Source organism: Rhodococcus sp. BP-316, from assembly GCF_019836105.1.
GTDB lineage: Bacteria > Actinomycetota > Actinomycetes > Mycobacteriales > Mycobacteriaceae > Rhodococcoides.
Map to the genome: position 1 here is coordinate 1 of NZ_JABUEE010000005.1, position 230,686 is coordinate 230,686.

Below are 230,686 nucleotides of genomic sequence, written 5' to 3' on the forward strand. Positions count from 1 at the left end.
TTACTCACCCGTTCGCCACTCGTGTACCCCGAAGGGCCTTACCGTTCGACTTGCATGTGTTAAGCACGCCGCCAGCGTTCGTCCTGAGCCAGGATCAAACTCTCCGTTGAAGACTCTTATCAACCCCCGGCTAGAAACCAGGAAGCCAATGAAAACTAGAGAGCCAAATCCAGCAATAAAACTCACGCCAGCAATAACTCCATTGCTGACAAAAAAGAACCGGTCCCTCCCCGACGGGAAGAAGGAGAAGAACCAGCAAACCAAAACAAAATATTGGCACTGACATTCATCGACACACTGTTGAGTTCTCAAAGAACACGCACACACCACCACCACCCACACGAAGCAGGAGGATCCGGGGCAACCGTTCCAGCCTAACCAGCCGCACGGAGCCGAGTCAAGACTCGAACTCTTCGGTGACCAGGATGTCAGATGATCTACGGAGCCGGTGATCGAGGCCTTGCGGTCTCGGTCCGTGTCCGTGTCGCTCTGACTCGACAAAAGTTACGCGACGGATAACAGTGCGTCAAATCCGCAGGTCGGCCACACGACGGGCTCGCGACCATGCAGGTCAGCGCGCCGCTCCGGCGCCTCGCGGGCCTTCGAGTGCTCGAACCCCGACTGTGACCCCGCGCACGCGTGGCTCACACCGAGCGCCGTACGCCGGCCATGTTCTTCTTACCCCGACGCAGCACCAGCCACTCACCGTGCAGGAAGTCGTCCGCGGAGGGAGTCCAGTCCTCGGCAGCGATCTTCTGGTTGTTGACCGACACTCCCCCCTCCTTCACCACACGACGGGCGGCGCCCTTCGACTCGCACAGCGACGTGTCGACAAGAAGGTCGACGATCGTACGCTCCTCCCCTGCCGGCAGCTCGGCGACGTCGGTCTCCGACAGCGCGGCCGACAGTGTCCCCGCGTCCAGGTCGCGAAGCTCTCCCCGGCCGAACAGGGCGGAGCTGGCAAGTTCGACGGCCGCGGTGTTGTCCGCGCCGTGCACCAGCGTCGTCATCTCCGCCGCCAGTCGCTTCTGCGCCGCGCGGGCCTGGGGTCGTTCTGCCGTCGCCGCCTCGAGTTCCGTCAGCTCGTCACGATCGAGGAACGTGAACCAGCGCAGGTACTTCACGACGTCGGCGTCGGCCGTGTTCACGAAGTACTGGTACCAGGCGTACGGCGACGTCATCTCGGGGTCGAGCCACAGGCTTCCGCCACCGGTGGACTTACCGAACTTCGTGCCGTCCGCCGCAGTGACCAGAGGAACGGTCAGCCCGTGCACGGCGTCGCCGTCCATACGTCGGGTGAGATCGATGCCCGCGACGATGTTGCCCCACTGATCCGATCCGCCGACCTGCAAGGTGCATCCGTGCTGCCGATGCAGGTGCAGGTAGTCCTGCGCTTGCAACAACATGTAGCTGAACTCGGTGTAGGACATCCCGTCCGATTCGAGGCGCTTCTTCACCGTGTCCCGCGCCAACATCACGTTGACGGAGAAGTGCTTGCCGATGTCGCGGAGGAAGTCGATGGCCGACAGCGACGCGGTCCAGTCGAGGTTGTTCGCGATGACCGCAGCGCCGGCACCCTCGAAGTCGACGAAGCGAGAGAGCTGACCCTTGATGCGATCGGCCCACTCGGCCACCGTGTCGCTCGAGTTCATGACGCGTTCGCCGACGTCACGCGGATCACCGATGAGTCCGGTGGCTCCGCCGGCCAGCACGATCGGACGATGACCCGCACGCTGGAAACGTGACAGGACCAGCAGCGGAACGAGGTGCCCTGCGTGCAAGCTCGGTCCCGTCGGATCGAATCCCGCGTAGAGGGTGATCGGGCCGTCCGCGGTGGTCGCCGCTGTCAGTGCCTCGATGTCTGTCGACTGGGCTATCAGTCCACGCCAGGTCAGGTCCTCGATGATGCTCACACCGCTGATTCTTTCGCATGCACGCACGTCACCCGACGGCGCCCTCAGGCCTGAGTACCGGGCTCCCCGGCGGGGTCTGTCGGAGCTCGCGGGTTCCGTCGATAGGCAGACACGGCCACCGAGGGAATCCAGAAACGCCACGGACGGTCGGGAGCGGTGGACACGCCGACACGAGGACCTGACTGTACCGGTGACGCCGTCTCGTCCGACAGCGTCACCGACACTTCCGCGCTCTCGGCGAAGACACGAACACCGTTGTGGGCCAACGACAGTGCGAGAACACTCCCGACGTTGCCAGGTCCGCGCGCCATACCGAACTCCGGTGCGCGGGGCCTCCGCGTCCTGGCGACCGCGAGACCGTCGACGACCTCACCCGCGCGGATCAGGACGGCGCCGGCCGTTCCGTCAGGACCACAGACGATGTTCGCGCACAGATGCATCCCGTAGCTGAGATAGACGTACAGGCGACCGGGCGGCCCGAACATGACCGAGTTGCGCGGTGTGGGGCCTCGGAACGAGTGCGCCGCGGGGTCGGGCCAGGGTCCGCCGGGATCTCCGCCGTACGCCTCCACCTCGACGATGCGCAGCGTGACGCCGGCGCAGGTCAGACTGGCGCCGAGCAGACGCGTCGCCGCGTCGACGGGAGTCGCGGACCCGAGAAGTCGTTCGGACGGCAGTACGGGGCCGGTCATGTCGGCGATCGACGAGTCGCAGTCGCTCCCGTCACTCCGCGATCGGAGCGGGCGCGGTCGCCCGAGCCAGAATGTCCTCGTGCTCGGCGTCGGTGGCGTCACGCGCATCGTCGATGAGCAGCACCGGAATGCCGTTCTCGATGGGGTAGACACGGCGCAGCCGGGGGTTGTAGAGCAGCTCGTCCTGGATCAGCAGAAGCGGACCCTTGTCCTGCGGGCAGGCGAGAATGCTGTGCAAGCGAGCATCGACGCTCAAGAGGACTCCTCGTTCCGTCGTCGCGTCGGTCTTCCGACGCGGTCTCACCCTACTGATGCGCGGTGAAGCGCTCCGCCGCCACTGCCTTCGTCATGCGCTTGTACTCGCCGGACGTCGACGCCAGATACCAGGTCTTGACCCCCGGACCGGGCAGTCCGGCAGCGCGCAGCGTGTCGTCGAGTGGTCGGAACGCGCGGCTCAGCGGGATGTCTGCGACCACGTGCACGACGTCGGGTCGCTCGGCCGGATCCAACACCGACAGCGCATCCGACACCATCGACGCCGTGAGGTTCTGACCCGCCCGCACGGTCACCGCGCACACCGACCACTGGTCACCGTGCTCCCCGATGCCGTACGCCACGGCCAGGTCCACCGGCTCCGCCTCGCCGATCGCGTCGGCTATCGGCTGCGGGTAGACGGGTCCGCGCGCGGTGGTGATCACCGAGCGCTTGTGCCCGAGCAACCAGTAGTCACCGCCCTCGTCCCGACGGAACAGCAGGTTGGTCGGAGTCCACACGTCGCCGGCACTGAAGACACCACGCATGAACGCGCCGCTGGAGTCGTCCAGTCCGGGGCGGCCGAGCAACAGGCCGGGTTCGCCGGTCTCGCAGTGTCGGACGAATCCCTGCTCGTCCACGAGGTACCGACCCGAGACGGCGTCGTATGCCGCGAGTTCCACCCGTGCACTGCCCGGCAGCGGGCGACCCTTTGCCCCGATCTTCGTTCCCGCCACGTTCGCGAGGACGACGTCGCCCTCGGTGGACGCGTAGAACTCGAGTACCCGCGCAGGTGCCAGTCGTTCGAGCGTGTGCCGCCACAGGTTGGTGGGCATGCCCGATCCGATGAGGAGCCGTACGGCGTGCTGTCCTCGGTGCGGAAGGGACTCCGACGTCAGGATGTCCCGCATCATGGTCCACGTGTAGGACACGACCGTGACGCCGTAGCGCTGCACCTCGTCCGCGAAGCGCTCGGGCTCGACACCGCGCGACAGCGCGATGCGGGACCCGCCCGCCAACGCGCCGCCCACCGCCACGAGCAGTCCGGCCGAATGGTGCAGCGGCGCCAGGCAGTACACGGTGTCGCCGCGGGACAGACCTGCGGAGCTGGCCGTACCGAAGGCCGACAGAGCCCAGCGGTAGTTGGTGATGAACTTGGCGTCCAGAGTGTCGTCGTTCCCGCTGAACAGCACGAAGGCGAGTTCCCGTGCGCGCCCGGGGTTGGGGACGTACCACCCCGGCAACTCCACCGTCGACGGGTCGACCTGCTCGAGATCCACGACCAGGTCGGAGTCCTCGATGTCGAGCGAGCGGGACTCGCCGCCGCCCAGGACCAGCACGTCCAGTCCGTGGTCGACGGATCCGGACAGATTGTCGGGGTCGACGATCAGCAGTTCGACGCGCCCGAGTCGCAGCGACGCCGAGAGATCGCTGGTGGGCTGCAGCATGACGGCCACCGCACCGATGCGGGACAGTGCGGCGACGGCGGCGAGTGCGCTCGGACGTGTCTCCATCAGCACGCCGACGTGCATCGCGGGGCGTACACCGTTGACGATCAGGCCGCGCACCACGTTGTCGATGCGCTGGTCCACGGCGGCGTAGGAGTACACACGGTCGTCGAACACGAAGCACTCACCGGCACTCGCGCGCCGAGCCTGCTCACCGAGCAGACGACCGAGGGAGACCTGCGAATGAGGTTGCAGCTGGCCGAGTCTGGCGAGACGGGGCAGTGTGCGAGCGGCCTCGGACGAGATCTCACGAGACCCCTTCACGGCCCCGGCCGCCGCCGAGGCGATGCCGCGACCGAGACCCAGGCCGACCTCGGCGATGGTGGCCGCGGTGTGGACGAGACGATTTCCCACCGACACGCCGCTCTCCGAGGCCGGGTGCTCGTCGTACCCCATGGCGTGCACCTCGACCGGCCGCGGCCCCAGGCCCTCGCGCCACCGGATCCACCCCGCCGTGCTCGGCCACGTCTGCGTGGCCGCGGTGCTCCCCACCACCAGTCCGAAGTGCCCGGCGCGGAGCCCTGCTTCGTACACCTTGGCCCGCGGAGCCGCCTTGCGGATGCCGCGCACCGCGAGCGGTTGGCCGATGTCGTCGACCTCCCCCACGAACGCGAGGATCGGCATGGTCAGTTCCGCGAGCGAGACGACCTTGCCGCGGATGGAGAACCCACCCGTCATCATGCGGTTGTGCACGACGAACTGCGTCAACAGTTCCGCGACCGCCGGGCCCGACCAGGCGACCCACCCGTCCATCGCGAGGAACCGGCGCTGGGACTCGCGGGGCAGGAGCGCGTCCCGGTCGTGGAGCTGGAGCAGGAAGTCGATGCGCGACTTGACGGTCTTGGCCGGGTCGAGCAACTGGAACCCGGTGCGGGCCATCCAGTCGGTCACCGCGAGACGCGTGAACACGTGCTCGGCGAGGAACTCGGCACCCTTGGTGGCCACGTTCGCCGGGATCCCGAGAGGGAGCGCCGCGAGGGTGTCCACCGGACTGCCGAACGTGATGATGCTGGCGATGTCGCGACTCGAGCGGTACGCGGCGGCCTGGTAACAGAACATGCCGCCCTGCGAGTACCCACCGAGATGGACCTCGCGACCCGTCCGCTCGGCGACGATGTCGATGATCTCGCTGATCGCGACGATGTGGTCCGCCAGCGTCCGGTTCCACCCGCCCTCCTCGGTGGCCGGCGAACCGAAGTCGACCACCCAGGGGTCCATCCCCGCCTCGTGCAGGATGCCGACGCCGCCCTGGTCGCGGGTGACGTCGTAGACGTCGGCCGACATCATCATCGGCGGTACGAGCACGACGGGCGGACCCGTCTGCTCGGACTCCGGGAAGTACCGACGCAGCCGGTACATTCGATCGCGCGCGACCACCGAGAAGGGAGACGGAACGGCATCCGTCTCGAGTCCCCCGAGACGGATGACCTCGAGCCCGTTCTGCGCCGTGGCGACCACACGCCGCAACGACGTCGCGACCGACCCGGTGTCGATTCCCAGCAACTGCACTCCTCGAAGGCGGCATCGATTCGGTCGGTGTGGTCCACGACTCGTCGACCGATGAGGACACAGCGTCTCACACCACTCCGACCGCTCGGATCGGGTCGTCCCGTCAGGCCGTGATCCACGTCCTGAGCTCGCCCGCGGTGCGCTGGACCACGATGATCTGCTCCGCCACCCGCGCGGGCGCGGTACCGCCGCGGCTGTCCCGCGAGCCGATGGATCCGTCGACGGTGAGCACCGAGCGGACCTCCGGTGTGAGCGCCGGGTCGATCGTCGCGAACTCCTCGTCGGTCAGTTCGTCCAGACCCACACCGCGCGACTCCGCACGTCGCACGCAGTCGCCTGCCACCTCGTGGGCGTGCCGGAACGGCACACCGTTGCGGACGAGCCACTCGGCGATGTCCGTCGCCAGCGTGAATCCCGCCGGCGCCAGCTCGCGCAGCCGGTCGGTGTGGAAGGTGAGGGTGGACACCAACCCGGTCAGGGCGGGCAGAAGCATCTCGAGCTGGAGCACCGAGTCGAAGACGGGCTCCTTGTCCTCCTGCAGATCACGGTTGTACGCGAGGGGCTGAGCCTTGAGCGTCGCGAGCAGACCGGTGAGATTGCCGATCAGTCGCCCGGTCTTGCCGCGCGTGAGCTCCGCGACGTCCGGGTTCTTCTTCTGCGGCATGATCGAACTGCCCGTCGACCATGCGTCGGCGAGTGTCACGTAGCCGTACTCCGGGGTGCTCCACGACACGATCTCCTCGGCGAGACGCGACAGGTCCACGGCAGTCATGGCCAGGACGAACGCCGCCTCGGCGGCGAAGTCGCGCGAACTCGTCGCGTCGATCGAGTTCTCCGCGGAACCGTCGAACCCGAGCTCCGCGGCGATCTTCTCCGGGTCGAGTCCCAGCGACGAGCCCGCCAGGGCGCCCGAACCGTAGGGCGACACCGCGGCGCGGCCGTCGAAGTCCCGGAAGCGCTGCACGTCCCGCAGCAGCGGATGGGTGTGTGCGAGCAGATGATGCGCGAGCAGGACCGGCTGCGCGGCCTGCGAGTGCGTCTTGCCCGGCATCGCCGCGTCGGGATGTGCCTGCGCCTGCGCGGTGAGGGCCTCGACCACGTCCAGCACGCCCGCCGACACCCGCCGCACCGCGTCCCGCAGCCACATCCGGAACAGGGTCGCGACCTGGTCGTTGCGCGACCTGCCGGCGCGCAACCTGCCACCGAGCTCGGGTCCGACCCGGTCGATCAGCCCGCGCTCGAGGGCGCCGTGCACGTCCTCGTCGGACTCGGCGGGACCGAACGCACCCGAGTCGACGTCGGCGGCGAGCTGATCGAGGCCGGTGAGCATCGCCTCGAGATCGCCCGCCGTCAGCAGGCCGGCCGAGTTGAGCACGCGTGCGTGAGCCTTGGAGGCACGGACGTCGTACGGGGCGAGCACCCAGTCGAAGTGGGTCGACTTGCTCAGCGCCGCCATGGCTTCCGCGGGACCCGACGCGAAGCGCCCACCCCACAGAGCGCCCGCGTTGGTGCCGTGAGCGGGTGACGTCACAGGTCCGACTGTCCCTGCGCCGCCACCGCGCCACGGTCACGGCTGGCGGCGATCTTGGACGACAGGCCGTGCAGCTGCACGAAGCCCTTGGCCGACGACTGATCGAAGGTGTCGCCCGCGTCGTAGGTCGCGAGGTTGAAGTCGTACAGCGACTCCCCGCTGCGACGACCGTTCACGACGACGGTGCCGGCGTGCAGCACCAGGCGGATCTCGCCGGACACGTGCTCCTGGGTGTGCTGGACGAAGGTGTCGAGTGCACCCTTGAGCGGCGAGAACCACAGGCCGTCGTAGACCTGCTCGGCCCACTTCTGGTCCGTGTGCCGCTTGTAGCGGCCGAGCTCGCGTTCGAGGGTGACGTGCTCGAGCTCCTCGTGGGCACGGATCAGGACCATGGCGCCGGGAGCCTCGTAGACCTCGCGGCTCTTGATGCCGACGAGCCGGTCCTCGACCACGTCGAGGCGGCCGACACCCTGCTTGCCCGCACGGGTGTTCAGTTCCTGGATCGCCTGCAGCACCGACACCGGGCGGCCGTCGATGGCGGTCGGGCGTCCCTTGTCGAATGTGATGACCAGCTCGTCCGGCGCGTTGAAGTTGGCCGTCGGATCCTCGGTGTAGTCGTAGACGTCCTTGGTCGGGGCGTTCCACAGATCCTCGAGGAACCCGGTCTCCACGGCGCGACCCCACACGTTCTGGTCGATCGAGAACGGCGACTTCTTGGTGACGTTGATGGGGATGCTGTTCTCCTCGGCGAAGGCGATGGCCTTCTCGCGGGTCCAGGCGTAGTCGCGCACGGGGGCCAGCACCTCGAGCTCGGGCGCGAGCGTGTTGAAGCCGACCTCGAAGCGCACCTGGTCGTTGCCCTTGCCGGTGCAGCCGTGAGCGACGACGGTGCCGCCGTGCGAGCGCGCGTTCTCGACGAGGTGCTTGACGATGAGGGGACGGCTGATGGCCGACACCAGCGGGTAGCGGTCCATGTAGAGGGCGTTCGACTGGATGGTCGGCAGGCAGTACTCGTCCGCGAACTCGTCCCGAGCGTCGACGACGACGGCTTCGACGGCGCCGCAGTCGAGTGCGCGCTGCCGGATGACCTCCATGTCCTCGCCACCCTGGCCGAGGTCGATCGCCACGGCGACCACCTCCTTGCCGGTCTCGCGGCCGATCCAGCTGATGGCGACAGAGGTGTCGAGACCGCCGGAGTAGGCGAGGATGACGCGTTCGGCCATGGGGTGTGTGCTCCTTCGTGTGATTCGGACGTTCTGGGATTCGGACTGGTGGTTCAGCGCGCGAGATTCTCGATGCGGTCGGCGAGCTCGCGTCCGGACAGCGGATCGCGGGCGATCACGAAGATGGTGTCATCCCCCGCGACCGTTCCCACAATCTCGGGCAGTGCCGCGCGGTCCAGTGCACTGGCGAGATAGTGCGCGGCTCCGGGCGGCGTGCGGAGAACGGCCATCGTGGAGCTGGCGTCGGTGGAGACGAGCAACTCGCCGAGCAGCCGGGAGAGCCGGTCGGTGCCGCCCGCGACCCCTCGGACCGGGCTGCCGTCCTCGGGAACGACGTAGACGCCCGCACCGCCGTCGGCGGCGCGAAGTTTGACGGCGCCCAACTCGTCGAGATCGCGGGAGAGAGTGGCCTGGGTGGCCTCGATCCCCTCCGCCGCGAGCAGCGACTGGAGTTCCTGCTGCGATCGGACCTGGTGGGTGGAGAGCAGGGCCACGACGCGCGCCTGGCGCCCGGCGCGCGTCGACGACGTCACCGGGCCCTGCGACTCGGCGGTCACGGCGTCCGTCGTCCCGATGCCGCCTGCTCGAGCAGCCACACCAGGACGGCCTTCTGTGCGTGCAACCGGTTCTCGGCTTCGTCCCACACGACGCTGCGAGGGCCGTCGAGCACCGTGTCGCTGATCTCCTCGCCGCGGTGGGCCGGGAGGCAGTGCAGGACGAGTGCCTGCGAGTCGGCACGATCGAGCAGCGACTCGTTGATCTGGAACGGGCGGAGGGGTCCGACGCGGTCCAGGCCGTCGTTCTCCTGTCCCATCGACGTCCACGTGTCGGTGACCAGCACGTCGGCTCCGGTCGCGGCGGCGATCGGATCGTTCGTGACGGTCACGCTCGCTCCCGTCCGCTCACCGCGCTCCTGCGTGGCCGCCAGCACCGACGGGTCCGGCACGAAGCCCTCCGGGGCGGCGATCGTGACGTCGACGCCGGCGGTGACGGCGCCGAGCATGAGGGAGTGCGCCATGTTGTTGGCACCGTCGCCGAAGTACGAGAGGCGCAGACCTCTCAACGATCCCTTGCGCTCGGCGAGCGTCTGGAGATCGGCCAGCACCTGGCAGGGGTGGAAATCGTCGGACAGCGCGTTGACGATGGGCACGCTCGCCCCCGTCGCCATCTGCTCGAGGCGCTTCTGCCCGAACGTGCGCCACACGACGGCGTCGACGTAGCGGGACAGCACGCGCCCGGTGTCCTGCAGCGTCTCCTCGCGTCCGAGCTGCGTGCTGCGGCCGTCGACGACCACTGCGTGGCCGCCGAGCTGCGCGATGCCCATCTCGAACGAGAAGCGGGTGCGCGTCGAGTTCTTCTCGAAGATGACGCCGACGCCGCGCGGACCCTCCAGCGGGCGCCGCGAGAACGGTGCCTTCTTGAGTTCGGCTGCGAGAGCGAGGATCTCGGCCTGCTCCTCGGGGGAGAGATCGTCGTCTCGAAGGAAGTGCCGCAGTGTCACGAGGTCGCCTCTGCTGTCGGCCGCGCCTCGTCGAGGACCGCGGGAAGTGCACGGACGAACGATGCTGCCTGCTCGTCCGTGATGATCAGGGGCGGCGCCAGACGCAGGACGTTCGCCTGCGCCGCGTTCACCAGGAAGCCAGCGTGGCGGGCCGCGGTCTCGACATCGGCCGCCACCGGCTCGGTGAGGACGATGCCCAGCAGAAGGCCCGCACCCCGTACGTGATCGACGAGGGGATGTCCGAGCGCCTCGATGTCGTGTCGCAGGATCTTGCCCAGCCGGTCGGCGTGCGAGAGCAGATCCTCGGACGCGAGAGTGCGCAGCACGGCCAGGGCCGCCGCCGAACACACCGGGTTGCCACCGAACGTGGTCCCGTGCTTTCCCGGGGTGAGCATGGCGGCTGCCGGGCCGATGCCGATGCAGGCGCCGATGGGCAGTCCCCCGCCTAGCCCCTTCGCGAGGGTGATGACGTCCGGGACGATGCCGAACCGCTGATGGGCGTAGAACCACCCCGTACGACCGATGCCCGTCTGGACCTCGTCGAGGATCAGCAGGGCGCCGTGGCGCGCGGTGATCTCGCGCGCTGCGGGCAGATAGCCCTCCGGCGGGACGACGACTCCGCCCTCACCCATGATCGGTTCGAGGAAGACGGCGGCCGTGTTCTCGTCGACCGCCGCCTCGAGCGCGGCGATGTCGCCGTAGGGAACGTGCGACACACCGGCGGGCATGGGCTCGAACGGAGCCCGCTTGTCCGCCTGCCCCGTGAGCGCGAGGGCTCCCATGGTCCGACCGTGGAACGCGTTCTCCGCCGCGATGATGTTCGGTCGACCCGTGAGACGCGCGATCTTGAAGGCGGCCTCGTTGGCCTCGGTGCCGGAGTTGCAGAGGAACACCCGAGCATCGCCGCCGGCCGCGTGACCGAGGTGCTCGAGGAGGTGCTCCGCCAGTTCGATCGACGGCGGCGCCGCGTAGAGGTTGGACGTGTGGCCCAGCGTCGTCAGCTGGGCGGAGACCGCCTCGACGACGGCAGGATGTCCGTGGCCGAGGATGTTGACCGCGATCCCGGCGAGGAGATCGAGGTACTCCTTGCCGTCGGCGTCCGTCACCACGGCTCCCGAACCGCCGACCAGCGCCACGCGCGGCACGCCGTAGTTGTTCATCAGCGCATTCGAGAAGCGTTGCTGCAGTTGCTCCGTGCTGGTCATGCCCGTCCTCTCGTACTGCCGTCGTGCACCATCGTGCCGATGCCCTCGCCGGTGAACAGTTCCAGGAGCACGGAGTGCTCGAGTCGACCGTCGATGACATGGGCGCTGGGAACTCCCCCGCGCACCGCGCGCAGACACGCCTCCATCTTGGGGACCATGCCGGCGTCCAGGCCGGGCAGCAGTTCGGCGAGGACGTCCGCCTCGATCTCCGAGACGAGCGACCCGCGGTCCGGCCAGTTCGTGTAGAGCCCCTCGACGTCGGTGAGGACGACGAGCTTCTGCGCGCCGAGCGCCTCCGCGAGGGCCGCGGCCGCGGTGTCCGCATTGATGTTGTGCACGACGCCGTCCGCGTCGGGAGCGATGGTCGAGACGACCGGGATGCGCCCGGCCTCGATGAGGTCGTGCACCGCTGCGGGATTCACCGTCGTCACGTCCCCCACCAGACCGATGTCGGTGGCGACACCGTCGACGGTCACGGTCCGTCGAGTCGCCGTGAACAGGTGCGCGTCCTCGCCGGAGATGCCGACAGCGTAGGGGCCGTGCGCGTTGATCAGTCCGACCAGCTCGCGACCTACCTGCCCGAACAGGACCATGCGCACGACGTCCATCACCTCGGGCGTCGTCACGCGGAAGCCGCCGCGGAACTCCCCCACCAGTCCGAGTCGAGTGAGCATGGCGGTGATTTGGGGACCGCCGCCGTGCACGACCACCGGGTGGATACCGACGGTGCGCAGGAACGCCATGTCGGCCGCGAACGCGGCCTTGAGTCGATCGTCGATCATGGCGTTGCCGCCGTACTTGACCACGACGACCTTGCCCGTCCACTGCTGGAGCCACGGGAGGGCGCCGGCGAGGATGCGTGCGGTGTCGTGTGCGGACACGGGCTCGGACGACGTCATGACGAGTACGCCGAGTTCTCTTCGACGTAGGCGTGCGACAGATCCGTGGTCCTGATCGACGCCGACGCGGAGCCGACACCGAGGTCCACCTCGACCGTGATGTCGACGGCCGAGAGATCGACCTCACGAGCGCCGGGCACACCCATGCTGTCGACGCACACGGGATCGCCGTTGAACGACACGACGATGCGATCGGGATCGAGCAAGACCGGCGCGATACCCACAGCGGCGAGAACGCGGCCCCAGTTGGGATCGGAGCCGAACAGCGCCGTCTTGACGAGGGAATCGCGTGCGATGGTTCGCGCCGCCACGAGTGCGTCCTGTTCGGACTCGGCACCATCGACCCTGACGATGATCCGCTTGGTCACGCCCTCCGCATCGGCCATCAGCTGATCCGCGAGGTCGTCGCACACCGCGAGGACAGCGGCGTCGAGTTCCCCCTGTGTCGCCTCGATGCCGCTGGCACCGGACGCGAGGAGCAGCACCGTGTCGTTCGTGGAGGTCGCGCCGTCCACGTCGAGTCGGTCGAAGGACTGTGCCGTCGCGTGCCGGAGGGCGCGATCGAGCTGATCGGCGCTCGCCACCGCGTCCGTGGTGACGACACACAGCATCGTCGCCAGCGAGGGCGCCAGCATGCCGGCGCCCTTGGCCATGCCGCCCACGTTCCAGCCGTTCTCGTGGTGGATCGCGGCCTGCTTCGGCCGGGTGTCGGTCGTCATGATCGCGTAGGCCGCATCGGTGCCGCCCGAGATGCCTCCGGCGAGCTCGTGCACCACCTCGGTGACACCGCCGAGCACCTTGTCCATGGGCAACCGGTCGCCGATCAGTCCGGTCGAACACACGGCGATCTCGCCGGCGCCCGTCTCGGTTCCCCAGTCGCTGAGGGTCGATGCGAGGTGCTCGGCGGTACGGTGCGTGTCCTGGAATCCGGGCGCGCCGGTGCAGGCGTTGGCGCCGCCCGAGTTCAGGACGACGGCGCGGAGCCGACCGGAGGTCAGCACCTGCTGCGACCACAGGACGGGCGCAGCCTTGATCTTGTTCAGGGTGAAGACACCGGCCGCTGCCAGATCGGGGCCCTCGTTGACCACGAGGGCGACGTCGAGGCCCCCCTTGGCCCGGAGACCGGCCTCGACCCCGGCGGCCCGGAATCCCGCTGCCGACGTCACACCCTGTGTGCGGACGAGAACCCCGGGAGCGCGCGTGGGGGCGCCGGGAGAGGACTGGCTGTGGTCGGTCATGGTGCTGTTCCCACCGTGGAGAGTCCGGCGCTCTCGGGGAGTCCGAGAGCGATGTTCATCGACTGCACCGCGGCACCGGCGGTGCCCTTCGTCAGATTGTCGATGGCGGCGAGGACCACCAGCAAGCCCGCGTCCTCGTCGACCGCCACCTGCAGGTGGACCGCGTTGGACCCGAGCACCGACCCCGTCTGCGGCAGCTGCCCCTCCGGGAGAAGGTGAAGGAAAGGTTCGTCGGCGCAGTACTTCTCGTAGACCGCACGCGCCTCGGAGGCCGACACTGTCGTCGGAGCGGTGCACGTCGCCAGGATGCCGCGCGGCATCGGAGCCAGCACAGGAGTGAACGACACGATCACGTCGGTGCCGGCGATGGCGGAGAGGTTCTGCGTGATCTCCGGCGTGTGGCGATGCGCGCCGGCGATGCCGTAGGCACGGACCGACCCCATGACCTCGGAACCCAGCAGGTCCGGCTTCGCCGCGCGACCGGCGCCGGAGGTGCCGCTCACGGCCACCACGGTCACGCGGGGCTCGACCATGCCGGCAGCGAACGCGGGCGCCAGAGCCAGCGACGAGGCGGTGGGATAACACCCCGGGACCGCGATGCGCGTCGCTCCGACCAGGGCGTCCCGACCACCGGGCAACTCGGGCATGCCGTAGGGCCAGTGTCCGGCGTGCTCCCCGCCGTACCAGCGATCCCAGGCGGCGGCGTCGGTCAACCGGAAGTCGGCACCGCAGTCGATGATCAGCGTGGAGTCCGACAGCTGTTCGGCGAGGGCGGCTGACTTCCCGTGCGGGAGCCCGAGGAACACGACGTCGTGCCCCTTCAGGGCCGCGGCGTCCGTGTCCACCAGCACGCGGTCCGCGAGCGGAACGAGATGCGGATGGTGTTGCCCCAGCGTGGTTCCGGCGTTTCCACCGGCCGTCAGGGCGCCGATGGTCATCCGGCCGTCGAGCACTGCCGGGTGTCCGAGCAGCAGACGCAGGATCTCGCCACCCGCGTAGCCACTGGCGCCCGCGACGGCCACCCGGGTGCCCGTCGATGTCGATGCACTGTCCATACGATGATTATGCATGACGGTGCAAGCTCATTCAAAAGCGGCGCACCGTCAGTGTCGGAGTTCGGCTCCCACCGCCGTCGCCGCTGCCGCGACGGCGGCATCGCGAGCGGCACTCGCCTCGTCCTCGGTCAACGTACGGTCGGCCGCTCGGAACCGCAGGGCGAAAGCCAGCGACTTCCGGCCGGCACCGACCTGATCGCCGGAGAACACGTCGAAGACACGAATGTCCTCGAGGAGTGGGCCCGCCCCCGACACCAGAGCCGACTGCACGGCGGCGGCCGGGACGGACTCGTCGACGACGACCGCGACGTCCTGCAGCACGGCGGGGAACGGCGAGATGGACGGCGACGGCAGCGGCTCGCGGGTGGGAACGCGATCGAGGTCGATCTCCACCGCGCAGGTCCGCGGCGGCAGACCGGCGCGCTCGAGGACACCGGGATGCAGCTCACCCGCGTGCCCGACCACGACACCGTCGACAACGACTTCGGCACACCGGCCCGGATGCCACGGAAGGTACTGGGCGGACCGGAGTTCCACCTCGACACCGGACGCGCTCGCGATCGTCCTCGCTGCGCTGAAGGCATCGGTGGCGTCGGCAGGACGGCCGGCGCCCCACGGCCCGGGTGCCGTCACCGCACCGGTCAGGACGACGGCGGCGTGCAGCGGCTGCACCGGCAACGACTGCTTCAGAGCGTCGATCTCGTCCTCGGTGGGACGACGGTCGACGGCGAGCGCATCGATCGGGCGCGTGCCCTCGCCCGGTTCGACGACCTGCGCGACGGCGAACAGCGCCAGATCCCGCTGTCCGCGCGAGACGTTGCGCTGGGCGATCTCCAGGAGACCGGGGACGAGAGTGGTCGCCAGTTCGGGTCGGTCCGCCTCCAACGGATTGAGCACCCGCGTGGTCACCCGGCGCGGATCGTCCGCGTCGAGTCCCCAGACGTCGAAGACCCCGGCCGGCAGGAACACGGGCGCGAGGACCTCGACGTGCCCCGTGTAGGCCAGTGCCCGACCCACCGCCCGGCGACGACGCTGGGCGGCGGTGAGTCCGCGGCCCGCGGGAGCGTGCGGCAGGACGGACGGAATGGACTCCAGTCCCTCGAGTCGCAGCACCTCCTCGACCAGGTCGGCGGCCTGACGAAGGTCGGGACGCCACGTCGGCGGCGTCACGACGGCCACCCCGCGCCCGGCCTCGGACACGTCCACGACGACCTCGCACCCGACCTGGGTGAGGCGGCGCACCGCGGTTCCGCTCGGATAGGTCACACCCGCCACCCGGTCCGGCAGGTCGAGATCCATGGTCACGGTGTCGGACACCGTCGGTGCACCGATGTCGGTGAGCAGCGGCTCCACCCGGCCGCCCGCGATCGAGGCCAGCAGTGCGGCGGCACGGTCGAGCGCGCGCACCGGGAGAGCGGAGTCCACCACTCGTTCGTAGCGACGGCTCGCCTCACTGGGCAGCCGGTGACGGCGCGCGGTGCGGAACACGGCGAGCGGGCTCCAGATGGCCGCCTCGAGCAGGATGTCGGTGGTCTCGTCGCCCACCTCGGTGGACGCGCCACCCATGACACCGGCCAACGACACCACGCCGGACTCGTCCGCGATGACGACGTCCTCCGGGTCGAGGGTGCGCACGGTGTTGTCGAGGGTGCGGAGCGTCTCCCCCGCCTCGGCCCGGCGGACCACCAACCCGCCCGACAGCGCGGAGGCGTCGAACGCGTGGAGCGGTTGGCCCAGTTCGAGCATGACGTAGTTGGTGACGTCGACCGCGGGCGAGATGGGTCGCACCCCGGACAGCAGCAGCCGCCGCTGGATCGTCCAGGGGGTCACCGCGGCCGGATCGATGCCCACGACGCGGCGCGCGGCGAAACGGGTGGCACCCGACTCGGAACGGACGTCGACGGGCCACGCCTCGCCCTCGGAGGCGGCCGCGGACACGACTGGCTGCGGGGCGTCGGCGGGATCGACGAAGCCCAGGTCGAAACCGCACGCCAGTTCGCGGCCGAGACCGCGCACGCTCAGGGCGTATCCGCGATCGGGCGTCACATTGACGTCGAACACGGTGTCGTCCATGCCCAGAACGGCGAGTGCGTCGTCGCCGGGCACGGCCGTGCCGGCAGGCAGCACGAGAATGCCGGAGTGATCCGAACCGATACCGAGCTCGGACACCGAGCAGATCATGCCGTCGGACGTGCGCCCGTACGTGGACCGCGCGGCGATGGCGAACCCGCCGGGCAGAACACTGCCGGGAAGTGCGGCCACGATGAGGTCGCCCTCCGCGAAGTTCCTTGCACCGCAAACGATTCCGCAGGGCTCAGCCTCGCCCACCTCGACCAGGCAGAAGCGGATCGGCTTCTTGAACTCGGTCAACTCCTCGATGGACTGCACACGGCCGACGACCAACGGGCCCGTGATCTCCGGAAGGGGGATGACGTCCTCGATCTCGAAGCCTACGGACACGAACCCCGCGTCGAGCTCGTCAGCAGTGACGCTCCACTCGGGAGCGGCCTTCCGGACGACCTCGGTCAACCAGGACTGGGGCACTCGCACGACTTCTCCACTCTCTCTGTCTGAATGCTTGTCTGCAGGGGCCGAGCGTCAGCCGGCCACGCCGAAGGGCAGGCTGAACCGCACGTCGCCCTCGACGATGTCGCGCATGTCGGGAATGTCGTTGCGGAACTGCAGCGTTCGCTCGAGGCCCATACCGAAGGCGAACCCGCTGTAGATCTCCGGGTCGACGCCACAGGCGCGCAGCACGTTCGGATTCACCATGCCGCAGCCACCCCACTCGACCCAGCCCGCTCCACCCTTCTTGCGGGGGAACCACACGTCCACCTCCGCGGACGGCTCGGTGAACGGGAAGTAGTTGGGGCGCATCCGGGTCCGCGTCTCCGGGCCGAACAGCGCACGCGCGAACGCGTCGAGCGTGCCGCGGAGATTGGCGAGCGTGAGCCCCTTGTCCACGGCGAGTCCCTCGACCTGATGAAAGACGGGCGTGTGCGTCGCGTCGAGTTCGTCCGTACGGAACGTACGCCCGGGGCACACCACGTAGATCGGCAGGTCGCGCTCGAGCATCGACCGCACCTGCACCGGCGAGGTGTGCGTGCGCAGCACCTGACGAGACCCCTCGGGCGCGACGTGGAACGTGTCCTGCATCGTCCGCGCGGGATGGTCGGGCAGGAAGTTGAGCGCGTCGAAGTTGAAGTGCTCGGTCTCCACCTCCGGGCCCTCGGCCACCTCCCACCCCATCGCCACGAAGACGTCGGCGACCTGATCGGCGATGACGGTGATGGGATGGCGGGCACCCACCGGGCGGCGGACGGACGGCAGGGTCACGTCGATCGCCTCGGCGACGAGCACGGCCGCGTCACGTTCGGCGAGCAGCACCTCACGACGATCGTCGAACGCGATCCGCACGCGGTCACGCGCCACCTTGACCCGCTTGCCGGCGTCGGCCCGCTCGGTCTTCGGCAGCGAGCCCAACGCGCGCTGTGCGAGCGCGAGGGGCGCCTTGTTCCCGATGTGGTGGATCTTGGCCTCGGACAGAGCGTCGATGTCGGACGCGGCGGCGAAGGCGGACTCGGCCTCGGTGACGGCTGCGTCCAGCGCCGCGTCGGTCAGCGCCTCCGCGTCGGCAGCGGCCTGATCGGCCTGCGCTTCACCCTCGTTGCGCTCCACGTCCACACACTCCATCGTCTCGATCGGCGAGCACCTCTGTCGCGGTGCTCCTCACGGTCGCCGGGCAGAACCCGGCGGGGAAAGCCTAGGCGGTGCCCCCGCGGCGCTGCACCCGCGCACCGGCGTACAGACACACGGCGGCCGCGGTGGCGAGGTTGAGACTCTCGGCGCGGCCATGGATGGGAATGCGCACCCGGTGATCCGCAGCAGCCGCGACCTCGCGGGACAGCCCGTGCGCCTCGTTGCCGAACACCCAGGCGGTGGGCCCGGCCAGCGCGTCGTCGGCGTCGTCGAGGTCCAGTTCACCGTCGACGGTCGTCGCCAGCAGACTGGCGCCGGTCGCACGGACCGCGTCGAGTACCGCCGTCACCGAACGCTCCCGTGCGACGGGGAGATGGAAGAGACTTCCGGCGGACGCGCGGACGCTCTTGCCGTTCAGCGGATCGACACTGTCCCCGGCGAAGATCACCGCGCCGGCGCCGGCGGCGTCCGAGACGCGCAGGATGGTGCCCGCGTTGCCCGGCTCGGAGATGTCGACGACGACCGTCACGAGTGACGGGTTCGCGGCCAACGCCTCGGCCAGGGAGACGACGACGGACGTGCACACGGCCACGATTCCCGGCGGCGTCACGGTGTCCGACAGCGATTTCGCCGCGCGCTCGGTCATCAGCTGCGGCTGCGCACCGGCCGCGGCCGACGCCTCGAGCAGTCCGCGGTGCTCGTCGAACCAGCGCTCGGTGGCGAACACCTCGCGCACGACACCGGCGGCGACCGCCTCGGTCACCGCGTTCTCTCCCTCCGCGAGGAAGAGGCCGGTTCGCCGACGTTCGACGCCGCGCTGCAGCTTGACAGCCGAAACGACCCGCGGAGTCCGCTCGGTGAGCGGCGCCGCGGGTCGTGACGGAGTGTCGTCGAAGCGCCTGATCAGGCTGCTTCTCCGGCCGGTGCGTTGATGTCGGCAGGCAGTGCCGCCTTGGCGATCTCGACGAGTGCGGTGAACGCCGCAGCGTCGGAGACCGCGAGCTCGGCGAGGATCTTGCGGTCGACCTCGACCTCGGCGATCTTCAGACCCTGCACGAAACGGTTGTACGTGATGTCGTTCGCCCGAGCTGCCGCGTTGATACGCGTGATCCACAGCTTGCGGAAGTCACCCTTGCGAGCGCGGCGATCGCGGTACGCGTAGGTGAGCGAGTGGAGCTGCTGCTCCTTCGCCTTGGTGTAGAGACGCGAACGCTGCCCGCGGTATCCGCTGGACGCCTCGAGAATCGAACGACGCTTCTTCTGGGCGTTGACCGCCCTTTTCACGCGTGCCACTGGTGAATCCTGTCGTAGTGGGGCCTAGGGCCCGGGTGGGAAAGAGATCAGAGACCGAGAAGCCGCTTGACGCGGGGAACGTCGTTGGGGCTGACGACGGCCTTGCCGTCGAGGCGACGCGTCACGCGCGAGGACTTGTGCTCGAGCAGGTGGCGGCGGCCGGCCTTCTGGCGCAGGATCTTTCCGCTACCGGACACCTTGAATCGCTTCGCGGTGCCGCTGTGAGTCTTCGACTTGGGCATGAGTCCTCAGTTCTGTTACTTCGGTCGGTGGTGCTGGTGGATCCGAACGCTCAGGCGCTCGGTGTGGCTGGTGCCTGCGGCGTCGCCGGCGTCTGCGGAGCAGCGGGTGCCGGCGGTGTCGCCTCGGCGGCGGGTGCAGCAGTCGGCGCGGAGGCCGGCGGCGGCACGGTGGCGCGCGGTGCGTTGGACGCCTCCGCTGCCTTCGCCCTGGTCTTGGCGCCCTTGTGCGGAGCCAGGACCATCGTCATGTTGCGGCCGTCCTGCTTGGCCGAGGTCTCGACGAAGCCGTGCTCGGCGACGTCGGCGCCCAGGCGCTGCAGGAGGCGGTAACCGAGTTCGGGCCGCGACTGCTCGCGTCCACGGAACATGATGGTCACCTTGACCTTGGACCCGGCCTCGAGGAAGCGGACGACATGGCCCTTCTTCGTCTCGTAGTCGTGGTCGTCGATCTTGGGACGAAGCTTCTGCTCCTTGATGACCGTGAGCGTCTGGTTCTTGCGCGACTCACGAGCCTTCTGCGCGGCTTCGTACTTGAACTTGCCGTAGTCCATGATCTTGCAGACCGGCGGACGGGCGTCGGGTGCGACCTCGACGAGGTCGAGATCGGCTTCGACAGCCAGGCGGAGTGCATCTTCAACACGCACGATCCCCACCTGTTCACCGCCAGGTCCGACGAGTCGGACTTCGGGAACTCGGATGCGATCGTTGATGCGGGTCTCAGTGCTGATGGGGCCTCCTCGGTAGTGCGGTGACGGATGGTGGTGCTCGACCCGATGCGGTGCGCCGTCCTACGCGCTCCACACCGGCGCTCGTGCTCTCCGTCTACCTCGACACCGTGGCCACCCGATTTGTTCCCGCGGGAACCTTCCGAACGACGAAAACCCCGTCGCTCACGATCGAGATCGCGAGCAGCGGGGTCCGGTACCGACCGGTCGACGGATGTCACCATCCGCGGGCCACCCCGTCTCGTCGACGAAGCGCACCACTTCCCGATGTGGCTGGGAAGGACCGGAACCACTGCCCGGCGAACCGTGCGGTGGTGGGAGTCGGACTCCACTTGCTGCCTTCGGGTTCCGCATCCGTGCCCGGCACTCACGCGCCGACACGGACACACCTGAAGGCGGTCGTGGAAAGAAGAATAACACCAGGTGCCCTCGCGGACCGAATCCGTCCGGTCACGCACCGGGCGGGGACGTCGGTGTCGGCGCATCGTGGCATCGTCTGATGTCATGACGACCCCCGATGATGCCGTTCAGGCCGGTGCTCCACAGGTGGAGGGCGATGCGCCGCAGCTCGAGCCGGACGTGCGTGAACTGGCCGACGTCCCTGCGATCGAGGTCATCAGCCGCGCCGCGGTGATGCTCATGAGCTCCGCCGCCGAGAAGCTGGGACTCTCCGACGCGGATCCGTCCGACAGCCCCCACCTCGACCTCGACGAGGCGCGACGCGTCATCACCGCACTCGCCGGGCTGGTCACGGCCTCCGTGGAGTACCTGGGGCCGCACGCCGGCCCCATCCGCGAAGGGCTGCAGGCACTGCAGAAGGCGTTCCGCGAGCAGTCGGCACACCCGGACGCGCCCGGCGCCGGGCCCGGCGAGAAGTACACCGGGCCCGTCCACTGACCGTCACGCGACGGCCCGGTCAGGAGACCGCGACAGGCTTGCGCTTGCGGGTCCGCTTGACCGGGACCGGTGGGGTCGAGGCGGCGTCGAGAGACTCCTGCAGGAACTTGCCGGTGTAGCTCTCGGGCACGGCGGCGATCTGCTCGGGAGTGCCCTCGGCCACCATCGTTCCGCCGCCGGATCCGCCCTCGGGTCCCATGTCGATGACCCAGTCGGACGTTTTGATGACGTCCAGGTTGTGCTCGATGACGATGACGGTGTTGCCCTTGTCCACCAGACCGTTGATCACCAGCAGCAGCTTGCGGATGTCCTCGAAGTGCAGACCCGTGGTCGGCTCGTCGAGGATGTACACCGTGCGTCCCATGGAGCGCTTCTGCAGCTCTGCGGCCAGCTTCACACGCTGCGCCTCGCCGCCGGACAGCGTGGTGGCCGGCTGCCCCAGACGGACATAGCCCAGGCCCACCTCGTTCAGCGTCTTGAGGTACCGGTGGATCGAGGTGATCGGTTCGAAGAAGTCGGCCGCCTCCTCGATGGGCATGTTCAGCACCTCGGCGATGGTCTTGCCCTTGTAGTGGACCTCGAGCGTCTCCCGGTTGTACCGGGCACCGTGGCACACCTCGCACGGCACGTAGACGTCCGGCAGGAAGTTCATCTCGATCTTCAGGGTGCCGTCACCCGAGCACGCCTCGCACCGGCCGCCCTTCACGTTGAAGGAGAACCGACCCGGCTGGTAGCCGCGGATCTTGGCCTCGGTCGTCGCGGCGAACAGTGTCCTGATCTTGTCGAACACCCCGGTGTAGGTGGCCGCGTTGGACCGCGGCGTACGGCCGATGGGTGACTGGTCGACCCGGACCAGCTTGTCCAGCTGGTCGAGGCCGTTGACGCGGGTGTGCCGACCGGGTACCTGACGAGCGCCGTTGAGCTTGTTCGCCATCACCGTCGCCAGGATGTCGTTGACCAGCGTGGACTTGCCCGATCCCGACACCCCCGTCACGGAAGTGAGCACTCCCAGCGGGAAGCTGACGTCGATGTCCTGCAGGTTGTGCTCCCGGGCACCGATCACGGAGATCTTGCGCTTGGGATCGATCGGGCGACGTACCGCCGGGACATCGATGGCCGAGCGACCCGAGAGGTACGCCCCGGTGAGGCTCTCCGCGTTGGTGAGAAGCGTCTCGTAGGTTCCGCTGTGCACGACACGTCCGCCGCGCTCACCGGCGAGCGGGCCGATGTCGACGACCCAGTCGGACGTGCGAATGGTGTCCTCGTCGTGCTCGACGACGATGAGCGTGTTGCCGAGGTTGCGCAGCCGCGTGAGCGTGTCGATGAGCCGGCGGTTGTCCCGCTGGTGGAGGCCGATGGACGGCTCGTCCAGCACGTACAGGACTCCGACGAGACCACTGCCGATCTGCGTCGCCAGGCGGATGCGCTGCGCCTCGCCGCCCGACAGCGTTCCTGCCGCGCGCGACAGCGTGAGGTACTCGAGTCCCACGTCCAGCAGGAAGCCGAGGCGGGCCTGGATCTCCTTGAGCACCTGGCCGGCGATGGCCTCCTCACGCGGACCGAGCGTCAGCGTGTTCAGGAAGTTCGAGCACTCCGAGATGGACAGTGCACACACGTCGGCGATGGACTTGTCCCCGAAATCGCCCGCGGCGATGGTCACGGACAGGATCTCGGGGCGCAGGCGTGCACCCTCGCACACCGGGCAGTCGACCTCCCGCATGTAGCCGTCGTAGCGCTCTTTCATCTGCTCCGACTCGGTCTGATCCATCCGACGGTGCAGGAAGGGCATGACGCCCTCGAACTCGGCGTAGTAGGAACGGGTGCGTCCGTACCGGTTCTTGTAGCGGACGTGCACCTGATGCTCGCTGCCCTCGAGGACGGCACGCTTCACCTTGGCCGGCAGCTTCCGCCACGGCGTGTCGATGTCGAAGCCCATGGCGTCGGCGAGCCCGGACAGCAGCCGGCCGAAGTACTCGGACGTCTGGCCCATGGACCACGGCGCGATGGCGCCGTCCGCCAGGCTCAGATCGGGGTCCGGAACCACCAGTTCGGGGTCGACCTCCTTGCGGATGCCGAGTCCCGCACACTCGGGGCACGCGCCGTAGGGCGAGTTGAACGAGAACGCGCGGGGTTCGAGTTCGTCGACGGACAGCGGGTGCCCGTTGGGGCACGCCAGACGCTCGGAGAACCGGCGCTCACGGTCGGCGGCGTTCTCCTCGCGGTCGACGAAGTCGAGCACCAGGATGCCGTCGGCGAGGCGCAGCGCGGTCTCCACCGAGTCGGTGAGCCGTTGCTTGGACGACGCCTTGACGGTCAGGCGGTCGACCACCACCTCGATGTCGTGCTTGTCCTGCTTCTTCAGCTTGGGCGGATCGGTGAGCTGGTGCACGGTGCCGTCGACGCGGATACGCGAGTAACCCTGCGTGTTGAGCTGCTCGAAGAGATCGACGAACTCGCCCTTGCGGGTGCGCACGACGGGAGCGAGCACCTGGAAACGCAGGCCCTCCTCCATCGCGAGCACCTGGTCGACGATCTGCTGGGGCGACTGCTTGGCGATGCGCTCACCGCACTGCGGGCAGTGCGCCGTGCCGGCGCGTGCGTAGAGCAGGCGCAGGTAGTCGTAGACCTCGGTGATGGTGCCGACCGTGGACCGCGGGTTGCGGTTGGTCGACTTCTGATCGATCGAGACCGCGGGCGAGAGGCCCTCGATGAAGTCGACGTCCGGCTTGTCCATCTGGCCCAGGAACTGGCGCGCGTAGGCCGAGAGCGACTCGACGTAGCGGCGCTGCCCCTCGGCGAAGATGGTGTCGAACGCCAGGCTCGACTTGCCCGACCCGGACAGACCGGTGAACACGATGAGACTGTCCCGGGGCAGATCGATGTCGACGCCCTTGAGATTGTGTTCGCGTGCGCCCTGCACTACCAGGCGATCCGCCACGGTTGTCCTCTCCTTCGTCACGGCCCACGGCCGTGCAACGTGCTGCGTCGACTCTCTCGTCGACCGCGTGAACTGCCCACTCTTCGTCGGACATGTCGTGTTCGGACACGACAGGCTTCGACGACCATATGCCCGAGGTCCGACAGACTCGACCGGCCGACGGGCTCCGCGCCCGGCTCACGACCGGTCATCGTGGGTAATCTCACTCTCATGACCGAGAATGCACCGACGATCTCCGACGACTACACCGGCGAGGTGTCCGTGGGGACGGGCTCGCAGCGCCGGATCCTGTCGCACGCCACGATCGTGAAGACCTCGGTGGGCCCGATGGACAACAACGCCTACCTCGTCGTCTGTTCCCGGACGGGCCGATCGCTGCTCGTCGACGCCGCGAACGACGCTCCGACGCTGCGCGCCGTCGTCGACCACGTGGCACCCGAGGTCTCGCTGATCGTCACGACGCACCAGCACTTCGACCACTGGCAGGCGCTCGAGGACGTCGCGTCGGCGACGGGCGCCCCGTCGGCGGCACATCCGCTCGATGCGGAACCGCTCCCCGTCGCCCCCACCCGCCTGCTCGACGACGGCGACTCCGTGCAGGTCGGCGACGTCACCCTCGACGTGATCCACCTCCGCGGCCACACTCCCGGGTCGATCGCGCTGGCGCTCACGGACCCCGAGAGCGGCGTCGTGCACCTGTTCACCGGCGACTCGCTCTTCCCCGGCGGCGTCGGCAAGACCGACGGAGAGGCGAATTTCGTGTCGCTGCTGGACGACGTGGAATCGCGGATCTTCGGTCGCTACGACGATCGAACGGTCGTCTACCCGGGCCACGGCAAGGACACGACGCTGGGCTCGGAACGTCCTCACCTTCACGAATGGCGGACCCGCGGCTGGTGATCCGTCACCACGATCCGGTCCCCCCGCCCGCCCCGCGATTCAATCGCCGGGGCGGGGGGTATGGATACAGTTCGAGAGCGTCACATGCATGTCATGGGCGTGAACAACCGCACTCGTGCAGCCAGAGCAGTCCCCCACACCACAGCCGCAACGCAGGAGGCTCAGTGATTGTCCGCCGGATCGCCCGACCGATGCTCGCATCCATCTTCATCGCAGGAGGCGTGGATGCGCTGCGCAACCCCGCCGGAAGGGCTCAGGCCGCGAAGCCTCTTATCGAGAAGAGCCAGGACGCCCTTCCCGACGAGGTGACGCAGAACGTTCCCTCCGACCCCGAGACGCTGGTCAAGATCAACGCCGCGGTGCAGATCGGCGGCGGATTCCTTCTCGCGACCGGTCGGGCGCCGCGCCTCGCGTCCACCGTGCTCGCGGGCAGCCTCGTCCCGACGACCCTCGCAGGTCACTCCTTCTGGAACGAGACGGACCCGCAGGCGAAGGCGCTGCAGCGCACCCAGTTCATCAAGAACGTCAGCCTCCTCGGCGGCCTGCTCATCGCCGCCGTCGACACCGAGGGCAAGCCGTCCGTAGCCTGGCGCGGTCGCAAGGCGGCCAAGTCGGCCAAGGTCGCCGTCGCCGGCGCCCTCCCGCTGGTGTCCTCCTCGGACAGCTCCGAGACACTCGCCCACGCCGGCGAGCGCGCCAAGGAGCTCGCGGGCGTCGCCGCCGAGCGCGCACAGCCGCTCGTCGAGATCGCCTCGCAGCGTGGCGCCGAGCTGGCGGACGTCGCCCAGGATCGCGGCGGCAAGCTCGCCGAGCTGGCGAAGGAGCGCAGTGCCAAGTGGGCCGATCTGGCCGCTGCACGCGCATCCGAGTTCGCCGACGTCGCCCAGGATCGCGGCAGCAGGTACGCCGAGATCGCCGCGTCCCGCGGTGCCGAGCTGGCCGAGAAGGCCAAGGCCGACGGCAGCGATCTGGCGGAGAAGTACGGCAAGAAGGCCCGCAAGCAGGCCAAGAAGTCCGGCAAGGACGCGCGCAAGCAGTTCGACGCAGCGCGCAAGGAGTACAAGAAGCAGTACAAGTCCACCAGCAAGGACGCGCAGAAGCAGTTGCAGGCCTCGCTCAAGGACGCCGAGAAGCGCGCCAAGGAGGCACGGGCCCGCGTCGAGGGCACGGTGCACCAGTACCTCTGATCATTTCCCCGCAGCACACGGCCGGTGTTCCCGAGAGATCGGGGGCACCGGCCGTTGCCGTCGGGAGCCCGTAGACTTTTCTGGCGCTTCCGTGCGCCGCCGAGAGGTGCACGACCGCCCTCGTCACCCCGCCCCACTCGCGTACAGGAGACCATGTGCCGGATCAGGGCACCCCGACAGATCTGCACGACGCCGACCTCGATCAGGAACAACAGCGCGTCACCCTGCTCTACGACCGCCTCGACGCTCTGCGGACCTATGCACGGTCCCGGCTGAGCGCCGTCCTGCTCCAGACGGGCGGGACACCGCAGGCGCGCAGCGAACGCGAGTCCTACTCGGCTCTCTACAACGACGACATCGCGAAGTACGACGCGTCCGAGAACGGTCTGTGCTTCGGCCGGATCGACGTCGAGGACGACGCGCCGCGCTACATCGGCCGTGTCGGCATCCTCGACGAGGACGACGACTACCAGTCGTTGCTCTACGACTGGCGCGCCCCGCTGGCCCGCCCGTTCTATCTCGCCACGCCCGCCGCCCCCGAGGGCGTCGTACGCCGTCGCCACATCCGGACGCGCAGTCGTCGCGTCACCGGGGTGGCGGACGAGTACCTGGACCTCCGGACGGCGCAGGACGCCGGCGTCGCCACCGGATCGGACGGTGTCGCCGGTGAGAGTGCTCTGCTGTCCGCGCTCAACGCCGCACGCACGGGACAGATGAACGACATCGTCGAGACCATCCAGCGCGAGCAGGACGACATCATCCGGTCCACGCATCGCAGCGTCCTGGTGGTGCAGGGTGGTCCCGGCACCGGCAAGACGGCGGTGGCCCTGCATCGCGCCGCCTACCTGCTGTACACGTACCGCAAGCAGCTGGACAAGAGCGGCGTGCTGATCATCGGACCGAACAGCACCTTCCTCGACTACATCGGCCAGGTGCTGCCCTCCCTGGGCGAGACGGGGGTGCTGCTGTCGACCATCGGGGATCTGTACCCGGGTGTCGACGCGAGCCGCGAGGACTCCGCGCGCGCGGCGGAACTCAAGGGCTCCCTCGACATCGTCGACGTCCTGATCGCCGCCGTGCGCGACCGTCAGGAACTTCCGTCGGAGCCGGTGTCGGTCGACTTCGACACCTACACATTGCGGATCGACCGCAAGATGGTCACGCGCGCACGGGGACGAGCGCGGTCCTCGCGTCGACCCCACAACCTCGCTCGACCGATCTTCGTGTCCACCATGATCGATCTGCTCGCCGACCAGTTCGCCGCCATCGTGGGCGGTGACGTGCTCGACGGGTCGAATCTGCTGAGCCGTGACGACATAGCCGACATCCGCGACGAGATGCGGGAGAGCCCCGAACTGATGGGTGCGATCGGCGCACTGTGGCCGGAGCTGTCCGCCCAGGACGTTCTCGCCGGGCTGCTGGCCTCGGCCGAACGGCTGCGGACGGCCGCACCGGGGTGGGACCCCGAGGACCGTGCCGCCCTCGAACGGTCGGACGACGGACGCTTCAGCGGTGCCGACGCTCCCCTGCTCGACGAGCTCGCCGAGCTCCTGGGTATCGACGACGCCGCGGAACGCGAACGGGAACAGCGTCGCTGGCGCGCCCAGATCGAGGACGCCCAGGGCGCTCTCGACATCCTGACCGGATCGGCACCGCAGGATCTCGAGGACGAACTCGATCCGGAGATCCTCATGGCGTACGACCTCATCGACGCCGACAGACTCGCCCAGCGTCAGGGGCACGGACGCCGGTTGACCGCGGCCGAACGCGCGGCCGGCGACCGCACGTGGACCTACGGCCACGTCATCGTCGACGAGGCGCAGGAACTCTCGCAGATGGCGTGGCGGATGGTCATGCGCCGCATACCCAATCGATGGATGACCCTCGTGGGCGACGTGGCCCAGACGGGCGACACGGCGGGTGCCTCGTCCTGGCAGGACGTCCTGGGCCCCTATGTGGCGCAACGGTGGAAGCTGACCGAACTCACCGTGAACTACCGCACCCCCGCGGCGATCATGGAGATCGCCCGGCGAGTTCTCTCGACGCTCGACCCGGCCGCATCGATCCCGCGGTCGGTGCGGGACAACGGTGAGACGCCGTGGGCGCATCGAGTCACGGAGGACGATCTGGTGTCGGCGGTCGAACGCCACGTCGCCGCGCATCCGCGCCCGGGGATGTCGGCGGTGCTGGCACCCGCGGACATCGCCGCGCGGCTCGCACACCTGGGGGCCGACGACGTCCGGGTGTGCACGGTGCGCGACGCGAAGGGACTCGAGTTCGACTCGGTGCTCATCGTGGAACCCGCACGGATCGTGGACGACTCGGCCCGCGGCCTGAACGATCTGTACGTCGCGCTCACGCGCGCGACACAGCGGCTGGGAATCGTCCACACATCGCCGCTACCGGACGTGATGGGACCCATCGCCCCCGTGACGCAGTGATGCCGTCACGGCACGAACGGATCGTGCCGTGACGGCATCCAGCGGTGGTTCGAGCGTCAGTGCGTGGTGTGCACGATCAACACGTCGCAGCGCGCCTTGCGAGCCGCATCGGACGGAACCGAGCCGAGCAGGCGGCCGGTGAGCGAGTTCAGTCCACGGTTTCCCACCACGAGCAGATCCGCCTTCACCTCGCCGACGAGCTCGAGCAGCGAGTCGACGGGGTTGCCCACCACGGGACGCTCCTCGATCGACGAGGCGCCGGCCGCCACCGCACGCTCCCGCGCGACACGCAGAATCTCCTGTGTCGGAGCGGATCCCGTGATCTGGTACGCGTCGTCCTTCAGTGCGTCCGCGTCCTGCGAGGACGCCTTCGAGTCCGCCGGGTAGTACGCACACGCGATGTAGAGCGTCGCGGCGGAATCGCCCGACAGCGCTGCCGCCTTCTCCACGGCCCGCAGTGACGAATCGGAGCCATCGGTTCCGACGACGACGTTGCGGTAAGCGCTCATACATTCCTCCAGTGGTCATGTCCCGACGATCATCGAGTGTCGATTCGAGACATTAGTCGCAGCGGCGACCGCCCGACGCGGCTTCCGGTCGAAAGCACGTGTCTCTCCCCTCGCATACATTGAAGTAATGCCACGACCCCGATTCCGGTTGCCCGGACGCGCCTCGACGCTCGGACGACCGGTGATCGTCGTCGTCGCGGTGCTCGTCGTCCTCGCCCTCGCCGTGGCGTCTTTCGCACTTCTGCGCGACTCGAACGGTTCCGCGTCGTCGGTGCGGACCGAGGACGCCGTCCGCACACTGCCGGAGAGTCCGGGCAGCAGTGCCACCGTCGACATCGACACGACGCTGTACCTGCCGGACACGGACGGGCCCGTACCGGCGGTGTTGTTGGCCCACGGCTTCGGCGGCGACAAGAACTCGGTGGCCGCCCAGGCACGGGATCTCGCGTCGCGAGGGCTCGTCGTCCTCGCGTACAGCGCGCGCGGCTTCGGCCTCAGCACCGGCAGCATCGGCCTCAACGATCCCGATCGTGAGGTGGCCGACGCTCGCGGGCTGATCGACTACCTGGCCACTCGCCCCGAGGTGCAACTCGATTCCCCGGGTGACCCTCGGGTCGGCGTCGCCGGTGGTTCCTACGGCGGCGCGCTCGCGCTCATGGCGGCCGGAACCGATCCTCGCATCGACGCGGACGCCGCCTCGATCACGTGGAACGACCTGAACCAGTCCCTCTTTCCCAACTACTCGGTGGCCGAGCCGTCGTCGCAGGCACCGACACCCGCCGTGTCCGAGGGCAGCGACGCCGGCGTCCTGAAGCGCGGCTGGGCCGGCATCTTCTTCGGCGCCGGTGCGGCCCCCGCTCCCGGTGGAGCCGGCGACGCTCCGACATCGACCGCCCCCGCTGGAGCATGCGGCCGGTTCGCCCTCCAGGTGTGTCTCGCGTACGCGGAGTCCGCGGTGAGCGGACAACCGTCCGAGGCCACCAGCGAACTGCTGCGTGCGCGCTCGCCCCGGTCGTTCGCCTCCTCGATCACCGCACCCACCCTGCTCGTGCAGGGCCAGCGCGACACCCTCTTCGGACTCGACCAGGCCGACGCCACCGCGCGGCAGATCGCGGCGGCCGGTGGCTCGGTCCAGGTGCGGTGGTTCGACGGCGGCCACGATGCCGGCGGGACCGACGCCACCGCGGACGGTGCGGTCGCGGACTTCCTGGTGCAGCATCTGATCGGGGACGGGACCGACTCCCCGCGCGCCGATTCGGCGTTCACGTACGCGTTGGCGGGCGATCCGACCGACCAGGGCGATCGGGCTCGCGAGCTCACCGCCGCCGCGTATCCGGGGCTCTCGGACGCCACTCCGACCGAACGCCAGGACTTCCCGCTCACCTCGGCCACCGGCAACGACACTCAGACCGTCGTCCGGCCGCCCGGTGGGTCCCCGGCTGCTCTCACGTCTCTGCCCGGGGTCGGCTCCGCCTCGGTCCTCGGCGGCGCCGCGGCCGGGCTCGGCGGGGCCGCGAGCGCACTCCTGACGGGCGACATCCCGGGACAGACCGCGTCGTTCGTCACGGAGCCGCTCGACTCGTCGTACACGATCGTCGGTACGTCGTCGGTGTCCGTCACCGTCGGTCCGACCACCTCGCCGAGCGGCACCGTGCTCTTCGCCAAGCTGTACGACGTGTCCGACGACGGTCGACGCACTCTGCCCAACGGCCTGGTGTCCGCGGTGCGGGTCCCCCCGTCCGACCAGCCCTCCACGGTGAGCGTCACGTTGCCGGGCATGGCATACCAGGTCGCCGCCGGGAATCGCGTCGAGGTGGCGTTCTCCACCACCGACCAGGCCTACGCCGTCCCGCTCGAGCCCGCGGCGGTGTCGGTCACACTCTCCGACGCCACGCTCGCGCTGCCCGAGGTACCCGCCGAGAACGCGGAGTCGACGTTCCCGTGGGTCCCCGTCGTGGGCATCGCGGGGCTCGCCGTGCTGGTCGCCGCCCTCGTCGCTCTCGCATCGTTCATCTCCCGGCGTCGCACCGTCGCCGAGGTGGACGAGTCGCTGGTGGACGTCCCGCTGGTGATCACCGATCTCGCGAAGAGCTACTCCAACGGCTTCCGCGCGGTGGACGGCGTGTCGTTCCGCGTCGGCGCGGGGCAGGTGCTCGGGCTCCTCGGCCCCAACGGCGCCGGCAAGACCACCACGCTGCGCATGCTGATGGGCCTCATCACGCCCTCCAGCGGCGAGATCCGGGTCTTCGGGCACCTGGTCTCTCCGGGGGCGCCGGTCCTGTCCCGACTCGGTTCCTTCGTCGAGGGGTCCGGATTCCTTCCCCATCTCTCGGGGATGGAGAACCTGGACCTGTACTGGAAGGCGACCGGCCGACCGGCGGAGGACGCCCATCTCGAGGAGGCACTCGAGATCGCCGACCTCGGCACGGCGATCCACCGCAAGGTCCGGTCGTACAGCCAGGGCATGCGGCAACGGCTCGCCATCGCGCAGGCGATGCTCGGACTCCCGGACCTCATGGTCCTGGACGAACCCACCAACGGGCTCGACCCGCCCCAGATCCGCACCATGCGCGACGTCCTCATCCGCTACGCGCAGACGGGACGCACGGTCCTGGTCAGCAGCCACCTGCTGGCGGAGGTCGAGCAGACCTGCACGCACGTCGTCGTCATGAACAAGGGCGTCGTCATCAGCTCCGGGACGGTCGACGATCTGATCGGCGCGAGCGGTCCGCTGGAGTTCCGTGTCGATCGGCCCGCCGATGCCGTCTCGGTGCTGCGAGGCATCGACGGCATGGGCGAGGTCGTCGAGGCGGAACCGGAGGGCGCGATCAAGGCGCAGCTCGGAGTGCTCGATCCCGCGATGGTGGTGCGGACGTTGGTGGGCGCCGGTATCGGCGTCTCCTCCGCGTCGCGATCGACACGACTCGAGGACGTCTTCCTCGACCTCGTGCACGACGACACCGACCGACTCCGTCATGCGGCGGAAGCATCCTCGGGGAACGGAACGACCACATGAGCGCCGACAGTCGACCGACGACCACCGCCGCGGCGCATCCGGACGGCCGGGTCGCGGGGTACACCCCCGCGGGCACGCTGTCGCTACGGACCGAGCTGACGCGGCAGTTCACGCGGCGGAGAACCCAGTTGTCCCTGGGCTTCCTCGCGTTGCTGCCCGTCATCATGGCCATCGCGTTCACGGTGGGCGGGTCGGACTCCGACACCGCCAGCGGGAGCCTCATCGACCTGGGCACGCAGAGCGGGGTGAACTTTCTCGTCTTCGCCCTGTTCGTGTCGGTGGGATTCCTGCTGATCGTGGTGGTGGCGCTGTTCTTCGGCGACGCGATCGCCAGCGAGGCATCGTGGTCGAGTCTGCGCTACCTGCTCGCGGTTCCTGTTCCGCGAGGTCGGCTGCTGCGACAGAAGGCCCTGGTGTCGGCGATCCTGTCGCTCGCCGCGCTGCTCACGCTCGTGGGGGTGTCGCTCATCCTGGGCAGCGTGCTGTACGGCCTGGGGTCGCTGGTGTCACCCTTCGGCGATGCCCTGTCGTTCGGGCTGTCGATCGGGAGGCTCGCGATCGGCGTCGTCTTCATCGCGATCAATCTGACGTGGGTGGCCGGGCTGGCACTCGCCCTGTCGGTGTCCACCGACGCGCCCCTGGGCGCGGTCGGCGGCACGGTGATGGTGTCGATCGTGGCCCAGATCCTCGATCAGATCACGGCACTGGGATCACTGCGCAACCTGTTGCCCGGCCACTACTCGACGTCGTGGACGGGCGTGCTGTCACCGACGCTGTCGTGGAACGACCTGCTCGACGGCGCGTTCTCCTCGCTCGCGTACGCCACAATCTTCGGCATCATCGCGTGGCGACGATTCGCGACGAAGGACATCACGAGCTGACGACGAGGCCCGGCACCGTGGCCGTCGGTGCCGGGCCTTCTCGTGTGCGAGGACGGGTCAGGACAGGCCCGCGGCGTCCATCCCGCGCAGCTCCTTCTTGAGGTCCTGGATCTCGTCGCGCAGACGGCCTGCCAGCTCGAACTGCAATTCGCGCGCCGCGTTCATCATCTGATCGGTGAGCTGCTTGACCAGGTCTGCCAGCTCGGCGCGCGGCATGGTCGAGACGTCGCGCCCCTCCACGACACCGCTGCTGCCGGCTCGTCCCGCCTCGCCGGGCGCCCGCCGGCCACGGCTCGCGTTGCGGCCCGATCCACCGATGTCCACGGTGGCCTCGGTGTCCTCCGCCTCCTCGTACACCTGGTCGAGGATGTCGGCGATCTTCTTCCGCAGCGGCTGCGGATCCACGCCCATCTTCTCGTTGTAGGCGATCTGCTTGGCGCGACGACGCTCGGTCTCCTCCATGGCGTACTGCATCGAGTCGGTGATCTTGTCGGCGTACATGTGCACCTGGCCGGACACGTTTCGGGCCGCACGGCCGATGGTCTGCACCAGGCTGGTCCCGCTGCGCAGGAAGCCCTCCTTGTCGGCGTCCAGGATCGCGACGAGGGAGACCTCCGGGAGGTCCAGACCCTCACGGAGCAGGTTGATGCCGATGAGCACGTCGTACTCGCCGAGCCGGAGCTGACGTAGCAGCTCGACGCGTCGGAGAGTGTCGATGTCGGAGTGCAGGTAGCGCACCCGGATACCGAGCTCGAGGAGGTAGTCGGTGAGATCCTCCGCCATCTTCTTGGTCAGCGTGGTGACCAGGATGCGCTCGTCCTTCTCGGTGCGCTGGCGGATCTCGTGCACGAGGTCGTCGATCTGGCCCTTGGTGGGCTTGACGACGATCTCGGGGTCGACCAGGCCGGTCGGGCGGATGACCTGCTCGACGACCTCACCGCCGCTCTGTCCCAGCTCGTACTTGCCGGGGGTGGCCGACAGGTACACCGTCTGCCCGATGCGCTGCGTGAACTCCTCCCACGTCAGGGGGCGATTGTCGGTGGCCGACGGCAGCCGGAAGCCGAACTCCACGAGGTTGCGCTTGCGCGACATGTCCCCCTCGTACATGGCACCGATCTGGGGCACCGTCACGTGGGACTCGTCGATGACGAGCAGGAAGTCGTCCGGGAAGTAGTCGATGAGTGTGGCCGGCGCAGTCCCGGCAGGTCGCCCGTCGATGTGGCGCGAGTAGTTCTCGATGCCGGAGCAGAAGCCGACCTGCTTGATCATCTCGAGGTCGTACTGCGTACGCATGCGCAACCGCTGGGCCTCGAGCAGCTTGCCCTTGCCCTCCAGATCGGCGAGCCGCTCCTCGAGCTCGGCCTCGATGTCCCGCACCGCACGCTCCATGCGCTCGGGCCCGGCGACGTAGTGGGTCGCCGGGAAAATGCGCACGCTGTCGACCTGGCGCACCACGTCGCCGGTGAGCGGATGGAGGAAGTACAGCGCCTCGATCTCGTCGCCGAAGAACTCGATCCGGACGGCGAGTTCCTCGTAGGACGGGATGATCTCGACGGTGTCGCCGCGCACACGGAACGATCCGCGGGTGAACGCCATGTCGTTGCGGGTGTACTGCACGTCGACGAGCAGCCGGAGGAACTTGTCGCGCGGGACCTCCTGCCCCACCTCGAGATGCACCGACCGGTCCACGTAGGACTGCGGTGTGCCGAGACCGTAGATGCACGACACCGAGGCGACCACCACGACGTCGCGACGGGACAGCAGATTCGCCGTCGCCGAGTGACGGAGCCGCTCGACGTCGTCGTTGACCGACGAGTCCTTCTCGATGTAGGTGTCGGTCTGGGCGATGTAGGCCTCGGGCTGGTAGTAGTCGTAGTACGAGACGAAGTACTCGACGGAGTTGTTGGGCAACATCTCTCGCAGTTCGTTGGCCAACTGCGCAGCCAACGTCTTGTTGGGCGCCATGAGCAACGTGGGCCGTTGCACCTGCTCGATCAACCACGCGGTGGTGGCCGACTTTCCGGTGCCGGTGGCGCCCAGGAGCACGATGTCCTTCTCGCCCGCCTGGACCCGCTTGGTCAGCTCCGCGATGGCCGTCGGCTGATCGCCCGCAGGGCTGTACTCGCTGACCACCTCGAAGGGACGATCGCTGCGCTCGATGTCGCCCACGGGACGGAACTCGGAGTGCGCCAGGACGGGTTGTTCAGCTGCAAAAGCCATACCACCAGAGTAGGCCCGACCACCGACACAGTCGCCGTTCGGCGGGTCACACGACCCGGCCGCGGGTACACCGACCGTCGCTGTCGGACCTGCGCGTCACAATGAGCCCATGCTGCTCGCACGCGTCGTCGAGACCTCGGCCACGGTGGCCGCCACCCGGTCCCGCAAGGCCAAGGTCCTGGCGCTCGCCGCGCTGCTGTCCGAGTGCGCTCCCGAGGAGGTCGCCCTGGTGACGCTCTACGCGTCCGGCACTCTGCGTCAACGCCGTACCGGCCTGGGGTGGCGCAGCGTCGCCACTCTCCCCCCGGCCGCCGACGCACCGACGCTGACGGTCGCCGCCGTCGACGCGGCGTTCGACGCCGTCTCGACGATGGCGGGTCCGGGATCGCAGGCAGCACGCGCGGCGGCGGTGTCCGCTCTGTTCGGCAGCGCCACCGACACGGAACAGACCTGGCTGCGCGGCGTGGTCACCGGTGAGGTCCGCCAGGGTGCGCTCGACGCGCTGGTCCAGGAAGCCGTGGCGGCCGCGGCCGACGTCCCGCTCCCCGAGGTGCGCCGGGCCGCGATGCTGTCGGGATCCACGGTGACGGCCGCGACGGCCGCGTTCACCGGCGGGTCTGCGGCACTCGCGGAGCTGGGACTGACCGTGGGCCGAGCGGTGCTCCCCATGTTGGCCTCCAGCGCCCCCACCGTGGCCGAGGGCGTGGCGAAGGCGGCCGGTGGCGCCGCCGGCGCCGTGGCGCTCGACACCAAGCTGGACGGCATCCGTGTGCAGGTCCACCGTCGCGGTGAGGACGTCTCGATCAGCACCCGCAGTCTCGACGACATCACCGCACGCCTGCCCGAGGTCGTCGAGTACGTGCGCGCCCTGCCGCTCACCTCCGTGGTGCTCGACGGCGAGGCACTGGCCCTGGACGAACAGGGACGTCCGCGGGCCTTCCAGGAGACGGCGTCACGCACAGCGCAGTCGACGGGTGTGGCCGTGACGCCCTTCTTCTTCGACATCCTGCACCTGGACGGTGAGGACCTGCTGGACCGTGCGCTGCACGAGCGGCTGGCCGTTCTCGACGCTCTGATCCCGGAGGGCAACCGTGTGCCGCGGCTGGTGACGGCCGACCTCGAGGCCGCGGACTCGTTCGCGGCGTCGGCGGTCGCGTCCGGTCACGAGGGTGTGGTCGTCAAGAACCTCGATGCGCCGTACGACGCGGGACGGCGGGGCGCCGCCTGGGTCAAGGTGAAGCCGGTGCACACGCTCGACCTGGTGGTGCTCGCAGTCGAGTGGGGATCCGGTCGCCGGTCCGGTCTGCTGTCCAACATCCACCTGGGCGCAGTGGATCCTGCCGGCGGGTTCGTGATGCTGGGCAAGACCTTCAAGGGCATGACCGACGAGATGCTCGCCTGGCAGACGGAGCGGTTCCTGGCTCTCGAGACGGGACGGACCTCGCACGTGGTGCACGTGCGGCCCGAGCAGGTCGTCGAGATCGCGGTCGACGGACTGCAGCGTTCCTCGCGCTATCCGGGCGGCATCGCACTCCGATTCGCGCGCGTGGTCCGCTACCGCGACGACAAGGTGGCTGCGGACGCCGACACGCTCGACGGCGTGCGCAGCATGTTCGCGCCGCCCGCTCCGTGACGGTGCGCGGTACGGTGCGGACCATGACGGGTCTGGCACACGTGCACCCACCGAAGGTCGAGGTGTTCGACGTCGCGGGACGCACCAACACCGATCCGAAAGGTGTCGTCCGCCCGGTCGACGTGTACGAGACGACCGACTGGGGGCTCTACATGGCCCGTCCGTCGGACCATCCGTCCTTCGACTACCTGGAGTCGTGGATCGTCCCCAGCCTGGGTATCCGCGCGTCGATCTTCCACTACCTGCCCACGCATGTCCGCGACCAGAACCACTACGTCGACATCGGCGAGTTCGTCCGCGACGGGGACGTGTGGTACTCGGTCGACCACTACCTCGACATCGTCGTCCGTACCGGCCGCGACGCCGAGCTCCTGGACGTCGACGAATTGCTCGTCGCGCACAGCACCGGGTTGCTCGACGCGCGGACGACGGAGGCCGCCATCCGTCGGGCGTCCGACGCCGTGGACGGAATCGCGGCGGCGAACCACGACGTCGACGGATGGCTCGCCGCTCTCGGCATGACGACCCACTGGGCGGATCGCTGAGGAGCGATCAGTCGGCTTTCCACCCCGTCCGAGCCGCCCACTCCACGACCTCGGGATACACACTGTCGAAGTACGGCGCCTTCTCCCCCACGTACGCCTCGATGGCGTCCACGTACTCGCCGTGTTCCGCGGCTCGCGCGGCAGCACGGGTCTTCACGTCGAGGTACGCCTCCCGAGCGGCGGGGTCGGCGCGAAGCCGGTCTCGGAACATGAGCGCGAAGACCTGTCCGGGGTACCCGTCGACCCGGAGGTGGATGTTCACCGGTCTGCCCGGGTCGGCTGCGCCGTGCAGACGCTTCTCCCACAGTGCAGGATCGGCTTCCCCCGGCACCGCCGACGGCTTCGGGTCGTCGGCCGTGATGTGTTCGATGCGCGGAAAGGTGGCCGCCGTCAACGGATCGCGCAGTGCGTCCGCGGTGGCGAGATCCGCCACCGTCACCTGGATGTCGAGGACGTCCTTCGCCGGGAAGTCGGGAACCGCGGTGGATCCGATGTGGTCGATCCGTAGCGCTCGGTCGCCGCAGGCGAGACGCACACGATCCATCACGCGCTGTGCCTCGGCGGGCCACATCGGGTCGGCCGGCACCACGCGGGGGGCGGTCCGGGCCACGGTCTCCGAGCGGAGGTTGGCCGCGAAGAGCTCGAGACGATCGGCCCAGAGTTCACGGACGGTGGCCTCCAACGCTTCCGGTGTCCCGGAGTTGTCGAGCCACACGTCGGCGGCGGCGCGGCGCTGCTCGTCCGTCGCCTGGGCTGCGATGCGGGCGCGGGCGTCGTCCTCGTTCAGCCCACGCGACGCCACCAGCCGTCGCACCCTCTCCTCCGCCTCGACGTGGACGACCACGACGAGGTGAAAGGCTGCGGCGGTGCGAGATTCGACGAGCAACGGGATGTCGTGCACCAGGACGCAGTCCGGCGGAGCGCTGTTCACGAGCTCGGTCGTGCGCTGCCCGATCAAGGGGTGCAGGATGCCGTTCAGGGCGAGGCGGGATTCCTCGTCCCCGAAGGCCTTGGCCGCCAACGCCGGTCGATTCAGGCTGCCGTCGTCAGCCAGGATGTCCCCGCCGAAGCGCTCGACGAGAGCGGCCAGCCCGGGCGTGCCCGGCTCCACGACCTCGCGCGCGATTTTGTCGGCGTCCACCACCACGGCGCCGAGGTCGGCGAGGGTGCGTGACACCGTCGACTTCCCCGCGCCCATTCCACCGGTCAATCCGATTCTCAACACGCACCCAGTGTGGCCGAGTCCGGCGCGCAGCGCATCAACACGCCGCGAATCACCAGTCTCAAATGCACCATGTTTCCCAACCTGTCGGTTATCTTCGAGGCGCACAACAGGCTTTCGTATTTTCTCCGGAAGGCTCCGCGAGACGGTACTCGACAGGTAAAGGACGGGCATGAACACCATTGCGGGAGAGGGAGTCGGTCGGATGCAGTCCGGACGGCACCGCCTGGGCATGTCCGACGGCGTCCACTGCATCCTGATCCCTCAGGTCGCCGATGCGCTGGCGGAACATCGCCGCAACTGGTTCACCTCGCTCATCAGCCCTGCCCGCCACAGCTTCGCGTCCATGCGCAAGCGCGGCGTGCAGATGGGCACCGGCTGGAGTGCAGCCGCAGCGAGCTGACCCACCGCACCACCGACCACACGAGAGAAGGCCCGATCCTGCGCGGATCGGGCCTTCTCTCGTGTGTGGAGCCGGTCGGGTGCCGGTGCCACGAACGGGAGAAGCCCCGAACCTGTGCGGTTCGGGGCTTCTCTCGTTCAGCGGTCGATCAGCGGATCATGCTCCGCCGGGTCGGCGAATCAGGCTCCGCCGGACAGCTTCTCGCGCAGAGCGGCGAGCTGAGCGTCACTGGCGAGCGATCCGCCGGTGGACTCGGGAGCTGCTGCCGCCGGTGCACCCTGTGCGGACGGGGTACCTGTCTCCGAGGAGTAGCCGGCCGCTGCGTTGGCAGCTTCCTGCGCCTCGTCGGCTGCGGTCTTCTCCATCTGCGCGGTGTGCATCTTGTGGCGACGCTCCGCCTCGGCGTAGCGGCCTTCCCACTCCTCGCGCTGCTTGTCGAAGCCCTCGAGCCATTCGTTGGTCTCGGGATCGAAGCCCTCGGGGAAGACGTAGTTGCCCTGCTCGTCGTACGAGTCGGCCATGCCGTACTTGGACGGATCGAACTCGGCGCTGTAGTCCTCGTTGGCCTGCTTCAGCGACAGCGAGATGCGGCGACGCTCGAGGTCGATGTCGATGACCTTGACGAGCGCGTCGTCGCCCACGGTGACGACCTGGTCCGGGACCTCCACGTGGCGCTCGGCCAGCTCGGAGATGTGGACCAGGCCCTCGATGCCCTCTTCGACGCGCACGAACGCACCGAAGGGAACCAGCTTGGTGACCTTGCCCGGGACGATCTGACCGATCGCGTGGGTACGGGCGAACTGACGCCACGGGTCTTCCTGCGTCGCCTTGAGCGACAGGGAGACACGTTCGCGGTCCAGGTCGACGTCGAGAACCTCGACCGTGACCTCGGTGCCGACCTCGACGACCTCGGACGGGTGGTCGATGTGCTTCCAGGACAGCTCGGACACGTGGACCAGGCCGTCGACTCCGCCGAGATCGACGAACGCGCCGAAGTTGACGATGGAGGACACGACGCCCTTGCGGACCTGGCCCTTCTGGAGCTGGTGCAGGAACTCGCTGCGCACCTCGGACTGCGTCTGCTCGAGCCATGCACGGCGCGAGAGGACGACGTTGTTGCGGTTCTTGTCGAGCTCGATGATCTTGGCCTCGATCTCCTTGCCGACGTACGGCTGGAGATCGCGGACACGACGCATCTCGACGAGCGACGCGGGAAGGAAGCCACGGAGACCGATGTCGAGGATGAGTCCACCCTTGACGACCTCGATGACGGTGCCCTTGACGGCCTCGTCCTTCTCCTTGAGCTCCTCGATGGTGCCCCAGGCGCGCTCGTACTGTGCGCGCTTCTTCGACAGGATCAGACGACCCTCTTTGTCCTCCTTGGTGAGGACGAGAGCTTCGACCTCATCGCCCACGGAGACGACCTCGTTGGGGTCGACGTCGTGCTTGATGGAGAGCTCGCGAGAGGGGATGACGCCTTCGGTCTTGTAACCGATGTCGAGCAGGACCTCGTCACGGTCGACCTTGACGATCGTGCCCTCGACGATGTCGCCATCGTTGAAGTACTTGATCGTCGCGTCGATCGCGGCGAGAAAATCCTCGGCGGAGCCGATGTCGTTGACGGCTACCTGCGGCGAGGTGACGGTGGATGAGGCCATGTGGTGAGTTGCTCCGGACGGGTTGGGGTCGGTGGATGGATGTTCGGTCGGACAGACTCGTTCTTCCTGCGGACAGGACACGCGTGCTGCCGTATCTTGAGCGCTGGGAGACGAGACACGACGCAGTCCCCCCGGACACGCCACGGACCCTCGCCGACGAGCGGGAGTCCGACCACGTGCACGCGAAGACAGACATTCGCGTATCGAAGACTACTCGGTGCCCCGCGCACCGAGCAAACCCGGTTACCGTGTTGCGCGTGTCCACAGAAACCCCCGGCGATCTCGGTGTTCCGGCACGTCCGACCGGGTCCACGCCCGGCCACGCTCCCGCCGCCGACGCGGCCCCCGCGGAGCCGCTGCCCGGTCGCCGCCGCGTCGACTCCCGATCCTCCGAGCGGGCGTCCCGGTCCTGGTGGGACCAGGATTCCGACGAGTACCACCGCACCCACGGCGACTTCCTCGGCGTGACGAGCGAGGCCGGCGAGTTCGTGTGGTGCCCCGAGGGTCTGCACGAGGGCGACGTGCACCTGCTCGGTGACGTCGAGGGGCGCGACGTGCTCGAGATCGGATGCGGATCCGCGCCCTGCTCGCGTTGGTTGGCCAGTCACGGTGCCCGCGCGACGGGCCTCGACATCTCGGCCGGGATGCTGGCGCACGGCGCTGCGGCGATCGCGGCCCGCGAGGCATCGTCCCCCGGCAGTGCGTCACCCGCGCTGATCCAGGCCTCCGCGGAGAACCTGCCGTTCGCCGACGCGTCGTTCGACGTGGTGTGCTCGGCCTTCGGCGCGATCCCGTTCGTCGCCGACTCCGCCGGAGTCATGCGTGAGGTCCGGCGCGTGTTGCGCCCCGGCGGACGGTGGGTGTTCTCGGTCAACCACCCGATGCGGTGGATCTTCCCGGACGATCCGGGCCCGGCCGGGCTGACCGCCACCATCCCCTACTTCGACCGCACGCCGTACGCCGAGTTCGATCCTGACGGCACCGCCACCTACGTCGAGCACCATCGCACGGTGGGCGACCGCGTTCGCGAGATCGTCGCCGCCGGGCTGACTCTGGTCGACATCGTCGAACCCGACTGGCCGGAGTGGCTCGATCGCGAGTGGGGTCAGTGGTCGCCGTTGCGTGGCGAGCTCTTCCCCGGCACCGCGATCTTCTGCTGCACCGCCTGACCTGTCACAGACCGCGCACCACGTGGGCGTCGACCGTCTCGAGGAACTCGCTCGTGGACGCGAGTCCCCCGATGTCCGCGGTACCGACTCCCGAGGCGATGGTCGCCTCGACCGCCGCGCGGATCCGCTCACCCACCCGTGCGTGATCGGCGGGCCCGGGTCCCGCCGCGAGGTGCTCGAGCATCGCGGCCACCGACAGCAGCAGCGCCGTCGGGTTGGCGCGGTTGCGGCCCGCGATGTCGGGGGCCGCGCCGTGGGCGGCCTGAGCCATCACCTTGGTGTCCGAGGCATTGATCGACGGTGCCGTCCCGAGCGACCCCGCCAACTCGCCGGTGAGGTCGGACAAGATGTCTCCGAACATGTTCTCGGCCACCAGGACGTCGAAGGTCTCCCCCGACCGCACGAGCTTCGCCGTGAGGGCGTCGATGTGCTCGTGGTCCACCTCGACGTCCGGGTGCCGCTCGGCCACCTCCATGCACACGTCCTTGAACAGCCCCGTCGTCAATCGCAACACGTTCGTCTTGTGCACCACGGTCACGTGACGCCGACGAGTCTCCGCGAGGGCGAACGCCTGCTCGGCGATGCGTTCGCACGCTCGACGGGTGAACACCGCCACGGCCAGGGCGACGTCGGGAGTGGGCATGAACTCCCCGGATCCGACGGCCATGTTGCGGTCGGCGTAGAAGCCCTCGGTGTTCTCCCGGACGACGACCAGGTCCATGTCCGGACTCGTCGCCCGCACGCCCGGCAACGCGCGTGCCGGCCGGATGTTCGCGTACAGATCGAACTCCTTGCGGATGCGACCACCCGGCGTCAGCTGCCCCCGCGTCTCCTCAGGGTAGGACGCGCTGTCGTGCGGTCCGAGGATCCAGGCGTCCAACTCTGCCAACGCGCTCAGGGTGCGCGGCGGTACCGCGTCGCCGAACTCGTCGAGTGCCGCACGACCGAAGGGCAGCTCCACCCACTCGACGGGCGTGGCACCCAGGGCCTGCACGGCCGCATCGACTATCTGTACGGTCCCGGGCACGATCTCGGTGCCGATGCCGTCGCCGTGCAGGACACCGATTCGGTGCGGTGCGCGGCGCGAACCGGCACCGGAGTCGTCGGACTGTGAGGCCCCGGGATGCGCTGCACTCGTCATGGCCGCCATCATTACCCATCATGGTGCAGTCGGTGGAACTCCTCCTGGACGAGCGCAGCGACGATGCGATCCGGCGCGAGTGGAACTACCTCGCCGAGCTGGGCCTGCCGAGTCAAGCTCGGCACGCGGGGGCGTCCAACCGTCCGCACGTCACCATCGCGGTCGCGTCGAGGATCGACGACGTCGCCGAGCGCCGGCTCGCCGCTCTGATCGCCGACGGACGAGACGCCGGGTCGTGGCGGTTCCCCGAGTCGGTACGCCTCGGCGGACTGGTGGTCTTCGGCGGATCGCGGGCGGTCCTGGCCCGCTCCGTCGTGCCGACCGCGGCTCTCCTGGATCTGCACGCGCGGGTGTACGAGGCGCTCGCCGACTCGCCCGGCATTCCCCCGCATCTCGAACCCGGGCACTGGACTCCGCACGTCACCCTGGCGATGCGAACGCGTCCCGAGGACATCGGTTCCGCGGCATCGCATCTCGTGACCGATCTTCAGGACGTCGACGCCGAGGTGTCGGCCGTCCGTCGCTGGGACGGCGACGCGAGAGCCGACTGGCTCATCGGGTGACAGGCGGCGCGGCCACCGAGGCGGCTCGGCGCCTCGTCGTGACCACCACCCCGACGATGATGAGCGCGGTACCGAGCACCGCGTTCGCGGTGACCGACTCGTCGAGCACGAGGGCGCCGAGCGCGATGCCGACGACGGGACTGAGGTACGTCACGGTCGACGCGGCGGACGGTCCCCATCCCGTCACGACGTTGGTGTTCCACAGGAAGGCCAGCCCGGTGCCGGCACAGCCGAGCGCGAGCATCGACGCGACGACGGGCACGTCGAGACGCACCGCGTCGCTCGCCACCACGGGTGCCGCGACCAGCATCATCATCGCGGCGAGACCGATCTGCATCGTCGCCACCGCCAACGACGGCACACCCAGCGGGATGACGAACCGACGCAGGTACACCAGCGCGACACCGTAGGACGCGGTGGCGCCGAGGCACGCCAGCTGCGCACGCGGGCTGCCACTCAGACCGCTCTCCCACGGCGCGAACACCACGACGATGCCGGCGAAGCCGATCAGGAGGCCCGCGGCGCGCAGCAGAGTCGGCCGTTCGGCGGGAAGAACCGCGAAGGCCAGCACCGTCGTCATGAGCGGCGTCGTCGCGTTGACGATGGATGCCGTGGCCGAGTCGATCTCCTGCTCCGCCCACGCGAACAGCAGCCACGGGAGGATGCACTGCACCACCGCGAGGAACGTCGAGTGGAGCCACACGACTCCTTGCCGCGGGAGTCGAACATGCATGGGACGCAACAGGATCAGCAGCGTGGCCGCACCGAGGACGAGTCGCGCCAGCACCACCTGGACGAAGCTCAGCCCCTCGAGGCCCACCTTCATGAACAGGAAGCTCGCGCCCCACACCGCTGCGGTGGCCAGGAACTGCAGTACGAGCACGATCAGAAACGGTAGTCGCCGTGGCGGGTCACCTCGGCATGGGTGTCGGGTGTTCGATCCGCGAGTGCGAGAGCGGCGAGGACAGTGAGGAGGAGCAGGACTGTCGCGAGAACGAGGAAGAAGGTCATGCGAGAAATACTCCGTCGCAGCGGATTCCACCAACAGTGGCAGTAAAGACATATTTCGTCGTTTTCCTGCCATACTGGGCGACATGCTGACGAAGGTGGTCGTCCCGCTCCTGCCGTTGACCGAGGCGTTCGAACTGGGTGTCGCGTGCGAGGTCTTCGGATTCGACCGGTCGGACGACGGACTGCCGGTCTACGACTTCTCGCTGATCGCGGCCGTCCCCGACCCGATCCGCACTCGGTTCGGCTACTCCATCGACGTCCCGTACGACCTCGATCGACTCGACGACGCGGATCTGATCATCATGTCTGCGGGTGGTACCGCGACGGCGCCGGACGGCACGTTCGCCTGCGGCACCGGTGACGGCCACGACCTCGAGCCGCTGGCCGAGAAGTTGCGCGCTGCCGTGGCGAGAGGCGCGCGCGTCGCGAGCCTGTGCACCGGCGCCTTCGTTCTCGGCGAGGCGGGACTGCTGGACGGACGTCGGTGCACGACCCACTGGCGCCATGCGGCGCGCCTGGCCGAGCGCTTTCCCGGCGCCACGGTCGACTCGAACGTGCTCTACGTCCAGGACGGCAACGTCTACACCAGCGCGGGAACCGCTGCCGGGATCGACCTGTGCCTGCACATCGTGCGGTCCACACAGGGCGCCGCGGTGGCCAACGGCATCGCACGACGCATGGTGGTGCCCCCGCACCGTGACGGCGGCCAGGCCCAGTACGTCGCGGTGCCCGTCCCCACCTGCGACTCGGACACCCTCGCCCCGCTCATCGACTGGATCGCCGAGAACCTGCGCGAGGACCTCACCGTGGACGTCCTGGCAGCACGCGTCTCGATGTCGCCCCGCACCTTCGCTCGCCGATTCCAGGCGGAGACGGGCACGACCCCGGCACGCTGGATCAGCGATCAGCGCGTTCTCGAGGCGCAGCGACTCCTCGAGTCCAGTGACCTGTCGGTGGACGCCGTCGCGGACACCGTGGGATTCGGTTCCGCGGCGGTGTTGCGCCAGCACTTCCTGCGGCTACGCCGCACCACACCGCAGTCCTACCGGCGCACCTTCCGGGCGGCGCCCGTCTCGGTCTGATCGAATTCGGGAATGACGGCGCGGGTCCGCCTGTTGACGGTGGACAGAACACCATGCCGGAGCCCACACGAGGTGGGTCGGCACTCACGACGAAAGGATCCTCGTGGCAACGCAGACCCTCACCCAGCAGAACTTCGACGAGACCGTCACCGGTAACGACGTCGTTCTGGTCGACTTCTGGGCCGACTGGTGCGGACCGTGCAAGCAGTTCGCCCCGACGTTCGAGAAGTCCTCGGAGCAGCACCCCGACGTCGTGTTCGGCAAGGTCGACACCGAGGCGGAGCAGGGACTCGCCGCCGCCGCGAACATCCGCTCGATTCCCACGCTCATGGCGTTCCGCGAGGGCGTCCTCGTCTTCGCGCAGCCCGGCGCACTTCCGCAGGCGGCGCTCGAGGACCTGGTCGGCCAGATCAAGGGCCTGGACATGGACGACGTCCGCAAGCAGATCGCGGAGCAGCAGGCCGCGGCCGAGTGACCACCGCGGGCTGACACCCGCACCACGACGGCGGGCGACGGAAGAGATTCCGTCGCCCGCCGTCGTCGTCGTGTGGTCGCCTCAGTGTGCGGCGTCGTCCCAGGTGCGACCCGTTCCCACGGAGACGTCGAGCGGCACCGACAGCTCGATGGCGTGCGCCATCTTGTCTCGGACCAACGCCTCGACCTCGGCGCGTTCGGACTCGACGACCTCGAGCACCAGTTCGTCGTGCACCTGGAGGAGCATCCGCGAGGTGAGCCCGGCCTCGACCAGTCCGAGCTGGACGTCGATCATCGCGACCTTGATGATGTCGGCCGCGGTGCCCTGGATGGGGGCGTTGAGGGCCGCGCGCTCGGCGACCTCGCGGCGCTGACGATTGTCGCTCGTCAGATCCGGCAGGTAGCGGCGACGTCCGTAGAGAGTCGAGGTGTAGCCGACCTTGCGCGCCGCCTCCACGACCTCGTGCAGATAGTCGCGCACCCCACCGAACCGGGAGAAGTACGCCTCCATCTGCTCCTTGGCCTCCTCGGTGGAGATCTTGAGCTGCTGGGAGAGGCCGTAGGCACTGAGCCCGTACGCCAGTCCGTACGACATCGCCTTGACCCGGCGGCGCAACTCCGGCGTCACCTCGTCGATGGGCACCCCGAAAGCGCGCGACCCGACGAAGCTGTGCAGATCCTCGCCGGTGTTGAAGGCCTCGATGAGCCCCTCGTCCTTGGAGACGTGCGCCATGATCCGCATCTCGATCTGGCTGTAGTCCGCCGTCATCAGCGAGTCGTAACCCTCGCCGACGACGAAGCCCTCCCTGATGCGACGGCCCGCGGACGTCTTGACCGGAATGTTCTGCAGGTTGGGCTCGGTGGAGGACAGCCGACCCGTCGCGGCGATGGTCTGGTTGAACGTGGTGTGGATGCGCCCGTCGTCGCTGACCGACTTGAGCAGACCGTCGACCGTCACCTTGAGCCGCGTGGCGTCCCGGTGATCGAGTAGGTGCCGGAGGAAGGGATGCTCGGTCTTCTCGAACATCGACTGCAGCGCTTCGGCATCGGTGGTGTAGCCGGTCTTGGTGCGCTTGGTCTTGGGCATGTCGAGCTCGTCGAACAGGACCACCTGCAACTGCTTGGGTGACCCGAGGTTGATCTGCTTGCCGATCACCGCGTAGGCCGCCTCGGCGGCGACGCTCACCTCCCCGGCGAACTGGCTCTGCAGGTCGTGCAGATGATCGAGATCGATCGCGATACCGGTGTTCTCGACGGTGGCGAGCACGCCGAGCAGCGGCAGCTCCATGTCCGAGAGCAGCGGCGCGGACTCGATCTCGTCGAGCTCACGGTCGAGCGCGTCCGCGAGATCCAGCACCGCCTGCGCTCGCAGTATCTCCCCCTCGGCCACCGCTGCCTGCGTCTCGTCCTCGCTGTCGAGCAGGGACAGCTGGGCGTCGCCGGCGTCCTCGATGCGCAACTCGCGCTTGAGGTACCGCAGCGACAGGTCGTCGAGCGCGAAGCTCCGCTGCCCCGGTCGGACCAGGTAGGCCGCGAGTGCGGTGTCGCTGGTCAACCCCGCGACGGGCCATCCGCGACCGCGCAGCGCATGCAACGCCCACTTGGCCTCGTGGAGCGCCTTGGGCCGCGACTCGTTCGCGAACCAGGCCGCGAGCGCCTGCTCGTCCTCGGCGGTGAGCCCGATGGTCTCGACGTAGGCACCCTCCCCGTCCGCCGACGCGAACGCGACGGCCGACGCGTCACCGTCGAACGGGGACCGCGTCCCCACGACGGAGAGCCCGGTGCGGACACCGTCCTGCGTGTGCGCCTCGAGCCACTCGGCGAGCTCGCCCGGTTCGAGCGCGCGGCCCCGCACCTCGAAGCCCTCCTCCGCCTCCGGCTCGGTCGACGAAAGGGTGGCGAAGAGCCGATCGCGCAACACACGGAACTCGAGATCGTCGAACAGCGCGTGCACGCGTTCGCGGTCCCACGGCGCCAGCTGCAGCTGATCCGGTGTGTACGGCAGAGGGACGTCGCGCACCATCTCGGTGAGCTGGCGATTGAGGACGACGCTGGAGAGATTGGCGCGCAGCGCGTCGCCGACCTTGCCGCGCACGGTGTCGACCTTGTCGACCAGGTCCTCGAGGCTGCCGTACTCCCGGATCCACTTGGTGGCGGTCTTCTCCCCCACCCCCGGGATGCCGGGAAGATTGTCGCTGGGGTCTCCACGCAGCGCCGCGAAGTCCGGGTACTGGGCCGGGGTGAGTCCGTACTTGCTCTCGACCTCCGCCGGCGTGAACCGCGTCAGGTCGGAGACGCCCTTGCGCGGGTAGAGGACGGTCACCTGGTCGTTGACCAACTGCAGCGAGTCCCGGTCGCCGGTGACCACCAGCACCCGGTACCCCGCCGCGACCGCCTGCGTGGTGAGGGTGGCGATGATGTCGTCCGCCTCGAAGCCCGGCTCCGCCATCACCGGGATGCCCAGTGCTCCGAGGACGTCCTTGGTGATGTCGATCTGGCCCGCGAACTCGTCGGGCGTCTTGATGCGATTGGCCTTATACTCCGGGAACTTGTCCGCCCGGAAGGTCTGACGAGAGACGTCGAAGGCCGCGCCGACGTGCGTGGGCGACTCGTCCCGCAGCAGATTGATGAGCATGGAGGTGAACCCGTACACCGCGTTGGTGGTCTGCCCGCTGGTGGTCTTGAAGTTCTCGGCGGGCAGGGCGTAGAAGGCGCGGTACGCCACCGAGTGACCGTCGATCAGCATCAGGAGGGGCGAGGACTCGGTTACTGGACTCACGCAGGTCAGTCTAGGGAGGCGTACCGACACGGGCGTGGTCGGCGGTCGACCGCTTCGAAACAAGACTGAAACATCGAAGAAATCGAAGCGGCCGTTCTCGATACCCGGAGCCCGATAGAGTCCGACAATTGCAAGCAGAGCCGAGATTCCTCGGCGTTAGTCGACCGTCCGAGAGGACCCCCGTGCCCCCCTCGAGTCCTCGACGGCCCGGACGAACGACGGCCACCGCCGCCCTCGTCCGCGCGCTCGTCGTCGTACTCCTCGGCCTCATCGCCGCAGCCACCTTCGGTGGAACGGCCCTGGCCCAGGAACCCACTCCGTCCCCCACTCCGAGCTCGAGCTCCCCACCCGCGAGCGGCTCCGAGTCCGACTCCGCTCCACCCGCCGACGCGGTGAACGTCAGCGGCAGCCTGAACAACGCCGGTGAACGCCTCGTCGGCGTCGACGTCGTGGCCCTCGACTCCGGAGAGTCCGAGGTGGCTCGCACCACGTCGGAAACCGGTGGGCGATGGACACTTCCGGTCTCACCCGGCAGTTACACGTTCCGCGTCGACCCCGAGACCCTGCCCGACGGTGTCTCCGTGCAGGGCGACGTCGAACGCACCGTCGAGGCAGGTCGCGCCAACACCGTCATCTTCAGTTTCGGTGAGGAACGCAGCGCCACGGTCGTCCCGTTCTACGAGAAGTTCCTGCGCACCACCATCGACGGGCTGCGCTTCGGACTGGTCATCGCGCTCGCCGCGATCGGTCTGAGCCTCATCTTCGGCACCACCGGGCTCACCAACTTCGCCCACGGCGAGTTGGTCACGCTCGGCGCCGTCGCAGCATGGGTCTTCAACCAGAAGCTCGGGATCCAGCTGATCCCGGCGACCGTCCTGGCGGTGATCGTCGGTGTGGCGGTCGGCTGGGCGAACAACGCCGGACTCTGGAGACCGCTGCGCAGACGCAAGACGGGCCTCATCGGCCAACTCGTCGTCTCGATCGGTCTCGCGATCGCCCTGCGGTACCTGATCCTCATCTTCTTCTCCGACCGCGCCGAGCCCTACAAGGACTATCAGGCGCAGGTGCAGCGTGAGTGGGGGCCGTTCGCCATCACCGACGTCAACCTCGCCTGCATCGTCATCAGCGTCGTGGTGCTCGTGCTCGTCGCGCTCATGCTGCAGAAGACCCGTATCGGCAAGGCCATGCGCGCCGTCGCCGACAACCGCGATCTCGCCGCGTCGTCCGGCATCAACGTCGAGCGCGTCGTGACCTTCGTCTGGTGCATGGGTGGCGGTCTCGCCGCTCTGGGCGGCGTGCTGTTCGGGCTCTCCGAGCTCGGCGGACGCGTCCAGTGGGAGATGGGCTTCAAGCTCCTCCTGCTCATGTTCGCCGGCATCACCCTCGGTGGCCTCGGTACGGCGTACGGCGCCCTGCTCGGCTGTGTCATCGTCGGTCTGCTGGTGCAGTGGTCGACGCTCGTGATCAACCCCGACCTCAAATACATCGGAGGATTGCTCGTCTTGATCGTCATCCTCATCGTCCGGCCGCAAGGCATCCTGGGCTCGCGGCAAAGGATCGGCTGACCATGGACATCATCGGAGCAATCCAGGTATCGCTGGCCCAGCTCGTCGGGCCCTCCGCGATCTTCTACGCACTTCTCGCCATCGGACTGAACCTGCACTTCGGCTACGCAGGACTGCTCAACTTCGGTCAGATCGGCTTCGCCCTGCTGGGCGGATACGGCGTCGGCATCATGACCATCACGTACGAACAGCCGCTGTGGCTCGGCATCCTCGTCGGACTCGCGGCAGCCGGTCTCCTCGCGCTCGTGCTCGGTATCCCCACCCTGCGACTGCGGGCGGACTATCTCGCCATCGTCACCATCGCGGCGTCGGAGATCCTGCGACTGGTCTTCCGGTCCACCGCGTCGAACGGTGTCACCGGATCGACCAACGGCCTCTTCGGTTTCGCCGATCCGTTCACCAACCTCAGCCCGTTCGACTCGGGCAAGCAGTACTCGTTCGTCGGCGTGAAGTTCTACGGCGACGACCTGTGGGCCATGGTGGTCGGATGGTCACTGGTGCTGATCCTGTGCGGACTCGTGTACCTGCTCACGCACAGCCCCTGGGGACGCGTCCTCAAGGCGGTGCGCGAGGACGAGGACGCCGCCCGCTCGCTGGGCAAGAACGTCTTCGTCTACAAGATGCAGGCCCTCGTCCTCGGTGGCGTCATCGGCGGTATGGGCGGCGTGTTCAACGCTCTGCAGACCAAGTCGATCAACCCCGACTTCTACTCGACGGCGCAGACCTTCTTCGCCTTCGGCGCACTGATCCTCGGCGGTGCGGCCACGGTCTTCGGTCCGGTCGTCGGAGCCATGCTCTTCTGGTTCTTCCTGTCGATCCCCGACGTGCTGCTGCGTCAGGCCGCCGCCGGCGACGACCCGCTCATTCCGATGACCGAACAGCAGGTCGGCGCCACACGATTCGTCCTCCTCGGCATCCTCATCGCGGTGCTGATGATCTTCCGCCCGCAGGGACTGCTGGGCAACAAGCGGGAGGTACAGCTCGATGCCAAGTAACACCATCGCGGCACGCAAGCCGCTCAGCGCCGAGGTGCGCGCGGCGTTGTTCGCCGACGTCGCGAACACCCCCGGCGTCGCCAAGCCCGACCCGACCATGGTGGTCGACGGCGTGTCCCGGACCTTCGGTGGCCTCAAGGCCGTCGACGTGGCACACCTCGAGATCCAGCGTGGCTGCATCACCGGCCTGATCGGCCCGAACGGCGCCGGCAAGACGACCTTGTTCAACCTGCTCACCGGGTTCGACCAGCCGGACACCGGGTCCTGGTCGATGGACGGCAAGTCGCTGGGCAGGATGACGCCGCACCAGGTGGCGCGCCACGGTGTGGTGCGGACATTCCAGCTGACGAAGGCACTGTCGAAGCTGACCGTCCTGGACAACGTCCGGCTCGGTGCCACGGGACAGAAGGGTGAGCGGATCTTCAACACGCTCATGCCGTGGACGTGGAAGGCGCAGGAGCGGGAGGTGACCGAGCGTGCGCGGGAACTGCTCGCGCGATTCAAACTCGACGCGAAGTCCGAGGACCTCGCGGGATCCCTCTCCGGCGGACAGCGCAAGCTGCTCGAGATGGCGCGAGCGCTCATGACCGATCCCGCCGTCGTCATGCTCGACGAGCCCATGGCCGGCGTCAATCCCGCACTGACGCAGAGCCTTCTGGGCCACATCAAGTCGCTGCGCGACGACGGCATGACCGTCGTCTTCGTCGAGCACGACATGGACGTGATCCGCGACATCAGTGACTGGGTCGTGGTCATGGCTCAGGGCAGCGTCATCGCCGAGTCCGCGCCCGCGCAGTTGGCGGACAACGAGGCCGTCGTCGACGCGTACCTGGGAAGCCACCACGATCAGGCGCTCGAGTTCGACGCCGACGGAAATCCTGTGGGCGCCACGGCAGAACTGGCCGAGGCGCTCGAGCAGGCCGAGGTCGAGACACTCGAGTCGGGCGGAGATCTCTCCGCGGCCGAACCCGAGATCGGGACGGACAAGAGGACCACGACATGACCGAATCCGGAGCGACCACATCCGGGGGAACCGGGCTCACCGCAGCAGAATTCGCGGCGACACCGGACGAACACCGCCGCCTGGCCACCGACGCGCTCGTGCGTGCCGACGACCTGGTGGCCGGATACATCCCCGGCGTGAACATCCTGAAGGACTGCAACTTCTATCTGAACGACGGCGAGATCGTCGGCATCATCGGCCCCAACGGTGCCGGCAAGTCGACGTTGCTCAAGGCACTCTTCGGTCTCATCCCGATCCGCAGCGGATCCGTCACGCTGCGCGGCGACACCATCACGTCCGCCGAGGCGCACGTGCTGGTGACCAAGGGTGTCGGCTACGTTCCGCAGACGCAGAACGTGTTCCCCTCGCTCACCATCGAGGAGAACCTCGAGATGGGGATCTACCTGCGGCCGAAGAAGTTCCAGGAGCGGTTCGACTTCGTCAGCGAACTGTTCCCGCTGCTCTCCGAGCGTCGCAAGATCAAGGCGGGCGCACTGTCCGGCGGTGAGCGCCAGATGGTGGCCATGGGCCGCGCCCTGATGATGGAACCGTCCGTGCTGCTGCTCGACGAGCCGTCGGCGGGCCTGTCCCCCATGTTCCAGGACGAGGTGTTCATTCGCTGCAAGAAGATCAACGCGGCAGGCGTCTCCATCATCATGGTGGAGCAGAATGCTCGCCGGTGCCTCCAGATCTGTGACCGCGGCTACGTGCTGGATCAGGGCAAGAATGCGTACACCGACACCGGCACGAACCTGATGAACGACCCCAAGGTCATCGAGCTGTACCTCGGCACGTTGGCGGGGAGCAAAGAGAAGAAGTAGTACCCGCGCACACCGACAGGGGCGCTCCGAGTTCGCTCGGGGCGCCCTTCTCGCTGTCTGCGGCCCCTCACCCTCGGCGAGTACGTCCGAAGTGCCGTGCAACGAGCCGTATTCACAGCACTGTCGACGTACTCGCGGGAGGAGCAGCCGAGCCTCACGACAGCAGAACGGGCCCGACTCCAGTGGAGTCGGGCCCGTTCCGGGCTACTGCAGATCAGCCGCCGACGACGATGTAGTCCTCGGTGGTGAGCTTGTTGTCCGGTCCGAAGACCAGCTTGCCGTACGAGCCGACGGACGGCTCGCCGCCGTCGGTGAACGCGAGCTCACCGGTGACACCGTCGTAGTCGATGTCGGTTCCGGCCTTCACCAGCGGCAGGCACTCCTGGAACGTGGTGCACTTCGTTCCGTCCTTGGTGACGGAGTTGATGTTCGCCGCGATGTCGACACCCGCGGTGGACTTCGCCTGCTCCGCGGCCAGGGCGGAGATCACGACGGCGTCGTAGGACTCACCGGCGTAGTTGAAGTCGACCAGAGCCGGGTTGACGGCCTTGAGACGGTCCTGGAAACCGGCGCCCACGTCGGTGAGCGGCGTGGTGCCACGCATGGTGTCGAGCAGGCCGGGTCCGACCGACTCGCCGAGGGCGTTGCCCATGTTGCCGTCGACGCCGTAGACGGCGGTGCCGTCCGACGGTCCGATGCCGATCTCGTGCATACGGGTGATGATCTTCGCCGACTCCTCGAAGCCGATGATGGCGACGGCGTCCGGGTTGAAGTTCTTCACCTGGTCCACCTCGGCGTTGAACGACTGCGCGTTGGGGTCGTAGATGATCTTCTGGATCTGGTCGGACGCGATGCCGGCGTCCTCGAGGTTGGTGACAGTGTTGCTCGCCAGGCCCGTACCGTACGGGTCGTTGAGCGCGAGGATGGAGACGCGCTGGCCGCCGTCCTCGGCGATGAGCTGCGAGAGCGCCTGTGCCTGAAGCACATCGGTCGGTGCCGTGCGGAAGTACTGGCCCTTGTCCGCGTAGCAGACGAACTGGTCGGAGGTGTTGGCCGGCGAGATCTGCACGACGCCGGCGCTGGCGATCTTGTCGATGACCTTGAGGGACACCGAGGACGACGCTGCACCCAGGATGACACTGACGCCGGCCGCGAGCTCGCGGTCGACGGTGCTGTTCGCGGTGTCCGTGGTGGTGTCGCCCGAGTCGCCGGGGATGAGCTCCATCGGCTGGTCGAGAACGCCACCGGCGCCGTTGACGTCGTTGACGGCGAGCTGCACGCCGGCGACCTCGGGCGGGCCGAGGAAGGCGAGGCTACCGGTCTCGGGAAGCAGTGTGCCGAGCTTGAGCGGAGTGGTCACCGGCGTCGCGCCGGCAGTTGCCTGCTCGGGTGTGCAGTCGGTGTCCACGGTGGCCTCCGCAGCCGCGGAAGAGCCGCCGGCAGCGCTGGTTTCGCTGCCGGAACTCGAATCGTCGCTCGAGGAACAGCCGAACAGGGCGAGCGAAGCGACGCTCACCACCGCAGCCGTCCGAACGATGGTTCGTCTTGCCATCTGTCGTCTCCTAGAAATATGTGCGTCACGCACCCGATACCGTGACGCTCGTGAAGGAGAACCTATCGCTCCCCGACGGTTCGCGACCCGTGGAACAAGCCCTGTGACCTTACTGTGACGTCTACGCAGCCAGTTTTAACGCAGCCGTAGCCTGGCACAGTCTTCGAGGCCGGATCACGGCACTCGGTGTCACGCGACGGGGGCGTCTCCGAGCGTCTCGATGACGACGGAGGCGACCGCTTTCATGGTGGTGCGGCGGTCCATCGCGGCCCGCTGGATCCACGTGAAGGCCTCCGGCTCGGAGAGCGACTGGGACGTCATCAGCAGACCCTTGGCGCGCTCGATGAGTTTGCGCGTGTCGAGGCGGTCGTGGAGATCCGCGATCTCGGTCTCCAGCGCGGAGATCTCGGTGAACCGGCTGGCGGCCAGTTCCACGGCGGGCACGAGGTCCGCCTTCGTGAAGGGCTTCACCAGATACGCCATGGCGCCGGCGTCGCGGGCCCTCTCGACGAGCTCGCGCTGGCTGAAGGCCGTCAGGATCACGACCGGAGCCAACCGAGCCGCGGCGATCTCGGAGGCCGCGTCGATACCGTCTCGACGCGGCATCTTCACGTCCATGATCACCAGATCCGGAACCAGGGCGCGGACGAGGTCCACCGCTTCCTGACCGTCCGCGGCCTCGCCGACGACGTCGTACCCCTCCTCGCGCAACATCTCCACGAGGTCCAGCCGAATGAGTGACTCGTCCTCCGCGACCACCACACGACGTGGCTGCGACGGTGCCGGTGTGTTCACGCTGACTCGCCCTCCCTCGATGCACTTCTCCCCCGCGGCGGCGCCGTTCTCGACGCTGCGCCCGGGCCGTCGTCAGGGTACCGGTGCACCGCATCCGGCACCGATCTTCTACACTCGGTGACCGCACCAGCTCGCCCCGCGAGCGGTTCGCCCTCGTATCCCAATTGGCAGAGGAAACGGATTCAAAACCCGTGCAGTGTGAGTTCGAGTCTCACCGAGGGCACCAGTACATCTCCCCCGCAGCCGCTCAGGCCATCGATCGAACGTCCAGCGAGAGCGCGAATCCCGGATCGGCCGGCCCCGTCGTCAGGCGCAGAACGTGGCGCCCCACCCGTCGGCATGCGAAGGAGATCGGGAACGCCACAGCCTGCTGCTCCCCCTCGAGGTGACCGGCGACGGGCAGTTCGAACACGTGCAGAGGCTCGTCCTCGCCGTCCGTGATCTCCACCCGTACCCGCTCACCCGACACGTCGTCGGGGCCACGCTGCAGCAGGACCACCAGGTAGGCCTCGACGGGCTGCGCGAGGGACGGGAGCACACACCAGTCCCAGATGCCGCCGAGCACGTCGAGCTTCTGGTCCGACTGGCGCGCGTAGTCGGCGAAGAAGGCACTCGTGACGATCATCGGACGACCCCGGCGGTGGGCACCGTGATCTGATGGGACGACAGAACCGCCGCATCATCGAAAGGCTCCGTCGTGTCCGTTCTGCTCTCCGCCGCCGTCGTCGCGGCGGGTGTCGGTTCCGCTGCGGTGGCCGGCGTCCTGCTGGCCTTCTCCATCGCCGTGATGCCGGCGCTGGGCGTACAGCCCGCGTCCGCCGCCACGGCGGTGATGACGCGCGTGAACGTGGTCATCGTCGCTCCCGTCTTCATGGTCCTGCTGTTCGGTACCGCGGCGGCATCGGTCCTCGCCGCCGTCACCGCGTTCCTCGAGCCTGGCACAACCGCCGTTCTCGTCGCAGCGGCGGCGGCGCTCTACGTCGCGGGCTGCCTCGGCGTGACCGTCGCCGTCAACGTGCCGCTCAACGATCGGCTCGCTGCCGCGGAGGACGTGTGGCCCGAGTACCTCACTCGGTGGACCCGGTGGAACCACGTCCGCGTGATCGCGGGACTGGGTGCGTCGGTGCTGTTCGTCGTCGCCGGTGTCGCAGCATGACGGTGGTGCACGGCTTCGCCCCGCTCGTCGGCGACTCGCCGCACACGCTGGTGCTCGGTTCCATGCCGGGGGTCGCGTCGCTGACAGCCGAGCAGTATTACGCCCATCCGCGGAACGCGTTCTGGCCCATCATGACTCACCTCTTCCACCTACCCGGGGATGCCGGTTACGCGGAGCGCGTGCGCGCACTCACGGCCGCGGGCGTTGCGGTGTGGGACGTTCTCGAACTGTGCACTCGCGAGGGCAGTCTCGACTCGGCCATCGAGAGCGACACGGTGGTGCCGAACGACATCGACGCGCTGCTCACGGCCCACCCCACCCTGGACCGCATCGTGTTCAACGGCGCCGCGGCGGCGCGGCTGTTCGCTCACCACGTGGCGCTGTCCCGGCCCGTCGAGACGTTCCGTCTGCCGTCCACCAGCCCTGCCCATGCCGCCCTGAGCACGGCGGCGAAGGTCGACGCCTGGCGCATCGTCGCGAGGGAAGACCGGTGACCGCGACGGCCTCTAGTCTGCGCTTCGCGCTCCTCGTCACCGCTGCGAGCGGGTTCCTCGATGCCTACACCTACGTCAGCCGAGGCGGCGTCTTCGCCAACGCGCAGACGGGCAACGTCATCTTCCTGGCGATCGAGGTGTCGCGGACGCACTGGCGGGACGCGGCCCAACACCTCTGGCCGATCCTCGCGTTCGTGGTCGGTGTCTCGATCGCCAACGTCATCAAGACGGGACGCGCCGAACGCCGAGTGCACCGGCCGATCCGGTGGTCCATCGCGGCGCAGGCAGCCATCCTCGCCGTGGTGGGCTTCGTACCCGCCACGGTGCCGAATGCGCTGGTCACCGTGCCGATCTCGTTCATCGCCGCGCTGCAGATCGCCCTGTTCCGGAACATCGGCGATCTCAACTACATCGCGATCGCGATGACCGGAAATCTGATGCGCGTGACCGAGGCCGGCTTCGCTGCGATCGTCGACCGCGACTCCGCCGGCCGACGGGCGTTCGGTGTCTACAGCGCCGTGATCGCCGTGTTCGTCCTCGGCGCACTCGCCGGCGCCGCCGCGACCGGGTCCGTCGGCGTCCGCGCCGCGTGGATACCGGCCGCAGTGTTGGCGGCGACGCTCGCGATCTTCGTCATCGACGAGCGCACGCCCTGAACACCCCGGTCAGTCGTGGCTCACCGGTGACCCCGATGCGACCATGCCCCGCGCCAGCTCGAGTCGACGTCGGACGGCCGTGATCAACTCGTCGTCCGTCAGCGCGGCGGCGCTGGCGGCCAACTCGATCGACGCGTCGACTTCTCGAGGCTCGAGGTAGCGCGCGACGACGAGCGCCTCCACCGGATTCCGACCGAAGTGCCGTGCGACCGCGATCACGCGATCCGCACTCGGCGTGTTCTTCCCCAGTTTCCATCTCGAGACCGACGCGGGGTCCACCCCTGCAGCCCGCGCGATCTCCACTTGTGATGCTCTGTCTGTGACGCGGTTCAGATACTCCCACCACGTCTCCCCCACCCCGGACGTCTGATCCATGGCGCGAACACTACTGACACGGACGCAAGTTCACGCGCAGTGTGTCGATTGCCCGCCCGCCAGTGCATGTGTACCTTTCGTCTCGTGCGCGCAACGAGCGCGACACGATCGATCACCGGGGGGAATCGATGGCGAATCTCGAGCTGGACCGCGACGGGCTGGAACGACTACGGCGCTTCGCTCACATCACGACCGACGGGCAACTGGCCGAACGCATCGGGGTCGACCCGGCCACGGTCTCCCGCATTCTCAGCGGGAAGTGCGCGCCCGGAACGAAATTCATCGCCGGCCTGCTCTCGGAGTTCGGGACCGACCGCTTCGACGACGTCTTCGTGGTGACCGACGACCGCGTCATCGTGCCGGGAAATGGCGGATGAGCCCTTCCTGCACCACGGTCGCCACCAATTCTCCCCCGCGCGAGAAGAATCGGCCGGTGGCCAGTCCGCGGGACCCCGCGGCGACCGGCGACTCGGTGGCGTAGAGCATCCACTCGTCGAAGCGGAACGGACGGTGGAACCAGATGGAATGGTTCACTGTCGCGGCCACGATGCGGTCGAAACCCCAGGACAGACCGTGTGTGGTGATGATCGAGTCGAGCACCGTCGTGTCCGACGCGTATCCCATCGTGGCGACGTGCAGAGCGGGATCGTCGGGCAACGGTCCGTCGGACTTCATCCATACCCTGTTGTGGTTCGACCGTTCTCCGGTGCCCTTCATGATCCAGGCCGGATCATTGGCGTACCGCATGTCGATCGGCTTCAGCGCGTCCACGAACATCTTCAGACGGTCCTCGTACCCGTCGAAGTGGTTGCCCAGCGGCGGCAGCGATTCCGGGTACTCCACCTCGGGCCACTCGACGCTGTGCTCGAGGCCGCCGCGCGAGTCCTGGTAGGCGGCGAGCATGACGAACAGCTCCTCGTCACCCTGGTAGGCCGTCACCTGACGGTTGGCGAAGGCGCGGCCGTCGCGATGACGCTCCACGCGGAAAGTGATGTCTCGCTTGACATCTCCGCCGCGAATGAAGTGTGCGTTGATGGCGTGGATCGGCCTCGCCCCGCTGACGGTGCGGCCGGCCGCGACCAGCGCCTGGGCGACCAGCTGTCCGCCGAACGTTCTGCTCCCGACCTCTGCCGGGTGACGGCCGACGTAGGTGTTCTCGTCGACCTCCGTGAGGTCGAGGATGTCCAGCAACACGTCGAGGTCGCGTGAGCGCCCCGCCGTGGCGATCGGCGCGTCCCCCCGACGCGCCGATTCCGGTCTGTCGACCGTTCCCCCCAGTTCGGTCACTTACCGGTCCTCTTCTCCGATTCGGTGCACGTGGATCAAGTTGGTGGAGCCTACAGTGCCGGGAGGCGCACCGGCGACGATCACGACCTGGTCGCCGCGGTGATAACGGTCGAGCTCGAGCAACGACTTGTCGACCTCACGCACCATGCCGTCGGTGGTGTCGACGAACGGCACCAGGAACGTCTCGGTGCCCCAGGTCAGAGCGAGCTGACTGCGCACCTCGGGGATGGACGTGAAGGCCAGCAGCGGCAGCCGCGAATGCAGACGCGCCATGCGCCGCACGGTGTCACCGGACTGCGTGAAGGCGACGAGAGCGCGTGCGTCGAGCCGCTCTCCGATGTCGCGAGCCGCGTAGGAGATGACGCCGCGCTTGGTGCGCGGAGTGTGGGTGAGCGCCGGAACCGCGTCGCCCTCCATCTCGACGGTCTCCACGATGCGTGCCATCGTGCGCACCGTCTCCATGACGAACTTGCCGACGGAGGTCTCGCCGGACAGCATGACGGCGTCGGTGCCGTCGAGCACCGCGTTCGCGACGTCGGACGCCTCCGCGCGGGTGGGACGCGAGTTCTCGATCATCGACTCGAGCATCTGCGTGGCGACGATGACGGGCTTGGCGTTGGCGCGCGCGATCTGGATGGCGCGCTTCTGCACCAGCGGCACCTGCTCGAGCGGGAGCTCGACACCGAGGTCACCACGCGCGACCATCACCGCGTCGAACGCGAGGACGATGGCCTCGAGGTTGTCGACCGCTTCCGGCTTCTCGATCTTGGCGATGACGGGGACCCGGCGGCCCACCCGGTCCATGATCGCGTGCACCAGCTCGACGTCGGCCGGCGACCGCACGAACGACAGTGCGATGAAGTCGACTCCCAGGGCCAGAGCGAACTCGAGGTCCTCGGTGTCCTTGTCCGACATGGCGGGAACCGACACGTCCATGCCGGGGAGGGACACACCCTTGTTGTTGCTGACGGGGCCGCCCTCGGTTACGCGGCAGAGGACGTCGTTGCCCTCGACACCGGTGACGACGAGTCCGACCTTGCCGTCGTCGACGAGAAGGCGGTCGCCTTCCTTGGCGTCCTGCGCGAGTTCCTTGTAGGTGGTGGAGACACGATCGTGCGAACCCTCGCACTCCTCGACCGTGATGCGGATCAGCTCACCGTTGGCCCAGGTGGTCTTGCCCTCCTTGAACCGACCGAGCCGGATCTTCGGACCCTGCAGGTCGGCGAGGATGCCCACGGCCTTCCCGGTGGCGTTCGAGGCCGCACGCACCCGCTTGTAGTTCGCCTCGTGGTCGGGGTAGTCGCCGTGGCTGAAATTCAGCCGAGCCACATCCATTCCGCTCTCGACGAGTTCCTTGATTCTCTCGTCGGTGGCAGTCGCCGGTCCCAGGGTGCATACGATCTTCGTCCGTCGGGTCACGGGCGCAAGCCTAGTCCCCGCCGGACCCGATTCCTATCGACGACGCCCCTCTATGTCCTGACAATTGGGCTACTGGCCAGTAGTTAACCGGGAGGTCGTTCAGGGTTTGAGAAGTCGGCCGTTCCCGTCGCGAACCTTGCTCGCGAGCATCACGATGCCGTCGACGAGGCACCACAGCCACACGGCCGCGTAGAGCGGGACACCGATCAACGCACCGATGATCGTCACGGTCAGCAGGACGCTCACGATGAACGAGACGAGCTGCGCCACGCCGAGAACCGTCGAGCCGATGTAGAACCGACCGATGCCCAGCGGCAGACCGACGAGCAACGGCGCCAGCTGCAGCACGCCGGCAGTCACCTTCGACTTGTCACCGAACGGTTCGCCCGTCGCCATGTCACGACCGAACGGCGCCGTCGGATCGACGCCGTAGCCACCCGGGAACGGCTGCTGCCCGTACTGCGACTGCTGCACGTACTGGGGCTGCTGCACGTACTGGGGCTGCTGCCCGTACTGGGGCTGCTGCCCGTACTGGGGCTGCTGCCCGTACTGGGGCTGCTGCACGTACTGGGGCTGCTGCCCGTACCGGGGCTGGGCGTAGGGGGTGTCCGCGGCCGGACGTGCCGACCAGTCCGTCGACTCGGGTTCGCGATTCCAGGAGCCGTACTCGCCGACGGGGTACCCGAAGGCGGCCGTGTCGCCCGCCGACGGCTCCGGGTACGTCCCGGGCGACGGGTAGGACGGGTATGCGCCGGAGCCCGGACCCTCGCCGAAACTGGCGTTGGTGTTCCACCCGGGACCAGGGGTACTCCCGGTGACGTCGTCGGACCCCACGGGGTCCGAGCCGGTCGACTTCTTCGTCAGGTCAGGCTTGTCCGGATCGGTCACGTCCCTCGTCCTCACTCGTCGTCGGGGTGGTCACCTCGTCGGTGGATCGGTTCTCGTCCTTCGCCGGAGCGTCCGCCTCGTCCGTCACCGCGTCGTTCTGCTCGACCTCGTCGGTCCGGGTGCGCAGAGCGGCCGGTTCCTCACGTCCCTTGGGTGCGAGGACGACGTACGCCAGCGCGAGCAGGAAGACGATGCCGGAGGTGAACGAGTTGACGCGGATGCCGCCGATGAGGGTGGCGAAATCGCTGCGCATCAGTTCGATGACGAAGCGTCCGGCGCAGTAGCCCGCGACGTACAGGGCGAAGATGCGGCCGTGTCCGAGGCGGAAGCGACGGTCGACCAGCACCAGGAGCACGACGACGACGACGTTCCACAGCAGTTCGTAGAGGAACGTCGGGTGCACGACCCGCTCGACGACGCCCGTGGAGACACCCGCCAGGGAGTCGACGCGGCCGTTGGCATCCACACGTTCGTAGACTTCGAGGCCCCACGGCAGCGTGGTGTCGCGCCCGTAGAGCTCCTGGTTGAAGTAGTTGCCGATGCGGCCGATGGCCTGCGCCAGGAGGATGCCCGGCGCGACGGCGTCGCCGAAGGCCGGGAGCGGGATCCCGCGTCGTCGGCAGGCGATCCACGCACCGACACCGCCCAGGAAGACGGCGCCCCAGATGCCGAGACCGCCCTGCCAGATCTTGAGGGCGTCGATCGGGTTGCCACCCTCGCCGAAGTAGGTCGGCGCGTCGGTGATGACGTGGTAGACCCGGCCGCCGATGAGACCGAACGGCACGGCCCACACGGCGACGTCGAGGACGGTCCCCTTGTCGCCGCCGCGGGCGACCCAGCGGCGGTCGCCCCACACGATCGCGACGACGATGCCGACGATGATGAAGAAGGCGTACGCCCGCAGTGCGAGCGGCCCGACGTACCAGACGCCCTGCGGCGGACTGGGGATGTAGGCGAGCACGGCGGTGTTCGCCGCGAGCATCACGACGCGGCCTTCGCCGACCGCACGCCCTCGGCGAGTTCGGCGGTGAGCGCGGAGACGGCGCCGACACCCTGGTCGACGGCGGAGACGAGCGCGGATCCGACGATGACGGCGTCGGCGTACGCGGCGATCTCCGCGGCCTGGGCACCGGATCGCACCCCGAGGCCGATGCCGATGGGGATGTCGGAGTGAACGCGGATGCGGGACACCAGTGCGGGCGCGGCGGACGACACCGCGTCGCGGGCACCCGTCACGCCCATGGTCGACGCGGCGTAGACGAAACCGCTGCTCGACTGCACGGTGCGCGAGAGACGCTCCTCCGTCGACGACGGTGCGACGAGGAAGATGCGATCGAGCCCGTGCTCCTCGGAGGCGCCGAGCCAGTCGCCGGCCTCGTCGGGGATCAGGTCCGGCGTGATCATGCCGAGGCCGCCCGCCGACGCGAGATTCGCGGCGAACTCGGTCACGCCGTACTTCATGACCGGGTTCCAGTACGTCATGACGACGGCCTTGCCACCGGCGTCGGCGATGGCCTCGACCACGGTGAAGACGTCGCGGACGCGGGCGCCGTTGGCCAGGGCGCGCCCTGCGGCGGCCGCGATGGTGGGGCCGTCCATGACGGGATCGGAGTACGGGACGCCGACCTCGATGATGTCGCAGCCGTTGTTTACGAGCGCGCGCACGGCGTCGATCGACTCGGGCACCGTCGGGAACCCGGCGGGCAGGTAGCCGACGAGGGCCGCGCGGTGCTCACCGCGGGTGTGGTCGAAGACAGGGCCCAACCGCGACGGGCCGGAGTGCACCGGGATGGGGGTGGGGGTGCTCACGTCACGTTGCCCTTCTCGTCCAGGATGCCGAACCACTTCGCGGCGGTGTCGACGTCCTTGTCTCCGCGACCGGAGAGGTTGACCAGGATCATGGCGCCGTCGCCGAGTTCACGACCGAGCTTCACGGCACCCGCGATGGCGTGCGCGGACTCGATCGCCGGAATGATGCCCTCGGTCTTGCACAGCAGCGTGAAGGCCTCCATGGCCTCCGTGTCGGTGATCGGCCGGTACTCGGCTCGCCCGATGTCGTTGAGGTACGAGTGCTCCGGTCCGACGCCCGGGTAGTCGAGCCCGGCGGAGATGGAATGCGAGTCGATGGTCTGCCCGTCCTCGTCCTGCAAAAGATACGAGAAGGCGCCGTGAAGGGCGCCGGGCGAGCCGGCACCGATGGTCGCGGCGTGCCGACCCGTCTCGATTCCGTCGCCGGCAGCCTCGTACCCGATCAGCCGGACGTCCGCGTCGTCGATGAAGGCGTGGAAGATGCCGATGGCGTTGGACCCACCACCGACGCACGCGGCGATGGCGTCGGGAAGACGACCGTGATCGTGCAGCATCTGCGCGCGCGCCTCCATGCCGATGATGCGCTGGAAATCGCGGACCATCATGGGGAACGGGTGCGGTCCGGCGACGGTGCCGAAGCAGTAGTAGGTCTCGTCCGCGTTGGTCACCCAGTCGCGCAGCGCCTCGTTGATGGCGTCCTTGAGGGTGCGCGAGCCGGACGTCACCGCGACGACGTCGGAACCGAGGAGCTTCATCCGGGCGACGTTGAGGGCCTGACGCTCGGTGTCCACCTCGCCCATGTAGACGAGGCACTCGAGGCCGAGCAGCGCACAGGCCGTGGCCGTGGCGACGCCGTGCTGACCGGCGCCGGTCTCGGCGATGACGCGGGTCTTGCCCATGCGCTTGGCGAGCAGCACCTGGCCCAGCACGTTGTTGATCTTGTGCGAACCGGTGTGGTTCAGGTCCTCGCGCTTGAGGAAGATGCGGGCTCCGCCTGCCTGCTTCGACAGGTTGGCCGCCTCGAAGATCGGCGACGGGCGACCGGTGTAGTCGCGCTGCAGGCGATCGAGCTCGTCGAGGAAGTCTCGATCGCCGCGCGCCTTGGCGTACTCGGTGGTGACTTCCTCGATGACGCCCATGAGCGCCTCGGGCACGTACCGGCCGCCGTACTTACCGAAGTGTCCACCGAGGTCGGGGTCGTGATCGGTGCGATCGGTGATGCCGTCGCTCGAGTTCGGAAGATAGCTGGTAGTCACGGTGTCGAGTCTGCCCGATGACACACCGGGACGACGAGCCGGGTGGAGCCTGAAATCAGCGCGCGGGCTTCGGGCAGGAGGGGTGCGTTCCTGCTGCGACCAGGTCACGCACAGCTGAGCGTGGGTCGCCGCTGGTGACCAGTCCCTCACCGACGAGAACCGCGTCGGCGCCCGCTCCGGCGTAGGCCAGGAGATCGGCGGTGCCGCGGACACCGGACTCGGCGACCCGGATGATGTCCGACGGCAGGCCCGGCGCGATGCGGGAGAAGGTGTCCGGGTCGACCTCGAGCGTCTTGAGGTTGCGGGCGTTGACGCCGATGACCTTGGCGCCGGCCTCGAGGGCGCGGTCCGCCTCCTCCTCCGTGTGCACCTCCACCAGCGGGGTCATGCCGAGCGACTCGGTGCGGTCGAGCAGGGACGCGAGGGCGTCCTGCTCCAGAGCCGCGACGATCAGCAGGATCATGTCGGCGCCGTGGGCGCGAGCCTCGTGGATCTGGTACGGCCCGACGATGAAGTCCTTGCGCAGCACGGGGATCTCGACGGCACGACGCACCGCGTCGAGATCGTCCAGCGATCCGTGGAAGCGGCGCTCCTCGGTGAGCACGCTGATGACGCGCGCTCCGCCCGACTCGTAGGCACTCGCGAGCACGGCGGGGTCCGGGATGTCGGCCAGCGCACCCTTGGACGGGCTGGCGCGCTTGACCTCTGCGATGACGGCGATGCCCGGCTCGATGAGCGCGGCGGCGGCGTCGAGCGCCGGCCGAGCGGCGGCGGCGGCCCTCTTCACGGAGGCGAAGTCCAGCACGGCTTCACGGGCCTGCGTGTCGGCCCGTACGCCGTCGAGGATCGAATCGAGAACGGTCATCGGTGTCCCCCGCGTCCTTCCGCCAGAGTGGTGAATGTCTGCTCGACATCGCAGTGGATGTGTGGCGCTGCTCATCCGGTGCGCTCAGAGTAGAGGCCGGAGGAACATCACCGACTAGCGGGTCTCACCGCCGCCGGGCCGATAGTCGGCACCGCCGGCGTCGTCGGTCACGGTCGGGTCGGCACCGGAGTCCAGCGCGTCCCAGATGGCACGCTCGCTCGGTTCCTCGTCCGTGTCCACAGCGACAGACCGAACGTCTTGTTCCGCGCGCTCACGGCGCACCGCGGGGCTGTCGTACCGCGCCGACAGGCCGGCCTTGGAACGAGACGTCCGCGCCACCACCACGGCGGCGGCCAGCGCGAGCAGACCGCCCAGGAGCGCGAGTGCGGCGGGCGCGCGGCTCGCCTCCGCGGAGAGGACCTCTGCACGACCGGGCAGTTCCGCCAGCGCGCCGGCGCGCTCCGGAGCCACGCCCGAGACGATCAACTGCACCGCGGGAAGGGCGGCTCCGACACCGACGAGCGCGACGAGCACCGCGAGCAGCACCGTCCACCGTCCGCGGATCGCGAACAGGGCCGCCACCGCAGCGATGGCCGCGATGGCCAACGGCGTGGTCGCCGCGGCCCACGTACCCCCGACGAGCGAGGACGTCTGCTGCTCCCCCAGCCCGTCCGAGCTGACCACCCGGACCCAGGTCATCCGCGACGACGCCCACAGTGCCAGCGCCGCGAGAGCCAGGAGCAGCGCGGCGGGACCGACGCCCCCGCGCTTCACTCGGCGCCTCCGACGGTGGTCACCGTCTCCGCTGCGGCCACCGCACTGAGCACCGCCATCGCCTTGTTGCGCGCCTCGGTGTCCTCGTACTCGGCGACCGAGTCGGCCACCACGCCGGCACCCGCCTGGACGTACGCGGTGCCGTTCTTGATGAGGGCGGAGCGGATGCAGATCGCCGTGTCGGCGTCCCCGTCGAAGTCGAGGTATCCGACGATGCCGCCGTAGACGCCGCGGCGGGTCGGTTCGAGTTCCTCGATGAGCTCCATCGCCCGCACCTTGGGAGCGCCCGACAGCGTGCCCGCCGGGAAACAGGCGCGGACGGCGTCGAGTGCGTGCCGGCCCTCGTCGAGTCGACCTGTCACCGTCGACACCAGGTGCATGACGTGGCTGTAGCGCTCGACGTGGCGGTACTCGGTGACCTTGACCGTGCCCGGCTCGCAGACGCGCCCGAGGTCGTTGCGACCGAGGTCCACCAGCATGAGGTGCTCGGAGTTCTCCTTCTCGTCGACGAGGAGATCCTTCTCCAGCAACAGGTCGTCCTCCTCGGTGGCGCCGCGCCACCGAGTCCCGGCGATGGGGTGTGTCGTCGCGAGACCGTCGGCGACCGTCACCAGCGATTCGGGGCTCGACCCGACGATCGAGAACGCGGTCTCCCCGTCCGCGCCGGGGACGTGCATCAGGTACATGTACGGGCTGGGATTGGAGCGTCGGAGCATGCGATAGACGTCCAGCGGCGACGCGGTGGTCTCCATCTCGAAGCGCTGTGACAGCACCACCTGGAACGCCTCGCCCGCCTCGATCTCCTCGACCAGGCGGTGCACGTCGGCGCCGAACCCCTCGGACGTGCGCTGGCGCCGGAACTGTGGCTCGGGTCGCGAGAAGGACGACACGGTGGACTCCGCGGCGGACGACAGCGCGACGGTCATGCGGTCGAGCCGCGCCACCGCGTCGTCGTATGCCTCGTCGACCCGCTCGTCGGTGCCGTTCCAGTTCACCGCGTTGGCGATGAGGGTGATCGCGCCCTCGTGGTGGTCCACCGCGGCCAGATCGGTCGCGAGAAGCATCACCATCTCGGGGATCTGCAGATCGTCCTCGGTGAGTTCGGGCAACCGCTCGATGTGGCGCACCGCGTCGTAGCCGAGGTAGCCCACCATGCCGCCGGTCAGCGGAGGCAGGTCCGGCAAGCGCTCCGACCGCAGCAGCTCGATGGTGGCCCCGAGCGCGTCGAGCGGATGCCCGCCCGACGGGGCGCCCACGGGTGTCTCCCCCATCCAGGCGGCCTCGCCGTCCACGACCGTGAGTGCACTGGGGCTGCCCGCACCGATGAACGACCACCGGGACCACGAGCGCCCGTTCTCGGCCGATTCGAGCAGGAACGTACCGGGCCTGTCACCGGCGAGCTTGCGGTATGCCGACAGCGGAGTCTCGGAGTCCGCGAGGACCTTGCGGACGACGGGGACCACGCGATGGACGGCGGCCAGTTGGCGGAACTGCTCCCGGGTGGTGGTTCCGGGTGCCGGGTCCTTCTGCGAATCCATGGGTGTCATCTTCCCGGGTGTCGTCCCGCCGGGTTCGGGAGGTGCCGAACGCGGTGGTCGCGCGGGCGGTGGGACACTCGACGAGTCGGAAACCGAACTGGTCGGTCGTGATCCGGCACGAGGAGAGGAACGCGCACCCGATGACCGCGACACCGCCGTCCGAGACGCTGCCGGACGAGATGCGCTGGCTCACACCGGCACAGCAGGACGCCTGGCGCGTGCTGGTCGCCTTCGTGACCCGGTTGCCCGCCGCGCTGGACACCCAGTTGCAGCGTGACTCCGGTCTTACGCACTTCGACTACTTCGTGATGGCGACACTGTCCGAGGCTCCGGATCGACGGCTGCGCCTGCGTGACCTCGCGGACTTCGCCAACGCGTCGCTGTCCCGGCTGTCGCACGTGATGACCAAGCTCGAGCGCGCCGGATGGGCCCGGCGGGAGAGCATCAGCGGTGGCCGCGGCTCCCACGCCGTTCTCACGGACGAGGGGTACGCGAAGGTGGTCGCCACGGCTCCCGGCCACGTCTCCACGGTGCGGTCACTCGTGTTCGACGGGCTGGACGACGAGCAGGTCGAGACGATGCGGGCGCTCGCCGAGGTCATGGTCACCAACCTCGACGCCGGCATCGCCCGCGACGACGGTGGCTGACCGCCGGTACTCAGGCGGTCGGGGGCTCGCTCAGCAACACGTCGGCGTCGAAGCACGAGTGATCACCGGTGTGGCACGCGCCGCCGGTCTGATCGACCGTCAGCAGGATCGTGTCACCGTCGCAGTCGAGGCGGACCTCGTGGACGTACTGTGCGTGTCCGGACGACTCGCCCTTGACCCAGTACTCCTGCCGTGACCGCGACCAGTACGTGCCCTTGCGCGTCGCGAGCGTCATGGCCAGGGCCGTGTCGTCCATCCACGCGACCATGAGCACGTCACCGGTGCCGCGTTCCTGCGCGACGGCGCACACCAGTCCGTCGTCGGTGCGCTTGAGACGATCGGCGATCGCCGGATCGAGAACGGGGGCGCTCATCGAACCTCCACACCGTCCGCGCGCAGAGCGCCCTTGACGTCGCCGATGGTCATCTCGCCGAAGTGGAAGACGCTGGCCGCGAGAACGGCATCGGCACCCGCGGCCACGGCAGGCGCGAAGTGCTCGACGGCGCCGGCGCCGCCACTGGCGATGACCGGGACCCGGACGGCCGCGCGGACAGCGGTGATCATGGCGATGTCGAAGCCGGCCTTCGTGCCGTCCGCGTCCATCGAGTTGAGCAGGATCTCGCCCACCCCGAGATCGGCCCCGCGGTGTGCCCACTCCACGGCGTCGACGCCGGTACCGCGGCGGCCGCCGTGCGTGGTCACCTCCCAACCGGACGCCGTCGGCGCCTCGCCCTCGGGCACCGTCCGGGCGTCGACCGACAGCACGATGCACTGCGATCCGAATCGAGAGCTCAACTCGCGCAACAACTCCGGTCGCGCGAGCGCTGCTGTGTTGACGGACACCTTGTCGGCACCCGCTCGCAGGAGCGTGTCCACGTCCTGCACGGTGCGGACACCGCCGCCGACGGTGAGGGGAATGAACACCTGCTCCGCGGTGCGGGTGACGACGTCCAACATCGTGGCGCGCCCACCGGACGACGCGGTGACGTCGAGGAAGGTCAGCTCGTCGGCACCTTCGGCGTCGTACTTCGCGGCGAGCTCGACCGGGTCACCCGCATCGCGCAGATCGGCGAAGTTGACACCCTTGACGACGCGACCGGCATCGACGTCCAGGCACGGGATGACGCGTACGGCGACACTCATCTCCGGACTCCTTCCCGCGCGCGCGATGTCGGTGTGTACGTGGACGGCTCGCCGACTCCGGCGAGCACCTGCAGCAGTTCCTCGTGCACGCCGGGGGCTGCGGCGAGCACCGACGTCGAGGTCACCGTCCACGGCTCGCCCGCCAGATCGGTGACGATCCCGCCGCCGGCGCGGACCAGCATCGCTCCCGCGGCGTTGTCCCACGCATGGTGACCGAACACGATCGACGCACCGAGTGTTCCCGCCGCGGTGTACGCGAGGTCCAGCCCGGTCGACCCGTGCATGCGGATCCGTGAGGAGACGCGGCTGATGTCCGAGAGCACCTGCACCCGGTAGGCGCCGGGCAACCGGCCGCGGCTGTCGATGTTGAACGCACCGAATCCGACGATGGAGGAGGCGAGTGCGGAGGTGGGCAGCGCGGGGAGCGCCTCCCCGTCACGATGCACGGGTCCGCCCTCCACCGCCCAGAAGCGTTGGCCGATCAGGGGAAGCCACGTCAGGCCGATGACCGGGCGCCCGTCGACGAGCAGCGACAGCAGTGTGCCCGCCGTGGGCAGCCCGAACGAGTAGTTGAAGGTCCCGTCGATCGGATCGAGTACCCACACGGTGCCGGACTCGACGGGTGGCCCGCCGAACTCCTCGCCGTGCACGGGGATCTGGGTCTGCTCCTGCAGTTCCTCGACCAGCCGACGTTCGAGCTCGAGGTCGACCGCGGTGGCGAAGTCGTCCGGCCCCTTGGCCACGGCGCTGGGCGCGCCGGCGCCCGCGACGAACCGCTCGTGGGTGCCGTCGAGCAGGGTGCGCGCGGTGGCCGCGAGAGCGTCCAGGTCCACGGCGGTCATGTCGCCGACGGTGCGCTGTCCGCGACGGCGGCGAGGGCCTCCGGCAGCGTGAAGCGGCCGGCGTAGAGGGCCTTGCCGACGATGGAACCCTCGACGCCCTTGTCGGTCAGCGTGGCGATGGCGACCAGATCCTCGACGGTGGACACTCCGCCGGACGCGATGACCGGCGCCTCGGTGACAGCGCAGACCTGTTCGAGCAGTTCGAGATTGGGGCCGGTGAGGGTGCCGTCCCGCGTGACGTCGGTGACCACGTACCGCGAGCACCCGTCGCGGTCGAGCCGCTCCAGCACCTCCCACAGATCGCCGCCGTCACTCACCCAGCCGCGTCCGCGCAGGCGGTGCTCACCGTCGACGATGCGCACGTCCAGTCCCACGGCGACACGATCGCCGTACTCACCGATGGCGCGGCGGCACCATTCCGGATCCTCGAGTGCGGCGGTGCCGAGGTTGACGCGCGCACAGCCCGTCGCGAGCGCTGCCCGCAGGCTCTCGTCGTCGCGGATGCCACCGGACAGCTCGACCTTCACGTCGAGTTCCCCCACCACGCTCGCGAGGAGGTCGCGGTTCGAACCGCGACCGAAGGCGGCGTCCAGATCCACCAGATGCACCCACTCGGCGCCGTCGTTCTGCCAGGCCAGCGCGGCGTCGCGCGGAGAGCCGTAGGCGGTCTCGCTGCCTGCCTCTCCCTGCACGAGACGAACAGCTTGACCATCGGCGACATCGACTGCGGGGAGAAGTACCAGGCTCACGTTCGACGAGGTTACCGGCACGATCCGCGGCGACACCGGGCAGGGCGGCGCGTCAGTCGGACGGCTCGGACCCGTCGGGCTCCTCGCCGAAGGATCGGCGAACGGACGCCTTCGCCACCAGCGACGCGCAGACGCCCGTGGCGACGAGTCCGACGGCCACCACCAGCAGCCCCACCGGACCACTCGGCTGCAGCAGCCAGAGGACGAGCGTGGTCGCGGCGAGCATCAGGGTCGCCGCACCGAGCACGAGCCCGGTGTGGCGACCCAGTGAGAACTCGCGGGGCTCGCTCATCCGAGGGTGCGGAGCCAGTTCTCGAGCAGCGTGGCGCCGGCGTCGCCGGACTTCTCCGGGTGGAACTGTGTCGCGGAGAGAGGGCCGTTCTCCACCGCCGCGAGGAACTCGCCGCCGTGATCGGCCCACGTGAGAACCGGAGCGGCGAGCGACTCGCTCGGTGCCATCTCCCAGTCCTGCACGCCGTACGAGTGCACGAAGTAGAAGCGCGTGTCGGGGTCCATGCCCGCGAACAGCACCGAGTCCTCGCCCGGGCGCACCGTGTTCCAGCCCATGTGCGGGAGCACCTCGGCCTGCAGCTTCTCCACGGTGCCGGGCCACTGGCCGCAGCCGGTGGCGGGCACGTCGAACTCGACGCCGCGGTCGAACATGATCTGCATGCCGACGCAGATGCCGAGCACGGGGCGACCCCCGGCGAGCCGCTTGTCGACGAGCTCGTCGCCGCGCACCGACAGCAGACCGTCCATGCATGCGCCGAACGCGCCGACACCGGGCACGACCAGTCCGTCGGCCTGCAGCGCGACTCGGTGATCGGACGTCACCGTGACGTCGGCACCCACACGTTCGAGTGCGCGCTGCGCCGAGTGCAGATTCCCCGAACCGTAATCCAGCAACGCGACAGACTTGCCTGCTCTTCCCGGCCGGCCTCCGGCCTTCCCGCTGCTCACAAGCTTCCCTTCGTCGACGGCACTCCCGAGACCCGCGGATCGGGCTCGACGGCCGCGCGGAGGGCGCGAGCGACGGCCTTGAACTCGGCCTCGGTGATGTGGTGCTGGTCGCGTCCGTACAGCACCCGGACGTGCAGTGCGATACGCGCGTTGGACGCGATCGACTCGAAGACGTGGCGGTTGATCACCGTGGCGTACGGGGTTCCCGGGTAGCCGCCGATGATCGCGTGCAGCATGTGCTCCGGTTCCCCGGTGTGCACGCAGTACGGCCGACCGGACACGTCGACCGAGGCGTGTGCCAGCGTCTCGTCCATCGGAATGAACGCGTCACCGAAACGGCGAATTCCCTTCTTGTCGCCGAGTGCCTGGCCCAGCGCCTGTCCGAGGACGATAGCGGTGTCCTCGACCGTGTGATGCGCCTCGATCTCGATGTCGCCCTTCGCGTGCACCGTGAGGTCGAAACTCGCGTGCGTCCCGAGCGCGGTGAGCATGTGGTCGAAGAACGGCACACCGGTGGACACGTCGACGATGCCGGTGCCGTCGAGATTCAGCTCCACCGTGATGGACGACTCCTTGGTGGTCCGCTCGATGCGCGCGATGCGGTTCGGGGTCATGATGCTGCTCACTGGTCGGATCCTCTGTTGGGGTTCAGGTGGCGGGGGCGGACGAGTGGACGACGTCCTCGGACAGGTCGGCGCTGACCTCGAGGAACCGATCGTTCTCGGCCTCGGTGCCGATGGTGACGCGGAGATGCCCCGCGATGCCGACGTCGCGGATGAGTACACCCTGATCGAGGTACCGCGACCACACCGCGGGCGCATCGTCGAACAGGCCGAACAGCACGAAGTTGGCGCTGCTGGGCACCACTCGGTAGCCCAGGACGGCGAGCCGGGCGACGACGCGATCACGCTCGGCCGCCAGCTCGGCCACCGAGGCCAGCGTGTCGTCGGCATGGCGCAGTGCGGCGCGCGCAGCAGCCTGCGTGAGCACCGACAGGTGGTACGGCAGCCGCACCAGGAGCAGTGCGTCCACGACGGCCGGAGCGGCCACCAGGTACCCGAGTCGCCCACCCGCGAACGCGAAGGCCTTGCTCATGGTCCGGCTGACGACGACTCGGCTGGGGAACTCGTCGATGAGGTCGACCGCGCTGGGCGCCGCCGAGAACTCGCCGTACGCCTCGTCGACGACGAGGATCCCGGTGGTCGCGGAGGCGAGACGCCGGAGGTCGTCGAGCGAGAGACTGTGCCCCGTCGGGTTGTTGGGGCTGGTGACGAACACGACGTCCGGCGTCATCGACTCGATCGCGGCCACGGCCGCGTCGACGTCCAGCGAGAAGTCGTCACGCCGGTGCAGATCGAGGAACTCGGTCTGCGTGCCCGCCGAGATGATGGGGTGCATCGAGTACGACGGCACGAATCCCAGCGCCGTGCGTCCCGGCCCGCCGAATGCCTGCAGCAACTGCTGCAGGATCTCGTTCGATCCGTTCGCGGCCCACAGGTTGTCGACGGTGACGGGCACCCCCGTACGGGCCGCCACGTACGCGGCGAGATCCGTGCGCAGTGCGACGGCGTCCCGATCGGGATAGCGGTGCAGCGACGCTGCCGCCTCCCGCACGGAGCGGGCGACGTCCTCCACGAGCGCTGCCGACGGTGGGTGCGGGTTCTCGTTGGTGTTGAGCTGCACCGGCACCTCGAGCTGCGGCGCACCGTACGGAGACTTCCCGACGAGCGAGTCGCGCAGCGGCAGGTCCGACAGTGCGGTCCCGGCGCCGGGCGCGGCCGTCACGATCGGCTCTCGAACCGCACGCGGACGGCATCACCGTGCGCCGGCAGATCCTCCGCGTTCGCGAGGGCGACGACGTGCTTCGCGACGCCGTCGAGAGCGTCGCGCGAATAGTCGACGATGTGGATGCCGCGCAGGAAGGTCTGCACCGACAACCCGGACGAGTGACGGGCGCATCCGGCCGTCGGCAGGACGTGGTTCGACCCGGCGCAGTAGTCGCCGAGGCTCACCGGCGACCACGGTCCGACGAACACCGCTCCGGCGCTGCGGATGCGGCCCGCCACCTCGGAGGCGTTCTCGGTCTGGATCTCGAGGTGTTCCGCGGCGTAGGCGTCGACCGTGCGGATGCCGTCGGCCACCGTGTCCACCAGCACGATGCCCGACTGCTCACCGGACAGCGCCGTCGCGACGCGTTCGGAGTGCTTGGTGGTGAGCGTGCGCTCGGCGACCTCGCGCGTGACGGCGTCCGCCAGGGCGACCGAGGTGGTGACGAGCACGCTCGCCGCCAGCACGTCGTGTTCGGCCTGCGAGATCAGATCGGCGGCGACGTGCACCGGGTCGGCGGTGTCGTCGGCCAGGATGGCGATCTCGGTGGGCCCGGCCTCGGAGTCGATGCCCACCGCTCCACGGCACAGCCGCTTCGCCGCGGTGACGTAGATGTTGCCCGGGCCGGTGATCATGTCCACGGGCTCGAGCGGCGCACCGTCGGTGTCCACGCCGCCGTAGGTGAGCAGTGCGACGCCCTGGGCACCGCCGACCGCCCAGACCTCGTCCACGCCGAGCAACGCTGCCGCCGCCAGGATGGTGGGGTGCGGGAGGCCGCCGAAGTCCGCCTGCGGCGGCGAGGCGACGACGAGGCTGCCGACGCCGGCGACCTGCGCGGGGACGACGTTCATGACGACGGACGACGGGTACACGGCGTTGCCGCCCGGTACGTACAGTCCGACTCGCTCGACCGGGACCCACTTCTCGGTGACGGTTCCACCGGGGACGACGGTGGTCACGGTCTCCGACCGACGCTGATCCTCGTGCACGATGCGCGAACGCTCGATGGACACCTCGAGTGCCGCCCGCACGTCGGGATCGAGCTGGTCCAGAGCCTTCTCGAGCTCGGCGGCCGGGACTCGCACGGAGTCGGGACGCACGCGGTCGAACGTCTCGCTGTACTCGAGCGCCGCGTCGGCGCCGCGCTCACGCACCGCCTCGACCACCGGGGTGACCAGATGCAGCACCGAGTTCACGTCCACTCCACCCCGTGGGAGAACCGCGCGCAGCTCGGCGGTGGACGGAGAGCTGCCGCGTAGATCCACGCGTCGCAACTCGGTGCGGGCAGTCATGGGTGATCCTCTCGGGTCGAGCAGGGGCGCGCCGGTCGGCGCACGTCGATTATCGCTCGAGCCCCGACCGGCGCCCCGAGGGGGACGATCCACCTGGTCCCACCGACCGGCCTCCGGCCTGCCCGCACCATGGTCTCAGGAGTAGCGGGCTGACAGCTTCTCCAGCGTCTTCGTAATGCCGTTCGCGTTCTGTGCCGTCTGCTTGGTCACCTCGAGCATCTTCGGGATCTTCGCCGTTCCGTAGACGAACGATTCCGTCACCTCGGTGGACGAGGGGCCCACCGCGACGAACTCCCAGCGCCACTTGTGGCCCAGCGGGTGCTGCCACTCGATCACCTTGGTGTCCCCGGTATCGGTGAACTCCGTGACGGTGCTGGTGATGCGGTAGGGCACGCCGAACTGCTTCATGCCCACCGAGAACTTCGCTCCGCGCGAGAGCGTCGTCGGACCCTTCACCGTGTCCTTCACCGTTCCGGAGCCGTCCAGCTCGCCGTGCCGGTGCGGATCCGCCACCTGAGCGAAGAGGTCGTCGGCAGGGGCGTTCACGGTCACGCGGCGGGCGATGACGCGATCGCCGCGGTCCACAGTGCTCACAGATGTCATGTGCGGTCCTGTGCCCGGATCCCGCTCACGCGAAACGTCACTCGAAGTCGAGCCCCAGGTCGAGCACCGTCACGGAGTGGGTGAGCGCGCCGACCGCGAGGAAGTCCACACCGGTGCCCGCGTACTCGGCGGCCGAGTCCAGGGACAGACCGCCGGACGATTCGAGCTTCGTCGCGGGAGCTGCTCGATCCCTACGTTGCACCGCCATCTGCGTCTGCCACAGCGGGAAGTTGTCGAGCAGCACCAGGTCGACGCCCTCGGCCAGCACGTCGTCGAGCTGCTCGAGAGTGTCCACCTCGACCTCGCACGCGATGTCCGGCGCCGCGGCTCGGACGGCGCGCAGAGCCGCCACCACCGAGCCCGCGGCGACCACGTGGTTGTCCTTGATCAGTGCCGCGTCGCCGAGGCCCATGCGGTGGTTCTGCCCGCCGCCGGCACGCACGGCGTACTTCTGCAGTGCACGTAGCCCGGGCAAGGTCTTGCGACTGTCCCGTACGACGCATCCCGTGCCGGACACCGCGTCGACCCACGCCGCGGTCGCGGTCGCGATGCCGGACAGGTGGCAGAGAATGTTGAGCATCGTCCGCTCCGCGGTGAGCAGGGCCCTGGTCGGTGCCTCCACCGACAGCACCACGTCACCCGGCTCGACCCGGGTGCCGTCGGCGATCCGGGAGAGCACGACGTGGTCGCCGATCACCTCGTCGAGCACCGCCAGTGCGGCGTCGAGGCCCGCCACGACGCCGTGTGCCCGCGAGACGACCGCGGCACGGGTGCGCGCGCCCTCGGGCACCGTGGCGAGGCTCGTCACATCGGGCCCGTATCGGAGGTCCTCCTCCAGCGCGCGGCGCACGACGAGGAGGATCTCGTCCCGATCGACGGGGTCGAGAGCAGCGGCGGGTGTGGTCATGAGACTCCTATCGGGCCGACCTGGTCGGCGCTGCGGGCATTCCGCACGATCGCGAGGCTGCCGTCGTCGGCCAGCCGGAAGACGGTGCTGCGGCGCTGTGCGTCGTCGGACCGGGGGTGATCGGCGCGGGTGTGCGCACCCCGCGTCTCGGTGCGGGCGAGAGCTGCCGAGGCGGTCGCGGACGCCAGCAGTGTCAGTGCGGCGTCCTCGACGTCGTGGGTCGACGTGAGCTCGCGCGGGACAGCGGCTCCCACGATCGCCGCTGCCTCGCGCAGACCTGTGTCGTCGCGGACGACGCCGACGTGACGGGTCATCGCGGACTGGAGGACGTCCCTGTCGAGCCGGGGCGCCCGGTGTCGCGCAGACGGATCGCCGGACGTCAGGGAGCGGACGGACACCCGGTCTCGGGCGCTGCGAGCCACTCGGGTCCCCAGCACCACGCCCTCGAGCAGCGAGTTCGACGCGAGACGGTTCGCTCCGTGCAGTCCTGTGCGGGCCACCTCGCCCGCGGCGTGGAGCCCGGCGACGCAGGTGCGGCCGTACTCGTCTGTGACGACACCGCCGCATGCATAGTGCGCTGCAGGGGCCACCGGGATCGGCTGCTCCGTCGGGTCCACGTCCTGAGCGAGGCAGGCCGCGGTGACGGTGGGAAAACGCAGGGCCATGTCGGGCACGGACCGCGCGTCGAGAAAGACGTGATCGGCGCCGCTCTCGGCCAGCCGAGCGGCGATCGCCCGGGACACGACGTCGCGGGGAGCGAGATCACCCAGCGGGTGCACGCCCGCCATGATCGAGCGGCCGTCCGCGTCGACGAGACGCGCGCCCTCACCGCGGACCGCCTCGCTGACCAACGGGAGCCGCCCGCGGCCGCCGGGGCGGAACAGCACGGTCGGGTGGAACTGCACGAACTCGACGTCCGCCACGTCCGCGCCCGCCCGCAGTGCGAGAGCGAGGCCGTCGGCCGTGGCGCCGGACGGGTTCGTGCTGGCCGAGTACAGCATTCCGGTGCCACCGGTGGCGATCAGCACGGCGGGTGCGTGCACCACGCCGAGGTTCGCGTGGAGATCGTCCGGCGAGAGCGATACGAGCACGCCCGCCACACCGCGGTCGCCGACCAGGACGTCGAGCACGGTCGCGCCGTTCACCGTCGCGGGCGCCGCGGACGACAGAGCGCGCTGGATCTCCCGCCCCGTGGCATCGCCGCCCGCGTGCACGATGCGGCCTACAGAGTGACCGCCCTCACGGGTGCGGGCCATGGAGCCGTCCGCGCCGCTGTCGAACCGAGCACCGATGCCGGTGAGCACACTCAGCGCGTCGGCGCCGGCCCCGACGATCGAGCGCACCGCGGCCTCGTCGCACAGACCGGCGCCCGCGACGATCGTGTCGCGCACGTGGGCCTCGACGTCCTCGCCGATCGCGACGGCCATGCCGCCCTGGGCGTACTGCGTCGCCGTACCCGCCGCGTCCTTGCTCAGCACCAGCACGCTCAGCCCGGACCGGGTCGCCTCGATCGCCGCGGCGAGACCGGCGACTCCCCCGCCGACCACGACGAGATCGGCCGCGGCCTCCCAGCCCGGAGCGGCAGCGACCCTCCGGCCCGGGGCGGCAGCGACACTCCGGCTCGGGGCGGCAGCGACACTCCCGCCCGGAGTGGCCGCAGTGGTCACTCGCCGCCGCCGGGCGAGCCGATGGCGATCATCCGCTCGACGGACGCGCGTGCGCGTTCGGCCGTCGCGACGTCGACGTGCACCTCGTCCTTGCCCTCCGTGAGGCACCGGAGCAGCGCCGCGGGGGTGATCATCTTCATGTACGGGCAGGACGCGCGGTCGTTCACGGCCTGGAAGTCGACACCGGGCGCCGCCTTGCGCAGCTGGTGCAGCATGCCGATCTCGGTGGCGACGAGAACCTGCTTCGCACCCGTGGTGCGCGCCGCGTCGAGCATGCCGCCGGTCGAGAGGATCTTGACGCGGTCCTCGGGCACGAATCCCTCGCCGGCGAGGTAGAGCGCGGACGTCGCGCAGCCGCACTCGGGGTGGACGTAGAGCTCGGCCTCGGGGTACGCCTGCGACCGTGCGGTGAGCTCGTCGCCGTTGATGCCGGCGTGGACGTGGCACTCACCGGCCCAGATGTGCATGTTGGTGCGACCGGTCTGCCGACGGACGTGGGCCCCGAGGAACTGGTCCGGCAGGAAGAGCACCTCGCGGTCCGGGTCGATGGACTGCACGACCTCGACCGCGTTGGACGAGGTGCAGCAGATGTCCGTCAGTCCCTTCACCTCGGCGGTGGTGTTCACGTACGACACGACGACGGCGTCCGGGTGCTCGGCCTTCCACTCGCGCAGCTGGGCCGCGTCGATGGAGTCGGCGAGAGAGCAGCCCGCCCGCTCGTCGGGAATGAGGACCGTCTTGGACGGCGCGAGGATTTTGGCCGTCTCGGCCATGAAGTGCACGCCGCAGAAGACGATGGTCTCCTCCTGCGCCTCGGCGGCGATGCGCGAGAGCGCGAGCGAGTCGCCGACGTGGTGGGCGATGTCCTGGATGGCGGGCAGCTGATAGTTGTGCGCCAGGATCGTCGCGTTCTTCGCCTCTGCCAGGCGCAGGATCTCCTCGGCCCACTCCGGGCCGGCATCGACGCCGGCGTAGCCCGTCGGTCCGTCGAAGACCGCGGAGTTCCCGCCGAATCGCGTGGTGGTGATCGCCATGTCGTGCTCCTCGCGTGCGTCCAGCGCTCGCGTGCGCCGGTGCCGATCCGCCGGAATGGACCCGACGGGGTTTTCGACTTATGATCGAAAACGTGATTCATCGTAGCACCGCCGCCGACGGACCGACCGGAAGTGCCCCCGATCCGGCCACCCGACCGGTGCACGAAGTGCTGTCCGTCGTCTTCCAGGTGCGCGAGCTGCAGCCCCGCGAGCCTGCCGAACTGTGCGTGCTGCTGTGGCAGCGCGCACTCGCCCCGGCACGCGGAACCTGGTCACTCCCCGGCGGGCTCCTCCGGGACGACGAGAACCTGACCGACTCCGCGCGACGTCAGCTGGCGGAGAAGGTCGACGTGCGCGAGGTACGCCACCTCGAGCAGCTGTCCGTCTTCTCCGATCCCGGGCGCGTCCCCGGCGATCGCCGCATCGCCTCGACGTTCCTCGGTCTGGTCCCCATCGTCGGGGACCCGCGACTTCCCGTCGACACTGCGTGGCACCCGGTCGCGACGCTCCCCGAGACCGCGTTCGATCACGGCACGATGGTGGCGCACGCCCGCGCGAGACTGGCGGCCAAACTGTCCTACACCAACATCGCCTTCGCGCTCGCGCCCGTCGAGTTCAGCCTGTCGACCTTGCGCGACATCTACTGCGCCGCACTGGGTTACCAAGTCGACACCACCAATCTCCAACGGGTGCTCACCCGGCGGGGCGTCATCGAGTCCACCGGCCACACCGCTCCCCCGGGCCCGTCCGGAGGACGTCCCGCCGCGCTGTACCGCTTCCGGGACAGCGCACTACGTGTGACCGACGAGTTCGCCGCGCTCCGACCACCTACGTGAGAGTGCCGTAGCCGACGACGGCATCGCCGCCGTCCGCCTTGGCGGAATACATCGCTCGATCGGCACAGATGAGAAGCACCTCCACGTCGTGCGAGGTGACGACCCGCTCCTCGCGAGCGACCCCGATGCTGAGACTCGACTCGTGGTCCGACCGCGCCGTGTAGGCGCTGCGCAGCCGCCGCGCCCGGTCGAGCACCTCGTCCATCGGCAGCGCGGTCACGACGGCGAACTCCTCCCCGCCGGTGCGGGCCGTGATCGACGGAGACGGGAACATCTCGTCGATGGTGTCCGCCGTCCGACGGATGACGAGGTCACCGTGGTGGTGTCCGAAGCGGTCGTTGATCGACTTGAAGCGGTCGATGTCGATGACCACCGCGACGAGACCGTTCCGGGTGCCGAGCAGTTCGCCCGCCGCGACGGTGAGTCCCCGCCGGTTGCGCAGGCCGGTCAGCGGATCCACGTACGCGGCGGTGACGTCGCCGCGTTGCAGGAACTGCAGGCGGTAGATGGAGATCGGTGCGAGGAAGAGAACCATCACGATGAGCAATCCGTAGGTGACGGCGAGCGAGGTGCGCGCCGCTCCGAGCACGGACTCCGAGCCGATCGCTCGGACGAACAACCCGACGCAGATCACCACGGTGAGGGAATGGTGGACGGCGAACACCCGCGGCGTGTGGAACGTCGCCACGTAACTGCTCGCGACGCCGAACAGGATCGTGCAGGGCAGCACGGCGAGCGGGTCGGACAGCGAGAGGAGCACCACGGAGAGTCCGACGTCCGCGTACACGACGAAGGCCGTCGACATCCTCCGTGAGGGCCACGGTCCGCGGATCCACGCGAGCCCGACGCCGGCGGTTCCCACCGCGTTCACGAGCACGACCGTCAGCGCTGCTCCCGTCGGAGCGGTGGGCGGGGCGAGTCCGGCGACGACGTACAGGACGGAGAACAGGAGGCAGGACAGACCGATGAGGACGCGGGTCGAGCCGAGCGCGGTGTTCGTCTCGAAGTAGTGGACGGTCCACGCGTAATCGACGGGTCTGGTCAACCACCGCCGAATGGTGTTCGCCACGTCCTGGAGACCCTCGCCGTTCGAAGAGGTCGGCCCCCGCCCGCGGCCCGTCGTGGGCCGCCCTGAGAGCGCTCATTCAAGCAGACGAACCCGGCGTCCGAGACCCGAACGGATCACTCCCCGGGGGACTCGTCCCGACCCAGATCGTCCGACGGCGACAGCGCCGTGACGAGAACGAGCGTGACCGCCGCAGCCAGAGGTTGCGCGAGCAGAGCCAGCCACGTCGAGACACCGGGGGCGAGTGCGACGACATCGCCGCGAAGGGCGCCGTCGGCACTCGGATACCGCACCGCGCCCACGGCGAGGCCGGCACCGATCGCCGCGGCGGACGCCAGCGCCGACGCCACCACGATGTCGAGGACCAGACGCGGCCCTCGCTCGGCCACGCGAGCCCAGACGGCGACCGTGGTCAGCACCCCGGCCGCGGCGGTCACGCAGAGGAACAGAGCGAGTGCGTCGAAGCGATGATCGCTCTCGCCGGTCAACACGATCGCGCGGCCGTCACCGACGGCAGCGACGTGCTCCACGGGCGCGAGCAGAGCCCACAGGATCCCGAGGACGGCACCGACCACCGCGGTCGCGAGCACGATCCGGATCGAACGCCGGGTGAACGCGCCGCGCGACGGCCGACCCGCATCGCCGATCCCGGGTGCGGTCGAGGCGAACCCCGTCGTGTCGACATCACTCACGTGGGCCAGCCTAGGCTGTCCGCTGCGTGGCCGACGGGCCCGCGACACGAGTCGGGAGAGGTGCGGAATGCAGTTGCGCAGAGACGACGTCGTCGACGGCGCACTGACCATTCTCGACGACTACGGTCTCGCCGACCTCACGATGCGCCGATTGGCCGGCTCGCTCGGTGTGGCGCCCGGCGCGCTGTACTGGCACGTCGCGAACAAGCAGGCGCTGCTCGGCGCGGTGTCCGATCGCATCCTGAGCCGCCTCGACGCCGTACCCGCTGCCGTCACCTCCGATGTGCTGGACGCCGTGCGCGGCCGCGCTCACGGACTTCGAGACGCTCTCCTGGCTCACCGGGACGGCGCCGAGGTGGTCGCCTCCAGCCTGTCCGCCCGCACGGTGACGCACCCCGTGCGGACCACGGTCGTCGACGATCTCCGCGCCACCGGGCTGACCCCGGAGGACGCCGGACACGCCGCGGACGCCCTGCTCTACTACGTGCTCGGTGCAACGAGCGACGAACAGTCCCGGCTGCAGATGGAGTCCGCGGGTGCGCTGGCCGCGGATCGACACCCCGACGACGGTGACCTCGATCGAGATGCCACCGCTCGGTTCGATTTCGGCCTCGAACTCTTCGTCGACGGCGTTCGGAGCCGCGTCCGTACGCTGAACGAGTGACCTCCTCGACCTCTCCCGTCACCGTCCTCGGAGCCGGTGTCGCCGGTGCCGCGTGCGTTCGCGTGCTCCGCGACGCCGGTGTCCCGTTCGTGCTGCGTGACCGGGGCCGCGCCGTCGGCGGTCGGATGTCGTCCCCCGAGTTGCACGGACGCCGAGTCGATGTGGGCGCCGGCTACTTCACCGTCCGCGACGACGGGTTCCGGGACGTCGTGTCCGACTGGGGCTCTCGCGGTCTCGTGCACGAGTGGACCGACACCTTCACGGTGGTGCGGGCCGGGGCGGAGCCGGAACAGAAATCGGGACCCACGCGGTGGGGAACGCCGGCGGGCCTGCGGTCTCTGGTGAAGGACCTGCTGTCCGGCATCCCTGTCGACGCCACCGAGGCCCGGGCGCTGCCCGACGGACACGTGGTCCTGGCCATGCCCGACCCGCAGGCCTCCCGCCTGGTGACCGTGCCCGACGCCGTCGACTACGACCCCGTCGTCGCGGTGGTCCTCGGGCTCACCGACGACGACGCCGCCGGACTCCCCTTCCCCGACGCCGCCTTCGTGTCCGACGACGCGGACGTCGAGTTCCTCGCGCGCGACGGCGCACGCCGGGGCGACGGAGCCGCGGTCCTGGTCGCCCACACGTCCGCGCAGCGCGCCCGGCGACACCTCGACGATCCCGCCGGTGCGATCCCCGCCGTCGTCGACGCCGTCGCCGCGCTCACGGGCATCGGCACTCCGATCTGGACGCACGCCCACCGCTGGACCTTCGCCAAGCCCGCCTCCCAGCACGACGCAAGCCACGACATCGTCTCGCACGGAGACCGTCTGGTCGGCTTCGCCGGGGATCAGTGGTGCCCGAAGGGCTCGCCCCGCGTCGAGAGCGCCTGGCGATCGGGCACCGACCTCGGGCACGCGCTGATCGCACGACTGGGCTGAGCCCGGGCGACCGACGCTCCGGCCTGCGACGGACCTCGCCGACAGGTGTCCTTCGCCGCTGCCGGGATAGGGTTCCGAGCATGTCCGTCGACCATGCACACGAACCATCGATCCAGGTATGGCCCGGCAGCGCGTATCCCCTGGGCGCCACCTACGACGGCGCCGGAACCAATTTCGCGCTCTTCTCCGAGGTCGCCGAGGCCGTCGATCTCTGCCTCATCGACGCCGACGGTCACGAGACCCGCGTCCGCCTCGAAGAGGTCGACGGGTACGTCTGGCACGCCTACATCCCCCAGGTCCAGCCCGGCCAACGGTACGGCTACCGCGTGCACGGCCCGTGGAATCCCGGAGCGGGACAGCGGTGCGACGCGAGCAAGCTGCTGCTCGACCCCTACGGCAAGGCGTTCGTCGGATCGTTCGACGGTGACCGCTCGCTCTTCAGTTACGACATCGACATCCCCGAACGTCCCGTGCCCGCAGCGCAGGAGAACGACGACGCCGTGCATCCCGGCGAGGCGCACGTCGCCGGCCCCGCGGGATCGGCCACCGCGTCGCGCACCGTCGACGCGACCCGCGCCAACGTCGCGACTGCCAGAACCGTTGCACCCGAGCCTGATCCAGAGCCCGAGCCCGAGCCCGAGAACCACTTCCCCCAGCACGACTCGCTGGGGCACACGATGACGACGGTCGTCGTCAATCCGTTCTTCGACTGGCAGAACGACCGCTCGCCGCGTCGCCCCTACAACGAGACCGTCATCTACGAGGCCCACGTCAAGGGCATGACGATGACCCACCCGGACATCCCGGAGGATCTGCGCGGTACGTACGCCGGTCTCGGCCATCCGGCCGTGATCAGCCACCTGGAGAAGCTCGGCGTCACCGCCATCGAACTGATGCCGGTGCATCAGTTCATGCAGGATCAGACACTGGTGGACAAGGGACTTCGCAACTACTGGGGCTACAACTCGTTCGGTTTCATGGCCCCGCACAACGAGTACGCGTCCTCCCCCATGGCCGGTTCGGCCGTGTCGGAGTTCAAGACGATGGTGCGCTCGTTCCACGAAGCCGGCATCGAGGTGATCCTCGACGTGGTCTACAACCACACCGCCGAGGGCAACCACATGGGTCCGACCATCGCGTTCCGCGGCATCGACAACGCCGCGTACTACCGGTTGGTCGACGACGACCCGTATTTCTACATGGACTACACGGGCACGGGTAACAGCCTGAACGTCCGTCACCCGCACACCCTGCAGCTGATCATGGACTCCCTGCGCTACTGGGTCACCGAGATGCACGTTGACGGCTTCCGCTTCGACCTCGCATCGACCCTGGCCCGCGAACTGCACGACGTGGACAAGCTGAGCGCGTTCTTCGACCTGGTCCAGCAGGACCCGGTGGTGAGCCAGGTCAAGCTGATCGCCGAGCCGTGGGACGTCGGTGAGGGCGGCTACCAGGTCGGCAACTTCCCCGGTCTCTGGACCGAGTGGAACGGCATGTACCGCGACACCGTCCGCGACTACTGGCGCGGTGAGCCGGCGACACTCGGCGAGTTCGCGTCGCGGCTCACCGGATCCTCCGACCTCTACGAGGCGACGGGTCGCCGCCCCGGTGCGAGCATCAACTTCGTCATCGCGCACGACGGCTTCACGATGCACGATCTGGTGTCCTACAACGACAAGCACAACGAGGCCAACGGCGAGGACAACAACGACGGCGAGAGCCACAACCGGTCATGGAACTGCGGTGTCGAGGGGCCGACGGACGACCCCGAGGTGCTGTCGCTGCGCGCCCGTCAGATCCGCAACATGCTGGCGACGCTCATGCTCAGCCAGGGCACGCCGATGCTCGCGCACGGCGACGAGATGGGCCGGACCCAGCAGGGCAACAACAACGTCTACTGCCAGGACTCCGAACTGGCCTGGATGGACTGGTCGCTGGCGGAGACGAACGCCGATCTGGTCGAGTTCACGTCCCGCGTGATCGCACTCCGCAACGACCACCCGGTGTTCCGTCGACGACGCTTCTTCGAGGGCCGGCCGATCCGCAAGGCGGAGCAGACGCGCGACATCGCGTGGCTCACCCCGACCGGCGAGGAGATGACCGAGGAGGACTGGGACAGCGGCTTCGGCAAGTCGCTGGCGGTGTTCCTCAACGGCGAGAACATTCCCGAGCCCGACAACCGGGGCAACCGGGTCGTCGACGACACGTTCTACCTGTGCTTCAACGCCCATCACGAGCCGATCGACTTCACCACACTGGACGGCAAGTACGCCGACGAGTGGACCGTCGCGCTCGACACCGCCTCGGCCACCGGAGCCGACGATCGAGTCATCGTCGCCGGCACCGCTGTCGAGGTGCAAGCACGGTCACTGTTGGTGCTACGGAAAACGGGGTAAGGAAGCGACATGAGCCACGCGATCACCTCGACCTATCGATTCCAGCTACGGGGTGATCGCTTCACTCTCCGCGATGCCGCGTCGCTGGTTCCCTATCTCGCCGAACTCGGTGTCTCCCACGTCTATCTGTCGCCGATCCTGACGGCGGCCGAGGGCTCCACCCACGGGTACGACGTCACCGATCCGCGCACCGTCTCCGAGGCACTCGGTGGTCGAGCCGCACTCGAGGACCTCGTCGCCGAGTGCCGGTCCCACGGCCTGGGCGTCGTGGTCGACATCGTGCCCAACCACCTCGGTGTGGCCACGGCGCGGGAGAACCCGTTCTGGTGGGACGTGCTGAGACACGGACGCGCATCGCAGTACGCCTCGTGGTTCGACATCGACTGGGCCGGTGCGGAGCGCATCGCGCTCCCCGTGCTGGGCGACGATGCCGACGTGAACGAACTCTCGGTCGACCGGTCGGGAGACGAGACCACGTTGGCCTACTACGAGAACCGCTTCCCGGTGGACCCCGCGACCGACGACGGCTCGAACGACGCGAAAGCACTGCACGACAAGCAGTCCTACGAACTGGTCCGGTGGCGCTCCGGGCGCATCGGGTACCGCCGGTTCTTCTCCGTCAGCGACCTGGCCGGCCTTCGTCAGGAGGACCCCGCGGTCTTCGACGCGACGCACGCCGAGGTCGGCAGCTGGTTCCGCGACGGTCTCGTCGACGGTGTGCGCGTCGACCATCCGGACGGGCTCACCGCACCGGCCGAGTATCTCGCTCGCTTGCGGGGCGTCGTCGGACCCGACTCGTGGCTCGTCGTCGAGAAGATCCTCACCGCCGAGGAGCCGCTCGACGTCACACTTCCCGTCGACGGAACCACCGGGTACGACGCTCTCGCCGATCTCGGTGGGGTGTTCCTCGACCCGTCGGGCGAGGAGCCGCTGACGCGACTGTCGGCGGACGTCACCGGCCACGCGGGGGACGCACACTGGGTGCACGAGGCCGAGCGGACCATCAAGGCCGACACGGCGAGCACACAGCTCGCTCCCGAGGTGCGGCGCCTGGTCGCGGCGATCGCCCGCGACACCGGAACGTCGTTCGACGCCGACCTCGCCCGCGAGGCCGTGACCGAGATCGTCGCCCGCATGCCGGTGTACCGCTCCGACTACGCGCCGCTGGCCGGCATGCTGCCCCGCCTGCTCGGCGACGTCGCCGCGGATCGCCCCGAACTGGTTCCCGCCCTCGATGTCGTCGCGGCCGCCGTGGCCGCACGCGGCGAGGCGTCGGGACGTCTGCAGCAGGTCGCGGGCGCCGTGATGGCGAAGAGCGTCGAGGACTGCATGTTCTACCGCACGTCGCGGCTGGTCTCGCTCCAGGAGGTCGGCGGTGACCCGTCCCGCTTCGGTCGGTCGGTGCCGGAGTTCCACCTCCGCCTGTCCGAGCGGGCCCGGCTGTGGCCTGCCGCGATGACGACCCTCTCGACACACGACACCAAGCGCGGCGAGGACGTCCGGGCGCGCATCGGTGTGCTGTCTCAGGTGCCCGACCTGTGGCGCGCGTGCCTGAGCGACTGGGAGGAGCAGGCTCCGTCGCCCAACGGGTCCACCGGACTCTTCTTGTGGCAGAACATCGTCGGCACCTGGCCGACCGACGGCGTGGTCACGGACGAGTACCGCGAGCGACTGCACGCCTACGCCGAGAAGGCCATCCGCGAGGCGGGCTCGTACACCGGCTGGAACGACGTGGACGAGGACTTCGAGTCTGCCGTCCACACGTGGATCGACGGCATCGTCGACGGAGCGGTGGCTCCCTCGCTCACGACGTTCGTCCAGCAGATCGCTCCGCACGCATGGAGCGATTCGCTCGGACAGAAGCTCCTCCACCTGGCGGGTCCCGGCATCCCGGACATCTACCAGGGCACGGAGCTGTGGGAGGACTCTCTCGTCGACCCCGACAACCGCCGGGACGTGGACTACGACGCCCGCAAGGCTCTCCTGGACATCGACGGGACGCCGGCGCTCGACGCGAGCGGCGCCGCCAAGTTCCACGTGACCCGGTGTGCCGCACGGCTGCGCCGCGACCGTCCGGACAGCTTCGTGGGCGGGTCCTACGTTCCGGTGTTCGCGACCGGCGCCGCCGCCGACCACGTCGTGGCGTTCGGTCGTGGACCCGCCGACGGTGACGCCGACGTCGTCGCCGTCGCCACGCGGTGGTCGATGCGCCTCGGCGAGGCCGGATGGGGTGACACCTCGCTGGCGTTGCCGGACGGTGAGTGGACCGACCTCGTGAATGGTGGGTCGTTCAGAGGAACGGTCACCGTGTCCTCACTGCTCTCCGCGCTCCCGGTCGCGCTCCTCGTCCGACGGTGACCTGATCTCGAGGTGAACCGGTCACGCGCGCAGACCACCCCTCCTCGGGGCTGCGTGCGTGACCGGAAGTCGGGCCCGCTCAGGCCTTGCGGGGCGGGAGCGGAACGAAGTAGCTGGTGCGCTGCTGGTACTCGCGATATCCGGGCCGCTCCGCCATGTGCTGCTCGAGCAGCCGCGCACCCGTCGCGAACACGAGGAAGTACGTCATGGCGACCGGCGAGAGCACGGTCAGCACACCGGGCCAGTGCGCCGCGGAGACCAGGAAGATGCCCCACCAGACACAGGCGTCACCGAAGTAGTTGGGGTGGCGCGTGTACCGCCACAAGCCCCGGTCCATGATGGTGCCCTTGCGGGACGCGTCCGCCTTGAAGGCGTCCATCTGACGATCCCCCACCGTCTCGAAGACGATGCCCAGGACCCACAGAGCGACGCCCACCGCAGTGACGACGCCGAACGATCCGTCGGACACGGCGGCGACCTGCACCGGCAGCGACACGAACCACAGCGCGACACCCTGCGTGAGATAGATCTTGCGGATCGCGTACACAGCGGGGCTGCCCGACGCGTTCGACAGCATCTTCTCGTACCGCGGGTCCTCGCCCTTGCCCCGCGAGCGGCGGAACATCGAGACCGCGAGACGGGTGCCCCAGGCTCCGACGAGCACCAGCATCAGCACTCGCCGCCACCCGTCGCCGGACCCGGCCAGTGCTGCGGCGATCGCCACCGCGACGAAGCCTGCTCCCCAGCTCACGTCGACCACGTTGTGCCGACCGATGCGGAAGCCGACGACCGCGGTGACGGTGAGGACAACGACCACCGCCAGCAGGGAGACCGCCGACACGACGGCCAGATCGGACCAGGAGAAGTCCGTCATCCGTGTGTCCGGACCAGCGGCATCGAGGACACGCCGCGGTCGTCCGGGCGGACGGACAGGATCTGGTCGACACCCATCCGGCCGTCGCGGAACGCCATTCCGCCGCCCACGAGGTACAGGCGCCACACCCGCGCCACCTCGTCTCCGACGAGTGCGACCAGATCGCCCCAGCGGCTCTCGAAGGTCGCGTACCAGGCGTCGACGGTGCGGACGTAATGCTCGCGCAGGGCGTGCACGTCGCGGACCTCGAGACCCGACTCCTCGATCATGGCGACCGTCGCACCCACGGGCCGCATGTACATGTCGGGGGCGATGAACGACTCGATGAAGGCACCGCCGCCCGGGTTGTCCCCCGCCTTGCGCGACATCTGCTGCACCAGCACCCGGCCGCCGGGCACCACGTTGTCGTGCAGCGCCTTCGCGTAGATCGGATAGTTCTTCTCGCCGACGTGCTCGCCCATCTCGATGGACGCGACGGCGTCGAAGGGGCCGTCGGGCACCTCGCGGTAGTCCTGGATCCGGATCTCCACCCGGTCCTGCAGGCCGCGGTCCGCGATGCGCTTGTCGATGAAGGCCTTCTGCTCACGGGAGATGGTGACGCCGACGACCTGCGCGTCGAAGTGTTCCGCCGCGTGCAGGCTCAGCGACCCCCATCCGCACCCGACGTCGAGGAACCGCATTCCGGGGCGGCCGAGGCCGATCTTGCGGCACACGAGGTCGAGCTTGTCGCGCTGCGCGTCCTCGAGGCCGTAGTCGGGCGAGTCCGACGTCCAGTAGCCGCTCGAGTACGCCATCTGCGGGTCGAGCACCATCTCGTAGAACTCGTTCGAGAGGTCGTAGTGGTGGCTGATCGCTGCGCGATCGCGCACCAGCGAGTGCAGTCGACCCTTGATGACCGCCTGCGAGGCGGGGGCGGGAAGAGGACGGGCCTGCTTCACCCCGACGACACCGAGCGACGCCGCGGTGCGGACGAGCTCGACGATCGCCTTCGGGCTGGGCCGGACGGCCGTCAGCCGACGGGTGCGCACCACGTCCCACACGTGCGTCAGCGCCTCGTCGAGGTCACCTTCCACGTCGAGTTCACCGGTGACGTACGCCTGGGCAGCACCCAGTTCCCCCGGGCTCCACAGCAACCGTCGCAGGACGTTCGGGCTGTACAGCGTCACCTTCGGCGCGTCGGTGGGGCCGGCGGTCGAGCCGTCCCACGCAGTCAGGTGCACCGGCAGCGCACCGCCGACGAAGGGGGCGATCAGGTCTTCGAGCCGTGCGGCCACGGTGGGGGTGCCGGTCATCGGTCGCTCCTTCGTTCGAGCAGGATCTGCTGGACATCGATGTAGCCGGAGCCGAAACCGGCCTCGGAATAGCAGAGGTAGAAGTGCCACATGCGGGCGAACACGTCGTCGAAGCCCAGCATCCGGGCCTCCTCGGCGTGCGCGTGGAAGCGCTCGTCCCACAGGCGCAGGGTGCGGGCGTAGTGATCGCCGATGGACAGACGCTCACGCACGCGCAGCGTCGTCTCCTTCTCGGTGATGCTCTCGATCGCTCGGATCGACGGGAGGAACCCGCCGGGGAAGATGTACTTGTGTACCCACGTGTACGTGTTGCGCGTGGCCAGCATGCGCTCGTGCGGCATGGTGATGGCCTGGATCGCCACCTTGCCTCCGGGGGCGAGCAACGAGTCGATGGTGCGGAAGTACTCGCCCCAGTACTGGTGTCCCACGGCCTCGATCATCTCGACGGACACGATCGCGTCGTACTCGCCGTCGACCAGCCGGTAGTCCAGGAGATCGACCTGGACCCGGTCGGCGTGGCCGGCGGCGTCGATGCGCTTGCACGCGAGTTCCAGTTGCTCGGTGGACAGGGTCACCGACCGCACCGTGGCACCGCGTTCGGCGGCGCGGATGGCGAGTTCGCCCCAGCCCGTGCCGATCTCCAGAACGCGTGTTCCCGCGGTCACCCCCGCGCGATCGAGCAGTCGATCGATCTTGGACCGCTGCGCGGCGGCGATGTCGTCCCATCCGGGCTGCGGGGTCAGCGACGGGAACAGCGCACTCGAGTAGGTCATGGTCTCGTCCAGGAACAGTTCGAACATCTCGTTCGACAGGTCGTAGTGGCGCGAGATGTTCGAGCGCGTGTTGCTCGTGGTGTTGGTCTCGGAGACCGGCTGCTTGGGGATGTACAGGCCGCGCAGGCGTTGCAACCACTTCGGGATGAGGGTCGCCATGCGTTCGGCGAAGACACCGAGTGCCGCCGTGAGGTCGGGCGCGTCCCAGTCGCCGGCCATGTAGGCCTCACCGAATCCGATGAGCCCACTCTCCCCCACGCGCGCCGCGAAGTCGCGTGGGCGGTGGATCGTCATCACCGGGGCGGTGGGATCGTTCGCGCCACCTCCGATGACGACGCCGTTCGGCATCTCGACCCGGATCGCGAGATGTTCTGCCGCCCTGCGGAAGAGAGCGTCGGCGACGGGCGCGGCGAGGCGCGCCTTGACGGTGACCGGCGCCGTCGCGATGGAGGGCCAACGTTCGGCGTCGACGGTCGATGCCACGGCGTACTGAGTCATCCTGGTGCCTTCTGATCGAGGGGGTACTGCCGGGCCGAGCGGAGTGGAGAGCGGACCGTGCCGGTCCACCACGGCGGGTACGTCGCCGCGCACCGGCGGACGCGGAACCGTGCGGAGTCCACGCGCCCACAACCCGATCCCCTGACGCCGGATGCGCGCGGTGACCACGTGCGGGGCGAGGGGGGCTCGTGCGAGAACGCCCAGGACGCGGCCCGTCGTCGCGGGGCGTCCGGTGCCGGACATGATCGCGACGAACGGGGGGTGCCCGTCCCGGAGCAGCGTGATCGACAGCGCGAGGGAGCCGTCGGGCTCCGGGAGGCGCATCGCGTACTCCCCGCTGACGTCGTTGAACGGCGAGACGTAGAACTCCTTGGGCGTGCGCGCCACCCCGCGCGCGTCCGTGTCCAGCAGGTAGCGGTGACGTTCGCCGTAGGTGTTGTGCACCTCGGCGACCACGTGCTCGACGCGGTCGGCGCCATCGTGCAGCCAGTAGACCGTCAGGGGGTTGAAGACGTACCCGAGAACACGAGCGTTGGTCAGCATCGTGATCCGCCCCGCGACGGGTACCCGGCCGTGTGCCCGGAGGAAGTCGTCGAGATTGGCCCGCAGCGTCGCCGACGGATCGCCCACGTGGTCGGCGGCGTCGATCTTCGCGAACGGCGCGAGCGGGCCGGGCAGCGACGGGAGTGCGTCGATGTCGACGAACCACGAGTAGCTGCGATACGTGAACTCGTTCTCGATCGGCTCGCGCCGCACGTGCCTGATGGAGGTCTCGTAGATCATGGCGGTGCGAGTACCGGCAGCGGCGCGGGTGTCGACGGCGGTCATGCCCAGACCCCGCCGAGACGTTCCGCCGCGCGCAGGCCCGAGGCCGCACCGTCCTCGTGGAAGCCCCACCCGTGGTAGGCGCCCGCGAAGGCGACCAGGTCGGTGTCGAGCTCGCCGAGTCGCGCCTGCGCGGCGACCGACTCGGACGTGTAGAGGGGATGCTCGTACCGCATCGTCTCGAGCACGGCGGACGGGTCGAGTGCGGCACCCTCGGCCGTGGGATCGTCCTCGTCGCCCAACGTCACGAGGTACCGGGAGCCGGTGTCGGGCAGCCGCTGCAGCCGTGACATGTCATAGGTGACCACCACTCCGCCCGGCGCCGCATCGCACGCCGGCATGCGGTAGTTCCACGAGGCGCGGGCACGCCGCAGACGCGGGAGCACGCTCTCGTCGGTGTGGAGCCGAGCCACGTTGGGCGAGTACGGCATGGCACCGAGAACGAGGTGCTCCGTCGAGGTGGGCTCAGCGAGCATCTTCAGCGCCTGCTGGGGATGCGTCGCGACGACGACGGCATCGACCGTCTCCGTGTGCCCGGAGGCGTCCTCGATCTCGACCGACCGGTCGCCCCGACGGATGGCGGCCACCGGTGTGCCCGAACGGATCTCGGCAATCGTCTCGGCGACACGCTCGACGTAGCGGGCGGATCCACCGGTCACGGTGCGCCAGGTCGGCGAACCTCCGACGCCGAGCATCCCGTGATGCTCGAGGAACGAGAAGAGGTACCGGGCCGGGTAGTCCAGGGCCCGTGACGGCTCGCACGACCACACGGCGGACACGAGGGGCGTCATGAAGTGCGATTCGAAGTACTGCGAGAACTCGTGCCGGGCAAGCACATCGGCGACCGTCGCATCGTCGTCGCCGGACGCGAGCAGCGCACGGGCGACACGGTGGAAGCGGGTGACCTCGAGCAGCATCCGCAGGTAGCGACCGCGGACCACGCTGCCGGGGCCGGGGATCAGCCCGGAGAGGCCCTGCCCACCCGAGTACTCGAGCCCGCATCCGTCGCAGCGGATCGACATGCTCATGTCCGATTCCTGTGTCCGAATGTCCAATTCGCGAAACAGTCGCTGCAGTGTCGGGTATGTCCGGTCGTTGTGGACGATGAAGCCCGTGTCCACGGGCAGATCACCCTGCGGGGTGGACACGACGTGGGTGTCCGCGTGACCGCCGAGACGGCCGTCGGCCTCGTACAGCGTGACGCGAGCAGTCTTCGACAGCACGTACGCTGCCGTGAGGCCGGCGACGCCGGCGCCGACCACGGCGATGCGCCGGTCGGTGTGAGCATCGTGAGCCATGTGTCTTCTCCCTACGTGATGCGATCGGCCGGCCGCTGTGCGTCGGACCGCTCGCAGTGTCACTCGGGTTTCGTAGACGACACCTCGCGCGATTGGTCGACGACGAACTCCCGTACCCGCCGCGACCATGTCCGCGGTGATCGAAGCATGAAGTGACCCGCTCCCGCCATCGGAACGAACGAGGCGTCGACACCGCGCGCGGCGGCGCGTTCGGTCGCGGCGCGGGACGCGACGGGGTCGGTCCACCGGTCGACGGTGCCGTGCAGGACCAACAGGCGCTGATCGGCGCGCAGGGTGTCGGTCTCCCTGCCATCGGGCCACCACGGCGCCAGCGCGACGAGAGCCACCACGTCGGGGTGTCCCGCGATCGCTGCTGCCGTGCGACCGCCCATGGAGTGACCGAGCACGGTGATGGGAGTCCCCGGTCCGTACGTGTCGCGGATCTGCTCGCACGCCCACCACGCGTCCGCGACGGGACTGCGGTCGGCGCCGTTCCAGCCGCGGTACCGGTACTGCAACTGGGTCACCGCGACCGATGGCCCCGTCGCGCGCCGGAGCATGCGCGTGAAGGGGACCATGCGCAGGGCCGACAGCTGCCACGGACGGGCACGGTCGTGGCTGGTCACCTTGCCGCCGTGCAGAACCAGCACCGCGGAGTCTGCGGGCCCGGACCGGAGCCCGTGCAGAGTCGGGGCCGCGACGTCGTCAACACTCATGGTTCTTGATTCGGGGCGCTCCGGCCGCTGGATGCCTGGCAGTGGCGAACGTCGCGCCCTCACTGCCGGACGTCAGGGGGGTGACACGACGACGGCCGGACACCTGATGGTGTCCGGCCGTTCGGTGGAGCTGCCGGGAATCGAACCCGGGTCCTGTGTCGGTTTGCCAGGGCTTCTCCGTGCGCAGTCTGCTAAGCCTCTACTCGGATCTCCAGATCTCGCAGACAAGCCTGGATGACGATCCCAGCCACTGTTTGATGTCCCACATCACTCCGTGACCGAGTGACCAGGTGAGCCCTCTAGCTGATGCCAGTACCCGACCCGAGGGCAAGATCGGACTGACAGACACGCAGTCGCTACTTAGGCAGCGAGTGCGTAGTCGCGCTGATTGGAATCGGCGCTTATATTTTTGCGATGACGCTTGCGGTGGTCTCTCGCCTGCACCGGCACGCTTCCCCTGACTAGACGCACACAGTCGAAACCGTTCAGCCCCTTTCCTCCGCTGTGGCGAAGTCTCGTTCCACCGGTCTTCCCGGTGGACACGTCAGTCTAACGTCATCCGACGCGGGTTTCATCCCGTTTGTCACCGGTGTCGGCCGCGCGTTCGGCCTTGCCCGTGATGTTCTCGAGCATTCCGCGGAAGATCACACCGTGGAACGGCATGATGGCGAACCAGTACAGCCGTCCGCCCAGCCCCCGCGGGAAGAAGATCGCGCGCTGCTCGTAGCGGGAGCGGGTCCCGCCGTCGCGCGGAAGGACGCGCAGTTCCAGCCAGGCACCGCCCGGCGCCTTCATCTCGGCGCGCAGACGCAGCAGCGACCCGCGCTCGATCTCCTCGACGCGCCACCAGTCGAGCGCCTCGCCGTTGACCAACCGACGCGGATCCCGACGACCGCGCTTGAGTCCTACGCCCCCGACGATCTTGTCCATCCAGCCGCGGATGACCCAGGCAGCGGGGAACGAGTACCACCCGTTCTCACCACCGATGCCCTCGACGACGTCCCAGAGCAGTTCCGGTGGTGCGTTGCAGTCCTGTGCGCGTTCGTCGACGTACACCACCTCACCGGCCCAGTCGGGGTCCGACGGCAGCGGATCGGAGGGGGCGCCGGCATCGGTCGCGTTGGACCACGTGGTCTCCACCTCCCCGTCCTCGATGCGCCGCAGCGCGAGGTGCACGGAATCGGCGAAGGTGGTCAATCCACCCTCCGGCGGAGGGACGACCGTGTCGATGTCCTGTTCGTGGGCGATGGCGTCGTACTGAAGAGACTCGATGAGGGGCATGGCCAGTCCGCGTGGGATCGGCGTGACCAACCCGATCCAGTGACCGGCGAGTCGGGGAGTCAGCACCGGCAACACCAGCATGCGACGCTTGCGCAGACCCGCCACACTCGCGTACTCGTTCATCATCTCGCCGTACTGCAGGACGTCCGGCCCACCGATGTCCCAGGTACGGGAAGTCTCGAACGGAGCGGTCGCCGACTCGATCAGGTAGTGCAGCACGTCGCGGACGGCGATCGGCTGGATCTGGTTGTGCACCCACTTGGGGGTCGTCATGACGGGCAGTCGATTGGTGAGGTGCCGGATCATCTCGAACGACGCGGATCCGGAGCCGATGACGACACCCGCCTGCAGCACCACGGTGAAGACGCCGGACTCGATGAGGATCCGGCCCACCTCGGCACGCGATTCGAGGTGCGGGGACAACGCGCCGGTCACCGGGTGGAGGCCGCCGAGATACACGATGCGCTGCACTCCGGCGGCCTTCGCCGCTTCGGCCACGTTCTCCGCACTCCGACGCTCCGCCTCGGCGAAGTGGTCGGATCCCCCCATGGAGTGGACGAGGTAGTAGACGACGTCGACGTCCCGGAACGCGTCGTCCAGCGACTCGCGATCACTCAGATCGCCCTGCACCACCTCGACGTCCGCAGCCCACGGCACGTCGCGAAGCTTCTGAGGCGACCGGGCGAGGACGCGAACCCGGTAGCCGGCCTCCGTCAGTCGCGGGGCGAGTCGACCGCCGATGTAGCCCGTCGCTCCGGTGACCACGACACGGGCGCCTGCTTCGGTGTTCATGCATTCCATTCGTAGCAGAGAAGCACCTCGAGTGTGGCGCCCACCCGGAGCGCGACCACCGCCAGGTGGTCAGGCACCCGCGGTGATCAGCCCGACCGCGCCCAGGGCGATGACCATGCCGACGATCTGCACCTTGGCCACCCGCTCCCCCAGCATCACCATGGCCAGCAGCACGGTCGCGGCGGGATACAGCGAGGCGATCACGCTGACGAGGGACAGCAGCCCACCCTGGAAGGCATAGAGCAACGCGGCGTTGGCGGCGACGTCCAGAAGAGCGATCCAGGCGGCCAGCTTCAGAACGCCGCCACGGGGGAACGAGAACATGCCGGTGCCGAGGGCGACCGCCCACACGAGGGCGGTGGCGGTGACCCGGTTTGCCAGCAACGGCCACAGACCCGCGTCGTCCTCCCCGGCCCGGTCGAGAAAGATGAACGTCAACGCGAATGCCAGACCGGAACCGACGGTCAGCCATGCCACCCGGGGCGTGAATCGCAGAGTCCGTCCGCCGGCCACGTCACCTGCGGCGTCGTCGGGTGACTCCTTGCTGACCATGAGCACGGCCACCAGCGCCAACGCGATGCCGATGTATGCCAGGACGCCGGGTCGCTCGCCCAGGACGAGGCCGACGCCGACCGGTACACCGGCCACCAGAACGGCCGTGATCGGCGACACGACGGCCATCGGCCCGGCGGCGAGTGCCAGGTAGAACCACCACACGGCGACACCGCCGGCCAGTCCGGACAACGCACCCCACACCACGGACGACGCGGTGAGAGTGCCTCCGACGAACGGCATCACCGCCGCCACGACGAGTACCGAGACCGGGTACGAGACGATCACCACGCGCAGCGCGGCGACGCGTCGGGACGCGACTCCTCCGACGAAGTCGCTGACGCCGTACCCGAGCGCCGCGATCAGCGCGAGGACGATCGCGGTCAGCGCATTCCCTTTATGCGACGACCGAGTTCACGGGTGACCTCGCGTTCCGCCGTTCGGCGAGCCAGGTCCTGACGCTTGTCGTAGTCCTGCTTGCCCTTCGCCAGGGCCAGCTCGACCTTCACCTTGCCCTCGTTGAAGTACATGGAGAGCGGTACCAGCGTCATGTTGCCCTCACGCGTCTTGCCGATGAGGACCTCGATCTCCCGCTTGTGCAGCAGAAGCTTGCGGTTGCGCCGCGGCGCGTGGTTGGTCCAGCTTCCCGCCATGTACTCGGGAATGTGCAGGCCGCGCAGCCACACCTCGCCGTCGTCGACGGTGGCGAAGGCATCGGCCAGCGACGCCTTCCCGTCACGCAGGCTCTTGACCTCGGTGCCGACGAGGGCGACTCCGGCCTCGTAGACGTCGAGGATCGTGTAGTTGTGTCGCGCTTTGCGATTGGTCGCAATCGCCTTGCGACCTTTCTCCTTCACAGCTGGAACTCCTTCGGGCGCGGGTGGACGTGACTTCTGACAACCATAAGGACTCCGTCCACCCATTTGTTCCGGGTGCCGGGTGCCGGGTGCGCTACTGCCGGACGTACAGGCGCAGGGTGATGTAGGAGGTGATCGTGGCCATGCCGACGCCGACCAGAAGCAGGATCGGCGAGACCAACAGGACGTCGCTCGTCGTCACCCGAGCCAGGATGTTGGCCTGGTACAGGTCGTCCAGCACCGAGTCGATGAACGCCGCCTTGGCGGTGAACAGTCCGGCGATGGCGAGCACCGCACCCACCAGCGATGCCGCGATGGCCTCGAGCAGGAAGGGCAGCTGCGTGTACCACCGCGTGGCGCCGACCAGGCGCATGATGCCCACCTCGGTCCGACGGGTGAACGCGGCGATCTGCACCATGTTGGCGATCAGCAGGACCGCCGCGACGGCCTGGACCACAGCCACCGCGAACGCGGCGTTGCGGACGCCCGCGAGGACACTGAACAGCCGGTCGACCAGTTCGCGTTGGTTGAGCACGCTCTGCACACCCGGCCGCGCCCCGAACTCGTCGTTGATCACGCCGAACCGCTCGGGATCGCTGAGCTTCACCTTGAACGACGCGGGGAAGCTCTCGGGTGACACCAGGGACGCCAGCTCCGGCTGATCCTTGAAGACGCGATCGGTGGCGTCGGCGACGGCGTCCTCCCGGTTGAGGTACTGCACCGACACCACGGACGGCGTCGATTCGAGGTCCGTGCGGAGGCCGGCGCAGATGCCCGAGGTGCAGTCCGGGTCGGTGGTCGAGATGTCGTCGGTCAGGAAGATCTGGACCTCGACGCGATCCAGGAAGATCTGCTGCGTCTTCCCCGCCATCTGCACGACCAGCAGGCCACCACCGAACAGACCGAGGGAGATGGCGGTGGTCAGCACCATCGCGATGGTCATCGTGATGTTGCGGCGCAGTCCGGTGAGAACTTCGCCGAGAAGGAAACTAGCGCGCACGGTTCACACACTTTCTTCGAGAGGTCGTTGCGCCGAGGCGCGAGCAGAGGACGGAGCCGAGAGCGGGATCTAACGACCCACGCCGTACACCCCTCGTGCCTCGTCGCGGACCACCCGGCCGTTGTCGAGCTCGACGACGCGGCGACGCATCGAGTCGACGATGTGGTTGTCGTGAGTGGCCATGAGGATGGTGGTGCCCGTGCGGTTGATGCGCTCGAGCAGCAACATGATGTCCTGGCTGGTGTCGGGGTCCAGGTTGCCGGTGGGCTCGTCCGCGAGCAGCACGAGCGGCCGGTTCACGAAGGCGCGGGCCACGGCGACTCGCTGTTGCTCGCCGCCGGACAGCTCGGACGGAAGCCGATCCGCCTTGCCGGACAGGCCGACCAGCTCGAGCACCTCCGGCACCGTCCGCTCGATCACCCCGCGCGGCTTGCCGATCACCTCGAGGGCGAACGCGACGTTCTCCGACACCGACTTGTTCTGCAGCAGGCGGAAGTCCTGGAAGACGCATCCCATGCTCTGCCGCAGCTTCGGCACGCGCCGCCCGGCGAGCTTGTTCACGTGGAAGTCCGCCACCGTGATGTCGCCCGAGGTCGGCATCTCCTCGCGCAGGAGCAGGCGCATGAAGGTCGACTTGCCCGAGCCCGACGGCCCGATGAGGAAGACGAACTCGCCCTTCTCCACCTTCACCGACACCTTGTCCAGCGCGGGTCGAGTCGAGGACTTGTAGGACTTCGAGACGTTCTCCACGCTGATCACGGGTCGCCAGTGTAGCCGCGCGTCCCGACGGTGCCGCTACAGCGACGCGCGGGTCAGTTCGTTCCGCTCGGCAACGGCAGACCGGGGATGGTCGGCAGCTGGAACCCGGGCGCTCGCGTCGTCGTGCCGGTGGTGGTCGTGGGCGCCGGCGCGGTCGTCGTGACACCGTCCTGCGGCGAGGCCGGATCGGTCGTGGTCGGCACGGGCGTCGTGGTCGACCGGAACGTGGTGGTCGTCGGGGCGTAGGTCTCCGCCGGGGGCGGCGCCTCGGACGACGACGGTGCGGGCGGGACGTACACCGGCGAGTTCTCGTTGAGGGTCGGGTCGAAGCGCACGTTGTTCCACAGCACCAGTACAGCCAGGAAGGCGAGCACCATCACCACGGTGGTCGTGCGGAAACGGCCGAGGATGCGCGCCGGTATGCGCGACATCCACCCGGGGCGGAACGTCGATCGCGGAGCGTCCGGGTGGTTGGTCGCCGGGCTCTCGGGTTCGTTCGAGGTCACTGTTCGCCTCCCACGGGACGGTCGGCGGAGAGTTCGGGCGAGACGGTGATGCCGTCGTTGCGCAGTGTCAGAGCGATGCGCGCGCGGAGCTCACGTCCCACCTCGAACTGCTTGCCCGGCAGGGTGCGGGCGACGAGGCGCAGGTTGACCTGGTCCACCTCGATGCTCTCGACACCCATGACGGTGGGCTCGTCGAGCAGCAACTCGGTGAGCCGACCGTCGCGGTAGGCCTCCTCGCCCACCGACTTCAGCAGCTCGGTGACGCGCGAGAGATCCGCGGACGGCGGCACCGGCACGTCGATGACAGCGCGTGCCCAGTCCTTCGACAGGTTGACCGCCTTGACGATCTGCCCGTTGGGCACGGTGATCACCTCGCCCTCGGCCGACCGCACCCGCGTGACGCGCAGTGTCACGTCCTCGACGGTGCCGATCGCGTCGCCCGCGGTGCCGGTGATCGCGAGCTGGACCACGTCGCCGTACCCGTACTGACGCTCGGTGATGATGAAGAACCCGGACAGGATGTCCTGGACGATGCGCTGGGCACCGAAACCGAGCGCGGCACCGAGCACGGTCGCCGGAGCCACGAGGCTGGTGATCGGGAAGCCGAGGCGCTGCAGGACCCGGATGGCGACCAGCACGTAGATGAGGGCCACGACCACCCAGGTGACGACCTGCGCCACCGAGTGGCGGTGTTTCGCCGCCTCGGTGCGCACGAGCGCGTCGGTCTGCTGGTAGGTCCGGTCGATGCGGCCGGTGATCTTGCCGCCGGCCCACCCCACCGCCCGCGCTGCGAGCATGCCGCCGAGGATCCACAGGATCATCTCGAGGAAGTTGTTCTGGAGCCAGAAGACGAAATCGGGAGGCAGTGGCCAGAAGGCGCTCACCTGTTACTCCTGCTCTGCACGCATACGCCAGCGGATGCCCGACTCGATGAAGCCGTCGATGTCACCGTCGAGCACCGAGGACGGGTTGTTGACCTCGTACTCGGTCCGGAGATCCTTCACCATCTGGTACGGGTGCAGGACGTACGAGCGCATCTGGTTACCCCAGGAGCTGCCGCCGTCGCCCTTGAGGGCATCCATCTCGGCGCGCTCCTCCTTGCGCTTGACCTCGAGCAGCTTGGCCTGCAGCACGCGCATGGCGGACACCTTGTTCTGCAGCTGCGACTTCTCGTTCTGGCAGGTGACGACGATGCCGGTCGGAATGTGGGTGAGCCGCACGGCGGAGTCGGTGGTGTTGACGGACTGACCACCCGGTCCCGACGAGCGGTACACGTCGACACGGATGTCGTTCTCGGGGATCTCGATGTGATCGGTGGTCTCGACGACCGGCAGCACCTCGACCTCGGCGAAGGACGTCTGGCGGCGACCCTGGTTGTCGAAGGGGCTGATGCGCACGAGACGATGCGTGCCCTGCTCGATCGACAGAGTTCCGTAACTGTAGGGCGCCTTCACCGCGAAGGTGGCGCTCTTGATGCCGGCCTCCTCGGCGTACGAGGTGTCGTAGACCTCCACGCCGTATCCGTGCTTCTCGGCCCAGCGGATGTACATGCGCATCAGCATCTCGGCCCAGTCCGCGGCGTCGATCCCGCCGGCGCCGGACCGAATGTTGACCAGCGCGTCACGCTTGTCGTACTCACCCGACAGCAGGGTCCGCACCTCGAGCAGCTCGACGTCGGTGTGCAGGGAGACGCGCTCGGCGTCCGCCTCCGCGAGCGCCTCGGCGGCGGCCTCGCCCTCTTCCGCCTCGGCGAGCTCGTACAGCACCGGAAGATCGTCGAGCCGCTGGCGCAGCGCCTCGACCCGCCGCAACTCGGTCTGCGCGTGCGACAACGCGCTGGTCACCTGCTGGGCGTGGTCCTGGTCGTTCCACAGCTCGGGGTCGGCAGCCTGGTGTTCGAGCTCGTCGATCCGGCGACGGAGTTCCTCGATGTCGAGCACCGACTCCACGGTCTTGAGGGTGGTGTCGAGTTCAGCGATGTCAGCGGATACGTCAGGATGCACGCGCCCGAGGTTACCGGCAACGACCGACGGGCCCGCACCGCAGTAACGTCCTGTGCCGTGACCGACCTCGCCGACGATCTCACCCTCGCCCTCCGTCTCGCGGACGCGGCCGACGCCATCACCACGGCGCGATTCCTGGCCGTGGACCTGCGCATCGAGGACAAGCCGGATCTCACACCCGTCTCGGACGCGGATCTGGCCGTCGAGACCGAGATCCGGCGGCTGCTCGGCGAGGTCCGACCGGGCGATGCGGTGTTGGGCGAGGAGTTCGGCGGCGACGCCGTCCTCTCCGGGCGTCAGTGGGTGCTCGATCCCATCGACGGCACCAAGAGCTTCGTCCGCGGTGTGCCGATCTGGGCGACGCTGGTCGCGCTGCTCACCGACGGCGTGCCGGTCGTGGGAGTGGTCAGCGCTCCCGCTCTCGCGCGGCGATGGTGGGCGGCCGACGGGCTGGGAGCGTTCGCACGCTTCGAAGCCGGCGAGCCGCGACGGTTGTCGGTGTCGTCGGTGGCGTCTCCGTCCTCGGCGAGCCTGGGATTCTCCAGCCTCAGCGGGTGGAAGGACGCCGGTCTGCGAGAGAACTTCCTGGATCTGACCGACGAGGTGTGGCGCGTCCGCGGCTACGGCGACTTCCTCTCGTACTGCCTGGTCGCCGAGGGATCGATCGATGTGGCCGCCGAGCCCGAAGTATCACTGTGGGACCTGGCTCCGCTCGACGTGCTGGTACGGGAGGCGGGCGGCCGTTTCACCGCTCTCGACGGTGCGGCGGGGCCGCACGGAGGCAGTGCGGTGGCGTCGAACGCGCTTCTGCACGACGCCGTCCTCGGGCGCCTGACGCGCCGACCTTACTCGACGGTAGACACCGAACTTACCGACGAGTAAGATAGGCCGCGTCCACGACCGAACACCGAGAACAGCTGGGTGATCATGACGAAGAACGACAGCGCCCCCACGACCAAGACCGATGCGTCTCGGCGCCCGGTGCGCGACACGTCAGCGGTCGGGCTCAACCCGATCCGACGCGACGCCATCGGAACCGCGATGCGCGTGCTCACCAAGCTCTCCGGCTCCGACCTGGCCGAGAAGTACAACCTGCGCCAGACGATCGACCGTGTCACGTACGAGAGCACGAAGACCGGCTTCAAGACGCTCGGTGCCGCCACCCGGACCTTCTCCAAGGTGTCCGGCGGAGGCAAGCCCGAGCGTCTGCCCGAGTCCTCCACCAAGGGACTCGACTACTTCGACCTGACTCCCGACGACGAGCAGAAGATGATCGTCGAGACGGTGCTCGAGTTCGCCGAGGAGATCATGCGCCCCGCAGCGCACGACGCCGACGAGGCCGCGGCATCGCCGGACGACCTCGTCGCTCGCGCCGCCGAACTGGGCATCACCCTCATCAACGTCCCCGAGAACCTCGAGGGCGCGGCCAGTGAGCGCGGCGCCGTCACCAACGCCCTCGTCGCCGAGGCGCTCGCGTACGGGGACATGGGCCTGGCCCTGCCGATCCTCGCCCCCAGCGGCGTGGCGGTGGCGCTCACGCAGTGGGGCACCGAGACTCAGCAGAAGACGTACCTGCCGTCCTTCACTGGTGAGAAGGTGCCCAGTGCCGCTCTCGTCGTGAACGAGCCGCGCGCGCTCTTCGACCCGTTCGCGCTGCAGACCAAGGCGGTCCGCTCCCCCAGCGGCTACAAGCTCACGGGCGTCAAGAGCCTCGTGCCGTCGGCCGCCGCCTGCGAGCTGTTCATCGTCGCCGCCGAACTCGACGGCCGTCCCGCTCTCTTCATCGTCGAGTCGGACAGCGCCGGGTTGAGTGTCGAGGCGGACCCCAGCATGGGTCTGCGTGCAGCGGGCATCGGCCGACTGCATCTCGACGGCGTCGCCGTACCCGAGGCCAACCTGTTGGGCGACGGCGACGCGGACGCCTACGTGTCCGACTACACCGACGCCATCCGGCTCGCGCGTCTCGGCTGGGCGTCCATGGCCGCCGGCACGTCGAAGGCCGTCCTGGACTACGTGGTCCCCTACGTCAACGACCGCACCGCGTTCGGCGAGCCGATCAGCAACCGTCAGGCCGTCGCCTTCATGGTGGCCAACATCGCGATCGAGCTCGACGGTCTGCGCCTGGTCATCCAGCGTGGTGCGTCCCGTGCGGAGCAGGGACTGTCCTTCGCACGCGAGGCCTCGCTCGCCCGTCGACTCGCGACGGACAAGGGCATGCAGATCGGCCTCGACGGTGTCCAGCTTCTCGGCGGACACGGTTTCACCAAGGAGCACCCGGTCGAGCGCTGGTACCGCGATCTCCGCGCCGTCGGCGTTGCCGAGGGCATCGTCCTGATCTGATCCGACACCCCACCTTTCGATTGGAACTCTCATGATCAATCTCGAACTTCCTCGCAAGCTCAGGGCGTCGGCCAACCAGGCTCACCAGGTCGCGGCCGAGATCATGCGCCCCGTGTCGCGCAAGTACGACCTGGCGGAGCACGCCTACCCGGTCGAGCTCGACACCATGGCCGCCATGATCGAGGGCATGAGCGACGCCGGCGGTGAAATCGGCGGCGCCAAGGGCGGCCGTGAGGCCAAGGGCGACGCTCCGAAGCCGAGCAAGACCGCGAATGCCAACGGCGGCAACATGTCCGCTCTGGTCAACGTCATCGAGACCTGCTGGGGCGACGTGGGTCTGACCCTGTCCATCCCGTACCAGGGCCTCGGCAACTCCGCCATCGCCGCCGTCGCCACCGACGAGCAGCTCGAGCGCTTCGGCAAGGTGTGGGCCTCGATGGCCATCACCGAGCCCTCGTTCGGTTCCGACTCGGCCGCCGTGAGCACCACCGCGGTACTCGACGGTGACGAGTGGGTCCTCAACGGCGAGAAGATCTACGTCACGGCCGGCGAGCGCTCCACGCACATCGTCGTGTGGGCCACCGTCGACAAGACCAAGGGCCGCGCCGCGATCAAGTCCTTCGTCGTCCCGCGGGACGCGCCGGGCCTGTCCGTCGCACGCCTCGAGCACAAGCTGGGCATCAAGGCGTCCGACACCGCAGCCCTGCTCCTCGACAACTGCCGCATCCCGAAGGACAACCTCCTGGGTTCCCCGGACGTCGACACGGACAAGGGCTTCGCCGGCGTCATGCAGACGTTCGACAACACCCGTCCGCTGGTCGCCGGCATGGCCATCGGAGTCGCCCGTGCAGCGCTCGAGGAGCTCCGGTCGATCCTGACCGACGCCGGAGTGGTCATCGACTACGACGCTGCCACCTACAGCCAGTCGGCCGCTGCTGCGGAGTACATCCGGCTCGAGGCCGACTGGGAGGCTGCTTACCTGCTCGCTCTCCGCGCTGCGTGGATGGCGGACAACAAGGAGCCCAACTCGCTGCAGGCGTCGATGTCCAAGGCGAAGGCAGGCCGTAGCGCCACCGACATCACGCTCAAGGCGGTGGAACTGGCCGGCACGCTCGGCTTCTCCGAGCACCTGCTGCTCGAGAAGTGGTCACGCGACTCGAAGATCCTCGACATCTTCGAGGGCACCCAGCAGATCCAGCAGCTGATCGTGGCTCGCCGCGTGCTCGGGAAGACGTCCGCCGAGCTGAAGTGACGGCCACACGACCCTGAGAAAGGCCCGGCACATGTGCCGGGCCTTTCTGCTGTTCTGGCAAGCTGGAACGGACGAAGCACGGCGAACACGAGGGAGACTGCCATGTCGGACTGGGCGAAGAAGATCGAGGACAAAGCCAAGGGCCTCGTCGCGGAGGCCGAGGTGGGCCTCACCCACCTCGAGGGTGCGGACGCCGTCGATCTGGACGAGACGGACGACTCGGGGGACCGTACGGACGCCGGCGGGGACGTCGACGAGAACGACGCGCCCAGCACGGGCATGACGTCGGCGGATCCCGACATCTCTCACTGAGCACCAGGCACCGACGTCGCTCTGATCCGATCGAGTCGACGCCGGTGCCCGCGGCAACGCGAAAGGCCCGACAGTCTGAGACTGTCGGGCCTTTCGTGGTGGTAGCGGGGACAGGATTTGAACCTGCGACCTCTGGGTTATGAGCCCAGCGAGCTACCGAGCTGCTCCACCCCGCGTCAGCGTCGAGAACCTTTCGGCTCCGTCTGCGGTGCAAGCTGTACTGCGTTCTTGCTGAACAAGAAGTTACCGGACGGCGTCGGTGAATTGCAAATCGCCTGCTGAGCAACGAGATCGAGCCTCGGAGGGTGACCGCGGTCTCTTTTCACCCGTGTTCCCCCTCACATAACGATGGGGTCACGAAGAGGACACGAGACGGTTGTCATCCGTCATGACCTGCAGAGATGTCACGAACCCACCATCTCGCCCGTTTCCGACCTCGCCAGAGGGCCGGGTGACGGCTCGTGATTGTTTCGTTACCGTCGCGCTCGGCCCGAAACAAGGGCCAGGCCGACCCGCCGCTGGATTCTTCTGCCCCGCGGGATCGGAGACCCGACTCGATGGGGGCAGGGATTCGAGCGAATGCAGGCGTCACTCGCCTGCGCGCTCACGTCGACCAGCGCTGAGAGGATCTACCCCGCATGACCACTGCACGTAACTTCACCACCCGCGCGCTCGGATGGGCCGCCGTCACCGGCGCCGTCGTCGCCGCACCGCTCGTCCTGAGCACCGGAACCGCCTCCGCAGCACCCGCCCACAACTGGGACGGCGTCGCACAGTGCGAGAGCGGCGGCAACTGGGGCATCAACACCGGCAACGGCTACTACGGTGGCCTGCAGTTCTCGCAGAGCACCTGGGCGGCCAACGGCGGCTCCGGCACCGCGTCCAGCGCCTCCAAGGCCGAGCAGATCCGCGTCGCCGAGAACGTTCTCGCGACCCAGGGCGTCGGCGCATGGCCCACCTGCGGCCAGTACCTCTCGTCGGGCAACACGTCGGTCGCCGAGGCGCCCGCGCCGGCACCCGCTCCCGCGCCTGCTGCACCCGCCGCACCGGCACCCGTGCAGTCCGTCGTCGAGCAGGGCGCAGCACTGGCCCAGCAGTACGGCGTCGGCCAGCAGTACCAGGACTTCGTGGCCGCCAACTCCGGCGTCCTCGCGGGACTCGCTCGCTAGAGCATCCTCTCGAACGTCCGAAGCGGGCGCACCCGATCATCGGGTGCGCCCGCTTCGTCGTGTGCGGGGCGTCTGCTGGGGCCCTGGTGTCGCCGCACCGGCCCCGCGACGCGATCTGCACCCTGTGCTCGAGGCTCACACCCCCTCCAGCAGGCGGGAAGGGGTGCGGGGTGCTGGAATCCGTGCGGGTCGACGCGGCTCCCCCACACCCGGCCACGCCCCGGCCCCGTCGTCGGCGCAGGCGATCTGCACACGTTTCCTTAGCCGCGCACCCCCACCCGCCGGCGACAACGCGTGCGGGGCGCTGGAACCCGTGCGGGTCGAAGCAGCGGCTCCCCCGCAACCCGGCTCCCCGATACCACCACTGCCATCCGCACACGTCGCACAAGCCGCACACCCCCACCCGCCGGCGGCAACGCGTGCGGGGCGCTGGAACCCGCGCGCAACGACCCGAACACAACGACCCGCGCTCACGACGAAGCCCCGCCACTCGTGACGAGTGACGGGGCTTCGGTCGTGACTACCGGGCCGACTAACCGCCGGTGCTGTTGTACTGGTCGATCGCGCGCTGCAGGTTGTCGAACGCGGTACCGAGCTGGGCGAAGTCACCCGACTGCTGCGCGGTCCGCACTGCTGCCAGCGCACTGTTGAGGTTGTTCACCGCCGCCGTCCGGTCGACGGGCGCAGCGGGTGCGGCCGACGTGGACGGAGGCGTGGTGGCAGACCCCTCGGTGGGTGCCGGGGTGGTGCCGGTCGACGAGCCGTTGTCCGGCTGCGGCTCTGTCGCCTCACCGCCCGGCGCGGTCGCCACGCTGCCCGTACCGGAGCCGAACACCTGGTCCAGTGCCTCGGCCAGCGTCGCCGCGTACCCGACGCGGACTCCGCCGCCCGCACCCGGCTCGCGATAGCTCACGAGCACGCGGGACAACTGCGGGAACGTGGAGGTGTTCGTCGTGTTGCGCTCGGTGTACAGCGGCTCGACGTACAGGATTCCGCCGTTGGCGATGGGCAGTGTCAGCAGGTTGCCGTACTGGATCCTGTTGGACTGCTGGAGCAGCGTTCGGTCCGACGCCACACGGGTGTCCGACGTCATCGAGTTCTGCGCCTGCTGCGGACCCTGAGTCTGCGTGTCGGTGGGCAACTGCAGCACCGTGAACTCGCCGTAACCCTCCGGATCGGAGCGCACGGAGATGTACGCGGACAACAGCTCTCGGTTGAAGCCCACCATCGCACTGGTCAACCTGAACGACGGCTGGCCCGTGTCCGGATCACCGATCAGGACGTAGTACGGCGGTTGGTTGAGGTTGGTGCCACCCTCGACGGTCGGGTCACTGGGAACCGACCAGAACGCGTTGTTGGTGAAGAACTCGCCGGGATCGTTGACGTGGTACTTGGCGAGCATCTCGCGCTGGACCTTGAACAGGTCCTCGGGGTAGCGGAAGTGCTGACGCAGTTCGTCGGAGATCGCCGACTCGGGCTGGACCGCACCCGGGAACGCGCCCATCCACGCGGCGAGGACGGGATCGTTGTCGTCCACCTGGTAGAGGTTCACCGACCCGTCGTAGGCGTCGACGGTGGCCTTGACCGAGTTGCGGATGTAGGACACCTCGTCACGCGGAAGCAGTCGACCCGTGTTGGCGTCGATGCTGTCCTGAACCAGTCCCTCGAGCGAACTGCGCTGCGCGTAGGGGTACTGGTCCAGCGTGGTGTACGCGTCGACGATCCAGACGATCTTTCCACCGACCACGGCCGGGTAGGAGTTGCCGTCCGCGGTCAGCCACGGTGCGACCTTCTGCACGCGCTCACGAGGATCGCGGTTGAAGATGATCTTCGAGTCGTCGCCGATGGCGCCCGAGAAGAGGATGTTGCGTTCGGTGTACTTCGCCGCGAACGCCAACCGGTTGAACCAGTTGCCGATGCTGACGCCACCCGAACCGGTGTAGGTGTAGCGCGAGGTGTCGGTGTCGTACTCGCGGCCGTCCGAGCCTTCGCTGCCACCGACGATGGCGTAGTCGGGGTTGGACGACGCGATGACCTCGCCGTAGTAGATGCGGGGCTGCTCCACCGGAATGACCTGGTCGTCTGCGGCCTGCGACGCGAGGTCGCTGACGGTGTAGATCGGGTACCCGGAGTTGCTGTTCGACTCGGTGCTCGTCGCGTCCTGCACGGCGGCGTTCACGCGGTTGGCCGGGGCCGCCACGAAACCGTTGCCGTGCGTGTACACCGTGTGGCGGTTGATCCAGTCGGTCTGGTTGCCGGTGAGGCTGTTGGGAGACAGCTCACGCGCCGCGACGATGTAGTCCTGGAGCTGCCCGTCGATCTCGTAGCGGTCGACGTCCAACGTGGACGGGAACCCGTAGAAGTTCTTGAGCTGCTGCTGCTGGGTGAAGGTGCGCGAGAGCACGTTCGGATCGAGCAGACGGGTGTTGGCGATGGTGGTCTGGTCCGCGGGGACGTCCCGAGGCGACGCGGAACCGACGCCCGTGTAGTCCTCGTAGGTCACGGTGTCGTCCGTGATGCCGTAGGCGGCTCGGGTGGCCTCGATGTTCCGTTCGATGTACGCCCGCTCCTTGTCGGCAGCGTTGGGGCGCACCGAGAACTGCTCGACGACCAACGGCCAGACGGCGCCGACGAGAATCGACGACAGGACGAGAAGCGCGGTGGCGAGTGCCGGGATCCGCAGATCGCGCAGGAAGATCGCCGCGAAGAAGGCACCCGCACAGATGACGGCGATGGCCAGCAGGATGAGTTTCGCGGGCAGGACGGCGTTGATGTCGGTGAAGCCGGGGCCCGTGAACGTGGGCTCCTTACGGCTGCTCGACAAGAGTGCGTAACGATCGAACCAGTACGCCACCGCCTTGAGGACGACGAAGGTGCCGGCGAGCACGGCCAACTGGATGCGCGCCGACTTGGTCAGCGCACCCTCGCGGCCGCTGAGGCGCAGGCCGCCGAAGATGTAGTGCGTGACCAGTGCCGCGAAGAAGGCGATGACGACGGCGACGAAGAGCCAGTTGAGGATCGACCGGTAGAACGGCAGATCGAAGGCGTAGAAGCCGACGTCCAGGTTGAACTGCGGATCCTGCACGCCGAAGGATCCACCGTGCAGGAACATCTGCACCGTGACCCAGTTGCCCTGTGCGACAAGGCCGGAGAGCAGGCCGATGACGACCGGGATGCCGATACCGAACACGCGCAGACGCGACATGACGGTGGTGCGGTAGCGAGCGATGGGATCGTTCGGTCCGGCCGTGGGCACGAAGACCGGACGCGACCGGTAGGCGACGGTGAGAGCACCGAACACCGTGCCGCCCACCAGCAGAGCGACGACGAGGAACGTGATCACGCGAGTGAGGAGCACCGTCGTGAAGACGTTGCGGAAGCCGACCTCCCCGAACCACAACCAGTCCGTGTACGTGTCCACCAACCGGGGACCGATGAGCAACAGCGCGGCCAGAACCAACGCCAGGACCAGTAACGTACGGCTCCGTCTCGACAACGACGGTAAACCGGTTGGGGGCCTCATGCCCACGTGCCACACTCCAAGATCTCGCGCGCCGTCGCCTCGTGACACCACCGTGACGACACCACATGTCCGTTTTCGACCACTGTACGGACACCCTCGAACGCGAAGTGTCCCGCCGTGGCGACGTCCACGACTCTAGCCCTCGATGCGAGGATGGAGCGGTGAGTGACAACGAGGATGCATCGTGACCGGGAGCGAGTGGTTCGATCCCGAATCCGGGGACGCCCGCGCCGAACGCGCCCTCGCCCGCTGTGTGCGCGAGGTCGTCGACTACGTGGACGCCGGCGGGTGGGACCAGGGGCCTCAGTTGTTCGCGTTGGTCCCGACCGAGGATCTGGCGGCCGCGGAGCCCAGCCTGCTCGACCAGCTCGAGGACGGCGCCGACCTGACCCCTGTCGCCCAGGAGCGGCTGCCCGCCGACGTCGCGGGCGGATCGCACGCGCTCGACGAGTTCCTCGGCACGACCACCTGGCCGGCCTCGGTCGCCGGGTGCGCACTGGTCGAGGAGATCGTCGTTCTGCCGCCCGAGGCCGAATCGGATCTCGACAGCGCCCTCGCTCCGCTCCTGGCGGATCGCGACGCGGCGGACCAGGCCGCGCGCCTCACGGCCGAGGAGCACCCCGACCGGCGCGACGGGCGGCTCATCGTCGCCGTACTTCGGGACGGTCCGTCCATCGCCCTGCTGCAGCTGCGTCCCGAGAACGAGGACGACAGCAGTTTCGACGAGGCGCCGGAGCTACTGACCTACGAGAACCTGGCGCCGAACGTCGTCGCGGCGCTGCACGCCACGCTCGACGCGGATCCCGAGGACGAGGACTACTGACGTTCGCACCCGGATCGTCACGAGCAGGACGGGGCGTCTCCCCCACCGGCCAGAGCGTCGAGCGACCCGATTGCATCGTCCAGGCTCGTGACCTTCACCAGGCGTAGCCCCTCCGGCGTCCGCGGCGCCGCCTCGGCGCAGTTGTCCGCGGGAACGAGGAAGATCGTCGCGCCGGCCTCGCGTGCGGCGACCAACTTGTACGGGATCCCGCCGATGGGACCCACCACGCCGTCGGCGTCGATCGTTCCCGTGCCGGCGACGAAGGCACCGCCGCTGAGGTCGCCGGGACTGAGCTTGTCCACCACCGCCAGCGAGAACATCAGTCCGGCGGACGGGCCGCCGACGTCGGCGAGATTGAACTCCACGGTGAACGGCACGTCCGGTGTCTCCTCCGGGGTGATGCCGAGATAGCCGCGCTCGGCGTCGTCCGGACGGGCGGCGACGGTGACGTTCTCCGTCGTCGTCGCGCCGTCGCGCGTGACGTCCACCGAGATGGTCGTGCCGGGATTCACGGCACCGACAGCCTTCTGGACGTCGGCCACAGTGGACACGGGCGCGCCGTCGATCGCGGTCACCCGGTCACCCTCCTCGAGGACGCCCGCCGCGGGGCTGTCGTCACCGATCTGCGCGACCGTGAGCACCGTGGGCAGTCCGAGGTGATCCAGGGCGGCGAGTTCCGCACTGTCCTCGGATTCCGCGAAATCGGCCTGGTTGGCGTTCTCGACCTCTTCTCGGCTGCGATCGGGCGGGTAGATCTCGTCGCGCGGGACCAGCCCCTGCCTGCCGCTGAGCCAGAGGCCGAGGGCGTCGAACACCGTCAACTCGTCCCGCACCGCCACGGTCGTCATGTTCAGGTGGCCGGACGGCCGATCGACGTCGGTGCCCTGGACGTCGACGACGGGCTTGCCGTCCACCTCACCGAGGGTGTCGAACGTCGGTCCGGGCCCGAGGGCCGCGAACGGAACGGTGACCGCAGATCCCAGAACTCCGAGGACGACCACCGGCAACAGAGCGACCAGGAGCGTCGCGATCCTTCGATTCACGTCACCACAGTAGAGAACGACACCGTCAACGCTGTCGGGGAGACGCGTCGACGTCGCCCGTGGCGTCGCTGTGTTCGCGCTCGGCGCACTCGGCATCGCCGCCGAACCCGTGTTCGGCTTGTACCGTTGAACCATGACCAACACGCCTTTCGGATTCTCCAATTCCGACGACGACCCGGACAAGAACGAGGGGTCGAGCGGCGGCTCCGGCACGCCCGGAGGTGGTGCCGGCGGATTCGGTTTCGGCGCCGAGGGTTTCGATCCGGCGGCGCTCGGCCAGATGTTCACGCAGATGGGTCAGATGTTCAGCGGGATGGGTTCCGGTGCCACGTCCGGACCGGTGAACTACGACCTGGCGAAGAAGCTGGCCCTCCAGCAGATCGGGTCGACCCCTCCCGTGCGGGAGGGATCGAAGTCCGCCGTCGTCGACGCGGCGCACCTGGCGGAGCAGTGGCTGAACGAGGCCACCATCCTCCCGGCCGGCGCGGTGCGCACCGAGGCGTGGACTCCGCAGGAATGGTTGGACAACACGCTCGACACGTGGAAGCGGTTGTGCGATCCCGTCGCCGAGCAGATCTCCGGCATGTGGACCTCCGCGTTGCCGCCGGAGGCGCAACAGATGGTCGGTCCGATGATCGGCATGCTCGGTCAGATGGGCGGCATGGCGTTCGGCTCCCAGCTGGGCCAGGCATTGGGCCAGCTGGCAAAGGAGGTCCTCACCTCGACCGACATCGGCCTGCCGCTCGGCCCCTCGGACACTGCGGCGCTGCTTCCCGACGCCGTCGCGGTGTTCAGCGAGGGCACCGAGCTGCCCGAGCGCGAGGTCCTCGTGTTCCTGGCCGCGCGCGAGGTCGCCCACCACCGTCTCTACTCGCACGTGCCGTGGCTGCGTCAGCGCGTTCTGGCCACCGTCGAGGAGTACGCGCGCGGCATCCGGATGGACTTCGGTGCCATCGAGGAGGCGGCCCGCGGTATCGATCCGTCCGCGCTCACCGACCCGAGCCAGCTGGAGAAGATCCTGCAGCAGGGTGCGTTCGAGCCGCAGACGACCCCGGAGCAGAAGGCGGCCCTGGAGCGCCTCGAGACACTGCTGGCCCTCGTCGAGGGGTGGGTGGACACGGTGGTGACCACCGCTCTGGGCGAGCGGCTGCCGGGAGCGTCCGCGCTGTCGGAGACGATGCGGCGCCGTCGCGCGTCCGGCGGCCCGGCCGAGCAGACCTTCGCGACGCTCATCGGCCTCGAATTGCGGCCGCGCAAGGTGCGTGAAGCAGCCGATCTGTGGCGTCGACTGACCGACGCTGCGGGTATCGACGGCCGCGACGGTGTGTGGGCCCACCCCGATCTGCTGCCCGACACCGCGGACCTCGACGACTCGTCGTCCTTCATCGATCGCATCGTGGGCGGGGACACCGGGTCCTTCGACGACCCCATCGCTCAGCTCGAGGAGTTCGAGCGCAAGCGCGCGGCCGAGAAGAAGGCCGAGGGAGACGACGAGGGCCCCGCCCCCGTCTGATTCCGCCGACCTGGGACTTTCCGACGCCCGCGCGACTGGGTCGCAGGTCGGAGCGCCGCACACCTGTGGACAAGCGGTGCGGGACACCCCCGTCCGCAGTGTGGGGCGTGCCATCGTCTGCGCATGACGGAGACACGCCACGCGAGCTCGCCCGAGATCGCCCGCACGCGCGCCGACCGGGACGGCCTCCCGCACCTGGCCGAGTCGGTCACGCTCCTCGTGCGCCGAGACGGTCGGCTGCAGGTCGGCTGGCATCCCGAGCGCCGGGTGGTCCTCACCCCGCCGGACGGCGTGACACCGGCCGTCATGGCCTCGGTGCTGCGTCTCCTGGACGGACGACGGTCGATACCCGACGTGTACTGGCGTGCAGCCGAACTCGGCGTGGACGCGGCAGTGCTCACCGCGGTGCAGGCCGAACTCGAACGACTGGGCGTGCTCGGACGTCGTCGTCCGCGGTCGTCCGCCGTCCGCACGGTCCTCGTTCTGGGACGCGGTCCCCTGTCGGATGCGGTGTCCATCGGGTTGTCCCCGACGGGCCGCGTCCAGCGCCGGCACGTGTCGCTCCCCCACAGACTCGCGGACGTCGACTGCGTGGTCGTGGCGGACACCGTGCTCTGTGCTCCCGAGGTCTCCCGGGTGCTCATGGACGACGGCATCCCGCACCTTCCCGTGCGGCTGCGCGACGGCGTCGGCGTGGTGGGTCCGCTCGTCCTGCCCGGACACACGCCCTGCCTCGAGTGCGTCGAGCTGACGCGGTGCGACTACGACCGGGAATGGCCGCACCTCGCCGCGCAGCTACTCGGCACCGTCGGGTCCGCGAGCGGCGCCACCATCGCCGCCACCGCGGCGTTCGCGGTCGCGCAGGTCACCGAGTTCCTCGACGCACACGCGGACTCGCCCGCACCGATGACCGTCGGGCACAGCCTGGAGGTGGACCTCGTCGCCGCGGCCACCCGCCGTCGACGATGGCCGCGTCACCTGTTGTGCACCTGCGCTCGTCGGTGACGGACGGTGTGACGTGTCACGGATGCGCGGCCGGGTCTCGGCCGGTCGCGGCGCGTCGGCCGATCGTCAGACATGATGGAGTCATGCCCGACATCCCCCGCAGCAGTTCCGCCCGGACAGCCAAGCTGGCCAGCATCCCCCTCGGGATGGCAGGCCGCGCAGCGATGGGCTTCGGACGCAAACTCGCGGGCGGAAATCGTGCGGAGATCGACGCCGAACTCAGCGCCAAGGCCGCCCAGCAGATGTTCGCCGTCCTCGGCGAACTCAAGGGCGGAGCGATGAAGTTGGGTCAGGCTCTCAGCGTCATGGAGGCGGCCGTACCCGAGGAGATGGCAGAGCCCTACCGCGAGGCGCTGACCAAGCTGCAGGCCGAGGCGCCCCCGATGCCGATCGTGACGGTTCATCGGGTGATGGATCAACAGCTCGGCACCGGGTGGCGCTCGCGCATCTCCGACTTCGACGACACGGCCACCGCGTCGGCCTCCATCGGGCAGGTGCACAGAGCGACTTGGTCCGACGGTCGCGACGTGGCGGTCAAGATCCAGTACCCGGGTGCGGACGAGGCGCTGAAGGCCGACCTCAAGACGCTGTCGCGTTTCGTCGGCATCCTCGGCACCATCGTGCCGGGAACCGACGTGAAGGCCGTCCTCGACGAGATGTCGGCGCGCACGGAGGAGGAACTCGACTACCGGATCGAAGGCGAGAACCAGCGTGCGTTCGCCGCGGTCTACGACGGGGACGAAAGATTCGCCGTGCCTCGTGTCGTGGCGAGTGCTCCCAAGGTGGTCATCACGGAGTGGATGGAAGGAACGTCCCTCTCCTCCGTCATCGCCACCGGAACCGCGGAGCAGCGCAACACCGCCGGCGAGAACCTGGCCCGCTTCCACTTCGAATCGGCGGAGCGCGTCCGCCGCATCCACGGCGATCCGCACCCCGGCAACTTCAAGTTGCTCGCCGACGGCAGGCTCGGCGTCATCGACTTCGGTGCGTGCCTCACTCTCCCCGACGGTCTGCCCCCGGAACTCGGTCGGATGGTGCGACTCTCGCGCGACGAGGAGTTCGACGAGCTGACGGAACTGCTGCGCGAGACGGGATTCGTGATTCCCGGCCGCGAGGTCACCGAGCAGGAGATCGCCGACTATCTCCGCCCCTTCACCGATCCGATCAAGACCGAGTCGTTCCACTTCACTCGAAAGTGGCTGCAGGGCACGGCAGGCAAGGCCGCGGACTTCAACGGTCCGCAGTTCCGTACGGCCCGGTCCCTCAATCTGCCGCCGCGGTACGCGGTGATCTTCCGCGTTCTCCTGGGATCGGTGGGCATCTGCGCCCAGCTCGACGCGAATGCTCCGTACATGGCGATTCTCACCGAGTGGATGCCCGGGTTCGCCGAGTAGCCGGGCGACACCCGCACCGACCGTCAAGCACAGACGACGGACGGTGCGGGTGAAACCGGGTTCTTGCGGGGACGGCCGCGAGACCGCTTGCGCGCGATGACGACTCCCTGATCGAAGATCTCGCCGCCCCACACTCCCCACGGCTCGGCACGGTCGAGCGCCGCGTCGAGGCACCCCGACCTGATGGGGCAGTGTGCGCACAGCTGCTTGGCGCGTTCGAGACGGTCGGGCGACTCGGCGAACCAGAGATCCGGATCGGCTCGGCGGCACGGCAACTGATCTGCGACGAAGTCGTCGATGGCGGCCACGGACCGGTCGGTCGTGGTGTCGTCGGTGCGGCATGTCGTCCGGGTGGTGGCGGGTGACACGTCGTTCTCCTCTTCTGCTGCGATTCACGGTGGTGTCGAACTCGACAGATCTGGCGAGATCCGTGAACGGCGTCGAGGGGTGTCCCACGACGAAGGCCACGGTTCGCAGGTGCGAATCCGTGGCCTTCGACGAAGGAATGCTGTGCGGTGCCTATCGAGTGATGTCCCGATCGACTCCGGTGCCCACGGATGCGCGATGCGCCCAGCGCTCGCGGTGACGGCGCGGCAAGGGTGCCACTCCGAAACCGGTCGTGCGCAGTGCGATTGCTTCGGCGACTGCGCCTGCGCCTGCGCCGGCTTTGTTCATGCCGGTGCTGAAGACGGCAGACTTCTGCTGCAGAAGCGCTGCGGTGGTGTAGATCTCCACGGGTGACACCTCCTTCGGCGGCGAGTCGGAATCGAGCAGGTCACGCACCGGAAACCCTCACGGGGCGCGCGGTACGAAATACACAGTAAACGGCTGTCTCAGACCGCACAACCCTTTTTCGACCTGCGGAGATGCGCTCACTCGGTGGCGGAGAGACGGGCGTCGACGAGCGCCAAGACGTCGGCTCCGAACCGCTCGAGCTTCTTCGCCCCGATACCCGGGATCGCGACGAGCCCGCGATCGTCGCGTGGCCGTTGCTCCGCGATGGCGGTCAGCGTGTTGTCGCTGAAGACCACGTAGGCAGGAACCTTGAGCGCTTTCGACGTCTCCGACCGCCAGGTCCGCAGGGATTCGAGCAGAGCGATGTCGACGTCGGACGGGCAGTTCTCACACCGGCCGAGCATGGTGGCCACCGTGCCGATGACGGGCTTGCCGCACACACGGCAGACCGGCCGCTTCTTGTGGACGGTGGGTGCGGCGATGCGCGATGCGGGCGACGACTCGGGAACCAGGTCGACCAGGAACCGCGAACGCCGACGCGACTTGCGACCGCCCTCGTTGCGGGCCAGCGCCCAGGACAGTTCGAGGTGCTCCCTGGCGCGCGTCACACCCACGTACAACAGGCGACGCTCCTCCTCCACCGCGGCCTCGTCGGGCGACGAGTTGTTGTCTCCCAGAGCGTGACTGATGGGCAGCGTGCCGTCGGTGAGACCGACGAGGAAGACCGCGTCCCATTCGAGTCCCTTGGCGGCGTGCAGTGACGCCAGCGTCACCCCCTCCACCACCGGAGGGTGCCGAGCCTCCGCGCGCATCGCGAACTCACGCACCAGTCCCTCGAGATCGAGATCGGGTATCTGGACGACGAGATCCTCGGTCAGCGCGACGAGAGCCCGCAACGCAGCCCACTTCTCCCGCGCCTGAGCACCGTTGGGTTCCGTCGCCGACAGTCCCAGGGGAGCCAGCACCGCCTCCACGAGCCGCGGCAGCCCGGCCCCGCTGCGTGCGTCGGACGGCAGGTCGTCCCGGGCGGCGCTCGACCGAACGGCGGCGACGGCCGACCGGACGTCCTGCCGCTGGAAGAAGCTCTCGCCGCCGCGGATCTGATACGGAATTGCCAGATCCGTCAGCGCCTTCTCGTGCGCCTCGGAATGAGCGTTGATGCGATAGAGCACAGCGATCTCGGACGGCGCCGTGCCAGTACGGATCAACTGTTGAATGGTGCGCGCGACTCCCGCTGCCTCGGACGCCTCGTCGTCGTACTCCACGAAGGTGGGGTCCGGTCCCGCCGCGCGCTGTCCGATGAGCTGGAGCCGTGTCCCCGCGATGCGCCCCTTCGCCGCGCCGATGACCTTGTTGGCGAGCCCGACGACCTCCGGCGTGGACCGGTAGTCGCGCTCCAGGCGCACCACCGTCGCCTCCGGGAACCGCCGCGAGAAGTCGAGCAGGAACCGCGGTGTGGCCCCGGTGAAGGAGTAGATGGTCTGGTTGGCGTCGCCGACCACCGTCAGGTCGTCCCGATCGCCCAGCCAGGCGTCCAACACACGCTGCTGCAGTGGAGTGACGTCCTGGTACTCGTCCACGACGAAGCACCGGTACCGCTCGCGGAACTCCTGTGCGACGGACGGACTGTTCTCGAGCGCCGCCGCCGTGTGCAGCAGCAGATCGTCGAAGTCGAGGAGCACAGCATCGGGATCGCGGTTCTTGAGTTCCTCGTAACCCTCGTAGACCGCGGCGACACGATCCGCGTCGGTCGGCGTGTCGCGGTGCAGCCGTGCGGCGGCGGCCGGATAGTCCTCGGGCGCGATCAGCGAGGCCTTGGCCCACTCGATCTCACCCGCCAGGTCGCGGACACTGTCGGTGGACGTCGAGACGCCGGCAGCGGAGGCGGCCTGCCCGACGACGCCGAACTTGCGATCCAGCAGACGCCAGTCCGTGTTTCCCACGACCTGCGGCCAGAAGTACTTGAGCTGCCGCATCGCGGCGGCATGGAACGTGCGCGCCTGCACCTGCCCGTCGGACGACTGCCCCCGGATACCGAGGACGCGGAGCCGTTCGCGCATCTCCCCCGCAGCCCGCGCGGTGAACGTGACGGCGAGGACCTGACTCGGCTTGACGTGCCCGTCCGCGACGAGGTGGGCGATGCGACGGGTGATCGTCCTGGTCTTGCCGGTTCCTGCACCCGCGAGCACACACACGGGGCCTCGCGGAGCGAGCACGGCGGCCGACTGTTCGGGGTCGAGACCCTCCACCGCATCCCTGTCGTTCACGTGGCCATCATGTCAGCCCGCACCGACACCGCCGGCGCGCCCACCGCCCGATCGGAACAACCGTCGATGACTCCGCGTTGAGAGTTGCGTGACCACAGCACAGCAGAAAGACACAGCCCACGTGCCCGCAGTGACGATGTACTCGACGACCTGGTGCGGCTACTGCCGACGTCTCAAGACGCAGCTCGACGAGAACGGCATCGCCTACACGGAGATCGACATCGAGAAGGATCCCGCGTCCGCCGAGTTCGTCGGGAGCGTCAACAACGGAAACCACGTCGTGCCGACTCTGAAGTACGCCGACGGTTCCACTGCGACCAACCCCAGCCTCGCGCAGGTCAAGAAGGCCATCGGCCTGAACTGAGCCGCGGGCGCTCGCGTTCGTCAGGACTCGAGCGCCGCCCACGACTCCACCATCGCGCGGGCGATGGAGATGCTTCCCGGAAGCAGGAGCGGAGCGTCCTTCGAGGCGCTCCAGTCCCCGGCGGCGAGGGCGGTGCGTACCTCGTCACGGGTGAACCATCGCGCCTCCGCGATCTCACCGTCGTTGAACGACAGCGGTTGTGCAGCGTTCGCGCGCGCCGCGAACCCGATCATCACCGAGCGCGGGAACGGCCAGGGTTGACTGCCGAGATAGGTGATGTCGGACACGTCGAGACCGACCTCCTCGCCAACCTCGCGGCTCACGCACGTCTCGAGCGACTCCCCCGCCTCCACGAAACCGGCGAGCACCGACATCCGACGCTCCGGCCACATCGGCTGGCGTGCGAGGAGGACGCGGTCCGCCCCGTCGTGCACGAGGACGATGATCGCCGGGTCGGACCGAGGCCACTCCTCGTGGCCCGTGAGGGTGCTGGTGCGGGACCACCCCGCCGACGAGAGCACGGTCGGTGATCCGTCGCGCGCACTGAACGCCGCTGACCGGTGCCAGTTCAACAACGCCACCGCCGTCACGACCAGCCCCGCCGACGACTCCGTGAGGACGTCGCCGAACGACCGCAGATCCGTCACCTCGCCGGCGAGTGCGGAGACGGAGACCGCCCAGACGTGGTGGTCGTCGACGACTCCCAGGAACACCGCGTCCTCCGGCGGCGAGTCCGCCGTGTCGACGGCCGGCACGAGCGCCACTCGACCGTCCTCGACCGGCACGCGACCCTGACTGTCCACACGCAACAGCCGTGCGGTGGGCCACCCTGCGGCGAGTGCCGCGTCGTCGCGACGCAATTCCTCGGCGCGGTCGATCGGGGAACGCGAGAGCATGGGCTCGGACAGAAGTCGGAAGGACACGTCACGACCCTACTGACCGGGTCCGACTGCGGCAGATCCGGTGCACCGCAGTGCGGCTGGTCAGTTGGAGACGCGTCGGATGTAGAGCAGTCTGTCGTCCGCCTCGATCGCATCGACCTCGGGCGAACCGACCCGCACCAGGCGACCGTCACGGACCACACCGAGCACGATGTCCGACAGGTGGCGGGGCGATCCGCCGACCTCGTCGCGTTCGACCTCGCGCTCGGCGATCGCGAAGCCCGCCTCGGGGGTCAGCAGATCCTCCATCATCTCCACGACGCTCGGCGTGGTCGTCGCGATGCCCAGCAGTCGCCCGGCGGTCTCCGAGGAGACCACCACGGAATCGGCGCCCGACTGGCGCAGGAGATGCACGTTCTCCGCCTCGCGCACCGCGGCCACGATCTTCGCCTTGGGCGCGATCTCCCGCGCCGTGAGCGTCACCAGCACGGCGGTGTCGTCCCGGTTGGTCGCGACGATGATCGACGCGGCGTACTGAGCACCGGTCAGGCGCAGGACATCCGACCGGGTGGCCGAGCCCTGCACGGTCACCAGGCCCAGGTTGCTCGCCGCGTCCAGGGACGACTGATCGGTGTCGACGACCACGATGTCCGAGGCCGACACCCCGTCTCCGAGCATCGCGGCGATCGCGGTGCGACCCTTCGTGCCGTACCCGACGACCACGGTGTGATTGCGCACGTTGCGCCTCCATCGCTGAATCTTGAACGCCTGGCGCGAACGTTCGGTGAGCACTGACAGGGTGGTGCCGACGAGCAGGATCAGGAAGAAGACGCGCAGCGGCGTGATGACCAGGATGTTCACCAGGCGCGCGGACGGGGTGATGGGCGCGATGTCGCCGTAGCCGGTGGTCGACAGCGACACGGTCGTGTAATAGAAAGCGTCGAGGAAGGACAGCTGATTGTCCTGGTTGTCGGCGTACCCGTCCCGGTCCACGTAGACGACCATGGCGGCCACGAAGAGCGTGGCGAGCGCGATGATGATGCGCTGGTAGATCGCCCGCCAGGGGCTCTGCTCGAACTCCGGGATCCGCAGGACACCCACCAGTGCGAAGTCGGGGCGATCCGTGAGTCCGGTGTCGGTGTTCAGCAGCCGATTCCGCAACCGTCCTGCCATGAATGGGGTCCTCGTCCGTCGCTCGTGGTCGTCGATCCGCCTCGTCGGCTGCCGTGACTGTATCGGAGCATCGAGCCGCCGACCCCCATCAGTCGCTGCAGAACTCCGGTGCTCCACCGTCCTGTTGGCAACGAGCAGACGATGGTGCAGGCTGCGACCATGACGCTCCGCACCCTGCCGCTGCTCGATTCCGTTCGACTCCCGTCGCGCCGACGGGCGGCGGACAGGGCGGCGCAGCGACTCGCGGTCCTCCTCGGCGGAGCCGGTGTCCTGCACTTCGTCACACCGGCGCCGTTCGATTCCCAGGTGCCGCACGTGCTCCCCGGATCACCGCGGACGTACACGTACGTGTCGGGAGTGGCGGAGCTCGGACTGGCGGCCGGACTGATCGTTCCCCGCACTCGTCGCCTGACCGGCGCCGCGGCCGCCGCCTTCTTCGTGGCCGTGTTCCCGGCCAACCTGCAGATGGCCGCGTCGTGGTTGCAGAGCGAGAAGACCTCGACCGCGATGAAGGTGGGGGTCGTGGCTCGACTGCCGCTGCAGATCCCGCTGATCACGCAGTCCTGGAAGGTGTACCGCGACGCGCGCTGATCACGTCGCCGGGTCCGCGCCCGCCGTGGAGATGATCTCCGCCAACCGTTCCGCGTCCGGGAGATCCGTCGGAGACACGGTGATTCCCGATCGCACGTAGTGGAAGGCCGCCCGCACCGTGGTGAGGGGCACCGGCTCGGAGCGGGTCGCCGACATCAGCTCCGCCCAGGCGAGCCGGTAGGCGGCGAGCTGGATCGCCACCGCACGTTCCTCGGCCGGTGTCGGCTGCGCGCCGGTCTTCCAGTCCACCACCGTCCAGCCACCGTCGGAGTCCGCGAACACGGCGTCCATCCGTCCCCGCAACACGACTCCACCGACCGACGTCTCGAACGGGACCTCCACCTCGACGGGACTGCGCAACGCCCACGGTGACGCGTCGAACGCACGCTGCAGCTCCTCGAGGTCCGTGTCGGCGGCCGAGGCGCCGTCCGCCGCGCCGGGCAGCTCGTCCAGGTCGAGCAGGCGGGTCGCCCCGAAGCGTCGTTCGACCCAGGCGTGGAACGCGGTGCCGCGACGCGCCAAGGGGTTGGGCGCGAACGGGACCGGTCGCCGCAGCGTCGATGCCAGGGCGTCCGGATCCGCGACCAGGTGGACCACCTGGCTCACCGACATGGTGTCGGGCACGACGACGTCGGTTTCCGGCCGCGACACCGCATCACGTTCGGCGAGAAGCAGTTCGACGTCACGCGCCCACCCGTCGGGATCGTCGTCGTCCGGATTCTCGGACGACGATTCCTCGACCGATGCCGACTCGACGAGTGCGGCGCGCACGGCTGCAGACCCCATGATCACGTCCTCACGGCGGGCACCCAGCGGATCGGCCGGCCAGAGTGCCGTCAGTTCGACTGTCGCGTAGGGGTTGTCGGCTCCGTCCGGCGGAGTGGGTTCCCAGTGCTGCACGGTCCCGATCTCCGCGCCGCCGATCGCCGAGGTGGTCTCGACGAGGCCGTGCAGTTCGGCGAGGAACGACGAGGGACCCTTCGGCGACGAGGCGCCGGGAGCCCAGTGGTGCGCCGAGACCAGCAACACCCGCTCGGTGCGCGTGAGGGCGACGTAGAACAACCGTCGGTCCTCGTCGAGTCGGCGACGTGCGAGCGCAGCCTTGTGTTCGGTGACGGCGTCGGCGATGTCGCCGCGGTGCGTCGCGCCCTCGAGATCGAGAACGGGGACGCCCCCGGCGTCGTCACCCGGAATCGCCCTGTCACCGCGCAGGGACGGCGGTAGCTCGGCCACCGAGCCCAACCAGGACGCGGACGACCTGGTGGACGGGAACACGCTCTCGCAGACGTGCGGTACCGCCACGACCTCCCACTCCAGACCCTTGGCGGAGTGCACGGTGAGCACCTGCACCCGGTGCGGGTCGACGTCGACCTCGCCGGGCGCGAGGCCGTCCTCCACGGACTCGGCGGCGGACAGGAAGGACAGCAGTCCGGTGAGAGTCGCCGTCTGCTGATCGCCGTACTCCGCGACCACCTCGGCGAAGGCGTCGAGATGCTCGCGCCCGCCCGCGTCCCCCGACGGACGACGTGCCCCCGCCTCCACGTCGATCCCGAGCACTCGCTCGACGTCGGCGACCAGATCGGGAAGTGGCTGACCGAGCCGGTGGCGCAGTGACTGCAGTTCCCCGCCGAGGGCGAGGATGCGCCGATGTCCCGCCTCGGAGTAGCGCGACGGGTCGCCCGGATCCGCCAGGGCGTCCACCAGCCCGGACTGTTCCGATCGCTCCCCGGGCATGCCGTCCTCGAGCGCGCGCCCCAACTCCTCGGCGTCGGTGACCGTGCCCGTCCGCCCGCGGCCGGTGTGCGCCGCGATCTCCCGCGCTCGCCTCCACAGGGCACGCAGATCGGCGGCACCCAGTTGCCAGCGCGAGCCGGTGAGAACGCGCATGGCGGCGCTGCCGGCCAGCGGGTCGCTCACCAGCCGCAGCATCGCCACGAGGTCGGCGACCTCGGGCGTCCGGAGCAGCCCACCGAGTCCGACGACCTCGACCGGCAGGCCTGCGCCGCGCAGAACCTCGGCCATCGGCCCCGCATCGGCGTTGCGCCGCACCAGGACCGCCGCGGTGGGCGGAGTACGCCCGTCTTCCCGCGCCGTGCGGTACTCCCCCGCGATCGCCTCGGCGATCCACCGGCGCTCGTCGTCCACCGTGGTGGTCAGCGCGAGCCGGACATCGCCGGGCACCGCACCGGGACGCGCGCGCAACTCGTCCACCGCGACACCGCGCATGCGCAACGGGGCAGCCACCGCATTGGCCAGCGCGAGCGCCTCGGGCGGGTTGCGCCAGCTGGTCGACAACTGACGCACCGGGGCCGCATAGCGCGCCGAGCGTGGGAAGTCGGTACCGAACCGGGGCAGGTTGGCGGCGGACGCACCGCGCCAGCCGTAGATCGACTGCATCGGGTCGCCGACGGCCGTCACCGTCAGAGTGGAGTCACGGCCACCCCCGAACAGCGAGGACAGCAGGACGCGCTGCGCGTGACCGGTGTCCTGGTACTCGTCGAGCAGCACCAGCCGGCACCGTGTGCGCTCGTCGCGGCCCACGTCCGGGTGGTCCGCCGCGACACGGGCGGCCAGGGACATCTGCCGCCCGAAGTCGAGCAGTCCGTCACGGGTCATGACCTCGTGGAGCTGCGCCACCAGGGGCAGCAGATCGAGCCGGTGTTCCTGCACCTGCAGTATGCCCAGCAGGTCCTTGGTGGGACCGCCGCTCTTCTGCTTCGGGCCCGGTGGCAGATGGTGGATCAGCTTCTCGAGCTCGGTGTGGGCCTCACCCAGGTCGCCCGGTTCGACCAGGTGCTCGGCGAGCTGACCGGACAGGGCGAGCACGGATTCCGTGATCGACGCCGGTGCCCGGTCCAGTGGGACGTCGCCGTCCCATGCGGCCACCACGCGGTGGGCCAGCTGCCACAGCTCGGTCTCCGACACGAGAGTCGTGGACGGTTCGAGCGGCAGCACCATGCCGTGGCGTTGGAGCAGTCGGCCCGCGTACGAGTGGTACGTGCTCACCTCGGGCTCGCCCGACAGGACGGTGCGCCGCAGCTCACCGGACGGATCGAGACGCCGCAGCAGGTCGGACCCGGCCAATCGGGCCAGCCGTTGGCGAATGCGCGTGGTGAGCTGCTGGGCGGCCTTGCGCGTGAAGGTCAGGCCCAGCACCTCCTCCGGCCGGACCAGACCGTTGGCCACCATCCAGACCACTCTCGCCGCCATGGTCTCCGTCTTGCCGGCACCGGCGCCGGCGACGACCAGCAACGGACCGCGCGGAGCCGCGATGATCTCCGACTGCTCGTCGGTGGGCGGGAACTGGCCGAGAGCGACGGCGACCTCGGCGGGGCTCACTCGGGCCACGTCTCTCATCCTTCGGTCACCTGCCTGCCTCTGTCCTGTGCCGGGCAGGACGACGCTATCGGGCAGTGCCGACAGCCGTCGTTGACGCGAGCCTCGAACACCGGGCCCCGCGTGGCACGCGCCGCGTCGACGACGACGGTGCGCCACTGCTCGAGGGTCTCCCCCGTGAGTGCTGCCTGCGCTCGTTCGGTGGCACCGGTCCTGGTGTGCGGCTTGGCGACGTAGACCAACCGCCCGCCGCCGGGACTGCCGGCCGGTTCGCCCTCGACCGCACCGGCGGCGAGTGCCACCTGATACGTCGCGAGCTGCGCGTGCTCGGCCGTCGCCGCGGCCGTCGCCGCGTTCTTACCGGTCTTGACGTCGACGACCACGGGTCGTCCGTCGGGGTCACGTTCGAGCCGATCGATCCGTCCGCGCAGCGCGACGGCGGGCTCGTCCGGCGTGCGCGGTTCCAACACCCCGTCCACCGGCACCTCGACACCGGCCTCCGTCAGCTCGCCGCGTGAGCGTGACATCCACTCCTGGAACGTCTCGATCATGGTGGCGGTACGTGCGAGCTCCTTGCGCGAGAACCACGCAGATCCGAGATCGACTGCCACCCAGGCTTTCTCCAGCTCTCTGCGCACCTCGTCCGGCGGCACCCGGCCGGCCACTGCCTGCACCAGCGTGTGCACCAGCGTTCCGGTGACCGCGTGCACGGTGTCGCCGTCGGTGCCCCCGTTGCGTTCGAGCGCCCACCGCAGCGGGCACGCGGTGAGCACCTCCACCGTGGACGGCGACAACGACACCGGCCCGTCCGCCGGATCCCACAGCGGCAACTCGGTACTGGTTCCGGACAGCCCGTACCACTCGTCCGGGTGGGCGCCGCGCACCCCTTCCCTCGCCAGTCGCGCCAGGTGCCGTGCGGCGCGCGCACGGCGGTCGGGGTCGTTCTCCGCGACACGACGGTCGCACACGACCGCACGCAGCTCGGCGACCAGAGCGGGCAACGCGAGCACCCGGCCGAGAGGCGCGGTGGGGCCGGCACCGGAGTCGCTCTCGTCGACGTCCGAGTACCGCACGGCATCGGACGCGAGCAGGTCGTCCACGAACCTCGACCGCACGGTGTCCGCGCCACCGGTCACCGAGTCGACGGCGGTGACGAGCAGGCTCGACCGTGCGCGGCTGCACGCCACCAGGAACAGGCGACGTTCCTCCGCGAGCAACGGTGCGGTCCGCGAGACCCGATCGTCCAACTCGCGATCGCCGTCGGAGACACCCGCGGCGAGATCCACCAGGGCCTCGACCCCGAGCAGCGATCCGCGCGGGCGCAGCGCGGGCCACAGTCCCTCCTGTACGCCCGCCACCGCGACGACGTCCCACTCGCGCCCGACCGCGGCATGGGCACTCAGAATCCGCACCGCGTCGGGAACGATCGCGGGACGCCGCCCGTCGCCCACGGGAACCTCCTGGTCGGTGACGTACTCGACGAACCCCTCCAGGGTGCCGCGCGGGAGTGCGTCGACGTACGCGGCCGCGGCGTCGAACAACGCGACGACGCTGTCCAGATCCCGATCTGCCTGCACGCCGAGAGGCCCACCCCGGGCGGACGACGCCACCCACCGGCGTTCGAGCCTGGTGGCCCGCCACCCGGCCCAGAGTGCGTCCTCGACGCGACGACCGGCCGGGCCCACCGCCTTCGCGATGGCCGTGACCACGGCACGGACGCGGGTGAGCGGTGCCTTCTCGACGTCGGACAGACGTGCGACGAGCGGGTCGACCGAGGAGCCGATCATCGCGGCGCGCAGCAGCACGGACGAGTCCCGCTCGCCGCCCTCGGCCACGTCGCCCCGCCGTAGCCCGCGACGCAGTCTGCGGACGGCGAGCGGATCCGCCCCTCCGATGGGACCTTCGAGCAGTGCCAACGCAGCGTCGTCGGAGAACACCGCCGCCGACCGCTCGGGTGCGCACCGGGCAGCGGCGACCGCACGCATCGCGAGCAGCAGGGCAGCCGCACCACGGTGCCGATGCAGGGGCACGGCCGTGGCGGACGACACCACCGGCACCCCCGCGGCGTGCAGCGCGCGACGCAGGGACGGCAGCGACCGCGGAACGGAGCGGACGACGACGGCCATCTCCGACCAGGGCACGCCGTCGGCGAGATGCGCGCGGCGGAACGTGTCGGCGATGGCGGTGGCCTCCTTCGCCGTCGAGGACGCGACGACCACCCGCACCGGCGGAACCGCGCGGGTCTCCTCCTCGGCCGACGGGTGTTCGTCCTCCGCCCTGTCGTCGCGGAACTGCGTGCCGACACGGTGTGCGACCCGACCGGACAGGTGCGCGGTGATCGCCCGCTGCACCGAGCCGACACCGGAGTCCGAACGGTGGTTGCGGGACAACACGACACGACGACCACCGTGCCCGTCGTCCAGATCGGTGAGGAAGTGCGCGTCCGCGCCGCGGAAGGAGAAGACCGCCTGATCGGGATCGCCGGCGACGACGGTGGACGACGCACCGGCGGAGAGCAGCCGCACCAGCTGGGCCGCCTGCGGATCGAGGTGCTGGGCATCGTCCACCAGCACGTGGCGGATGCGCCGACGTTCGGAGACGAGCAGGTCCGGATCCGTCGCGAACGCCGTGAGCGCTGCACCCACGAGCTCGGCCGCGTCCAGTCCGGGCGACGTGGCCTCCGGAGTCTCGACGCCGACCGATCCTCGAAGCAACATCGCCTGTTCGTACTGTGCGGCGAACTTGCCCGCAGCTACCCACTCGGGCCGAGAGTGCTTCCGCCCCCACGCGATCAGGTCCTCCGGACCGAGCCCGCGTTCCGCGGCGCGCAGGACGAGATCACGGAGCTCGGACGCGAAGCCCACCAGTCCGAGCGCCGGGCGCACGCGCTCCGGCCACCGGGCGGCGCCGTCCGCGATCTCACCGCGGAGCATCTCGCGGATCACGGAGTCCTGCTCCGCGTTGGTGAGGAGACGCGGCGGCGGATTGCCGTAGGCGGACGCCTGCAACCGCAGCACGGCGAAGGCGTACGAGTGCACCGTGCGTACGAGTGGCTCGCGTGTCGCGCGGGGCTCGGAGGACACGCCCAACAGCCCGGCGGTGATCTGCTCGCGCATGTCGACGGCCGCCTGACGCGAGTGCGTGAGCACCAGGACCGACTCCGGATCGCTTCCCGGCGCCGTCATCCGCGCCACCGCCACATCGGCGACGAGCGCGGTCTTCCCGGTGCCCGGACCGCCCAGAACCTGCCACGGCCGGGAGTCGCCGGGCTCACTCGGCGCGACCAGCGGCGCACACTCCTGCGGCCACGTGCGCACCTGCGCGACACGGTGCGTCCGGCGCACCAGCCGGATACCGCCACGGGTGACAGCCGCGTCTCCGGTGGTGCCCGCGCCGTCGTCGTTCATGAGGCGCATTGCATCATGGGAGTCCGACACACCCCCAGTTCCCACACAGCCCCCTCTCCGAGACCGACTCGGTTCCGCCACCGCGTCGACACTCGACCGCTCAGGAGACCCCATGCCGACGACCTCCGAATCCCCCGCCCCCACGACGGATGCCGACGACGTCGCCGTGTACGGCCCGGCGTCCGGACCGGTGGTCCTGGCGATCCACGGCATGACCGGCCACGGCAGGCGCTGGCATCGGTGGAGCGAGCACCTGCCCGAGGCCCGCGTCGTCGCTCCGGACCTGGTGGGTCACGGCAGGGCACCGTGGACTCCGCCGTGGTCGATCGAGCGCCAGGTCGATCGGCTGGCCGACGTCCTACGGGCCCACTCGGCCGGGCCCGTCGTCGTGGTCGGCCACTCCTACGGGGGCGCGCTCGCGATCCATCTCGCGAGGTCGTTCCCGTCGCTCGTCGCGGGACTGGTGCTGCTCGATCCCGCCATCGGCCTGCCGCCGGACTCGATGCTGGAGACGGCGCAGTCGACGGTGATGTACGACGACTACACCGATGCCGCGGAGGCACGCTCGGAGAAGCTCCACGGTGCGTGGTCCGACGTCCACCCGGCTCTCGTCGACGAGGAGATCGCCGAGCACCTGGTGGACACCGACGACGGGCGAGTGCGATGGCGGACGTCGACGGCCGCCGTCGTCGCGTCGTGGGGCGAGCTCGCGCGCCCGTTCGTGCTGCCGCCCAGTGACATTCCGGTCACCGTCGTGCGCGCCGCGCGGGCGGACCCGCCGTACCTCACACCGGAGTTCCGGGACGCACTCGTCCGCTCGTCGCCGGACGTGCGGATCGTCGACCTGGACTGCGACCACATGGTGCCGCAGGCGAAGGGTCCCGAATCGGCAGCTCTGGTCGACGAGATGATCCGACGCGTGACGACGTCGTGAGCCGCATCACCGACGAACAGGTCGAGGCCGTGCGCGCCGTCGTGGCCGCAGTCCCCGCGGGCAGTGTCACCACGTACGGCGACATCGCCCGGGTCGTCGGACTGCCAAGCCCACGCATCGTCGCGTGGATCATGCGGACGGACTCCTCCGATCTGCCGTGGCACCGGGTCATCCGTGCCGACGGCCGCCCGGCTCCCCACCTCGTGACACGTCAACTCGCGGCGCTGGCCGAGGAGGGGGTGTCGTCCGTCGACGGCCGCATCGCTCTGGCGTCGGTCCGGTACCGCCACGAGCCCTGATCGAGTGTCAGACCATCGCTTCGGGGACGGCGTGCGACGGAACGCTCTCGCGGGGCCCGGCATCGACTCCCGCTCCCACCAGTTCCGCGAGGACGGCGACCGCGTCCTCGATCTCCTCGGGGCTGCGGGAGAACGGGATGCGTTGGCACTCGTCGAAGGCGTATCCCGTCCCGAAGCGTGATCCGGGGGCGAGCAGCAGTCCGCGACCGCGGGCCGATTCCACCAGGTCCGTGGACCGGACGCCCGATGGCAGCGTGCACCACAGCGACAGTCCGCCGCGCGGCCGGTGGAACGTCCAGCCCGGCAGCGACCGCGTCACGGCCGCCATCGCCGTGTCGCGACCCGCCCGCAGCTGATCGGCGCGGTGCGCCACCACCGCGTCGTACTCGCCGAACAGTTCCACGGCCGTGTACTGATCCATCATCGACACCGAGAGCTGCCGCCTCGCGTAGGTCGTGGCCACGCGCGCCAGGTGCACCGGGTCCGCGCGCACCCACCCCACCCGCAGCCCGCCCCACACGGTCTTGCTCAACGATCCGACGGTGATGCAGGCGCGGTCCGGGACCGGTGCGCCGAACGGCTCGACGTCGGCGTCGCCGTCGAGACGGAGGTCGGCCGACGCCTCGTCCACCACGGTCACCACGGCGTGCCGATGCAGCGTGGCCGCGAGCCGACGCCGGGACGTCTCGGGCAACACCGCTCCGGACGGGTTGGAGTGGTCGGGCATCAGGTAGGCCAGTACCGGATCATGTTGCCGCGCAGCCCTGTCCATGTTCTCCACGAACGTGTCGGGATCATCCGGATCGATGGCCACCGGAACACACTTGCCACCCACGGCTCGCACCATGTCGATGGCGCCCGGGTAGGTCGGGTGTTCGGTCAGCACACGATTGCCCTGTTCGACGAAGGTGTCGATCACGGCGTGCAACGCATCGCTGGCGCCCGCGGTCACGAGAATCTGGTCGGCGCTGGTGGGGAGCCCGCGAGCGGAGTAGTACCGGGCGATCGCCTCGCGCAGTCGGCCCACGCCGGTGGGTACGTAGCCGACGTGCAGTCCCGTCGTACTCAGCGCGCGGGCAGCAGCGTCGTAAGCGGGTCCCAGCAGGGCCGAGGCCGGCGGTGCGGCGTTGACGAACTCGAGCACGCCCGGTTGGGTGCCGCGCAGGATGCCGCCCCACGGCTGACTGTCCCCGCGCGGAACGACGAAGGTGCCCGCCCCGTGCACCGACACCGCGATGCCGTGTTCACGGAGTTCGCGATAGGCCGACGCGACCGTCACACGGCTGACCCCCAGCACCGACGCGAGGACGCGCTCCGCGGGCAGGCGGGCATCGGCGGCCACCGCGCCTTCCTCGACGAGACGGTGCAGTTCCTGCGCGAGTCCGAGGTACAGGGACCGACTGTCCCGCGCGACGGCGGTCATGTCGATCGCGGCGGCGAGTGCGCGCGCCGACAACCCGTCGCGCAGCCGTGCGGGAGTGGATGCCATGCCGCCACTATGCCACAGTCCACTCGAGTCCAGTGGACTGCTCCACCAGGCCTCTCGCCGGTCGAGACTCTGTCCATGATCGTCATCGGAACACTTCTGGCCCTGTCCACTCTCAGCATCGGGTTCGGCGCCGTCGCCGTCGCGGGCGGCGGTCGCCACTCTCTCGAGGGCCCACCGCGCAGTCGGCCCGTGTCCACCACCGGTCGATGAGGCTGCCGCGTCGCCTCCACTACTGTGGATCACATGTCGGGACGCACAGCGCGCACGGACGCGCTGATACTCGCCGGCGGACGCAGCTCACGGATGCAGGGAACCACCAAGCCTGCCGCGCTCGTGGACGGAGTCACCCTCGTCGATCGGGTGCTGGGAGCGACGTCGTTCTGCACCGTCACCGTCCTCGTCGGACCGGACGACGTGACTGCCGACCCGCCGGGACCGAGGCGTGTCCGCCGCACCCGCGAGGACCCGCCGTTCGGAGGCCCGGTACGTGCGTTGGCGGCCGGGCTGGCCGTCACCGTCGACGACGGTGACGGTCCGCGGGAGAACGACGTCGTGTTGACCCTGTCCGCCGACCTGCCGTACATCACCGAGCCTGCACTCCGACTGCTCGTGCGAGAACTGCTGCGAGACACGACAGTCGAAGCAGTGTTCGGAACCGACTCGACCGGTCGCACCCAGTACCTCGTGGGCGCCTGGCGTCGCGACGCCCTCGTTCGAGGCGTCACCGCCGCGCTCGCACGCTGTCCGGCGGACGCCGAGCGCGGCCCGTCCATCCGCGACGCCCTGCCGGACGTCGTGGGCACCGTGGCGCTCACCGGCATCGACGACGTGGACACGCCCACCGAACTCGCGGCCGTCCGCACCGCGTCGAGACGCCCCTCCGTCGAGGTGGCGCGCGTCCTCGTGGGGAGCAGACTCACCGCGATCACACCTCGTACCGCGTCCCTGGCCGACAGCCTCGGCGGCACGCTCGCGGAGCCGCTGATCGCCGCGCGCCCGTTTCCGAGCTTCGTCACGTCCGCGATGGACGGCTACGCCGTGCGCGGCGACGGACCCTGGCACGTCGACGACGCCGTGGTGGTCGCCGGCGCCACCGACGACGTCGTCCTCGACACCGGCCACGCGGTGCGCATCGCCACCGGCGCAGCGGTTCCGGCGGAGGCGGGCGTGGTACGCGACGAGTTCGTCGTTCTCGACGACGACGGTCTGCTCCACCGGTCGGACGGCGCACCCGTGCGCGACGACGCCCGCAGTGTCGCCGAGGACTGGGACGGCGGAAGCGAACTCGCGCCGGCGGGCACCGTCATCTCCCCCGCCGTCGTGTCGGCCGCGCTCTCTGCCGGCGTGATCCGGGCGTCGACGCGCCCCGCCCCGACCGTCCGACTCGTTCTCACGGGCGACGAGATCGGCGACGACACCGCGCCGGTGGCCGGGCGCATCCGCGACACCATCGGGCCGGTCATGCCGACGTACCTACGGTCGTGCGGGTTCGCACTCGCCGACGTCGCGCACTGCGCCGACACCGACGATGCCTTCGACGCGGCGATCCACGGCGGTGCGGACTCCGCACCGCCGGACGTCGTCGTCATCATCGGCGCGACCGGCGGCGGCGCCGCGGATCGACTGGACGACGCACTTCGACGTGCCGGAGCACACCGTGTCGTCGACGGACTCGCCTGTCGCCCCGGCGGTTCCGCCTCCGTCTCGGAGCTGCCCGATCATCGCGTGGTCCTGGGTGTTCCCGGCAATCCGTATGCCGCCGTCACCACGGTGATGCTGCTCGGGCCCGCCATCGCCGCGGCCTTGACCGGACGGTCCGTCCCGATACCGCTGACCGGAACACTGGCCACCGAGGTCGATGCCGGTGACGTCACTCGAGCCCTGCCCGCGTCCTACCTCGGTGCGGGTACCTGGCGGTGCGAGAGCTCTGTGCGTACAGCACATCTCGCCGCGCTGGTGGGCCGTGACGGCATCGCCGTCGTCACTGCAGGCCGGAGTCCGGGCGCTCCCGTCGAGATCGTGCCGCTGCCGCAGAGATGACGTCGGCACCCTCGCGGTAGCGATCGACGAGCAGCTGCACCACTCCCCCGTGCAGCCCCAGCGGTTCGGTGACACCGTCCGCTCCAGCGGACCGCAACCTCGTGTGAAAGAGACCGGGCGCCAACAGGTACGAGGCGACGAAGACCTTCTCCCCGGTGGCCTTCAGAGTGGGGACCAGGTCCGCCGCGCGCGGCTCGCCCGTGGCGACGTAGGCGACGGTGACCGCCGATCCGGTGACGGCGGCGAGCTGATCCGCCGCGGTGTGCACGTCGTCGAGGGCCCGCACGTCGGAGGAGCCCGCCGCGGCGAGGACGATGCGATCGCCGGTCGTCCATCCGATCTGCTCGAGCCTGTCACGCAGTACCCGCGCCAGGTCGAGATCCGGGCCCAGTGCGCGGGTGACGTGGACGTCGTCGTGACCGCTCTCGGCGATCTCGCGGGGCACGTCCGCGTGCACGTGATAGCCCGAGGCCAGGAAGGCGGGCACGACCACGACGGGACCGTCGACATCGCGCAGAACCTCCGATGGAGTGGGTCCCAGCACGTCGACGAAGGCGACCCGCACCGGGCCCACGTGCGGAGCCACGGCGTCGGCCAGCGCGGCGATCACCTCGACGCCGGCGGGGTTGCGCGTGCCGTGCGCGACGAGGACGAGTCGAGGATCGCTCACGATGCCTCCCCCGTCCGGCCGAGGCCGCCGCCCGGAGCACTCGACACGGCGTCGATCAGGTCGTCCGCGCTGTCGTCGACGGCGAGGCGGTATCCCCGCTTGACGACGGTCTGGATCGCTCTGGGTGCGCCGAGCGCGGACCGCACTCGCGCCATGGCCGTCTCGACGGCATGGGTGTCGCCGCCCCCACCCGGCAGAGCGGCGAGCAGGTCCTCGCGGGAGACCACCTGCCCGGGACGGCGAGCGAGAGTCTTCAGCACGGCCATGCCCGCTGGTGACAGAGCCTTGGGTGTGCCGTCGACGACGACGCACGCGCCGAGAACGCGCAACTCGTGACCGCCAGCCCGGACGATGCCCGCTCGACGCGGAAGTTCGTCGGCGACGTGGCGCACGAGAGCTCCGACACGCGCCCGCGCGGGCGCCGTCGTGGGAACACCCAGTACGTCGAGCGGAGCGGAGGTCACGGGCCCGACGCACACGGCGAGCACCCGATCGCGGAACGACTGCAGCATCGGTTCCAGCACACCGTTCTCCTTGGCGCGCATCAACATCGAGGCCACGGCGGGGGCACTGGTGAAGGTCACCGCATCGAGGTCACCACACAGTACGGCCTCGATCATGCGGTCCATCGGTGCCGAGTCGTCGGGTTGCACCCAGCGGTAGACCGGAACCGGGATGACCGTCGCGCCGGCCTCCCGCAGCACCTCGCAGAAGTCCGGAACCGGCTCCCACTCGGTGGTGGCGCCGTGCAGTTGCACCGCGACGCGGACGCCGTCCACACCCTCCGCCAACAGATGTTCCAGCACCTCCGCGGACGACTCGGACTCCGGTGACCACTCCTCGCGCAGACCTGCTGCACGGATGGCTCCCTTGGCCTTCGGCCCACGGGCGAGGATGCGGGTGCCTTCGAGGGCCCGAGTGAGCTCCTCGGCGTCGCCCCACCCGTCGGCGGCCTCCATCCAGCCACGGAAACCGATGCCCGTGGTGGCCACGGTGACAGCCGGCGGAAACTCGATGATCTCGTGGGTACGACGACCGAGCTCCGCATCGTCCGACAGCGGAATGATCCTGATCGCCGGGGCGTGCACCACGTTCGCTCCGCGCCGTACCAGCAGCGAGGCCAGTTCGTCGGCGCGTCGAGCCGCGGTGACGCCCACGGTGAACCCCGCGAGGGGAGCGTCGGACGAGGTCGGCTGATCGATCACGGGGATGTCGTCTCCGTTCCACTTCTCGGCCGGACGGATGTGCCCGAGGTCTGGGTCGATGCGCCCGAGGGCTGGGCGGACACTGCGACGACGCCGTCGATCACGGTGACCTCGTGTACCGCCAAGGTCGTGTCCGGGTCGTCGAGGCAACGGCCGTCCACCAGCGAGAATACCTGCTTGAGCAACGGCGACGCGACGGTCGGCTCGCCGCCGCGGTCCCCGACCAGTCCGCGCGACATCACGGCGGCCCGTCCGAAGGGGTCGATGTTGCTCACGGCGAACAGCTCCTCGTCACCGGTGCGGAACAACGCCACCTGCGCCCCGGAGGGCAGCAACACGGCGACTCCCCGACCCGGGGTGAGTTCCGAGAGTGCGAGTGCGGTGATCCACTCGTCGGTGTCGCCGCTGGTCTCGGTCGTGGAATGGCGAGGTGCTGAGTCGATGACAGTCATGGTGGTCCTCCCTGGGGACAGTTCTACGGGGCTGGTGTTACTCGGCCGTTACGGCGACATGACGGGCCACATCTCGGCCGGCCTCCGGCCTTCCCGGCCACATCTCGGCCGGCCTCCGGCCTTCCCGGCCACTCACCCGACCGGAACGGACGGCATCCCCATCAGGACCGGAACCTTGCGGGCACCGGACTCGTCGAACGAGACGGTGGGGTCGGACTCCTCCGGGGCGTTGACGAACGAGACGAAGCGCGCGAGCTTGGTCTCGTCCTCCAACACACCCCGCCACTCGTCCCTGTAGCCCTCGACGTGCGACGCCATCGCTGCCTCGAGGTCCGCGGCGATACCCAGGCTGTCCTCGCACACGACGGCGCGCAGGTGGTCGAGTCCGCCCTCGAGACTCTCGACCCACGGCGCCGTGCGCTGCAGGCGGTCCGCCGTGCGCACGTAGAACATGAGGTACCGGTCGATGTACCGGACGAGGGTGGTGTCGTCCAGCCCCGACGCGAGGAGTTGCGCGTGCTTGGGCGACTGCCCACCGTTGCCGCCGACGTACAGGTTCCACCCACTCTCGGTCGCGATGATGCCGACGTCCTTGCCGCGCGCCTCGGCGCATTCGCGGGCGCAGCCGGACACACCGAACTTGATCTTGTGCGGGGACCGCAGACCCCGGTAGCGCTTCTCGAGGTCGACGGCCATGCCCACGGAGTCCTGCACGCCGTAGCGGCACCACGTGGACCCGACGCAACTCTTCACGGTGCGCAACGACTTCCCGTAGGCCTGACCCGACTCCATGCCGGCGTCGACCAGTCGCTTCCAGATGGCGGGGAGCTGCTCCACGCGCGCGCCGAACATGTCGATGCGCTGACCACCCGTCACCTTGGTGTACAGACCGAAGTCGCGTGCCACCTCACCGATGACGATCAATTGTTCGGGAGTGCACTCCCCACCCGGCATCCGCGGCACGACGGAGTAGGTGCCGTTCTTCTGGATGTTGGCGAGGAAGTGATCGTTGGTGTCCTGCAGTGCAGCCTGCTCACCGTCGAGGATGTGCTCCGAGGACGTGGACGCCAGGATCGAGGCCACGACCGGCTTGCAGATGTCGCAGCCGGCGCCGCGGCCGTGAGCGGCGACGAGACCGGAGAACGTGCGGATGCCCGCGCCGGCGACGATCTCGAACAACTCGCGCCTCGACTGGGAGAAGTGCTCGCACAGGGCCTTCGACATGACCACGCCCGACGCGGCGAGCAACTGCTTGATCGTGGGAAGACAGCCACCGCATGTGGTGCCGGCGTCGGTGCAGGACTTGACCGAGGCGATGTCGCAGGCGCCCGCAGCGATGGCCGAGCAGATGGTCCCCTTGTCCACACCGTTGCACGAGCACACCTCGGCATCGTCGGGAAGCGCTCCGGCGCCGAGCTTCTCGCCGCTCGGCGAGATCAGTGCAGCCGGATCGCCCGGGAGTTCGCGGCCGACGAGCGGGCGCAGCGTCGCGTACGCCGACGCGTCCCCCACCAGGATGCCGCCGAGCAGAGTCCTCGCGTCGTCCGACAGCACGAGCTTGGCGTAGGTGCCCTTCGCGGCATCGTTGAGCACCACCTCGAGTGCGCCCTCGGTGGCGCCCATCGCGTCCCCGAAACTGGCGACGTCGACACCGAGCAGTTTGAGCTTGGTCGAGAGGTCCGCGCCCGGGAACTCGGCGGTACCGCCGACGAGCCGATCGGCGACGACCTCCGCGCTGGAGTACCCCGGAGCGACGAGGCCGTAGCACCGGCCCTCGATGGCCGCACACTCGCCGATGGCGTAGATCGCGGGATCCTCGGTACGGCAACCGATGTCGGTGAGGATGCCACCACGCTCGCCGACCGGGAGGCCGCTGGTACGGGCGAGAGCGTCCTGCGGGCGGACACCCGCCGAGAACACCAGCAGGGCGGCGTCGATGACGCTGCCGTCCGCCAGAGTGACGTCGATGCCGTGATCGTTCTCGGCGATGGCCGAGGTGCCGACACCGGCGTGGACGGTGACACCGAGCTCGGTGACGAGCTTCGCCAGGACCGCACCGCCGCCCTCGTCGACCTGCAGCGGCATCAGTCGCGGCGCGAATTCCACCACGTGCGGCGTCATGCCCATCTGCTTCAGGGCGTTCGCGGCCTCGAGACCGAGCAGGCCGCCGCCGACGACCACTCCCACCGCGCCGGGGCCGGCCGCGTCGGCGCAGGTGCGGATGCGATCCAGGTCGTCGATCGTGCGATAGACGAAGCAACGATCGAGGTCGTGCCCCGCGATGGGCGGGACGAACGGGTAGGACCCCGTGGCCATGACCAGAGCGTCGTACGGCACCGCCGCACCGTCCGAGGTGGTGACCACCCGAGCGTCGCGGTCGATCGACTCGGCCCGCACGCCGGTACGGAGGGTCACCGCGGTGTCCCCGACATAGTCGTTGCCCGCCAACGCGAGTTCCTTGTGGTCCCAGGCGCCGACGTAGGACGAGAGCCCGACGCGGTCGTAGGCGGGGAGGGCCTCCTCGCACAGGACGGTGACGGACCACTCGCCGGCCGTGTCGCGTGCGCGCAGCGCCTCGACGAACCGGTGGCCCACCATTCCGTGTCCCACCACCACGGCTGTGCGGTGAGCGGTCTGGTCGGTCATGACAATCTCCTCGGGAAACGGTGAACGGGTGGTGTGACTCGGGTCGGTCATGCGGTGACCGGGAAGGCCGGAGGCCGGCCGTCTGTGACCGGGAAGGCCGGAGGCCGGCCGTTGTCGGGGACCGGGAAGGCCGGAGGCCGGTCGTTGTCGGGGACGGGATCCGCTCGGTGCAGCCAGTCGCAAAGGCCGTCGACGACGCCCACGCAGCTACCGCAACCGGTGGTGGCGCGGGTCTTCTCGGCCATGGCCTCGGGGGTGTGGGCACCGCCGCGCCACGCGCTGACCAAGTGCTTCTTGGTGACGGTGTTACAGCGGCAGATCACGGCTGCGTCGGGCATGGTCGACGGGTTGGCGCTCTCGGTGGGGCCACCGACGAGGTGCCCGAGCAGCAGGGTCATACGGTCGACGGGGACGAGCGATCCGCCGTCGAAGTACTGGCTGAGCGTTCCGACGACTTCCGGGTTGCCGAGCATCACCGCGCCGACCAGGCGGTCCTTGCGGACGACGACCTTCGCGTACCGGCCGCGGGTGGGGTCGCTCATGACCAGGACCTCGGACTCGGTGTCGTTCGGGTCGACGTCGATCTCGCCCATCGAGGCGAGGTCGACGTCGTGCGCCTTGAGGCGGGTGATCTGCGCGGTGCCGTGGTACTCGGCGCGGGACGCGCTGCCGCACAGCTGGTCCGCGACCACCCCGGCCATTTCCCAGGCGGGCTGGACCAGGCCGTAGACCTCACCGCGGTGCTGGGCGCACTCGCCGATCGCGCGGATGTGCGGGTCGGAGGTGCGCAGGTCGTCGTCGACGACGACAGCGCGGTCGACGTCGAGCCCGGCCGCGACGGCGAGGTCGATGTTCGGACGGATCCCGGCCGCGACGACGACCAGGTCGGCGGGCAACGCGCTGCCGTCGGACAACACGAGTTCGCGCGCGCCGTCGGGCGCGGTACGCAGAGCCTCGGCCCGAGCGCCCAACGCCACGTCCATCCCCAGCTCTCGCAACACTCGGGTCAGTACGGCGCCGCCACCGGCGTCCATCTGCTTCTCCATCGGATACGCGCGGGGGTGGACGATGGTGACGTCCGATCCGCGCATGAGGGCGCCGCGTGCGGCTTCGATGCCGAGAAGCCCGGCGCCGATCACGACGACGCGGGAACCGGGTCCCGTTGCTGCGGTGATGGCGTCGCAGTCGGCGAGAGTGCGGAACGCCACCACACCGTCCGCGGGGTGACCGTCCGCGTCGGTCATGCCGGGCGCGGGCGGCAGGAAGGACCGCGACCCGGTGGCGAGGACGAGCGTGTCGTAGGTGTCCGTGGACCCGTCCGAGCGCGTGATCGTGCGGCGCTCGCGATCGATCGACGTGACCGCGACCCCGATGTGCGTCTCCAGACCGTTGCGCTCGCACCAGTTCTCGGGCTTGATTCGAGTGTCCCTCGGGGTCAGGTGCCCGGCGACCACGTTGGAGAGCAGGATGCGGTTGTACGCGGCGTGATTCTCGTCGCCGTAGACGACCACCTGGACGCGGGCCGCATCCGCGTCGCGTCGGTGGATCTCCTCCTGCAACCGGGCACCGGCGAGGCCGTTCCCGACCACGACGACGCGATGAGGTGCACTCATGCGGTCTCCCCGTCCGTCGCGCCGACCAGGTGCGCGGCGATGCGCACCGCGCAGACCTTGAACTCGGGCATCCGGCTGGTGGGATCGAGTGCCGGGTTGGTCACGAGGTTGGCGCGCGCCGCATCGGCGAAGTGGAACGGCAGGAACACCGTGTCGAGCCGCATCGACGCGTCGCACCGCACGCGGGCGACGACCGTTCCGCGGCGCGAGACGACGTCCGCGTCGTCGCCGTCCTCGAGCCCCGCGCGACCGGCGGTGTCCGGGTGGACCTGGACGAACATCGGGCCTGCCGCCTCCGACAGGGACGGCACGCGCCGGGTCTGCGCACCGGACTGGTAGTGCGTGAGCACCCGCCCCGTCGTCGCGAGGAGAGGAAAGTCGGCGTCGGTGGGTTCTGCGGGCCCGACCTGGTCGACCGTGACGAAACGTGCTCGCCCGGTAGGTGTCTCGAAACGATCGAGGAACAGTCTCGGTGTGCCGCCGTGCGTCTCCGACGGTACCGGCCAGTGCAGCGCCTCCCCGGCGTCGAGACGCTCGTAGGTCACGCCCGAGTAGTCGGCGATGCCACCGCGGGACGCTCGGCGCAACTCCTCGAACACCGTCCGTGCGTCGCGGGGGAAGCGGTCGGCGGGCTGGCCCAGGCGAACGGCGAGATCGGCGAGGATGTCGAGCTCCCCGCGCGCGCCCTCGGGAGCGTCCACGGCCCTGCGCCGGCGCAGGATGCGGCCCTCGAGAGAGGTCATGGTGCCCTCCTCCTCGGCCCACTGCAGCGTCGGCAGCACCACGTCGGCCATCGCGGCAGTCTCGGAGAGCACGAAATCGGTGACGACGAGCATCTCGAGTGAGGCGAGCCGATCGACGACGTGACCGGCCCGCGGGGCCGAGACGGCGATGTTCGAGCCGTGCACCATGAGCGCGCGGGGACCACCGGGGGTGCCGAGGGCGTCGAGCAGTTCATAGGCGCTCAGTCCCGCACCCGGGAGTGCGGACTCCTCGATACCCCAGAGGGCGGAGATGTGTTCACGCGCTGCGGGATCGGTGATCTTGCGGTATCCGGGAAGCTGGTCCGCCTTCTGCCCGTGCTCGCGTCCGCCCTGTCCGTTGCCCTGGCCGGTGATGCAGCCGTATCCGGTTCCGTGTCGTCCGCACAGCCCCAGCACGAGAGAGAGTCCGATGACGGCCGAGACCGTGTCGGTTCCGGACGCGTGCTGTTCGGCTCCACGGGCGGTGAGCACGTAGGCGCCCGTACCCGCGTCCCGTGACTGCGCCAGCAACCGCACCGTCTCCCGCAGGCGAGCGACGGGAACGCCGGTGACGCGCTCGGTCCGCTCCGGCCACCACTGCGCCGCCGCCGTCCAGAACTCGTCGAAACCCTCGGTGCGTGAGTCGATGTAGTCGCGATCGGCGTACCCCTCGACCACTGCCAGGTGCACCAGGCCCAGTGCGAGGGCCAGGTCGGTGCCCGGCGACAGTTGCAGGTGCACTCCGCCGGCGGACACCGCCCGGTCCACCGTCGCGGTGCGCCGTGGGTCGGCGACGATGAGCCCGCCCGCGTCGGCGGCGGTCCGGAGATGCTGCACGAAGGGGGGCATCGTCTCCGCGACGTTGCCGCCCAGCACCAGCACGGCCCGCGCGGAACCGATGTCCGCCAACGGGAACGGCAGTCCTCGGTCGATTCCGAACGACTTGTTGCCGGCGGCCGCGGCCGACGACATGCAGAACCGCCCGTTGTAGTCGATGTTCGACGTGCCCAGCGCGACACGGGCGAACTTGCCGAGCATGTAGGACTTCTCGTTGGTCAGCCCGCCCGCCCCGAAGATCCCGACCGCGTCGGCGCCGTGCTCGGCCCGGACGCGTCGAAGCGTCGTGGCCACCGCGTCGAGTGCGGCGTCCCAGGTCGTCGGGACGAGTTCCCCGTCGACACGCACCAGTGGTGTGGTGAGCCTGCCGGGCACTCGCAGCACCTCGGCGGCGGTCCACCCCTTCTGGCAGAGACCACCCTTGTTGGTCGGGAACTGGCGGGCCTCGATCCCGGCGCTCGCTGCATCCGTGCCGGTGACGGTCATCGCGCACTGCAGCCCGCAGTACGGGCAGTGCGTCGCCGTTCCTGCTCGGGTGGCCGGTGGCCGAAGGGTCTCCGGCACGGATGCAGCGACGGTCATACGGTGACCACGTCCTGCTCGTTCGCGGTACGCGCGCCGGATCGGCGGAGGTACACGGCCCACGTGGCCGCGGCGCAGAGGACGTAAAAGACGAGGAAGACCCAGAAGGCGGACGTCGCCGATTTCTCCGCGCCCGAGTACGACGCGCGCAGGACCAGGTTGATGCCCACTCCACCGAGCGCGCCGATCGCACCGGCGATACCGATGAGCGCACCGGACATCCGGCGGGACCACGCGGCCTGCTCGGTGGCCGACATCCCCACCAGCAACTTCGACTTCGACGCGAAGATCGCCGGGATCATCTTGTAGACGGAGCCGTTACCGAGCCCCGAGAGCACGAACAGCAGGATGAAGCCGACGACGTAGAACACCATCATCGATCCGGTCGCCGCTCCGGCCGTGGCGCCGTCCGTCATCGACGTCGCGACGAGGATGCCGGCGGAGAAGATCATCGCGACGAAGGTGTACATCGTGATGCGGCCGCCGCCGACGCGGTCGGCGAACTTGCCGCCGATCGGTCGGGACAGGGAACCGAGGAGCGGGCCGATGAACGCGATCTGAGCGGCGTGCAGGGAGGCCTGTGCCTGCATGGCCGGGGTGACCGCACCCCCGTCGGCCAGACCGGCGAGGAAGTTGATCTGCAAGATCTGCCCGAACGCGAAGCTGTAACCGATGAACGACCCGAACGTACCGATGTAGAGGAACGCGATCCACCACGAGTCGGAGAAGCGCAGCACGTCGATCATGGAGCGGCCGTTGGTCTTCTGGTTGTCCAGGTTGTCCATGTACAGGGCCGCGCCCACGGCGGCGACCGCGATCAGGACGAGGTAGACGGCGCACACGATCTCGGGTGCGGTGTTGCCCACCGTCGCGATGACGAGGAGCCCGATGAGTTGGATGACGGGGACACCGATGTTGCCGCCGCCTGCATTCAGTCCGAGAGCCCACCCCTTCTCACGCTGGGGATAGAAGGCGTTGATGTTGGTCATCGAGGAGGCGAAGTTGCCGCCGCCCAGTCCCGCGAACGCGGCCACGACGAGATACGTCGTGTACGAGGCGGGATTCATCATGAAGTACAGCGTCAGCACGGTCGGGATCAGCAGCACGAGGGCGCTGAAGATCGTCCAGTTACGGCCGCCGAACTTCGCGGTGGCGAACGTGTACGGGATTCGCAGGATGGCGCCGACCAATGTCGGCACGGCCACCAGGAAGAACTTCCCGGCCGGGTCGATGCCGTACTGCGCCATCGGCATGAAGAGCACCATCACGGACCAGATGGACCAGATGGAGAAGCCGACGTGCTCCGCGACGACGGACCAGATCAGGTTGCGGCGGGCGATGTGCTTGCCGCCGGCCTCCCAGGCCTCGACGTCCTCCGCGTCCCAGTTCGTGATGTGGTGCTTACGAGCGACTGCACCGGGGGCACCGGTGGGCGCCGTGGCAGCGCCGGTATCCGACAAGCTGGTCACGAGTGGCCTCCTGATCTCTGGGGAAGCCCAAAGATAGGAAAACCATGTTGCGGGGGCGCTGCACGCTGTGACCCGTGCGTGAACTTGACCTCACGTCCGTGTTTCCGGGTTGGTGAGGGTCTGCTTCGTGAGGGTCAGGGTCGCGACTGAGCCTGGCGGACGGGCCCGTCCTCGAGGACGCGCGGACGGCAGGCGGCCTTGGCGGCGACCAGCAGCACGGCGATGCCGCACGTGAGGAACGCGAACGACCACTCCCAGCCCCCGGTGTTCTCGTGCAGCACACCGAAGAGAATGGGGCCGGCGCAGGCGATGGTGTACCCGACTCCCTGCGTGAAGCCGGACAGGGATGCCGAGCCGACGGCCGTGCGCGTGCGCAGATTGATGAGCGTGAGCGACATCGGGAACGTCGTCGGACCTGCACCGACCAGGATCAGCCACAGCACCGTGCCCGTCGCGGGCGCCCACAGCAGGCCCGCGAAGCCTGCGAGATAGCAGACCGCGCAGCCGATGACGATGGGATAGGGGTCGACCATCCGACTGGTGAAGGACGGCGCGAGCAGGGAACCTGCGAGACCGACCGCGGCGAACACCCCGAGCGAGGCACCGGCGGCACCCTCGCTGATTCCGGCCTCGACCAGGAGGGAGGGCAGCCACGTCAGCATCGAGTACGTGACCATGGACGTCATCGCGAACATGCCGGCCATCCCCCAGCCGAGCGAGGTGCGCCAGACCGGGACGGGCGGCGCCACCGGCTGGGCCGACGGCTCGGTGAGCGGCCCGTCGAGCTCGGCCTCCACGGCGGCGTCCTGCGCCGGAGCCTCCGCACCGCGCACTGCGGGGGCGGCGGGGCGAGTGCGTCGCGTCAGCACGATGGCCGTCCACGGCACCACGGCGGCGACGGCGGCCACACCCCACATCGCGAGCGACCAGCGCCACCCGACCGCGTCGGCGACGGGGACCGCCGTGAGCGACGGGACGATGGTGCCCAGCTGCAGGAGGCAGATGTAGACGGTGCTCATCATGGCGAGCCGGTCGGAGAAGTAGCGCTTGACCAGCGGCGGGATGACCACGTTGCCGATACCCATACCGGCCAGGGCGACCGCGGAGAGTAGCGCCAGCGACCCGAGCCCGGGGGCGAACGCCCGCGCGAAGATGCCGACACCGGTCAGAGCCGCCGCGGCGAGTGCCGTCCGTTCGAGTCCGAGACGAGTCGCGATGACCGGGGTGAGCACGCCGAACAGCGCGAACATCGCGGTCGGGAGCATCCCGAGGAGCCCGATGGCGCCGGCGCCGAACCCGAGGTCGTCGCCGATCCGGGGGAACAGCGGCGACACCGAGGTGACCGCTGCCCGAAGTGTGAACGCGGACAGGATGAGTGCCGCGAACACCAACAGCCGTCCCTGCAGTGTCGAGCGTGACCCGGGCTCGGCAGTGGTGGCGGTCGCAGTCATGGGACGAATCATAGGATGATCCGACCTGTCTGGCAAAGGACTATTAGACTGGCCGAGACCGACACCACACGAGAGAAAGACACTGACGTGCAACCCGTACGCCGACAGAGCCTCATCGGGCAGGTCACCGACCAGTTACGAGGCGAGATCGAGTCCGGGACGTGGGCCGTCGGTACGCGGATACCCACAGAACCTGAGTTGACCGAGCTGACCGGCACGGGACGCAACACCGTTCGCGAGGCCGTCCAGGCTCTGGTGCATGCGGGCATGCTCGAGCGGCGCCAGGGATCGGGCACCTACGTGCTCGCGTCGTCGGAGATGCCGTCGGCCCTCGGCAAGTACTTCTCGACCGCGCGGCGACGCGACGTCCTGGAGCTGCGGCGGGCGCTCGACATCACCGCGGCCACACTGGCCGCCGAGCGGCGGACCGACGAGGACGTCCGGATGCTCGAGGACACCCTGGCGCATCGGACCGCACTGTGGGACGTCGACCGCACCCGGGCCCTGCATCTCGACGTGTCCCTGCACCGTGCCATCGTCGCGGCCAGCCACAACAGCATCTACCTGGAGGTCTACGACTTCCTGCTCCCCAGTATCGAGGAGACCATCCTCGACCACGACGCCGATTCCGACCGTGCGTTCCACGAGGAGCACGCGGCCCTGGTCCGAGCGGTCGTGTCCGGGGACGCCGACGCGGCGGCCACCGCCGCACGCTGCTTCTTCACCGAGCTCGCCGCGGACGGTGCCGATGATCGGGACACCGGCGCACTGCCGACCGACTAGAGGATCAGGCGCACCAGATCGGCGGTACGGGCCAGACCGGGAAACGCCTCGGCGGTCGAGCGCGGATGCAGAGCGTGCACCGCGAGGCGGAACATCACCGCCCGCAACAACATCTGCGGCCACTCGGGGAGATCCTCCCAGCGGCCGATGAGCCCGTCGTCCGCGCCGCCCCAGGAGAGCGCGTCGACGACCACCACGGCCGCGGCCCACGACGCGGGGCGCCAGTACGGGGTGATGTCGGTGATACCGGGAGCCTGCACGCCGTCGAACAGCACCGTGCCGAACAGATCTCCGTGCACCAACTGGTCGGGCTCGCGCACCGGCCGACGCAGGGTGGCCAGCTGACCGATCACCTCGACACTGCGCACACCGTCCGGCGACGTCGGCTCCACCGCTCCCCCGGCACGCGCGGAGCGGAACGGAACCTGTTCCCACGCAGCACGATCAGCGGCGACGAACACGTCCACGTCACTCCACGGCGCGACCGGCGTCTGGGTCAGGAACCGCGGCTTCTCGAGCTGCGACGTCGCGACGTGCAGCCGGGTCGCCAGCGAGACGACCTCGTCGTGGCGGGGTTCGGGAACCCCCTCGATGTACGTGTCCGCGCGCCATCCGGACACGACGTAGCGGCCGTCGGTCGACCGCACCGGCCGTGCGAGCCGAACCCCCTCCACCGCAAGGGTTTCGCGCACCTTCGCCGACCAGGCACCGCGGGCGTGATCGGCCACCGGGGACAGGACGACGTCACCGAGACGCCAACCGCCGTCCCAGTCCGCTCCCAGAGCCACCGGCGCGACGTCTCGGAGCCCGAACGTGCCGATGACGTGCTGGGGAGGTTCCGCCGATGTCATGACGGCCACCGTACCGCCGCCGCGGTGCGAGTCCGCAGACCCCGGTGAGCGCGTGTCCCGGCACGCGTGACCGAACCCGGTGTCAGTACGTCGGGACGGTGGGGTCGACGTCGCGCGCCCACGCCTCGAGTCCGCCGCGCAGGTGGTGGACGTCGGCCATGCCGGCGGACCGCAGGACCGCGAGTGCCTCGGCCGAGCGGACACCCGTCTTGCAGTAGAGCACCACCGGCCGGTCCGTCGGCAGCGACGCGACCGCGTCACCGGCCACCACCGTCGGCAGAGGCATCAGCGTTGCGCCGTCGAGGTGCACGATGTCCCACTCGACCGGATCCCGCACGTCGATCAGTGCCACCGGGGCACCGCCGTCCAGCAGCGCGCGCACGGCCGCCGGATCGAGGTCGCCGTCCACCGAGTCCACCGACGGCAGGGGCGAGGCCACACCGCAGGACACCTCGTAGTCCTCCTCCACCTCGGACACCCGCACGCGACCGGGGTCCCGGCGCAGGGTGACCGTGCGGAAGGTCATGGTGCGCGCGTCGTAGACCAGCAGACGCCCGAGCAGCGTGTCGCCCATGCCCGTCACCAGCTTGACGGCCTCGGTCGCCATGATCGAGCCCACGACCCCGCAGAGCACGCCCAGCACGCCGGCCTCCGAACACGACGGCACAGTGCCCGGCGCGGGCGGATCCGGGTAGAGGTCCCGGTAGTCGACGCCGAGACCGCCGGGTGCGGCGTCCCAGAACACGGACACCTGCCCGTCGAAGCGATAGATGGATCCCCACACGTACGGGATGCCGGCGACGGCGGCCGCGTCGTTGACGAGGTACCGCGTCGCGAAGTTGTCGGTGCCGTCCACCACCAGGTCGTACTGGCGGAAGAGGTTCACCGCGTTGCGGGGCTCGAGCCGGACCTGGTGCAGCCGGACCTCGACGGTGGAGTCCACAGCCCGGATCGACTCGCGGGCGCTGACCGACTTCGGCCGACCGATGTCGGCCTCGCCGTGGATGATCTGTCGCTGCAGGTTGGAGGCGTCCACGTCGTCGAACTCGACGATGCCGAGGGTGCCCACGCCCGCCGAGGCGAGATACAGCAGCACGGGCGAACCCAAGCCGCCGGCACCGATCACCAGGATTCTCGCGTTGCGTAGACGCCGCTGGCCCAGCACTCCGACGTCGGGTAGCAGCAGGTGTCTGCTGTACCGAGCGACCTGCTCGCGGCTCAGCTCCGGGCCCGGTTCCACCACCGGGTCGACGATCGTCATGCTCCTCGTACCTCCCCGGTCAGGCCCTGGGGTACGGCCAGGGGTTGAAGCGACAGGTCTTGCCGTCCATCGGCACCACGCCCGCAGGATCGAGTACCGCGATGTCGTCGTTCGCCGTGCCGAAGGTCTGCTGCATCATGATCGGGGCCAGGCCACCGTCGGTCTCGCAGGGCTGGTGCGCCTGGTACCCGATCGCGTGGCCCACCTCGTGGTTGATCTGGTACTGCCGATACGACCCGATGTCGCCCTGGAACGCCACGGCGCCGCGCACCCAGCGCGGCTCGTTCAGCACCACCCTGCCGATACCGGGGTTGTAGCAGGACACCTCGAGCTGGATGTCGTACCCACACGCGTCGCGGATGGTCATCTGCGACGTCAGCGAGACCCGGAAGTCCGGATCACCGGTGTCGACGCGGCGGAACGCGAAACGCTGATCGTTCGTCCAGCTCTTGGGATTGGCGAGAGTCTGGTCGACGAGGCGACCGAACGACTCGTCGCCTCCGAAGCCCGTCGTGTCCACGCCGTCCTCGATCTCGACGGTGTAGGTGAACGTGCGTTCGGTGCCCTGGCCCACCTGGTCGGTGACTCCCGGCACCACGCGCCACGTGCCTGCGCCCTGCACCGCGAACTGACCGCCGTCGGGCAGCTGACCACTGGACACCGTCTCGGCGAAGTTCCCGTCGGCCTGCGGCGGGACACCGATGATGCCGGTGTCGTCGGTCGTGTTGCTCAGCGCGGGGAATCCGGGTGCCGAGTCCGTCGTGGACGCGGTTCCGGGATCGCGTATCGCGTCGACGACCACGAGCACCGTCACGACCGCGAGGATCGGGATCGCGTAGGCGCGCCAACCGTAGGTCGACGTGAACCGCCCCAGCCGGCTCTGCTTCCGGGCGCTGCGCTCCGGCCGTGCGGCGCGTGTGCGTCCGGGATCGACCGCGGTGGGATCCCACTGGGCGCGCAGAGGCTGATGCGAGCGTCGCGCACGGTCGTCACGCGTCGCAGGCTCTCTCTGCGGTTGCCGTCGGTCACTCACCGATCCAGGTTCTCACACGCGTCTGCGGCCTTCGGTCGGCGCGCCGGGGTATCGTCGTCACGATCCGGAAGAACTTTCATGCCGCGTAGTTCCGATGTCTGAGTGATCCTCGTCCACCGGTGTCGCGGCGGATGGGACACACGAAACACATGACAGACGTCGCCGACCGAAGCTCCTCCGTGGGCGGGACCGGGAGTGGCCGGCGCAGTGCTCGACTGCCCCGTGATGCACGCCGCGCCCAACTCCTCGCCGCTGCCGGGGAGATCTTCGTCGCCCGCGGGTACCACGCCGCGGGGATGGACGAGATCGCGGAATGCGCGGGCGTCAGCAAACCTGTTCTGTACCAGCACTTCCCCGGCAAGCTCGACCTCTACGTCGCGGTGCTGCAGAACTACGTCGACAGCCTCATCTCGGGTCTGCGCCAGGCGCTGCGGTCGACGACGGACAACCACAAGCGCGTCCGGGCCGCCGTGCTCGCGTTCTACGATTTCGTCGACAACGACAGCCAGGGATTCCGCCTGGTGTTCGAGTCGGACCTCATGGGCGATCCTCAGGTGCAGAGCCGCGTCGATCAGGCCACCGAGGCCTGCGTCGACGCCGTGTTCGACCTCGTCAGCCACGACTCCGGACTCGACCCGCACCGCGCCCGCATCCTCGCCGTCGGCCTCGTGGGCGCGAGCCAGTTCACCGCCCGCTACTGGCTCGAGGCGGATCGTCCCATCACCAAGGAGGAAGCGGTGGACACCACCGTCACCCTCGCCTGGGGTGGACTCTCGCACGTCCCCCTGCAGTCCCAGTAGGCGACGCACCCCGGTCCCACGAACCACGACGGCCCCGCACCAGCAGGTGCGGGGCCGTTCCTCGTGCGCGGTGGGCGCGTCGGTCAGGCGGTGCCGGACGACGCGAAACCGACCCGACGACTGTCGGACGGACCTATCTCCACGTACGCGAGCTTGCCCGCGGGCACCAGGAACTTGCGGCCCTTCTCGTCCACCAACGACAGCACACCCTCGCCGCCGAAGGCCTTCGAGACCAGGGTCTCCACCTCGTCGGGCGTCTGCGCGCTGTTGATGACCAATTCCCGTGGGCTGTCCGAAATTCCGATCTTGACCTCCACGGCCGACCTCCGAAACGTTGTCGCGAACCTGCTGTCCACTTCAGGTTAGAGCAGCACCGGCCGCCGGTGAGTGCGTGACGCACACGCCCACAGCGAACACCGACACGAGTCAGACGAGGCCGAGAATCGCCATCCGCTCGGAATGCCGGACCTGCATGCGGTCGAACAGCGCCACGATGCCGTTGAAATCGCCCGACGCCGTCATGACCAGTTCGGTCAGCTCCTCGCGCTGCGCCAGGACGAACTGCGCCTGGGTGATGGCCTCCCCGAGCAGGCGGCGTCCCCAGAGCATCAACCGGTCCTTGTCCGCGGCACTCGCCGCGACACGCGCCACCACCTCGGTGACGACGAACTCCGAGTGGCCCGTCTCGGCGAGCACCTCGCGCACGGTGGCGGCGATGTCGTCCGGGAGGCTGTGCGCGATCTCGCGGTAGAAATCGGCGGCGAGGCCGTCTGCGACGTAGGTCTTGACGAGCACCTCCATCCACGTCGAGGGCAGCGTCGAGGCATGGTAAGCGTCGAGAGCGGCGGCGAAAGGCTCGGTGACCGACAGGACGTCGCGCCCGCGCTCCGCGAGGGCCGCCTCGAGCACCTCGAAGTGGTTCATCTCGGCGGCCGCCATGCTCGCCATGGCGATGCGGTCGCCGAGCGTCGGGGCCATCCGAGCGTCGTCGACCAACCGGTAGAACGCCGAGATCTCGCCGTACGCGAGAACGCCCAGGAGACTGATGATTCCGGGGTGATCACCCGGCACGGTTCCCCCGGTCGCAAGGCCCTCGTCGGACCCGGACGGGACGTTCGGAGTGGACCCGCCGTGCTGTGGATCCGAATCTGTTCGCATGGCTGCCGAGACTACCGTCGACACGGCTCGCGCGAGCGGAACCGCGGCGTCGGGTGCCGACCAGGTAGAATAGGTCGCGAGCACGCTCCACCGGCGCCGGCAGCAGGGACCGAGACGGTCCGCACGCCGGCCCGACGCACCGTGGTCACCTCTGTCGGAGGCGATCGCGGCGAGCACCGGGAGCCGTGCTCACGACATTGTGCGCGCACCTGATTCGTGTCTGCCGCCGATCGTGTCGCCGCATCTGCGGCCGACCCCGATCGCGCCTGTCGACGAATCGAGGGTTTCGACACCGGCCGCGGAGCGGCCTGGCCCTCGTCGTGCGTGCGAGGCGAGAGACGAGAAAGGCCGAAACACTGAGCAAGATCACTGTGGACCACGAGACCGACGACGTGGCGGAGACCACCGTCTCGGCCACCCTGGACACCACCCACACTCCCCCGACCTTCGCCGAGCTGGGCGTTCACCCCGAGATCGTCCGTGGGTTGACCGACATCGGCATCGAGCGCACGTTCGCGATCCAGGAACTCACGCTTCCCCTGGCACTCGCGGGCGACGACCTCATCGGCCAGGCCCGCACCGGCATGGGCAAGACGTTCGGCTTCGGCGTCCCGCTGCTGCACCGTCTCGCCACCGGTCCGGCCGACGGCTCGGGCACCACGGTCCTGGACGGCACCCCGCGTGCGCTGATCATCGTTCCCACGCGCGAGCTGTGCGTCCAGGTCACCTCCGACCTGGAGAACGCGTCGAAGCACCTGCACTCGGCCAACGGTCGCGTGAAGGTCATGTCGATCTACGGCGGACGGCCCTACGAGGCCCAGATCGAGACCCTGCGGACCGGCGTCGACGTCGTCGTCGGCACCCCCGGACGACTTCTCGACCTGGCCAAGCAGGGCCACCTCGTCCTGGGCAAGGTCGGCGTCCTGGTGCTCGACGAGGCCGACGAGATGCTGGACCTGGGCTTCCTCCCCGACATCGAGCGCCTCATGAGCATGGTGCCGGAGAAGCGTCAGACCATGCTGTTCTCGGCGACCATGCCCGGGCCGATCATCACGCTCGCCCGCACGTTCCTCACTCGGCCGACGCACATCCGCGCCGAGGAGGCCGAGTCCTCCGCGATCCACGAGCGCACCGCCCAGCACGTCTACCGGGCACACGCACTGGACAAGGCGGAGATGGTCGCGCGGGTGCTGCAGGCCGAGGGCCGCGGCGCCACGATGATCTTCACGCGCACCAAGCGCACTGCCCAGAAGGTCGCCGACGATCTCGCCGAGCGCGGATTCTCCGTCGGCGCCGTCCACGGTGATCTCGGGCAGGTCGCCCGCGAGAAGTCGCTCGCGGCGTTCCGCTCCGGCAAGATCGACGTGCTCGTCGCCACCGACGTCGCGGCGCGCGGTATCGACATCGACGACGTCACCCACGTCATCAACTACCAGTGCCCCGAGGACGAGAAGACGTACGTCCACCGCATCGGACGTACGGGTCGTGCGGGCCGCACCGGTATCGCCGTCACGCTGGTCGACTGGGACGACATCCCCCGCTGGCAGCTGATCGACAAGGCCCTGGGCCTCGACATCCCCGACCCGGTGGAGACGTACTCCAGCTCCGAGCACCTGTACGCGGAACTGAACATCCCGCACGGCACCACGGGCAGCATCGCGAAGCGGCGCGCCGAGACTCCCGCCGCCGAGAAGACGGACACCCGCTCGAGCCGGAGCGAGAACTCGGACCAGGCGTCGGACGGCGAGGCCACCACCACGTCGCGCCGGAGCCGGTCACGTCGCCGCACCCGCGGCGGGGGCCACGCCGACGCTGCCGCCACCGCGGACAGTTCGGCCACGACAGGTCCCGCCGAGGCGTCCGGTGACGGATCCACGTCGGACAAGCCCCGTCGTCGGCGTCGACGCCGGTCGTCCGCCGGGTCCGCGGCGCACGCCGGTGAGAACGGCGCGTCGGCGGAGGCCTCGTCGTCCGCCGGTACGTCCGACTGACCGTCACGTACCTGACGTGCTCGCTCCCGAACGGCGCACCCGCGTCGACGTGATCGCCGCTGTGGTGATCGTCGTGGTCGTCCTGGTGGGCGCCTCGGTGATCTGGTTCCGCAGCGACGCTCGCGGCACCACGTCCGTGGTCGCCGACGTGCCTCTCACCGCCCCGGCATCGGCATTGTCGGTGCCCGAGTCGTTCTCGGAGATCTGGCGCGCCGACGACACCGGAACCGGGGCACCGACCACCGTCGGCGGAGCCGTCGTCGTCTCCACCGGCGACGCGGTGACCGGACTCGATCCCGCCACCGGCTCGCCGTCCTGGTCCTACACGCGTGACCGGGCCCTCTGCTCGGTCGTGGGGGCGTGGGACGCGGCGGTGGCGGTGTTCCGGGACGGCCGGGGATGCGGCCAGGTCACCGAGCTCGACGGGTCCACCGGAGCGCGCGAGGACCAGCGCACCAACGACGCCGACGACCCGGTCCGGTTGTCGTTCGACGGCACGTACGTGACCGAACTCGGCGCCACGCGCCTCGAACTCTGGCGCTCCGACCTCGTGCGCACACTCGAGTACGGGCGTGTCGACGCCCCGGTCAACCCGCGCAGCCAACCCCGCACCGGATGCGACCTCGTGTCGAGCGCGTCCGCGAGCACCCGCCTCGCCGTGCTGGAACGGTGCCCCGGTGAGGAAGGCCTGCGCCTGACGTCGATGAACCCCGCACCGAAGGACAACACGGTGCCCGACGTGTACGGCTCGACCATCCTGGCCGACGTCCCCGCGGACGCAGCGGCAGCACGCGTCCTCGCGGTGGTCGGGGACCGCCTCGCGGTCTACCTCCCCCCGGCCGGGAGCGAGGTCGCCCGGGTGGCACTCTTCGACGGGTCCGCCAACTTCGTCTCCGCGCAGGCCGTGACCGCCGACGTCACCACACCGTCCGCCGACGCCCTCGCATCCGACATCGTGCGTACCGGTTCCGTCGTCTCCTGGTGGACGGGCGCCGACACCGTCGGCTTCACGCAGTCCGATCTGTCACAGCGCTGGGTTCTCGCCGGAACTCTCGGCGCGGGTGCTGTGATGGCCGGTCAGCTCCTCGTCCCGGTTCCCGGCGGTATCGCGGTGGTGGATCCGGAGAACGGCGTCGCCTCCCGCACGATCGCGGTGGACCGCGGCGAGTACACCGGACCGGTCGCACTGTCCGTCCTCGGCACCAGCGTGTTCGAGCGCCGCGGTGCCGAGACCGTCGCCCTGGGCTGAGCCTCAGGCGTCGGCGTCGTACGTGGCCAGGGGTGCGCCCTCGGTCCAGTGCGCGGCCAGGTTGTCGGCGAGGTCGCGGTACGCCTGAGCGCCCTTGTTCTGACGTCCCGCGATCACCGAGGTGCCGGACGCCGACGCTTCCGCGAACCGCACGGTGCGCGGGATCGGCGGCGCGAGCACCGGTATGTCGTACCGACCGGACACGTCCGCGAGGACGTCACGGCTGTGCGTGGTGCGGGCGTCGTACAGGGTCGCGAGGGCGCCCAGGAGTGTCAGATCGGGGTTGGTGATCTGCTGGACCTCACTGACGGTGCGCAGCAGCTGACCCACACCGCGGTGAGCGAGCGTCTCGCACTGCAGCGGGATCAGCACGCTCGTCGCAGCCGTCAGCCCGTTCAGGGTGAGCACGCCCAGTGAGGGCGGGCAGTCCAGCACGATGACGTCGTAGTTCTCGAGGAGGGGCGCGAGGGCGCGTTTGAGGGTGTACTCGCGGCCCGGACGCATGAGCAACAGCGCCTCGGCGCCGGCCAGGTCGATGGTCGCCGGGAGCAGGTCCACACCCTCGTCCGTGCCGAGCACGGCGTCGCCCACGGGAACCCCGGCGGTGAGGACCTCGTGGATCGAGGTCTCCAGCTTGTCGGGGTTGTGCCCCAGCGAGAAGGTCAGACTTCCCTGCGGGTCGAGGTCCACCACGAGTACTCGTCGGCCCAGAGCGACGAGCGCCGCTCCCAGCGATGCCACGGTGGTCGTCTTGGCGACGCCACCCTTCTGGTTGGCCACTGCCAGGATCGTCGTCACAGCACGATCTTGGCATCACTCGGTGTGTCGAGCGACGTTCGGCCCGGCGTGGCGTGATGCCGCACCGGGCCGAACGGGGTGGAACGAAGGCCGAGCTCAGTGCAGCATCGCACCGCGCGCAACGGCGTCACCCTGGTCTGCACGCTGGAACTTCTTGCGCGGCAACAGGAATGCGGGCACGAAGGTGAACGCGACGATGATCGTGGCCACCAGGAAGGTGCCGCCGAACGCGTCGGCTGCCTGCGCCAGTCCTGCCTGCACGGCATTCGGCCCGATCTGCTCGGCGATCGCCGGGTCACGCTGTGCCGCGATGGCGGGTCCCGCAGCCGCCCGGTCGAGCAGCTGGTTGGTGAGCACCACCGAGATCACGGCCGTACCGATCGACCCGGCCGACTGCTGGATGATGTTCATCAGCGACGAACCGCGGGCGACGGACGCGTCGTCCAACGTCTGGAGCGCGGCGGTCATGATCGGCATCATCGTCGCGCCGAGTCCCAACCCCATGACGAACAGGGCGCCGAGCAGGACGACGTACGAGGTCGAGGATCCCACCTGCGTGAAGACGGCCATGCCCAGCGTCACGAACACCATGCCGGTGATCACGATCTTGCCCGGCCCGATCTTGTCGGCGAGCTGTCCGGCGATGGGCATCGACACCATCGCCCCGAGTCCCTGCGGGGCGAGCAGCAGGCCGGCCATGAGCGTGGTCTCCCCGCGGACCTGCAGGAAGTAGCTCGGGAAGATCAGGCCCGCGCCGAAGAACGCGATGGCGAACAGGCTCATCGCGATCACCGCGACGGACAGGTGACGGTTGGCGAACAGCCGGAGGTCGATCAGCGGGTGCTCGGTCCGCAGGGCGTGGCGCACGAACGCCGCGACCAGGACGAGCCCGACGACGGCGGAGACCAGTACGCGAGCCGACATCACCGTTCCGGTCTCGGGGATCGAGGAGACGCCGAACAGGAAGAGCGCGAGGCCCGGCGACAGCAGCAGCATGCCGACGAAGTCGAAGGACTGCGAGGGCTCGGGTGCGTCCTTCGGGAGGATGACCCACGCGGCCACCAGCGCCACGGCGCCGATGGGCACGTTGATCAGGAAGATCCAGTGCCAGCTCGCCGCGTCGATGAGCCACCCGCCGAGGATCGGGCCCGCGATCGGACCGAGCAGCATCGGTACGCCCAGGACGGCCATGACACGACCGATGCGCTCGGGACCGGCGGCGCGGGTCAGGATCGTCATGCCGAGCGGCATGAGCATGCCGCCGCCGAAGCCCTGCAGGACGCGGAACACGATCAGCGACGTGATGTCCCACGCGACGCTGCACAGCATCGATCCGGCGACGAACAGGATCAGCGCCAGGATGTAGAGGCGTTTGGTACCGAACCGGTCCGCGGCCCAGCCGGTCAGCGGGATGACGGTCGCGAGAGCGAGGGTGTAGCCGGTCATGGTCCAGGCGACGTTGGCGTAGGACGTCTGGAACTCGAAGGCGAAGGTCGGCAGCGCCACGCTCACGACGGTCACGTCGAGGATCGACATGATGGCGCCGATGACGATGACGGCGGCGATCTTGAGGACGGCCGCGTCCAGCCCCTGACCGGTGTCGACACCACCCTGCCCGGGGGTGTTCGGGGACCCCTGCGCGACCTTCTCGGTGCTCTGATCGGTCATGCGGAGTCTCCTGGCTGATCTGTATCCGCCGGCATCGAGGCCGGGTGTCGCGTGATCGGACCAAGGAAGTAAACACCCCACCGGCGGCGATCACCAGCGGATTTCACGAGACCTCCGTCACCGGGACGACCTCCGTCATCGACGCGGCGCGACCCGGGAGCATGATCGAGCCATGGCAGACCCCGACCCCCGTGACCCGGCACCCGCATCGTCCGGAGGGTCCGGGACGTCGCCGCGGCGCTCCGACGCCAGACTGGTGTTGATCCGTCACGGGCAGACGGAGTGGGCGGCGAGCGGTCGACACACCGGACGGACGGACATCGCTCTCACCGCCGACGGGGAGGACCAGGCCCGCGCCGCCGGGGACCGCATCGCGGCGCTCGGGCTCGAACGTCCCCTGGTGGTCAGCAGCCCCCGATCGCGGGCGCTGCGGACGGCGGAGCTGGCCGGACTCACCGTCGATCGGGTGTGGGACGCGCTGGTCGAGTGGGACTACGGCGACTACGAGGGCCTGACCACTCCGCAGATCCGGGAGACCGCGCCGCACTGGACCGTGTGGACGCATCCGTCACCGTCCGGCGAGACCATCGACGCCGTGTCCGCCCGGGCCGATCTCGTCCTGTCCGTCGTCGTTCCCACCCTCGCCGAGCGCGACGTCGTGCTCGTCGGGCACGGCCACTTCTCCAGGTCGGTCATCGCGCGGTGGGTCGAGCAACCGGTGACCGAGGGAAAGCGCTTCGCGCTGGCGCCCGCCGGCTTCACCGTGCTGGGGTACGAGCACGAGTACCGGCAGATCCACACCCACAACGTGGATCCTCGCCTCGGTTCCTGAGCTGCCCGGCGTCGGTCGGAGAGCCGCTCAGGCGTCGTCGGTCTCGACGTAGTCGTCGGCGAGCCACCGCGTGGCGGGGCCGCTGAACAGACAGACCAGGACGCCGATGACGACGATGCCGAGCAACGAGCCCAGCACGGGCCGCCCGGAATCGGTGAGGAGCGACCAGACCACCGGGAGCAACAACAGCTGCGCGACGATCGCGATGGCGCGGCCCCAGCGGTGCCCGAGGATCAGGGCGATGCCACCGGTGAGCACGGCGCCCCCGAGTGCGGCGAACCAGATCGCGGTGCCGAAACCGTTGATGACGCTCTCGTCGGCGCCGGCGGCGCCGCGGATCACCAGGACGAGTGCCACCACGACCGCCGTGGCGCCCTGCACGGACACCAACAGGCCCGCGGCGCGCACCGGTGCCGGAACACCGGAATCGGGCAGCTTCGGACGCACCAGGCCACCCTAGAGCACACGCGCGAGGTGGCCGACGGTCACGCGCCGGTGGTCGTGAGCCGCCGCCGCTCGCGTCTACTCTGAGTGATCGTGCGAGCCATCCTCATCGTCAACCCGAACGCCACGTCCACCACGGCTGCCGGCCGAGACCTGGTGGCGCATGCGCTCGCGAGCAGGGTGTCGCTCAGAGTGCTCCACACCACGCACCGTGGACACGCGAGCGAACTCGCGACCGAGGCCCGCCGGGCCGGTATCGATCTGGTGATCGTGCACGGCGGCGACGGAACGGTGAACGAGGTGGTGAACGGACTTCTCGGTGTTCCTGCCCCGACCTCCATGCAGTCGGTCACCGTGGGACCCGTGCCGCTGCTGGCGGTCGTCCCGGGCGGATCCGCCAACGTGTTCGCTCGCTCGCTGGGCATCGCGAGGGACCCGGTCGAGGCCACCAACCAGCTCATCGATCTGCTGGAGTCGGGAACGAGCAGGCGCATCGGCCTGGGGCACTGCGACAAGACATGGTTCCTGTTCAACGCCGGCCTCGGATGGGACGCGGACGTGTGCGACGCGATCGATCGAGGCCGCAAGGGCGGCGAGGCGGTCACGCCCTCGCGCTACGTCCGGACCGCGGTCACCACGTTCTTCCGCCGCAAGCGCCGCGACCCGCACCTCACCGTGGAGACCGACACCGGCGAGGCCGTGACGGGCGTTCACTTCGCGTTCGTGACCAACTCCGATCCGTGGACGTTCCTCGACGCACGTCCGGTCCGGACGAACCCCGGCACCTCGTTCGACAGCGGACTCGGCATATTCGCAATGCGATCCACGAAGGTGTTCACGACGTTGCGAGTGGTCGTGCAAATGCTGTCCGGAACGTCCGGTCCGCATTCTCGGGCGCTTCTCCGAGAGGACGACGTGAAATGGATTCGCGTGCGTTCGGTGGAACCGACCGGCCTGCAGGTCGACGGCGACTACCTGGGAGAACGCACCGAGGTCGAATTCGCGTCCGCACCGGACGCCCTCGCCGTCGTGGCGCCTTTACCTGGCGATACCCCGTAGGCCAAGCTACTGTGTTTCACATCTCCCGATCCGGGTACCAGACGTCGGGTGTGAAACCAAATCGGGTCCAGTGAGCTTGGCCACCCGCACCGCGTCATCTCTTGACTTCTGCTTGGTTCGTGAAAGCATTCACAAGTAACAGTGCGGAAACATTGGTTGCCGCGCTCGCGAACTGCAGGACAACAAGCCCACGATCCGGATGTGAGTCCAGGATCAGTTATTCGACAGCGCCGTCGTGCGCTCAGTGAGGAGTAAGAGGATGGATTGGCGCCACAAGGCTATCTGTCGCGACGAGGACCCGGAACTGTTCTTCCCGGTGGGAAACAGCGGCCCGGCACTCGCACAGATCGCTGATGCCAAGGTCGTGTGCAACCGGTGCCCCGTCACCGCAGACTGCCTGTCCTGGGCTCTCGAGTCCGGTCAGGACGCGGGCGTCTGGGGCGGCATGAGCGAGGACGAGCGTCGCGCGCTGAAGCGTCGTAACGCGCGTACTCGCGCACGCTCGGCGGTCTGACACAGCTCGTGAGACGCACGCAGGCCCGGCACCGCATGGTGCCGGGCCTTTTGTGTGTCCGACGGGAGTTCGCAACCCGGGTCAGCCGCGTGGCTCCCGGCGTCCGAGCGGGACGCGGAGCTCGGCGGCGGTGCCCCCGTCCCGCCCGGCCGCGACGCTGATGGTGCCGCCCAACTCCACCGTGACGAGTGTCGAGACGATCTGCAGTCCCAGCCGGTCGGACGCCGACGCGTCGAAGTCGTCGGAGACTCCACGGCCGTCGTCGCGCACGGTGACCTCCAGCATGCGGGAGGACCGTCGGGACTCGATGGTCACACGGCCTCGCGCACCCGGATCGAACCCGTGCTCGAGCGAGTTCTGGACCAGCTCGGTGAGCACCATGATCAGCGGAGTGGCCCGTTCGGCCGGGAACACGCCCAGGCTGCCCTCGCGACCGACGGTGACGTCCGCGGACAGCGAGCCGATGTCGACCATGACGGGGACCAGGCGGTCGACCACCTCGTCCAGGTCGACGACCTCGTCCACCGACGTCGACAGCACGTCGTGGACGAGGGCGATGGAGGTGACCCGGCGGACCGATTCGCTCAGCGCGACCTTGGCCTCGTCGTTGTCGGTCCGGCGAGCTTGCAGACGCAGGAGAGCAGCGACGGTCTGCAGGTTGTTCTTGACCCGGTGATGGATCTCGCGGATGGTCGCGTCCTTGCTCAGCAGCGCGCGATCGCGACGCTTCACCTCGGTGACGTCCCGGACCAGTACCAGAGCGCCCACGGACGTGCCGGCCGGGCGCAGCGGAACCGTGCGCAGCAGCACGGTGGCACCGCGAGCGTCCACCTCCATCCGTCGTCCCCCGGCGGACGTGACGGCCGCTCCGATGGTGGCGGCGATCTCCTCCGCGTCGAAGGGATCGGTGACGAGCGACCGGGTCGACGCAGCGAGGTCGTGGCCGGGGAGATCTGCCGTCAACCCCATCCGGTGGTAGGCGGACACCGCGTTGGGGCTCGCGTAGGTGACCATGCCGGCGGTGTCGAGGCGGATGAACCCGTCGCCGACGCGTGGGCTCGAGTTGACGTCCGTCTTCTCGGACGGCGAGGGGAACGACCCCTCCGCGATCATGTCGGAGAGGTGGTGGGCGCAGTCGCGGTACGCGGCCTCCAGCAAGCTCGGCGGTCGGCCGGAGACCGGCGCGGAGTCACGCGTCAGCACGGCGACCACGCGGCCGTCGACGCGCACGGGAACGGCGTCGTGGGGCGGACCCTGATCGTCGGGGAGGCGACCACCGCCGCGCACGATCGACGCCGTGCGCAGGCACTCCGCGACCTGGGGATGTTCGGTCTCCCCGACCACCGCACCGACCGTGTCCGACGGGATCACCGTGGGGGCCGTCGTCGGACGACACTGCGCGACGCACACCACCGTCGCCGTGTCCGACGACGTCACCGCACGCGATCCGGGATGGTCGACGGGCACCCAGAGCAGCAGGTCCGCGAAGGAGATGTCCGCGAGGATCTGCCACTCCCCCACGACGCGTTGCAGATGATCGACCGCCGTACCCGGCAGGTCGGTGTGCTCGGCGAGCATCTCGGACAGCGTGGACACGACGAATCACCCTGTCCCGGTACGGCGTCGGCTGATCAGAGTGGTGACCGGATCAGGAGATGACGGCGATCAGGTCGCCCTGCTGGATGACGTCGCCCACGGCGACTCCGATGGACGTCACGGTGCCCGCGGACTCGGCGAGCACGGGAATCTCCATCTTCATCGACTCGAGCACCACCACGGCGTCGCCCTCGTTCACGTGATCACCCTCGGCGACGACGATCTGGAACACCGTCGACACCATCTCGGCTCGGACGTCCTCGGCCATCACGGTCCCCCTGTTCCGTTCCGCTCGTCTGCACGCGCGTGTCGACTCGTTCGGTGAACGGACCACGCCGGAGGCACGGCCGCTCGTCGTACAGCCAACCACACGTGAGAAACTGGGTGGAACAGGAAGGAGATCCACCATGGGCAAGCGAGGACGCAAGAAGCGCAGCCGTAAGGGAAATGCAGCCAACCACGGCAAGCGCCCCAACAGCTGATCACGAGCACCACACGACGAAGGGCCGGGACGCACAGCGTCCCGGCCCTTCGTCGTGTGGGCGGTCAGTCCTCGGTGGCGGTGATGGTCACCGACCGCCGGATCTCCAGCGTCAGGCGCTCCCGCAGGCCTTCCGGAGCCCGCTCGCCGCCGCACTTGCGGCCGACCAGAGACTTGATCTTCTCCTCGATGCCGTACTGCGCGAGGCACGAACCGCAACTGTCGAGGTGACGCTGCACGCGCTGCCTGCTGGCCTCGTCGCACTCGTTGTCGAGCAACGTCCACACGTCGGCGATGACGGCCGAGCAGTCCAGGTCCTCGAACTCGTTGCCGCTCATCGTGCTACCTCCTCGGTCGCCGCGGCGGACCGGTTGAATCCACGGTCGCGAGCGACCTCCGCCAGTTCGTTGCGCAGTTGCTTGCGGCCGCGGTGCAACCGCGACATCACGGTGCCGATGGGCGTGCCCATGATCTCGGCGATCTCCTTGTACGGGAATCCCTCGACGTCGGCGTAGTACACCGCCATGCGGAACTCCTCGGGCAACGCCTGCAGCGCCGCCTTGATGTCGTCGTCGGGCAGGGCGTCCAGCGCCTCGACCTCGGCTGACCGTAGACCGGTGGACGAGTGCTCAGCGGTGGCCGCGAGCTGCCAGTCGGTTATCTCGTCCGTCGGGTACTGCGCCGGCTGACGCTGCTTCTTCCGGTACGAGTTGATGTAGGTGTTGGTCAGGATCCGGTAGAGCCACGCCTTGAGGTTCGTGCCCTCGCGGAAGCTCTTGAACGCCGTGTACGCCTTCACGTACGTCTCTTGGACCAGGTCCTCGGCGTCGGACGGGTTCCGCGTCATCCGCAGGGCCGCGCCGTACAGCTGGTCGAGCAGCGGGAGCGCGTCACGCTCGAACCGCGCCGTCAGATCCGCAGCGTTCTCCCGCGAGCGGATGCCGTCCTCTGTCTCGAGGATCGCAGGATCGACGGCGCCCGTCGTGGTGCCGGTCTCGGTCTGTGGCTGATCCGTCACGCTGGCCCCTCTCGTGTGCCCCGCGGCGACCGCCCCGTCCTCCGAGGTGTCGACCTCGGACGTCCGGGAACCGGTGAGCTCACCGTGGTCGTCCGGACTCCACTTTACCGATGGGATCACCACCACATTCGTCAGCGTCGCCGAGAGCCTCTCGGCTCCGGAGCGCTCCGGTGCAACGACGTTCACACGCCCTCCTCCGTCGAGCGGCGGCGCACAGTGCGCGCCGTCCTGATGCTGCGTGCAACAGCCGTGGCCGCCGTCGTGTTCCCCCCGCTGCCGGACCGTCTCCGCGAGTACGGCCAGAATGTCGTGTATCAGCAGCCGATCACGACGTTCTCGACGTACTCGCGGGGCGGGTGATCACGGTGGGAAGGGACCACGACGCCATGGCCGGATCGGCTACTCCCGCGACGACGATGCTGACGCGGCTCGGAATCGAGTTCACCGTCCACACCTACGAGCACGACCGCGGCACCGAGCAGTACGGCGACGAGGCGGTCGACGCACTGTCCGCCGGCCTCGGTGTGTCGGCGGATCGGGTGTTCAAGACCCTGGTCGTGTCGACGGGCTCCTCGTTGGCGGTCGCGGTTCTTCCCGTTCCGGACATGCTCGCCCTGAAGTCCGTCGCCGCCGCCCTCGGGGCGAGCAAGGTGTCGATGGCCGATCCCGCAGCCGTGCGCCGGTCGACGGGCTACGTCCTGGGGGGCGTCTCCCCGCTCGGTCAGCGCACGCCCCTGCCCACGGTCGTCGACACGTCGGCACTCGGGCACTCGACCCTCTTCTGCAGCGGCGGTCGGCGCGGCCTGGAGATCGAACTCTCCGCACAGGATCTCGTCCGGGCCACCGCCGCGACCGTCGCGGACATCCGACGCGCGTCCGCCAGTGAGAGACTGTGACCGTGACGTCCTGGATCGCGCCCCTCGCCCCGCAGCCCGTCCGTGCGACCGTCGACCTCCCGGGGTCGAAGTCGATCACCAATCGCGCCCTGATCCTCGCGGCGCTCGCGGACGGAACGTCGACGGTGACCGGCGCTCTGCGCAGCCGTGACACCGATCTGATGATCGATGCGCTGCGCACCCTGGGTGCCGTCGTGGAGTCCCCCGACGACGACGGGACGACGGTGCGGGTCACCCCCGGACCCGGCCGCGGCGGCGACGTGGACTGCGGGCTGGCGGGCACCGTCATGCGCTTCGTTCCCCCCGTCGCCGCGCTGGCCACCGGTCGCTCGCGCTTCGACGGCGACGAGCACGCCCGCTCGCGCCCGCAGCAGACCATTCTCGACGCGCTCCGCGCCCTCGGTGTTCCCGTGAGCGGGGACCGGTTGCCGTTCGTCGTCGACGGCACGGGCCGGGTCCGCGGGGGCACGGTCCGACTGGACGCGTCCGGGTCGTCCCAGTTCGTGTCGGGGCTCCTGCTCTCGGCGGCGCGGTTCGACGAGGGCCTCGTCGTCGAGCACGTCGGTCCCCCGGTGCCGTCGATGCCTCACATCGACATGACGGTGGAGATGCTGCGCGAGAGCGGGATCGAGGTGGAGACTCCCGAGGACTCGGGCGTTCCGAACCGGTGGCGCGTGCATCCCGGCGCTGTGGCTCCGGTCGACCGTGTCGTGGAACCGGACCTGTCCAACGCGACCCCGTTCCTCGCCGCGGCGGCCGTCACGGGCGGTGAGGTGACCGTGCCCCGGTGGCCTGCCCGGACGACGCAGCCCGGTGACGCGTTCCGCGACATCCTCACGTCGATGGGGGCCGAGGTGTTGCTCACTGCCGAGTCGCTCACGGCGCGGGGGCCCGAGAAGCTCGAGGGCGTCGACGTGGACCTGCACGACATCGGCGAGCTGACCCCCACGGTCGCGGCGATGGCGGCCCTGGCCGGGTCCCCCTCGCGCCTGCGCGGGATCGCCCATCTGCGCGGGCACGAGACGGATCGGCTCGCCGCACTCACGGCGGAACTCGGCGCTCTGGGCTGCGGTGTCGAGGAGACCGAGGACGGCCTGATCATCGAGCCGGCGCCGCTGCACGGCGGGCCCTGGCGGGCGTACGCCGACCATCGCATGGCCACGGCGGGCGCCGTGATCGGTCTGGTCGTCCCGAGCGTCGAGGTCGACGACATCGACTCCACCGCCAAGACGCTGCCGGGGTTCGCGACCCTCTGGAGCGCCATGCTGGCCGGAGGTGGTGCACGCTGATCCGGCGGGTGTACGACGAGTCGGACGTCCGCGTCCGGCCGGGCAAGGGCACGCGCCCACGAACGAAGACGCGGCCCACCCACGCCGACGCCTCGGACGCGATGGTGGTGTCGGTGGATCGCGGCCGGTGGGGCTGCGTGATCGACAACGATCCCGAGCGCCTCGTGGTCGCCATGCGAGCGCGCGAACTGGGCCGGACCCCGATCGTCGTCGGTGACGCGGTGGGCATCGTCGGCGACGTCTCGGGACGCGTCGACGCCCTGGCCCGCATCGTCCGCGTGGACGAACGACGAACGGTTCTGCGGCGCACCGCCGACGACACGGATCCGTACGAGCGTGTCGTGGTGGCCAACGCGGACCAGCTGCTGATCGTGGTGGCGTTGGCCGACCCGCCACCCCGCTCGGGCTTCGTCGAGCGCGCGATGGTGGCAGCGTTCGTGGGTGGTCTCCGACCCGTGCTGTGTCTGACGAAGGACGACTTGGCGTCGTCCGACGAGTTCGCCGCCGTCTTCGCCGACCTCGACGTGCCGGTGGTGCTGGTGGGCCGGGACCGTCCGCTGGACGAGCTCCTGGCGATGATCACCGGGAAGTCGTCCGCGCTGATCGGCCACTCGGGGGTGGGCAAGTCGACCCTGGTGAACCGGCTGGTGCCGGAGGCACATCGCGCCGTCGGCATCGTCTCCGGCGTCGGCAAGGGACGGCACACGTCGACTCAGTCGGTGTCGCTGCATCTTCCGGGTGGAGGCTGGGTCATCGACACTCCCGGTATCCGGTCCTTCGGGCTGGCCCACATCTCGCCGGAGGATGTCGTCGCGGCGTTCTCGGACCTCGCCGTCACCATCGAGGACTGCCCGCGCGGCTGCACACACCTCGGGCCGCCGGCCGACCCGGAGTGCGCTCTGGACACCCTGACAGGACAGCAGGCGAACCGCGTCGCCGCGGTTCGCCTGCTGTTGGTGGCCGTGATGTCGAACGACTCCTACTGACGGAGCTCCGACCGATCGATCAGCGCGAGAGCAGCTTTCGCAGTCCCGTGCCGCGCTTGGATTCCTTGATCGCGGTCAGCAGACCGGCACGGCGCCCGGTGACCGGATCGACGGTGGACGTGACCTGGCCGCCGAACTTGCGCTCGGATGCCGTCTCCGGTGCGTCGTCCGCCGTGGCCTTGAGGTACTTGTCGGGGAGCGACAGCTTCGCGATGGTGCGCCAGGACTTGCCGTACTGGGCGAGGAAAGGCCCTGTGGTGTAAGGCAGGTCGTACTTCTCGCACAGTTCGCGGACCCGCACACTGATCGCGGCGAGCCGGTTGCTCGGCAGATCGGGGAACACGTGGTGCTCGATCTGGTAGCAGAGGTTGCCCGACATGAAGGCGAGGGTCGGTCCGGCGTGGAAGTTGGCGCTGCCCAACATCTGTCGGAGGTACCACTGCCCCTGCGTCTCGTCCTGAAGGTCGTGGCGCGTGAACTTCTCCGCACCGTCCGGGAAGTGACCGCAGAAGATGACGGCGTTCGTCCAGATGTTACGGATGACGTTCGCCATGATGTTGGCGGTCAACGTCTTACGGTAGGACGCGGCGGGCGACAGCGACGTGATGGCCGGCGTGATCGCGTAGTCCTTCAGCATCTGGCGGCCGACCTTGTCGCCGACCTCCTTCAGCTTCCGTCGCGTCTCCTCCTTGGGCACACGGCCTTTCACGGCCTTGCCCAGCTCGAGATGCTGTACCGCCACGCCGTACTCGAACAGGAGCATCAGCAGCGTGTTGTAGACGAGGTTGCCGGCGTTGAACGGGACCCACTTGCGGTCACGCGTGACGCGGATGAGGCCGTAGCCCACGTCGTCGTCCATGCCCAGCACGTTGGTGTACTTGTGATGGATGTAGTTGTGGGTCTGCTTCCAGTGCTCGGACGGACCGGTGTTGTCCCATTCCCACGAGGTGGAATGGATCTCCGGGTCGTTCATCCAGTCCCACTGGCCGTGCATGACGTTGTGGCCGAGCTCCATGTTCTCGACGATCTTCGAGACACCCAGCATCGCGCTACCGGCCCACCACGCGGCGCGGTGGTTGCTGGCGAGCATCGTGGTGCGGCCGAGGGCCTCGAGGGAGCGCTGGAAACGGATGGTGTTGCGGATGTACCGCGCATCCTTCTCGCCGCGCGACTCTTCGATCTCCCGACGCAACGCGTCGAGTTCATGGCCCAGCGCCTCGACGTCGGCCTCGGTGAGGTGGGCATATTCCTTGACGTCGGAAATCGCCATGTGGTCACTCCTCGGCAGGTGGTCGATGCCCGTGTGGGCCTGACCGTGGTTACTCTACCGGAAGTTACGCACCCGTAGGTTACGCCGTCGTATCTGTGACCCGCTTCACTGCCTGACGCGCCTCGAGCCGCGCCTCGTGCAGGGCCGACCGCAGTCCGCGCTTGCGACCGGTGACCGGATCGAACCGCACCCGGTCCACGACGGAGGAGCCGGAGCTCTGGAATCGGCGCTCCGAACTGGTCTCCGGCGCGTCGTCCGACGTGCGACGAAGCAACTGGTCGGGCAGCGACAGCTTGAAGATGGTGCGCAGCGCCTTCCAGTACTGGGTCGCCAGGTTGCCGGTGGTGTACGGCAGGTCGTACTTGTCGCACAGGGCGCGCACCCGGACGGCCACCTCGGCGTACCGGTTGCTCGGCAGGTCCGGGAACAGGTGATGCTCGATCTGGTAGCAGAGGTTGCCGCTCATGAACGCCATCGTGGGGCCGGCCGTGAAGTTGGCGCTGCCGAGCATCTGCCGGAGGTACCACTCCTCGTGGGTCTCCGTCTCGAACTGGCCCATCGTGAACTTCTCGGCGCCGTCCGGGAAGTGACCGCAGAAGATCACGGCGTACGCCCACAGGTTCCGCACCACGTTGGCGGTGAGGTTCGCCCCGAGTGCACGACGCCACGCCGGACCCGCGAGCAGCGGGAAGAGCACGAAATCCTTGCCGACCTGCGACACGACCTTCCGAGCGAACTCCTTGTTCGGCTCCGAGAGCAGCTGCGTCGCGGGAACACCGGCCTCGAGCTTCGCCGCGTCCAGGTCGTGCAGAGCGATGCCCCACTCGAACGTCAGTGCCAGCACCAGGTTGCCCAGGGGCTGCACCAGGTTGCGTGGCCGCCACTTCTCGTCGCGGGTCATCCGGAGGATCCCGAAGCCCACGTCGTGGTCCATGCCGACGATGTTGGTGTACGTGTGATGCGAGTAGTTGTGCGCACGCTTCCAGTGCGCGGACGGACCGGTCTGGTCCCACTCCCACGAGGTGGAGTGGATCTCCGGATCGTTCATCCAGTCCCACTGACCGTGAGAGACGTTGTGGCCCAACTCCATGTTCTCGATGATCTTGCTGGCCGCCAGCAGACCTGCGCCCACCAGCGCGGCCGAGCGCCAGCGGGAACCCATGATCGCGAGCCGTCCGCCGACCTCGAGCGCGCGCTGCAGCGCGATGGTGCGGCGGATGTACTCCGCGTCCTTGCGTCCTCGGGTGTCCTCGACGTCCCGACGGATGGCATCGAGTTCACGACCGAGGGACTCGATGTCCTCGTCGGTCAGATGTGCGAACTCCAAGATGTCCGTGATGGCCATGCTGGTCTACTCCCCGGATCGCGGTATGCCGTTCCTCGCACCGATTCGGTATCGGCGGGCAGGCCTTTCCGAGAATAGCGGACGAGCCTGTGCGCAGGGTGTGTGTGCGATCACCCCTGCGGCGCGACCCGGGGCCGACGGAGTCAGAGTTCGAGCGTGCAGTCCCCGGCAGCCGCGGAGATGCATGTCTGGATCCGCTCGCCGTGCGCATGCTCCTTGCCCGAGCGCAGATCTCGGACGTGACCGTCGGTCAACGGCACCACGCACGTCTGGCAGATACCCATGCGGCAGCCGAAAGGCATTCGCACACCCGCCTTCTCACCGGCCTCCAACAACGTGGTGGCGCCGTCCACCGCCACCGTGCGGTCGGAGACGGAGAACGTGACCGTGCCGCCGTCGCTCGGCGCGCCGGTGCGCACGATCTCGAAACGCTCGGTGTGCAGGTTCTCCGAGATGCCTGCCTCCCGCCAGACCCTCTCGATGTCGTCGAGCATCGCCGCCGGACCGCACGCCCACGTCTGACGCTCGCGCCAGTCCGGGTAGTGCTCGTCGAGCGAGCCCAGATCGAACTTGCCGTCCGAACGGGTGTGCTGCACGTGGGACACGACCGAGTCGTACTTCGCGTCGAGCGCCGCCAACTCCGAGGCGAACATCACGTCGTCCGCCGTGGGAGCCGAGTGCACGTGCACCACGTCGGGCATGTGGCCGCGCGAGTCGAGACTGCGCAGCATGCCGATCACCGGTGTGATGCCGCTGCCGGCCGTGACGAACAGGATCTTGGCGGGTGGCGGCTCCGGAAGGGCGAAGTTCCCCTTCGGCGCGGCGAGCCGCACGATCGTGCCCGACGGCACACCGCCGACGAGATGCGAGGACAGGAAACCTTCCGGCATCGCCTTGACGGCGATGGAGATCTGCTTGTCCTTCCAGTCGGGCGGCGACGTCAGGGAGTACGACCGCCAGTGCCACCGACCGTCGACGTGGAGGCCGATGCCGATGTACTGCCCCGGCCGGTAGTCGAAGTCGAAGCCCCATCCGGGCTTGATGACGATGGTCGCGGCGTCGCCGGTCACCTTCTCGATCCGCACGATGCGGCCGCGCAATTCGCGCGCGGACCACAGCGGATTGGCCAGGTGCAGGTAGTCGTCGGGAATCAACGGCGTGGTGATGCGCGCGAACGCACCGCGCACCACGTTCAGCGACGGCCGCCGCGGGGACGACACACTCGCGGCCGGGGCTTCGAGCCAGTCCTTGATTCCCATGTCACATCTCCTCGGTCGAGCGGCCACCACGGACGCAGTCGACGACTGCGACGAAACAGGGCGGTGTCGGAGCGGTTCCGGTGTCAGAGCAGTTCCAGGAGAAACGGTATCTCCTGCGGTGCGTACCAGGCGAGTTCATGATCCTCGACGTCGCCCAGCACGAACTCGGCGTCGGGATCCCCCAGGTCGGCCGCGTCCACCGCGGCGACAGCGGCGCTCACGGCGGACTCGGCCGCCGCGAGATCGACGTGGACCGCCGCCACCTCCGTCAGGGAGAGCGGCGCCGGCAGGCGGACCACGGCGTCGTCGAGATCGGGACGCAGGGTCACCGGATCGACGTCGGCGGCGATGACGACGCGGCGGAAACTCGGAGTGGCGTCGGCGACCTCGTCGGCGTCCCCGTCATCGTCGGAGTCGAGGTCCGGCTCACCGCCGATCAGCCGCAGCGACGCCCGCGCGGCCTCCCGCAGCGCGACGTCGGCCAACTCGTCGTCGTCACCGGAGACGTACGCCTCCCGCAACGTCGGTGTCACGGCGAAGGCCGTCCGACTGATCGGCGAGAACTGACCCTCGTCCACCAGTGTCTGCAACATCCGCATGGTCGCCGGAACGAACACCCTCACCTGCGCCTCATTCCCTCACCGTCGTCAGCGGACGTTCTTGTCGTCGCGCGCCGCGTCGACCAGTTCCTCGAGTGCCTCGTGCAGCAACGTGGTGATCACGTCGATGTCCGGCATCGCTGCCCGGTCCGCGTTCACACCGTAGTAGACGTTGCCGTCGTACGACGTCAGGCCGATGCTGAGCGCCTGATTGCGCACGAGCGGCGGCACCGGATACATCTCGAGCATGCGTGCACCGCCCGCGTAGAGCGGGAACTGGGGGCCGGGGGCGTTGGTGACGATGATGTTGAACATGCGCTGCGACAGGCTCGACCCGACTCGCGCACCCATCGCGTGCAGCGTGGCCGGCGCGAACCCGGACAGCGTGATGAGGGTCGACGCCGTCACACCGCGACTCTGTCCCAGGTGAGCCTCCGTCGCGTGCGACACGTGGGACAACCGCACCACGGCGTTCGGTTCGCCCACGGGCAGATCGATGAGGAAGGACTCGACCTCGTTGGGCGGCACGTCGCCCTCGTCGCCCGTCCCCGTGGCGGCCGCGTGCACCGACAGGGGCACCATCGCGCGCACCGTCGTGTACGGGCCGATGGGCTCACCGCGCGAGAGCAACCAGTTCCGCAGAGCACCGGACACGACCGTGAGCACGACGTCGTTGACCGTCCCCCCGAACTTCGACCGCACCATCCGGTAGTCGTCGAGATCAGTCTTGGCCACCGAGTACCGGCGGTTGCGGGAGATGGTCGTGTTCAGTGGACTCGTCGGTGCCGTCTGCGCCGCGGTGCGGACCACCGCCGCGAACTTGCCCACGGCGCGTACCGCCTCGCCGGCGGCGCGGGTGACGTCACCGACGGCTCCGCGCACCGCCTCCACGCCCTCCCCCGGCCGCGACACCATCTCGGCGAGCGCCCCGGCGACCAGCGCCTTCTCCGACGGTTCCCGCGCGGGCATCCACAGTTCCTCGGCCATCGGAGTCGGAGCCTTGGTGGCGTCCAGGATGACCTGACTGATCTCGAGCGCCTTGTCGCCGTCCACGATCGACGAGTGCGACTTGGTGAAGATCGCGAACCGGTTCCGTGCCAGACCCTCGACCAGGTACATCTCCCACAGCGGACGCGTGCGATCGAGAGGGCGTGAGGTGAGTCGCGCGACCAGGTCGTGCAGCTGTTCGGTGGATCCCGGCTTGGGCAGCGCGGAACGCCGGATGTGGTACGTGATGTCGAAGTCGCGGTCGTCGACCCACACGGGGCGAGCCAGGCCGAAGGCCACCTCGCGCACCTTCTGGCGATAGCGCGGAACGAGAGCGAGCCGGCTCTCGACGAGGGTGAGCAGTTCGTCGTAACTGAAGCCCCCGCGCGGGAGCCGGAAGATGGCGAGCGACCCCACGTGCATGGGAGTCGTACTGGCCTCCAGGAAGTAGAAGGACGCGTCCTGAGTGGTGAGTCTGGTGGCCAACGCGCGAATCCCCTCGGTCGAGTGTGACGGGTCCCAGTCTCGCACGACAGATGAGACCGACCACGCTCACGATCGTCCTCGTGGTCCGCGCCGTGTCGGTTCCCCGTCGTCCTCGTCGGAATTCACCGACCCTGACGGGCTGCGGTGTGACGACGCCCCGCGTCTGCCTCGACGGGCCGGAACCGCGTCCGTGCGTGCAACACTCGCCGCACACCGGCCGTGGCCGCACAGGTACGAGCATGGAGGGGAACGCATGACATCGGAGGTCGTTCACGTGGTGCGGTTGCCGAGATCCGAGCCACCCGAGGTCGGCGCGACTCCCACGCGTGCACGCCCGACGACCCGGTCCGCGGGCCGAGCGCTCTCGTCGCCGCGCCCCGGCCCGCACTCGGGACGATCGACCTCGCGACCGACCCGGACCGTCGTCGGACCGTCGGAGGCCGACGCGCGCACCGCCGCCGCGGCGCGGCACGTCGCCGATCGCGTCCTGCGTCTGACACTCGAGGTGGTGGACCGTCGCCGACCCGCGGCGTCCCTGCGCGCGGTGCTGTCACCGGCCATGGTCGGAATGGCGGCAGCCCTGTCGACGGCGGCCGTGCCGGGCCGAACACTCGGTGTCGCCGTCGTCCGGACCGTGCACGTGCGCGCCGCCGGTCCGGTGCCCGACGGCGCCGGGCACGGCGACGTCGAGGTCTTCGGCACCTACTCGCGTGGTGACCGCGTGTTCGCCGTCGCGGCACGACTGACGGCACGGCGCAACACCACCGGTCCGGCCTGGGTGCTCACGAGCCTGCGCCTGTCCTGAGGCGGCGGTCGCCACCCCCGGACGACTAGATTCACTTGCGTCGCTTGGCCTTCGGTGCGCGCTTGACCGGCTTGACCCCGGCCCGAGCCGCCTCGCGGCGCTCGCGTCGGGTGCCGGAGCTCGACTCGCCCGTCGGCGACCCCGACCCGGCGCGGCGGACCGAGGTGCCGCCCGTCTCGTCGGGACCGGAGTACGTCAGGCGACCGGTCGACTCGTCGTCCAGCCCCTTGGCGCGCAGCGCGGCAGGTGCGGCGGGCCGCGGTTCGGGCGCCGATTCCGGCGTGGGTTCGGGTCGACGCTGCGCCGGCGCCGCGGGGGCGGCCTGCGCTGCGGGGTCGGCCTGCGCTGCCGGCGCCGGTCGGGCTGCGACGGGCGACTGCAGTCCCGCGCCCACCTGCAGGCCCGCGGAGGCCGCGGGGCTCGGCGCCGCCGCCTCGACCTGCAGGTTGAAGAGGAACCCGACGGACTCCTCCTTCAACCCGTCGAGCATGCCGGTGAACATGTCGTAGCCCTCGCGCTGGTACTCGACGAGGGGATCGCGCTGCGCCATCGCGCGCAGACCGATGCCCTCCTTGAGGTAGTCCATCTCGTAGAGGTGCTCACGCCACTTGCGGTCGAGCACGGACAGCAGCACCCGTCGTTCGAGCTCGCGCATACCGCCCTCGCCCGCGATCTCGTTGATCTCCGCCTCACGCGTGGCGTAGGCCGCGCGGGCGTCCTCGAGCAGCGCCTCGCGCAGGTCGTCCCGCGACAGGTCGCCCTTCTCGCCGAACTCGTTCTCCGCTGCGAGGTCGGTGTGCTGCACGCCCACCGGGTAGAGCGTCTTCAGCGCGGTCCACAGCTGTTCGAGGTCCCAGTCCTCGACGTAGCCCTCCGAGGTGGCGCCGTCGACGTACGCGGTGACCACGTCGGTGATCATCTGCTCGACCTGGCCCTCCATGTCCTCTCCGCGGAGGATGCGGCGACGCTCCTCGTAGATGACGGTGCGCTGCTGGTTCATCACCTCGTCGTACTTGAGGACGTTCTTGCGGATCTCGAAGTTCTGCTGCTCGACCTGCGTCTGCGCGCTCTTGATGGCCTTGGAGACCATCTTGGCCTCGATCGGGACGTCGTCCGGGAGGTTGAGTCGCGTCATGATCGACTCGAGAGCGGCACCGTTGAATCGGCGCATCAGCTCGTCGCCGAGCGACAGGTAGAACCGGCTCTCCCCCGGGTCGCCCTGACGACCCGAGCGTCCTCGCAACTGGTTGTCGATACGGCGCGAGTCGTGCCGCTCGGTGCCGAGGACGTAGAGACCGCCCGCGTCGCGGACCTTGTCCGCGTCCTCGCGGACCTGGTCCTTGACCTTCTCCAGCGTGGGCTCCCACGCCGCCTCGTACTCCTCCGGCGACTCGACGGGATCGAGCCCCTGCCCGCGCAGCGCGAGGTCCGCGATGATGTCCGGGTTGCCGCCGAGCACCACGTCGGTTCCTCGACCCGCCATGTTGGTGGCCACCGTCACCGCGCCGGACCGGCCGGCCTCGGCGATGATGGTCGCCTCCTGCTCGTGGAACTTGGCGTTGAGCACGTTGTGCGCGACACCGCGCTTGGTGAACTGCTTGGACAGGTACTCCGAGCGCTCGACACTGGTGGTACCGATCAGAACCGGCTGACCCTTCTCGTGCCGCTCGACGACGTCGTCGACGACGGCACTGAACTTGGCTTCCTCGCTTTTGTAGATGAGGTCGCCGTTGTCCACACGCACCATCGGGCGGTTGGTGGGAATGGGGATGACACCGAGCGAGTACGTCTGGTGCAGCTCGGCCGCCTCGGTCTCGGCGGTACCGGTCATGCCGGAGAGCTTGTCGTACAGACGGAAGTAGTTCTGCAGCGTGATCGTGGCGAGGGTCTGGTTCTCGGCCTTGATCTCCACCTTCTCCTTGGCCTCGATGGCCTGGTGCATGCCCTCGTTGTAGCGGCGCCCCACCAGGATGCGGCCGGTGAACTCGTCGACGATGATGACGTCGCCGTCTCGGACGATGTAGTCCTTGTCGCGCTGGTAGAGCTCCTTCGCCTTGATGGCGTTGTTCAGGTAGCTCACCAGCGGCGAGTTCGCGGCCTCGTACAGGTTGTCGATGCCGAGCTGGTCCTCGACGAACTCGACGCCCGCCTCGTGCACACCCACCGTGCGCTTCTTGATGTCCACCTCGTAGTGGACGTCCTTCTTCATCATGGGGGCGATGCGGGCGAACTCGGGGTACCACTTCGACGACGCGTCCGCGGGGCCCGAGATGATCAGCGGGGTACGGGCCTCGTCGATGAGGATCGAGTCCACCTCGTCCACCACGGCAAAGTTGTGTCCGCGCTGGACCAGGTCGTCCAGCGAGTGCGTCATGTTGTCGCGGAGGTAGTCGAAACCGAACTCGTTGTTGGTGCCGTACGTGATGTCGGCCGCGTAGGCGGCACGCCGCTCGGCGGGCGTCATGCCCGAGAGGATCACGTCCACGCTCAGTCCGAGGAAGCGGTGAACGCGGCCCATCCACTCCGAGTCACGCTTGGCCAGGTAGTCGTTGACCGTGACGACGTGGACGCCGTCACCGGACAGCGCGTTCAGGTACGCCGGGAGGACGCAGGTGAGGGTCTTGCCCTCACCGGTCTTCATCTCGGCGACGTTGCCGAAGTGCAGCGCGGCACCGCCCATGACCTGGACGTCGAAGTGGCGCTGGGACAGCACCCGCTTGGACGCCTCGCGGGCGACCGCGAACGCCTCGGGCAGCAGTTCGTCGAGGCTCTCGCCGTCCTGGTGCCGCTTCGTGAACTCGTCGGTCTTCGCACGCAGTTCGGCGTCCGACAGGGACTCGACGTCCGGCGACAGGGACGACACGTGGTCGGCGATGTGCTTCAGCCGCTTGACCATGCGACCTTCACCGACACGGAGCAACTTGGACAACGACAACGTCGGCACGGGCTATTCGTCCTCAATATCGGGTACGTGGGGCGTGAACCGAGCCCGTCCACACGGGGGGCGCAGTTCGATGCGAAGAGACCTCGTCGGTCTCCCGGCGGAACCATCGTAGGCGTCGAGCCTGACAGCGCGCTGTGAGGCACACCGGATGTTCCGCGCACGACACCGGGCGCCCGCCGGAGCGGACGCCCGATGTGGTCGGCGCGGCGGTGCGAGCGTCAGGACAGACGCAGCAGTCCGTAGTCGAACGCGTGGCGGCGATAGACGACCGACGGCCGGTCGGACTCCTTGTCGTGGAACAGGAAGAAGTCGTGGCCCACGAGCTCCATCTCGTACAGGGCGTCGTCGACGGTCATCGGCACGGCCGGGTGTTCCTTGACGCGCACCACGGTGCCCGGGCCCTCGGTGGCGTGGTCGTCGACGGCGGGCGCCTCCTCGACGGGGGCAGTGACGGCCTCCTCGACGAGCGCGGCGGTCGCCTCGGCCACCGACACGGGCCGCTTCTCCCCGTAGTGGACCTTGCGGCGGTCCTTCGTCCGTCGGAGACGGCTCTCGAGCTTGGTGGTCGCCGACTCGAGGGCGGCGTAGAAACTGTCCGCGCAGGCCTCGGCACGCGCGACGGGCCCCTTGCCCCGCACGGTGATCTCGACTCGCTGGCAACTCTTGGACTGACGACGGTTGCGTTCGTGGAACAGCTCGACGTCGAACAGATGGATGGTGGGATCGAAGCGCTCGAGGCGAGCGAGCTTCTCGGAGACGTACAGGCGGAAGTGGTCGGGTATCTCGACGTTGCGACCCTTGACCACGACCTCGGCGGCGGGTTCGGCGCTCGAGCTGTCGTCGGCCGGGACGGCACTGGGTGCATCGTCGAAGTAGACGGAATCCGCAGTGGTGTCGGTCGAGTCGAGGGCGGTGGAGTCGTTCTGCTCCGGACCATGGGCGTGAGCTTCGCGGGGATGCGCGTGCACCCGGTGGGTGCTCGTGTGTGCAGTCGTCACTGGTGACGTTGTCGTCATACGTACCTCCCGATAGAGGCCGCGCCGAGATCGCTTCTGGCGCAGCGGAAGAACGGTGACACCGGAGCGCGGACCGCCCGGCGCCTTCGGTGGTGAGGCATCACCTCCAGACCCGGTAGCGAGGATCGATCGTGGCCCTGACCGTAGTCGCTCCCCGGGTGGTCTGCCACTGTTCACGGGATATTCACGGGACCTTTTCAGGCTCCCTTTCCGGCACCGGGACAGGCACTGCGACGTCAGCGCACGGCGGCGAGAACGAGCACCGCGTCGACACCAACACCGGACCGTCGCAGTGCCGCCACCGACTCCGCGGCGGTGGTTCCGGTGGTCACCACGTCGTCGACGAGCAGCACCGGTCCGCGACCGATCGCGGCGATGCCCCCGCTCCGGACACGGACCCGCCCCCGCAGGTTGTCCGCACGCTCGTCGGCGGTGAGACCGACGGAGTCACGCACCTGCGCGTCCACCCGCAGCACCGACACGACGCGCACGTCCTCCGGTGCGAGCACCCGCGCGACACGGCGGCAGGTACGCAGGATCGGATCACCACCGCGCGCCCGTGCCGCGCGGCGTCGGGACGGGGCCGGGACCAGCACGAGGGGCGACAGCTCGGGTGGATCGATCTCCCCGGCGTCGCGCAGGCGCGTCACGGCGGCGGCGAGGGCGACCCCGAGCGGTGCCGCGAGATCCCGTCGACCGCGTTCCTTCATCGCCAGGATCGACGCACGGTGCGGGCCGGCGTACGGGCCGAGCGCCCAGCACGGCACCCCGGGATCGACACGCGGCCGCACCGACCCCGGCGCCGCGTCGAGCGCGCAGGCGCAGGCGGGGCACCACGAGGCGTCGACACGGGCGCAGCCGCCGCACTCGCGGGGCAGGATGAGGTCCAGCAGGGTCGTCGGCACCGGGACACTGTGTCGCGGGGCTCCGACAGAGTTCGCCGCTCGTCAGCCCGGCAGGACGGGCACGGACTTCGTGCCGGTCAGGCCGGGCACCTCGCGCCAGTAGCGGTCACTGGCCGGGTCGCTGTCGTCGATCTGGAACACGGCGCGCGAATCGGCCACGTAGGTGCTCGACGCGGAGGCGTCGACGGACACGACAGGAGCGGTGAGGTTGCGGCTGGGCAACCCGTCGAGACGTGAGCCGTCGACGGCCACCTGCACGATCGGGATGTCGGTCGCCGCTCGGGCCACGACCACCGTGTCGCCGGTGCTCCAGTCCAGGGACAGCGCCGCGCTCGCCAGACCGTTGGCCACCGCCTCGGGCTCGCGGAGTGCGTAGGTGCCGTCGGCGCGCCGCACCACCACCGCCACGTAGACGGCGCCGTCCACGATGAGAGCCGCTCGCACCCCGTCGCGGGAGAGCCGCAGTTCGGTGATCTGGCCGCCGAGCTCGGCGATGTCGGCGGAATCGACGTCCACCACCGACACCTGTCCGGTGGCCGGGTCGCGGACGGCGCGCTTGACCACGGTGCCGTCCACGACGGCCCACACGGCGTCGCGGTCGGGACCCCAGGTGGGCCGGGTGATCGAGCCACCCTCCGCGACCGGGAAGGCGTTGCCGCCGTAGGAGCCGATGAGCAGCGCGTCGGGCGGCTGCGGCGCCGCCCGACCGGTGTCCGACACGGCCGCCACGAGCGTTCCGTCGCTGGACAACGAGATGGACCGCATGTTGTTGACGGTGCCGAAGTAGCCGGGAACCGGTGTCACGCCGTCGGTTCCGATGCGGACGAGCCCGCCGTTGCGCAGTGCGTGCAGGCCCACGTCGGCACCCGTCACCGCCAACGGATCGAATTCTGCGACCTCGGCGGTGGTCCAGCCGTCCGGATAGTTCGGGTCCAACGGCGCGCCGTCCGAGAGCAGGACGTAGGGACCCGACACCTCGGCCTCGGCCAGTGTCCAGATGATCTGCGCGGCGAGTAGTTCGCGGGTCGCGCGGTCCAGCGCACCGGCGCCCCGGAAGTCGATGCGGACACCGCCGAGACCGATGCCGACGGCCGAGGTACGCCCGTCGGCTTTCGTGATGGGACCGGCCGTGGTGACACCGTTGAACACGTTGCGCACCGCCGGCTCCAGCGACAGTCGCGGACCCGCCTGCAGCAGTGCCGTCAGGGTCTCTGTCATCCGGTCCTGCGTGGTGTTCACCCAACGCTGATCGGGCACCAGTTCGGTGCCGGTGGGATCGACGAAGTACAGCGACTTGCGCTGGTACGAGGTGAGGAACTGGGTGCGGTCCATGACGACTCCGGACGGCAGCTCGTCGATCCGCCACTCGCCGTCCTCGCGGGCCAGCGTCACCTGGGTCTCGAACGATCCCTGCTCGGCGCGGTACTGCCCGCCCTGATCGAGCTGCCCCACCCGGTTGGCTCGGATCGTGTACTGCGCGGCGTCACTCGACCGGGAGTCCTCGAGGACGTCCACCTTGTCCACGACGATCGCGCTGGCGCCGTCGTTCCACTCCGAGGCGGCGTTCGCCGTCAGGAACTGACGTGCACCCGCGTGGTCGTCGGCCGGATCGGTGCTGGCCTTCACGAAGTCGCGGACCAGAAGATTGGGTTCACGACCGGCGGCGGGAACGGGGAGTTCCTGCTCGACGGGCCCGCGCGCGACGGTGCCGATGGCCTGCGGCGCTGACGACGCGGGCAACGACGCGCATCCGGACGCGACGAGCGCGAGCGCGGCCACGCACGCCACGAGGGCGGCTCGTCGCCGCGGCACGGTGCGGTCTCTCACGGTCGCTGCTCCCCCGCCGTGGCGCCGACACTCGTCGGGCGCGCCGCCGGAAGCGGCTGTCCCTGTGCGTACCTGCGGCCCGCGGGTCGCAGCGGCAGGGGGCTGGACACGACCTTGCGACCACGCACACGCGGCAGCGTGAAGCGGAACCAGGCGCCCTGGCCCGGTTCGCCCCAGGCCTCGAGCTTGCCGTCGTGCAGGCGGGCGTCCTCGAGACTGATGGCGAGCCCCAGGCCCGTACCGCCCGAACGTCGCACGCGGGACGGATCCGACCGCCAGAAGCGGTTGAACACGAGCTTCTCCTCACCGGGGCGCAGTCCCACACCCTGATCCCGCACGACGAAGGCGGCGGCGTCGTCGTCCGCGCGCAAGCGCAGCAGGACGGGCTTGCCCTCCCCGTGATCGAGAGCGTTCGCCAACAGGTTGCGCAGCACGCGTTCGACACGGCGCGGGTCCACCTCGGCGTTGACCGGCTCGTCGGGCATGTCGACGATCAGCTCGGTGCCCGTCTCGCGGGCGAGGTGCCGCACGGTGGACACCGCGGCGCGGGCGCACATACGGAGATCGAGTTGCTCGGACGCCAGTTCGGCGACGCCCGCGTCGTGGCGGGAGATCTCGAGCAGATCGTTGAGCAGTGTCTCGAAACGGTCCAGCTCGGCGACCAGCAACTCGGACGAGCGCTTGAGCAGCGGATCGAGACTCTCACTGGCGTCGTGGATGAGCTCGGCGGCCATGCGGACAGTGGTGAGCGGCGTCCGCAGCTCGTGCGAGACGTCGGACGTGAACTGGCGCTGCAGGTTTCCGAACTCCTCGAGCTGGGTGATCTGCTTCGACAGGCTCTCGGCCATCTCGTTGAACGACATGGCGAGCCGGGCGATGTCGTCCTCGCCGCGCACCGGCATCCGTTCCTTGAGCCGGCCGTCCGCGAAGCGCACCGCGATGCGCGACGCCGATCTGATGGGGACCACCACCTGCCGGGCGACCAGCATCGAGATGGCCGCGAGCAGCACCAGCAGGACCGCACCGCCGATGAGCAGGGTTCCGCGCACGAGGGCGAGGCTGCGGTCCTCTCCCGCGAGGGGGAACACCAGGTACAGCTCGAGGGTGGAGAGGTCCGACGCGGTGGGACTGCCGACGATGAGGGCCGGACCCGAGTAGCCGTCCGGTTCCGACACGGTCGCGTACTGGTAGCTCACCTGGCCGGCCTGGACGAACGAGCGCAACGTCTGCGGGATCTGGTCGGCGGGACCGGTGAACAGCTCGTCGCGGGCTCCGTCGCCGGGAACGATGAGCACGGGGTCGAACGTGCCGGCGGACGTGCTGTCCGCGCCGCTCTCGGTGTCCCGGCTCGTCAGACCGGACCGAGCGAGCTCCAGACGGTTCGAGATCGACGTCGAGTCGTCGCCCGCCAACTGGCTCTCGACGGACGCACGCGCGCGATCGAGCTCCTTCGTGGCGGCGTCGATCTTGGTGTCGAGAAGTCGATCCGTGATCTGACTCGTGAGCACGACGCCGAGGATCGTGATGACGATGAGGGAGAGCGTCAGCGTCGACACGACGACGCGCAACTGCAGCGACCGACGCCACGCGTGACCGGCGGCAGCCCACATGGACCGGGACCATCGCACCAGAGGCGAGAAGGTTCCGTTGATGCGTCGACGGGAGCGGGACGTGAAGATCACCGACCGTCCCGCAGTCGATCGGCTCCGATCACGGCGGGCCGGCCTTGTACCCGACACCGCGCACGGTGAGAACCACCTCGGGGTTCTCCGGATCCGTCTCCACCTTGGCGCGCAGTCGCTGGACGTGCACGTTCACGAGGCGGGTGTCGGCGGCGTGCCGGTATCCCCACACCTGTTCGAGCAGCACCTCGCGGGTGAAGACCTGACGAGGCTTGCGGGCCAGCGCCACCAACAGGTCGAACTCGAGCGGCGTCAGCGAGATGAGCGAGCCGTCGCGGGTGACCTTGTGCGCCGGAACATCGATGACGACGTCGCCGATCGACAGGAGCTCGGCCGGCTCCTCCTCGGTGCGTCGCAAGCGCGCGCGGACGCGGGCCACGAGCTCCTTCGGCTTGAAGGGCTTCATGATGTAGTCGTCGGCGCCGGACTCGAGTCCCAGCACGACGTCGACCGTGTCGGTCTTGGCGGTGAGCATCACGATCGGCACACCGGAGTCCGCCCGCAGCACGCGGCAGACGTCGATGCCGTTCATACCGGGGAGCATCAGGTCGAGCAGCACCAGATCCGGTCGGTTCTCCCGGACGGCGGACAGCGCCTGGGTGCCGTCTCCCACCACGAACGGCTCGAATCCCTCACCGCGCAACACGATGGTGAGCATCTCGGCAAGAGCCGTATCGTCGTCGACGACCAGAATTCGTGGCTTCATGACGACTATCGTGTCATCCCGTCGTACTCCGCAGTCTGATTGAGAAGTTCGGCGGCGAGTCTCGTCACGTCGACCTGCTCACCGTCCGCCTGCGCGCCGTTCACGACGAACCACGGCGACATCCACGACGAGGCCGCGAGTCCCGCGTAGACCGCCGCGGTACGGGCCTGGAGACCACCGTCGCGCTCGTACGCGTCGCGGGCCCGCGACGGATCCTCCTGCTCCCGACCACGCGCGCGATGCTCCGCGACCTCGACCGGAACGTCGAGGAGGATCTGGGCGGAGGGACGCGGCAGGACGAGACGATCGAACTCGAGCGCGCGCACCCACTCGACCATCGCACCGTCCGCGTCCTGGTGGACCCGCGCGGCGGAGTACGCCGCGTTGGACGCGACGTAACGATCGAGCAGAACGACGTCGTGCCGGTGCAGCATCCGACGGAGGTCGGACACCGCACCGGCACGATCGAGGGCGAACAGCACTGCCATCGAGTTCACCCCGGCGGCGAGATCGCCGTGCTCACCGGCCAGCGCCTCGGCGGCCAGGTCGGCGTGGATCGACTCCCCGTAGCGGGGGAAGCCGACGCGGACGGCGTCCACCCCGGCGGCCTCCCACGCGTGCGTGAGGCGGGACGAGAGCGTGAACTTGCCTGCTCCGTCGACGCCCTCGATCGCGATGAGAGTGCCCATCGACTCCACTCCTGCCTGTCGAGTCCTAGGGGACCGAGTGTCAGTACCGGTAGTGCTCGGGCTTGTACGGGCCCTCGACGTCGACACCGATGTACTCGGCCTGCTCCTTGCTGAGCTTGGTCAGCGTGCCACCGAGAGCCTCGACGTGGATCTTGGCGACCTTCTCGTCGAGGTGCTTCGGCAGGCGGTAGACCTCGTTGTCGTACTCGTCCGGCTTGGTCCACAGCTCGATCTGCGCGATGACCTGGTTGGAGAAGCTGTTGCTCATGACGAACGACGGGTGACCGGTGGCGTTGCCGAGGTTCAGCAGACGACCCTCCGAGAGGACGACGATCGACTTGCCGCTGGAGAAGATCCACTGATCGACCTGCGGCTTGATGTTGATGCGTGTCGAACCGGACCGCTCGAGACCGGCCATGTCGATCTCGTTGTCGAAGTGGCCGATGTTGCCGAGGATGGCCTTGTCCTTCATCGACCGCATGTGGTCGAGCGTGATGATGTCCTTGTTGCCCGTCGCGGTGATGACGATGTCGGCCTTGCCGATCGCCTCGTCCACCGTGACGACGTCGAACCCGTCCATGAGCGCCTGGAGCGCGTTGATCGGGTCGACCTCGGTGACCTGGACGCGCGCGCCCTGGCCGGCCAGCGACTCGGCGCTGCCCTTGCCCACGTCGCCGTAGCCGCAGATCAGGACCTTCTTGCCACCGATCAGCACGTCGGTGCCGCGGTTGATGCCGTCGATCAGCGAGTGGCGGGTGCCGTAGGTGTTGTCGAACTTGCTCTTGGTGACCGAGTCGTTGACGTTGATCGCCGGGAAGGTCAGCTCGCCGGCCGCGGCGAACTGGTACAGGCGCAGCACGCCGGTGGTGGTCTCCTCGGTGACACCCTTGACCGACTCGGCGATGCTCGTCCACTTGGTGGCGTCCTGCGCGAGCGACTCGCGGAGCAGTCCGAGGAAGACCTTGTACTCGTCGGAGTCGCGGTCCTCGTCGACGGGCGGCACGACGCCGGCCTTCTCGAACTGCGCACCGCGCAGCACCAGCATCGTGGCGTCTCCGCCGTCGTCGAGGATCATGTTGGCGTGGCGGGGAGTGCCGTCCTCGGCGACCGGCCAGGTCAGCATCTTCTCGGCGGCCCACCAGTACTCGGCCAGCGATTCGCCCTTCCAGGCGAACACCGGGATTCCCTGCGGATCCTCGGGCGTGCCGTGGGGTCCGACGACGATCGCGGCGGCGGCGTGGTCCTGGGTGGAGAAGATGTTGCACGATGCCCACCGCACCTCGGCTCCGAGCGAGACCAGCGTCTCGATCAGGACGGCGGTCTGGACCGTCATGTGCAGCGACCCGGAGATCCGTGCACCCTTCAGCGGCTGCACGTCGGCGTACTCGCGACGCAGGGACATGAGGCCGGGCATCTCGTGCTCCGCGAGGCCGATCTCCTTGCGGCCGTACTCAGCCAGCGAGAGATCCGCGACCTTGAACTCGATGCCACCGCGGATGTCCGCCTGCAGCGCCTCGGTGCTCGAAATGTCGGGGGATGTCGATGTCGTCATTGTGTGATGCCACTCCTGTCGGCTGATGATCGGCTTCCAGGCTATCGGCTCACGGCTGCCCGCGGGTGGGTCGGGGCCACGACGTGTCCGGTTCCGTCGTCTCGCGCCGACGGGTCAGGCGGCGGCGGCGCGTTCGGGAACGGTCGCCCAGCGCCGTTCCAGTCGAGCGCGGGCGCTCGGCTGCAGGTTCGCGCGGGTGACGTCGCCGTCGTAGTGCGCGACGACCCTGGGGTCCATCACGCGACGCCACAGGGGCGGGACGGCCGCGAGGACGACCATCGTCGCGTAGCCGGCCGGCAGTTGCGGCGCCTCGTCGAAGGTGCGCAACGTCTGGAACCGGCGGCCCGGATTCGCATGATGGTCGCTGTGCCGCTGCAGGTGGTACAGGAAGATGTTGGTGACGATCCGATCGCTGTTCCAGCTGTGCCGCGGCGCGCACCGCTCGTACCGGCCCGTGGGTGTCCGTCCCCGGAGCAGCCCGTAGTGCTCGATGTAGTTGACGGACTCGAGGGTCATCACGCCGACCACCGCCTGGAGCACGAGGAACGGCAGGATGCCGACGCCGAAGACGGCGACCAGGACACCGAAGAGTGCAGCCGACATCGCCCACGCGTTGAGCACGTTGTTGCGGATCGTCCACACGCCGCTGCCCTTGCGCTCGAGACGCTGCTTCTCCAGATCCCAGGAGGACACGAGGCCGCCGCTGACACTGCGGGACAGGAACCGGTAGAGGGATTCGCCCATGCGCGCGCTGGCCGGGTCGGCGGGCGTCGCGACACGTGCGTGGTGTCCGCGGTTGTGTTCGACGTGAAAATGGCCGTACAGGCTCTGCGCCAGAGCGATCTTGGCCAGCCAGCGCTCGGTGCTCTCCACCCGATGACCGAGCTCGTGCGCCGCGTTGATCCCGATGCCGGCGACGAGACCGACACTGACCGCGTACCCGATCTTGTCGACGGCGGACAGGGTGCCGAAGGTGACGAGATAGCACGCGACACCGAGCCCCGCGTACTGCACCGGAAGGAACAGGAACGTGCACCACCGGTAGAAACGGTCGTGCTGCAGGTCCTGCACCTGCGCGTCGGACGGATTGTTGCCGTCCTCCCCCGCCAACGCGTCGACCACGGGGATGACCAGGAAGAACAGCATCGCGCCGCTCCACCAGAAGGCCGACACCCCCGTGTGCAGAACCAGTTGAGACGGCAGCAGTGCCGAGGCGGGCGCCAGCATTCCCAGTAGCCAGAGCAGCTTCTTCGGGTCGTGCCACCGCCGCGCCATACGTCAACTCCTCGACATCGAGTGGACTCCGTGGCGGACTCGTGTCCACCGCAGAAACAAACTTCCGGTCTCGAATCCGAGTGTAGAGCAAGTAGCGCGACGGTCCGCCGATCCGAATGGTGAGATCGGTCCGTTATCGGCGCGAAATATGGTGATTAGTGAGTGTCGTCCGCATGCTGCCGGGCTCCGAGCACCGAATGGCGGCGGCTGTAGCCGAAGTACACCACGACTCCGAGCGCCATCCAGACGACGAACCGCAGCCACGTCTCCACCGACAGGTTCAGCATCAGCCACACGCAGGCCAGCACGGCGAGGATCGGCACCAGCGGAACCAGGGGGACGCGGAAGCCGCGCTTCAGGTCGGGACGGGTTCGACGCAGGACGACGACACCGATGGAGACCAGGACGAAGGCGAACAGGGTGCCGATGTTGACCATCTCCTCGAGCGTCCCGATGGGGAAGAACGCCGCGAGAAGGCCGACCACGATGCCGACGAGCACGGTGATGCGCACCGGGGTGCCACGGCTCCCCGTCTTCGCGAGACGACGCGGCATCAGACCGTCGCGCGACATCGCGAAGAGCACGCGCGACTGTCCCAGCATGAGCACCATGACCACGGTCGTGAGTCCGGCCAGCGCACCGAAGGAGATCACCTTCGACGCCCAGGTGATGCCGTTCAATTCGAACGCCGTGGCCAGGGTCGCGCCCTCGCCACCGAGTTCGGTGTACTTCACCATTCCGGTCAGCACCAGGGTGACCGCGACGTACAGGATCGTGACGATCAGGAGCGAGCCCAGGATTCCGCGCGGCAGGGCCTTCTGCGGATCGGACGCCTCCTCGGCCGTGGTGGCCACCACGTCGAAGCCGATGAACGCGAAGAACACGAGACTCGCGGCGGCCAGGAGTCCGTACCAGCCGAAGTTGCTGCCCTCGGCGCCGGTGACGAAGGAGAACAGCGACTGGGTGAGGCCCGACTCCTTCTCGGCGGGGACGGCGGGCGGGATGTAGGGCGAGTAGTTCGCCGCCTTGATGTAGAACGCTCCGACCACGACGATGAGCAGCACGACGCCCACCTTGATCGCGGTGATGACGAGGGAGACGCGCGAGGAGATCTTCACACCCGTCGCGAGCAGGACGGTGAGCACCGCGACGATGACCAGGGCACCCCAGTCGACGTCGAGTCCGCCGACGGACACCACGGGCGACGACGTCCCGAGCACCTCACCGAGGTACAGGGACCAGCCCTTCGCCACGACGGCCGACGCGAGCGCGAACTCCAGGATCAGGTCCCAGCCGATGATCCACGCGACGAACTCGCCGAAAGTGGCGTACGAGAACGTGTACGCGCTGCCCGCGACCGGCACCGTCGAGGCGAACTCGGCGTAGCAGAGCGCGGCGAGTCCGCACGCGATCGCGGCGAACACGAAGGCGAGCGAGACGGACGGGCCCGCGACGTTCCCGGCGGTGCGCGCCGTCAGGGTGAAGATGCCCGCACCCACGGCGACCGCGACACCGAAGACGGTGAGATCCCACGATGACAGGCTCTTGCGAAGTTTCGTGTCCGGCTCGTCCGTGTCGCGCATCGACTGCTCGATGGACTTCGTTCTGCGCAGACCGGTGTTGCGCGAACCGGGTGCGTCCTTGCCGTCGATGGTCACCGTCGAAACTCCTCACGTCCTCCGGGCGGCCGTCGACCGCCCGAGGTCATCGTCACACGAACAGTGAACTCGGCGGGACGTATCCGCCAGCGTGTCGGGGCCGTCAGATCCCGCCGACGCCCGCCACGAACACGCGAGCCGAGTCGGTGAGAGCACACAGCTGCGGGTCCGGATCGGACGCGGCGATCCAGACGGCACTTCCCCGCTCCACGACCAGGGTGGACTCACCCGAGGAGACCTGTACCCGACCGTCGACACACAGGACGATGCGCGGCGCGGCGTCACCGTCGTGCGCGAGCGTCCACGGCTCACCGTCGCCGGACGCCGCGGACAATTCGACACCGACGAGTGCGAACTCCGGTGCCGGCGTGGGATAGCGCACCACGTGCGGACGGCTGGTGTCGGCGACGAGGACCGGTGAGTCGAGCGGCTCGAAGTCGAGCACCCGCAACAGTTCCGGGACGTCGACGTGCTTGGGCGTGAGTCCCCCACGCAACACGTTGTCCGAGTTGGCCATGATCTCCACCGCGGTTCCGCGCAGGTACGCGTGGAGGTTTCCGGCGTCCAGGTACAGAGCTTCGCCCGGCTGCAGCGTGACCCGGTTGAGCAGCAACGCCGCGAGCACGCCCGCATCGCCGGGGTAGTACTCCCCCAATTCCAGTGCGGTGCGCAGTTCCGGCACGAAGGTGCGGTCCCCGGTCTGCTCGGCACGTTCGAGAGCGCGGACGCACGCGTCCAGCACGGCCGGCAGCACGGAGTCCAACGCCCGCTGCGGCAGAGTGATCCACGAGGTGAAGAGGGTGCGCAGGCCGCTCGAATCAGGTTGCGCGGCAAGCATCTCGGTGTAGGGACGCAGCTCGTCCGCATCGAGCCGACCGAACAGCTCCACCGTCTCGGCGGGACTGCGGAACCCGGCGAGCGCGTCGAACTCCGTCAGGGCGACCACGAGCTCGGGCTTGTGGCTGGCGTCCTTGTAGTTCCGGACGGAGGCGTCGAGGGGCACGCCCGCGGCGTTCTCCCGTCGGAAACCCTCGCGCGCCTGGTCCGAGGACGGGTGAGCCTGCAGCGACAGCGGCTCCTCGGCCGCCAGGAACTTCACGAGGAACGGCAGGCGCGGACCGTGCCGCTCCACCACACCGGTTCCGAGCAGTCCGGTCGGATCGGAGTCGATGGCCTCGAGCAGCGAGACCCGACCGCGCGGCGTGACGAGATGCGCCGGGTCGCCCGGATGAGCACCGAACCACATCTCCGCCTCGGGATGCCGGGTGGGTGCGGGGACGCCGCGCAGTTCGGCGAGAGCCGTGCGCGAACCCCACGCGTAGGACCGTGCTGTTCCGTCGAGGAGATTCACCGACCACCACCTGCCGTCGTCATCGCTGCGAACCCGGACACGGCTGGGGTCACTCCCTGCCTCCCGAGGCCTGAGAATTCGAGAGTTGGAGATAGGCCGCCGCGGCCTCGATCCGCACCGCCAGGACGAGCGCCCTGCGCAGCGACGCCCCGACCGGCGTCGTGGGACCGGGCACCGCGGCGGGCGCGGGCGCCTCCAGATCCGTGCGGGGACCACCGTCGTCGTCGGCGCGCACCACGTCGACCTCACCCAGGACGGCCACCCGACGGCGGACCAGACTGTCGTCGGGGTCGGTCGACACGGTGAACACCCGAACGGGATCGGCCGGGGGTGGACCGTCGAGTTGGTCGTCGTGGAACAGCGGGTCGTAGTCGACACTGCCGCTCTCGGCGGAGTCCCCACCGATCGCGCCGAGGTCGTGGATCACACCGACGGCATCGGAGAGTTCGGTGGCCGCCGCCACGACGCCCGCGGCACGCAGCAGGGACGCGGCTCCGTGCCGGGCCACCTCGGTCGCCACCACGCCGTCACCGGTCATGAGGACCCGACGACCCGCCATCCGGGACGCCAGACCTTTCGCGGGATTCTGGAACACCTCGACGGACGCGTGGTGCCGCATGGCCTCCGCGTCCACCGCATCGGCCACCGCGTCGAGGTCACCGACCGACGACGCCGGGTCCACCGCAGCGAGAACCGCGGCCATCACCGCGACGTGCCGGGCGTAGGAGTTGCGATCGAGGACACGGACTCGCGGCGGGAAGGACACCACCCGGCCGGCGCCGGCGTCCGCGACAGGACCCTCGTCCGGTACGGCCACCACGACCTCGGCACGCCGACGTACCCCGGCGGCGACGGACTCTGCGATGGCCGGATCGCCGGCGTCGTCGCCGGCCACCACCACGACGTCCAGGGGTCCGACCCACGGCGGGGTGGCGGGGAGCGAGACGACCGGCACGCCGGCGGTCGGAGCGAGGACCGCGGCGACCAGCGCCGACGCCCTCCGGGCGGGACCGGACGCGGCGACGAGCACGACACTGCGGGGACGCAGACCGTCCAGCGGCGCCAGCAGGCCCTCGCGGACGGCGGACGCGGTGGCGCGGATCTGTGCGCCGGCCAGCGCGGCGGAGTGCAGTGCGCCCAACGAGTCCGCAGCCAGTATCGCGCTCGCGTCGTCGAGATCGACGTACGCCGAAGGAGCAGTCATGGGCACCTCACCCGCCTCTCTCGTTCCGTATCCCCCACTATGTCAGTCCGCAACCGTCACGCGCGGACGATGCTCAGGATCTCCGTCGTCAGGCGGTCCACGTCCTCGGGGGTGCGTGCCTCGACATTGAGTCGGAGCAGGGGCTCGGTGTTGGAGGCGCGGAGGTTGAACCACGCGCTGTCACCGAGATCGACCGTCACACCGTCCAGTTCGTCGGTGGAGACGGTGCGATCGGCGAACGCCGCGACCACCGCGGCGGTGCGCTCACGAGCGTCGGCCACCGTCGAGTTGATCTCGCCCGATGCCGCGTACACCTCGTACTTGCGCATCAGGGCGGACAACGGCTCGTCCTGTGTCCCGAGCGCGGCGAGCACGTGCAGCGCTGCGAGCATGCCCGAATCGGCGCCCCAGAAGTCGCGGAAGTAGTAATGCGCCGAGTGCTCGCCGCCGAACACCGCGCCGGTCTCGGCCATCAGTGCCTTGATGAACGAGTGGCCGACCCGGGTGCGCACGGCGGTACCGCCGAGCTGCTCCACCAACTCGGGCACCGACCGTGAGGTGATGAGGTTGTGGATGATGGTCGAGGTGGGGTGCTTGCCCAGCTCCCGCTCGGCCACCAGCGCGGTGATCGCGGACGGTGAGACGGGCTCGCCGCGTTCGTCCACCACGAAGCAGCGGTCCGCGTCGCCGTCGAACGCGAGGCCGATGTCCGCGCCCGTCTCGGTGACGAACTTCTGCAGATCGACGAGGTTCGCCGGCTCCAGCGGGTTCGCCTCGTGGTTGGGGAACGTGCCGTCGAGTTCGAAGTACAGGGGGTGCACGGTCACCGACGTCGGGTCCAGGACCGCGGGCACCGTGTGCCCGCCCATGCCGTTGCCGGCGTCCACCGCGACCGACAGCGGACGGATGTCGCTGATGTCCACGAGGTCGCGCACGAACGTGGCGTAGTCCTCGAGCACGTCCTGCTCGCTGATCGTGCCCGGCGCACCGTCGAACGTCGGGACGCCGTCGATGATCTCGGCCGAGATGGTGGCGAGTCCCGAGTCCTGGCCGACGGGCTTCGCGCCGGCCCGGCACAGCTTGATCCCGTTGTACTTCGCCGGGTTGTGGCTGGCGGTGAACATCGCACCGGGGCAGTCGAGCCGACCGGAGGCGAAGTAGAGCTGGTCGGTCGACGCGAGGCCGATGAGAACGACGTCGAGACCCTGTGAGGTCACCCCTCGCGCGAAGGCGGCCGACAGTGCGGGAGACGAGTCGCGCATGTCGTGCCCGACCACGACGCGCTGCGAGACGCCCTCGCCGCGTACGAGTCTCGCGAAGGCGGCCCCCACGTCGGCGACGAAGTCCTCGTCGATCTGCTCTCCGACGACACCGCGCACGTCGTACGCCTTGATGACGCTGTGAACCAGGTCAGCTGGTCGGGCCACTGCACACTCCTGCATCTGGGACGAACCGGACGGATCACGCACGACGACGAGTCGGCGAGACCATACTGGGAGCCTAGTGCCCGGGGGCGACGCGCGAGCAGTCCTGCAGCCCGACGCCGCGCGCAGGAACAGTCGTTCAGCTGGTGGGGTCGGGCAGAACGCGCAGATGTCCGCGCCGACCCGTGCGTGTCGGCGCGGCGGCCGGTACGTCGGCGGAGGTGCGCGTGTCGGACGACGAACCACGTCGACCGAGGGACGGAGCGGGACGCTCACGCGCACCGGCCTCGCGGACGGCCTCGGCGAGTGCGGTCAGATCGTCCTCGTCGGGGCTGGACGTGGAGAACCCACCCTCGTAGCGCACCATCTCCCACCCCTTGGGGGCGGTGATCGACGAACCGTGCACCTCGCACAGATCCCAGGAATGGGGCTCGTCCACGGTGGCGAGAGGTCCGACGACGGCGGTCGAGTCGGAGTACACGTACGTCAACGTCGCGACGGCCGGTCTCTTGCATCCCGGTCGGCAGCATCCCCGCACAGCTCTCACAGGTCGAACCCTAGCGCGTGTCCTCCGGCGTGCCTCGCAGGACACGGTCGTAGCATGGGCGCGTGTCGTTCACCGGATCCTCTCAACCCCGCGGCCGCGCCGGCGGCCGTCCCGGACGGGAACATCGGGCGTCCAGCTCCCGGTCCGCGGCGCGGCGGGGTCGCGGAATGCGCGGCACCCTGTTCCCCGACACGGTGCCCGCACGCAGGTCTCGCGCCGAGAAGTTCGATGCGGCGGTGCTGGACGCGTTCGCCGAGATCGACCGCAAGTGGCACGACCGGCTGACGAAACTGGACATTGCCGTCGACGACGTGCCGAAGATCCGCGCGGTGGACCCTGAATCGGTGAACTGGCCACCCGAGGTCGTGGCCGAGGGCCCGGTGCCGTTGTCGAGACTCGTTCCGGCGGGAGTGGACACGCGCGGAGCGACGACGCGGGCTCGGATCGTGCTGTTCCGTCGGCCCCTCGAGCGGAGAGCACACGACTCGCTGGAGCTGACGGACCTGGTGCACGACGTGTTGGTGGAGCAGGTGGCAACCTACCTGGGGGTCACGCCCGAGGTGGTCGACCCCGACACCGAGGACGACTGACACCCCGGCGCCTGCAGCGCGTCGTTCGGCGGCTGCGGTGACGCGACGCGTCAGATGATGCCGCGCTTGAGGCGGCGACGTTCGCGCTCGGACAGCCCACCCCAGATGCCGAACCGCTCGTCGTGCGCCAAGGCGTACTCGAGGCAGTCGTCCTTCACCTCGCACCCGAGGCAGATGCGCTTGGCCTCGCGCGTCGAGCCGCCCTTCTCCGGGAAGAACGCCTCGGGATCGGTCTGAGCGCACAGAGCGCGCTCCTGCCACTGATCCTCGAGCGGATCCATGTCGCCCGGCACCAGACTCAGATGCAGTGCGGGCGCAGGCATTCCAAGGCTCGTGAGCGGCGGGTCGACGTCGTCGACCGAGACGTCCTCCGGGTCGATCCCGTCCACGGGGTCCGCCGGGGCGTCCTCCGTCACGGCATCCACGTGCAGTACGTCGTCGAGTTCCCCGACGGGGGACTCCTGTCGACCGAGGTCGTGGTGTTGTTCCGGCATCACGTCCGCCTCCTCACCTGTTCGAGCGCAGTTGTTGTCGGTCACTTGTGTCGATGATCGACCGCGAAGCCGGATCGAAGAGCGAAGCCTCGTGTCACCATGGGACGTGGCGCTGCGGAACGCAGCGCGCGAACTCGTGTCGACTCATGGGAACACGTGTTCGAACGGTGGTTCGCTACAAGCGATTCCGCTGTTCGAACCGTTAATGACATGACTGTGATTAGACACGCCGCGGTGTGTCGCGGTCAAGCGGACCGCTCGATTTGCAATACCATCCGATCTCCGGTTTTCCCGGAAGGCGAGACTTCCCCGGTGTTTCGCGTCGGACACGCCGTGGTTCGCGCCCACCGGCCCGATCGCGCCGACGGCGACCGCCTAGGGTCGAGGGTCATGAAGGTGACTGTGGTGGTGGGCGGCGTCGGTGGCGCGCGGTTCCTCCAGGGGGTTCGAGAACTGCTGGGGCCGGACGGCGACGTCACGGCCGTGGTGAACGTCGGTGACGACGTCTGGATGCACGGCCTGCGCATCACACCCGACCTCGACACCTGCATGTACACGCTCGGCGACGGCATCGACACCGAGCGCGGCTGGGGTCGACGCGACGAGACGTGGAGCGTCAAGGAAGAACTCGCGGCGTACGGGGCCCACCCGGACTGGTTCGGGCTCGGGGACCGCGACATCGCGACGCATCTGATCCGGACGCGCATGCTCCGCACCGGGTACCCGCTGTCCGCAGTCGTGGAGGCCCTGTGCGACAGGTGGTCTCCGGGTGTCCGCCTGCTGCCCGTCACGGACGACCGCAGCGAGACCCACGTGGTGATCACCGATCCCGACGACGGCACCGACAAGGCCGTTCACTTCCAGGAGTGGTGGGTGCGCTACCGCGCTGCTGTGACGACTCACAGTTTCGCGTACGTCGGAGCGGACAAGGCGACCCCGGCGGACGGCGTCGTCGAGGCGATCGAGACCGCGGACGCGGTACTGCTCGCACCGTCCAACCCGGTGGTCAGCATCGGCGCCGTCCTGGCGGTGCCCGGTATCCGCTCCGCACTGCGCACCACACCCGCGAAGGTCGTCGGGCTCTCCCCCGTCATCGACGGCAAGCCGTTGCGCGGCATGGCCGACGAGTGCCTGTCCGTCATCGGTGTGGAGACGACGGCCGAGGCCATCGGCCGCCACTACGGCGCCCGCTCGGCGGCCGGCATCCTCGACGCCTGGCTGATTCACGAGACCGACACCGCCGACGTTCCCGGCGTGGACGTGCGGGCGGTACCTCTGCTCATGACCGAGCCCGCGGTGACCGCACGGATGGCGCGCGCCGCGCTCGAGGCAGCGGGCGTCCTGTGACCCGATCCGACGGTCCCGGCGATCATGCACCGGGCGGTTCGATCGAGGTGATTCCCGTCGCGGGACTCCCCGAGTTCCGGCCGGGCGACGACCTGGTGGCAGCAGTCGCCACGGCAGCACCGTGGCTCGCCGACGGCGACGTCCTGGTGGTCACGAGCAAGATCGTCTCCAAGGTCGAGGGCCGCCTGGTGACCGCGCCGACCGACCCGGAGGCGCGGGACTCACTGCGCCGCATCCTCGTCGAGCAGGAGGCCGTGCGCGTCCTCGCCCAGCGCGGTCGCACGCTCATCACCGAGAACCGCCTCGGCATCGTGCAGGCCGCGTCCGGCATCGACGGATCCAACGTGTCGACGGACGAGTTGGCCCTGCTCCCCGAGGATCCCGACGCGTCCGCCCGGGCACTGCGCGACGGTGTACGCCGTTCGCTGGGCGTGGCCGTCGCCGTCGTCGTCACCGACACGATGGGCCGCGCGTGGCGGAACGGCCAGACGGACAACGCGATCGGATCGGCCGGGTTGCCCGTCCTGCACGCGTACGCCGGTGGTCGCGACGCGCAGGGCAACGAGCTGATGGTCACCGAGGTCGCGCTCGCGGACGAGCTGGCGTCCGCTGGGGATCTGGTGAAGGGCAAGCTCGGCTCGGTTCCCGTCGCCGTGGTCCGGGGTCTGCACTACGCCGACGACGGCTCCTCCGCCCGCGATCTGGTGCGGCCGGGCGAGGACGACCTCTTCTGGTTGGGAACGCAGGAGGCGCTGCGACGAGGTGCACTCGGCGCGGTACCCGCCCGTCGCTCGGTACGCGAGTTCGACTCGGCCCCGGTCGATCCCGCTGTCGTCGAGGCCGCCGTGGCGGACGCCGTCACCGCGCCGGCTCCCCATCACTCCCACCCGATGCGCTACGTCGCCGTCCGGACGCCGGCGGTGCGCACCGCACTGCTCGATGCGATGGCAACGCGGTGGCGCGCCGATCTCGAGCGAGACGGACGGACCGCGGACTCGATCGAGGCCCGTCTGGCACGCGGTGATCTGCTGCGCACCGCGCCGGAACTGATTCTGGCGTTCGCGGTGCTCGACGAGGCGCACGACTATCCGGACGCGGAACGGCAGTCCGCGGAGACCGTCATGTTCACGGTGGCGGCGGGCGCGTCGGTGCAGGCGTTCCTGGTGTCGCTCGCGGCGCGCGGCCTCGGCAGTTGCTGGGTCGGGTCGACCATCTTCGCCGCCGACACCGTGCGCGAGACGCTCGATCTGCCCGCCGACTGGCATCCCGTCGGGGCCGTCGCCGTCGGACACCCGCTCACTCCCCCGTCGCCCCGCGCGCCGACGCCGCCCGGCTCCGCGTTCCGAGAACTGTGAGGAACCGTCCGTGAGCGCCGAGAGCCTCCACGAGTCCGCGAGAGAACTGCTCCACACCTGGTCGACCACCGACCCGCACGACGACTCGATGCGCCACACGATGCTGGCGTTCCTCGACAGTGCGCCGCGTGGCTGTCTCCGCGAGAACGTCGCCGGTCACGTCACCGCGTCGGCGCTGGTGCTGGATCGGAGTGGGTGCCACGTGCTCCTGACGCTGCACCCGCGGGTCGGACGATGGCTCCAACTGGGCGGACACTGCGAGGTCGACGACGAGACCGTCCGGGACGCGGCTCTCCGCGAGGCGCGTGAGGAGAGCGGCATCGACGACCTGGTTCTCGAGCCGGAGCTGCTCTCCGTTCACACACACCCGATCACGTGTTCGCTCGGCGAGCCGACGCGCCATCTCGACCTGCGCTTCGTCGTACGCGCCGCGGACGGTGCACACATCGTCCGCAGCGCGGAGTCGAACGACCTGCGGTGGTGGCCCGTCGACGACCTCCCCGACGGGGAGGCGGGCGCCGAACGAGACGCGTTGCAGGACATGATCTCCCGCGCGGCGGCTCGCTGAGCCTCGGGCGCCCTGGATTCTCGGACGCCCTGGGTTCTCGGACGCCCTGGATCCTCAGACGTCGGTCGAGAAGCGCACTCCACCGTCGGGCAGCGTCACTCCGGGCCACACCCGGGCGCCGCGGAGCAGCTCGCACCGCGCGCCGATGTTGGCTCCGTCGCCGATGACGGCGTCGCGCACGAGTGCCCGCGGTCCGATGCGCGCACCGAATCCGAGGATCGATCGTTCGACCACCGCGCCGGCCTCGACCACGGCACCGTCGAAGAGGACGGCACCGTCGAGACGGGCGCCCGCTCCCACCTCGGCGCCGCGTCCGACGACCGTGCCGCCGATCAGCAGCGCGCCGGGCGCGACGCCCGCGCCGGGATGGACCAGCGACTCGCCCCGCGTCCCCGTCAGCGCAGGCGACGGTGCGATTCCGCGCACGAGGTCGGCGGAGCCCTTCACGAAGTCCTCCGGCGTACCCATGTCGCGCCAGTAGGCGGCGTCGACGTGTCCGAAGACTCGCTTGTCCTCGGCCAGCAGTGCGGGGAACACCTCACGCTCGACGGACACCGGACGATCGGACGGGATCTTCTCGATGATCTCCCGCTTGAACACGTAGCAGCCGGCGTTGATCTGGTCCGTCGGCGGATCCTGGGTCTTCTCGAGAAACGCGGTGACGCGGCCGGACTCGTCGGTGGGCACGCAGCCGAACGCACGCGGGTCACCGACGCGGACGAGGTGCAGGGTGACGTCCGCCTCGGTGGTGCGGTGGGTGTCGAGCACGCCGCGCAGATCGGTACCGCCCAGCACGTCACCGTTGAAGACCATGACGTTGTCGGCGCGGAGCCGGGGCAGGACGTTGCGGATACCGCCGCCGGTGCCCATCGGCTCCTCCTCGAACACGTACTCGAGCTCGAGGCCGAGTGCGCTGCCGTCACCGAAGTGCTGCTCGAACACCTCCGACTTGAAGGACGTGCCGAGTACGACGTGGTCGATCCCGGCGTCCTTGATGCGCGCCAGGAGATGGGTGAGGAACGGCAGACCTGCCGTGGGCAGCATCGGCTTGGGGGCGGAGAGCGTGAGCGGACGCAGTCGCGTGCCCTTTCCTCCGACCAGAACTACGGCATCGGTCGCCGGAGCAGTCATCGCGTATCGCCTTTCTCAGAAACTTCTCACGTGCTCGAACCTGACCCCACCGTGTCGTCGCGTTGCCGCAGTGCGGCAGTCACGACCACCCTGGACCGCAACGCCAGTCCGGCGCGCAACGTCCACCGGAGAGGAGCTTGCCATCTCCGCGGGTGTCTATCAGCTTGGAAGCGATAGGCGCTGCGGTGGTGCGCCGGCAGCATCGACTCCGGATGACGCCCCGCGGCATGACCTTTGGCGTGCGTCACGACGGCCGTGGGCACGTAGATGTTGGTCCAGCCCGCTCGTCCGAGGCGATCTCCGAGATCGACGTCCTCCATGTACATGAAATACCGGGAATCGAACCCGTCCACCGAGTCGAACGCGGCACGGCGCAGCAACAGACACGAGCCGGACAGCCACCCGACCGACCGCTCGCTGACCTCGTCGTTGTCCTGCCGGTAGCGCTGCGTCCACGGATTCGACGGCCACACCGAACCGAGCAGTGCGTGCAGCGACCCGGACGTGAGATCGGGAACGCGGCGGGCTGACGGGTAGCGCGAACCGTCCGGCTCGAGGATGAGGGGCCCGAGCGACCCGGCCCGCGGATGCCGTTCGGCGGCCGCCAGCAGCTCGTCGATCGACCCGGGGCCGAACTGGACGTCGGGATTGACGACCATGACGAACTCGGTGGCCGGATCCACCTCGGCGACAGCGCGATTGGCGGCGCCGCCGTAGCCGATGTTCGCTCCGGTGCGCAGCAGTCGGACGTGGTCGTATGCGGCCTCGGCCGCCTCGGGCGCGCCGTCGGTGGACCCGTTGTCCGCGAGAATCACCGACACCGGCCGCGTCGTCGCATCCCGCAGGGACTCGAGGAATGCGTCGAGGTGCTCGCCGGGCGAATAGGTCACCGTCACGACGGCCAGGGGGGCACTCACGCCGGTCACCCTACTGGGCGGCTCCGGGCGGGTCCGCGACCGCCCGAGCCGCCAGCGCGGCCGTCAGGGCGTCGCGCCAGGGCCGCAGCGGGGTCAGCCCGGCACCCTTCCAGGCCGCGGGCGAGAGCACCGAGTAGGCGGGACGCGGCGCCGGCCGCACGTAGCGATCACTACCGCACGGGTGAACACGGTCGGGATCGGCGCCCACGGTCTCGAAGGTCGCCCGAGCGAGATCGAACCAGGACGCCGTGCCGGCGTTGGTGGCGTGCAGAATTTGCGGCAGCGCTCGCGGCGACGTCGCCGCCTCGAGGAGCGCGTCCGCGAGATCACCGGAGTATGTCGGCGAACCCACCTGGTCGTTCACGACGTCGAGGGTCTCCCGCTCGGCCTCGAGCCGGAGCATCGTGGCGACGAAGTCGGAGCCGGTGCCGGTGTAGACCCACGCGGTCCGCACGATCGTCGCGGACGGCAACGCCTCCAGGACGGCCCGTTCCCCTGCCAGCTTGGTGCGCCCGTAGGCGGTCGCCGGCGCGGTGGGATCGTCGGGTTGGTACGGGGTCCGCGCGTCTCCGGCGAACACGTAGTCGGTCGAGACGTGCACGAGACCTGCACCGACCTCGGCGCACCGCTCGGCGAGCAGGCGCGGTCCCACCTCGTTCAGCAGTGCGGCGCGGTCCTCCTCGGTCTCCGCCGCGTCGACCGCCGTGTGCGCTGCGCAGTTGATCACCACGGTGCCCGGCACCACGGCGGCGGCGATCGACTCCGGATCCGTGATGTCGAGGTCGGCCGATCCGAAGCCGAGCACGCGGGCCCCGCGGTACCCGTCCCGCGCGCGGTCGACGAGTCGGCGACCGAGCTGACCTCCGGCTCCGGTCACCACGATCGTCCTGTCCGAACTCTGCTCTGCGTCGGTGGTCACAGCGACAGAGTGTGGCACGCCGTGGCGGGTTGCGCGGAGCACGGCGACCCTGCCGTTAGCCTGGGATCGTGACGGATTCTGTGACGGGCCCCGGGACACCGCGCGATCCGTACAGACCTCGGACACAGCGCGGTGCGCAGCGGCGACCCGATTCTCGCGAGTCGGAACCGGGTGCGCGGCGCGCCTCCACCCGCTCCGACCGGGGGCGTCGACCTCCGACCAGCCACCGCCCCTCGCGGACACCGGGGCACTCCAACGCCGGCCGGATAGCCGTCGCACTGTTCTCCGCCGGCGCGTTGCTGGTGACGGGTGTGGCATGGCAGAGCATCGACTCACTGCGCAGCAACCTCGCGACGGTGTCGAACCTCGATCTCGGCGACGGGGCCGACGGTGCGGTCGACATCCTGCTCGTGGGCACCGACAGCAGGACCGACGCGCACGGCAACGCCCTCTCGCAGAACGAGCTCGACTCGCTCCGCGCCGGCGACGAGGTGGCCAACAACACCGACACCATCATTCTGATCCGCGTTCCCAACGACGGATCGTCCGCGTCGGCGATCTCCATCCCGCGCGACGCCTACGTGAACGTGCCCGGCATCGGCGACAGCAAGATCAATGCCGCGTACGGAGCCACCAAGGAGGAGAAGCGCCTCGAACTCGTCGAGAGCGGGGTGCCCGACGCCGAGGCCGACAGCGAGTCGACGCTCGCGGGCCGCAAGGCGCTCATCGACTCCGTCGCGGGCCTCACCGGCGTGACGGTCGATCACTACGCCGAGGTCGGGCTGCTCGGATTCGTCCTGCTCACCGATGCCGTCGGCGGCGTCGACGTGTGTCTGAACGCGCCGGTCGACGAGCCCCTCTCGGGCGCGCGCTTCGCGGCCGGGCAGCAGACGCTCTCGGGTGCCGACGCACTCAGCTTCGTGCGCCAGCGCCACGATCTCCCCCGTGGCGATCTCGACCGCATCGTCCGTCAGCAGGTGTTCATGGCGTCGCTGGTCCGCAAGGTGCTCAGCGCCCGCACGCTCAGCAACCCCGGCACGTTGGGGCAGCTCGGGTCGGCCGTGCAGCGCTCCGTCACCATCGACGACGACTGGGACGTCCTCGACTTCGCCACGAAGTTGCAGGACGTCGCCGGCGGCGCGGTCACCTTCGACACCATTCCCGTCGCGGACATCAACGGCGTCACCGACTACGGCGAGTCGATCGTCGCGGTCGACCCCGTCGAGGTCCAGACGTGGGTGCGAGGCCTGATCGGCGACGCGGCGCCGTCCGAGAGCGTGACGCCGACGCCCACCGTTCCCGACATCGACGCCTCGAGTGTCACCGTGGACGTCGCGAACGACAGCGGTGTCGACGGTCTGGCGTCCTCGGTCTCCGACACTCTGTCGGGCGAGGGCTTCGTTCCGGGCGAGGTCGGCAACAACGAGGGTGCGAGCGTCGACCGGACCACCGTGTACGCCGCGTCGTCGGACGGTGACGCCGCGGCGGCCGTCGCCGCGCGGGTGGGCACCGACCGGACCGAGACCGACGACTCGCTGCCGTCCGGGACCGTGCGCGTCGTGCTGGCCTCCGACTACTCCGCTCCCGCGGCGGCGGGCTCACTCCCGGCCGGTGTCTCGCCCGCAGGCGACACCGCCACCCCGGCTCCCGCGGCCGCGGACCCGATCGACGCCGGGTCCACGGGCCCCCAGTGCGTCAACTGATCGGGCCCGTTCGGAAGAATGTCGTCGATGACCTCAGGTGGCACGACGCTCACGGACGCGCTTCTCGGACCCATCCTCGCGGCGGACGCGGCGGGACCGCGCATCACCTACTACGACGACTCGACCGGTGAGCGCATCGAGTTGTCCGCGCTGACTCTCGCCAACTGGGCCGCGAAGACGGCCAACTTCCTCCGCGACGAGCTCGGTGTGTCGCCCGGCGACGTCGTCAGCGTCGTGCTCCCCGCGCACTGGCAGACCGCCTCGGTGCTGCTCGGCGCGTGGTGGGCCGGCGCCGAGGTGACTCTCCGGCCCGACCCGGACGCGGCGGTCGCCCTGGTGACCGCCTCGGGTGTGGAGACCGCCGACGCCGGTGAGGTGGCCGCACTGTCGCTCGACCCGTTCGGTCGGCCCGTCGACGACCTCCCCCTCGGAGTCACCGACTACGCGACGTCGGTTCGCGTGCACGGCGATCAGTTCGTTCCCGTCGGCGTCGGGCCGGCCCTGGAGGGTCGCTCCGTCCAGGACGTCCTGACCGATGCACAGGGCCGCGCCGCAGCGCGCGGACTGTCGGCGACGGACCGGGTTCTCGCGACCGGGTCGTGGGACGACGCCGACGGACTGCTCGACGGTCTCGTCGCGGTGCTCGCGGCTGGCGCGTCACTGGTTCAGGTGACCGCGCTGGACCCGGCGGCACTCGATCGCCGCGTCGCCACGGAGAAGGTCACGACGGTCCTCGAGTGAGATAGCCCCCGTCGCCGAGTCCGGCCTCCACCTCGAAGCGGTTGGCGGCGCCCGGACGGCGCATCTCCTCCACCAGGTACCGGATCGCGAACGAGAACCCGTGGCGGGCCCACTGGTCGGCGTGCACGGACTCGTGGCGCAGCATCGCCCGCCGTCGACGGGGATCGACGAGCGCGTGTCCGGTGAGGAACGCTCCGCCGAAACACGTTCCGCCGCGGGCGTATCCGCCTCGCATCGCCTCGCACACGATCAGGTTCGACGACGCGTCGTACGAGATCCGCGAGCGCCACAGACGAGCCCAGGTGAGCGCCGTGGCCGTGACGACGAGCGACTGGATGCTGCCGCGCGACACCCGTCGCAGCGGGCTCGACCCCCGCGGACCGGAGGACATCACACCGAGCTCCCACCCGACGCCGCCCACATGAGAGCCAGTCCACCGGCGCAGGCCAGGACGGAGGCGATCACGGTGGTCCCCGCGTTCGCCGCGGCCGCCCGGTGCCGACCCTCCTGCACGAGTCGGACCGTCTGCACGCTCGCGGTGCTGAACGTGGTGTACCCGCCGCAGAACCCGGTGCCGGCGACGGCCTGCCACTCGGCGGGCCGGCCGGCGAACAGCACGAGCCCGGCCAGGATGCCGAGAAGGAACGACCCACTGACGTTGACGATCAGAGTCCCCAGGGGGAACGGCCGACCGAAACGAGCCGTCACCTCGCCGTCGACGACGAAGCGGACCACCGCCCCGAGCGCACCCGCGAGCAGCACCGCGGCGACCGTCATGTGCGTGGCCTCCGATGGAGGGTGCCACCGGTCACGATGCCCGCCCAGGCACAGATCAGTCCCGCCACGACTCCGACGGCGGCGTAGGTCAGTGCAGTCGTCGGTGCGCCGTCCCGGACGAGCTCGACCGTCTCGAGGGCGAACGTGCTGTAGGTCGTGAACGCGCCACAGAAGCCGGTGCCCGCCACCAGGCGCACCCACCGACGCCGCCCGACGTCCGGTCCCGAGCGCGCCAACGCTTCCAGCAGCAGACCGAGGACGAACGCACCGCTCAGGTTGATCAGGAACGTGGCCCACGGCCATCCCGTTCCGGAGTGCGGCACCCAGGACTCCAACGAGTAGCGGGCACCCGTCCCCGCGGCACCGCCGACGACGACCGCGGCCAGGGCAGCGGGCGTGCGGTGCAGAGGACGGACCGAGTCCGCGGACGCGGTCATTCCAGCAGACTGCGACGCAGCGCCTCGTCCTTGTCCAGCACCATCTGCTCGAGTCCGCGCTGGAACTCGGCCATCCGTCCACGCAGCTGCGGATCGGCGGCACCGAGAATGCGCACGGCGAGCAGGCCGGCGTTGCGTGCGCCGCCGATGGAGACCGTCGCGACGGGCACCCCCGCCGGCATCTGGACGATCGACAGGAGCGAGTCCATCCCGTCGAGGTACTTGAGGGGAACCGGGACACCGATGACGGGGAGCGGCGTCGCGGAGGCCACCATGCCCGGCAGGTGAGCGGCACCGCCGGCGCCGGCGATGATCACCTCGATTCCGCGGTCCGCCGCGTCCCGCGCGTAGTCGAGCATGCGCTGCGGCGTCCGGTGCGCGGAGACCACGCCCACCTCGAAGCGGACGCCGAACTCGGCGACCGCCAGAGCGGCGGCCTCCATCACCGGCCAGTCCGAGTCGCTGCCCATGATGATGCCGACCCGGACGGCCGTGCTGTTGCTGTTCTCATCCATGATGCGGATCCCATCCGTCGGTCCAGACGCCGTGCGAGAGCCAGTGCGCGGCACGCTCGGCACGCTCCCGGACCTCGGCGACGTGCTCGGCATCGGACGCGGAGCCGTTCCGCGGGCCCACGATGTTGACGTGGCCGATCTTGCGGTCCTTGCGCTCACCCTTGTCGTAGAGGTGCACCTTGGCGTCGGGCATCCGCGCGAACAGGTGGTGCACCCGCTCGTCCATGGTCGAGGACGGCTGCTCCTCGGCGCCGAGGACGTTGGCCATGACGGACACCGGCGCGAGTGGCGCGCAGTCACCGAGGGGATAGTCGAGTACCGCGCGCAGGTGCTGCTCGAACTGCGAGGTCCGGGCACCGTCCTGCGTCCAGTGGCCCGAGTTGTGCGGGCGCATGGCGAGTTCGTTGATCGACAGGGTGCCGTCGACCTTCTCGAACAGCTCCACGGCCATGACTCCCACCACACCCAGCTCGGACGCGATGCGGAGCGCGATGTGCTCGGCGTCCGCAGCCAGGTCCTCGGACAGGCCGGGAGCGGGTGCGATGACGACGGCGCACTGTCCGGACCGCTGCACGGTCTCGACGACGGGCCAGGTCGCTCCCTGCCCGAACGGGGACCGCGCGACCATCGCCGAGAGTTCGCGCGCCATGTCGACACGCTGTTCCGCCATCAGCGGCACTCCGGCGGCGAGCTGGTCGGACACCACGGTGCGCGCCTCGTCGGCGTCGTCGGGCATCCAGACGCCGCGACCGTCGTAGCCGCCGCGCACGGCCTTGATCACGATGCGCCAGTCGTGGGCGTCACCGAAGGCGACGACGTCCTCGACGGACGCCACCTCCGTGAAATCCGGTACCGGTAGTCCCAGTTCCCGCAGGCGAACGCGCATCCGCAGCTTGTCCTGCGCGAAGATCAGCGCCTCGGGAGGCGGCTGGACGTTGACGCCCTCGGCGACGAGGACGTCGAGATGCTCGGTGGGGACGTGTTCGTGATCGAACGTCAGTGCGTCGGCACCGGCGGCGACCGCACGCAGTGCCGCGAGATCGGTGTGCTCGCCGAGCACCACGTCGGCGCTCACCCGAGCCGCCGGATCGTTCTCCCCGCCCGCGAGCACGCGCAGGGTCTGACCCAGCTCGATCGCGGCCTGGTGGGTCATCCGTGCGAGCTGTCCTCCGCCGACCATCGCGACGACGGGCAGGGACGAGGTGCGCTGCCGCGGCGGGTCGGTGCGCGGGGTCTGCTGGGGGATGTCCGAATTCACGGTGTCTCCTGCTGTCACGCCGCTCATCGTGTCACGAGTCCGATTAGTGTTTGGTCACTGCTCTTCGTAAAGTGGGTCACCGTGCCTCTGATCGACCGTGTGGTTGCCGGTATCCCGCAGCCGTTCCGAAGCATTGCCCTCCGCCACTCCGAACTGATCAAGTTCGCGATCGTCGGCGCGACCACGATGGTGTTCGACCTCGCGATCTTCTACTCACTGAGCCTCACCGTGCTCGAGTCGAAGCCCGTCGTCGCCAAGATCTTCTCCGGCGTGATGGCGACGATTCTCAGCTACATCCTCAACCGCGAGTGGTCGTTCAAGAACCGTGGTGGCCGCGAGCGTCATCACGAGGCGCTGTTGTTCTTCACCATCAGTGGCATCGGCGTCATCCTCGCCGCCGCTCCGCTCTGGATCGCGAACAACGTCTTCGACATCCGCGAGGGACAGACCACCCTCACCGCGTTGATCATCATCGACTTCGTCCTCAACTACGTCATCGGCAATCTGCTGCAGATGGTCTTCCGATTCTGGGCACTGCGTCGCTTCGCGTTCCCGGACGAGAACGGCCGCGGGATCATCGCGAATCCGCTGATCGAGGACGAGCCGGACCCCGATCTCGATCCCGACGTCGACCCGGACGACGAGCAGACTCAGTTCATGGGTCACAGCTGACGCGACGCGTCAGGCCCCTCTCCTCACTCACCCGGCGGCGGGCCCGCTGGTGCGCTGTCGCTCAGTGGCGACAATAAGTCGACTATTGTCATCTCCGGATACACATGGTTTAGTTCTGTCATCCCACTCGTCAGAACCATCCCAGCACCGAGGCGGTAGTCGTCATGAGCGTTCGCGACACGATCATCACGAGAACACAGGCACTGGTCCCGATGGAGCGTCAGATCCAGGGACTGCATCTGTGGCAGCGCGCGAAGAGGCTCGTGGTGAGCGACGGGCAGCCGCACTTCCGTGAGTCCGCGATCCCCGACGTGGCGGAGCTGGATCTGACCGAGATCGATGTCAGCAACCCGTTCCTGTGGCGGCAGGGATCGTGGGAGGCCTATTTCCGGAGACTGCGAGACGAGTCGCCCGTGCACTTCCGGGCCGACAGCGCGTTCGGGCCGTTCTGGTCCGTCACGCGCTACGACGACATCGTCGCAGTCGACCGGGATTTCGAGACGTTCTCGGCGGAACCGCAGATCATCCTGGGCACACCGCCGGAGGGCCTCGACATCGAGATGTTCATCGCGATGGACCCGCCGCGCCACGATCAGCAGCGCGCCGCGGTGCAAGGCGTCGTCGCACCTCGGAATCTGGAGGAGATGGAGGGTCTCATCCGCTCGCGGGTCGCGGAGGTCCTCGACGAGCTCCCGGTGGGCGAGCCCTTCGACTGGGTCGACCGGGTCAGCATCGAGTTGACCTCGCGGATGCTCGCGACGCTGCTCGACTTCCCGTACGAGGAACGACGGAAGTTGGTCGAGTGGACCGATCTGGTGGCCGCGAGCGCGTCGGCCACCGGCGGGTCCACCGACACGGACGCGGCGTATCGGGCCGCGGCGGAAGCAGCGCGCAGTTTCAGTGCGCTGTGGCACGACAAGGCGGCGCGCCTCGCAGCCGGCGAGAAGCCCGGGTACGACCTCATCACCCTCATGCAGCTCTCCGAGGACACGAAGGACCTGATCGACCGCCCTATGGAGTTCCTGGGCAACATCGTCCTGCTCGTCGTGGGCGGAAACGACACCACCCGCAATTCGATGACGGGCGGACTGCTGGCCCTGAACCAGTTCCCGGAGCAGTTCGATCGCCTGCGCGCCGATCCGGGCCTGGTACCGAAGATGGTCCACGAGATCCTGCGGTGGCAGACGCCCCTCGCCTACATGCGCCGCATCGCGACTCGAGACACCGTCCTGAACGGTCAGTTCGTCCGCGAGGGCGACAAGGTCGTCATGTGGTACGCCTCGGCCAACCGCGACGAGCGCACGTTCGACGACCCGGACAGCTTCGTGATCGACCGGCGCAACGCACGGCATCACCTCGCGTTCGGCATCGGCACCCACCGCTGCATGGGAAGTCGGCTCGCGGAGATGCAGCTGCGGATCCTCTGGGAGGAGCTGCTGACGCGCTTCGACGACATCGAGGTCCTCGCGGAGCCGACGCGCGTGCAGTCCAACTTCGTTCGTGGCTACAGCTCCATGATGGTGACGACGACACCGAAGGGCGGGGAGCGTCGACGGCACGGCACCTACCGCACCGACCGGAAGGCCGCCGGCGCCGCTCCCGTGGTGGACACGTCCACCGTCACGCCCCCTCGGCAGCGCCGCGACGGCGACGGAGCAGAGCGGACGCAGCTCGATGTGCGGGTCGCGCACCGGCGTACCGCGGCGGAGGGCGTCGTCGAACTCGTCCTCACCGATGCCGCCGGCGGATCGCTGCCGTCCTGGACGCCCGGCGCGCACGTCGAACTGATGCTGCGCCCCGACCTGGTCAGGCACTACTCACTCTGTGGGGACACCGCCGACGAGTCCTCGTGGACGATCGCGGTCCTGCGCGAGCCGGACGGCCGCGGCGGCTCGGCGCACGTGCACGACCACCTGCCGGAGGGAGCCACTCTGCGAGCACGAGGGCCGCTCAACCACTTCGCACTCGATCCCGCACCGAGCTATCTCTTCATCGCCGGCGGCATCGGCATCACACCGATCCGCGCCATGATCGCCGCTGCCCGAGCCGACGGCGCCGAGTGGAACCTGGTGTACGCCGGTCGATCTCGTTCGTCGATGGCGTTCCTCGACGAGTTCGACGGCGACGACCGCGTGACGGTCTGGGCCAAGGACGAACGCGGCGAGCGTGTCGATCTCGACACCGTGCTGGGTGAGCCCCGGCCCGAGACCCTGATCTACTGCTGCGGGCCCGGCCCGCTCCTCGATGCCGTGGAGAACGCGTGCGCGGCGTGGCCGGACGGGAGCCTGCGCCTGGAGCGTTTCGCGGCCGAGACCGTCGAGGCACCCGACGACGCGCTCGACTCGTTCGAGGTCGAGTGCGCGCGCTCGGGGGTGACCGTCACCGTCCCCGACGGCACGTCGATCTTCGACGCCGTCGAGAAGGCCGGTGCCGACGTCATCGGGTCGTGCATGGAAGGCATCTGCGGGACGTGCGAGGCCGACGTCCTGAGCGGCACTCCCGACCACCGCGACTCCGTGCTGTCGCGTCGCGAACGCGAACGCGGGGACACGGTCATGATGTGTGTCTCGCGATCGCTGTCGTCGAAGCTGGTGCTCGACCTGTAGTGCGCCGGGCCGGTGGGACCGAGCCGAGTCCGCTCAGGCGAACCCGCGGACCACCCGGTCGATGCGATCCACCGCCTCGTCCACGTCCACGGACGGTTGCACCAGATGGCTCAGCGTCAGTCGAACCACGCAGTCCACCAACGCGTCCGGCGCTCTCTCGCCTACCAACGCACCGACGGCACTGTTCGCGTGGCCCAACACGGCGTCGGGGTGGACCGTGACCAGGGCGAGCAGACCCGAATCGTGCCCCGGCCGCAGAACGGCTGCGAGAGCGACATTGGCCCGACCGTGTTCGAGCACGCCCCGAACGGCAGCGGAGATGCCGTCCTCGAAGCTGTCGGGATGCGCTGCCAGCCCGGTGCGCACCTGCTCCAGGAATCGCTCGACCTCGCGGTCCACGACGGCGCGACCGAGGTCGTCCTTCGTACCCACCTCCTTGTAGAGGCTCTGCCGGGGCACCCCGGAACGCTTCGCGACCTCGGTCATGCTCAGGCCGTCCCACCCGCGGTCGGCGATGATCTCCACCCCGGCGTCGAGCACCCGCTCGAGTCGCAGAGTCCGCAGTTCGGAATAGAAGTCGGGCGCAGTCACGTCGCGAGCCTAGGTGAGCCGAGCCGGTCAGCGCGGTTCGGACATCCCGGCCGGGATCACCTGGTCCACGCGTGCCGCGGGCAGGAACACCGCGAAGAGCGCGGGACGTCGGCGCTGCAGTTCGAGTCGTCCCCCGTCCGCCTCGACCAGCGCGCGGGCGAGGGCGAGGCCCACCCCGGTGGATCCGGCGCCGGAGAAGCCGCGGTCGAAGATGTGCGGCGCGAGTTCGTCGCTGACGCCGGTTCCCTCGTCGGAGACCTCCACGACCACGGGCGGCCGTGGTCCGTCCTGCGCGGGTGCACGCGACTCCCCCACGAGGCGCACCGTGACGACGCAGCGCCCGCCGCCGTGGTCCAGCGCGTTGTGCAGCAGCACCGACACCGCCTCGCGGAGCCGGGAACCCGTGACCAGGGCGGTGACCGACGAGTCGCCGCGCAGCTCGAGGTCGCGCCCGGCATCGGCGAACGGCCCGCGCCAGTCGTCGATGACGGGTTCGAGTTCGCCGCGCACGCGCACGGTCGAGGCGTCGGCCGCGCCGTCACTGCGGGACGACCGCACGAGGTCGTCGATCGCGGTGGTGAGCCGGTCCACCTGGGCCATCGCCTCGTTGGCCTCGGTGACCACCTCGGGATCGGGGTGTCCGGACAGCTCGTCGAGACGCAGGCGCACCGCGGTGAGACGGCTGCGCAACTGGTGGGAGACGTCCGCGACGAGGGAGTGTTCGCGTTGCAGGCGCCCCACGATCTCCACCGATGCGGAGTCCAGCACGTCGGACACCCGGTCGAGTTCGGGAATGCCGTGGCGGGTGGGGTCCTTGCGGAAATCGCCCTCGGCCAGCCGGGCGGCCCGCCCCGCGACGTGCTGCAGGGGCGTGGAGAGTCGACGGGACGTGAGGACGGCGACGACGGTGCCGGCCGCGATCGAGGCCAGGACGACGAGCGCCACCGCGCCGACGGCCTGCTTCTGGGCGGTGCGCATCTCGTCGGACGGCACTTCGAGAAGCAGCGACCCCGAGGTGCCCATCGAGAGGGACTCCTCGATCGGATCCTCGACGGACGGTGCGCCGATGTCCATGCGGGACGCCGGGTTCTCGGGGGTGGGGTAGACGACGACGAGGCGCCCGCCCATGGGCACGACGAGACGCAGCGAGGCGGTGTCGAGGCCGCCGTCCACGCGGCCGTCCCCGCCCTCCTGATCGATGATCTCGGACGCCATGCGCTCGAGCCGGGTGCGCAGGTCGCCGCGAGTGAAGTCCTCGACCCACAGCCAGGCGGTGTAGGTCAACGGGATGCCGAGCAGCATGCCGGTGAGGATGACGACCGCGAGGATCGACTGCAGGATCCGACGCCTCATGCGGTGGCCCGGTCAGTCCGTGTTGATCCGGAAGCCGACGCCGCGCACGGTCGCGATGCGTCGTTCGGCCACCGAGCCCTCGTCGCCGATCTTGCGGCGCAGCCAGGACATGTGCATGTCCAGCGTCTTCGAGCCGCGCAGCTCGGCGTCGCCCCACACCTCGCGCAGAATGGTCTCGCGCGAGACCACCTGACCGGCATGGTCGAGCAGGATCTTGAGAAGTTCGTACTCCTTGTTGGCCAGGGGGATCTCGTGGCCGTCGAGCAGGACGCGCCGTGCGGCGGGTTCGAGGCGCAGGCCGCCCACCTCGATGGTGCCGTCCTCGGAGGCCGCGCCGCGGCGCCGGAGCAGGGCCCGGACCCGCGCCATGAGCTCGGCGACGCGGAAGGGCTTGCTCACGTAGTCGTCGGCTCCCGCGTCGAGACCGACGACGAAGTCGACCTCGTCGGTGCGTGCGGTGAGCATCAGGACGGCGAGGTCGGACCTGGTGGCGCGGATCTGCCGGCACACCTCGAGGCCGTCCATCCCGGGGAGCCCGAGATCGAGGATCAGGAGATCGAACGAGCCTTCCAGGGCGCGCGCGAGCGCTGCCGGACCGGTCTGCTCGACCGTCACCGTGTACCCCTCTCGTCCGAGTGCGCGGGACAGCGGGGTCGCGATGGCTTCATCGTCTTCGGCGAGCAGGACTTCGGTCACCGGACCACCCTACGTAGTGCGCGCGGGACCGAGATCGTCTCCGTCGTCCCAGCCGTGATTCTGGGAGTCGAAGACCTGGTGGTACAGCAGGGAGTGGACCCGCTCGACGTCGGGGATGTCGTCGAACTCGAGGGGGTCGTCGGAGCTCGCCACGATCACCAGGGTGCCGGTCTTCAGGAGCCGGTCGAGAAGACCGTGACGGAACTGCACGTTGGACACCCGGCGTACCGGGATGTCGATGCCCGAGTGCGACAGCACACCCTGGCGGACGAGGACGCGTCGGTCGGTCACGACGAAATGTGTGGACCGCCACCGCAGTACGGGGACAGCGGTGCGCCAGGCGATCAGCCCGACCCACACCACCGCGACGGCGATCAGCGCGGCGGACCGCGCCGTGGACTCCAGCGACCGTCCGATCAGACCCACGAGGAAGCCCGCGAGAAGTGTTGCGACGAGGAACGTCAGCACCGGCAGCACGAGCATCTTCCAGTGCGGGTGCCGATGCAGGATCAGGTCCTCCTCGTGCCCCAGTGCGTCCTGCGGAAACGACATGCGATTCTCCTGAGGGGAAGGGGCGGTCAGGCGTCGAGCGCGCGGAGGTGAGTGACGTCGCCCGCCGAGACGGCGACCGGCGTGGTGTCCCCCGACTCGGGCACGATCACCACCCGACCGTGCTCGTCGATGTCGGTCGCGACGCCCACCAGCTCGGTGTCGCCCGGCATCGTGACCCGCACGCGGCGGCCGAGAGTATCGCACCGGGAGCGGTACAACTCCGCGATCGGCGCGGTGTCCCACCCCGACTCCCGCCACTCGTCCAGTGCCGAACCCATGGCCCGCAGGAAGGCGCGCACCACGGTGCCGCGATCGATCACCGCCGCGCCGGCCAGTTGCAGGGACGTCGCCGTCGGGACGGGCAGCTCCGCCTCGGTGAGGCTGACGTTGATGCCGACTCCGGACACCGCCGTCACGACGGGATGGGTCGAGGCCACCTCCACCAGGATGCCCGCCACCTTGCCTCCGGCGTAGCCGGACGACTCGTCGCCGCGGATGAGGACGTCGTTGGGCCACTTGAGCACCGCGTCGACCTCGGTGACGGTGCGCAGCACGTCGACCACCGCGACACCGGTGAGCAGCGGGAGCCACCCCACCGATCCGGGCGGCACGCCGGGCAGCTTGACCAGCGCCGACACGATGACCTGCGACCGCGCGGGAGCGGTGAACGACCGCGAGTGCCGTCCGCGGCCCGCGTCCTGGACGTCGGCGATCAGCGCGGTGCGGTCACCGGCGGTGTCTGCGACGGCCAACAGGTCCGCGTTGGTCGATCCGGTCCGCGCCACGACGTCGACACGCGACCACGATCCGCGGGGTCCGTCGACGAGTGCGCGCGTGAGCGCACGCCCGTCGAGCGGCGGTCTGTCCAGGTTCTCCCACATGGGGCCGAGCATAGAGACGCGGCCGACGCACCACCCCTGCCACGTCCGGCGGCGCGGCGTCGATACAGTGCTGGTCTATGACGAGTGTTCAGGATGCGTCCGCGCAGGAATCAGTGGCTCGAGAAGAGACGGGGGCTGCCGCACCCGACATCCACACCACTGCCGGAAAGCTGGCCGAGCTCGCCGCCCGCCAGGCCCAGGCCGAGAAGCCCATGGGCGAGGCGGCCGTGGAGAAGGTGCACGCCAAGGGCAAGCTCACCGCCCGCGAACGCATCACCGCGCTCCTCGACGAGGGCTCGTTCGTCGAACTCGACGCCCTTGCCCGCCACCGCTCCGTCAACTTCGGCCTCGCCGACAACCGCCCCTTCGGCGACGGCGTCGTCACCGGCTACGGCACCGTCGACGGCCGCGACGTGTGCGTGTTCTCCCAGGACGCCACCGTCTTCGGCGGCAGCCTCGGCGAGATCTACGGCGAGAAGATCGTCAAGGTCATGGACCTCGCCCTCAAGACCGGACGCCCCCTCGTCGGCATCAACGAGGGCGCCGGCGCCCGCATCCAGGAAGGCGTCGTCTCCCTCGGCCTCTACGGCGAGATCTTCCACCGCAACGTCCGCATGTCCGGCGTCGTCCCCCAGATCTCCCTGATCATGGGACCCGCCGCCGGCGGACACGTCTACTCCCCCGCCCTCACCGACTTCGTCGTCATGGTCGACAAGACCTCCCAGATGTTCGTCACCGGACCCGACGTCATCAAGACCGTCACCGGCGAGAACGTCACCATGGAGGACCTCGGCGGCGCCCACACCCACATGGAGAAGTCCGGCGTCGCCCACTACGTCGCCTCCGGCGAGCAGGACGCCCTCGACTACGTCCGCGAACTCCTGGGCTACCTCCCCTCGAACAACCAGGCCACCGCGCCCCGCCTTGCCCCCTCGGACCCCATCGACGGGGCCATCGCCGACTCCCTCACCGCCGAGGATCTGGAACTCGACACCCTGATCCCGGACTCGCCGAACACCCCGTACGACATGCACGAGGTCATCCGCCGCATCCTCGACGACGACGAGTTCCTCGAGGTGCAGGAAGGGCGCGCCCGCAACATCATCGTCGGGTTCGGCCGCGTCGACGGGCGCAGCGTCGGCATCGTCGCCAACCAGCCCACCGCGTTCGCCGGCACCCTCGACATCGACGCCTCCGAGAAGGCCGCCCGGTTCGTGCGCACCTGCGACTGCTTCAACATCCCGATCATCACCCTCGTCGACGTCCCCGGCTTCCTGCCCGGCACCGATCAGGAGTTCAACGGCATCATCCGCCGCGGCGCGAAACTGCTCTACGCCTACGGCGAGGCCACCGTCGGCAAGATCACCGTCATCACCCGCAAGGCGTACGGCGGCGCGTACGACGTGATGGGGTCCAAGCACATGGGCGCCGATCTCAACCTCGCGTGGCCCACCGCGCAGATCGCCGTCATGGGCGCCTCCGGCGCCGTCGGCTTCGTCTACCGCAAACGCCTCCTCGAGGCCGCGAAGAACGGTGACGACGTCGACGCACTGCGCCTCGAGCTGCAGAACGAGTACGAGGACACCCTCGTCAACCCGTACGTCGCCGCCGAACGCGGCTACGTCGACGCGGTGATCCCCCCGAGCCACACCCGCGGACAGATCGTCACCGCACTGCGCCTGCTCGAACGCAAGATGGTCACCCTGCCTCCGAAGAAGCACGGCAACATCCCGCTCTAGACCTCACCAGAACGAGTGCTCGAGTGACCACCGGTCGAGCTCCGCGGACACCGTCTCGCGGAGCCGGCCGGTGTCTCCCGCGTACTCGGGGTGGATGCCGAACACGGTGACCGTCACCTTGTCGCCGTACTCCACCGCCCACGCGGCGATCGACGGTCCCTGTCGACGCCGGGCGGCCGCGTCGCGGCCCTGCATGATCGCGCGGATACCGAACGACTCCGCGACCTGATCACCGAGTTCGAGGGCGCTCTGCGGCGCGGCGCCCAGGTTCGACACAGTGGTGTCCGGCCCGGCGATGGACGTCATCATCCGCCCGAGCACCCGGTCCGGAAGCAACCTGGCCACCGCCTGCAGGTGGTCGGTGACCGCGTCGTCCGTGGTCGCGTACTTCGCGAACGCCGCCTTGCTCAGCGCGCGGATCTCGCCGAGCCCCACCTCGGGTCCGATCGGCCCGGGCACCCGGATCCACACGCCCCCGGACGCATTCGCTCTGTCGTCGCCGTCGGCGCGGTTGCTCACCGCGATGCAGATGCGCGTGCCCTCGGGACCCGTCGGATGGCCGGACGCACGCAGAACCCCGCCCATGACGGCCGTGAAGAGGCTGTTCGGCGTACCACCGTGCTCGGCCGCGCGGGCGATCCACTCACGGCGATCGAGATCCACCACGGCGAGGGTGGTGTCGGACTCGGTCGGAGTGGGTTGGTCCGCGCGAGCCGCGACCGGCGCGGCGGTCGGGGCAGTCTCGTCGGATCGCGTGATCGCCGTCCGCAGCGCCGTCGCGCCGGCCGTCGCCGCCGCCTTCCCGATCACCGCGAGAGCCCGCGCCACCGCCGGAATCTGCGCCCCCGCGTCACGCAGATCGTCCCGCACGCCGGCCCACCCGGCGACGTCACGCCCGGTGGGCAGTGCCGAGCGCGTCGGCCCCCGGCGAGCCGCATCGAGCGCCGCGTACACGGCCTGGCCGTCGGCGATCATGTGCGAGACCAGCAGTGCCACGACGACTCGTCCGGCATCGGTGTGCGCACACTCGAGCGCGAATCCGCGTCCACCGGAGGGATTGAGATCCGCCGCACGGAGCCGGGCGTCGACCCAGTCCCCCACCGCGTCATCCGCGATGGTGCCTGGTTCGGTGTACACCGTGGCGGGGCGTTCGGCCCGCACCCATCGGTCGTGGCCGAACGGCACGGAGGTGGGGAACACCCGGCGGTCGAACGATCCCGACGCGAGCCGGTCGGCGAGCGTCGCGACGGCGTCCGCACCCGGGTCGGCCGGGAAGATCCACAGGTACTGGATCGGCGCCGTCCATCCGAAGAGTCGCTCCGCCAACGCGTACGACTCGTCGGCACCCGCCACGCGGTCTGCCGGGCGGACCTGAGCAGTGGTCACGTCACCAGAACTCATGCGGCACATCCCATCCGGTGAGCTCCGCGGACAGGGCTGCCGTCAGCGCCTGCGCGGAACCCACGCGTGTCTCGTCGAACCCGGCCACGGCGAAGGTCGCCGCACCGTCCGTCTCCAGGTACCAGGACTGCACGCCCTCGCCGAAGCGTTGCGTGCCGGCGGGGTCGACGTGGTGCGCTGTTCCCCGGAAGGCGACGTCCGTGGCGGTACGGCCGCCGACCCGGCGGAGACCGTCGAAGGACCCGAGATTCGACGCGACCACGTCGGGCATACCGGACCCGCCGCCCGTCACCACGGACGTCACGACGGACAGCGGGAGTACCTGGAGCAGTGGCTGCAGATGAATCATCGCCGGCCGACGTCCGGCGGACAGCGCCGCGAACGCGTCCCGGCACAGCGCGCGGACACCGCCCAGATCGGAGCCCGGAACCACGCGCTCGGCGAGTGAGATCGACACGCCCCCGGTGGCGTTGCTGCGCTGATCGTCGTCACCCCGGCGCAGACTCATCGGGATGCCGACCTTCACGGGCAGCCCGTCGTCTGCGTAGCCGGTGGCGACGAGCGCACCGGCGAGTACCGCGACGAACAACGAGTTCCGTGTCCCGCCGTGACGCTGCGCGACGGCGTCCCACTCCGCCACCGGCACCGTGACCGTCGCCCAGGACGGACGAGCCAGCGGCGCACGGGTGTGTGCGGGGGTGCGCGGGGTGACGGAGGCCGGACGTGCGACGCCGGAGTCGGTCGAGCGGAGATCGGACACCACCGCGACGGCGGTCCGTGCCACGCCGGCCACGGCTCCGACCACCTGACGTGCTGCGTCGCCGACGTCCCCGACGAGTGCGGACGGCCCGGTCGGCGCGGCGCCGACGTCGTCGCGCACCCCGGCCGTGTCGGCGACGGCGGCCACAGCGGCCGCCGTCATCGCTCGGCCGTCCGCGACGAGGTGCAGGCAGGTGAGAGACAGCGCCGATCCACCGGTGGTCGTCCGGGTGGACCGCAGCGCCCAGCAGCGCCCCGCCTCGGCGTCGAGGTCGACGGTCTCGAGATCGCGCGTCGCCCAGTCGAGGACCTCGTCCGGTGTCACAGACTCGTCATCGAGCCGAACGGCGGGATCCCGGTCGGACCGGACCCAGCCCGGGCGGGCGACGGGAATCGACGGTCGCACGATGCGTCGATGCAGTGCTCCGCGCGCGAGTCCCACCGCCATCGCCGTCACGTCGGCGTCCGGCACCGCGTCGTCGAAGCGCCACACGAGTTGCAGGACCACGTCCCACCCGAACGCCTCGGAGAGGAACCAGTAGGTGAAGTCCTGATCCTGAAGCCGCGCCGTCATGCGACCACCGCGTCCGTCGGTGCGGGGCGGGCCGACTCCACGAGGTCGGACGCGCGGCGGACCGCCTCCGCGGGACTCGTCATGGCGGCGGCCACGGCGGCTGCGCCCGCGGCCGCCTCGGGCGTCAGAGCGAGGCGCAACGCCTTCTCCAACGACTGCGCCGTGATGTCGGAGGCGGACATCGCGGCGCCGCACGACAGGGCGACGACCCGCCGACCCCAGAAGGGCTGATCGGACGACACCGAGCACACCACCGTCGGCCGTCCGGCCCGCAGTCCCGCCGCGGTGGTCCCCGCGCCGCCGTGGTGCACGACGGCGCGGCACCGGGGGAAGACCGCGGCGTGGTCGACGGCGCCGGTCACACGGACGTGATCACCGAGCGCGTCTGCGGAGTCGACGTCGTTCCAGCCGGCGCACAGCAGAACCCGTTCGCCCACGCGCGCCGCGGCATCCGCGACGGCGGCCAGGACGGCCGCCGGGTTCGTCACCGGCATGGATCCGAAGCCGACGTAGACGGGCGGGGGGCCGTCGTCGATCCACTCGTCCAGGGACGGGTCGGACGGCTGCGGATCCATCCGTGCCCGCAGCTCCGGGGACACCTCGAGGAAACCTGTGAGGGGACGCGTGCCGTCCCAGTCGACGGCGAGTTCGGGGCAGAACACCCGGTCGTAGGCCTGGATCTCGACGGTCCGGCGACGGGCCATGCGACCGGGAAGCGGTGACGACACCGTGGGGATGCCCAGGGAGCGGCGCAGCGTGTTCTCGCGCCGCCGGGTCGCCGTCCACAGGACATGGTCCAGCACGGTCCAGGCAAGTCCGACGACCGCAGCCGGCGCACCGTCGATGCCGGGCACCGGTGAGTACCGCGGGTTGGAGCGCACCGGCGCGTGATGCAGCGCGACGAGACCGATCCCGCGCGCCTCGGCGAGGGGCAGCGCGATCTGTTCGGTGGTGATGCCGGTGAGCAGCACGTCCGGCGCCGTGGTGTCGACGACGTCGCGCAGTTCCGTCACCATCTGGTCCCACCCGAAGTTCCACAGTGCGGCGAGCGCCCGCGCACGGTCGGCGACCGACCCGCGGGACAGGCCGTGACGGACCAGGTCCGAGTTCATGTGCTCGCGGGTGTCGTACCCGAACGGCACCGTCTCGAGTCCGACCCCGCGGGCCAGGTGCACGAGGTTGGGCGGAACTGCCATGACAACGTGGTGGCCCCGGCCCGCCAGATCCGAACCCAGGACGACGGCAGGTTGTACGTCGCCTCGCGTTCCGCTGACGGCCATGACGATGCGCACGACTCGATTCCCCCTCGGACATACCTGATGTGGAGTGCGCCGGAAATGGCGTCTCGTCCGCTTGTGTCACTTGTTCGTACCATTCGACGCACGGGACGGCATGTCGTGGTGCCGATCCGAGAACTGGACCACGGACAGACCTCGAGGTCGGGAACGCACGCTGGTCACAAGCAGCGCCGCAGTCGACTTGTCAAGGCTGACAGCCGAATACGCCGAACAAGGAGGTCGGGTCGGCGCAGCGGCGTGGGATGTCACGACGGGCCCGATCGCAACTCGGACAGCGAGACACTCGTCACCCTGGCGTGTCGGTGTGGCGTAGGACGTCACGATTGGCGGAGTCCCACCATGTCTGCAATGGTCGTTCCACGAACAGTTCGCGGAGGTCATCAGTTGCGGACGCTCGGCGCGCGGGGGTCGCGGAGCAACGCTCGAGGGGGTGAGACATGCAGGTCACGTTGGCATTTCAAGGAAGTAGAGGCGACGTGCAGCCCGGCGTCGTCCTGGCCACCGAGCTGGAACGACGTGGACACCGGGTGGTGCTCGCCGTTCCGCCGAACCTCGTCGCCTTCGCCGCGTCCGCCGGCCTCGATGCTCGCCCGTGCGGTGTGGACACCGCGGAGCTGCTCACCTCGCCCCTCGTGACCCGAGACATGGCCTCGCGCAACCCGCGCCGCCGGTTGGCAGCCGTCACGGCCATCACCGTCGCGGGAGGTCGCGCCGCGCGAGCCGCACTGACCGACCTGGCCGCCGGCAGCGATGTACTCGTGGGGTCGTCCGTCGGTCAGGAGAGCGCGTACGACGTCGCCGAGGTGCACTCGATCCCCTACGCACCCCTGCACTTCTGCCCGGTTCGCAGCAACGGCGTCGCCTCCGTCGTCCCGGTACCGTCGGCCCTCCCGGGGTTCGTGCACCGCGCGGCGTGGTGGGCGCTCGACACCACACTGTGGCGCGCCTCCCGCGGTGCGCACACCACCCTCCGAGCAGAACTCGGACTTCCGCCCATGACATCCAGTGTCGCCGGGGCGCTGGCGCGTTCCGGCGTCACCGAAATCCAGGCGTACGACGCGGCGCTGTTCCCCGGGCTCACGGAGGAATGGGGCCCGGCGCGACCTCTCACCGGTTTCCTGCATCCCGACGCCCGCACTCGCGCCGCGGTGCAGCGAGCTGCCCCGGTCACCGACGGTCTCGATTCCTGGCTCCGCGCGGGCACACCACCGGTGTACATCGGGTTCGGCAGCATGACGGTCCCCGGCGGCGCGGCTCTTCTCGACGAACTCGTCGCTGCCGTTCGGCGTGCCGGGAGACGCGTTCTGCTCGTCGGCGGCTGGGACGACCGGCTGCTGCGCGAGAACGCCCCCGGTTCCGGCGAGTTCGGGCACGATGTCCTCTCGGTGTCGGCCGTCGACCACACCGCGGTGCTCCCGCAGTGCGAGGCCGTCGTCCACCACGGCGGCGCCGGGTCCACCGCCGCCGGTCTGCGCGCCGGTCGACCCACCCTCGTGTGTCACGTCGGTGCCGATCAACCCCTGTGGGGACGACGCGTCGTCGCCTCGCGAGTCGGCGCGAGCGTCGCCGCACGATCGGCGTCCTCCGCCTCGCTCGATGCCGCTCTGGCCCGGGTGCTCCACCCACGGACACGTTCTGCTGCAGAGCGTCTCGCGGATTCCCTCGTCTCGCCCACCGATGCGGTCCGGCGGTGCGCCGACCTCGTCGAGGCGGCAGCGCAGCGCCGCACGGCCCCGCTGCACCCGACCGCCTCGCGAACGGAGACCTCCCGATGAACCGACTGTCCCTGTCCGTCGTCGTCCCGGCATTCGACGAGGAGGAGTGCATCGGCGCGTGCCTGGACCTGCTGTGCACCCAGCTCGACTGCATCACCGAGATCATCGTCGTGGACAACAACTCCGCGGACGGCACCCGTGACATCGTGCGACGACATGCCACGGACCACCCCGAGATCCGCGTGGTGACCGAGAAGCAGCAGGGTCTCGTCTTCGCCCGGAACGCCGGTATGGATGCGGCGTCCGGGGATCTCGTCGCCCGGATCGATGCCGACACCCGCGTGCCCGATGACTGGGCGGCAACGATTCTCGACTTCTTCGCCGCCGACGTCGATCAGCACTGGGCCGCCGCGTGCGGACGCGGTGAGGCGTACGAGCTGCCCTACGGCGACGCGGCCGCCCGCATCAAGGCGCGGTGGTCACCGCTCGCCCGGCGGTCGCCGTCCACCCCGGAGGTCCGCGACGTTCCGGTCCTGTACGGCTCGAACATGATCCTGCGCCGCGAGACGTGGAAGCTGATCCGCGAGGACGTCTCGCTGCGCCGCGACGTCTTCGAGGACGTCGACATGGGGCTCTGCGTCCAGGAGTCGGGCGGGCGCAACGCCTTTCTGCCCTCCCTCACCGTGGGAGTGTCGCCGCGCCGAATGGAATCGGGAATGCGGTCCTTCGTCCGCTACATGGCGTGCCTCCCCCGAACCCTGCGACTGCATCGACGCCACGCGCTCGCGGCGGCAGCGCTCGTGCTGTACGTGCCGGGGGTGTCCGTACTCCACGCCTGCCGACTCGTGATGATCCGCGCCTACGACAGCGACAGCGGATCCTTCTCCGCGCGACATCTCCTGCGCCCCCGCACCGATCGCGGAATGCCCTGAGCGCACCGCTCCACTTCCCGACCCTGCGATCTCGACCCGAACGGACGTGAGACCGAAGATGGAATTCACCGAGCTCGCCGATCACCCGCTCCCCCGGGGCGTGGTGACCGAGTGGATCCCCACCGTCACCGCGACCGACCGCTGGTATCGGGACGACCGACCACTGGCCTACACGCACGAAGAACATTGCCGTCACAGCCTCGCCAAGGCTGCCACGGGATCCTCGGACGAGATCGGCGCCGCCTGGATCGGGGCGGTGTTCGAGATCCACGACCGGTACGACGCCGAGGCGCTGCGTCGTGCTCTGCGCGCGTGGACCTCTCGCCACGAGACCTTCCGCTCGACGGTCACGACGGACGGCGTCGACGCCGACGGCGGCGCCCGTCTCGCCCGCTCCACCGTCCCGGAGGATGCGGTGGACGTGGTTCCGCGTGTACTCGGGCGTCGGCGCACGGGATCCGACGTGCACGCCGACGTCTCGGACTTCTTCGCCCGCACCCTGTCGCCGTTCCGGTGGCCGCACTGCGTGGTCGCCACGGTCGAGGACATCGCCCCGAGTTCGTCGACCGAGGAGGACGACGAGACGGACCGGTTCCTGCTCGTCTTCGGAGCCGACCACTCCGTCATGGACGCGTACTCGATGCTGTTGGCCGTCAGCGAACTCCGCCGGCTGTACGAGTTCGAGATCCACGCGCGCGATCCACGGCTGGCGGCGATCGGCAGTCATCTCGACTTCAGCGTCGTCGACCGGGAGACCGGTGACTGCCTGACCCCCGACCACGAGGTGGTCCGCACCTGGTCGTCCTTCCTCTCCGACGGCAGCTTCCCCCCGTTCCCCCTCCCGGTCGGCGCCGACGACGAGCACGGTCCCGAGCGGCAGAGCAGTCTCTCCCGCTACCTGTTGAGTGCGGCGGACACCGACGCGCTCGCCGCACACACCCGCGCGCGGGGTGCGTCCATGACCGCGGCCGTGGTCGGTGCGCTGGCACTGACCTCCCGCGACCTCGCGGGTGAACGCCGACTGCGTGTGACCATGCCCATGCACACGCGCTTCGAGCCCCAGTACGCCGAATCGGTCGGCTGGTACGTGGGAGTGGTGCCGGTCGACGTCCACGTCGACCCCGGCTCGGACGTGGACGACGCCGTGCGCCGCGCCGCCGCCGGCCTGGACGCCGTCAAGGGCTATGCACGCCAGCCGTACTCCCGTGTCGCGCGGCTGCTGAACGTGGACTCGGTGCCGCAGTTCGTGGTGTCCTACCTCGATCTGCGGCACACCCCCGATGCCGAGTCGTGGCCGCTGTGGAACACGCGCACACTCCGCAGTGCCACCGCCTCCCGCGACGAGGTCTACTTCTGGATTCTCCGCACGCCGCTCGGCCTCAGCATCGCGGCCCGGTTCCCGGGCCACGAGGAGGCGGTCCGCAACGTGCACGCCTACCTCGCCCGATTCCAGGAGGTGTTGCGCGAGTCCGCCGGCGCCGTCGTCGAGAGCGGGGCGGACAGGACGGTGCACGCATGATCATCACGGCGATGCGCAACTGGAAACCCGCACCCGGCGAACTGCTCGAGTGGCATCCGGTCGACGACGCACGGCCGCTCGTCGAGTCCGCACCGGTCGATCCCACCCCGCCGTCGTTCCTGCAGGAGAACCATGTTCGCGGTGTGCGCGCGGTGGCGGACCGGGGAGGCACGCACACCGCGTACCTCGGCTCCGCGACCGAGGTCGCCGGAGATCTCGACGTCGCCGCGTTGACCCTCGCCTTCGAGCAGTTCCTCCTGCGCCACGAGGGACTGCAGACATGGTTCGAGACGGACGGCGGCGCGGTCGTGCGGCGCCGCGTTCCCCCGGCGGCCGCGCGCCTGCGGGCCGTCTCCGCGGGCGAGTGCTCGGCGCCCGACCAGTTCCTCGACTACGTGCGCGATCGGCTCTCGCGGGACGCCACACCCCTGAGTTGGCCCGCCGTGGCGTTCGGGGCGGTGGCGCGACCGGGGGGATTCACGCTCTACTACGGAGCGGACCACGCGTTCTCCGACGGCGCCTCGCAAGTCCTGGTCCTGGCGGAGCTGATCGATCTCTATCGCGCGGCGCAGTCGAACCGTGCACCCACCGACATCTCGGCGTGGACCGGGAGCTTCCTCGAGCACGTCGCGATCGAGAACGAGAAGGCCGAGGCCGTCGACGCCGACTCCCCCGAGCTGGCCGAGTGGATCGACGTCGTGCGAGCCCACGGCGGCGCGATGCCGTCCTTCCCGCTCGACCTCGGACTCGCACCGGGTGAGACCGCTCCCGTCGAACCGATCGAGATGGACCTGCTGGGCGCGGACGACACCGCGGCCTTCGACGCCGCGTGCCGGGAGGCGGGTGGGAAGTTCGTCACGGGCCTGTTCGCCGCGGTCGCGATCACCGATCACGAGCTCGCGGGCCGCGACGACTACGCCGGCATCACCGTGCTCGGTACCCGCCACCTCGGGGACTTCGCCCTGTCCCAGGGCTGGTTCTGCAATTTCGCGCCCGTGACGTTCCCCGTGGCGGGCGCCGGCGACTTCCGCACCCTCGTCGGTCGGGCGAGCGAGGCCTACGCCCGCACGAAGGCCACCGCGGCAGCGCCGATCGGGAAGGTGCTGCAGCTGCTCTTCGAGTCCGGTGTCGGCGGCGCCGGACTGGCATCGAGCCCGCACCTGTTGTCCTACATCGATTTCCGCTGGTTCCCCGGCCACGGCTCCGAGGCCGACGACGACGCGATCCTGTTCACCGGCGAGGGCCGCACCGCGAACGCGTCCATGTGGTTCAACCGGGACGATCGCCACTTCTATCTCGGGTCGCAGACTCCCGCGACGCCCGAGGCTCAGCGGCAGGTGGCGCGATACCACCAGCACCTGCGGGAGGTCCTGCAGACGGTCGCGCGGGACGGGAACCGCGTCGTCGGTGGTGGCGCGTGCACGTGATCGGAGTGGACGCCTGGGCCCCGCGCCCCGGCGTCGTCCTGCAGTGGCTCGTGCGTTCCGACGCCGAACCCGTCCCGTCGACGGTCCCGCCGTCGTTCAACCAGAGTGCGCACCTCGCCGACGTCGACGACGGCAGCACGTGGCTCGCAGCATCGTTCGACGTCCCGGGGCCGCTGAACACCGATGCCCTGGAGCGTTCTCTCGAGCGGTTGGTCGCACGCCACGGTTCGCTCCGGACCGGGTTCGTGCGGTCCGACTCCGGTCCGTCACGCGTGAACCATCCGCAGGGTGCGCTCACCCTCCGACGACGACCGGACATCGCGGTCCCGTCCGTCCCGGAGGCACACCGCGTCGTGCGCGGCGCGCTCGATTCCGCGTGCGCTCCCTTCTCCGCACCGGCCTACACCTTCCTCGCCATCGATCGTCCGGACGTCTCCACGGTGGTGTGCGGGTTCGATCACGCGCACGTCGACGCGTATTCGCTGGCGGTCGTCATCGACGACGTCCGTCGGGGCTATCTCGGCGAGCCGGAGACCGCGCCGGATCCGGGTGACTTCGTCGACTACTGCGCAGCCGAGTCCGCGGGCACGCCGATCGACCTCGAGGACGACCGGCTCCGCACGTGGGTCGACTTCCTGCACGCGGGCGCCGGCGCTCCGCCGCAGTTCCCTCTCGATCTCGGAGTCCCACACGGGCGCACGGACCGCTGTGCGGTCCGCGTCGACACCCTGCTCACCGCACGGGAGGCCGACGCGGCCGAGACCGGGTGCCGGGCCGACGGGGCCAGCCTCTACGCCGGTGTGCTCGCGGCCATGGCGCACGCGGTACGCGACCTCGGTGGTGGCGCCACGGTTCCCCTGCTGTTCCCGCTGCACACCCGTCGATCCGCGGCATGGCGGTCGTCCGTCGGCTGGTTCGTCACCAACGCGCCGCTCGAGGTGGTCACCGAGAGCGACCTGAGGGCCACGATCCGCTCGGCCGGTCCGGCGGTGCGACGCGCGGTCGCGCTGGGCGAGGTGCCCATCGCCCGCGTGGTCGAGGCCGCGGGCGGACTCCGGCGCCCGCGCAAGGACGTCTTCATGGTGTCCTACGTCGACTACCGGTCGGCCCCCGGACACGACCTGCTGCGCAGCATCGACGCCCACCACATCTCCAACGTCACCGTCTCCGACGACGCGCAGTTCTGGATCTCCCGCACCGCGGACGGTCTCGCACTGCGGAGCCGGTTCCCCGACAACCCGACCGCCCGCACCACGATCGAGGCCTTCGTGGCCGCCGTCACGGACCACCTCGCACTCGTCGCCCAGCCGTGCGAGGCCGCCCTACGGTTCGCGGTGGACACCCGGACCGCGGCCGACGCGCCGGTCACCGTCCCCTAGAGTTCGGGGAACACCTGCACCTGGAGGAGACGCTTCGTGACATCAGCCGACGACCGGACCGAGTCCGGTACGGACGAGACCGCTCCCTCGGCGCCCTTCCTGCGCGTCGAGTCGGGCAACCCGACCGACGAGGAGATCGCCGCCCTCGTGGCCGTCCTGTCCGCCGCCACGGCCGACGCCGGGCCGACCGAGATCCCCGTGCTCGATCACTGGGGTCGCCCGTCCACCATGCACCGCGCGGGCACGGCCTTCTCGCCCTACTCGTTCACCACCGGGGTCACCGGACCGCGGTGACGGTCCGGTTCGTACTCGCGTCGCGCTCGCCCGCCCGCCTGTCCGTGTTGCGGGCAGCCGGGGTGGATCCGATCGTCCGGGTCTCGGACGTCGACGAGGACGCGGTCGCCGCAGCACTGCCCTCCGACTCCCCCCACGAGGTGGTGGTCACCGAGCTGGCCGCGGCCAAGGCGGCCGTGATCGCAGAGGCTCTCGCCCACGATCCGGAGCTGTCGACCGGCACCGTCGTCGTCGTGGGCTGCGACTCCATGCTGTCGATCGGCGGCGACCTCGTGGGCAAACCACGAGACGTCGCCGTCGCTCGCGAACGCTGGGCGGCGATGGCCGGTGCGAGCGGTGACCTGCTCACCGGTCACTGCGTCCTACGGCTCGACGACGGCCGGGTGACCGCACGCGGCGCGGCCCACTGCGGGACCACGGTGCACTTCTCCTCGCCGACCGAGCGGGACCTCGAGGCATACCTTCGCTCGGGCGAGCCACTCGCCGTCGCGGGCGCGTTCACCCTCGACGGTCTCGGTGGCTGGTTCGTCGACGGCATCGAGGGTGACCCGTCGTCCGTCATCGGTATCGGGCTGCCGCTGGTACGCCGGTTGCTCGCCGAGGTGGGTGTCGGCATCGCCGATCTGTGGGAGAGCGCCGCGGCGCATCGTGACGGGATCGACGACACCAGCGTCTGACGCCGTCCCGACGCGCGCCCTAGGATCGTGTGGTCACGCACAATCAGTTCGACCCCCCGTCTGACAACCTCAGGAGACGCACGTGTCCGTCGCGCCAGATCCCCACCCCGCCTTCGCGTCGTTCGCGCACCCCGAACGACTCGTCACGACGCAGTGGCTCTCCGCCAACATCGGCACGCCCGGACTCAAGGTCGTCGAGTCCGACGAGGACGTGCTCCTCTACGACGTCGGCCACATCCCCGGCGCGGTCAAGATCGACTGGCATCTCGACCTGAACGACCCCGTCACGCGCGACTACGTCGACGGCGAGAAGTTCGCCGACCTGATGAACCGCAAGGGCATCTCGCGCGACGACACCGTCGTCATCTACGGCGACAAGAGCAACTGGTGGGCCGCGTACGCGCTGTGGGTCTTCACCCTGTTCGGCCACGAGGACGTGCGCCTGCTGGACGGTGGACGCGACGCCTGGCTCGCCGAGAACCGCGACACCACACTCGACGTCCCCGACATCTCCGGGGCGGACTACCCCGTCGTCGAGCGCGACGACGCCGCCATCCGTGCGTTCAAGGACGACGTCCTCGCACACCTCGGATCCGGCCCGCTGGTCGATGTGCGGTCCCCCGCCGAGTACACCGGCGAGCGCACCCACATGCCCGACTACCCCGACGAGGGCGCGCTGCGCGGTGGACACATCCCGACAGCGCTGAGCATCCCGTGGGCGAAGGCCGCGGCACCCGACGGCCGGTTCAAGTCCCGCACCGAGCTCGACGAGGTCTACGGGGACGTGTCCGCCGACGCCGACGTCATCGCGTACTGCCGCATCGGCGAGCGGTCGTCGCACACGTGGTTCGTGCTGACGCATCTGCTCGGCTACGAGAACGTCCGGAACTACGACGGTTCCTGGACCGAGTGGGGCAACGCCGTGCGCACACCGATCGCGCGCGGCGAGGAGCCCGGAGCCCTGCAGTGAGCGGAACACTGCCCGCGCCGCTGGCCGAGATCGTCGACGACTTCGCGGCCGTCGAGGGCCAGGACAAGATCACGATGCTGCTCGAGTTCAGCAAGGAGCTGCCGGCCTTGCCCGCAGGTCTCGAGCAGGCCGCGATGGAGCCCGTCCCGGAGTGCCAGTCACCGCTGTTCCTGTCGGTGGACTCGTCCGACCGGTCTGCGGTGCGCCTGTACTTCAGCGCCCCGCCGGAGGCACCGACCACGCGCGGCTTCGCGTCGATCCTGGCGCAGGGGCTCGACGGTCTTCCCGCCGACGACATCCTCGACGTCCCGGACGACTTCTACACCGAGCTGGGACTCGCGGCGGCCGTGAGTCCGCTACGGCTGCGCGGGATGTCGGCGATGCTCAGCCGCGTCAAACAGCACCTGCGTTCCTGACTCGCCGCTTTGTTCGGACAATGTCGCTCTCAGCGGTAGACTGAGGTACCGAGAGCGGCGTCCGTACGGGGCGCCGCGCCGGTGTGGAAGGACAGCCGAATCGTGGAGTTCACCGAACTGGTCGACTACCCGATTCCGGCAGGCACCCTCACCGAATGGATCCCGAGTGTCGGTCCGCACGCATCGACGCCGGAGGACGCGGGGTGGCTGCCCGACGATCGGCCCACCTCCTACGTGCACGAGGCGCACCTGCGTCGCACACTGGCCAGGCCGTCCGCCGGTCGCGAGTCGTGGCTCGGCACCGCGTTCGACATCGCGGGCCCGCTCGACACCGCCGCGTTCCGGCGCGCGGTGCTGGCGTGGATCGACCGGCACGAGGGTATGCGGTCCAACGCCACCGTCGACCCCGACACGGGCGTGCTCTCACGCGTGACGGCTCCGGTCGGTGCCACCGACATCTGGGTCATCCAGCAGGACGCGTGCACGCAGGCCGGCGAGGTGTACGAGCATCTGCAGCACCTGTTCGACGAGTACACGTCGCCGCTGGTGTGGCCGTCGTACGCGTTCGTCACTCTCGAACCCACCGGACACTCCGGCAGCGACGCAGTGCCGGACCACTTCACCGTGTTCTTCGCGGCCGATCACTCGATCATCGACGGGCTGTCCATCGTGCTCATCGCGCACGAACTCACCCGCCTCTACGAGCAGGAGACCACCGGCGCCCCGGCAGGGCTCTTCCCCACCGGCAGTTACCTCGATTTCGGCGAACTCGAGCGCACCCTCTGCAGCGGGGTCGACCGGACGCACGACGCCGCCGTGGAGTGGGCGAACTTCCTCGCCGAGGACGGGGGACGATTCCCGTCCTTCCCGCTCGACATCGGACCCGTCCCGGAGGTGCCGATCCCGCAGGCCGGACTGTCCGCGTGGGTCCTCTCGCCCGAGGAGGCGGACGCGTTCACCGTGGCGTGCCGCCGCGCCGGTCCGGGCTTCTCCGCCGGCCTCATGGCCTCGATGGGCGCTGCGGCGGCTGCCGTGTCCGGTGCGGGGCGTTTCCGTACGGTCACCCCGATGCACACCCGTCACGACCCGTCGTGGGCCGCGTCCCTCGGCTGGTTCGTCGGCGTGGCTCCCCTCGCGTTCGACGTCGCGGACGGCGAGTCGTTCGGAGACGTCGTCGTGCGCGCCGGAGCCGAGATCGCACGCACCCGTCCGATCTCGCGTGTCCCCCTCGATCTCGTCGCCGAGGCGATCGACCTGCACGACACCCCGCGTTTCGTCGTCTCCTTCATGGACGTGCGCTTCGCACCCGACGCGCGGACGTGGCCCGATGTCAACGCGCGCGCACTGCGGAGCAGGAAGTACGACCACGACGTCTACCTGTGGGTGCATCGCACTCCGCAGGGCGTCAACATCTCGGCCCGGTTCCCCAGCAGCGAGGTCGCCACCGCTGCCGTCCACCGGTTCGTGGCAGAACTGCGGACCGTGCTCAGCGACGTCGTGACCACCGGGACACACCTCGTGCGGGCCCGGAGTGAGCTCACCCCTACACTCCGAAACTAGGATGACCAACCGATGGCGCGGGCGAAGGCCCGTGCTCGTCCGCCGGAGCGACACCACGCGACGGCCCACCCGACCTCACAGGAGGCTTCGTGCCCAGCCACGCCACTGCCCGCATCAGCAAGGTTCTCGTCGCGAACCGCGGTGAGATAGCGGTACGTGTGATCCGCGCAGCGGCCGACGCCGGCTACACCTCCGTCGCGGTCTACGCCGAACCCGACGCCGACGCGCCCTTCGTCCGCCTCGCCGACGAAGCCTTCGCCCTCGGCGGTCAGACCTCCGCCGAGTCCTACCTCGCGATCGACAAGATCATCGACGCCGCCGCCAAGTCCGGCGCCGATGCGATCCACCCCGGCTACGGCTTCCTCTCCGAGAACGCCGACTTCGCCCAGGCCGTCCTCGACGCCGGCCTGATCTGGATCGGACCGTCCCCGCAGTCCATCCGCGACCTCGGAGACAAGGTCACCGCCCGCCACATCGCCACCCGCGCGAAGGCCCCCTCCGTGCCCGGCACGTCCGAACCCGTCAAGGACGCCGACGAGATCCTCGCCTTCGCCGACGAACACGGCCTTCCCATCGCCATCAAGGCCGCCTTCGGCGGCGGCGGACGCGGCATGAAGGTCGCCCGCACCCGCGAGGAGATCCCCGAGCTCTTCGACTCCGCCACCCGCGAAGCCGTGTCCGCCTTCGGCCGCGGCGAGTGCTTCGTCGAGCGCTACCTCGACAAGCCCCGCCACGTCGAAGCACAGGTCATCGCCGACCAGCACGGCAACGTCGTCGTCGCCGGCACCCGCGACTGCTCCCTGCAGCGCCGCTTCCAGAAGCTCGTCGAGGAAGCTCCCGCACCCTTCCTCACCGACGACCAGCGCGCCGAGATCCACGCCTCCGCCAAGGCCATCTGCAAGGAAGCCGGCTACTTCGGCGCCGGCACCGTCGAGTACCTCGTCGGACAGGACGGACTCGTCTCCTTCCTCGAGGTCAACACCCGCCTGCAGGTCGAACACCCCGTCACCGAGGAGACCTCCGGCATCGACCTGGTGCTGCAGCAGTTCCGCATCGCCAACGGCGACGAACTCTCCATCACCGAGGA

209 protein-coding genes, 2 tRNA genes, 1 rRNA gene, 1 other RNA gene and 1 pseudogene (1 of these 214 cut by a window edge) are annotated in these 230,686 nt (G+C 69.3%); 76 read left to right on the forward strand and 138 right to left on the reverse strand.

Going from position 1 to position 230,686, the window contains the following annotated elements:
- The 19 genes from HQ312_RS10835 to infC form a co-directional block, all read right to left on the reverse strand.
- Window positions 1-110 (reverse strand): 16S ribosomal RNA (locus HQ312_RS10835); the annotation flags it as partial.
- 534 nt (window positions 111-644) lie between these two features.
- Window positions 645-1,913 (reverse strand): tyrosine--tRNA ligase, encoded by a 1,269-nt coding sequence (tyrS, locus tag HQ312_RS10840; protein ID WP_222638610.1) that lies wholly within the window; start codon window positions 1,911-1,913, stop codon window positions 645-647.
- Between the two features lie 44 nt (window positions 1,914-1,957).
- A complete protein-coding gene (locus tag HQ312_RS10845) occupies window positions 1,958-2,605 on the reverse strand; it encodes a DNA-3-methyladenine glycosylase (RefSeq protein WP_222638611.1) in 648 nt (215 codons plus the stop codon).
- A 31-nt stretch (window positions 2,606-2,636) separates the two neighbouring features.
- A complete protein-coding gene (locus tag HQ312_RS10850) occupies window positions 2,637-2,861 on the reverse strand; it encodes a Trm112 family protein (RefSeq protein WP_027506733.1) in 225 nt (74 codons plus the stop codon).
- Window positions 2,862-2,910: 49 nt separating this feature from the next.
- Window positions 2,911-5,868, reverse strand: a complete 2,958-nt coding sequence (locus HQ312_RS10855) for an AMP-binding protein (RefSeq protein ID WP_222638612.1) — start codon at window positions 5,866-5,868, stop codon at window positions 2,911-2,913.
- 109 nt (window positions 5,869-5,977) lie between these two features.
- On the reverse strand, window positions 5,978-7,405 hold the full coding sequence (gene argH, locus HQ312_RS10860) for an argininosuccinate lyase (RefSeq protein ID WP_027506735.1): 1,428 nt from the start codon (window positions 7,403-7,405) through the stop codon (window positions 5,978-5,980).
- Window positions 7,402-8,628 (reverse strand): argininosuccinate synthase, encoded by a 1,227-nt coding sequence (locus tag HQ312_RS10865; RefSeq protein WP_222638613.1) that lies wholly within the window; start codon window positions 8,626-8,628, stop codon window positions 7,402-7,404. Before HQ312_RS10865 ends, argH begins: the two co-directional genes overlap by 4 nt.
- 53 nt (window positions 8,629-8,681) lie before the next feature.
- Entirely contained in the window at window positions 8,682-9,185 is a 504-nt protein-coding gene (locus tag HQ312_RS10870) for an arginine repressor (RefSeq protein WP_027506737.1), read from the reverse strand.
- Window positions 9,182-10,129, reverse strand: coding sequence for an ornithine carbamoyltransferase (gene argF / locus HQ312_RS10875; RefSeq protein ID WP_222638614.1), 948 nt, complete (start codon window positions 10,127-10,129; stop codon window positions 9,182-9,184). Before argF ends, HQ312_RS10870 begins: the two co-directional genes overlap by 4 nt.
- The gene (locus HQ312_RS10880) at window positions 10,126-11,334 is read right to left on the reverse strand and encodes an acetylornithine transaminase (RefSeq protein WP_056447982.1); all 1,209 of its coding nucleotides are present in this window, start codon (window positions 11,332-11,334) and stop codon (window positions 10,126-10,128) included. The genes argF and HQ312_RS10880 overlap by 4 nt, the downstream gene beginning before the upstream one ends.
- Window positions 11,331-12,233 carry an acetylglutamate kinase gene (gene argB / locus HQ312_RS10885; RefSeq protein WP_027506740.1) on the reverse strand — a complete coding sequence of 301 codons (903 nt, stop codon included), beginning with the start codon at window positions 12,231-12,233 and terminating at the stop codon, window positions 11,331-11,333. Before argB ends, HQ312_RS10880 begins: the two co-directional genes overlap by 4 nt.
- Window positions 12,230-13,471: a bifunctional glutamate N-acetyltransferase/amino-acid acetyltransferase ArgJ gene (argJ, locus tag HQ312_RS10890; RefSeq protein ID WP_222638615.1), complete on the reverse strand. Its 1,242-nt coding sequence runs from the start codon at window positions 13,469-13,471 to the stop codon at window positions 12,230-12,232. Before argJ ends, argB begins: the two co-directional genes overlap by 4 nt.
- A complete protein-coding gene (gene argC / locus HQ312_RS10895) occupies window positions 13,468-14,526 on the reverse strand; it encodes an N-acetyl-gamma-glutamyl-phosphate reductase (protein WP_222638616.1) in 1,059 nt (352 codons plus the stop codon). The genes argJ and argC overlap by 4 nt, the downstream gene beginning before the upstream one ends.
- 48 nt (window positions 14,527-14,574) lie before the next feature.
- The gene (gene pheT, locus HQ312_RS10900) at window positions 14,575-17,076 is read right to left on the reverse strand and encodes a phenylalanine--tRNA ligase subunit beta (RefSeq protein WP_222638617.1); all 2,502 of its coding nucleotides are present in this window, start codon (window positions 17,074-17,076) and stop codon (window positions 14,575-14,577) included.
- Between the two features lie 48 nt (window positions 17,077-17,124).
- The gene (gene pheS, locus HQ312_RS10905; protein ID WP_027506744.1) at window positions 17,125-18,204 is read right to left on the reverse strand and encodes a phenylalanine--tRNA ligase subunit alpha; all 1,080 of its coding nucleotides are present in this window, start codon (window positions 18,202-18,204) and stop codon (window positions 17,125-17,127) included.
- Between the two features lie 85 nt (window positions 18,205-18,289).
- Window positions 18,290-19,129: an RNA methyltransferase gene (locus HQ312_RS10910; protein ID WP_037186780.1), complete on the reverse strand. Its 840-nt coding sequence runs from the start codon at window positions 19,127-19,129 to the stop codon at window positions 18,290-18,292.
- Entirely contained in the window at window positions 19,129-19,518 is a 390-nt protein-coding gene (gene rplT, locus HQ312_RS10915) for a 50S ribosomal protein L20 (RefSeq protein WP_027506746.1), read from the reverse strand. The genes HQ312_RS10910 and rplT overlap by 1 nt, the downstream gene beginning before the upstream one ends.
- A 47-nt stretch (window positions 19,519-19,565) precedes the next feature.
- Window positions 19,566-19,760 carry a 50S ribosomal protein L35 gene (rpmI, locus tag HQ312_RS10920; RefSeq protein WP_027506747.1) on the reverse strand — a complete coding sequence of 65 codons (195 nt, stop codon included), beginning with the start codon at window positions 19,758-19,760 and terminating at the stop codon, window positions 19,566-19,568.
- Window positions 19,761-19,810: 50 nt separating this feature from the next.
- Entirely contained in the window at window positions 19,811-20,488 is a 678-nt protein-coding gene (infC, locus tag HQ312_RS10925; protein WP_082544654.1) for a translation initiation factor IF-3, read from the reverse strand.
- A 501-nt stretch (window positions 20,489-20,989) separates the two neighbouring features.
- Here infC and HQ312_RS10930 point away from each other — a divergent pair.
- The gene (locus HQ312_RS10930; RefSeq protein ID WP_231476444.1) at window positions 20,990-21,382 is read left to right on the forward strand and encodes a DUF1844 domain-containing protein; all 393 of its coding nucleotides are present in this window, start codon (window positions 20,990-20,992) and stop codon (window positions 21,380-21,382) included.
- A 19-nt stretch (window positions 21,383-21,401) separates the two neighbouring features.
- On the opposite strand, the gene uvrA is transcribed toward HQ312_RS10930, so the two are convergent.
- Window positions 21,402-24,320: an excinuclease ABC subunit UvrA gene (gene uvrA / locus HQ312_RS10935; protein WP_222627015.1), complete on the reverse strand. Its 2,919-nt coding sequence runs from the start codon at window positions 24,318-24,320 to the stop codon at window positions 21,402-21,404.
- Window positions 24,321-24,530: 210 nt separating this feature from the next.
- Between uvrA and HQ312_RS10940 the strand changes: the two genes are divergently transcribed.
- The 3 genes from HQ312_RS10940 to HQ312_RS10950 all read left to right on the forward strand — a co-directional run bounded on the left by HQ312_RS10940 (window position 24,531) and on the right by HQ312_RS10950 (window position 28,848).
- On the forward strand, window positions 24,531-25,220 hold the full coding sequence (locus HQ312_RS10940; RefSeq protein WP_222638618.1) for an MBL fold metallo-hydrolase: 690 nt from the start codon (window positions 24,531-24,533) through the stop codon (window positions 25,218-25,220).
- Window positions 25,221-25,384: 164 nt separating this feature from the next.
- A complete protein-coding gene (locus tag HQ312_RS10945; RefSeq protein ID WP_222638619.1) occupies window positions 25,385-26,407 on the forward strand; it encodes a DoxX family protein in 1,023 nt (340 codons plus the stop codon).
- A 155-nt stretch (window positions 26,408-26,562) separates the two neighbouring features.
- Window positions 26,563-28,848, forward strand: coding sequence for an ATP-binding domain-containing protein (locus tag HQ312_RS10950; protein ID WP_222638620.1), 2,286 nt, complete (start codon window positions 26,563-26,565; stop codon window positions 28,846-28,848).
- Window positions 28,849-28,904: 56 nt separating this feature from the next.
- Here the strand turns inward: HQ312_RS10950 and HQ312_RS10955 are convergent, their stop codons facing one another.
- The gene (locus HQ312_RS10955) at window positions 28,905-29,357 is read right to left on the reverse strand and encodes a universal stress protein (protein WP_027506754.1); all 453 of its coding nucleotides are present in this window, start codon (window positions 29,355-29,357) and stop codon (window positions 28,905-28,907) included.
- 127 nt (window positions 29,358-29,484) lie between these two features.
- Here HQ312_RS10955 and HQ312_RS10960 point away from each other — a divergent pair, with 127 nt between their 5' ends.
- Window positions 29,485-32,373: an alpha/beta fold hydrolase gene (locus tag HQ312_RS10960; protein ID WP_082544653.1), complete on the forward strand. Its 2,889-nt coding sequence runs from the start codon at window positions 29,485-29,487 to the stop codon at window positions 32,371-32,373.
- Window positions 32,370-33,254 (forward strand): ABC transporter permease, encoded by an 885-nt coding sequence (locus HQ312_RS10965; RefSeq protein ID WP_222638621.1) that lies wholly within the window; start codon window positions 32,370-32,372, stop codon window positions 33,252-33,254. The genes HQ312_RS10960 and HQ312_RS10965 overlap by 4 nt, the downstream gene beginning before the upstream one ends.
- A 57-nt stretch (window positions 33,255-33,311) precedes the next feature.
- Here the strand turns inward: HQ312_RS10965 and uvrB are convergent, their stop codons facing one another.
- Window positions 33,312-35,474, reverse strand: a complete 2,163-nt coding sequence (gene uvrB, locus HQ312_RS10970; RefSeq protein WP_027506756.1) for an excinuclease ABC subunit UvrB — start codon at window positions 35,472-35,474, stop codon at window positions 33,312-33,314.
- A 109-nt stretch (window positions 35,475-35,583) separates the two neighbouring features.
- On the opposite strand from uvrB, the gene HQ312_RS10975 reads away from it, so the two are divergent.
- The gene (locus HQ312_RS10975) at window positions 35,584-37,107 is read left to right on the forward strand and encodes an ATP-dependent DNA ligase (protein WP_222638622.1); all 1,524 of its coding nucleotides are present in this window, start codon (window positions 35,584-35,586) and stop codon (window positions 37,105-37,107) included.
- A 23-nt stretch (window positions 37,108-37,130) separates the two neighbouring features.
- Window positions 37,131-37,652, forward strand: a complete 522-nt coding sequence (locus HQ312_RS10980) for a DUF402 domain-containing protein (protein WP_222638623.1) — start codon at window positions 37,131-37,133, stop codon at window positions 37,650-37,652.
- Window positions 37,653-37,659: 7 nt separating this feature from the next.
- On the opposite strand, the gene coaE is transcribed toward HQ312_RS10980, so the two are convergent.
- Entirely contained in the window at window positions 37,660-38,877 is a 1,218-nt protein-coding gene (coaE, locus tag HQ312_RS10985; RefSeq protein ID WP_056447955.1) for a dephospho-CoA kinase, read from the reverse strand.
- 169 nt (window positions 38,878-39,046) lie between these two features.
- Between coaE and HQ312_RS10990 the strand changes: the two genes are divergently transcribed.
- Window positions 39,047-39,277, forward strand: coding sequence for a hypothetical protein (locus HQ312_RS10990; RefSeq protein ID WP_081821417.1), 231 nt, complete (start codon window positions 39,047-39,049; stop codon window positions 39,275-39,277).
- 179 nt (window positions 39,278-39,456) lie between these two features.
- Here HQ312_RS10990 and rpsA read toward each other — a convergent pair whose 3' ends face one another.
- Window positions 39,457-40,935, reverse strand: a complete 1,479-nt coding sequence (gene rpsA, locus HQ312_RS10995) for a 30S ribosomal protein S1 (RefSeq protein ID WP_027506761.1) — start codon at window positions 40,933-40,935, stop codon at window positions 39,457-39,459.
- Between the two features lie 356 nt (window positions 40,936-41,291).
- On the opposite strand from rpsA, the gene HQ312_RS11000 reads away from it, so the two are divergent.
- The gene (locus HQ312_RS11000; protein ID WP_037186791.1) at window positions 41,292-42,104 is read left to right on the forward strand and encodes a class I SAM-dependent methyltransferase; all 813 of its coding nucleotides are present in this window, start codon (window positions 41,292-41,294) and stop codon (window positions 42,102-42,104) included.
- Window positions 42,105-42,108: 4 nt separating this feature from the next.
- On the opposite strand, the gene HQ312_RS11005 is transcribed toward HQ312_RS11000, so the two are convergent.
- Window positions 42,109-43,245 carry an isocitrate/isopropylmalate dehydrogenase family protein gene (locus HQ312_RS11005; protein WP_222638624.1) on the reverse strand — a complete coding sequence of 379 codons (1,137 nt, stop codon included), beginning with the start codon at window positions 43,243-43,245 and terminating at the stop codon, window positions 42,109-42,111.
- Window positions 43,246-43,265: 20 nt separating this feature from the next.
- On the opposite strand from HQ312_RS11005, the gene HQ312_RS11010 reads away from it, so the two are divergent.
- Window positions 43,266-43,808 carry a 2'-5' RNA ligase family protein gene (locus HQ312_RS11010; RefSeq protein ID WP_222638625.1) on the forward strand — a complete coding sequence of 181 codons (543 nt, stop codon included), beginning with the start codon at window positions 43,266-43,268 and terminating at the stop codon, window positions 43,806-43,808.
- Here the strand turns inward: HQ312_RS11010 and HQ312_RS11015 are convergent.
- Both HQ312_RS11015 and HQ312_RS21900 read right to left on the reverse strand, forming a co-directional pair.
- The gene (locus tag HQ312_RS11015; RefSeq protein WP_308123872.1) at window positions 43,798-44,691 is read right to left on the reverse strand and encodes a DMT family transporter; all 894 of its coding nucleotides are present in this window, start codon (window positions 44,689-44,691) and stop codon (window positions 43,798-43,800) included. The two genes, HQ312_RS11010 and HQ312_RS11015, sit on opposite strands and share 11 nt — an antisense overlap.
- Before the next feature lie 2 nt (window positions 44,692-44,693).
- Window positions 44,694-44,819: a hypothetical protein gene (locus HQ312_RS21900; RefSeq protein WP_261769712.1), complete on the reverse strand. Its 126-nt coding sequence runs from the start codon at window positions 44,817-44,819 to the stop codon at window positions 44,694-44,696.
- 83 nt (window positions 44,820-44,902) lie between these two features.
- Between HQ312_RS21900 and HQ312_RS11020 the strand changes: the two genes are divergently transcribed.
- Together HQ312_RS11020 and trxA are read left to right on the forward strand one after the other, a co-directional pair.
- Window positions 44,903-45,901 (forward strand): GlxA family transcriptional regulator, encoded by a 999-nt coding sequence (locus HQ312_RS11020; RefSeq protein ID WP_027506765.1) that lies wholly within the window; start codon window positions 44,903-44,905, stop codon window positions 45,899-45,901.
- Window positions 45,902-46,004: 103 nt separating this feature from the next.
- Complete coding sequence (gene trxA / locus HQ312_RS11025; protein ID WP_027506766.1) at window positions 46,005-46,376, forward strand: thioredoxin; 372 nt, start codon at window positions 46,005-46,007, stop codon at window positions 46,374-46,376.
- Between the two features lie 81 nt (window positions 46,377-46,457).
- Here trxA and polA read toward each other — a convergent pair whose 3' ends face one another.
- A complete protein-coding gene (gene polA, locus HQ312_RS11030) occupies window positions 46,458-49,121 on the reverse strand; it encodes a DNA polymerase I (protein ID WP_056447950.1) in 2,664 nt (887 codons plus the stop codon).
- Between the two features lie 215 nt (window positions 49,122-49,336).
- Here polA and HQ312_RS11035 point away from each other — a divergent pair, with 215 nt between their 5' ends.
- Genes HQ312_RS11035 through HQ312_RS11050 form a run of 4 tightly spaced genes read left to right on the forward strand, consistent with a single transcriptional unit; the run spans window position 49,337 to window position 53,538 of the window.
- Complete coding sequence (locus HQ312_RS11035; protein ID WP_027506768.1) at window positions 49,337-50,719, forward strand: branched-chain amino acid ABC transporter permease; 1,383 nt, start codon at window positions 49,337-49,339, stop codon at window positions 50,717-50,719.
- A 2-nt stretch (window positions 50,720-50,721) separates the two neighbouring features.
- Window positions 50,722-51,714: a branched-chain amino acid ABC transporter permease gene (locus tag HQ312_RS11040; RefSeq protein WP_027506769.1), complete on the forward strand. Its 993-nt coding sequence runs from the start codon at window positions 50,722-50,724 to the stop codon at window positions 51,712-51,714.
- Window positions 51,704-52,717, forward strand: coding sequence for an ABC transporter ATP-binding protein (locus HQ312_RS11045; RefSeq protein WP_027506770.1), 1,014 nt, complete (start codon window positions 51,704-51,706; stop codon window positions 52,715-52,717). Before HQ312_RS11040 ends, HQ312_RS11045 begins: the two co-directional genes overlap by 11 nt.
- Window positions 52,714-53,538 (forward strand): ABC transporter ATP-binding protein, encoded by an 825-nt coding sequence (locus HQ312_RS11050; protein WP_027506771.1) that lies wholly within the window; start codon window positions 52,714-52,716, stop codon window positions 53,536-53,538. Before HQ312_RS11045 ends, HQ312_RS11050 begins: the two co-directional genes overlap by 4 nt.
- 214 nt (window positions 53,539-53,752) lie before the next feature.
- Here the strand turns inward: HQ312_RS11050 and HQ312_RS11055 are convergent, their stop codons facing one another.
- Complete coding sequence (locus HQ312_RS11055; protein ID WP_027506772.1) at window positions 53,753-55,090, reverse strand: ABC transporter substrate-binding protein; 1,338 nt, start codon at window positions 55,088-55,090, stop codon at window positions 53,753-53,755.
- Between the two features lie 189 nt (window positions 55,091-55,279).
- Window positions 55,280-55,885, reverse strand: coding sequence for an ANTAR domain-containing response regulator (locus HQ312_RS11060; protein WP_027506773.1), 606 nt, complete (start codon window positions 55,883-55,885; stop codon window positions 55,280-55,282).
- Between the two features lie 149 nt (window positions 55,886-56,034).
- Between HQ312_RS11060 and HQ312_RS11065 the strand changes: the two genes are divergently transcribed.
- Window positions 56,035-56,111, forward strand: a tRNA-Leu gene (locus HQ312_RS11065).
- A 21-nt stretch (window positions 56,112-56,132) separates the two neighbouring features.
- Here HQ312_RS11065 and HQ312_RS11070 read toward each other — a convergent pair.
- The gene (locus HQ312_RS11070) at window positions 56,133-56,510 is read right to left on the reverse strand and encodes a hypothetical protein (protein WP_222638626.1); all 378 of its coding nucleotides are present in this window, start codon (window positions 56,508-56,510) and stop codon (window positions 56,133-56,135) included.
- 72 nt (window positions 56,511-56,582) lie between these two features.
- Here HQ312_RS11070 and HQ312_RS11075 point away from each other — a divergent pair, with 72 nt between their 5' ends.
- From HQ312_RS11075 to HQ312_RS11085, 3 genes are read left to right on the forward strand one after another with little or no spacing between them, the layout of a single operon-like run.
- The gene (locus HQ312_RS11075) at window positions 56,583-57,041 is read left to right on the forward strand and encodes an anthrone oxygenase family protein (protein ID WP_308123873.1); all 459 of its coding nucleotides are present in this window, start codon (window positions 56,583-56,585) and stop codon (window positions 57,039-57,041) included.
- Window positions 57,038-57,535 (forward strand): DNA-deoxyinosine glycosylase, encoded by a 498-nt coding sequence (locus tag HQ312_RS11080; protein ID WP_222638627.1) that lies wholly within the window; start codon window positions 57,038-57,040, stop codon window positions 57,533-57,535. Before HQ312_RS11075 ends, HQ312_RS11080 begins: the two co-directional genes overlap by 4 nt.
- The gene (locus tag HQ312_RS11085) at window positions 57,532-58,191 is read left to right on the forward strand and encodes a YoaK family protein (protein WP_056447941.1); all 660 of its coding nucleotides are present in this window, start codon (window positions 57,532-57,534) and stop codon (window positions 58,189-58,191) included. Before HQ312_RS11080 ends, HQ312_RS11085 begins: the two co-directional genes overlap by 4 nt.
- 9 nt (window positions 58,192-58,200) lie before the next feature.
- Here HQ312_RS11085 and HQ312_RS11090 read toward each other — a convergent pair whose 3' ends face one another.
- Complete coding sequence (locus tag HQ312_RS11090; RefSeq protein WP_082544652.1) at window positions 58,201-58,566, reverse strand: helix-turn-helix transcriptional regulator; 366 nt, start codon at window positions 58,564-58,566, stop codon at window positions 58,201-58,203.
- 128 nt (window positions 58,567-58,694) lie between these two features.
- On the opposite strand from HQ312_RS11090, the gene HQ312_RS11095 reads away from it, so the two are divergent.
- Entirely contained in the window at window positions 58,695-58,943 is a 249-nt protein-coding gene (locus HQ312_RS11095) for a helix-turn-helix transcriptional regulator (RefSeq protein WP_027506778.1), read from the forward strand.
- On the opposite strand, the gene HQ312_RS11100 is transcribed toward HQ312_RS11095, so the two are convergent.
- The 9 genes from HQ312_RS11100 to HQ312_RS11140 all read right to left on the reverse strand — a co-directional run bounded on the left by HQ312_RS11100 (window position 58,918) and on the right by HQ312_RS11140 (window position 68,402).
- Window positions 58,918-59,793, reverse strand: coding sequence for an acyl-CoA thioesterase II (locus tag HQ312_RS11100; protein ID WP_027506779.1), 876 nt, complete (start codon window positions 59,791-59,793; stop codon window positions 58,918-58,920). The genes HQ312_RS11095 and HQ312_RS11100 overlap by 26 nt on opposite strands.
- A gap of 60 nt (window positions 59,794-59,853) precedes the next feature.
- Window positions 59,854-61,272, reverse strand: a complete 1,419-nt coding sequence (pyk, locus tag HQ312_RS11105; RefSeq protein ID WP_222628600.1) for a pyruvate kinase — start codon at window positions 61,270-61,272, stop codon at window positions 59,854-59,856.
- A 99-nt stretch (window positions 61,273-61,371) separates the two neighbouring features.
- Window positions 61,372-62,160 carry a TM2 domain-containing protein gene (locus HQ312_RS11110; protein ID WP_222638628.1) on the reverse strand — a complete coding sequence of 263 codons (789 nt, stop codon included), beginning with the start codon at window positions 62,158-62,160 and terminating at the stop codon, window positions 61,372-61,374.
- Window positions 62,138-63,142 (reverse strand): prolipoprotein diacylglyceryl transferase, encoded by a 1,005-nt coding sequence (gene lgt / locus HQ312_RS11115; RefSeq protein ID WP_222629192.1) that lies wholly within the window; start codon window positions 63,140-63,142, stop codon window positions 62,138-62,140. The genes HQ312_RS11110 and lgt overlap by 23 nt, the downstream gene beginning before the upstream one ends.
- Complete coding sequence (gene trpA / locus HQ312_RS11120; protein ID WP_374198297.1) at window positions 63,142-63,945, reverse strand: tryptophan synthase subunit alpha; 804 nt, start codon at window positions 63,943-63,945, stop codon at window positions 63,142-63,144. The genes lgt and trpA overlap by 1 nt, the downstream gene beginning before the upstream one ends.
- Window positions 63,946-63,965: 20 nt before the next feature.
- On the reverse strand, window positions 63,966-65,225 hold the full coding sequence (gene trpB / locus HQ312_RS11125; protein WP_027506783.1) for a tryptophan synthase subunit beta: 1,260 nt from the start codon (window positions 65,223-65,225) through the stop codon (window positions 63,966-63,968).
- 55 nt (window positions 65,226-65,280) lie between these two features.
- A complete protein-coding gene (gene trpC, locus HQ312_RS11130; RefSeq protein ID WP_222628595.1) occupies window positions 65,281-66,090 on the reverse strand; it encodes an indole-3-glycerol phosphate synthase TrpC in 810 nt (269 codons plus the stop codon).
- 114 nt (window positions 66,091-66,204) lie between these two features.
- Window positions 66,205-66,864 carry a TIGR02234 family membrane protein gene (locus HQ312_RS11135; RefSeq protein WP_222638629.1) on the reverse strand — a complete coding sequence of 220 codons (660 nt, stop codon included), beginning with the start codon at window positions 66,862-66,864 and terminating at the stop codon, window positions 66,205-66,207.
- The gene (locus HQ312_RS11140; RefSeq protein ID WP_261782244.1) at window positions 66,861-68,402 is read right to left on the reverse strand and encodes an anthranilate synthase component I; all 1,542 of its coding nucleotides are present in this window, start codon (window positions 68,400-68,402) and stop codon (window positions 66,861-66,863) included. Before HQ312_RS11140 ends, HQ312_RS11135 begins: the two co-directional genes overlap by 4 nt.
- Before the next feature lie 140 nt (window positions 68,403-68,542).
- On the opposite strand from HQ312_RS11140, the gene HQ312_RS11145 reads away from it, so the two are divergent.
- A complete protein-coding gene (locus HQ312_RS11145; protein WP_222638631.1) occupies window positions 68,543-69,049 on the forward strand; it encodes a MarR family winged helix-turn-helix transcriptional regulator in 507 nt (168 codons plus the stop codon).
- 10 nt (window positions 69,050-69,059) lie between these two features.
- Here HQ312_RS11145 and hisI read toward each other — a convergent pair whose 3' ends face one another.
- From hisI to nadA, 13 genes are all read right to left on the reverse strand, one after another.
- Entirely contained in the window at window positions 69,060-69,422 is a 363-nt protein-coding gene (gene hisI / locus HQ312_RS11150; protein WP_056447928.1) for a phosphoribosyl-AMP cyclohydrolase, read from the reverse strand.
- Window positions 69,419-70,192 carry an imidazole glycerol phosphate synthase subunit HisF gene (gene hisF / locus HQ312_RS11155; protein ID WP_222638632.1) on the reverse strand — a complete coding sequence of 258 codons (774 nt, stop codon included), beginning with the start codon at window positions 70,190-70,192 and terminating at the stop codon, window positions 69,419-69,421. Before hisF ends, hisI begins: the two co-directional genes overlap by 4 nt.
- Window positions 70,189-71,034 carry an inositol monophosphatase family protein gene (locus HQ312_RS11160; protein ID WP_222638633.1) on the reverse strand — a complete coding sequence of 282 codons (846 nt, stop codon included), beginning with the start codon at window positions 71,032-71,034 and terminating at the stop codon, window positions 70,189-70,191. Before HQ312_RS11160 ends, hisF begins: the two co-directional genes overlap by 4 nt.
- Window positions 71,031-71,783, reverse strand: a complete 753-nt coding sequence (gene priA, locus HQ312_RS11165; protein WP_056448077.1) for a bifunctional 1-(5-phosphoribosyl)-5-((5-phosphoribosylamino)methylideneamino)imidazole-4-carboxamide isomerase/phosphoribosylanthranilate isomerase PriA — start codon at window positions 71,781-71,783, stop codon at window positions 71,031-71,033. Before priA ends, HQ312_RS11160 begins: the two co-directional genes overlap by 4 nt.
- A gap of 52 nt (window positions 71,784-71,835) precedes the next feature.
- A complete protein-coding gene (locus tag HQ312_RS11170) occupies window positions 71,836-72,075 on the reverse strand; it encodes a hypothetical protein (RefSeq protein ID WP_027506792.1) in 240 nt (79 codons plus the stop codon).
- Window positions 72,072-72,689 carry an imidazole glycerol phosphate synthase subunit HisH gene (gene hisH, locus HQ312_RS11175; RefSeq protein ID WP_261776191.1) on the reverse strand — a complete coding sequence of 206 codons (618 nt, stop codon included), beginning with the start codon at window positions 72,687-72,689 and terminating at the stop codon, window positions 72,072-72,074. The genes HQ312_RS11170 and hisH overlap by 4 nt, the downstream gene beginning before the upstream one ends.
- Window positions 72,690-72,739: 50 nt before the next feature.
- Complete coding sequence (hisB, locus tag HQ312_RS11180) at window positions 72,740-73,357, reverse strand: imidazoleglycerol-phosphate dehydratase HisB (protein WP_222638775.1); 618 nt, start codon at window positions 73,355-73,357, stop codon at window positions 72,740-72,742.
- A 34-nt stretch (window positions 73,358-73,391) separates the two neighbouring features.
- On the reverse strand, window positions 73,392-74,528 hold the full coding sequence (locus HQ312_RS11185) for a histidinol-phosphate transaminase (protein ID WP_222638635.1): 1,137 nt from the start codon (window positions 74,526-74,528) through the stop codon (window positions 73,392-73,394).
- Entirely contained in the window at window positions 74,525-75,862 is a 1,338-nt protein-coding gene (hisD, locus tag HQ312_RS11190; RefSeq protein WP_027506796.1) for a histidinol dehydrogenase, read from the reverse strand. Before hisD ends, HQ312_RS11185 begins: the two co-directional genes overlap by 4 nt.
- Window positions 75,863-75,997: 135 nt before the next feature.
- Entirely contained in the window at window positions 75,998-76,465 is a 468-nt protein-coding gene (locus HQ312_RS11195) for an SRPBCC family protein (protein WP_222638636.1), read from the reverse strand.
- Window positions 76,466-76,502: 37 nt separating this feature from the next.
- Complete coding sequence (nadC, locus tag HQ312_RS11200; protein WP_056447907.1) at window positions 76,503-77,372, reverse strand: carboxylating nicotinate-nucleotide diphosphorylase; 870 nt, start codon at window positions 77,370-77,372, stop codon at window positions 76,503-76,505.
- Complete coding sequence (locus HQ312_RS11205) at window positions 77,369-79,039, reverse strand: L-aspartate oxidase (RefSeq protein ID WP_222638637.1); 1,671 nt, start codon at window positions 79,037-79,039, stop codon at window positions 77,369-77,371. Before HQ312_RS11205 ends, nadC begins: the two co-directional genes overlap by 4 nt.
- Window positions 79,036-80,073, reverse strand: coding sequence for a quinolinate synthase NadA (gene nadA, locus HQ312_RS11210; protein WP_056447901.1), 1,038 nt, complete (start codon window positions 80,071-80,073; stop codon window positions 79,036-79,038). Before nadA ends, HQ312_RS11205 begins: the two co-directional genes overlap by 4 nt.
- Window positions 80,074-80,153: 80 nt before the next feature.
- On the opposite strand from nadA, the gene HQ312_RS11215 reads away from it, so the two are divergent.
- On the forward strand, window positions 80,154-80,909 hold the full coding sequence (locus tag HQ312_RS11215; RefSeq protein ID WP_081821419.1) for an NUDIX hydrolase: 756 nt from the start codon (window positions 80,154-80,156) through the stop codon (window positions 80,907-80,909).
- On the opposite strand, the gene HQ312_RS22210 is transcribed toward HQ312_RS11215, so the two are convergent.
- Together HQ312_RS22210 and HQ312_RS11225 are read right to left on the reverse strand one after the other, a co-directional pair.
- Complete coding sequence (locus HQ312_RS22210) at window positions 80,902-81,978, reverse strand: GGDEF domain-containing protein (RefSeq protein WP_222638638.1); 1,077 nt, start codon at window positions 81,976-81,978, stop codon at window positions 80,902-80,904. The two genes, HQ312_RS11215 and HQ312_RS22210, sit on opposite strands and share 8 nt — an antisense overlap.
- 113 nt (window positions 81,979-82,091) lie before the next feature.
- Window positions 82,092-82,667: a DUF2567 domain-containing protein gene (locus HQ312_RS11225; protein WP_222638639.1), complete on the reverse strand. Its 576-nt coding sequence runs from the start codon at window positions 82,665-82,667 to the stop codon at window positions 82,092-82,094.
- Window positions 82,668-82,734: 67 nt separating this feature from the next.
- Here HQ312_RS11225 and HQ312_RS11230 point away from each other — a divergent pair, with 67 nt between their 5' ends.
- The 4 genes from HQ312_RS11230 (at window position 82,735) to treY (ending at window position 89,014) form a co-directional block, all read left to right on the forward strand.
- Window positions 82,735-83,331, forward strand: coding sequence for a TetR/AcrR family transcriptional regulator C-terminal domain-containing protein (locus HQ312_RS11230; protein WP_222638640.1), 597 nt, complete (start codon window positions 82,735-82,737; stop codon window positions 83,329-83,331).
- Window positions 83,328-84,257: an NAD(P)/FAD-dependent oxidoreductase gene (locus tag HQ312_RS11235; RefSeq protein WP_222638641.1), complete on the forward strand. Its 930-nt coding sequence runs from the start codon at window positions 83,328-83,330 to the stop codon at window positions 84,255-84,257. The genes HQ312_RS11230 and HQ312_RS11235 overlap by 4 nt, the downstream gene beginning before the upstream one ends.
- A gap of 80 nt (window positions 84,258-84,337) precedes the next feature.
- Entirely contained in the window at window positions 84,338-86,656 is a 2,319-nt protein-coding gene (gene glgX, locus HQ312_RS11240) for a glycogen debranching protein GlgX (RefSeq protein WP_222638642.1), read from the forward strand.
- Window positions 86,657-86,665: 9 nt separating this feature from the next.
- Entirely contained in the window at window positions 86,666-89,014 is a 2,349-nt protein-coding gene (treY, locus tag HQ312_RS11245; RefSeq protein ID WP_222638643.1) for a malto-oligosyltrehalose synthase, read from the forward strand.
- Between the two features lie 79 nt (window positions 89,015-89,093).
- Here the strand turns inward: treY and HQ312_RS11250 are convergent, their stop codons facing one another.
- The 15 genes and pseudogenes from HQ312_RS11250 to prfB all read right to left on the reverse strand — a co-directional run bounded on the left by HQ312_RS11250 (window position 89,094) and on the right by prfB (window position 103,040).
- Window positions 89,094-89,888: a DUF1295 domain-containing protein gene (locus HQ312_RS11250; RefSeq protein ID WP_222638644.1), complete on the reverse strand. Its 795-nt coding sequence runs from the start codon at window positions 89,886-89,888 to the stop codon at window positions 89,094-89,096.
- The gene (locus HQ312_RS11255; protein ID WP_222638645.1) at window positions 89,885-91,180 is read right to left on the reverse strand and encodes a cyclopropane-fatty-acyl-phospholipid synthase family protein; all 1,296 of its coding nucleotides are present in this window, start codon (window positions 91,178-91,180) and stop codon (window positions 89,885-89,887) included. Before HQ312_RS11255 ends, HQ312_RS11250 begins: the two co-directional genes overlap by 4 nt.
- Window positions 91,177-92,451 carry a cyclopropane-fatty-acyl-phospholipid synthase family protein gene (locus tag HQ312_RS11260; protein WP_056448067.1) on the reverse strand — a complete coding sequence of 425 codons (1,275 nt, stop codon included), beginning with the start codon at window positions 92,449-92,451 and terminating at the stop codon, window positions 91,177-91,179. Before HQ312_RS11260 ends, HQ312_RS11255 begins: the two co-directional genes overlap by 4 nt.
- Before the next feature lie 108 nt (window positions 92,452-92,559).
- A pseudogene (locus HQ312_RS11265) lies at window positions 92,560-93,279 on the reverse strand (DUF1365 domain-containing protein); the annotation flags it as partial.
- Complete coding sequence (locus HQ312_RS11270) at window positions 93,276-94,574, reverse strand: NAD(P)/FAD-dependent oxidoreductase (RefSeq protein WP_222638646.1); 1,299 nt, start codon at window positions 94,572-94,574, stop codon at window positions 93,276-93,278. The gene HQ312_RS11270 and the pseudogene HQ312_RS11265, both read right to left, overlap by 4 nt.
- Before the next feature lie 59 nt (window positions 94,575-94,633).
- Window positions 94,634-95,290, reverse strand: coding sequence for an alpha/beta hydrolase (locus tag HQ312_RS11275; protein WP_222638647.1), 657 nt, complete (start codon window positions 95,288-95,290; stop codon window positions 94,634-94,636).
- A gap of 122 nt (window positions 95,291-95,412) precedes the next feature.
- Window positions 95,413-95,783: a transfer-messenger RNA gene (gene ssrA, locus HQ312_RS11280) on the reverse strand.
- A 62-nt stretch (window positions 95,784-95,845) separates the two neighbouring features.
- A complete protein-coding gene (locus tag HQ312_RS11285; RefSeq protein WP_051613594.1) occupies window positions 95,846-97,363 on the reverse strand; it encodes an SDR family oxidoreductase in 1,518 nt (505 codons plus the stop codon).
- A gap of 69 nt (window positions 97,364-97,432) precedes the next feature.
- Complete coding sequence (locus tag HQ312_RS11290) at window positions 97,433-98,302, reverse strand: DMT family transporter (protein ID WP_155957108.1); 870 nt, start codon at window positions 98,300-98,302, stop codon at window positions 97,433-97,435.
- Window positions 98,299-98,772: an SsrA-binding protein SmpB gene (smpB, locus tag HQ312_RS11295; RefSeq protein WP_027506811.1), complete on the reverse strand. Its 474-nt coding sequence runs from the start codon at window positions 98,770-98,772 to the stop codon at window positions 98,299-98,301. The genes HQ312_RS11290 and smpB overlap by 4 nt, the downstream gene beginning before the upstream one ends.
- Before the next feature lie 94 nt (window positions 98,773-98,866).
- Window positions 98,867-99,772 carry a permease-like cell division protein FtsX gene (gene ftsX, locus HQ312_RS11300; protein WP_027506812.1) on the reverse strand — a complete coding sequence of 302 codons (906 nt, stop codon included), beginning with the start codon at window positions 99,770-99,772 and terminating at the stop codon, window positions 98,867-98,869.
- 69 nt (window positions 99,773-99,841) lie between these two features.
- A complete protein-coding gene (ftsE, locus tag HQ312_RS11305) occupies window positions 99,842-100,531 on the reverse strand; it encodes a cell division ATP-binding protein FtsE (RefSeq protein ID WP_027506813.1) in 690 nt (229 codons plus the stop codon).
- A 53-nt stretch (window positions 100,532-100,584) separates the two neighbouring features.
- Window positions 100,585-101,037, reverse strand: coding sequence for a hypothetical protein (locus HQ312_RS11310; protein WP_222638648.1), 453 nt, complete (start codon window positions 101,035-101,037; stop codon window positions 100,585-100,587).
- Window positions 101,034-101,858: a mechanosensitive ion channel family protein gene (locus HQ312_RS11315; protein ID WP_081821432.1), complete on the reverse strand. Its 825-nt coding sequence runs from the start codon at window positions 101,856-101,858 to the stop codon at window positions 101,034-101,036. Before HQ312_RS11315 ends, HQ312_RS11310 begins: the two co-directional genes overlap by 4 nt.
- 66 nt (window positions 101,859-101,924) lie before the next feature.
- Window positions 101,925-103,040 (reverse strand): peptide chain release factor 2, encoded by a 1,116-nt coding sequence (prfB, locus tag HQ312_RS11320; protein WP_027506816.1) that lies wholly within the window; start codon window positions 103,038-103,040, stop codon window positions 101,925-101,927.
- A 57-nt stretch (window positions 103,041-103,097) separates the two neighbouring features.
- On the opposite strand from prfB, the gene HQ312_RS11325 reads away from it, so the two are divergent.
- The 4 genes from HQ312_RS11325 to HQ312_RS11340 all read left to right on the forward strand — a co-directional run bounded on the left by HQ312_RS11325 (window position 103,098) and on the right by HQ312_RS11340 (window position 106,944).
- A complete protein-coding gene (locus tag HQ312_RS11325) occupies window positions 103,098-103,922 on the forward strand; it encodes an inositol monophosphatase family protein (RefSeq protein WP_222638649.1) in 825 nt (274 codons plus the stop codon).
- 39 nt (window positions 103,923-103,961) lie between these two features.
- Entirely contained in the window at window positions 103,962-105,380 is a 1,419-nt protein-coding gene (locus HQ312_RS11330; protein WP_308123874.1) for an acyl-CoA dehydrogenase family protein, read from the forward strand.
- Between the two features lie 31 nt (window positions 105,381-105,411).
- Window positions 105,412-106,632: an acyl-CoA dehydrogenase family protein gene (locus HQ312_RS11335; protein WP_056447862.1), complete on the forward strand. Its 1,221-nt coding sequence runs from the start codon at window positions 105,412-105,414 to the stop codon at window positions 106,630-106,632.
- A gap of 102 nt (window positions 106,633-106,734) precedes the next feature.
- The gene (locus HQ312_RS11340) at window positions 106,735-106,944 is read left to right on the forward strand and encodes a hypothetical protein (RefSeq protein ID WP_037186691.1); all 210 of its coding nucleotides are present in this window, start codon (window positions 106,735-106,737) and stop codon (window positions 106,942-106,944) included.
- Between the two features lie 99 nt (window positions 106,945-107,043).
- Here HQ312_RS11340 and HQ312_RS11345 read toward each other — a convergent pair.
- Window positions 107,044-107,120 (reverse strand) — tRNA-Met (locus HQ312_RS11345).
- A gap of 462 nt (window positions 107,121-107,582) precedes the next feature.
- Here HQ312_RS11345 and HQ312_RS11350 point away from each other — a divergent pair.
- A complete protein-coding gene (locus tag HQ312_RS11350) occupies window positions 107,583-108,113 on the forward strand; it encodes a transglycosylase family protein (protein ID WP_222638651.1) in 531 nt (176 codons plus the stop codon).
- A 532-nt stretch (window positions 108,114-108,645) separates the two neighbouring features.
- Here HQ312_RS11350 and HQ312_RS11355 read toward each other — a convergent pair.
- Entirely contained in the window at window positions 108,646-111,642 is a 2,997-nt protein-coding gene (locus tag HQ312_RS11355; protein WP_222638652.1) for a UPF0182 family protein, read from the reverse strand.
- 178 nt (window positions 111,643-111,820) lie between these two features.
- On the opposite strand from HQ312_RS11355, the gene HQ312_RS11360 reads away from it, so the two are divergent.
- Window positions 111,821-112,459 carry a PPA1309 family protein gene (locus tag HQ312_RS11360; RefSeq protein WP_231476446.1) on the forward strand — a complete coding sequence of 213 codons (639 nt, stop codon included), beginning with the start codon at window positions 111,821-111,823 and terminating at the stop codon, window positions 112,457-112,459.
- A gap of 17 nt (window positions 112,460-112,476) precedes the next feature.
- On the opposite strand, the gene HQ312_RS11365 is transcribed toward HQ312_RS11360, so the two are convergent.
- Window positions 112,477-113,502: a PDZ domain-containing protein gene (locus tag HQ312_RS11365; protein ID WP_056448064.1), complete on the reverse strand. Its 1,026-nt coding sequence runs from the start codon at window positions 113,500-113,502 to the stop codon at window positions 112,477-112,479.
- 133 nt (window positions 113,503-113,635) lie between these two features.
- On the opposite strand from HQ312_RS11365, the gene HQ312_RS11370 reads away from it, so the two are divergent.
- The 3 genes from HQ312_RS11370 to HQ312_RS11380 all read left to right on the forward strand — a co-directional run bounded on the left by HQ312_RS11370 (window position 113,636) and on the right by HQ312_RS11380 (window position 117,414).
- Window positions 113,636-115,015 carry a zinc-dependent metalloprotease gene (locus HQ312_RS11370; RefSeq protein ID WP_222638653.1) on the forward strand — a complete coding sequence of 460 codons (1,380 nt, stop codon included), beginning with the start codon at window positions 113,636-113,638 and terminating at the stop codon, window positions 115,013-115,015.
- Window positions 115,016-115,138: 123 nt separating this feature from the next.
- The gene (locus HQ312_RS11375; protein WP_261782247.1) at window positions 115,139-116,020 is read left to right on the forward strand and encodes a hypothetical protein; all 882 of its coding nucleotides are present in this window, start codon (window positions 115,139-115,141) and stop codon (window positions 116,018-116,020) included.
- A gap of 83 nt (window positions 116,021-116,103) precedes the next feature.
- Window positions 116,104-117,414, forward strand: coding sequence for an AarF/ABC1/UbiB kinase family protein (locus HQ312_RS11380; protein ID WP_222638654.1), 1,311 nt, complete (start codon window positions 116,104-116,106; stop codon window positions 117,412-117,414).
- A 23-nt stretch (window positions 117,415-117,437) separates the two neighbouring features.
- Here the strand turns inward: HQ312_RS11380 and HQ312_RS11385 are convergent, their stop codons facing one another.
- From HQ312_RS11385 to HQ312_RS11395, 3 genes are all read right to left on the reverse strand, one after another.
- Entirely contained in the window at window positions 117,438-117,782 is a 345-nt protein-coding gene (locus HQ312_RS11385) for a WhiB family transcriptional regulator (RefSeq protein WP_155957109.1), read from the reverse strand.
- Between the two features lie 151 nt (window positions 117,783-117,933).
- The gene (locus HQ312_RS11390; protein ID WP_222638655.1) at window positions 117,934-118,197 is read right to left on the reverse strand and encodes a hypothetical protein; all 264 of its coding nucleotides are present in this window, start codon (window positions 118,195-118,197) and stop codon (window positions 117,934-117,936) included.
- 89 nt (window positions 118,198-118,286) lie between these two features.
- Window positions 118,287-120,416, reverse strand: a complete 2,130-nt coding sequence (locus tag HQ312_RS11395; protein ID WP_222638656.1) for an ATP-dependent DNA helicase UvrD2 — start codon at window positions 120,414-120,416, stop codon at window positions 118,287-118,289.
- Between the two features lie 136 nt (window positions 120,417-120,552).
- On the opposite strand from HQ312_RS11395, the gene HQ312_RS11400 reads away from it, so the two are divergent.
- Window positions 120,553-120,780 carry a mycoredoxin gene (locus HQ312_RS11400; protein ID WP_037186837.1) on the forward strand — a complete coding sequence of 76 codons (228 nt, stop codon included), beginning with the start codon at window positions 120,553-120,555 and terminating at the stop codon, window positions 120,778-120,780.
- 20 nt (window positions 120,781-120,800) lie between these two features.
- Here the strand turns inward: HQ312_RS11400 and nudC are convergent, their stop codons facing one another.
- Together nudC and HQ312_RS11410 are read right to left on the reverse strand one after the other, a co-directional pair.
- Window positions 120,801-121,676, reverse strand: coding sequence for an NAD(+) diphosphatase (gene nudC, locus HQ312_RS11405; RefSeq protein ID WP_222638777.1), 876 nt, complete (start codon window positions 121,674-121,676; stop codon window positions 120,801-120,803).
- An 87-nt stretch (window positions 121,677-121,763) separates the two neighbouring features.
- A complete protein-coding gene (locus HQ312_RS11410) occupies window positions 121,764-122,834 on the reverse strand; it encodes a TrkA family potassium uptake protein (protein WP_027506830.1) in 1,071 nt (356 codons plus the stop codon).
- 159 nt (window positions 122,835-122,993) lie between these two features.
- Between HQ312_RS11410 and HQ312_RS11415 the strand changes: the two genes are divergently transcribed.
- Window positions 122,994-123,425 (forward strand): hypothetical protein, encoded by a 432-nt coding sequence (locus tag HQ312_RS11415; RefSeq protein WP_051613612.1) that lies wholly within the window; start codon window positions 122,994-122,996, stop codon window positions 123,423-123,425.
- Here the strand turns inward: HQ312_RS11415 and HQ312_RS11420 are convergent, their stop codons facing one another.
- Both HQ312_RS11420 and HQ312_RS11425 read right to left on the reverse strand, forming a co-directional pair.
- Window positions 123,426-126,782 carry an ATP-dependent DNA helicase gene (locus HQ312_RS11420; RefSeq protein ID WP_222638657.1) on the reverse strand — a complete coding sequence of 1,119 codons (3,357 nt, stop codon included), beginning with the start codon at window positions 126,780-126,782 and terminating at the stop codon, window positions 123,426-123,428. It abuts the gene before it with no gap.
- Complete coding sequence (locus HQ312_RS11425; RefSeq protein ID WP_222638658.1) at window positions 126,779-130,168, reverse strand: ATP-dependent DNA helicase; 3,390 nt, start codon at window positions 130,166-130,168, stop codon at window positions 126,779-126,781. Before HQ312_RS11425 ends, HQ312_RS11420 begins: the two co-directional genes overlap by 4 nt.
- A 112-nt stretch (window positions 130,169-130,280) precedes the next feature.
- Between HQ312_RS11425 and HQ312_RS11430 the strand changes: the two genes are divergently transcribed.
- A complete protein-coding gene (locus HQ312_RS11430; protein ID WP_222638659.1) occupies window positions 130,281-131,102 on the forward strand; it encodes an alpha/beta fold hydrolase in 822 nt (273 codons plus the stop codon).
- A complete protein-coding gene (locus HQ312_RS11435; protein WP_222638660.1) occupies window positions 131,099-131,401 on the forward strand; it encodes an MGMT family protein in 303 nt (100 codons plus the stop codon). The genes HQ312_RS11430 and HQ312_RS11435 overlap by 4 nt, the downstream gene beginning before the upstream one ends.
- Window positions 131,402-131,408: 7 nt before the next feature.
- Here HQ312_RS11435 and HQ312_RS11440 read toward each other — a convergent pair whose 3' ends face one another.
- Window positions 131,409-132,890, reverse strand: a complete 1,482-nt coding sequence (locus HQ312_RS11440) for a PLP-dependent aminotransferase family protein (RefSeq protein ID WP_222638661.1) — start codon at window positions 132,888-132,890, stop codon at window positions 131,409-131,411.
- Window positions 132,891-132,965: 75 nt separating this feature from the next.
- Between HQ312_RS11440 and HQ312_RS21910 the strand changes: the two genes are divergently transcribed.
- Window positions 132,966-133,100: a hypothetical protein gene (locus HQ312_RS21910; RefSeq protein ID WP_261769634.1), complete on the forward strand. Its 135-nt coding sequence runs from the start codon at window positions 132,966-132,968 to the stop codon at window positions 133,098-133,100.
- 33 nt (window positions 133,101-133,133) lie between these two features.
- Complete coding sequence (locus HQ312_RS11445; protein ID WP_156380533.1) at window positions 133,134-134,930, forward strand: NTP transferase domain-containing protein; 1,797 nt, start codon at window positions 133,134-133,136, stop codon at window positions 134,928-134,930.
- On the opposite strand, the gene HQ312_RS11450 is transcribed toward HQ312_RS11445, so the two are convergent.
- From HQ312_RS11450 to HQ312_RS11485, 8 genes are all read right to left on the reverse strand, one after another.
- Window positions 134,872-135,600: a sirohydrochlorin chelatase gene (locus HQ312_RS11450; protein ID WP_082544648.1), complete on the reverse strand. Its 729-nt coding sequence runs from the start codon at window positions 135,598-135,600 to the stop codon at window positions 134,872-134,874. The two genes, HQ312_RS11445 and HQ312_RS11450, sit on opposite strands and share 59 nt — an antisense overlap.
- Window positions 135,597-136,802, reverse strand: a complete 1,206-nt coding sequence (locus HQ312_RS11455; protein WP_222638778.1) for a uroporphyrinogen-III synthase — start codon at window positions 136,800-136,802, stop codon at window positions 135,597-135,599. Before HQ312_RS11455 ends, HQ312_RS11450 begins: the two co-directional genes overlap by 4 nt.
- A complete protein-coding gene (nirD, locus tag HQ312_RS11460) occupies window positions 136,802-137,257 on the reverse strand; it encodes a nitrite reductase small subunit NirD (protein WP_222638662.1) in 456 nt (151 codons plus the stop codon). Before nirD ends, HQ312_RS11455 begins: the two co-directional genes overlap by 1 nt.
- Window positions 137,258-137,389: 132 nt before the next feature.
- A complete protein-coding gene (gene nirB, locus HQ312_RS11465) occupies window positions 137,390-139,903 on the reverse strand; it encodes a nitrite reductase large subunit NirB (protein ID WP_222638663.1) in 2,514 nt (837 codons plus the stop codon).
- 47 nt (window positions 139,904-139,950) lie between these two features.
- The gene (locus HQ312_RS11470) at window positions 139,951-141,516 is read right to left on the reverse strand and encodes an FAD-dependent oxidoreductase (protein WP_222638664.1); all 1,566 of its coding nucleotides are present in this window, start codon (window positions 141,514-141,516) and stop codon (window positions 139,951-139,953) included.
- Window positions 141,513-143,678, reverse strand: coding sequence for a molybdopterin oxidoreductase family protein (locus tag HQ312_RS11475; RefSeq protein ID WP_222638665.1), 2,166 nt, complete (start codon window positions 143,676-143,678; stop codon window positions 141,513-141,515). Before HQ312_RS11475 ends, HQ312_RS11470 begins: the two co-directional genes overlap by 4 nt.
- Window positions 143,675-145,147: a nitrate/nitrite transporter gene (locus tag HQ312_RS11480; RefSeq protein WP_374198294.1), complete on the reverse strand. Its 1,473-nt coding sequence runs from the start codon at window positions 145,145-145,147 to the stop codon at window positions 143,675-143,677. Before HQ312_RS11480 ends, HQ312_RS11475 begins: the two co-directional genes overlap by 4 nt.
- Before the next feature lie 134 nt (window positions 145,148-145,281).
- Window positions 145,282-146,598: an MFS transporter gene (locus HQ312_RS11485; protein ID WP_056447820.1), complete on the reverse strand. Its 1,317-nt coding sequence runs from the start codon at window positions 146,596-146,598 to the stop codon at window positions 145,282-145,284.
- A gap of 87 nt (window positions 146,599-146,685) precedes the next feature.
- On the opposite strand from HQ312_RS11485, the gene HQ312_RS11490 reads away from it, so the two are divergent.
- Window positions 146,686-147,381: a FadR/GntR family transcriptional regulator gene (locus tag HQ312_RS11490; RefSeq protein WP_222638666.1), complete on the forward strand. Its 696-nt coding sequence runs from the start codon at window positions 146,686-146,688 to the stop codon at window positions 147,379-147,381.
- Here the strand turns inward: HQ312_RS11490 and HQ312_RS11495 are convergent.
- From HQ312_RS11495 to HQ312_RS11505, 3 genes are all read right to left on the reverse strand, one after another.
- Complete coding sequence (locus HQ312_RS11495; RefSeq protein WP_027506841.1) at window positions 147,378-148,232, reverse strand: TIGR02569 family protein; 855 nt, start codon at window positions 148,230-148,232, stop codon at window positions 147,378-147,380. The two genes, HQ312_RS11490 and HQ312_RS11495, sit on opposite strands and share 4 nt — an antisense overlap.
- A gap of 82 nt (window positions 148,233-148,314) precedes the next feature.
- A complete protein-coding gene (gene moeB / locus HQ312_RS11500) occupies window positions 148,315-149,493 on the reverse strand; it encodes a molybdopterin-synthase adenylyltransferase MoeB (RefSeq protein ID WP_222638667.1) in 1,179 nt (392 codons plus the stop codon).
- Between the two features lie 19 nt (window positions 149,494-149,512).
- Window positions 149,513-150,526, reverse strand: coding sequence for a DUF3152 domain-containing protein (locus tag HQ312_RS11505; protein WP_051613603.1), 1,014 nt, complete (start codon window positions 150,524-150,526; stop codon window positions 149,513-149,515).
- Window positions 150,527-150,675: 149 nt separating this feature from the next.
- On the opposite strand from HQ312_RS11505, the gene HQ312_RS11510 reads away from it, so the two are divergent.
- Window positions 150,676-151,326 (forward strand): TetR/AcrR family transcriptional regulator, encoded by a 651-nt coding sequence (locus HQ312_RS11510; RefSeq protein WP_027506843.1) that lies wholly within the window; start codon window positions 150,676-150,678, stop codon window positions 151,324-151,326.
- 83 nt (window positions 151,327-151,409) lie between these two features.
- On the opposite strand, the gene HQ312_RS11515 is transcribed toward HQ312_RS11510, so the two are convergent.
- Both HQ312_RS11515 and HQ312_RS11520 read right to left on the reverse strand, forming a co-directional pair.
- Window positions 151,410-151,643, reverse strand: a complete 234-nt coding sequence (locus HQ312_RS11515; RefSeq protein ID WP_027506844.1) for a DUF3107 domain-containing protein — start codon at window positions 151,641-151,643, stop codon at window positions 151,410-151,412.
- Between the two features lie 109 nt (window positions 151,644-151,752).
- The gene (locus HQ312_RS11520; protein ID WP_051613614.1) at window positions 151,753-152,484 is read right to left on the reverse strand and encodes a ferritin-like fold-containing protein; all 732 of its coding nucleotides are present in this window, start codon (window positions 152,482-152,484) and stop codon (window positions 151,753-151,755) included.
- 320 nt (window positions 152,485-152,804) lie between these two features.
- On the opposite strand from HQ312_RS11520, the gene HQ312_RS11525 reads away from it, so the two are divergent.
- Window positions 152,805-154,475, forward strand: coding sequence for a DEAD/DEAH box helicase (locus HQ312_RS11525; protein ID WP_037186721.1), 1,671 nt, complete (start codon window positions 152,805-152,807; stop codon window positions 154,473-154,475).
- A 16-nt stretch (window positions 154,476-154,491) separates the two neighbouring features.
- Window positions 154,492-155,724, forward strand: coding sequence for a hypothetical protein (locus tag HQ312_RS11530; protein ID WP_222638668.1), 1,233 nt, complete (start codon window positions 154,492-154,494; stop codon window positions 155,722-155,724).
- Between the two features lie 3 nt (window positions 155,725-155,727).
- On the opposite strand, the gene HQ312_RS11535 is transcribed toward HQ312_RS11530, so the two are convergent.
- Together HQ312_RS11535 and HQ312_RS11540 are read right to left on the reverse strand one after the other, a co-directional pair.
- A complete protein-coding gene (locus HQ312_RS11535) occupies window positions 155,728-156,522 on the reverse strand; it encodes a ParA family protein (RefSeq protein WP_222638669.1) in 795 nt (264 codons plus the stop codon).
- 96 nt (window positions 156,523-156,618) lie between these two features.
- Window positions 156,619-158,190 carry a DHA2 family efflux MFS transporter permease subunit gene (locus tag HQ312_RS11540; RefSeq protein ID WP_222638670.1) on the reverse strand — a complete coding sequence of 524 codons (1,572 nt, stop codon included), beginning with the start codon at window positions 158,188-158,190 and terminating at the stop codon, window positions 156,619-156,621.
- A 172-nt stretch (window positions 158,191-158,362) separates the two neighbouring features.
- Between HQ312_RS11540 and HQ312_RS11545 the strand changes: the two genes are divergently transcribed.
- Complete coding sequence (locus tag HQ312_RS11545; protein ID WP_081821426.1) at window positions 158,363-159,022, forward strand: acid phosphatase; 660 nt, start codon at window positions 158,363-158,365, stop codon at window positions 159,020-159,022.
- A 27-nt stretch (window positions 159,023-159,049) separates the two neighbouring features.
- On the opposite strand, the gene HQ312_RS11550 is transcribed toward HQ312_RS11545, so the two are convergent.
- Entirely contained in the window at window positions 159,050-159,472 is a 423-nt protein-coding gene (locus tag HQ312_RS11550) for a hypothetical protein (RefSeq protein ID WP_027506850.1), read from the reverse strand.
- Between the two features lie 87 nt (window positions 159,473-159,559).
- Here HQ312_RS11550 and HQ312_RS11555 point away from each other — a divergent pair, with 87 nt between their 5' ends.
- Together HQ312_RS11555 and HQ312_RS11560 are read left to right on the forward strand one after the other, a co-directional pair.
- Window positions 159,560-160,525, forward strand: coding sequence for a diacylglycerol kinase family protein (locus HQ312_RS11555; protein ID WP_027506851.1), 966 nt, complete (start codon window positions 159,560-159,562; stop codon window positions 160,523-160,525).
- A gap of 259 nt (window positions 160,526-160,784) precedes the next feature.
- Window positions 160,785-161,039: a WhiB family transcriptional regulator gene (locus HQ312_RS11560; RefSeq protein WP_027506852.1), complete on the forward strand. Its 255-nt coding sequence runs from the start codon at window positions 160,785-160,787 to the stop codon at window positions 161,037-161,039.
- Between the two features lie 81 nt (window positions 161,040-161,120).
- On the opposite strand, the gene HQ312_RS11565 is transcribed toward HQ312_RS11560, so the two are convergent.
- Window positions 161,121-162,635, reverse strand: coding sequence for a sensor histidine kinase (locus HQ312_RS11565; RefSeq protein ID WP_222638671.1), 1,515 nt, complete (start codon window positions 162,633-162,635; stop codon window positions 161,121-161,123).
- A gap of 52 nt (window positions 162,636-162,687) precedes the next feature.
- On the reverse strand, window positions 162,688-162,903 hold the full coding sequence (locus HQ312_RS11570) for a biotin/lipoyl-binding carrier protein (protein WP_027506854.1): 216 nt from the start codon (window positions 162,901-162,903) through the stop codon (window positions 162,688-162,690).
- Between the two features lie 139 nt (window positions 162,904-163,042).
- Between HQ312_RS11570 and HQ312_RS22305 the strand changes: the two genes are divergently transcribed.
- The gene (locus HQ312_RS22305) at window positions 163,043-163,117 is read left to right on the forward strand and encodes a 50S ribosomal protein bL37 (RefSeq protein WP_110293457.1); all 75 of its coding nucleotides are present in this window, start codon (window positions 163,043-163,045) and stop codon (window positions 163,115-163,117) included.
- 64 nt (window positions 163,118-163,181) lie between these two features.
- Here HQ312_RS22305 and rsrA read toward each other — a convergent pair whose 3' ends face one another.
- A complete protein-coding gene (gene rsrA, locus HQ312_RS11575; protein ID WP_027506855.1) occupies window positions 163,182-163,454 on the reverse strand; it encodes a mycothiol system anti-sigma-R factor in 273 nt (90 codons plus the stop codon).
- Window positions 163,451-164,077, reverse strand: a complete 627-nt coding sequence (locus tag HQ312_RS11580) for a sigma-70 family RNA polymerase sigma factor (protein WP_037186858.1) — start codon at window positions 164,075-164,077, stop codon at window positions 163,451-163,453. The genes rsrA and HQ312_RS11580 overlap by 4 nt, the downstream gene beginning before the upstream one ends.
- Window positions 164,078-164,365: 288 nt before the next feature.
- Between HQ312_RS11580 and HQ312_RS21915 the strand changes: the two genes are divergently transcribed.
- The 4 genes from HQ312_RS21915 to rsgA are packed head-to-tail and all read left to right on the forward strand — an operon-like array spanning window position 164,366 to window position 167,305.
- The gene (locus tag HQ312_RS21915) at window positions 164,366-164,494 is read left to right on the forward strand and encodes a hypothetical protein (protein ID WP_261776164.1); all 129 of its coding nucleotides are present in this window, start codon (window positions 164,366-164,368) and stop codon (window positions 164,492-164,494) included.
- 26 nt (window positions 164,495-164,520) lie between these two features.
- Window positions 164,521-165,030, forward strand: a complete 510-nt coding sequence (locus HQ312_RS11585) for an aminoacyl-tRNA deacylase (RefSeq protein ID WP_222638672.1) — start codon at window positions 164,521-164,523, stop codon at window positions 165,028-165,030.
- Window positions 165,031-165,032: 2 nt separating this feature from the next.
- Entirely contained in the window at window positions 165,033-166,319 is a 1,287-nt protein-coding gene (gene aroA / locus HQ312_RS11590; RefSeq protein WP_308123876.1) for a 3-phosphoshikimate 1-carboxyvinyltransferase, read from the forward strand.
- An 8-nt stretch (window positions 166,320-166,327) separates the two neighbouring features.
- Complete coding sequence (gene rsgA / locus HQ312_RS11595; protein WP_155957112.1) at window positions 166,328-167,305, forward strand: ribosome small subunit-dependent GTPase A; 978 nt, start codon at window positions 166,328-166,330, stop codon at window positions 167,303-167,305.
- Window positions 167,306-167,324: 19 nt separating this feature from the next.
- Here rsgA and HQ312_RS11600 read toward each other — a convergent pair whose 3' ends face one another.
- The 5 genes from HQ312_RS11600 to HQ312_RS11620 all read right to left on the reverse strand — a co-directional run bounded on the left by HQ312_RS11600 (window position 167,325) and on the right by HQ312_RS11620 (window position 173,251).
- On the reverse strand, window positions 167,325-168,575 hold the full coding sequence (locus tag HQ312_RS11600; protein WP_056447802.1) for a fatty acid desaturase: 1,251 nt from the start codon (window positions 168,573-168,575) through the stop codon (window positions 167,325-167,327).
- A gap of 79 nt (window positions 168,576-168,654) precedes the next feature.
- Complete coding sequence (locus HQ312_RS11605; protein WP_222638674.1) at window positions 168,655-169,920, reverse strand: fatty acid desaturase; 1,266 nt, start codon at window positions 169,918-169,920, stop codon at window positions 168,655-168,657.
- A gap of 143 nt (window positions 169,921-170,063) precedes the next feature.
- Entirely contained in the window at window positions 170,064-171,179 is a 1,116-nt protein-coding gene (locus HQ312_RS11610; RefSeq protein WP_027506861.1) for a ferredoxin reductase, read from the reverse strand.
- Between the two features lie 83 nt (window positions 171,180-171,262).
- Window positions 171,263-171,778 (reverse strand): hypothetical protein, encoded by a 516-nt coding sequence (locus HQ312_RS11615; RefSeq protein WP_222638780.1) that lies wholly within the window; start codon window positions 171,776-171,778, stop codon window positions 171,263-171,265.
- A gap of 48 nt (window positions 171,779-171,826) precedes the next feature.
- Window positions 171,827-173,251: a wax ester/triacylglycerol synthase family O-acyltransferase gene (locus HQ312_RS11620; RefSeq protein ID WP_027506863.1), complete on the reverse strand. Its 1,425-nt coding sequence runs from the start codon at window positions 173,249-173,251 to the stop codon at window positions 171,827-171,829.
- Between the two features lie 253 nt (window positions 173,252-173,504).
- Between HQ312_RS11620 and HQ312_RS11625 the strand changes: the two genes are divergently transcribed.
- Window positions 173,505-174,056, forward strand: coding sequence for an Rv3235 family protein (locus HQ312_RS11625; RefSeq protein WP_222638675.1), 552 nt, complete (start codon window positions 173,505-173,507; stop codon window positions 174,054-174,056).
- A gap of 31 nt (window positions 174,057-174,087) precedes the next feature.
- Here HQ312_RS11625 and secA read toward each other — a convergent pair whose 3' ends face one another.
- From secA to HQ312_RS11695, 14 genes are all read right to left on the reverse strand, one after another.
- A complete protein-coding gene (gene secA, locus HQ312_RS11630; RefSeq protein WP_222638676.1) occupies window positions 174,088-177,000 on the reverse strand; it encodes a preprotein translocase subunit SecA in 2,913 nt (970 codons plus the stop codon).
- Window positions 177,001-177,218: 218 nt separating this feature from the next.
- A complete protein-coding gene (gene hpf / locus HQ312_RS11635) occupies window positions 177,219-177,806 on the reverse strand; it encodes a ribosome hibernation-promoting factor, HPF/YfiA family (protein WP_027506865.1) in 588 nt (195 codons plus the stop codon).
- A 446-nt stretch (window positions 177,807-178,252) separates the two neighbouring features.
- Window positions 178,253-178,921 carry a ComF family protein gene (locus HQ312_RS11640; RefSeq protein WP_056447788.1) on the reverse strand — a complete coding sequence of 223 codons (669 nt, stop codon included), beginning with the start codon at window positions 178,919-178,921 and terminating at the stop codon, window positions 178,253-178,255.
- Between the two features lie 42 nt (window positions 178,922-178,963).
- Window positions 178,964-180,748 (reverse strand): MtrAB system accessory lipoprotein LpqB, encoded by a 1,785-nt coding sequence (lpqB, locus tag HQ312_RS11645; protein WP_374197706.1) that lies wholly within the window; start codon window positions 180,746-180,748, stop codon window positions 178,964-178,966.
- On the reverse strand, window positions 180,745-182,430 hold the full coding sequence (mtrB, locus tag HQ312_RS11650) for an MtrAB system histidine kinase MtrB (protein ID WP_027506868.1): 1,686 nt from the start codon (window positions 182,428-182,430) through the stop codon (window positions 180,745-180,747). Before mtrB ends, lpqB begins: the two co-directional genes overlap by 4 nt.
- 28 nt (window positions 182,431-182,458) lie before the next feature.
- A complete protein-coding gene (gene mtrA / locus HQ312_RS11655) occupies window positions 182,459-183,136 on the reverse strand; it encodes an MtrAB system response regulator MtrA (RefSeq protein WP_027506869.1) in 678 nt (225 codons plus the stop codon).
- A gap of 5 nt (window positions 183,137-183,141) precedes the next feature.
- The gene (locus tag HQ312_RS11660; RefSeq protein ID WP_222638677.1) at window positions 183,142-183,825 is read right to left on the reverse strand and encodes a dTMP kinase; all 684 of its coding nucleotides are present in this window, start codon (window positions 183,823-183,825) and stop codon (window positions 183,142-183,144) included.
- Between the two features lie 40 nt (window positions 183,826-183,865).
- A complete protein-coding gene (gene ahcY / locus HQ312_RS11665) occupies window positions 183,866-185,377 on the reverse strand; it encodes an adenosylhomocysteinase (protein ID WP_037186733.1) in 1,512 nt (503 codons plus the stop codon).
- Window positions 185,378-185,491: 114 nt separating this feature from the next.
- Window positions 185,492-186,652 carry an alkane 1-monooxygenase gene (locus HQ312_RS11670; protein ID WP_222638678.1) on the reverse strand — a complete coding sequence of 387 codons (1,161 nt, stop codon included), beginning with the start codon at window positions 186,650-186,652 and terminating at the stop codon, window positions 185,492-185,494.
- 155 nt (window positions 186,653-186,807) lie between these two features.
- On the reverse strand, window positions 186,808-188,235 hold the full coding sequence (locus HQ312_RS11675) for an amino acid permease (RefSeq protein ID WP_197027845.1): 1,428 nt from the start codon (window positions 188,233-188,235) through the stop codon (window positions 186,808-186,810).
- A gap of 178 nt (window positions 188,236-188,413) precedes the next feature.
- Window positions 188,414-189,661, reverse strand: coding sequence for a mannose-6-phosphate isomerase, class I (manA, locus tag HQ312_RS11680; protein ID WP_027506873.1), 1,248 nt, complete (start codon window positions 189,659-189,661; stop codon window positions 188,414-188,416).
- A 49-nt stretch (window positions 189,662-189,710) separates the two neighbouring features.
- On the reverse strand, window positions 189,711-190,865 hold the full coding sequence (locus tag HQ312_RS11685) for a hypothetical protein (protein WP_027506874.1): 1,155 nt from the start codon (window positions 190,863-190,865) through the stop codon (window positions 189,711-189,713).
- Between the two features lie 56 nt (window positions 190,866-190,921).
- Entirely contained in the window at window positions 190,922-192,292 is a 1,371-nt protein-coding gene (locus HQ312_RS11690; protein WP_222638679.1) for a phosphomannomutase/phosphoglucomutase, read from the reverse strand.
- Between the two features lie 136 nt (window positions 192,293-192,428).
- Window positions 192,429-192,836, reverse strand: a complete 408-nt coding sequence (locus HQ312_RS11695) for a DUF3499 domain-containing protein (protein ID WP_222638680.1) — start codon at window positions 192,834-192,836, stop codon at window positions 192,429-192,431.
- Between the two features lie 167 nt (window positions 192,837-193,003).
- Between HQ312_RS11695 and HQ312_RS11700 the strand changes: the two genes are divergently transcribed.
- Window positions 193,004-193,426 carry a metallopeptidase family protein gene (locus HQ312_RS11700; protein ID WP_051613606.1) on the forward strand — a complete coding sequence of 141 codons (423 nt, stop codon included), beginning with the start codon at window positions 193,004-193,006 and terminating at the stop codon, window positions 193,424-193,426.
- 50 nt (window positions 193,427-193,476) lie between these two features.
- Here HQ312_RS11700 and HQ312_RS11705 read toward each other — a convergent pair whose 3' ends face one another.
- On the reverse strand, window positions 193,477-193,707 hold the full coding sequence (locus HQ312_RS11705) for a WhiB family transcriptional regulator (RefSeq protein WP_197027846.1): 231 nt from the start codon (window positions 193,705-193,707) through the stop codon (window positions 193,477-193,479).
- A gap of 603 nt (window positions 193,708-194,310) precedes the next feature.
- Here HQ312_RS11705 and cofD point away from each other — a divergent pair.
- Genes cofD through HQ312_RS11715 form a run of 3 tightly spaced genes read left to right on the forward strand, consistent with a single transcriptional unit; the run spans window position 194,311 to window position 197,190 of the window.
- A complete protein-coding gene (cofD, locus tag HQ312_RS21920; protein WP_027506879.1) occupies window positions 194,311-195,267 on the forward strand; it encodes a 2-phospho-L-lactate transferase in 957 nt (318 codons plus the stop codon).
- Window positions 195,264-196,622: a coenzyme F420-0:L-glutamate ligase gene (locus HQ312_RS11710; protein ID WP_308123877.1), complete on the forward strand. Its 1,359-nt coding sequence runs from the start codon at window positions 195,264-195,266 to the stop codon at window positions 196,620-196,622. Before cofD ends, HQ312_RS11710 begins: the two co-directional genes overlap by 4 nt.
- Before the next feature lie 10 nt (window positions 196,623-196,632).
- Window positions 196,633-197,190: an NUDIX hydrolase gene (locus tag HQ312_RS11715; protein WP_222638681.1), complete on the forward strand. Its 558-nt coding sequence runs from the start codon at window positions 196,633-196,635 to the stop codon at window positions 197,188-197,190.
- 54 nt (window positions 197,191-197,244) lie between these two features.
- Here HQ312_RS11715 and HQ312_RS11720 read toward each other — a convergent pair whose 3' ends face one another.
- Genes HQ312_RS11720 through rfbD form a run of 3 tightly spaced genes read right to left on the reverse strand, consistent with a single transcriptional unit; the run spans window position 197,245 to window position 200,157 of the window.
- Window positions 197,245-198,321: a sugar phosphate nucleotidyltransferase gene (locus HQ312_RS11720; protein WP_027506882.1), complete on the reverse strand. Its 1,077-nt coding sequence runs from the start codon at window positions 198,319-198,321 to the stop codon at window positions 197,245-197,247.
- A 26-nt stretch (window positions 198,322-198,347) separates the two neighbouring features.
- Entirely contained in the window at window positions 198,348-199,238 is an 891-nt protein-coding gene (locus HQ312_RS11725; protein WP_222638682.1) for a glycosyltransferase family 2 protein, read from the reverse strand.
- 10 nt (window positions 199,239-199,248) lie between these two features.
- The gene (gene rfbD, locus HQ312_RS11730) at window positions 199,249-200,157 is read right to left on the reverse strand and encodes a dTDP-4-dehydrorhamnose reductase (RefSeq protein ID WP_308123878.1); all 909 of its coding nucleotides are present in this window, start codon (window positions 200,155-200,157) and stop codon (window positions 199,249-199,251) included.
- 266 nt (window positions 200,158-200,423) lie between these two features.
- On the opposite strand from rfbD, the gene HQ312_RS11735 reads away from it, so the two are divergent.
- A complete protein-coding gene (locus HQ312_RS11735; protein WP_027506885.1) occupies window positions 200,424-201,860 on the forward strand; it encodes an LCP family protein in 1,437 nt (478 codons plus the stop codon).
- A 27-nt stretch (window positions 201,861-201,887) separates the two neighbouring features.
- Entirely contained in the window at window positions 201,888-202,601 is a 714-nt protein-coding gene (locus tag HQ312_RS11740) for a TIGR03089 family protein (RefSeq protein ID WP_222638684.1), read from the forward strand.
- On the opposite strand, the gene HQ312_RS11745 is transcribed toward HQ312_RS11740, so the two are convergent.
- Genes HQ312_RS11745 through HQ312_RS11765 form a run of 5 tightly spaced genes read right to left on the reverse strand, consistent with a single transcriptional unit; the run spans window position 202,582 to window position 205,615 of the window.
- Window positions 202,582-202,992: a hypothetical protein gene (locus HQ312_RS11745; RefSeq protein ID WP_222638782.1), complete on the reverse strand. Its 411-nt coding sequence runs from the start codon at window positions 202,990-202,992 to the stop codon at window positions 202,582-202,584. The genes HQ312_RS11740 and HQ312_RS11745 overlap by 20 nt on opposite strands.
- Window positions 202,992-203,378, reverse strand: coding sequence for a fluoride efflux transporter CrcB (gene crcB / locus HQ312_RS11750; protein WP_222638685.1), 387 nt, complete (start codon window positions 203,376-203,378; stop codon window positions 202,992-202,994). Before crcB (HQ312_RS11750) ends, HQ312_RS11745 begins: the two co-directional genes overlap by 1 nt.
- Window positions 203,375-203,815: a fluoride efflux transporter CrcB gene (gene crcB / locus HQ312_RS11755; RefSeq protein ID WP_056447753.1), complete on the reverse strand. Its 441-nt coding sequence runs from the start codon at window positions 203,813-203,815 to the stop codon at window positions 203,375-203,377. Before crcB (HQ312_RS11755) ends, crcB (HQ312_RS11750) begins: the two co-directional genes overlap by 4 nt.
- Complete coding sequence (gene purE, locus HQ312_RS11760) at window positions 203,812-204,330, reverse strand: 5-(carboxyamino)imidazole ribonucleotide mutase (protein WP_027506889.1); 519 nt, start codon at window positions 204,328-204,330, stop codon at window positions 203,812-203,814. Before purE ends, crcB (HQ312_RS11755) begins: the two co-directional genes overlap by 4 nt.
- Window positions 204,323-205,615, reverse strand: coding sequence for a 5-(carboxyamino)imidazole ribonucleotide synthase (locus HQ312_RS11765; RefSeq protein ID WP_222638686.1), 1,293 nt, complete (start codon window positions 205,613-205,615; stop codon window positions 204,323-204,325). The genes purE and HQ312_RS11765 overlap by 8 nt, the downstream gene beginning before the upstream one ends.
- A 54-nt stretch (window positions 205,616-205,669) precedes the next feature.
- Between HQ312_RS11765 and HQ312_RS11770 the strand changes: the two genes are divergently transcribed.
- Entirely contained in the window at window positions 205,670-206,260 is a 591-nt protein-coding gene (locus HQ312_RS11770; RefSeq protein ID WP_037186749.1) for a GtrA family protein, read from the forward strand.
- Window positions 206,261-206,424: 164 nt separating this feature from the next.
- Complete coding sequence (locus tag HQ312_RS11775) at window positions 206,425-208,866, forward strand: cytochrome P450/oxidoreductase (RefSeq protein WP_222638687.1); 2,442 nt, start codon at window positions 206,425-206,427, stop codon at window positions 208,864-208,866.
- A 33-nt stretch (window positions 208,867-208,899) separates the two neighbouring features.
- Here HQ312_RS11775 and HQ312_RS11780 read toward each other — a convergent pair whose 3' ends face one another.
- Genes HQ312_RS11780 through HQ312_RS11800 form a run of 5 tightly spaced genes read right to left on the reverse strand, consistent with a single transcriptional unit; the run spans window position 208,900 to window position 212,939 of the window.
- The gene (locus HQ312_RS11780; protein ID WP_027506893.1) at window positions 208,900-209,457 is read right to left on the reverse strand and encodes a TetR family transcriptional regulator; all 558 of its coding nucleotides are present in this window, start codon (window positions 209,455-209,457) and stop codon (window positions 208,900-208,902) included.
- Between the two features lie 27 nt (window positions 209,458-209,484).
- Complete coding sequence (locus HQ312_RS11785; RefSeq protein WP_027506894.1) at window positions 209,485-210,810, reverse strand: ATP-binding protein; 1,326 nt, start codon at window positions 210,808-210,810, stop codon at window positions 209,485-209,487.
- A gap of 12 nt (window positions 210,811-210,822) precedes the next feature.
- A complete protein-coding gene (locus tag HQ312_RS11790) occupies window positions 210,823-211,506 on the reverse strand; it encodes a response regulator transcription factor (RefSeq protein ID WP_222638688.1) in 684 nt (227 codons plus the stop codon).
- Between the two features lie 9 nt (window positions 211,507-211,515).
- Window positions 211,516-212,058 carry a PH domain-containing protein gene (locus HQ312_RS11795; RefSeq protein WP_027506896.1) on the reverse strand — a complete coding sequence of 181 codons (543 nt, stop codon included), beginning with the start codon at window positions 212,056-212,058 and terminating at the stop codon, window positions 211,516-211,518.
- 26 nt (window positions 212,059-212,084) lie between these two features.
- Complete coding sequence (locus tag HQ312_RS11800) at window positions 212,085-212,939, reverse strand: biotin--[acetyl-CoA-carboxylase] ligase (protein WP_027506897.1); 855 nt, start codon at window positions 212,937-212,939, stop codon at window positions 212,085-212,087.
- A gap of 77 nt (window positions 212,940-213,016) precedes the next feature.
- Between HQ312_RS11800 and HQ312_RS11805 the strand changes: the two genes are divergently transcribed.
- Window positions 213,017-214,678 (forward strand): acyl-CoA carboxylase subunit beta, encoded by a 1,662-nt coding sequence (locus HQ312_RS11805; protein WP_261769639.1) that lies wholly within the window; start codon window positions 213,017-213,019, stop codon window positions 214,676-214,678.
- Between the two features lie 3 nt (window positions 214,679-214,681).
- Here HQ312_RS11805 and HQ312_RS11810 read toward each other — a convergent pair whose 3' ends face one another.
- The 3 genes from HQ312_RS11810 to HQ312_RS11820 are packed head-to-tail and all read right to left on the reverse strand — an operon-like array spanning window position 214,682 to window position 218,704.
- A complete protein-coding gene (locus HQ312_RS11810) occupies window positions 214,682-216,079 on the reverse strand; it encodes a hypothetical protein (RefSeq protein WP_222638689.1) in 1,398 nt (465 codons plus the stop codon).
- The gene (locus HQ312_RS11815) at window positions 216,066-217,412 is read right to left on the reverse strand and encodes a hypothetical protein (protein WP_222638690.1); all 1,347 of its coding nucleotides are present in this window, start codon (window positions 217,410-217,412) and stop codon (window positions 216,066-216,068) included. The genes HQ312_RS11810 and HQ312_RS11815 overlap by 14 nt, the downstream gene beginning before the upstream one ends.
- Window positions 217,409-218,704, reverse strand: a complete 1,296-nt coding sequence (locus tag HQ312_RS11820) for a glycosyltransferase (protein WP_222638691.1) — start codon at window positions 218,702-218,704, stop codon at window positions 217,409-217,411. Before HQ312_RS11820 ends, HQ312_RS11815 begins: the two co-directional genes overlap by 4 nt.
- Before the next feature lie 443 nt (window positions 218,705-219,147).
- Between HQ312_RS11820 and HQ312_RS11825 the strand changes: the two genes are divergently transcribed.
- The 11 genes from HQ312_RS11825 to HQ312_RS11875 all read left to right on the forward strand — a co-directional run.
- Window positions 219,148-220,485 (forward strand): glycosyltransferase, encoded by a 1,338-nt coding sequence (locus tag HQ312_RS11825; RefSeq protein WP_222638692.1) that lies wholly within the window; start codon window positions 219,148-219,150, stop codon window positions 220,483-220,485.
- The gene (locus HQ312_RS11830; protein ID WP_056447737.1) at window positions 220,482-221,357 is read left to right on the forward strand and encodes a glycosyltransferase family 2 protein; all 876 of its coding nucleotides are present in this window, start codon (window positions 220,482-220,484) and stop codon (window positions 221,355-221,357) included. The genes HQ312_RS11825 and HQ312_RS11830 overlap by 4 nt, the downstream gene beginning before the upstream one ends.
- 58 nt (window positions 221,358-221,415) lie before the next feature.
- Window positions 221,416-222,876 carry a condensation domain-containing protein gene (locus tag HQ312_RS11835; RefSeq protein ID WP_222638693.1) on the forward strand — a complete coding sequence of 487 codons (1,461 nt, stop codon included), beginning with the start codon at window positions 221,416-221,418 and terminating at the stop codon, window positions 222,874-222,876.
- On the forward strand, window positions 222,873-224,303 hold the full coding sequence (locus tag HQ312_RS11840; protein WP_222638694.1) for a condensation domain-containing protein: 1,431 nt from the start codon (window positions 222,873-222,875) through the stop codon (window positions 224,301-224,303). Before HQ312_RS11835 ends, HQ312_RS11840 begins: the two co-directional genes overlap by 4 nt.
- The gene (locus HQ312_RS11845; RefSeq protein WP_222638695.1) at window positions 224,294-225,682 is read left to right on the forward strand and encodes a condensation domain-containing protein; all 1,389 of its coding nucleotides are present in this window, start codon (window positions 224,294-224,296) and stop codon (window positions 225,680-225,682) included. The genes HQ312_RS11840 and HQ312_RS11845 overlap by 10 nt, the downstream gene beginning before the upstream one ends.
- Before the next feature lie 36 nt (window positions 225,683-225,718).
- The gene (locus HQ312_RS11850; protein WP_027506905.1) at window positions 225,719-225,976 is read left to right on the forward strand and encodes an acyl-CoA carboxylase subunit epsilon; all 258 of its coding nucleotides are present in this window, start codon (window positions 225,719-225,721) and stop codon (window positions 225,974-225,976) included.
- A complete protein-coding gene (locus tag HQ312_RS11855) occupies window positions 225,973-226,653 on the forward strand; it encodes a Maf family nucleotide pyrophosphatase (RefSeq protein ID WP_222638696.1) in 681 nt (226 codons plus the stop codon). Before HQ312_RS11850 ends, HQ312_RS11855 begins: the two co-directional genes overlap by 4 nt.
- 82 nt (window positions 226,654-226,735) lie before the next feature.
- Entirely contained in the window at window positions 226,736-227,623 is an 888-nt protein-coding gene (locus tag HQ312_RS11860) for a sulfurtransferase (protein WP_027506907.1), read from the forward strand.
- Window positions 227,620-228,039, forward strand: coding sequence for a SufE family protein (locus tag HQ312_RS11865; protein ID WP_037186768.1), 420 nt, complete (start codon window positions 227,620-227,622; stop codon window positions 228,037-228,039). The genes HQ312_RS11860 and HQ312_RS11865 overlap by 4 nt, the downstream gene beginning before the upstream one ends.
- 102 nt (window positions 228,040-228,141) lie before the next feature.
- Entirely contained in the window at window positions 228,142-229,599 is a 1,458-nt protein-coding gene (locus tag HQ312_RS11870; protein ID WP_027506909.1) for a condensation domain-containing protein, read from the forward strand.
- Window positions 229,600-229,688: 89 nt separating this feature from the next.
- Window positions 229,689-230,686 carry the 5' portion of an acetyl/propionyl/methylcrotonyl-CoA carboxylase subunit alpha gene (locus HQ312_RS11875; protein ID WP_222638697.1) on the forward strand. The gene runs 796 nt beyond the window's last position, so 998 of the gene's 1,794 nt are visible here — the first part of the coding sequence; the start codon lies at window positions 229,689-229,691; its stop codon lies off the right edge, out of view.

Coding starts and splice junctions, on each gene's coding strand:
- HQ312_RS10845 (WP_222638611.1), bottom strand. CDS start 2,605: ATGACCGGCCCCGTACTGCCGTCCGAACGACTTCTCGGGTCCGCGACT.
- HQ312_RS10865 (WP_222638613.1), bottom strand. CDS start 8,628: ATGGCCGAACGCGTCATCCTCGCCTACTCCGGCGGTCTCGACACCTCT.
- HQ312_RS10880 (WP_056447982.1), bottom strand. CDS start 11,334: ATGACCAGCACGGAGCAACTGCAGCAACGCTTCTCGAATGCGCTGATG.
- argB (WP_027506740.1), bottom strand. CDS start 12,233: ATGACGTCGTCCGAGCCCGTGTCCGCACACGACACCGCACGCATCCTC.
- argJ (WP_222638615.1), bottom strand. CDS start 13,471: ATGACCGACCACAGCCAGTCCTCTCCCGGCGCCCCCACGCGCGCTCCC.
- argC (WP_222638616.1), bottom strand. CDS start 14,526: ATGGACAGTGCATCGACATCGACGGGCACCCGGGTGGCCGTCGCGGGC.
- rpmI (WP_027506747.1), bottom strand. CDS start 19,760: ATGCCCAAGTCGAAGACTCACAGCGGCACCGCGAAGCGATTCAAGGTG.
- HQ312_RS10930 (WP_231476444.1), top strand. CDS start 20,990: ATGACGACCCCCGATGATGCCGTTCAGGCCGGTGCTCCACAGGTGGAG.
- HQ312_RS10940 (WP_222638618.1), top strand. CDS start 24,531: ATGACCGAGAATGCACCGACGATCTCCGACGACTACACCGGCGAGGTG.
- HQ312_RS10955 (WP_027506754.1), bottom strand. CDS start 29,357: ATGAGCGCTTACCGCAACGTCGTCGTCGGAACCGATGGCTCCGATTCG.
- HQ312_RS10960 (WP_082544653.1), top strand. CDS start 29,485: ATGCCACGACCCCGATTCCGGTTGCCCGGACGCGCCTCGACGCTCGGA.
- HQ312_RS10965 (WP_222638621.1), top strand. CDS start 32,370: ATGAGCGCCGACAGTCGACCGACGACCACCGCCGCGGCGCATCCGGAC.
- uvrB (WP_027506756.1), bottom strand. CDS start 35,474: ATGGCTTTTGCAGCTGAACAACCCGTCCTGGCGCACTCCGAGTTCCGT.
- HQ312_RS10975 (WP_222638622.1), top strand. CDS start 35,584: ATGCTGCTCGCACGCGTCGTCGAGACCTCGGCCACGGTGGCCGCCACC.
- HQ312_RS10980 (WP_222638623.1), top strand. CDS start 37,131: ATGACGGGTCTGGCACACGTGCACCCACCGAAGGTCGAGGTGTTCGAC.
- HQ312_RS10990 (WP_081821417.1), top strand. CDS start 39,047: ATGAACACCATTGCGGGAGAGGGAGTCGGTCGGATGCAGTCCGGACGG.
- rpsA (WP_027506761.1), bottom strand. CDS start 40,935: ATGGCCTCATCCACCGTCACCTCGCCGCAGGTAGCCGTCAACGACATC.
- HQ312_RS11005 (WP_222638624.1), bottom strand. CDS start 43,245: ATGACGAGTGCAGCGCATCCCGGGGCCTCACAGTCCGACGACTCCGGT.
- HQ312_RS11010 (WP_222638625.1), top strand. CDS start 43,266: ATGGTGCAGTCGGTGGAACTCCTCCTGGACGAGCGCAGCGACGATGCG.
- HQ312_RS21900 (WP_261769712.1), bottom strand. CDS start 44,819: ATGACCTTCTTCCTCGTTCTCGCGACAGTCCTGCTCCTCCTCACTGTC.
- HQ312_RS11020 (WP_027506765.1), top strand. CDS start 44,903: ATGCTGACGAAGGTGGTCGTCCCGCTCCTGCCGTTGACCGAGGCGTTC.
- polA (WP_056447950.1), bottom strand. CDS start 49,121: ATGCTGATCGACGGTCACTCGGTGGCGTACCGCGCCTTCTACGCCCTG.
- HQ312_RS11040 (WP_027506769.1), top strand. CDS start 50,722: ATGGACATCATCGGAGCAATCCAGGTATCGCTGGCCCAGCTCGTCGGG.
- HQ312_RS11045 (WP_027506770.1), top strand. CDS start 51,704: ATGCCAAGTAACACCATCGCGGCACGCAAGCCGCTCAGCGCCGAGGTG.
- HQ312_RS11050 (WP_027506771.1), top strand. CDS start 52,714: ATGACCGAATCCGGAGCGACCACATCCGGGGGAACCGGGCTCACCGCA.
- HQ312_RS11055 (WP_027506772.1), bottom strand. CDS start 55,090: ATGGCAAGACGAACCATCGTTCGGACGGCTGCGGTGGTGAGCGTCGCT.
- HQ312_RS11070 (WP_222638626.1), bottom strand. CDS start 56,510: ATGATCGTCACGAGTGCCTTCTTCGCCGACTACGCGCGCCAGTCGGAC.
- HQ312_RS11080 (WP_222638627.1), top strand. CDS start 57,038: ATGACGGTGGTGCACGGCTTCGCCCCGCTCGTCGGCGACTCGCCGCAC.
- HQ312_RS11090 (WP_082544652.1), bottom strand. CDS start 58,566: ATGGATCAGACGTCCGGGGTGGGGGAGACGTGGTGGGAGTATCTGAAC.
- HQ312_RS11095 (WP_027506778.1), top strand. CDS start 58,695: ATGGCGAATCTCGAGCTGGACCGCGACGGGCTGGAACGACTACGGCGC.
- lgt (WP_222629192.1), bottom strand. CDS start 63,142: ATGCTCGCGGCGAACACCGCCGTGCTCGCCTACATCCCCAGTCCGCCG.
- trpC (WP_222628595.1), bottom strand. CDS start 66,090: ATGACCGTTCTCGATTCGATCCTCGACGGCGTACGGGCCGACACGCAG.
- HQ312_RS11140 (WP_261782244.1), bottom strand. CDS start 68,402: ATGGATTCGCAGAAGGACCCGGCACCCGGAACCACCACCCGGGAGCAG.
- HQ312_RS11145 (WP_222638631.1), top strand. CDS start 68,543: ATGACCGCGACACCGCCGTCCGAGACGCTGCCGGACGAGATGCGCTGG.
- hisI (WP_056447928.1), bottom strand. CDS start 69,422: ATGAGCGCCCCCGTTCTCGATCCGGCGATCGCCGATCGTCTCAAGCGC.
- hisF (WP_222638632.1), bottom strand. CDS start 70,192: ATGAGTGTCGCCGTACGCGTCATCCCGTGCCTGGACGTCGATGCCGGT.
- HQ312_RS11160 (WP_222638633.1), bottom strand. CDS start 71,034: ATGACCGCCGTGGACCTGGACGCTCTCGCGGCCACCGCGCGCACCCTG.
- HQ312_RS11170 (WP_027506792.1), bottom strand. CDS start 72,075: ATGAGCGAGCCCCGCGAGTTCTCACTGGGTCGCCACACCGGGCTCGTG.
- hisB (WP_222638775.1), bottom strand. CDS start 73,357: ATGACCCCGAACCGCATCGCGCGCATCGAGCGGACCACCAAGGAGTCG.
- hisD (WP_027506796.1), bottom strand. CDS start 75,862: ATGACTGCCCGCACCGAGTTGCGACGCGTGGATCTACGCGGCAGCTCT.
- HQ312_RS11195 (WP_222638636.1), bottom strand. CDS start 76,465: ATGACATCTGTGAGCACTGTGGACCGCGGCGATCGCGTCATCGCCCGC.
- nadC (WP_056447907.1), bottom strand. CDS start 77,372: ATGACCACACCCGCCGCTGCTCTCGACCCCGTCGATCGGGACGAGATC.
- nadA (WP_056447901.1), bottom strand. CDS start 80,073: ATGGCGATCACCACCACGCGATTCGGCGGGAACTCCGCGGTCTTCGAC.
- HQ312_RS11215 (WP_081821419.1), top strand. CDS start 80,154: ATGATCGAAAACGTGATTCATCGTAGCACCGCCGCCGACGGACCGACC.
- HQ312_RS11230 (WP_222638640.1), top strand. CDS start 82,735: ATGCAGTTGCGCAGAGACGACGTCGTCGACGGCGCACTGACCATTCTC.
- glgX (WP_222638642.1), top strand. CDS start 84,338: ATGTCCGTCGACCATGCACACGAACCATCGATCCAGGTATGGCCCGGC.
- treY (WP_222638643.1), top strand. CDS start 86,666: ATGAGCCACGCGATCACCTCGACCTATCGATTCCAGCTACGGGGTGAT.
- HQ312_RS11250 (WP_222638644.1), bottom strand. CDS start 89,888: ATGACGGACTTCTCCTGGTCCGATCTGGCCGTCGTGTCGGCGGTCTCC.
- HQ312_RS11255 (WP_222638645.1), bottom strand. CDS start 91,180: ATGACCGGCACCCCCACCGTGGCCGCACGGCTCGAAGACCTGATCGCC.
- HQ312_RS11260 (WP_056448067.1), bottom strand. CDS start 92,451: ATGACTCAGTACGCCGTGGCATCGACCGTCGACGCCGAACGTTGGCCC.
- HQ312_RS11270 (WP_222638646.1), bottom strand. CDS start 94,574: ATGGCTCACGATGCTCACACCGACCGGCGCATCGCCGTGGTCGGCGCC.
- HQ312_RS11275 (WP_222638647.1), bottom strand. CDS start 95,290: ATGAGTGTTGACGACGTCGCGGCCCCGACTCTGCACGGGCTCCGGTCC.
- HQ312_RS11285 (WP_051613594.1), bottom strand. CDS start 97,363: ATGAACACCGAAGCAGGCGCCCGTGTCGTGGTCACCGGAGCGACGGGC.
- HQ312_RS11315 (WP_081821432.1), bottom strand. CDS start 101,858: ATGATCCTGTGGATCCTCGGCGGCATGCTCGCAGCGCGGGCGGTGGGG.
- HQ312_RS11335 (WP_056447862.1), top strand. CDS start 105,412: ATGATCAATCTCGAACTTCCTCGCAAGCTCAGGGCGTCGGCCAACCAG.
- HQ312_RS11340 (WP_037186691.1), top strand. CDS start 106,735: ATGTCGGACTGGGCGAAGAAGATCGAGGACAAAGCCAAGGGCCTCGTC.
- HQ312_RS11350 (WP_222638651.1), top strand. CDS start 107,583: ATGACCACTGCACGTAACTTCACCACCCGCGCGCTCGGATGGGCCGCC.
- HQ312_RS11370 (WP_222638653.1), top strand. CDS start 113,636: ATGACCAACACGCCTTTCGGATTCTCCAATTCCGACGACGACCCGGAC.
- HQ312_RS11375 (WP_261782247.1), top strand. CDS start 115,139: ATGACGGAGACACGCCACGCGAGCTCGCCCGAGATCGCCCGCACGCGC.
- HQ312_RS11380 (WP_222638654.1), top strand. CDS start 116,104: ATGCCCGACATCCCCCGCAGCAGTTCCGCCCGGACAGCCAAGCTGGCC.
- HQ312_RS11400 (WP_037186837.1), top strand. CDS start 120,553: ATGTACTCGACGACCTGGTGCGGCTACTGCCGACGTCTCAAGACGCAG.
- nudC (WP_222638777.1), bottom strand. CDS start 121,676: ATGCTCTCGCGTTCCCCGATCGACCGCGCCGAGGAATTGCGTCGCGAC.
- HQ312_RS11410 (WP_027506830.1), bottom strand. CDS start 122,834: ATGGCAGGACGGTTGCGGAATCGGCTGCTGAACACCGACACCGGACTC.
- HQ312_RS11415 (WP_051613612.1), top strand. CDS start 122,994: ATGACGCTCCGCACCCTGCCGCTGCTCGATTCCGTTCGACTCCCGTCG.
- HQ312_RS11420 (WP_222638657.1), bottom strand. CDS start 126,782: ATGAGAGACGTGGCCCGAGTGAGCCCCGCCGAGGTCGCCGTCGCTCTC.
- HQ312_RS11425 (WP_222638658.1), bottom strand. CDS start 130,168: ATGAACGACGACGGCGCGGGCACCACCGGAGACGCGGCTGTCACCCGT.
- HQ312_RS11430 (WP_222638659.1), top strand. CDS start 130,281: ATGCCGACGACCTCCGAATCCCCCGCCCCCACGACGGATGCCGACGAC.
- HQ312_RS11440 (WP_222638661.1), bottom strand. CDS start 132,890: ATGGCATCCACTCCCGCACGGCTGCGCGACGGGTTGTCGGCGCGCGCA.
- HQ312_RS21910 (WP_261769634.1), top strand. CDS start 132,966: ATGATCGTCATCGGAACACTTCTGGCCCTGTCCACTCTCAGCATCGGG.
- HQ312_RS11445 (WP_156380533.1), top strand. CDS start 133,134: ATGTCGGGACGCACAGCGCGCACGGACGCGCTGATACTCGCCGGCGGA.
- nirD (WP_222638662.1), bottom strand. CDS start 137,257: ATGACTGTCATCGACTCAGCACCTCGCCATTCCACGACCGAGACCAGC.
- nirB (WP_222638663.1), bottom strand. CDS start 139,903: ATGACCGACCAGACCGCTCACCGCACAGCCGTGGTGGTGGGACACGGA.
- HQ312_RS11470 (WP_222638664.1), bottom strand. CDS start 141,516: ATGAGTGCACCTCATCGCGTCGTCGTGGTCGGGAACGGCCTCGCCGGT.
- HQ312_RS11475 (WP_222638665.1), bottom strand. CDS start 143,678: ATGACCGTCGCTGCATCCGTGCCGGAGACCCTTCGGCCACCGGCCACC.
- HQ312_RS11485 (WP_056447820.1), bottom strand. CDS start 146,598: ATGACTGCGACCGCCACCACTGCCGAGCCCGGGTCACGCTCGACACTG.
- HQ312_RS11495 (WP_027506841.1), bottom strand. CDS start 148,232: ATGACATCGGCGGAACCTCCCCAGCACGTCATCGGCACGTTCGGGCTC.
- moeB (WP_222638667.1), bottom strand. CDS start 149,493: ATGACGATCGTCGACCCGGTGGTGGAACCGGGCCCGGAGCTGAGCCGC.
- HQ312_RS11510 (WP_027506843.1), top strand. CDS start 150,676: ATGACAGACGTCGCCGACCGAAGCTCCTCCGTGGGCGGGACCGGGAGT.
- HQ312_RS11520 (WP_051613614.1), bottom strand. CDS start 152,484: ATGCGAACAGATTCGGATCCACAGCACGGCGGGTCCACTCCGAACGTC.
- HQ312_RS11540 (WP_222638670.1), bottom strand. CDS start 158,190: ATGACCGATCAGAGCACCGAGAAGGTCGCGCAGGGGTCCCCGAACACC.
- HQ312_RS11545 (WP_081821426.1), top strand. CDS start 158,363: ATGGCAGACCCCGACCCCCGTGACCCGGCACCCGCATCGTCCGGAGGG.
- HQ312_RS11560 (WP_027506852.1), top strand. CDS start 160,785: ATGGATTGGCGCCACAAGGCTATCTGTCGCGACGAGGACCCGGAACTG.
- HQ312_RS11570 (WP_027506854.1), bottom strand. CDS start 162,903: ATGGCCGAGGACGTCCGAGCCGAGATGGTGTCGACGGTGTTCCAGATC.
- rsrA (WP_027506855.1), bottom strand. CDS start 163,454: ATGAGCGGCAACGAGTTCGAGGACCTGGACTGCTCGGCCGTCATCGCC.
- HQ312_RS21915 (WP_261776164.1), top strand. CDS start 164,366: ATGCTGCGTGCAACAGCCGTGGCCGCCGTCGTGTTCCCCCCGCTGCCG.
- HQ312_RS11585 (WP_222638672.1), top strand. CDS start 164,521: ATGGCCGGATCGGCTACTCCCGCGACGACGATGCTGACGCGGCTCGGA.
- HQ312_RS11600 (WP_056447802.1), bottom strand. CDS start 168,575: ATGGCGATTTCCGACGTCAAGGAATATGCCCACCTCACCGAGGCCGAC.
- HQ312_RS11605 (WP_222638674.1), bottom strand. CDS start 169,920: ATGGCCATCACGGACATCTTGGAGTTCGCACATCTGACCGACGAGGAC.
- HQ312_RS11610 (WP_027506861.1), bottom strand. CDS start 171,179: ATGGGAATCAAGGACTGGCTCGAAGCCCCGGCCGCGAGTGTGTCGTCC.
- HQ312_RS11615 (WP_222638780.1), bottom strand. CDS start 171,778: ATGCGGATGTTGCAGACACTGGTGGACGAGGGTCAGTTCTCGCCGATC.
- HQ312_RS11625 (WP_222638675.1), top strand. CDS start 173,505: ATGACATCGGAGGTCGTTCACGTGGTGCGGTTGCCGAGATCCGAGCCA.
- mtrA (WP_027506869.1), bottom strand. CDS start 183,136: ATGAAGCCACGAATTCTGGTCGTCGACGACGATACGGCTCTTGCCGAG.
- HQ312_RS11660 (WP_222638677.1), bottom strand. CDS start 183,825: ATGGGCACTCTCATCGCGATCGAGGGCGTCGACGGAGCAGGCAAGTTC.
- ahcY (WP_037186733.1), bottom strand. CDS start 185,377: ATGACGACATCGACATCCCCCGACATTTCGAGCACCGAGGCGCTGCAG.
- HQ312_RS11670 (WP_222638678.1), bottom strand. CDS start 186,652: ATGGCGCGGCGGTGGCACGACCCGAAGAAGCTGCTCTGGCTACTGGGA.
- HQ312_RS11675 (WP_197027845.1), bottom strand. CDS start 188,235: ATGCGCGACACGGACGAGCCGGACACGAAACTTCGCAAGAGCCTGTCA.
- HQ312_RS11685 (WP_027506874.1), bottom strand. CDS start 190,865: ATGACTGCTCCTTCGGCGTACGTCGATCTCGACGACGCGAGCGCGATA.
- HQ312_RS11700 (WP_051613606.1), top strand. CDS start 193,004: ATGCGCGGCACCCTGTTCCCCGACACGGTGCCCGCACGCAGGTCTCGC.
- HQ312_RS11705 (WP_197027846.1), bottom strand. CDS start 193,707: ATGGATCCGCTCGAGGATCAGTGGCAGGAGCGCGCTCTGTGCGCTCAG.
- cofD (WP_027506879.1), top strand. CDS start 194,311: ATGAAGGTGACTGTGGTGGTGGGCGGCGTCGGTGGCGCGCGGTTCCTC.
- HQ312_RS11720 (WP_027506882.1), bottom strand. CDS start 198,321: ATGACTGCTCCGGCGACCGATGCCGTAGTTCTGGTCGGAGGAAAGGGC.
- HQ312_RS11740 (WP_222638684.1), top strand. CDS start 201,888: ATGACCTCAGGTGGCACGACGCTCACGGACGCGCTTCTCGGACCCATC.
- HQ312_RS11745 (WP_222638782.1), bottom strand. CDS start 202,992: ATGTCCTCCGGTCCGCGGGGGTCGAGCCCGCTGCGACGGGTGTCGCGC.
- crcB (WP_222638685.1), bottom strand. CDS start 203,378: ATGACGGTCGCCGCGGTGCTGCTCGCGGGTGCGCTCGGGGCGGTGGTC.
- crcB (WP_056447753.1), bottom strand. CDS start 203,815: ATGACCGCGTCCGCGGACTCGGTCCGTCCTCTGCACCGCACGCCCGCT.
- purE (WP_027506889.1), bottom strand. CDS start 204,330: ATGGATGAGAACAGCAACAGCACGGCCGTCCGGGTCGGCATCATCATG.
- HQ312_RS11765 (WP_222638686.1), bottom strand. CDS start 205,615: ATGAGCGGCGTGACAGCAGGAGACACCGTGAATTCGGACATCCCCCAG.
- HQ312_RS11775 (WP_222638687.1), top strand. CDS start 206,425: ATGAGCGTTCGCGACACGATCATCACGAGAACACAGGCACTGGTCCCG.
- HQ312_RS11785 (WP_027506894.1), bottom strand. CDS start 210,810: ATGAGGCGTCGGATCCTGCAGTCGATCCTCGCGGTCGTCATCCTCACC.
- HQ312_RS11795 (WP_027506896.1), bottom strand. CDS start 212,058: ATGTCGTTTCCGCAGGACGCACTGGGGCACGAGGAGGACCTGATCCTG.
- HQ312_RS11800 (WP_027506897.1), bottom strand. CDS start 212,939: ATGTGGGAGAACCTGGACAGACCGCCGCTCGACGGGCGTGCGCTCACG.
- HQ312_RS11805 (WP_261769639.1), top strand. CDS start 213,017: ATGACGAGTGTTCAGGATGCGTCCGCGCAGGAATCAGTGGCTCGAGAA.
- HQ312_RS11810 (WP_222638689.1), bottom strand. CDS start 216,079: ATGAGTTCTGGTGACGTGACCACTGCTCAGGTCCGCCCGGCAGACCGC.
- HQ312_RS11815 (WP_222638690.1), bottom strand. CDS start 217,412: ATGACGGCGCGGCTTCAGGATCAGGACTTCACCTACTGGTTCCTCTCC.
- HQ312_RS11825 (WP_222638692.1), top strand. CDS start 219,148: ATGCAGGTCACGTTGGCATTTCAAGGAAGTAGAGGCGACGTGCAGCCC.
- HQ312_RS11830 (WP_056447737.1), top strand. CDS start 220,482: ATGAACCGACTGTCCCTGTCCGTCGTCGTCCCGGCATTCGACGAGGAG.
- HQ312_RS11835 (WP_222638693.1), top strand. CDS start 221,416: ATGGAATTCACCGAGCTCGCCGATCACCCGCTCCCCCGGGGCGTGGTG.
- HQ312_RS11840 (WP_222638694.1), top strand. CDS start 222,873: ATGATCATCACGGCGATGCGCAACTGGAAACCCGCACCCGGCGAACTG.